Genomic DNA, 195620 nt, shown 5'->3' with positions numbered 1-195620 from the left:
GCCCACCGAGTACAGCATCACCGGGTTGGCAAACTCCGCCGCCACCTCGCGCATGATGTGGATCGCTTCGGCTTCCAAGTGTTGTAGATGGGAATCAAGCTGGGGCATGGCGCCACCACGTCGCTATGGCAAACCCATAGGGTACCTTTCCCGACAGCGCTTGCCATGATGGATTGGCCTATCCATACAACGCGCGCTCAGCAGACCACCTGCCAGACATCCAAAGGCCGGACGACGATGCGCCCGGCCTTTGGGTTGGCAAGCTCTGGCAAACGGCCTATTTCACCGGATGGCCATCGGCGTCGATGACCTGGACCTGGCCCAGGTTCAGGGCGCGGATCGGTTTTTCGATCTTGCTGAGGTCACCGATGATCACCCAGGTCAGGTGATCGGGGTGAATCACCTGGTCTGCCGCCTGCTGCACGGCCTGGTCGGATTGCGCGTCGATGCGTGCTTTCAGCGTCTGTACGTAGTCATCCGGGCGGTGGTACTGCTCGATACCGTTGATGGCCCCCAGCACCGCGCTGGTGGTTTCGTACTGGCCGGGCATGCCGCGCACGTCGCCATCCTTGATCTTCTGGATCTCGGCATGGGTCAGCGGCTTGGGTCCGATGACGGCATTGGCTTCCTTGAGGATTTCGCTGACCGACTGCGAAGTCTTGTCGGTCTGCACCGGCGCGTACATCAGGAACGGGCGCTGGCCCACCGCATCACGAAGGAAGCTGAAGGCACCGTAGGCCCAGTGCTTGTCCTCGCGCAGATTCATGTTCAGGCGCGAGGTGAACGAGCCACCGAAGGCACCATTCATGGTGCGGATATCCAGATTATCGTCCGCCTGCGTGGACGGCGCGACGAGACCGGCCAGGATCAGCGACTGCTGCGCACCGGGGCGATCCATCAAGTACACGTGCGGCTTGGCCGGGTAGTCGACATGGGCGATGTTCTTGGTCGGCACGGCACCGGCGGGCGCCTTCCAATCGCCGAACACGGCGTTGAGCTGCGGGATCACCTTGGCCAGCCTGGTGTCACCGGCAACCAGGATCTTCACATTGTCCGGGCGCACGTAATCGGCCATGAAGCGGCGCATGTCGGCCACCTGCAGTGCCTTGATCGAAGCCTCGGTGCCCGAGCCGGTAAACGGAATGGCGTAGGCGTTGCCCTGGCCATACAGCAGCGGCGGCAGCGTGCGCAGGGCCAGGCCGATGGGCTGGCTCTTTTCCTGGGCGATGCCGGCCAGCCACTGGCCGCGCAGACGCGCCACATCGGCATCACGGAATGCCGGGTGCCGCACGATATCGGCGAACAGCGCCAGCGAAGGCTCCAGCTTGGCGTCCAGGGCGTTTAGCGAGGCGCTGCAGTAGTCGAGGTTGCAGCCGGTGCCGATGCGCGCGCCCAGGCGCTCCTTGCGCTGGGCAATCTGCACCGAGTCAAGCTTGTCGGTACCCTCGTCGAGCATGCTCATGGTGAAGCTGGATGTACCCAGCGGACGGCCCTGATCGGCTGCGTAACCGGCATCGAACAACAGCTGCATCTGCACCACCGGAATGGCGTGGCGCTCGGCCAGCACCACCTCGATACCGTTGTCGAGCTTGCCGTGTTGCAGCTTGGGGAAGCTCAAGTCTGGGAACTGGCTGACCTCAGGCACGCCATGGCTGCGGTCGACACCGTCACCCTGCGCCTGGTAGCCGGCGACCTTGCTGCTGACATCGTGCGGACGGCCGTTGACGGCTTTGCGTCCGGCCATGCTGGCCGCATCGTTGGCATCGACCTTGCCCGGCGTCACGGTCAGCGTGTAATCGCCACGTCCCAGCCACTGATCGGCCGCCGCCGTCACCTGCGCCGGGGTGGCCGCCATGGTGCGTTCGTAATCGACCTTCCAGGCGCCGGGATTGCCCTGATAGACCTGACCCTGTGCCAGCGTGACCGCCTTGCCACCGAAGCCGCCCACCTTTTCCAGGCTGCGCACGGTATCGGCCTGATAACTGGCCTTGGCCCGCGCCAACTCATCGGCGGTGGGCCCGTCGGCAAGAAAGCGCTTGAATTCATCGGCGATGGCCGCCTTCACCTTGGCCGGATCGATGCCCTTCTTCACATCGACCTGAAGCATGAACATGCCGGCCAGCTCGAAGCTCATCTGGTTGACGCTGACGCTGTCGGCCAACTTGTCCTTGTAGACCAGACGCTGATACAGCCGGCTGGTCTTGCCGCCGCCAAGCACATTGGCCGCCAGATCCAGCATGACGGCGTCGGAGGTACCCAGTGCCGGCACGTTCCACTCGCGATAGATACGCGTCTGCGCCACGTTGTCGGTCATGTGCCCGGTCACCGAGGACTTGCGCGGCGCGGCCCAGGCCTGCGGACGCGGCACCGACGGGCCGGGGCCGATATCGCCGAAGTAGGCCATGGCCTTCTTTTTCGCCACGGCCGGCGTGATATCGCCAGCCAGCACCAGGGTGGTGTTGGCTGCGCCGTAGTAATCGCGGAACCACTGCTTCACATCGCCCAGCGACGCGGCATTGAGATCGGCCATGGAGCCGATGGTGTCGTGGTGGTAGGGATGGTTGGCCGGGAAGGCGTTGGCCTGGATGTCTTCCATGACGCGGCCGTAAGGCTGGTTCTCGCCCTGGCGCTTCTCGTTCTGCACCACGCCGCGCTGCTCGTCCAACTCCTTCTTGCCGATGGCGCCCAGCAGATGGCCCATACGGTCGGACTCCATCCACAGCGCCATGTCCAGCGCGGTGGTCGGCACCGTTTCGAAGTAGTTGGTGCGGTCCAGCCAGGTGGTGCCGTTCTGGTCGGTGGCGCCGGCAAGCTCGAAGGGACGGAAGTACTCGTCCTTGTGGTTTTCCGAGCCCTGGAACATCAGGTGCTCAAAAAGGTGCGCAAAGCCGGTCTTGCCCTTGGGCTCGTAGGCCGAGCCAACGTGATACCACACGCTGACGGCCACGATCGGCGCCTTGTGGTCCTCGTGCACCACCACGGTCATGCCATTGGGCAGTTTGAAGCGGGTGTACGGAATGTCCGGTGCGTTTTGTGTATCGGCCGCGCTTACCGGCGCGGCATACATGGCTCCCGCTGCCAACAGGCCGGCAGCCATCAGTGACAGTGCTCGAAACATGCGCCCCTCCCTTTATGTTTTTTGGCGTCGTGCTTGGCACCACGCTGCGCCAGGGCGCCGAAGACCTCTCCTACCTTCGGTTCACCCGGGCTGTGGCAACGTGGGATGTGGATTGAAGTTAGCGGCAAGGTCGATGCATCCGCATGTGACCTTCGACCGTAAATCTATTGAAGACACGCACACTTGCGTGTTGATCCGGAGGAGCCATGCCCCGTCTGCCATTGCTGATTGCCACCACGCTTGCCATCGCCCCGCTGGGCGTGAACGCCGCCACCGCCAAGGACATCCACGGCTACACCGGCAAGGCACATGCGCTCGATGGTGGACGTCTTTTGTGGGTGGAGCACCACTTTCGCTACCAACAGGATGATGGCAAGCAGGCCGCCCTGGTGCTGTACAGCTGCCCCAACGGCAAGGCCTTCGCGCGCAAACGTGTGCAAGGCGGCAGCGCGCAGGCGCCGAACTTCGCCTTTGTCGATGCGCTCAGCGGCTACCGCGAAGGGGTACGGGAAAATCATGGCCAGCGGCAGATCTACGTGCAGCGCCATGAGCACGCCGATGAGAAGACCAAGTCATTACCGCAAGCCAAGCGCCCGGTGATTGATGCCGGCTTTGATGCCTTCGTGCACGCGCACTGGAAAACCCTGACCGCCGGCCACTCGGTGTCACTGGATTTTCTGGTGCCCAGCAAGCAGCGCTTCATCGGTTTCAGCGCCAGCAAACGCCGTGGCGCTCCCGACGGTCAGGTGCGCTTTCGCCTGAAGCTGGACAGCTGGTTTTCCTTCGCCCTGCCGCACCTGGATGTCACCTACGCCCGCGACAGCCGCCAGCTGCGCGGCTTTTCCGGGCTGACCAACGTCCGCGGCGCCAACGGCAAGAACGTGTCGGCCAACATCCAGTTTGCCGCCAGCAGTTTCGGCAGCCGCTCCGCCACTGAGCTGGACAAGGCACGCCAGGCGCCGCTGGATGGTCGCTGCTCATTGCATTGAAGTGTCCGTCCGGACAGTGTCCGCACGCGGACAGTTACGTCCGCGGACACACCACCAGCCTGTGTACACAGGTAAATAAAAGCGAAAATAAACACGTAAATTCATAGACTTGTGATAATTCCAGCATGTTGGCACGACCCTTGCGATAGACGAAGCACTTACCGTCACTTGCGAAGGATCTAGCCATGAAACTGGAAATGCTGCTGCTCAAATCATTGTTCGCCGCCGTGATGGGGCTTTCGGTGCTGTTCTTCACCTCGATGCTGACCCTGCACGCCGACCCGGTGCGCCTGGCCGGGCCGACCACGGGACCGGTTGCCACGCAGGTCAATCCGCAAAGTCACACCAGCACCTCGCTGCCGACCTGCCCGCTGCCGCCGGACCAGGTGATCTGCTTCCGTGCCGGCTGATGCAACGGGCGGCGCTATTCGGGCGATAATGCGCAGATGCTGCATGTCATTCTTTATCGCCCTGAAATCCCGCCCAACACCGGCAATGTCATTCGTCTGTGTGCCAACACCGGCGCGGCACTGCACCTGATCGGACCGCTCGGCTTCGAGCTGGACGACACGCGCCTGCGTCGCGCCGGTCTGGACTATCACGAATATGCCCGTGTGCAGCTGCACGACAGCCTGGACGCGTGCCTTGAGGCCATCGGCCGGCCACGTGTGTTCGCCTTCTCCACGCGCAGTCGCGTACGGCATGTGGATGCACAATTTACCGATGGCGATGCGCTGCTGTTCGGCTGCGAAACCGCCGGGCTGCCGGCCGAGGTGTTCGACACCATCGCCCACGAACATCGTCTGCGCCTGCCCATGCGCGCCGACAGCCGCAGCCTGAACCTTTCCAACAGTGTGGCAGTAGCGGTGTACGAGGCCTGGCGCCAGCTCGACTTCGCCGGCGCTTCGATTCCCGACTAAGCCACGCCGATCCTCGCCGGCATGAGTGCATGCAGGGCCGAACGCGAGGGCGTGGCAGGTTACAATCGTCGCCATGAGACCTGCCGATGCCCCACCGATTCTGCCGCGCCCGCTGCGCGTGCTTGGCGGCCGCGCCCTGGAGCGCGCCCTGAACCGCGCCGTGGCGCTGGACCCGGATACCGTGCAGCGCCTGCGCGCGCTGGATGGCCGGCGCATCGACCTGCATCTTGAGGGCCCGAATCTTGACCTGTCGGTGAGCGTGGCCGGCGGCCGCCTGATGGTCGGCCCCATCCCCACCGAGGCGGCCGGCTCCAGCCTGCGCGTGGCGGCCACACCCGGCAGCCTGCTGGCGATGGCGCTGCGTCGCGACGATGACGGCGTGGCCCCGGGCAAAGTGGAGATTGCCGGTGATGCCGACCTGGCTCGCCGCCTGGAAAAGCTGTTTCGCACCTTCGCCCCGGATGTCGAGGAAGCCTTCGCGCGCACCTTCGGCGATGTCGCCGGCGTGCCGCTGGCACGGGCGATCCGGCGCGGGCTGGCGCATTTCCGGCGCAGCGCCCGCCACACCGTCGAGGACACCGCCGACTGGCTGCGCGAGGAAGCGCGCGTGGCGCTGGCGCCGGGCGAGCTGGAACCGTTCCTTGACGATGTCGACCTGCTGCGCGAGCGCACCGAGCGCCTGGAAGCGCGCATCCGCCGCCTGAGCCGCCAGACGGAGCATCACGCATGAGGAGTGTGCGTTTGTTGCCGCGGCTGCTGCGCGTGGCCGCCGTGTTGTGTCGCTTCCGCCTGGACGAACTGCTTGATGCGCGCCGCATCGGCCCGCTGGCCTGGGTGCGCCCGCTGCTGCCGCGCGGCCGCGCCGACCTGCGCGATGCCAATCGCGGCGAGCGCCTGCGTCTGGCGCTGAACGAACTGGGCCCGATCTTTGTCAAGGCCGGCCAGGTGCTGTCCACGCGTCGCGACCTGGTACCCGAAGACATTGCCGACGAACTGGCCGAACTGCAGGACCGGGTGCCACCGTTTCCCGGCAGCGAGGCGCGCGCCATCATCGAGGCGCAGCTGGGCGCACCGGTCAGCGAGCTGTATGCCAGCTTCGACGAAACGCCACTGGCCTCGGCCTCGATTGCGCAGGTGCACGCGGCCACGCTGCACGATGGCCGCGAGGTCGTGATCAAGGTGCTGCGCCCGGGTATCGACAAGGCCATCGCGCGCGATATCGATCTGCTGCGCGCGCTGGGCGAGCTGGCCGATCGCTGGCATCCCAACGCCGACAAGATCCGCCCGCTGGAAGTCGTCGCCGAAATCGAGAAGACGCTGGAAAACGAGTTGGACCTGCAGCGCGAAGGCGCCAACGCCAGCCTGTTGCGTCGCAACTTCGAAGGCTCGCCCGATCTTTACGTCCCGGCCGTGGAGTGGGACCTGAGCCACGCCCGCGTGCTGACGCTGGAGCGCGTGCACGGCGTGCCGGCGGACGATGTGGAGGCGATCGCCGCCGCCGGCATCGATCGCAAGCAATTGGCCGCCAAGGGCGTGCGCCTGTTCTACGAGCAGGTCTTTCGCGACAACTTTTTCCATGCCGATGCGCACCCGGGCAACATCTGGGTGGACCTGACCAAGATCGACGAACCGCAGTTCATCGCGCTGGATTTCGGCATCATGGGCTCGCTGCCCGAAGCCGATCAGTACTGGTTGGCGGAAAATTTCATCGCCTTGTTCGAGCGCGATTACCGACGCATTGCCGAGTTGCACCTGGCGGCCGGCTGGATGCCGCGACACATCCGCGTGGACGAGCTGGAAGGCGCGGTGCGCACGGTGTGCGAGCCGTATTTCACGCGGCCGCTGTCGCAGATTTCCATCGCCGAGCTGGTCGCCAAGCTGTTCCAGACCGCGCGCCGCTTCGAGCTGACTCTGCAGCCGCAGCTGATCCTGCTGCAGAAGACGTTGCTCAATATCGAAGGCGTCGGCCGTCGGCTGGATCCCGACATCGATATCTGGGCGGTGGCGCATCCGGTGCTCAAGCGCATTTTGCGCAAGCGCTACAGCCCGCGCCGCGCTCTGCGCGAAGTGCGCCGACGCATCCCCGAGTGGATGCACGCGGCGCCCCGCATGCCCGATCTGGCGCGCGAGTGGCTGCAACAGGCGGTGGCCGGCGAGCTGCAGGTGCGTTTTGCCTCGGACGACTTGGCACGCCTGCACACCGAGGCGCGGCGCACGCGCCGGCTGCTGGCTGGCGGTCTGGTCGGCGCCACCTTGATCCTGGGTGCGCTGCTGCTGTGGCTGGATGCGCCGCAGGTCGGCCACTGGTTGCCGGTGCTGGCCGCGATCGGCGGCGTGGTCGCCTTCGTGATCGGCTGGCCGCGACAGCGTCGCTGAAGGCATCTTGCATGCTGGACATTCTCTACCAGGACACCGACCTGCTGGCGGTGAACAAGCCTGCCGGCATGCCGGTGCATCGCTCCCATTTCGTCGGTCCGGCCGAGGCCTTCGTGATCGACGCACTGCGCGAACAGGTGGACGGCCCATTGCATCTGGCCCATCGCCTGGATCGCCCGACCAGCGGTGTGCTGCTGGTCGCGCGCAACAGCGACATGGCCGCGGCGCTGGGCGAGCAGTTCAGGGCGCGCAGTACACGCAAGCACTATCTGGCGGTGGTGCGCGGCTGGCCGGAGCCGGCCGAAGGCGTGATCGACTACGCGCTGCCCGGCGCGCGCGACTCCGGCCCACGCCGTGAAGCGCAAACGCATTACCAGAGCGTGGCCACGGTGGAGGTACCCATCGCCCTGGGCCGCTATCCTCAGCAGCGCTACGCCCTGCTTAAATGCATGCCGCAAACCGGGCGTTTTCGGCAGATCCGCAAGCACTTGGCGCACATCCATCACCCGATCGTGGGCGACAGCCAGCACGGACGCAGCGACCACAATCGCTTGTTCAAGCAGCACTTCGGTTGCTTTCGCATGCTGCTGCACGCCAGCGCGCTGGAATTTGTCCATCCGGCCGACGCACGCGCCATGCGCATCAAGGCGCCACTGGATGCCACCTGGCTCGCCATCACCGACCGGTTCGGCTGGCGCGCACATCTTGGCTAGAATCAGCTTATGTTGAAGGTAAGCCGACGCATCCAGATTGAGGAATCCGAGCTCAGCGAGCGCTTCACGCGCGCCGACGGGCCCGGCGGCCAGCATGTGAACCGCACAGAGAGCGCGGTCGAGCTGCGCTTTGACGTGGCCAGCTCGCCAGCGCTGCCCGAGGAAGTTCGCGCCCGCCTGCTGGCGCGTCGTGACCGGCGTCTGACCGAGGCCGGCGTGCTGGTGATCCAGGCCAGACGCTTTCGCGACCAGGCGCGCAACCGCGATGATGCGCGCGAACGTCTGGTCGAATGGCTACGCCAGGGTTTGGTCGTGCCCAAGAAGCGCATCCCCACGCGGCCCACGCGTGGCTCCAAGGAACGGCGCCTTTCCAGCAAGCAGCGTCGCGGCCAGATCAAGCGCGCCCGTGGGCGCCCGACACTGGAGTAACACCCTTCGTGGACGCTCGCATTCCGCGGCCGGCCGAGCTGCCTCCGCACATGCCCTCGTTTGCCGATTCCTGGCGCCGACGTCTGAGCCGGGCCATTCTGCGCATGGCCGGGTGGCGCCTGGCCGGAGAACTGCCGGACATTCCGCAGGCGGTGCTGATCGGCGTGCCGCACTCTTCATGGTGGGACGGCATCTGGGGGCTGCTGATGAAGGTGGCCATGGGCGCCGACGTGCACTTCATGGCCAAGCAGGAGCTGTTTCGAGGCCCGCTCGGTGCGCTGCTGCGTCAACTCGGAGGCGTGGGCATCGATCGCAGCGCCACTAAGGGCGTGGTCGAGCAGATGGTCGACCAGTTCGCCACGCACCCCAAGTTCTGGCTGGGCATCACGCCGGAAGGCACGCGCAAACAGGTCGAGCGCTGGAAGAGCGGCTTCTGGCATATCGCGCGACGTGCCAATGTACCGGTGGTGCCGGTGTATTTTCACTATCCGGACCGCGTTATCGGTCTGGGCCCGATATTTGAGACCAGCGACGACATGGAAGCCGATCTCGTGTCGCTGCGGCAGTTTTTCACACCCTTTCAGGGCAAGCATCGCGGCGTCTAGCCATTGTGTGATGCTGGCATGGACGTCTGTCACACTGCCTGCGGACAGGGCTCGACGCGCCAGACAGCTTGCCGTATACAAGAGTAGGACTCTTGGATTTGTCGTGTCAGACCCCGGCCAAGCTTGCTACTATTCTTCTCACACCGCGCCTAAGGAGGGGAAGGCAGCGTGAACCTGCCGATTGCCGATTCAGCAACCAAGTCGGCCCATCAACTCGATGCCATGGCTGCTGAAACCATGCCTTACTATCAGCTGACCGATGCCGAACTGGTGGCCTTCCGCGCCGCTGCGCGGCCGTTGCGCGTGCTCGCTGGTCAACCCATCCTGCGCCGTGGAGAGATCGGCCAGAGCATGTACGTCATCGAATCGGGGCAGGTCGAACTCGACTTCCATGGCGACATGCCGCGCAAACAGCTGGAGCCTGGCATGTTCTTCGGCGAGCTTGCGCTGTTCGTCGGCGATCACTGCCGCATGGCCACGGCCACCGCGCTGGAGGACTGCCAGCTGCTGGTCATCGACTACGAGCACTTCGAGCGCCTGACTCAATGTGACCCCACACTGGGCCTGCAATTCACGCGTCGTTCGCTGGCCTACCTAGTGCTCAGCGAACAAGAGCTGGTCGCCGGCCTCAAGCGCCGCAATGAAGACCTGATGCACGCACTGGATTCACTGCACCAGACGCGCGGCCAGCTCAGCCAGGCCCAGGGCCAGATTCGCACCGATGAGCTGACCGGGTTATGCAATCGGCGCGGTCTCTACAAGTACCTGGAGGAGCTTCCCCGGGCGCACGAACCAGGCAGTCACCTGGGTATCCTGCTGATCGACCTGGACCACTTCAAAAGCGTCAATGATCGCTACGGCCACCTTACCGGCGATGAAGTACTGTGCGCCGTGGCCCGACAAATCCAGCTGGCTTCGGGCCTGCTCGACCTGCCGTGCCGCCTGGGTGGTGATGAATTCGCACTACTGATGCATGTAGGCTCTCACGAGGCCGTGCGCAACCGGGCCCAACGCCTCATGCAGGCCATTCGAGATCTGCATTTCGACGCCAGCCGTCAGGACCTGCGCGTCACCGCCAGCATCGGCGCCAGCCTGTGTCGTGAAGGCGCCGGCTGGTCGAACTGGTACAGCGAAGTGGACGAGGCGCTCTATCGGGTCAAGGGTCAGGGAGGTGACGGCCTATACGTCATGCCCTACCGGCCCGGTGCCGTCGTGTAAGTCGTCCCATGGAAGCGGTGTCCGGCCAAGAAGCGGCCCCCGAGGTACGCGAGCCCGTGCCGCAATTGCGCACGATCGTTGTGTGCGATCTGTCCGACTCCACGGGTATGGTGCAAAGACTCGGCGATCGCCGCGCCGCGGAGCTCATTCGCGCCCACGACCGCCTCGCCCGTACCGTGCTGCAACGCCACGGCGGGCAGGAAATCGACAAGACCGATGGCTTCCTGCTGCTGTTCGAGCGCCCCATCCGCGCCGTCGCCTTTGCCCTGGATTATCAGCACGCGCTGGAACAGCTGGCCATTGAACAAGGCGAAACCCTGCGCAGTCGAGTTGGCATTCACGTCGGCGACGTGGTGCTCTGGCACAACGACGCCGACGCCATCTCGCGTGGCGCCAAGCCACTGGAAGTGGAGGGGCTGGTCAAGCCCATCGCCTCGCGACTGGCCAGCTTGGCGCGGCCTGGCCAGATCCTGCTTTCCCAAGTCGCCGCAGGCTTCGCACAGCGTGCCGAAGGCGAACTCAAGAACCACAAACTTCGCTGGAAAAAACACGGCACCTATCGTGCCAAGGGCCTCAGCACCCCCCTTTCCGTAGTCGAGGTAGGCGACGCCACCGTCGGCCCCATGAAGGCACCACGATCCCATCGCAATGCCAGGCGGGATAGGTCTTGGTTGAAGCCAAAATGGCTAGCTGTTTTTGGAATTATTCTTGCCGCGAGCACTGCCGGGTCTATTTGGTGGGGATATAATCATAGCGAACGCTCGCTGGGCTTTTCAGCACGAGACTGGGTAGTGGTAGGGGACATCCAGAATCACACCGGCATTAAAAATATATCCCTTCCACTAAAAAGTGCGTTTCTTCTCGACCTGCAACAGTCGCGGTACGTAAATGTGATGCCCGATGCAATAGTCAGAGACACACTAAGGCAAATGCGCCTTAGAAAAAAAACCAATATAGAAAAAAAAATTGGCATCAATATCTCACTGCGACTTAACGCTAAGGCGCTTATACTGCCCTCCATAGATAATTATGGTTCCGACTTTCTTCTGATAGCAACGATCATCAATCCAACAACAGGAACTCCTGTCGCTAAATTTTCTGAGAAAGCATCAGACAAGAAAAGCCTTGTACCTGCTATCGATGGACTCGTTAAAAAAATGCGAGGCTCTTTAGGCGAAACTATAGATCAAATAAAGAGTTCCAGCGTACCTCTTCAGCAAGCAACCACCGACAGCTTGGACGCACTGCGCGCCTATACTTTAGGATACACCGCCCTACAGGACGGGGATGCGAAACTTGCAACTGACGTAACCAAGCAGGCGATTAAGCTTGACCCCGGCTTTGCTGCGGCTTATGCACAACTTGGCGCCATATATCTCTCACTTAACCGCAAAGAAGCAGCTCGGGAAGCGATGGATAACGCCCTTAAGCGTAGCGGCAGACTGAGTTATCTGGAGCAACTACGAATACAAGCCCTTAAGACCACCGCCTACGGCAGCCCTTTGGAGGCCATCGCTGCCTGGAAGGTCATGGCCGACCTATACCCTGATATAGCAAGCGGCCCCAACAATACTGGGCTTTTTTTAGCTGCCTATAATAATGACTGTAAGTTGGCATTGCCCTATTTGCATCATGCGGCAACATTGCCTCAGTCTCTGCGCCCTGTATCCATATACGTACTAGGCACTTGTCAGCTCGCTACAGGCAGCCTAACGAACGCGGAAAAGAACCTTAAAAAGGCTCGGCAGGCAGGATTCAAGGGGCCGTTTTTAGGCCTTGCTGATCTTTATATCATGGAGAAGAAATATAAACTCGCCTACACATATATCAACTTAAGATCTAAAGATAAGAGATTTTCTGTTAGCGTTGCGCGCAGACGAGCCATGCTTTTGGAGGATCAAGGAAAGCTACAAGAAGCAGTTAAAGTGCTTGCTGACAGCCTATTCAAACTCAGCACTGGAAAACGTGGATACGATGTAAACACTACGATATGGAGTCTAAAGCTGGACCTTGTTGCAATGCGCTGGACGGCAGGTCAAAAGGAGGCCGCACGAGCCGAAACAAAGCACTGGCTGGATCAACTATTATCAATGAAGAAAGTTGACCGCGATAGGCTTGTGGTTGATTATCGCGCGCTCACTGCATTATTTTCAGCATGGTCCGCGCGAATGGGAAACACTTCGCTGGCGAAAAAAGCTTTAGATGAGCTGCACGCCCAGGGAAAGGTGGAAGGAAACCCTGTACTGAGTCAGATATACACTCTAGCTCAAGCAGAAATTTACCTCTCCTCTGGGGATGCGCGGAGAGCATATTCCATGGCGACATCAGTAAGGTCAAACCCCATTTGGGAAATTTATGACCTCAGAGCAAGAGCAGCATTGGCGGCCTCAGGTAAAAATGCCCAAAAATTACTTGATTTTGCTATAAGAAATCGCGCCCTGGCCTTTGGTGAAATCTTCGAAAATAACTTGGGCATTGGCGCAAGAGTCGCATCACTTCAAATTGATAAGCACCTGCGCCGCACGCGGGCAGCGCAGGTTAACTAAATACGGCTTTAGATCTTGAAAACGATGACAACGGCAAAGCTTTCGAGAAGCCTTTCGTCAGTCATATCCAAGTATGATTTTACTTCGCCCTTGCTAGGAAGCTTGATTCCATTTTTCGGCAAGCATTGAGCATCAAAAGTAAAGCCCGCTGCAAGAGCAGAAGCAACCGGTGTCGTCTCAAGCTCACTCCGAAACGAATCATCGACCGCCAACTTCTTGAGAAACTCATGCACCGTCATGCGCTGGCTTGGCCGATGGCCAGTGGTAGAGGGAATGGCATGGGCTTCGCTGCGGAATTCAATCACGTCGTTCATGGCTTGCTCCTTGTCGGGTTGATGACTTGCATCAGAAGTCGTGACGTCGATGCGGACACGCATCGTGCTGTCGGGAGGGCCCGCTGGAACGGGTCGGTTCGGTTATAGCGGATATGGGGTCTTGCACGCAAAGTCTGTCAGGGCATGGCTGCGGCAATGGAATCAGCGCCTGGCCGCTGTCGGATCATAGGGTTGCGGGCAAAAGTGCAGTTCATCGTGTGGATCTTCGGTGGTGATTCCCACGCCGCTCATGCCCACGGGAGCGGCTTCAATCGGGTCCAGTCCCAGCCACGGCGTCAGCTCGACGTCGTTGAGCGCGGCGGTGTAGAAAGCGCCCAGGCCCCGTTCGGTCGCCAGCAGATAGAAGGTCTGGCTCAGATGCGCCGAGTCCATCAGTAATGCCTTGTAGGCCTTGGCGTGACGGCGATACTTCCAGTGATGCCGGGCAAAGCGTGCCACATGCACGATGGCGGCCTGCGCCTGGGCGAAGTAGTCCTGCCCGGCGGTGACCTGCATGACCATGGCACGCAGGCTTTGCTCGGGCACTTCCTTGAGCAGTTCCAGGGAGTGCGTACCCGCCTCGTAGTGATAGATGCCGGTACGCAGGCCTTCAACGTTCATGATCAGCGGATAGGCGTCCATCGGCGTCAGGCCGCCGCCCGAGGCGCTGGTGCGCTTGACGGCGACCATGCCCGGCGCGAACTCCTGCGTACCCATGGCACCAAACGTACCGTACAGCATGTGCGAAAGCTCATGCCTGGGCAGCGGCACGTGGCTGGCAAAGTTGCGGGCGGTGCGCCGGGCCTTGAGGATTTCAGCGAGGGGCGAGTCGAACGCAGGCAAGTCCAGTGGCTCGGTGGCTATGGCGTCATCACGCCGCGGAAAATGCGTTGGCGGCGGGCCGTGCCGCTTGGCTACCTCATCCAGTCGCGAGCGATGCGCGGCATCAGAGTGCTCGCGATCGGAAACGTCGTCGGTTTTGTTCGACCATCGCGTCATGGCGTGATACATGGCGGTCAGGTCGTACCAGCCGATATCCTCCATGCGCTTCTCGGCGGTCATGATGCGCTGGCTGGCGACGTCATCAGGTGCATCCGTCAGCAGCACCTGACGCTCGGCCATACGCACGAGCAACGCTTTGTCGGCCAGGCCCTGGCTCATCAGGGCCTCAGCTTCTACCCACTCCTCGGCAGACAGCGAGGCCAGCACCGGCAGTTCCTCCGGCTTTAGGGCAATACGCTCGCCGTCGATCGGACACAACAGTTCGGCCTTCGGCTTGGCGTCAATTTTCACCTCGCCCCGGAACAAGGCGTGAAAGTCGGGAAGGATCTGGTCGGCAATCTGCACAAAGCAGATACGGCGCCTGCGAACCTGCATGGGTCATACATCCCAGGAACATGAAGACCCAAGCCTAGCCCATTGGATGTCGGACGGGCGAGCTTACGCCGCCTGGGTTCCGTCCGGAGGCACCAGCGCGATCACCAACCAGCCTGGCTTGGGATCGGGCAATCGGCGCCCGGCGGCGATGCGCAGGCTGCCGCCACCGTCGACGGCGAACAAGAGCACCGCGCCGGAGCCATACTGCTCGATGAATTGGGGCCAGTCGAAAGTGTCTGTCAGGCGCGTGGACTTGAGTCGCCAACCATCGGTGAGCAGACCGGCAAAACGCGCGTGAGTCATGTCCTCACCGAACAACGCATGACCGACCAGATTGCCACTGAATGCCTGCCGCCCGTTCTGTTCCTCCGGGTGCAGGTTGCGCAGGCGAAACACCTGATCGCGACCGAATTCCTGCCGATAGTGGACACAGGCCAGAGAGTTCATCTCGCGCCGTGTGGACATGGCGAGCAGCCGTCCCAGCCCTGTCAGATCCAGGTGATGGTCGGCGTGCTGCGAGGTGGGATTTCCAAAGAACGTGTTGAGGCCGGCCATGCGCGCCGCGCGGATGCCATCCCAGTCGTCATCCGCCACCAGTACGCGGAAGTCGGCGTCGGCCAAGGCCCTGGCCACCGTGCGCGCCACCGGGTCGGAGCCGTAGACCAGCACGCCATGGGGCTCGGGCTCGGCCACCTTCAGCCAGCGCGCCAATGGCCGTGCCGTGCCGCTTTGCAGCAGCACCGTGCCGATGATGAGGATGAAGACCAGCGGCACCAGCTGCTCGGCACCGTTGACATGCAACGACTCCAACTTGATGGCGAACAGCGCCGAGACCGCGGCGGCGACGATGCCACGCGGTGAGACATAGGCCACCAGCGCCCGCTCGCGCCAGCTAAGCGCACTGCCGACAGTGGCCACCAGTACCGACAGGGGGCGCGCGACAAACTGCGCCGCCAGGAACACCCATATGCCAGTCAGCAAGGTGCCATCCGGCAACGGCCATGACAGGCGCGCGGCCAGCACGATGAACAGCACCGACACCAGTAGCGTGGACAGGTTCTCCTTGAAGTCCATGATGTCATCGATATGGACGCCACGCAGATTGCCGATGACAATGCCCATGATGGTCACAGCCAGCAGACCCGACTCATGGGTCAGCGCGTTGGAGCTGGTGAAGGCGCCCAGCACCACCGCCATGGCGCCGAAGTTCTGCAGATATTCGGGAATCAAATGGCGGCGCAGGACGAACGCCAACAGCCACGCGCCGACACAGCCGATGGCGATACCGCACAGCACGGTGAGTGCAAATACACCCAGTGAGTGGCCCTGCTCGCGCGAAAGGATGGCCTCGAACACCAGCACCGCGAACAATGCGCCCAGTGGATCGATGACGATGCCCTCCCAGCGCAGCGCATTGGCGATCTTGGCGTTGGGACGCAGCGTGCGCAGCATCGGTGTGATTACCGTCGGTCCGGTCACGCAGGTGAGCGCGCCGAATAGCAAGGCCAGCTCCCATTCCAGACCGGCGATCCAGTGCACCGCCGCGGCCAGCAGCAACATGGCGGCGACCGCACCGTAGCTGACCAGACCGCGTACGGCCCGCCCGATACCCCGCAACTCCCCCAGGCGCAGTGTCATGGAACCTTCGAACAGGATCAGCGCCACCGCCAATGAAACCATCGGAAACAGGGTGGGCCCGAAAATTCGGTCAGGATGAATCCAGCCGGTAAGAGGCCCCATCACCAGCCCGGCCAGCAGCAGGAATAGGATTGCCGGCAGCTTCACGCGCCAGGCCAGCCATTGCGCCACAAAACCGACGGCCAGCATCAGGGCCAGAGTCAGAGCAAGATCCAAGAGTGTCCCCAAAGCACGTGCAGCTGCATTCTGATCCGATGGTACCGCGCATGCGCACGTTGCCAAGCGTCGTCTCGTCCCATCGCAGGACGACCACGGAAAACGTCGGGGAGAAAAGCCAGTCCCCGGTATCGGAGCGGGGGAGGGGGGATTTTCCGATACCGGGGAGGCCGGAGGCCGAGCCATTAGCGTACTCGACGGTTCAATTATCGAGCCGGACGTAGGATTCGGTCAACCTCGACGGAAGTCGCATAGGGGCGACTGAGCCTGCACACAGTGTTCGCGAAATCGGACCAAATGGTCACATTTTCTTCATTTTGGCCAAGTTGGGCTACGGAGAGCGCCGCAGCTGAAGCGCTTCGGCCAGATGCTCGCGCTCCACGCAACCGGGCGCGCCGTCCAGATCGGCGATGGTGCGGGCCACCCGCAGCACGCGGTGATAGGCACGCGCCGAGAGCTTGAGCTTGTCCAGTGTCTGCTCCAGCCAGCGCCGCTCCGGCGGCCCCAGCGCGCAGTCGCGTTCCAGCTCGCGCCCGGACAGCTGCGCATTGACGCGCCCTGATCGCGACAGGGCCTGATGCTGGGCTGCCACCACGCGCTGGCGCACCTGCGCACTGGGCTCGCCATCGGCTTCGGCCCGGGTCAACTCGGCCAGCGGCACGCGGCGCACCGCCACGTTGAGGTCGATGCGATCGAGCAAGGGCCCGGATATGCGCGCGCGATAGCGGGCAATCTGGTCCGGTGTACAGCGACAACTGCCATCCGGATCACCGGCGTGCCCACAGGGACACGGGTTCATCGCCGCCACCAGCTGGAACTGCGCGGGAAACTCGGCGCGACGTGCCGCGCGGGAGATCACGATGCGTCCTGATTCCAACGGTTCGCGCAGTACCTCCAGCACGTGCCGGTCAAATTCCGGCAGCTCATCGAGGAACAGTACACCGTTGTGCGCCAACGATATTTCACCCGGTTGCGGACGCGAGCCACCACCGACCAGCGCGACCGCGGACGCGGTGTGGTGTGGCGCTCGGAACGGCCGATGGCGCCAGCGCGCAGGATCGACCGGCTCGCCAGCCACCGAGCGCACCGCGCAGGCCTCCAGCGCCTCGGATTCGCCCATCGCCGGCAATATCCCCGGCAAACGCTCGGCCAGCATGGTCTTGCCGGTACCCGGCGGACCATGCATCAGAAGGTGATGACCACCGGTGGCGGCAATTTCCAGCGCGCGACGTGCTTGCTGCTGCCCGCGCACCTCGATGAGATCAGGCACCGGCACCTGCGCCGCATCAATTCGCGATTCCGGTCGCGCCAGTTCACCCTGACCGCTCAGCCACGCGGTGACTTCGGCCAGCGTATCGGCGACGCAGATATCGGCCTCCTCCAGCAACGCCGCCTCGGCGGCGTTGGCGCGGGGAATGATCACACGGCGGCCGCGATCTCGCGCCTTAAGCAGCGCCGGCAGAATGCCCTGCACGCCCCGCAGCTCGCCCGATAACGCCAGCTCGCCGAAGACTTCGCAATCGTGCAATCGCTCGCGCGAGACCTGCCCGCTGGCGGCCAGAATGCCCAGCGCGATGGCCAGATCGAAGCGCCCGCCATCCTTGGGCAGATCGGCCGGAGCCAGGTTCACCGTGACGCGACGGTTGGGATACTCAAAGGCCGTGTTCTGAATGGCCACACGCACCCGATCACGCGCCTCGCGCACGGCGGCCTCGGGCAGGCCGACAATGGACGTTCCCGGCAGGCCACCGGACAGATGCACCTCGACCATGACCTGCGGTGCCGCCACACCCTCCTGCGAGCGGCTGAGCACAATCGACAAACTCACCGGGACCACCCGACGTGCTGGCAGTGCCTGCGCGTGCCGCGGCCAAGCTCCATGTCACACAACTCCCTTGATCGGTCGGCCCCGGCCTTGAAAAAACCGCCCCCGACCTTGACTCGGGGTGAGGTGACGGGTCGGGGGCAGCCTCCCGGGAGCGGTGGCGAGCGGTCAGTTACCGGTTTTTAGGCCGGCTTCCAGCTCGGCCACGCGGGCCTCCAGCTGTTCCAGCCGCTCGCGGGTACGCGCCAGCACCTGGCGCTGTACCTCGAACTCTTCACGGGTGACCAGATCGAGCTTGCGCAAACCCTGCGCCAGCACGTCACGGAAATTGTCCTGAAGATCCGCACGGGCCTGCGAGAGACCGGGCGGCACCAGAGACGAAAGGCGTTGCGCGAGTTGGTCGATTCCTTGCGCGTCGATCATGACTGCACCCCGAATAGATGAAAGACTTTAAACACCGGCCGAACGAGCCGCCAGCGGCCCCGGCCACAAAATTCTGTAGGCATTGGCCTACACGTGAAAGCATAGCCGATGCGGCACCCGCCCTTGCCCTGGATGGCCATCGGCTGCTACAACGCCGGGCCTTCGCGCAGGGCATATTTTCGAGGTGCATATGAAACTGGTTGTGGCGATCATCAAGCCGTTCAAGCTCGACGACGTGCGCGAAGCGTTGGCCGATGCCGGCGTACAGGGCATCACGGTGACCGAGGTCAAGGGGTTCGGCCGCCAGAAGGGTCATACCGAGCTCTATCGCGGTGCCGAATACGTGGTCGATTTCCTGCCCAAGATCAAGCTGGAAGTAGCTGTGGCCGACGATCAGCTAGAACGCGTGGTCGAAGCCATCCAGCAGTCGGCCAGCACCGGCAAGATTGGCGACGGCAAGATTTTTGTCAGCGCGCTGGAACAGGTGATACGCATCCGTACCGGCGAACTGGACGCCGACGCGCTGTAAGACGCACTTCACGGCGCCTGCCACTGCGCTTTCAGCCGGCGGTGATGGATCAGCAAGCCGCCGTAGTAGGCGATGTAATAGCCAAAGATCAGGCCGAAGGCGGCCATGGTCATCGGCGTGTGCGTGATCTGGCGCATGGCCTGCTGCTGGCTTTGCGCCTGATCCATCGCCGGCGCCAGCTCGACCAGCCGGTAGGCAATTCGTCCCAGCACCACGGCGCTCAACAATCCGCCGATCCAGGCATTGGGTATATAGCAGTCGGTGCCGCCCTGACCGACCTCAAAGCGCGTCAGCTTGAGACCCACCAGCGCCAGCGCCAGCCCGGCCAGCAGTCCGCCGACCAAGCCTTCGAGCACCGGCGGATGAGCCAGCGCGCTGCTGCCAAACAGCACCACCAGCGCCACGATCACGATGATGCGTGCACGCATACGCCGGGTGCGAATCGGCTGACGACCGAAGAAGCGACGCAGGCGCCGCGCCAGCAGCAGCACGATCAACGGCACGGCAATCAGGGGAACAAGCAGATGCGGCGACATCGAAAAGATATCCGGCGAAAGATCAGGGCGGCCAGCATGGCACACCGGCCGCTTACTGGCCGCTGACAGGCGTCATGCATCGACCGGCGCGACGCCGGCCGATGCCTCTGCCCAAAGGCCAGCCTCAGCCCTTGGACTTGCCCTGGTTGGCAACCGCTTCCATCTTCGCCTTCAGCGCCTCCTGGTCACCCAGGTAGTAGCGGCGCAGCGGATTCATGTCGGCGTCGAACTCGTACACCAGCGGAATGCCGTTGGGGATATTCACGCCGGCGATGTCATCGTCGGAAATGTCATCCAGGTACTTGACCAGCGCGCGCATGGAGTTGCCGTGCGCCGAAACCAGCACGCGCTGGCCGGAGCGGATGGCCGGCGCCAGCGTCTCGTGCCAGTATGGCAGCACGCGCGCCACGGTGTCCTTCAGGCACTCGGTCAGCGGCAGCACCGAGGGGTCCAGCGCGGCGTAGCGCGGGTCGTGGGCGGCCTCGTTGTCGCCCGGCTCCAGCGCCGGCGGTGGCGTGTCATAGCTGCGGCGCCAGATGTGTACCTGCTCGTCGCCATACTTGGCTGCCGTCTCGGCCTTGTTGAGGCCGGTCAGCGCACCGTAGTGGCGCTCGTTCAGGCGCCAATGCGTCTGCACCGGCAACCACATCAGGTCCATTTCGTCCTGCACATGCCACAACGTGCGCACGGCACGCTTGAGCACCGAGGTGTGCGCCACATCGAAGCTCAAGCCTTCGTCCTTGAGCAGCTTGCCCGCTTCCTTGGCTTCGGCCACACCCTGCTCGGTAAGGTCGACGTCGGCCCAGCCGGTGAAACGGTTTTCCTGGTTCCACAGCGACTGGCCGTGGCGAATCATGACGAGCTTATGCATGGGGATCCAATGTAAGTGGAGGGAAATCAGGTCACTGCAAATGGTGGGAGCTGGCGCGGCAAGCGTCAACGTTGGGGCAGCAGGACGGCGCCGGGCGCGATTTCGCCGCAGGCATCTAAACCCTGCCCCAGGCCAGCGCATCCAAGCACCTACTTCATTATCCCAAACCTGTCAGCCGCAAGGAGATTCCCATGCGCCGCATGTTTCGCCCGCTTACCCTCACCGTCGCCCTGATGCTGGCCCTGCCCACCATGGCCGCCATGGCCTCGCCGCAGTCGGACATCAGCAAGCTAAACGGCGGCATCGATGTATCTGCGCATCAGCAGGCCGGTGATTTGAGCTCGGTCAACGGCAGCGTCAACATCGGCGCCTCGGCGCAAGCCGGCCAGGCCCACACCGTCAATGGCAGCATCACGCTGGAACACGACGCCCACGCCCGAGGGGTGAAGGCGGTCAATGGCGATATCACCCTCGAGCGCAAGGCGCAGGTGCGCGATGACGTCAGCACCGTCAACGGCAGCATCGACCTGGCGCCGCAAGCTGAAGTGGCCGGCCACGTGTCCAACGTCAACGGCACCATCAAGCTTGACCACGCCCATGTCGGCGGTGGCCTGGAGACCACCGCCGGCGACATCACCGTCGGCGCCGGGTCACAGGTGGAAGGTGGCATCCTGGTCAACGAGTCGCACTCGGGCTGGTTCCACAGTGGCCACAACGACCACACGCCGCGGGTTGTCATCGGTCCCGACGCCACCGTGCACGGCACGCTCGACTTCAAGCGCCCGGTTGATCTGTATGTAAGCAACACCGCGCACGTGGGCACCATCGTCGGTGCCAAGGCGCACACCTTCGACGGCGCTCGCCCATAAGCGCCCACTCTTTGCCGGCATGCGGCCGGCTGTGATACACGTCAGGACACCGATGCAAGGGGGCATCGGTGTCCGGTCGCCAAGGCGCCGGCATGCAGCTGTCGACGGCGACGCCCCAGAAGGCTAGAACCGCGGCGGGCACCACGGTTTCCAAGGTCATACCGGGGAGTGATGAAGTAATGCGAGTGAAGCAGATTTTGTGTGCGCTGGCCGCTGCCGGCTTCCTGACCGCCTGCTCGTCAGGCAGCGATTCTTCCAACCCATCCGCCACTGCGCCGAGTCATGCCGGCTCCAGCCAGAGTGCAAGCGCACCGGCGAGCACCGCTGGCGCGCCGGCAGCACCCTCAAGTCAGGCGCTGCCCGAGGTGGTGAAGATGGCCGACCGTCATCACTTCTCGCCCGATATCACCGCTGATGACTTTGTCACAGACGTAAAAGTGCTGGGCTCGGATGCCTTTGGCGGACGCAAGCCCGGCAGCCCCGGCGCCACGCTGACCACCAACTATCTGATTGCCCAGTTCAAGCGCATGGGTCTTCAGCCGGGCAATCACGGCCAGTGGTTGCAGGCGGTGCCGGTGGTGTCCACCGAGCTGACCAATACCGATGTCACCCTGGACATGCACGCCGGCCAGCAGAACCTGCCCTTCGCCTATCGCAAGGATATGATCGTGGCCACGCTGCAGGGCAAGCCCAAGGTCAGCCTGGACAAATCCGACGTGGTCTTTGTCGGTTACGGCATCGACGATCCGGCGCAGCACTGGAACGACTACAAGGGCGTGGACGTGAAGGGCAAGACGGTGGTCGTGCTGGTCAACGACCCCGGCTATGCCAGCGGCAACCCGAAGCTGTTCAAGGGCCGCACCATGACCTACTACGGGCGCTGGACCTACAAGTACGAGGAAGCGGCCCGCCAGGGTGCGGCCGCTTGCCTGATCGTGCACGCCACCGGCGCCGCCGGGTATCCCTGGAGCGTGGTCAAGAACAGCTGGTCCGGCCCGCAATTCGACCTGCCATCCAGCGAAGATCCGGCACCGCGCCTGCCCGTGGCCGGCTGGCTGACCGGCGATGCCGCGCGCGCCTTGTTCAAGGCGGCCGGCAAGAGCTTCGACCAGTTGGCCAAGGCGGCCGGCCGGCGCGGCTTCAAGCCGGTGCAGCTCGATGCCACCGCCTCGATCACCCTGGACAGCCGCATCGGCCATTTCCAGTCGCATAACGTGTTGGCCAAGGTGCCCGGCAGCCAGTATCCGGATGAGGCGGTGATCTACAGCGCGCACTGGGACCACCTGGGTACCGACCCGTCATTGCAAGGCGACCAGATCTACAACGGCGCCGTCGACAACGGTACCGGCGTGGCCGCGTTGCTGGAGCTGGCCGGCAAGTTCGCCGCGCAAAAACCCGCGCCCAAGCGCAGCGTGCTGTTTGCCGCGGTGACATTGGAGGAATCGGGTCTGCTCGGCTCCAAGTACTACGCCGCCCATCCGGTATTCGCGCTGGACAAGACCGTGGCCGACATCAACATGGATGCGCTGGCGCCGATCGGGCGTGCGCACAACATTACCGTGGTCGGCCTGGGCCAGTCGCAACTGGATGACTACCTGAAAGCGGCCGTGGCCATGCAGAACCGGCATCTTTCGGGCGAGGATTCACCGGAGAAAGGCTTCTACTTCCGCTCCGACCATTTCAGTTTCGCCAAGGCCGGCGTGCCGGCACTGGACGTGGAAAGCGGCGAGGATCTGCTCGAGGGCGGCATGAAGGCCGGGCGCGCCGCCAGCGCCGACTACACCGCACATCGCTATCACACCCCGGCCGACGAGTATTCGGACAGCTGGAAGCTCGGCGGCATCATCGAGGATGTGCAGGCGCTTTACGACGTCGGCCACACGCTGTCGGACAAGCACGTGTTCCCGGCGTGGTCGCGCGACAGCGCCTTCCGCGCCAAGCGCGTGAAGATGATGCAGCACAGCAGCAAGTAAGCGACAAGGCCCCCGGCGCAGACCCGTGCCCGGGGCCGTTGCCTTTGAGGCACGCCCGCCAAGCGGGCCGCGCGGTGGCTACAGCCAGTCGCGCGGCTTCAGGTAATCGGCCAGCGCTGCCTCGGCGCTGCCCGGCTCGGGCGTGTAGGCGTACTCAAAGCGCACCAGCGGCGGCAGGCTCATCAGGATCGACTCGGTACGCCCGCCCGATTGCAGGCCGAACAGCGTGCCGCGGTCGTAGACCAGGTTGAACTCCACATAGCGCCCGCGCCGGTACAGCTGGAACTGACGCTCACGCTCTTCCCACGGCGTGTGCATACGCCGCTCGACAATCGGCAGGTATGCATCCAGGAAACCCTGGCCAACGTCGCGGGTGAAGGCAAAGCAGCGGTCGAATCCGCCTTCGTCCAGATCGTCGAAGAACAGCCCGCCGATGCCACGCGTCTCGTCACGGTGCTTGAGATAGAAATACTCATCGCACCAGCGCTTGTAGCGCTCGTACACATCGTGGCCGTAGGGCGTGCACACGTCGCGCGCCACCTGGTGCCAGTGCGTCACGTCCTCGTCGAACGGATAGAACGGGGTCAGGTCGAAACCGCCACCGAACCACCACAACGGCTCGACGCCTTCCTTGCGCGCCTCGAAGTAACGCACGTTCATGTGCGTGGTCGGCACGTAAGGATTGCGCGGGTGCATCACCAGCGACACGCCGGTGGCGACGAAACTTCCGCCGGCCAGCTGCGGGCGATGCGCGGTGGCGCTGGGCGGCAGCCGGTCGCCATGCACCAGCGAGAAATTCACCCCGCCCTGCTCGAACACACCACCATCGCGCAACACGCGGGTGCGACCACCACCGCCGCCCTCACGCGTCCAGGCATCCTCGACGAAGCTGGCTTCGCCGTCGATGTCGGCCAGCGCATCGCACAGGCGATCCTGCAACTGGCGCATGAAGTGTTCGGCGGTCTTGGCGTGATCGGTATGGCTCATGACAATGTCCGCGCCGGGTGTCGGCAGTCAGCTGCCGCGGGCGAGGTTGCTCATGTCGCGCCGCGTGTCGTTGACCCGATTGTTGACCCAGCTCAGGTAGTTCTCGTGGATGAACGGCGGCCCATATTTCATGGTGCTCGTGGGAAGCCTGGTCAAAGCGTACCGCATGGCGGTCGTCATGGATGTACCGACGCGCTAAGAGTGTACCGATACAGCGCGGCCTCCATGTCACCTCAGAGTGCCGGCATCTGCCAGCCACTGGTGGCCGGGCCCCTCGTCCGGATATCGGGCCCTAAGGCAACACCGCCCAGCACGCCCTGCCTGAGCAATGCGCCGGCTGACCGATCGCCCTCACGTAATGCGCTCGGCCATGCGGCGGTGGCCGATCAAATGCGCCCAGCGCAGGCCCAGGTCGATCCACATCAGGTAGCCGGCTTCAAGCACGATGCGCCGGGCATAGCGCAGCGTACGCGGAAGCCGCGGTTCGGCGGCGATCAACTGGCACTGGAAACCCAGCCGGCGCGCCAGATGACGGCACCGCGCCAGGTGATAACGACTGGTCACCAACTGCACCGGGGGCAATGGCTCACCGAGCAGCGAACGCGCGTGGCGCAGATTCTCCAGCGAATCGATCGAAGCCTGCTCCAGCGTCACTGGCACTGCCGCCGGGGCCTGGTTGGCGCGCAGCCAGTCGGCACCGGCCTGTGCCTCGCTGATCCGCCCACCACTGGCGCCACCCAGCAACAGGACGCGCACGGCCGTGCCCGCCCGCATCAGACGCAGGCATCGGCGCAGGCGCTGACGGTAATCGGCCTCCGGACGATCGTCGACCAGGCGCCGACCGAACACCAGCACCACGCCGGCACGGCTGGGCCGCAGGCGGCTGCGCGCGGCCAGCTGCCACACGTGCACGATATAGCCCAGCCATACCAGACCGCCGCTGGCGGCCAGCGCCACCATCACCACGGCCAGTGCATGCAGCACGTCGGCATCGCGCAGATATCGCCAGGGGCCACGGCGAACCGGGCGGAGCGGATCGGACATTAAGGCCACACCGGGCAGGGAAAGCGCGCAGTCTGCGATGCCCTCGCCGGCAGCGCAACGCTTGCCACAGCGCAGCTGAACCCAACCCGGCAAGCAGCGCCGATGCAGGCTAGGCAAGGCCGCAGACGCTGGGCTAGGCTGCCGTTGATGAATACACGAGTGATGACGCCGCTGGCGGTGAGTGCCTACACCGCCGTGTCGGCGCTGGGAAACGGACGTCAGGGGCACGCCCGGGCACTGGCCGAAGGCCGTGGCGGACTGCGCGAAAACGACATCAGCAGCGCGCCGCTGGCGTGCTGGATCGGTCGCGTGCCCGGCATCGAGGCGCACGCCCTGCCAGAGGACATGGCGCACTGGGACTGCCGCAACAACCGCCTGGTGCACATGGGCCTGCAAGCGGATGGCTTTATCGAGCGCGTGCGCGCCGCGCGTGAGCGCTACGGGCGCGAGCGCATCGGCGTGTTCATGGGCACCTCCACCGGCTCCATCGAGGCCACCGAGGCCGGCTATCGTCAGCTCGAGGATGGCCGCCTGCCCGCAGCGCTGCGTCGTCCCGGCATCCACTCGCTGCACTCGCTGAGCGCTTTCACCGCCGAATACCTGGACCTGCAAGGCCCTGCATTGACCGTCTCCACGGCCTGCTCGTCCAGCGCCAAGGTGTTTGCCATGGCGTCGCGCATGCTGGCGCTGGGCGTGATCGACGCGGCCGTGGTCGGCGGCGCCGATACGCTGTGCGACAGCGTGCTGTTCGGCTTCAATTCGCTGGAGCTGGTCTCCAAACGGCCGGCGCGTCCGTTCGATGCCTCGCGCGACGGGCTCTCGCTGGGCGAGGCCGCCGGCTTTGCCCTGCTCGAACGCACCGACGCGGCGCCGGATGCGCCTAGGCTGGTCGGCTATGGCGAAGCCAGCGACGCGCATCACATGTCCACGCCGCACCCGCAAGGCCTGGGCGCGGAACTGGCCCTGCGCGATGCGCTGGCCCGCGCCGGACTGGATGCCAAGGCGGTGGACTACATCAACCTGCACGGCACCGCGACCCCGAAGAACGACGAGGTGGAAGCGGCGCTCCTGGCACGTACCTTCAGCACCCGCACCCGCGCCAGTTCGACCAAGGGCTACACCGGCCACACACTGGGCGCGGCCGGCATCGTCGAAGCGGTGGTGGCACTGACCGCGATCGAACACGGCCTGATTCCCGGCAACTTGGGCTGCGATGAACCCGAGCCGGTCTGCGCCAGCCACTTGGCGCTGCAAGCCGAACACCGCCCGGTGCACGTGGCGCTGAGCAATTCCTTCGGCTTTGGTGGCAACAACGCCTGCCTGGCCTTCGCCCATGCACGGGGGGCGGGCGCATGAGCACCCTGGCTCCGATCTGGATTGAAGGCATCGGCGTATGGGCGCAAGGCGCCGCCGACTGGCCATCGCTGCGCGCGCGTATGGCCGAAACACGCGCCGAACCCAGCGACGATGAATGTGCCGGCAAGCCGGCCGCCGCGCTATTGGCGCCGGGCGAGCGCCGCCGCGCGCCGATCAGTGTGCGCCTGGCGGTGGAGGCCGGCGCACAGGCAGTGGCCATGAGCGAGCGTGATGCGTCCACGCTACCGTGCCTTTTCAGCTCCGCGCACGGCGACAGTGGCATCCTCGACTACATGTGCGCCACGCTGGCCGAGGCACCACGCGAGCTGTCGCCGACGCGCTTTCACAACTCGGTGCACAACGCCGCTGCCGGCTATTGGACCATCGCCACCGGCTGCCATGCCGCCTCCGACGCGCTATGCGCATGGCGCCACAGCTTCGGCGCCGGCCTGCTGGAAGCGATCGGCGAAGTGCTCAGTGGTGGGCAACCGGTGCTGCTGGTCAGCTACGATGTGCCCGGCGAAGGGCCGCTGGGCGAGATGATCGACAGCCGCGCACCGTTCGGCTGCGCACTGGTGCTGGCACCGGCTCAAAGCGAGCGCAGTCTGGCTCGCCTGGATGTGCGTACCGGCCCGGCACAGGCCGTCAGCAGCGCACAGGCACCGTTCCTGCGCTGGCTGGCCGAGCGCAACCTCTCGGCCGGTGCCGCGCCGTTGCTGGAAGCGCTGGCCGATTCGGGCTCGCACACGCTGGAAATGCCTGCGGCCCCGGCGCTGGGTCTGCACATCGCCATGGAGGTGGCCCCTTGAACACCGAGCCCGACTACTGCTGCATCCTGATTCCGTGCCTGAACGAGGCCAAGGCCATCGGTCCGTTGCTCGATTCGCTCAAGCCGCTGGGCCTGCCCATCATCGTGGTCGATGACGGCTCCGATGACGGCACCCCCGAGATGGTGCGCGAACGTGGCGTGACGCTGATCCAGCATGCCCAGCGCAGCGGCAAGGGCGAAGCCTTGCGCACCGGCTTTCGCGAAGCTCTCGAGCGCGGCTACCAGGCGGCGCTGACCATGGATGGCGATGGCCAGCACATTGCCGCCGACGTGCCGCGCATCCTGGCCGTGGCGCGACGCTATCCCAACCACATCGTCACCGGCGCGCGTCTGATCAACCGTCACAAGCAGCCCAACTACCGCCGCCGCGCCAACAATTTCGCCGACTGGGGTATTTCCTGGGCCTGCGGGCAGCGCCTGATCGACACCCAGAGCGGCCAACGCTATTACCCCAAGGCAGTGCTGGAACTGCACGGCATCCAAACGCAGGGCTTTGTGTTCGAGAGCGAGATTCTGATCGAGGCGGCCTGGCAGTGCGGCGTGCGTGTAGCCTCGGTGCCGATCGAGTCGCGCTACGAGCACACCCAGGTGGACGGCCCGCGCCAGTTCCGCGTCAGTCACTTCAAGCCGGTGCCGGATTTTCTGCGCATCACGTTCCATGTCATCGGCAAGATCGTCGGCGCCGGTTTTCTGCTGGACAACTACCGCCGCGTACGCCGCGAGAAGCCGCTGCTGATCGATCCGGGCAAGGATACCGGAAGCACCACGGACGAGGCCGAGGCACACGCCCGCGCCTGAGCCATCGTGTTGCGTGTTCGCGCGTCGCGGATGACGCCGGCCACCTGACACCGCACAATCGAGCAACCATGCATGGGTCGAGGGAGACGACCATCATGCGGCGGCGACAACGACACTCGGGAGGGTGTGATGACGCAGACACACGATGCAGTCATTCTGGGCGGTGGCCTGGCCGGCCTGACGCTGGCCCTGCACCTGAAAGGCGAGTATCCGGATCTGGACATTCTGGTGCTGGAACGGCGCCCGCACCCGCTGCCGGCGGCCGCGCACAAGGTCGGCGAATCCACCGTGGAAATCGCCGCGCACTATTTTGCGCAGACGCTCGGCCTTGGCGAGCACTTGGAATCGGCGCACATCCGCAAGTTCGGCTTCCGCTTTTTCTTCTCCGACGGCCGTGCCGATCTCGAGAACGTCACCGAACTGGGCGTCAGCCGCGTGCTACCCACGCCCAGCTACCAGATCGACCGTGGCATCTTCGAAAACCACCTGGGCGAAGAAGCCCGCCGGCGCGGCATCGATTTTCGCCATGGCGCCAGCATCGACGGCCTGAGCGTGGGCGAAGGCGATGCGCCGCACCAGGTGCGCTGGCGCCAGGACGATGGCGAACACAACGCCCAGGCGCGCTGGCTGCTGGATGCCTCCGGCCGCGCGGGCTTGCTGCGGCGCCGTTTCGAGCTGACACGCGACAACCATCACGCCGCCCACGCCGTGTGGTTCCGCCTGGACGAGCGGCTGGAAATCGACGGCTGGTGCAACGACCGCGACTGGCTCAACCGCTGCTCGCCACCCGAGCGCTGGCGCTCGACCAACCACATGGTCGGCCCCGGCTACTGGACCTGGCTGATTCCGCTGGCCTCCGGCGCGCACTCGGTGGGCATCGTCGCCGATTCGTCAATGCACTCGTTTCAGGCCATGCGCAGCTTCGACGGCGCGCTGGACTGGCTGACCCAGCGCCAGCCGGCGGTGGCGCGCGAAGTGGCCAAGCGCCGCGACACGCTGCTGGATTTCGCCTTCCTGCGCCGCTACTCGCACGGCTGCGCGCAGCACTTCTCGGCCGACCGCTGGGCCCTGACCGGCGAGGCTGGCAGCTTCCTGGACCCGTTCTATTCGCCGGGTGGCGATTTCATCGCCATCAACAACACCTACATCGCCGCACTGGTCGGCCACGATCGGGCCGGTCGTCACCTGGCGCCATACACGCATCTGTACGAGCAGCTGCTGGCCTCCTTCCACAGCAACACCCTAAGCCTGTATCAGGGCCAGTACGGCTTGCTCGGCAACCCCGAGGTACTGCCGATCAAGGTGATCTGGGATTATGCCTACTACTGGGGCGTGCTGTGCCAGCTGGTGTTCCAGAACCGCCTGACAGACATCGGCTTCCTGGGTGCGGTGCGGCCGCAACTGGAGCAGGCGCAAGCGCTGAACGCGCGCATGCAAGCACTGTTCAAGCGCTGGCACGCGGTCAGCGACCCGGCCAATCCGCGCGCCATGCTCGACCAGCGTGAGCTGCCGTGGTTTGCCGAGCTCAACCGCGGTCTGCACGACACACTGGACGATGTCGCCCTGCGCCAGCGCCTGGGTGCCCACGTCGAGCTGCTGGAAGCGTTGGCCGATGCCATCGTACTGCGCGCCGCCCAAGCCGATCCGACGCTGCAGGGACCGCTTTCCGGACGTGCCCGCCCGCCGCTGTTCGAGCGCGCGGCCTGACCGCCACACGCCCGACAGCACCGCTGTGCGCGCGCTAGAATCAAGGTTTTCGAACATTTCACAGGGATGACCATGGCTCCACTGCACGTCATCGTTCTCGCCGCCGGCGAGGGCACGCGCATGAAATCCTCCAAGGCCAAGGTGCTGGCACCGCTGGCGCAGCGACCCATGCTGGCGCACGTGATCGACACGGCGCGTGAGCTGGAGCCTGCGGCCATCCATGTGGTGCACGGCTTTCGCGGTGAGGATGTGCAGGCTGTCTTTGCCGATGCCGGGCTTAACTGGGTGGCCCAGGCCCAGCGTCTGGGCACTGGCCACGCGGTGCAGCTGGCCATGCGCGACGTTCCGGATGGCGCGCGCGTACTGGTGCTGTATGGCGATGTGCCGCTGGTGCGCGCCGCCAGCCTGCGCGCACTGATCGAACCTGACGCGCCGCTGGCGGTGCTGGCCGCCGAGCAGTCCAACCCAGCCGGCTACGGCCGCGTGCTGCGCGATGGCCTGGGTCGCGTGCGTGCCATCGTCGAGGAAAAGGACGCCGACACCGAGCAGCGCGCCATCACGCTGACCAATACCGGCATCATCGCCGCCAGCGCCGGCCGCCTGCGCCAGTGGTGCGATGCGCTCAGCTGCGAGAATGTGCAAGGCGAGTATTACCTGACCGACGTCTTCGCCATGGCTGCGGGCGATGGCGAAGCCGCCGCCTGTGTGGTGCTGGACGACCCCCGCGAAGCGGCCGGTGCCAACGATCCCTGGCAGCTGGCGCAATTGGAAGGCTATTTTCGCGAACGCTGCGCCCGTGCGCTGGCCACGGCCGGCGTGCGCCTGACTGATCCGGCGCGTTTCGACCAGCGCGGCACGGTAGAGGTCGGACGTGATGTCGACATCGATGTCGACGTGGTGCTGGAAGGGCGCGTGGTGCTTGGCGACGGCGTGCGCATCGGCCCATTTTGCCGCCTGCGCGATGTGACCCTGGCCGCCGGCACGCAAGTGCATGCGCATTGCGATCTGGAAGGCGTGATCACCGAAGGGGCCTGCCAGTTGGGCCCATTCGCGCGCCTGCGTCCAGGCACCGTGCTGGCCAAAGGCACGCGCGTGGGCAATTTCGTCGAGATCAAAAAAACGCGGCTGGGACCGGACAGCAAGGCCAACCACCTGACCTACCTGGGTGACGCCGAGGTCGGCGCTGGCGTCAACATCGGTGCTGGCACCATCACCTGCAATTACGACGGCGTAAACAAGTTCCGCACCGAGATTGGCGATGGCGCCTTCATCGGCTCCAATAGCGCCCTGGTCGCGCCACTGCGCGTGGGCGTGCAGGCCACGGTGGGCGCCGGCTCGGTATTGACCAGTGATGCGCCGGACGGCCAGCTGACTGTGGCCCGGGCGCGCCAACGCAGCCTCAGCGGCTGGAAACGTCCCGTGAAAAGCGACAGCAAATAACGCCCCCGCGTAGACGGCGACCGGACCAGGCTCGGGCCGCCGTCAGCCTCAGTAACGCCAGCCGTCTATCTCCACCAGCAGTTCGGCGCGACAGATGTCGCCGTGCAGCAGTAGCCGCGGCGTTTCCGGCAGATGCCGGGCCAGGTACTCGTCGATGGCCTGGGTCTGTTCGGGGTGACGCACATACACCTTCAGCGGCGAATGCTCGTCGAACCCCGCCGCGCTGCCGGCATGGGTCAGCAGCGCCTCGAGATTGGCCAGGATCTCATCGAGCTGCGGCTCCAGCTGGCCGATGTGCTGCGACTCGTGGCCGATGATCGAGGCGGTGCCGGAGATGGCCAACTCGCCGCCGGGCAGCCGCATGGCGCGGGCGAAACTGGGCGGGGTCGGCCCATATTGGCGCGGATACTGCCAGGCGGCGACCTGGCGTGGATTTTCCAGTCGCGTACCCGGCTTAAGCGCCGCCAGGCAATACACCTGCAGCCAGCCTTCTGCGGCGTGATGACCCACTGCCGTGGCTGCCGGGAAACCCTCGGCGAAAAAGTCGCCCATGCCTATCGCCCGGCCATCACAGAAGCGCTTGTAGCGCTCACGATCGCCGTCACCCGTGTTGATCTGGCCCAGGTAATTCCACAGACGCTGCACCTGGCCGGCCGGATGCCGGGCCAGGAAGGCGCACAGCTGGGCATAGGCCTGCTCGGATGCGCCGGCAACGCCGCCATGATCGGCCTCGTTCACATCCATGGCCACGAACAGCCAGCCACCACCGCTGGCCCAGGCCAGTTCACCCTCCCGCCCGTGGGCGACGCTATCGTCCACCTGCCAGTATTCGATGGCGCCGTACGGCGCGCCAAGCACCCCCAGCGGCACGCGCAAGTGGCGTGGATCACCCGGCGCCGCACGCTGCGTGTCGAAACTGAACGCGGCCAGCGTGTTCGACGCGGCCAGCGCCGTGGGCAGCGAGTGGCCATAGCTCACCCGTGGCGCGGCGGTCAATGTGCTGTCCCCGGGGCTCGGGCATGCTTGGTTCATCCGGTATCCTCGACACTTGGTTTGATCACGGCCGCTGGGCCGCGGGAAAAACACCCTATGTTACACTCCGCGGCCGCTGGGTCCGGGGGATCCACCAGCCAATGCGGGGAGCGCATAGCAGCATGACCGAGCAGACCGCGGCCGAACGTGAACTGGCCGAACTCATTGTCGAAAGCCTGAACCTGGAAGAGGTCAAACCGGAGGAAATCGATCCGGAGGCGCCGCTGTTCGGCGGCGATCTGGGCCTGGATTCGATCGACGCGCTGGAGATCGCGCTGGCGGTGTCCAAGCGCTATGGCTTCCAGCTGCGTTCGGACAACCCGGACAATCAGCGCATTTTCGGCAGCCTGCGTGCGCTTTCGGCGCACATCGAGCAGCACCGCACCAGCTGAGCAATACGCGGCGCCGGTGTGCGTGCCGCAGGCATGCTAGATTCAGCCGCAACTGCCTGTGAACATGGTGTCGATGCCCGTCGCCCGCCCAATCCAAGCCCTCGCGGCCCCGCTGATGCTTACCTATGCACCACTGGCCCTGGCCGCCGCCCTGCTGCACCGGCCGGGATGGGCCGTGGCCGGACTGGCGGCGCTACTGACCGGCATCGCCTGTGCCATGCAAGGTCGCGCCGGACGCCGTGGCTGGGGGCTGTGGCTGCTGCTGACGGCGCTGGCCACGCTGGCGGTAGCCTACGGCAAGCAAACGTGGTTGCTCGATGCGGTACCGGTGGCCTTCAACGCGGCGCTGGCGTGGCTGTTTGGCCACACCTTGCGCGCTGGCCGCGAGCCGCTGGTGGCACGCATCATCGCCAGCATGGAGGGCGAGGCGCGCCTGGCCCTGCCCGGCGTGCATCGCTACGCACGCCAGGTCACGGTGTTCTGGGCCGTACTGCTGGGTCTGCAGACACTACTGCTTGCCGCCTACTGGCTGGGCACCGGCCCGATGCAGCTGACCCCGCCGCCGGCCATGGTCTGGTACGCGCACCTGGGAGGCTATCTGGTGCCGGTGCTGGCGATGCTGGGCGAATACAGCGTGCGCCGCCTGCGTCTGCGGCACATCCATCATCCGGGGCCGGCCGAATTTGCCCGCAATCTGGCCGCCTGCTGGCCTTCGCTGGTGCGAGGCATGTGGGCATGAACGAGTACACGCATGATTTCACCATTGCCGCCGAGCATCCCTGCCTGCCCGGCCACTTCCCCGGCCATCCGCTGGTGCCCGGCGTGCTGATTCTGGACGAAGTGGCCTGCGCGCTGCGTAGCTGGCGCCAGAAAGCCCTGACGCGCGTGATCGATGCCAAGTTCATCGCCCCGTTGCTGCCGGCACAATCGGCGCGGGTCACCCTGAGCGCCGGGCGCGATCCACAGCGGGTGCGTTTTGCCGTGCATCGCGGCGATACGCTGCTGGCGCGCGGCCAGCTGGAGCACCCGGCATGAGCGCGCACTGGCGCCAGCGTCCGGAAGGCGGCGGCCGCTTTGCCCTGTGGCTGATCCGCACCATTGCGCTTTACGGCGGGCGTGGCCTGGCGCGGCTGATCCTGTATCCGATCACGCTGTACTTTTTCATCCGCCGTGGTCCGGAGCGAGCCGCGTCGCGCGCGTTTCTGCGCCGCATCGGCAAACACCCGGTGCACGCCGGCCACGTGCTCAAGCACATCCACTGCTTTGCCTCGACCATTCTCGACCGCGTGTTTTTCCTGGCCCGTGGCGAAGACTCGTTCGAGATACGCGCGCAAGGCCTGGAAGCCCTCGAAGCCAAGCTCGGTGAAGGCCGCGGCGTGCTGCTGCTGGGCTCGCATCATGGCAGTTTCGAAGCGCTGCGCACGCTGTCCTCGCGGCGTCCCGATGTGCCATTGCGGGTGGTGCTGAACAAGCAGCAGACGCCGGCCATGACCGAACTGCTGGAGTCGCTGGCGCCGGATGTGGCCGCCGGCGTCATCGACGGCGCGCGCGATCCGGCCTCGGTGGTGCTGGCGCTGGCCGAAGCGGCCTCGCAAGGCCACATGATCGCGGTGCTGGCCGATCGCGGCCGCCCGGATGAACCGATGCGCCACGCCCCGTTCCTGGGCGATCCGGCACCGTTCCCGGTCGGCCCGTGGCTGCTGGCCAACGCGCTGAAGATTCCCGTGGTGTTGTGCTTTGGCGTCTACCGCGGCGGCAATCGCTACGAGCTGACTTTCGAGCCCTTCGCCGATACGGTGGAGTTTCCCCGCGAGCGTCGCGAGGCGGCCCTGCAAGCGTGCGTCAACGCCTACGCCGAGCGACTGGAAGCGCAGGTACGCAACGCGCCCTACAACTGGTTCAATTTCTATGATTTCTGGCACGATCACCAGGCTGATGGCCTGCACGCTGGCGCTGATGCCGGCCTGGGCTCTGGCGCGCGCGCCTGATCCAGCACCCGCGGGGCTGTCGCCGCAGGCCAGCGCGCTGATTGCCGGGCTCAAGCAGGCCCCACCCACGCAGACGCCATTCGCCGAGGCCAAGTACTCGGCCATGCTCGACCGCGCGCTGGTGGTTTCGGGCACGCTCAGCTGGCAGGGCGGCGACCATCTGAGCCGTGATGTCAGCGCGCCCTACAAGGAACACACCGTCATTGCCGACGGCAAGGTGGCGATGACGCGCCAGGGCCATGGCACACGGCATTTCTCGCTCGATCGCGCGCCGCCGCTGAAAGCGTTGCTGGACAGCCTGGTTGCGGTGCTCTCGGGCAACCCGCAGCGCCTGCAAAAAGGCTTCAGTGCGCGCCTGGATGGCGATGCCGCGCACAGCTGGACGCTGACCCTGCGCCCGGACTCGGCGCGCCTGGCCAAAGGGCTTTCGCACATCCGCCTGGATGGACACGGCGACACCCTGGACTGCATGGAAATTGCCCAGTCCGGCGGCACCGTCACCATCGACCTGCTCGGCCCGCTGGCGGCCAAAATGCCCAAGCAGCCCAATCGTGCACAACTGACGGGGCTGTGCCGCCGTGCACACTAGCCGGCGCCTGATCCTGGCGCTGGTGTGGCTGGGCCTTCTGGCTCTGCTCGGCCTGTACGTGGCGCGCAGTCTGCGTGTCAGCACGGACCTGCGCAGCTTCATGCCGCCGCCGTCGACGCCGGACCAGCAGTTGCTGATGGACCAGATCGGCAATGGCCCCGGCTCGCGTCTGTTGCTGCTGGCCATCGCCGGTGCCGATGTCGATACCGCGGCCGGCCTGAGCCAGGATCTGAGCGATGCGTTAAAGCACGACAAGCAGTTCACCGAGGTGATCAATGGCCGCTTCGACCTGGACAGCCTGGATCCCAAGCTGCTGCCTTATCGCTACCTGCTGTCACCGACACTGGATAGGCACCGGCTCGATGCCGCCTACCTGCACGACCAACTGCAGCAGCGTCTGGCCGACCTGGGCTCGCCGGCCGGCGCCATGCTGGAAACCTGGTTGCCACGCGATCCGACGCTGGAAATGCTGAAACTCGCCCAGCGCTGGACGCCTGCCAACGCACCGGACACACGCGATGGCGTCTGGTTCGACAAGCGCGGCGAGGCGCTTCTGCTGGTGCAAACGCGCGCGCCGGGGTTCGATCCGGGGGCGCAAAAGCAGGCCATCGATGCCATCCAGGCCGCCTTCAAGGCCTTGCCCGATCACGCCAAGGCGCACCTGGTGATGAGCGGCCCGGGCTACTTCAGCGTCAAGATCAATGCGCGCACCCGCGCCGAGGCCGACTGGTTCGGGCGTATCTCCACCATCGGCTTCATATTGCTGCTGCTTTGGGCCTACCGCAGCCCGCGTGCGGTGCTGCTGGGCGCGCTGCCGGTGGCCAGTGGTGCGCTGGCCGGGCTGGCCTTGTTGATGGTCTGTTTCGGGCAAGTGCACGGCATCACGCTGGCGTTTGGCTTCACCCTGCTGGGGGTGGCGCAGGAATACCCGATCCGCCTGCTCAGCCATCGCCGCGCCGGTGCCGACGCGCTGGCCGGCGTACGCGCGCTGTGGCCGCTGCTGCTGACCGCCATCGCCTCGGCCTGTATCGCCTATCTGGCCTTCTACGCCTCGGGCGTGCCGGGACTGCAGCAACTGGCGGTATTTACCATCGCCGGTTTGCTGGTAGCCGGCTTTTCCACGCGCTACCTGCTGCCCCACGTGTTGCCGCAGCGCTTTCGCGATGTTGCCGACAGCCGGCCGCTGGCGCGTTGGCGGCAACGCTTCGATGCGCTGCCGCGGCCGAAGATCATCCCCGTGCTGGTGGGCGCCGCGGTGATCGGAGCGCTGTGGCTGGCGCCGGGGCCGTTCTGGCAGAACAACCTGGCCGCGCTGACGCCTCTGCCGCACAAGCTGATGGCGACCGACGCGCGGCTGCGCCAGGCGCTGGGCGCACCGGACGTGCGTTATCTGCTGCTGCTGCACGCCGACAGCGCCGAAGGGGTGCTGCAGTTGTCCGAGCGCATCACGCCGACCATCGACGCACTGCAAAAGCGCGGCGCGGTGCAGGCGGTGGAGCTGCCCTCGCGCTACCTGCCCAGCGCCAGGACGCAGCGCGCACGCCAGGCGCGTCTGCCCGATGCCGATACACTCAAGCATGCACTGGCCCAGGCCGATGCCGGCATGCCGTTCCGCGCCGGGCTGTTCCAGCCGTTCCTGGCCGATGTCGCCACCGCGCGCCAGCTGCCGCCATTGACACCGGCAAGGCTGGCCGGCTCGCCGCTGGCGCAGCGTCTGACCGCCATGCTGGTACGCGAGGGCCGCGGCTGGGTCGGCCTTGCCACCGTGTCGGGCGTGCACGATGTCGCCGCTCTGCAGGCGCTGGCCAAAGACACCGGCGGCAAGGTGCGCCTGCTGGACCTTAAAGCCTCGTCCGAATCGCTGATTGCCGCCTATCGCGTGCGCATTCTCAAGGCACTGGCGGTGGCCACGCTGCTGCTGGTGCTGACCATCACCATCGCCTTGCGCAGCCTGCGCCGGGCCTGGCATGTGCTGGCACCGATGACGCTGGCCACTTTTGCGGTCTTGGCGGTGGAGCGCGCTGTCGGCATCGAGATTTCCCTGTTCCACCTGGTGGCGCTGATCCTGGCGGCTGGCTTGGGCCTGCATTACGCGCTGTTTTTCGAACGCCAGACTGGTGATGCCGCCGAACAGCGCCGCACGCTGCACGCCACGCTGGTTTGCGTGGCCTCGGCGCTGCTGGTGTTCGGCATGCTGGCGTTTTCGTCCATTCCGGTGCTGCGCGCCATCGGCCTGACGGTGAGCCTGGGCGTGGCTTTCCATTTCTGCCTGTCGATCCTGATGGCGCCGCATGTGGAGCGCACCGATGCTTGAACGTGATCAATTCGCCCCGCTGATTCCGCACGCCGGAGCCATGTGCCTGCTGGATACCGTGCTGGTCTGGGATGCCGAGCACATCCACGCGCAAAGCCACCGCCACACGGCCGCCGATCATCCGCTGCGTCGCGATGGCCGGCTGCACGCGGTACATCTGGCCGAATTCGGCGCCCAGGCCACCGCTATCCACGGCGCGCTGAAAGCGCGCGAGCAAGGCGCCACGCGGCCGCGACCGGGCATGCTGGTCTCGCTGCGCGATGTGCAGTTGGGCTGCGAATTCGTGCCCGATACCGGCACGCTCAGCATCCAGGCGCAGTGTCTTTTCGCCGACGACAGCGGCGCGCAATACCGTTTTTCCGTGCAACACGACGGCCAGACACTGGCCAGCGGCCGCTGCGCGGTGATCCATCCGCAGGAGACATCGACATGAGCCAAGCTGACCCACGTCGCGCCCTGGTCACCGGCGGCAGCGGCGACATCGGCGGCGCTATCTGCCGCGCTCTGGCCGCTGGCGGCTATCACGTCATCGTGCACGCCAACGCCAACCGCGAGCGCGCCGAAGGCGTGGTCGCCGCGATCACGGAAACCGGCGGCTCGGCCGAGGCAATCAGCTTTGATGTCGCCGATGCGGTGGCGACGGCACAGGCTATCGATGCATTGCTGGAGGCCGGCCCCATCGCCAGCGTGATCAGCAATGCCGGTATTCACGACGATGCGCCGATGGCCGGCATGGATGCGGCACGCTGGCAGCGCGTGATCGATGTTTCCCTGCATGGCTTTTTCAATGTCACCCAGCCGCTGCTGCTGCCGATGGCACGCCAGCGTTTTGGCCGCGTGATCGCCATCGGCTCGGTGGCCGGCGTGTTAGGCAATCGCGGCCAGGCCAACTATGCCGCGGCCAAGGCCGGCCTGCACGGCGCCATCAAATCACTGGCGCGGGAAATGGGCTCGCGCGGCATCACCGCCAACGTGGTCGCGCCGGGCATCATCGCCGGACGCATGACCGATGCCCTGTTCGCCCCCGAGCAGGTCAAGGCCATGGTGCCGGCCGGCAAGCCAGGCAGGCCCGAGGATGTCGCCGCGCTGGTGGCGTTTCTGGCGTCATCGGCCGCTGGCTACATCAACGGCCAGGTCATCGGCGTCAACGGCGGCATGGGTTAGCGCGCCGCCGCCCAGGCCATGGCCAACTCAGGCGTTGGCCTTCTGATGCACGCCAAGCACGGCACGGCCGGACGGGTCATCATGGCCGGCAAAGCTCTGCGACCAGCGATAAGCGGTCGGCGTGGAGCAGGCGATGGAAGGGCCACCGGGCACCAGGCGCGCGGCGTTGTCGCCCGGATAATGGCGCTCGAACAACACGCGGTAGGCGTAGGCCTCCTTGCTGGCCGGCGGATTGACCGGAAAACGTTGCGCCGCCACCGCCATCTGCGCGTCGGTGACCTGGGCCTCGGCCCAGTCCTTCAGCGCATCGATCCAGCCGTAGCCCACGCCATCGGAAAACTGCTCCTTCTGCCGCCACAGCACCGAATCAGGCAGCAGACCGCGACCGGCCTCGCGCAGAATGTTCTTCTCGATGCGCCCGTTGCCCGGACGCTTGATGGAAGGCGCCATTTGCATGGCCACGTCCAGGAACTGGCGATCCAGGAACGGCACGCGTGCCTCCACGCCCCAGGCCGCCATCGACTTGTTGGCGCGCAGACAATCGTAGTTGTGCAGGCCGTCGAGCTTGCGCACCAGTTCCTCGTGAAACTCGCGATCATCCGGCGCCATGTGGAAGTACAGATAGCCACCGAAAATCTCGTCGGCGCCTTCACCGGACAGCACCATCTTGATGCCCATGGCGCGGATGCGCCGCGCCATCAGGTACATCGGTGTGGACGCGCGAATGGTGGTGACATCGTAGGTTTCCACGTGCCGGATCACATCCGACAGCGCGTCCAGGCCTTCCTGCACGGTGAAGTGGAAACTGTGGTGAACCGTGCCCAGCGCATCGGCCACGGTCTTGGCCGCGGCCAGGTCAGGTGAGCCTTCCAGGCCAATGGAAAAGGTATGCAGGCGCGGCCACCAGGCGTCGCTGCGATCGTCATCCTCGGTGCGCTTGGCCGCGTATTTGGCGGTCAGCGCGGCGATCAGCGATGAATCCAGGCCGCCGGAAAGCAGTACGCCGTAGGGCACGTCGCTCATCATATGCCGGTGCACGGACTGCTCCAGCGCCTCTCGCAGCGGCGCGGGGTCCGACGGGCCGGCCTCGACCTGCTCGAAAGCGCGCCAGTCCGGGCTGTAATAACGCTGCGGGCCACCCGATTCGCTGGTCTGATAGTGCCCGGGCGGGAACGCCTCGATGCTGACGCAGATCCCGGTCAGCGCCTTCATCTCCGAGGCCACATACATGCGCCCGGACGCGTCGTGACCGGTGTACAGCGGAATGATGCCGATCGGATCGCGCGCAATCAGCCAGTCGCCGCGAGCGCGATCCCAAAGCACGAAGGCGAACATGCCGTTGAGACGATTGAGGAAGTCGTGGCCCTGCTCGCGGTACAACGGCAGGATCACCTCGCAGTCCGAATCGGTGGCGAAAGCGTAGTCAGCTAGTTCGGCGCGCAACTGACGGTGGTTGTAGATTTCACCGTTGACCGCCAGCACCTGCTCGCCATCGGCCGAGGTCAGCGGCTGCGCGCCATGCAGCACGTCGACGATGGCCAGACGCTCGTGGCAAAGAATGGCATTGGGGTCGGCGTAGACACCACTCCAGTCGGGCCCGCGATGGCGCAGGCTGCGTGCCTGCTCAAGCAGGGCAGGGCGCAGCGCGCTGACGTCGCCGGCCGGGTCCAGTACCGCCACAAAACCACACATGTCTGACATCTCCCAAGGGCTGGGGATCATGCTGGCACGCAGCATACTGACGGTTGAAATGAGTTTTGGTTGGAACCTGAAGCCGCAACCCCGCCGAAAGCCTCGATTCGTCAGCTGCGACCGCCGTCGACCACCGGTTTGCCATCGACCAGTTTGAAGTGGAATCGATAGCGCAGGCTGAACGGCTTGGCGGCCTTGTTGCCGACAAACCAGCGTGACCCATCGGGTTCGGTTTTCCACGTACCCACGCGCAGCGGCGTGAAATGCCATTGCAGCCCGGCCTTGCGCACCGCGGCGTCGAAGGCGCGGGTCGTGGCATCATCGGTTTCCTCGCCGTCGATCAGCACGCGCTTGACCGCGCCCTGGCGGTCGACCACCAGGGTGGCGGTCACCGATACCGGTGCCAAGCCCCGACCGATCAGCGCCTTGGGATAGGTCGGGATGACCCGTTTTTCTTCCTTGGCGCCCAGCGCCGACTGGCCGGCTTTCAACGTGTAGCGTGCGTGTGGACCGGGCGGCGGCTCCACTGCCTCGTAGGAGACGTCACCACTGGGCGACGCGGTTTTGACCGCCACATGCTCGCATCCTGAGATCAACGCGACCGCGGCGAGCGCGGCCGGCATGCACCATCCTCTGGCTTTCATGCATTACTCCTTGTTGTCCGATCAACCGTGACTGGACTGGACCACCGGTTTGCCGTCGACCAGCTTGAAGTGAAAGCGGTACGTCAGACTGAATGGCTTGCCCGGCCCATCATCGACGCGCACCGAAGTGCCATCGGGCTCGGTCTTCCATAGCGAATCATGCAACGGACTGAAGCGCCATTGCCGCACCGCTTCACGCACCGCGTGGTCGAAAGCCTGCTGGTCGGGGGTATCGGTGGCCATGGCCGGAATCAACACGCGCGTGACCGTGCCCTGGGCGTTGGCCACCAGTGTGGCGGTCACCGACGTCGGCGGCAGCTGCTGCGGCACCAGGGCCTTCGGGTATACCGGCACGACGTGATGCACAAAGGCCGCGCCGACCATCTGATGCCCTGTTTTCACCTTGTAGTGCGACACGCCCTGCGGGGACTTCACCGCCTCGTAGGACACATTCGGCTTGGGCGCCGGCGGGGGCGGTGGTGTCGGCTTGACAGCATGCTGACAACCGGCCAGTGCCAGCACTGCCGCCATCAACATGAGCCTGCCGGTTTGTCCCTGGTTTATCACCCAGCGCATCGCCACTTCCCGTGTGTCGGCCTTAGGTTAGACTATAGCGCAGCCGAACGCCGCCACAAGCCAGGCCTGACGGGCTAATCCTTACCCGATTTCGGCGCCGGCTTTAAGTGCTCAAGTTGAGGCGTGTACGCTTTCACAAAGGCGTTGTGCAGCACGTTGACCACCGCCTGCATGGTGCCCAGCTTCTTGTCATCGATGCTGCCGTGGATGGGCACACGGGTGGCGAACTGATTTTTCTCGTGATTCTTGAACAACCAGGTGACCCCCTGTGCCACGGCCTCCCATGCTGCGTGCAATGGACCCTCATGGCCCTTTTCAACATCCTGCTTCCAGCTGAAGATTTTCATGTCCTTGAAAAGCGGCTTGGCGTAGCCGTCCAGATGGCCATGCTTGGCGTCCAGTTCCATCACGAAGTCGCCGTGCCCGGAGTCGAAATCCAGCCCGGCGTAGGCGCGGGCCAGGCTGTTGGCCTTGGTCAGATCGATATGCAGCACGCGCAGCTGAAAGCTGAAATTCTTCATATGCGAGAGCGGATCGAAAGCGGCCTTGGCGTGCAGGGGCGCGCCGCCCAGTATCTTGGCGTCGGCGCGGAAAGTGGCCACGCGAGCACCATCCTTGCGGCTGGCATTGGTCAGATTGGTCGCCACCGCGTCGACTTCGGTCGCCTTCAGATCCACCCGTGGCTTGGAGATGAAGTTGTGGAAGGTGACCGTGCCATTATCGACACGCACCTGATCGAGCTGAATCGGTACCAGCTTCTGCAGCTGTACGCGCCAATCCACGCCGGTGCCGGCCTGGGTGTCGCTGTGGCCTGAGCCGTCGACGAAGTTGAGTACGGGCCGCTTGAAGTCGACCTTGGCACGAATCGCCCCATGCCAAAGCGCGTGCCAACTCAAGGAGATATTCATGTGCGGCGTGTCGAGCAGAGGCACCGGCACCTTGCCGCTGACTTTGGTAATGGTCAGCCCGTCCAGCGAGTAAGCACCTCGCCAAAGATGCAGGTCGACGTCATCAATGTGCCCGCTGTAGTCGCCCATGTCGGCCATGCGCGCGTTGAGCTCGTGGCGCACAATATCCGGCAACGCCAACCGGATGGCCAGCAGCAGCACGACGACGACCAGCAGGATGGTCAACGGCAGACGGTAACGGCGTTTCACGGGCGCTCCGGCACATGCAAGTACCGTGATGCTAACCGTTCATGCATGACGTTGCGCCAAACATATGGCCATCCGTCCATATCGTCCGGGTGTATATTTGCCGGTGAGCGGTGCATCCCCCTGACTGGCTTGAGTGCACCGCCAGCCTGGTGCTGATCGGAGGAACCCGCCATGCATCGTATTCGCCTGACCCGTATCGTTCTGGTCCTGCTGCTGGGGCTTTCGCTTGGCGCGACCGCCATGGCCAGACAGCCTGACACCCGCACAGTGGTCCATTATCAGCATCCGGCCGGCTTCACCGAAACCAAGCGCCTGCATGGCGCCGGCATCTTCAATGAGGACGATGATTACCTGGCCCAGCTCAAACGCTACTTGATCAAGCAGGCAGACGGCGTGCTGGCGCCCGGTCAGCGACTGGAGGTGACCATCACCGACATCGCCCGCGCGGGCAGTTTCGAGCCATGGCTGGGACCCAACTTCGACCATGTGCGCATCATCAAGTCGATCTACCCACCGCGCATCGAACTCAACTTCACGCTGTACGGTACCAACGGCACGGTGCTGCGACAGGGCCAGCGCAAGCTGACCAATCTGGCATTCATGGATACAGTAAGCAGCACCAACCAGGATCCGCTGCGCTACGAGAAAGCGCTGATCAAGAATTGGCTGCGCCGTGGGCCGGATCGCCTTTAGCAGCCGTTGGCCCACACTGTCATGTCGGGCGGGCAGGCGGGCTGTCCTTGGCGCCCGCCCCCGTGCATAAAAAACGCCGGCAATAGGCCGGCGTTTTGGTGGCGGCGCATACGGCCCGAAAGCGAGCCGTGGGCGCTTAGTGCTTGAGATTCTTGCGCAGACGCTCCAGCGCCTGCAACTGAGCCATGGCCTCGGCCAGCTTGGCCTGGGCCTCGGCCACCTCCAGCGCATCAGTGCGATTGGCCAGCGCCTGCTCGGCTTCTTCCTTGGCCTTCTGCGCCGAGGCTTCGTCCAGATCAGTGGCACGCGCTGCGGTATCGGCCAGCACCGTCACCACCTGCGGCTGCACTTCGAGAATGCCGCCGGAGACGAAGAACGACTGGCGCTCGCCGTTGGCCTGCACCACTTCCACCGGACCGGGCTTGAGGCGGGTGATCAGCGGCGCGTGACGCGGCGCGATGCCCAGCTCGCCCTGCTCGCCGGTGGCAATGACCAGCGTGGCTTCGCCGTGAAAGATCTCGGCTTCGGCGCTGACGATGTCACAGCGGATGGTTGTCATGGGATTTCTCTCTCGCTTCGCTCGTTCGGGGAAATCGGGGATGGGGCGTCGGGGATGGTTGGAACGCAGTGCGCGCAAGTGCGGCGCTCTGCGAGTCCCAACTCCCTATTCTCCATGCCCGGAAGGCAGCCTCAGGCTGCCTTCTTCGCCCCCATCTCCTCGCCCTTCTTGATGGCATCGTCGATGCTGCCGACCATGTAGAAGGCCTGCTCGGGCAGGTGATCGACCTCGCCCTCGACAATCATCTTGAAGCCGCGGATGGTTTCGCTCAGCGGCACGTACTTGCCCGGCGCACCGGTGAACACTTCGGCGACGTGGAACGGCTGGCTGAAGAAGCGCTCGCACTTGCGCGCGCGGGCCACGACCTGCTTGTCCTCTTCGGACAGCTCGTCCATGCCCAGAATCGCGATGATGTCCTTGAGCTCCTTGTAACGCTGCAGGGTACCCTGCACCTTGCGCGCCACGTCGTAGTGCTCCTGACCGATGATCTGCGGATCGAGCTGACGACTGGTCGAGGCCAGCGGATCCACCGCCGGGTAGATACCCAGGCTGGCGATGTCACGCGACAGCGCCACGGTCGAATCCAGATGCGCGAAGGTGGTGGCCGGCGACGGATCGGTATAGTCGTCGGCGGGCACGTAGACCGCCTGGATCGAGGTGATCGAACCGGTCTTGGTGGAGGTGATGCGCTCCTGCAGCACGCCCATTTCCTCGGCCAGCGTAGGCTGATAGCCCACTGCGGAAGGCATGCGGCCCAGCAGCGCCGAGACCTCGGTACCCGCCAGTGTGTAACGGTAGATGTTGTCGACGAAGAACAGCACGTCACGGCCCTTGCCGTTCTCGTCCTTTTCGTCACGGAAGTACTCGGCCATGGTCAAACCGGTCAGCGCCACGCGCAGACGGTTGCCCGGCGGCTCGTTCATCTGGCCGTAGACCATCGCCACCTTGGACTCGGGCAGGTTGTCTACCTTGACCACGCCGGCGTCCTGCATCTCGTGGTAGAAGTCGTTGCCCTCGCGGGTACGCTCGCCGACACCGGCGAACACCGACAGACCCGAATGCTGGGTAGCGATGTTGTTGATCAGCTCGAGCATGTTCACGGTCTTGCCGACGCCGGCGCCGCCGAACAGGCCGACCTTGCCGCCCTTGGCGAACGGGCAGACCAGATCGATCACCTTGATGCCGGTTTCCAGCAACTCGCTGGCCAGTGCCTGCTCGTCGTAAGCCGGCGCCTCGCGATGGATCACCCACTGATCGTCGGCCTCGATCGGGCCGACCTCGTCGATGGGGCGGCCCAGCACGTCCATGATGCGACCCAGCGTGGCCGTGCCGACCGGCACCTTGATGCCTTCGCCGGTGTTCTGCGCGACAAGACCGCGCTTGAGGCCATCGGTGGAGCCCAGCGCGATGGTGCGGACCACGCCGTCACCGAGCTGCTGCTGCACTTCGAGGGTGATTTCGGTGCCGTCGACCTTCAGCGCGTCGTACACCTTCGGCACCTGGTCGCGCGGAAACTCGACGTCGACCACCGCGCCGATGATCTGAACAACTTTGCCCTGGCTCATGTCTTTGACTCCGAACCTCTAACCTTTTAACTGTACCGTTCCCGCCGACGGCGGCAACACGAATACGAATAATCTTGCGTTGGCCTCAAACCGCCGCGGCACCGCCCACGATCTCGGAGATCTCCTGGGTGATGGCGGCCTGGCGGGCCTTGTTGTAGACCAGCGTGAGCTCGTCGATGACCTTGTTGGCGTTGTCCGAGGCGGCCTTCATGGCGACCATGCGCGCGGCGTGCTCACTGGCCAGATTCTCCAGCGTGGCCTGGTACACCAGCGATTCCACATAACGGCTCAGCACGTGCTCGAGCACGCTGCCGGCGTCGGGCTCGTACAGGTAGTCCCAGTCGTGCTCGCGCTTGATGTCGATCGCCACCACGGTGTCGCCATCGCCCTGCTCGCGGCTTTCCTTGCGGATCTGCTCGGCGGCGGTCGGCAGCGGCAACAGTGCGTCCAGACGCGGCTTCTGCACCATGGTGTTGACGAAATCGTTGAAGGCCAGGATCACGCGGTCCAGCTTGCCGCCGGTGTAGGCATCGAGCACCACCTTGATGGAGCCGATCAGCTGCTCCAGCTTGGGACGCTCGCCCAGGTGCGTGGTGGTGGCCACCAGGTTCACACCCTTGATGCGACGGAAGAACTGCACCGCTTTCTGGCCGATCGCGACCATGTCCACTTCCACACCCTTGTCCTGCCACTGGCGCACATCGGCCAGCACCTTGCGGAACAGGTTGGAATTGAGGCCGCCGCACAGGCCGCGGTCGGTCGCCACGACGATGTAGGCCACGCGCGCCACATCGGCACGCTCGACCAGGAACGGATGACGAAAGTCCGTGCTGGCCTGGGCCACGTGGGCGATGACCTGGCGCATGGAACGCGCATACGGACGCGAGGCGCGCATCAGATCCTGCGCCTTGCGGATTTTCGAGGCCGAGACCATTTCCAGAGCACGCGTCACCTTACGCATGTTTTGCGTGCTCTTGATCTTGGTTTTGATTTCGCGTCCGCCTGCCATTTTCTCGCTCGCTCTGCTCGCTCGGGGGGGGAATCGGGAATGGAAAGGAAAGAAACGGCGCGTCAGCGCTTTTTTTTAATTCTCTATTTCCTATTCCCGGCTCTTCACCAACTACCGGTCTTCTTGAACTCGTCCAGGGCCGCCTTGAACTGGCCCTTGATGTCGTCGTTCCAGTTGCCGGTCTCGACGATGGTGCTCATCAGCTGGCCATGGTTCTGATGCATGAAGGCATGCAGCGCCTTCTCGAACGGCAGCACCTTGTCGATGGGCAGATCGTCCAGATAGCCCTCTTCGGCGGCAAACACCGACACGGCCAGTTCGGCAATCGACAGCGGCGCGTACTGGCGCTGCTTCATCAGCTCGGTGACGCGCTGGCCACGCTCGAGCTGGGCGCGGGTGGCCGCATCCAGATCCGAGGCGAACTGCGCGAAGGCCGCCAGCTCGCGGTACTGGGCCAGCGACAGCTTGATGCCGCCGGACAGCTTCTTGACGATCTTGGTCTGCGCCGAACCACCCACGCGCGACACCGAGATACCGGCGTTCACGGCCGGCCGGATGCCGGCGTTGAACAGGTCGGTCTCCAGGAAGATCTGGCCGTCGGTGATCGAGATCACGTTGGTCGGCACGAACGCGGACACGTCGCCGGCCTGGGTCTCGATGATCGGCAGCGCAGTCAGCGAACCGGTCTTGCCCTTAACCTCGCCGTTGGTCTGCTTTTCCACGTACTCGGCGTTGACGCGCGCGGCACGCTCGAGCAGGCGGCTGTGCAGGTAGAACACGTCACCCGGGAACGCCTCACGGCCCGGCGGGCGCTTGAGCAGCAGCGAGATCTGGCGATAGGCCACGGCCTGCTTGGACAGGTCGTCGTACACGATCAGCGCATCTTCGCCACGATCGCGGAAGTACTCGCCCATGGCGCAACCGGCATACGGCGCAATGAACTGCAGCGCGGCCGACTCGGAGGCCGAGGCCACCACGATGATGGTGTGATCGAGCGCGCCGTTCTCTTCCAGCTTGCGCACGACGTTGGCGATCGAGCTGCGCTTCTGGCCGATGGCCACGTAGATGCACTTAATGCCCGAGTCTTTCTGGTTGATGATCGCGTCGACGGCCAGCGCGGTCTTGCCGGTCTGACGGTCACCGATGACCAGCTCACGCTGACCACGGCCGATCGGGATCATCGAGTCGACCGACTTGTAGCCGGTCTGCACCGGCTGGTCGACGCTCTGACGCCAAATCACGCCCGGGGCCACCTTCTCGACCGGGCTGCTGCCCTGGGCCTCGATGGCGCCCTTGCCGTCGATCGGGTTGCCCAGCGCGTCGACCACGCGACCCAGCAGGGCCTCGCCGACCGGCACTTCCAGGATGCGGCCGGTGGTCTTGGCGATGTCGCCTTCGCGCAGATGCTGATATTCACCCAGCACCACGGCGCCGACCGAGTCGCGCTCCAGGTTCAGCGCCAGGGCGAAGGTATCGCCCGGCAGCTCGATCATTTCGCCCTGCATCACGTCGGCCAGGCCGTGGATGCGCACGATGCCGTCGGACACGCCGATCAGCGTGCCTTCGTTGCGTGCCTCCGAGGAGAGCTTGAACTGCTCGATGCGGTGCTTGATCAGTTCGCTGATTTCAGAAGGGTTGAGCTGGGTTGCCATAGTCGTTTCCCGGCGATCTCAATCTTTAATGGGTAAGGGCGGTGGCGAGCTGCGCCAGGCGGCCACGGGCGGAACCATCGATCACCTCGTCGCCGGTGTCGATGATGACGCCGGCCAGCAGCGCCTCGTCGACCACGGTGTCCAGGTCGATGTCGCGATCGAAGCGGCGCTTCAGCGACGCCTTGAGCGTGTCGCACTGGGCAGCGTCCAGGGCCATGGCGCTGGTCACGCGGACCTTCAGCACCGACTCGGACTCGCGCTTGTGCGCATCGAACTGGGCGGCGATGTCGGCCAGCAGACCAAGACGGCCGTGTGCGGCCAGTTCGCCCAGGAAGTGGCCGAACGGGCTGTCCTCGGACACGCCTTCGGGCAGATGCAGTGCGACCAGCTGCGCGGTAGCCGCGCGCGGATCGTTGCGAAGCTCGGCCACGTTCGGGTCGAGCGCCACACCGGCGGCAAACGCCAGCTGCTGCGACCATGCATCCAGTGCGGACGCCGAACGCGCCAACTCGAAAGCGGCGCGCGCGTAGGGACGGGCGAGAGTGATCGCTTCCATCGCTTAAATCTCGGCGGCCAGCTGGTCGAGCAGCGCCTTGTGCACGGAAGCGTCCACTTCGCGCTGTACGATCTTCTCGGCGCCCTTGACCGCCAGCGTGCCCACCTGCTCGCGCAGCTGTTCGCGGGCGCGCTGGGCCATGGAGGCAATTTCATCCTCGGCCGCGGCCTTCTGGCGGTTGATCTCGGCCACGGCGTCGGCGCGGGCCTTGTCCAGAATCTGGCCGGCCTGCTGCTGGGCCTTGTCGATGATCTCGGCGGCCTGCTGACGGGCGTTCTTGATCTCGTCGGCGACGCGGGCGTCGGCATCCTTCAGCTCGGCACGCGCGCGTTCGGCGGCGGCCAGGCCGTCGGCAATTTTCTTCTGACGCTCTTCGATCGCCGTGGTGAGGTGCGGCCAAATGAACTTGACCGCGAACATGATCAGCAGGGCAAACGCGATGACCTCGCCGATCAGGGTGCTCGCATTGAATTGCATCGCTGCGCTACCTGTGCATGCGTGAAGCTAGAAGGCACGGATGCCGGGGTTGCCGCATCCGTGCCGAAGGATCGGTGTCCGACCTTGCAGGCCGATCAGCCCTGGTGCAGGGCCGACAGCAGCGGGTTGGCCACCGCGAAGTACATGGCCAGCGCCACGCCGATCAGGAACGCGGCGTCGATCAGGCCGGCCAGCAGGAACATGCGGCCCTGCAGCATCGGAGCCAGCTCCGGCTGACGGGCGGCCGACTCAAGGAACTTCGAACCCATGATGCCGATACCGATACAGGCACCGATAGCGCCCAGACCGATGATGAGGCCAATGCCCAGCGCCGTGGAGGCCTGGACCGAAGCGATGAGGGCGGCGATGTGCTCCATGACTTTCTCCTAAAGAAAAGCTTTGTTTGCTTTGGTTTGTTGAAGTTGAAGGGTAAAGCGGGTTCGATCAGTGGTGATCGTGGGCCATCGAGATGTAGACCACCGTCAACACCATGAAAATGAAGGCCTGAATGGAAATGATCAGGATGTGGAAGATGCCCCACACCGTGTAGCCGAGGATACCGGCGCCGAACAGCGCCCAGCTGCCGGCGCTGAACAGGCCGGCGATCAGCATGAACACCAGCTCGCCGGCGTACATGTTGCCGAAAAGTCGCATCGCCAAACTGACCGGCTTGGAGGCGAGCTCGACAATATTCAGCAGCAGGTTGAACGGGGCCAGCCACGGGCCAAACGGCGCCGTGAACAGCTCTTTCATGTAGCCGCCGGCGCCCTTGGCCTTGAAGCTGTAGAAGATGACCAGCACCAGCACCGTCAGCGACATCGCGAAGGTGAGGTTCAAATCGGCGGTGGGTACGGCACGGAAGTGGCCGGCACCGGCCGCACCGAAGATGGTCGGCATTAGGTCCACCGGCAGCAGGTCCATCAGGTTCATCAGGAACACCCAGACGAACACGCTCAGCGCCAGCGGGCCGATGAAGCGACGGTCGCCATGGAACACGTCCTTGACCTGGCCGTCGACGAACTCCAGCACGATCTCGACAAAGGCCTGGCCCTTGCTCGGCACGCCGGAAGTGGCCTTGCGTGCCTTCAGCCAGAACCACAGGCAGAAGATCACGCCCAACGCCACCGACACCAGCAAGGAGTCGATGTGCACCGGACCCAGCACGCTGTCTTTCAGCGTCCAGAAGTTCAGGTGGTGCTGGATGTATTCGGTGAGTCCGCCTTCGGGTGCACTCGCCATCTGCTTTCCGCCCTATTGCTTTATTGATGTCTTAAGCGTGATCAGGTTGACCGCCAAGGCCAGAACCAGTCCCGCAATCGCAGGCGCCGGCGGAAGATGCCAGCGCACAGTGATCAGGAACAGTCCCCCCAAGACGGTTACCCACTTTAAAAGCATACCAGCCAGGAAGCGTGCCAGGCTCGCGCCAGCTCCCATTCCTGCAAACACACGAGCGGCCAGCAGCGCATTGCCCAGCGCCACCAGCAGCCCGCCCGCCAAGGCGGAGAGCGCTGCTCCCCGTCCCAACGTCAGGAAAATGAGACCCGCCAACATCGCCACAAGCAGCTGTGCGACACAAAGTCGCAGCGCTAGACGACGTCCGGCAGCAAGACTGTTAAGCACTCGGGCTTCCCGTGCGGTCGCGCCAACGGCGCAGCCAGTCAAAGTGATCGGCCACGGTCGAGTCGGAGAATTATATCAGCGGCAAGATCGGCGGGACAAGCCATCAGGGCGGCCTGAAACACGCCTCAAGCTGGGGTCGCCGCGGCGCCGCGACAAAGCGGCAACAAACTGAATGGATTTAAGAAAAAGAAAAAAGGCCGGCGGTCATGCAACCGGCCGGCCTTGCCGCACCCGAGGGGGAGGAGAATGGGCGCGAAAAAACTGCAAATGTGGGTAAGGAGAATCAGGCCGCCTTGCTGGCCGTCTTCTTCGGCGCCGCGGCGATCACCGGCGGCACGGCCAGGGCGCTGACGTCCTGCGCGGTCTGCTGCGCAATCTCGAGCATGTCCTGACCGGCGCTGATGCTCTGCTCCAGGTAGGCGCGATGCAGCTTGCTGCCCTTGTCCCAAAGCTGGCGCAGACTGTTGGCGTCGTGAGCCTGAAACGCCTCATTGGCGAACTCACCGGCCTGCTCGGCCTGCGCTTCGAAGGTCTTGAGCTGGAGCGCGGCCATCTGTTCGAAGCCCTTCAACAGGGCGGCCTGCGCCTTGAAGGCGTTGTCCGTGAACTGACGCGCGTAACCAAAAGCCTGAGTATTCATACCTGCGTGCCTCCGCACTGAAGGTGATGGGGTAGGGCAAAGCCTAGCAGCACATTTTGTGCGTTGCAACAAAATTTAGGCGAGGCGTATTTTGGTTACGGAATCAGTCACCTTTGTGATGATTGGCGCCCGCCATAGGGCGCCACTTGCGCGGTGCGTCAGAGCGGGCGGGCGTAGGCGGCGCCGGCGGTGCAGGTCTCATGCACCACCACTTTCGACAAGGCCGGCAACTGCTGACGGGTGCGCTCGAAAATCCAGCGCGCCAGATTCTCGCTGGTGGGGTTTTCCAGCCCCTCGATCTCATTGAGATAGTGATGGTCCAGCTGCTCGTAGATCGGCTTGAACGCGGCCTTGATCTCGGCGTAGTCCATCACCCAACCGGTATGCGCGTCCGGCTCGCCGGCCACGTACAGCTCGACGCGGAACGAATGCCCGTGCAGGCGCGCACACTTGTGACCCTCGGGCACATTGGGCAGGCGGTGAGCGGCTTCGATGTGGAAGATCTTGAAGATTTCCATGCTGGACATCCTGAAGGCGACCGCGTCGCGGGCACCCTGCTGAAAGTGGGAAACGTGCAAGTATATCAGCGCGATGGCGCATGCGGCGGCGCAGCACCTGGCGCCCATGCGGCGCTGTGCCGCAAGTACAGCGCGCGCGTCGCGTGACAGGCTTTGCCACCCCAGTTGCAGCCGCCCGCTCCGCCCCGCGATGCGTCGCCTTCCCCGAAACCTGCGCCTGATTCGCGGTGCCGCCTTCCTGGCGATGGCACTGCTGGTCTGTGCGCCGGTGGTGTCGCGACTGCTTTCGCCGGCACAGCTGCCCACCGCCTGGTGCGGGCAGGCGCCGCCGCCCAACCACGCGCTGGGCCTGGATTGCTGCGGCTATTGCTCGCTCCTGGGACACAGCCCGCTGTCACTGCAAGCGGCGAAGCTGCCTGTTTTGCGGGCGCTGGCGCCGCCGCCATGGGTGACGCCACGCACTCTGGGCCAGCGCCAGGCCGCGCGCCCGCTTGAACCACGCGCACGCGCACCGCCGCGCGCCGCCTGATTCGAATTCGAACTTGCCCGCCCCCACTACCGCGCCACCATCTGGTGACGCGATGGCGGGCGCCTGTCACGACATTCAAGCGGAACCCATTTGATGAATCACCGTTGCCACTTCGGCGCGGCGCGCACCCCTGCGCGCGCCGCCGCCCTGTTGACCTCACGAACCGCCCTGACGCTGGCGCTGACCGCCGCACTGCCTTGCACCCCCGCGCTGGCGGACACGCCGCACCGCCACGCACCCGACGGCCAAACGCTGGAGACGGTCCACGTCACCGCCTTGCGCACCGATGGCCCGCTGGTCACGGCCACGGCAACCAACCCTCCCGACCAGCCGCCTGCCAGCGACGGCGCCGACGTACTGCGACGCCTGCCGGGCTTTGACGTGGTGCGCAAGGGCGGCACCAACGGCGACCCCAGCCTGCGCGGCATGGGCGGATCGCGCCTGGGCATCCTTTCCGATGACGGCCGCATCGGCGGCACGTGCCCCTCACGCATGGATCCGCCCACGGCCTATATCTCGCCGGCGCTGTATAGCAAGGTCGTCGTGATCAAGGGTCCGGAAAGCGTGATCTACGGCGCGGGCCATTCGGCCGGCATCGTGCGCTTTGAGCGCGACAAGCCCGACCTGACCCAAGCCACCATGAAAGGCGACGCCAGCCTCACCGTGGGCAGCAACGACCACCGTGCAGCCAATCTCAACCTGACCGCCGGCGATGCCCACGGCTATTTGCAAGCGAGCGCCAGCCGCGACCGCGCCGATGATTACGATGACGGCCGCGGTCAGCGCGTGCGCTCGGCCTACATGCACTGGAACGCGCAGCTCACCGCCGGCTGGACACCGGATGCCGACACCCGCGTGGCGTTGTCAGCCGGGCGCGGCAATGGGCGCGCCGCCTATGCTTTCGCCAGCATGGACGGGGTGCAGTTCAAGCGCGACACGCTGTCGCTGGAGGCCAGCCGCACGCACCTTGCGCCGTGGTGGTCAAAGCTGGAGCTATCGCTTTACGACAACCGTGCCAACCACATCATGGACAACTACACGCTGCGCGAACCGGACCCCAGCAGCATGATGCCGATGGCGATGGCCGCCAACCTGACCCGACGCTCTTTCGGTGGCCGCCTGGCCGCCACGCTGACGCCTTCCAGCGACTGGTCGATCATCCTCGGCGGCGACGCTCATACCGATACCCACCACCATCGCAGCGGCGGCCCGCGCGGCAGCATGAGCGATTACCACGACCTGCCACTGGCGCGTGATGCACGCATCGCCGACGCCGGCCTGTTCGCGCAGGCGACCTGGCAGCTGGACGAGAGCCAGCGCCTGGTCGGCGGTATCCGCGCCGATCGCGCGCAGATGCGTGCCTACCAGCTTCAGGCCATGAGCATGGACGATGGCAGCGGCGGCATGGCCGGTATGGGCACCAGCATGGCCGGCGACATGGACATGAGCATGCCGACGACAGGCACGGTGGCACAGACCCGTCACGACCTGCTGCGCGCCGGCTTTCTGCGCTATGAAACCGACGCGAACGATATGCCGGTGCATTTCTACGCCGGCCTCGGCCACAGCGAGCGCGAGCCGGACTACTGGGAGCTGCTTGGCGATCATGCCGACAGCCACGTCAGTGATTTCCTGACGCTGCGCCCCGAGCGCACCACACAGCTGGATATCGGCGCACGCTGGCAAGGTGAGCGCTTCAAGGCCTGGGTCTCGGCCTACGCCGGCCGAGTCGATGACTACATCGTGCTGCACTTTCCAGCGGCCGGCATGAGTGGCGCCTACGCCAGCAACGTGGATGCCCGCATCGCCGGTGGCGAGGCCGGCCTCGATTGGCAAGGCGCGCACTGGTCGCTCGAAAGCGCACTCAGTTACGCCTGGGGCCGCAACGACAGCGAACACCGCCCGCTGCCGCAAATGCCGCCGCTGAAGCTGAAAAGCGAGCTTGGCTACCGCCAAGGCACCTGGCAGGTGCATGCCACCTGGACCGTGGCCAGCGCCCAGCATCGCGACGCAGTGGGCGAGGGCACCATTGTCGGCGCCGATCTGGGGCCATCGGCCGGCTATGGCGTGCTCGGCCTCAACGCTACGGTGAAGCTCGATGCGCGCTGGCAGCTGGCGGCCGGCATCGACAATGTGCTGGACAAAACCTACGCCGAGCACGTCAACGCCGCACCGGTGGCACTGGCCGGCTACGTGGGCAGCGATGCCACGCGCATCAACGAGCCCGGCCGCACCGCCTGGCTGCGCGCCAACCTGCACTTTTAAAATTGATCCGCTGCCGGTCCGCTTTCCATCGCGGATCGGCAGCGTTCATGCGCGTGGTCGTGTAGGTCACGTGGCGCTGGCAAAGGGGTGTGTACACGCGAAATTCGCGGGGCCGCGCCTAGCATCGTTCAGGCTTTCCGGCATGCCGACCAGCGACGCCACAAGGCTCGCGTTAGCGACCTGATGCCGCCGGCAAGGAAGGCAGACGGTTTCGCGGACCCTTTTGCTCCCGGTAGCACCGGGCCGGTCCGATGTGGAATCGCAGCCCGATGCGGTCATCGTGCGACGCCCCGCCAGGAGCGCCAACGCGGCAAACGGGCTTGCGATCGGCTCAACGGCCCGCCCATGGGCCGCCAGCGGTGTCAACGAGCATGCATCGATCCCCCCCCTCAATGCGCAGGTCCACCAACGGCTTCAAACGCACGGCACGCTCACGAGTCGCCCCGCTCGGGCGCCTTGCACGCCTGCTGCCGCCGGCGGTGATGGCGCTGCTTTCCGGCTGCAGTCTGGAACACGGGTTTCTGCACCCGCACGGGCGCGTTGCCCACGACGAGCGCACGCTGTTTTTCGAGGTGATCGCCCTCACCCTGATCGTGGTGGTGCCGGTGCTGGTTGGCACGCCCTGGCTGCTGTGGCGCTATCGTCGAGGCAAGAACAACAACGCCGCCTACAAGCCCAAGTGGACATTCTCCTGGACGCTGGAAATCCTGGCCTGGGGCGTGCCGATCCTGATTGTGGCGGTGCTCGGCGTGATGGTGTGGATCAACTCGCACAAGCTCGACCCTTACCGGCCACTGCCATCGAATCAGAAGCCGCTGACCGTGCAGGTGATCGGCCTGGACTGGAAATGGCTGTTCATTTATCCGGACCAGCACGTGGCCAGTGTCAACCAGCTGGTGATTCCCACCGGACGCCCGGTGCATCTTGAGATGACCTCGGACACGGTGATGCTGTCGCTGCTGATTCCGCGCCTGGCCGGGCAGATCTACGCCATGGCCGGCATGAAGACCCAGCAATGGCTGCAGGCTGACCAACCGGGCAACTTCCGCGGCGAGAACACGCAGTACAACGGCTTTGGTTTCCAGAAGCAGAAGTTTCGCACCATCGCCATGGCGCCGGCGTCATTTGAAAGCTGGATCGACAAGGTCAGGGCCAGCGGCCAGTCGCTGGACTGTCCCACCTATAAGCAGCTGGCGCGCCCCAGCAATGTCGACAAGCCCCGCTTTTACCGCAGTGTCACCCCGGGCCTGTTCTCCTGGGTGATCCACAAATATGTCCTGCACCCGGCTCCGGCCTGCGGTGCCGCAGCGAACGGATCGCACGCATGAACGCAAGCCCGCTCTGGCATTTCTTCTTTGGCGAGCTCAACTACAACTCGCTGCCGTTCTACAGCCCCATCGCCACCATCGGCGCCGGTGCCGAAGTGTTCGGCGCGCTGGCCGCCATCGCACTGATCACCTACTTGGGCAAGTGGCGCTACATCTGGAAGGAGTGGCTGACCAGCCTGGACCACAAGAAGATCGGCATCATGTACGTGATGCTGGCGCTGGTGATGCTCTCGCGCGGCGTGATCGAAGGCATCATGATGCGCACGCAGCAGGCCATGGCCATCAATAACCCCGGTTACCTGCCGCCGGAGCATTTTGGCCAGCTGTTCTCCACCCACGGCACGATCATGATCTTCTTCATGGCCATGCCGTTCCTGACCGGCCTGATCAACGTGGTGATGCCGCAGCAGATTGGCGCGCGCGACGTGCGCTTTCCGCTACTCAACGCGATCAGCCTGTGGATGACTGTGGCCGGCGCCGGCATGATCCTGATCTCGCTGGTGATCGGCAAATTCTCCACCGGCGGCTGGAGCGGCTATCCGCCCTACACCGAGCTGCACACCATGCCGTCGGTCGGCCCCGACTACTGGATCTGGGCGCTGACCTTAAGTTCGATCGGCACCACGCTGACGGGCTTGAATTTCGCCGTGACCATCTACAAGGAACGCGCGCCCGGCATGAGCTTTTTCAAGCTGCCGCTGTTCACCTGGACCTCGCTGTGCACCAGCATCCTGATGATCTTCGCGATGCCGCCGCTGACCGTGTGCACGCTGATGCTGGCTCTGGACCGCTACGCCGACTTCCATTTCTTCACCAACGGCATGGGCGGCGACATGATGAATTACGCCAACCTGTTCTGGCTGTTTGGCCATCCGGAGGTGTACATCCTGATCCTGCCTTCGTTCGGCGTGTTCTCCGAGGTGTTCGCCACCTTCTCCAGCAAGCGCCTGTACGGTTACAAGTCACTGGTGATCGCCACCATGGTCATCGCGGTGCTGTCATTCACGGTGTGGCTGCATCACTTTTTCACCATGGGCCAGAGCGCCGGCGTCAACGCGTTCTTTGGCATTGCCACCATGCTGATCGGCATCCCCACGGGCGTGAAAATCTACGACTGGATGCTGACCATGTACCGCGGCCGTGTGCGCCTGACCACGCCGATGCTGTACTCGGTGCTGTTCATGGTGCTGTTTGTGATTGGCGGGCTGACCGGGATCATCCTGGCCACGCCGCCGGTGGACTTCCAGCTGCACAACACCACCTTCCTGGTGGCGCATTTCCACAACATGCTGATCCCCGGCACGCTGTTCGGCATGCTGGCCGGCTACAACTTCTGGTTTCCCAAGGCCTTTGGTTTCCGTCTCAACGAGGCCCTGGGCAAGCTCAGCGCCTGGTGTTTCGGCATCGGCTTCGTGTTGGCCTTCTTCCCGCTGTACTTCACCGGCATCCAGGGCATGCCGCGACGCGCGCAGGAAATATACAACCCGGCCTTTGCGCCTTACATGTATGTGGCCGAAGTGGGCGCGGTAATTCTGGGCCTGGGCCTGTTCGCGCTGATCGCGCAGTTGCTGGTCAGCCTGTGGCAGCACAAGCGCACGCGCGTGCCACTGGGTGACCCGTGGGATGCGCGCAGCCTGGAGTGGTGGTCGCCATGTCCGGCACCGGAGATGAATTTCTATACCGTGCCCAAGGTGCACGACCGCGATCAGTTCATGTGGATGAAAGAACACGGTAGCGCCTATGTGCTGCCCGACAAGGACGCCTACGAGGACATCCAGATGCCCAACAACAGCGCCACCGCGGTGGTGATGGGCGCGGCCGGCTTTGTCGGCGCCTTTGGCCTGGTCTGGCATATCTGGTGGATGGCCATCCTGGGACTGGTGGTGGTGTGGGGTGCGGTAATCGCACGCAGCTTCATTACCCATACCCATCACACCATCAGCGCCGACCAGCTGCGTGACCAGCACAAGGCGTGGCTGGACAAGGTGGCTGCCGCCCAGCCGGTGTCGCGCGACCACGAAACCGACCCCACCAATCAGGGCCTGGCGGAGGTGGCACCGTGAGCGAGCAAAAACACGCCGGGATAAACCTTAAGAACAAGGACCGCGACACCCACCAGCAGGCGGAGAGTCCGCTATTCGGCTTCTGGGTGTTCATGATGAGCGACGCGGTGATCTTCGCGCTGCTGTTTGCCACCTACGGCGTGATGATGCACAACACCGCCGGCGGCCCGGGCACGCATCAATCGTTCGAGCTGAAAAGCGCCTTCATCGAGACCGTGCTGCTGCTGGTGTCCAGCTTCACCTTCGGCATGGCCTCGCTGTCGATGAAGTACCGCCCCGAACGGCTACGGCACCTGGTCGGCTGGCTGATCGTCACGCTGCTGCTGGGCATGACCTTCCTGGGCTTTGAGCTGCACGACTTCCACTCCATGGCCGGCAAGGGAGCCGTACCGCATCGCAGCGGCTTTCTGTCGGCGTTCTTCGCCCTGGTCTCCACGCATGGCCTGCACGTGGCCTCGGGCTGCGTATGGACCATCATCATGCTGATCCAGCTGGGCGTGTTTGGCCTGAGCGATCAGGTCAAGACGCGGATCATGCGGCTGGGCCTGTTCTGGCACTTTCTGGACATCATCTGGGTGGGCATCTTCTCGGTGGTCTACCTGCAGGGGTTGCTGTAATGGAAAACCACGCCGAATACCGCAAAGAGCTGCGCAAGTACGCCACCGGGCTGGGTTGGGCCCTGCTGCTGACAGCGATCCCGTTCGCCGTGGTCGCCTGGCACCTGCTGTCGCCGGTATGGGCGCTGACGCTGATCTTCATCCTGGGATTGACCCAGGTGGTCGCCCACTTCAAATATTTCCTGCACATCGGCCGCAGTTCGCACCGCGATGATCTGAACCTGCTGCTGTTCTCGACCCTGATCGTGCTGCTGATGGTCGGCGGCACCCTGGTGGTGCTGTTCAACCTGCACTCGCGGATGGTGTAGCGCTCAAACACCCACCTGCGACACAAAAAAACCGCGCCCGTTAAAGGGTGCGGTTTTTTTGTGTTCACCGGCGCGAAGACGCTGCCGGATCGCTTTAGTGGTGGCTAGAGGCGGGCTCGAACCGCCGACCTCAGCATTATGAGTGCCGCGCTCTAACCAGCTGAGCTACCTAGCCACGTTGGGTACCGGTTGCTGCAAGGCTGGTCGCGCAACAACTCAGGGGCGCGAAAGTGTAGTCGGCCAGCGGAAAAGGTTCAAGGGGTGTTTGCCTTGCCCGGGCTCGACCCCTGTGGTTGAATCGAACCAACGGTCCATCGCGGGCACACCCGCCAACCCTGGCGGCAGGCACGCGGTGGTCACCCAAAGGCTCGGACGAGGAGGCCGGCATGATCGACGCCGATGGTTATCGTCCCAATGTGGGCATTGTACTGCTGAACGCCGATGGCCGGCTGTTCTGGGCCCGTCGCGTCAGTCGTGATGGCTGGCAGTTTCCCCAGGGCGGCATGCGCTCGGATGAAACGCCCATCGAGGCCATGTATCGCGAGCTGGAAGAGGAAACCGGCCTCGGGCAGGGGCATGTGGAGGTACTCGCCACCACTCCCGGTTGGCTGCGCTATCGCCTGCCGCACCGGTACCTGCGCCGACACCAGCGGCCCATGTGCATCGGCCAGAAGCAGGTGTGGTTCCTGCTTCGTTTCACCGGCGAGGAGGATCACCTGCGCCTGGACGCGGCCGACAAGCCGGAGTTCGACTCCTGGCGCTGGGTCGATTTCTGGTATCCGGCCGATCATGTGGTCTCGTTCAAGCGGCAGGTGTATGAACGGGCCTTGCGCCAGTTCGCGCCCTTGGTCGAACGTACGTGCCGTGTGCACATCGAGCGGCCACGTGGGCCAGGGCCGGCACGAGGGTTCGCTGCGGCCTGACCGGATGCCTGCTGCCGCAAGCCGAAACGTCATGCGGCAATCATTGACAATCATTCGCATTTGCGTTTGAATGCGCACGTCCCAGAGGGTACCTGCCTCATGTACGTGTGCATCTGTAACGCCGTCACCGATCACGACATTCGCCGCCACGCCGAGCAGGGCGTGCACTCGTTTGCCGATTTGCAGCAGCGCACCGGCTGCTCCGATTGCTGCGGTAACTGCGAGATGGAAGCGCGCCAGACGCTGAAAGAAGCCATCGTGCAGATCCGCGCACCCGCGCGCCTGATCGCCGCCGCCTGATCGCCGCGCCCTTCGGCGCGTGTCACGATTCATCCCCATTTGCGTTTCGTCACGGCCGGCGCCAGGGCGGTATAGTCATGCTCAGACTTGACGCACCCTGCCCGCAAAAGATTTCAAGGAGAGGCCGATGAAAGGCGACGCCAAGGTCATCGAATTTCTGAACAAGGCGCTCTACAACGAGCTGACCGCGATCAATCAGTATTTCCTGCACGCCCGCATGTACAAGAACTGGGGCTATATGGCGCTGGCCGATCACGAGTACCACGAGTCGATCGACGAGATGAAGCACGCCGATTGGCTGGTCGAGCGCATCCTGTTCCTGGAAGGCCTGCCCAACCTGCAGCACCTGGGCAAGTTGCTGATCGGCGAGAGCCCGAAGGAAGCGCTCGAATGCGATCTGAAGCTCGAGCACACCGCCGTGCCGCTGCTGCGTGAAGCCGTCGCGCACTGCGAGCAGGTTTCTGATTACGTCAGCCGCGAGCTGTTCGAAAAGATCCTGTGCTCGGAAGAAGAACACATCGACTGGCTGGAAACCCAGCTCGACCTGATCGCCAAGCTGGGCGAGCCGCTGTATCTACAGGGCAAGGTCGGCGCTACCAGCGCCAGCTGAGCCAGACACGGCTCAAACTAAAAAAGCGCCGGCGCCTTGAGGGCTGCCGGCGCTTTTTTATGCCTGGAGCAAGTTCAGAACGGCTTGACGATCACCAGGATGACAATGGCTATCAGCAGCAGTGCCGGCAGCTCGTTATAGAGACGCAGGCCGCGACTGGTCCAGCGACACGTCTCGCGTTTGAGCTGCCCGGCAATGCGCACCAGGCTGAAGTGATAGGCGATCAGCGCCAGCACCAGCGCCAGCTTGGCGTGGAACCAGCCGGCGTGGCTCAGATAGGTCGGCGCATGACGCATCCACCACACCACCAGCGCGATGCCAAAGGCGACCGCCAGGCCGCCGCCGATGTGGGTGATCGCCAGCAGGCGCTTTTCCATCACCTTGAAACGCTCGCGCAAGGCTGGCTCGGTGGCCTCCACGTGATAGATGAACAGTCGCGGCAAATAGAACAGGCCGGCAAACCAGGTAACCACAAAAATGACGTGAAAGGCCTTCAGCCAGAGCATGTGAAAGAGTCCTTGGGGAAACTGGAGTGGGCACGCCGACCAGCGCAGGCGCCAGACCAGTATAGGCGGGCGCTCCGGCTCCGCCCACGCAGCGGCCCGCAGCGCGCCGTTCATCATCGCGTCATCACGTTTTCTTGACGGCTTCACCGGGCTTTGGCTAGATGGGCTGCTCATTGACCGGTGCCAGCATGCCTATTCAGCCACCGCCCCGCTTCGTGGTTCGCCCTGCCGATGCACCGCCCTCGCGGATGCGTCGCGGCACGTGGATCGCCGCGTGGCTGCTCAGCCTGATACTGGTGGCACTGCTGACGGCATGGTTGGCCAGCGGTGACAGCAGCCTGCCCGTGGTCGGTCATGGCCAGCGCCAGCTGCGGGCACAGAACGAGACGCTGAAGCAGCAGCTGGCCGATCTGCGCCAGGCGCGCACCGTGGACCAAGTATCGATGAAGCACCTGCAATCGGCGTTGTCCGACCGCGATGAGCAGGTCAACGGCCTGCGCGCGGATCTGGCGTTCTATTCGCGACTGGTCGGCGGCGCGCAGCGCGATGGCGTGCACCTGCAGCGCGTGACGCTGGCGCCGGTCACCGGTGCCCAGCGCGCCTGGAACCTGGGCCTGACGCTGACGCGCAACGCACGCAAGGGCGGACAGGTGGACGGCAAAGTCATGCTGACGGTCGAGGGCATCGACCATGGCAAGCTGACCACACTGGACGAAAAGTCCCTGACCGGGAACGGCCAATCGCCGGATCTGAGCTTTTCGTTCAAGTATTTTCAGCAGCTTCACGGCACCCTGATGCTGCCGGCCGGCTTCACACCCAACCGCCTGAAGGTGAGTGTGCAGCCGCGCCACGGCAGCGCGGTCGAGCAGACCGTGAGCTGGGCCGATGCATTGAACAAGGCGGAGAACAACGATGTGGAATCAGACCAAGGGTGACAAGCGCTCGGCGGCTGGGCCGTCCCACTCGGCGCGGGCCTGTGCCGACACCAGCCTGGTGGCGCAGGGGGCGCGCGTCTGTGGTGATGTGCACTTTGCCGGCACCCTGCATCTGGATGGCTGCGTGGAAGGCGCGGTACGCGCCGAAGCGGGCACTGAGGGCACCTTCACGCTGAGCGAGCACGGCCGTGTCATCGGCGAGATCCGGGTACCGCGCGCGGTAATCAACGGCCATGTAAAGGGCGACATCCACGTCTACGATCGCCTGGAACTGGCCGCCGAAGCCCGCATCGAAGGCGATGTGCATTATCGTGTGCTGGAAATGGCCGCCGGTGCCCAGATCAACGGTCGCATGGTGCACGAGACGGAAACACCGCGGCAGCTTTCGGCTCCACAGGCGGTCAATGTGCCGGCGGAAGAAGCCGAGCTGGCGCACGAGGCTTGAACCTGGGGCACCCGCCATCATCTAATGGTGGTCCCCACATCAAGACGGAGCCTTTGCGCTCCGCACAAGCGTTGACGCCATGGAAGTTTCCCTCGACATGCCCGATTACCGCAGCAGCGGCGCACCGCTGGAGTTCACCGATGCTGCCGCGCGCAAAGTGCAGGAGCTGATCGACGAAGAGGGCAATCCCGAGCTCAAGCTGCGCGTGTACATCAGCGGCGGTGGCTGCTCGGGCTTCCAGTACGGCTTCACCTTTGACGAAGCCCGCGCCGAGGATGATTTCGCGCTGGACAAGCACGGCGTCACGCTGCTGGTCGATCCGCTGTCGCTGCAGTACCTGGGCGGTGCCGAGATCGACTACGCCGAAAGCCTGACCGGCGCGCAGTTCGTGATCCGCAACCCGAACGCACGCACCACCTGCGGCTGCGGCTCGTCGTTCTCGATCTGACGTGGACCGGCCCGGCTCAGTCGCCTTGCGCTACCGCGCCAACGCCTTCACCGATCTGGCCCTGGATCGCGCCGCCGAGCGGCGTGACGACGCGGCGTGGGTGCAGGCGCAATGGCAGCAGCCGCAAAGCCGCGTACTGGCCATCGACAGCGAGGGCCGCCTGCTGGCCAATGCCGGGCGCGCCGCGCCGCGCTGGCTGAACCAGGACGAGCGCCAGCGCCCCGACGCTGCGCCCAGCCTGCTCGGCCTGGCCGATGGCACCGCCTACTTCCTGCTGCCGGCCGATGACACCCTGGCCAACACACTGCATGCCGAACCACTGGGCCTGCGAGAAGCAGGGCTGACACTCACCCCATTCGAGGCGGGCCTGTTTGCCTACGCCCGCGCACTGGCGCACTGGCAGGCGGTAACGCGTTTTTGCACGCGCTGCGGCGCACCGCTGACGCTGGTCTCGGCCGGCCATCGCGCGCAGTGCACACGCTGCGGCCACCTGCAGTTTCCGCGGACCGACCCGGCGATCATCGTCATTGTCGAGCACGACGGCGCCTGCCTGCTGGGCCGTCAGCCCACCTGGCCCACCGGGCGCTATTCCACCCTGGCCGGCTTTGTCGAACCCGGCGAGGCGCTGGAAGATGCCGTGCGCCGCGAGGTGCACGAAGAGTCGGGCGTACGGGTCAGTCAGTGCAGCTATCATTCCTCGCAACCCTGGCCGTTCCCGGCCTCGCTGATGCTGGGCTTCAATGCCGAGGCCACCTCGCGTGATATCGCCTTGCGCGATGGCGAACTGGAAGACGCGCGCTGGTTCACGCCGCAGGCCATTGCCGAGGGCGTCGAGGCGGGCACCTTGAAGCTGCCCTTCGGGGTGTCGGTATCCAGGCGCCTGATCGAGGACTGGCTGGCTCTTCGCGGTGGCGAGGCACTTTTGCAACGGGTGCTGCGCGCCGCCAGCGCCGACTGATCGCCCGCACTCGCGTGCGCTGCTGCGCTTGACCCGACTCGCCAAGGAGGCCCCATGAGCGCCCCGCAGACCAAACACGATCCGGCCAGCCACAGCCTGACCTTCACCTTCGGTCATGATGAGCTGGTCGTGCGCCGCCGCTACCAGGTGCTGAGCATCCTCAACGATGTATGCATCGGCGTGTGGTTCCTGATCGGCTCGATCATGTTCCTGTCCGACCACTGGCAGACCTTTGGCACCTGGCTTTTCATCGTCGGCAGTGCGCAGTTGTTGATTCGACCGCTGATCCGGCTGGCCCATCACCTGCACCTGAAGCGCTTTCCGGGCGAACGCATGGATCTGTGAGCGGCGTTTCCGGGCCTGGCCACGCTTTGCGTACAATCAGGCCATCGCAAGGGGAATTCTGATATGGCACTGCGCCTGTTTGTCGTCGTCATCGTGCTGTTGCTGCTGTCCATGGTGCCGCACCTGCCCAAGTGGCGCCGTCTGGAGTGGTTCGATCAATGGGTCGGGCATCTTTCCGACAGCAGCGGTGCGGCGCGTGTGCTGGTATGCGTGTTGCCGCCCCTGGCCGCCTGTGCGCTGATTGCCTTCATCCTCTCGCGCACGCCGTATCTGGCCGTGCTGTGGGTGGTATTTGCCGCCGCCGTGCTGGCCTACAGCTTTGGTCCGCGCGAGCTGGAGGCAGATATCGATGCCGTGCTGGCCGCGCCGGATGCCGCCAGCCGGCACGATGCCGCGCAGGCCTTGCGCCCGGGCATCGACGATGAGCCGCTACCGATGCTGGCACCAGCCTGGGTGGAGGCAACGGTGGTCTCGGCGCTGTGGCGACGCTTTGGCGTGCTGTTCTGGTTCCTGCTGGCCGGACCCACCGGGGCCATCGGCTATCGCCTGGTGCAGTTGCTGGCCGCGGGGCAGCCGGCCACGCGGCTGGACGCGGCCACGCGCGCGGCAGCCCGGCGCACGCTGGAAGTGCTGGACTGGCTGCCCTCGCACCTGATGGTGTTCGCCATGGCGCTGGTCTCGGATTTCGATGCCGTGGTGCAGGCCTGGCGCGCCTGGCACCGTGAACCCGGCCGTGCCGCGCGGCCGTTCGAAGCCGGCTTTCTGGGGGCGGTGGCCCGCGCCGGCGTGGATGCCGATGTCGAGGCCGGTGACGGCTATGCCGAGGACACCAGCGATCCGGCTGGCGAACTGACCGACACACGCCACCTGCTGACCCGCGTGCTGATGGTGTGGCTGGCAGTGACCGCGTTACTGGTGCTGGCCGACTGGATCATCTAGACGGCGCACACGCAGCTGCCATGCGCCGTCTTCGCGGTTCACCTGCACTCGCCAGCAGGGTGTGGTTGCACACAAGGCTGCGGTCAGGTCGGCATCGGCCAGCAAGACGGCCTCACCGCGCGCCAGCACCGTCGTGATGCGCTGGCTCGCTGATCGGCCGCAGGTATCGACGGCGCCGGCCAGGCCAAGCAGCGCGCCACGCGGCTGCTGGCAGGCCGGGCGCACCGGCCGTGGCATCAGTGCCAGCGCGCGGCACACGTCCGCCGCATCCATCGCCTCGCCCACCAGCAGCAAGGCGCCATGCATCGGCAAGCTCTCCAGACCCTCGCTGCGCAACGGCTCGCGCCAACGAAAACCCAGCCAGGTCAGCGCACGCAGAACAAATTCACGCTGCGCGGCGAACAGCGTCACCGACACCAGCGCGTTACCCAGCGCTACCGCCAGAAACAGTGCCGGTACACTGACACCGGCGTGCAGCATCGCCAGACCAAAGGCAGCCGCCAGCACCATGAACAAGGCGTTGACGATGTTGGTGCCGGCAATCACCCGGGACAGATGGCTGCGCTCGGCGCGCGCCTGCAACATGGCAAACAGCGGCACGATGTAGAAGCCGGCCGCCGTCCCCATCAGACTGAGATCAACCGCGATACGCCAGGCGCCGGGCTCGGCCAGAAAGGCCAGCCAGCCCAGATGACCATGCAGCGCCGCATGGGGCCGCGCCAGGTACAGATCCACGCCGGCCAGGGTGAGGCCCAACGCGCCCAGCGGCACCAGCCCCGGCTCCAGGCGCCGTCCGGAGGCCCGCTCGCACAGCAGCGAACCTACACCCACGCCAATGGAGAACAACGTCAGCGCCAGCGTCAGCACGCTTTCGCTGCCGCCCAGATACACGCGTGTGTATAGCGGCAGTTGCGTGGTCAGCGTGGCGCCGACAAACCAGAACCAGGAGATACCCAGCACCGGCACGCAGACACCGCGGTGACCCAGCGTGTAGCGCAGCACACGCCAGGTTTCCGACAACGGATTGGGATTGAAGCGCAAATTCGGTGCGGTAGCCGGCGCCGGCGGCATACCACGGCTGGCCAGATAGCCGGCCAGCGCCACGCCCAGCACCGCCGCCGAAGCCAGCAGCGGCCCGATGCGTGGCACCGCGATCAGCGTGTTGCCGGCCACCGAGCCGATCAGGATCGACAGCGAGGTGCCGGTCTCGACCAGCCCGTTGCCGCCGACCAGCTCGTCCTCGGCCAGTACCTGCGGCAGGATCGCGTACTTGATCGGGCCGAACAGGGTCGAATGCAGCCCCATCAGCGCCAGCACCGCCAGCAGCAGGCCCAGCGAGTGCAGATAAAAACCCACCGCCGCCAGCGCCATGGCCGCGATCTCCAGCAGCTTCACCAGCCGCACCAGACGCGCCTTCTCGAAGCGCTCGGCAATCTGCCCCGCGCTGGCCGAGAACAGGAAGAACGGCGCAATGAACAGCGCCAGTGCGGCATTGGTGTAGGTGGCCAACGCGCCCTGCGACAGCGCCATCTGGAAGGTCGCCATACCGATCATGGCGTAGCGAAAGGCGTTGTCGTTGAACGCACCCAGCGCCTGCGTGACGAAAAACGGCGCAAAACGGCGCGTGGCAAGCAGGCGGAACTGGCTCATGCAGGGGGCATCGGCAGCGCACGGATTGCCCACGGTGACACGCGTGCTGCCATGGCGGAAGCCCTAGGCGCGATGCAGCGCACGATGGGCGATATCGCGGCGCAGATAGGCGCCATCAAAGTGCACGGTTTCGGCCGCCGTATAGGCGCGATCGCGCGCTTCCTGCAGGGAATCGCCCAGCGCGCACACCGCCAGCACGCGACCACCGGCGGTGACGGTACGACCGGCCTCATCGAGCTTGGTGCCCGCCTGGAATACCTTCACGCCGTCTGGCTGCTCGGCATCCAGACCCTTGATGACATCACCGCTGCGCACCTTGCCCGGATAGCCCCCCGCGGCCATGACCACGCCAATGGACGGGCGCGGATCCCATTTGGCCTGCACGCGATCGAGTCGGCCATCCAGCGCCGCCTCGATCAGCTCCACCAGATCGGACTTCAGGCGCAACATGATCGGTTGGGTTTCCGGATCGCCAAAGCGCACGTTGAATTCAATCACCTTGGGCGCGCCGCTCTTGTCGATCATCAGCCCGGCATAGAGAAAACCGATGAAGGGCGCGCCCTCGGCGGCCATGCCGGCCAGGGTCGGCTCGATCACCTCCTTCAGGATGCGCTGCTCGACCTCGGGCGTGACCACCGGCGCTGGCGAATAAGCCCCCATGCCGCCGGTGTTGGGACCCAGATCACCCTCGTCACGGCGTTTGTGGTCCTGACTGGAGGCCATCGGCAACGCGCGATGGCCATCGCTGATGACGATGTAGCTGGCTTCCTCGCCTTCCAGAAATTCCTCGATCACCACTCGCGAGGAGGCATCGCCAAACGCCTTGGCCCCCAGCATGTCGCGCAGCGCCTGCTCGGCATCGGCCAGCGTCAGCGCCACCACCACGCCCTTGCCGGCGGCCAGGCCGTCGGCCTTGATCACGATCGGCGCGCCATGCGTGTGCACGTAGGCCAGTGCAGGCTCCAGATCAGTGAACACGGCGTAGCGCGCGGTGGGAATGTTGTGACGCTGCAGGAAATCCTTGGAGAATGACTTGGAGCCTTCCAGCTGAGCGGCGATGGCGCGGGGGCCGAAGCAGCGCAATCCTGCCTTGCGGAAACGATCGACCACGCCGGCCACCAGCGGCGCCTCGGGCCCGACCACGGTGAGCTCCACGCCTTCATCCTGGGCCAGATTGAGCAGGCCATCGATATCGGTGGCGGACACCGGCACGTTGCGCAGCCCCGGCTCACGGGCGGTACCGGCATTGCCCGGCGCCACCAGCACCTCGGTCACCTGCGTCGACTGCTTGAGTTTCCAGGCCAGCGCGTGTTCACGCCCGCCACCGCCAATGACCAGCACCTTCATAGCCGCTCCGATTCACTTCACAAGGGTGAGGGGCGCACATGATGCCGCAGCTGACGCCGCGGAGCGAATCGAGGCGCGCGGGCGCAAGCCATCAGAGCATGCGTTTGAGCAAGGCCAGCGCCTGCTGGCGCGGCAGCTTGCCGGTTTCGTTGCGTGGCAGCGACGGCACCCGGCGCAAGGGACGCGGCAGGAATACCGGGTCCATGGCCCGGCGCAGGGCGGCCATCACCTGGGCTTCAGTCAGCTCGGGCGCCACCACCAGTGCCGCGATGCGGCGCACGCCCATGGGATCGGCGCCATCCAGCTGCAGCACCAGGCCATCCTCGACGCCCGGAATGGCCAGCAGACGACGATTGAGGTCGGCCAGCGAGGCGCGCTTGCCGGCAATCTCCAGCAGATCGGTGTTGCGGCCACACAGGCGAAAATGACCCTCACCACGCAGTTCGACCAGATCGGCCAGCACCATCGGCTCGGCCAGCTGCGGTGCCTCGATCAGGGTGCCATCGGGCTGCGGATGCAGGCGCACACCCGGATACATCGCCCAGTCCTCGCCCAGCGCCGCGCGACGGCTGGCGAACACGCAGGTTTCGGTGGAACCGAACATCTCCACCAGCGGTGCACCGAACATCGCTTCGGCCTGAGCCGCCAGTTCCACCGGCATCGGCGCTGTGGCCGAGACCATGGCCGCCAACGGTGGCAGTTCGACATCGGCCTGCACCAGCGCACGCAGATGCACCGGCGTGATAACCAGCACGCGCGGCGCCGGCACCTCGGCCAGCGCGCGGGCCACGTCGGCGGGAAAGAACGGGCGCTCGGCATGCACCGAGGCCGGCCCCAGCAACGGCAGCAACACCGAGGTTTCCATGCCGTACATATGCTGCGGGGGCACGGTCGCCACCATATGGAAGTCACCCTGCACCGCTGCGCCCAGCGGTGCCAGGTTGCCGCGGTTGCTGGCGTGGAAACTTCCCCAGGTCTTGATGTTGGGTTTGGGGCGACCGGTGGAGCCGGAGGTATACCCGATGGCGGCCACGTGCGCGGCGTCGATCATCGGTACGGCCACCGGACGCATCGCCTCGGGCGGATCGGCCAGTTCCGGCAGATGCACGTAGCCGGAAGGCGCCGGCTCCAGCGTGGCCTCGCCCAGCGCGTAGCTGCCCGGATGCGCCGCCATCACCTCATCGACGGCCTGAGGCGCGCGCGAGGGTGGCAGCAGGTTGGTCTGACCGGCCCTGAGGATGGCGCAGAAGGCGACCAGGAACGCGTAGCGATCGGCGCAGAGATTAACCGCGTGGCGTGCCTCGGGTAGCTGTGCGGCGACGGCCTCGACATGTGCCAGGAAGCGCGCGGCGCTGACCGCCTGGCCGCGATGCCAGGCCACGGTCCGCGCGCTGTCACTGGCCTCTAGCAGCGGCAATGACTTCAGGGCCGCGGTCTGTTGCGGCGATTCATACACTTTAGCCATGCGCTTAAAAAGCTCCCCTACGTGATGCGTGCATGCTCGCAACGGGCGTGTTCACGCCACGTCAACGGTGCCGCCTCATCGATCCCCTAGGATCGGATGATAGCGCCAGTAAGCGCATCGTGGATCGGCGTCGGGCGTTCACGGCCACCGCACGCACCTTCGACTACCGCGGCCAAGCCGCTGCCGAAAGCCTCACGCACCGGGCCTGCCTGGCGTGAGGGTGGCTCACCGTGACGGTTGGCGCTGGTCGAGACGATGGCGCCACCGAAGGCCCGGCACAAAGCGGCGGCTACCGGATGCGCGGTGACCCTGAGCGCGATGCCTTCATGCGCTCCGGCGACCCAGGACGGCACGCTGGCGGCCCGCGGGAAAATCCAGGTTTGCGGGCCGGGCCAGGTGGCCTGCACGCGTTCGAGCACCTGCGCATCGACCCGCTGCATGTCGATATAGGGCTCAACGTGTGAAAAATCGGCGCCGATCAACAACACGCCCTGTGTGGGCGGACGCTGCTTGAGCGCAAACAGCGCCTCGAAAGCGGCCTGGTTGGCCGGATCGCAACCAAAGCCATACACCGCTTCGGTGGGATAGGCGATGACGCCGCCGCGACGCAGGGCGTCGGCAGCGGCTACGAGTGCGTTATCCATGGTGGCCAGGCTCAGAACGGCGGATCGTTGTCGGGAGCCGGCGCAGCGTTGCTGGCCGGCGTTTTCTTGGTGGCCGCCTTCTTCGTCGCGGTCTTTTTGGTCGCGGCTTTCTTGGCGGCCGTCTTCTTGGTGGCGGTTTTCTTCGTGGCCGTTTTCTTGGCTGCGGCTTTCTTGGCCGGCGCCTTCTTCGCCGCGGCCTTCTTGGTGGCGCGACCCTTGCGCGCTGGCGCGGCGGCCAGCAACTCGCGGCATTCGGCCTCGGTCAGGGCCTTGGGCTCCTTGTCCTTGGGAATGCGCGCGTTCTTGTCGCCATCGGTGATGTACGGCCCGTAACGGCCGTTGAGCACCTGGATGCCGTTGTCGAAATCCTGGATCACGCGGTTGCGCAGCAGTTCCAGTTTCTCGTGCATCAGCGTCTTGGCGCGCTCCAGCTCGATGGTGTACGGATCGTCTTCCTTGCCCAGCGAGGCATAGGTCGAGCCCTGTTTGACGAACGGTCCGAAGCGGCCGATGCCGACGGTGATGTCTTCGCCATCCTCGCTGACGCCCAGCTTGCGCGGCAGCTTGAACAGCTCCAGCGCCTCCTCCAGGGTCAGCGTGTGCATGCTCTGGCCCGGACGCAAGGACGCGAACTGCGGCTTTTCCTCATCGTCCTTGGTGCCGATCTGCGCGAACGGCCCGTAACGGCCCAGACGCACCGACACCGGCTTGCCCGATTTCGGGTCGGCGCCCAGCTCGCGCGCGCCGGTGGCCTCGCTGCGGTCGACCGTTTCCATCTTTTCTTCGACCTGGCCCTTGAACGGCTGCCAGAAGCGCTGCATCAGCGGCACCCAGGCCTGCTCGCCACGGCTGACCGCATCCAGGTCGTCTTCCAGGCGCGCGGTGAAGTCGTAGTCCACGTACTGGGTGAAGTGCTGGGTCAGGAACTTGCTGACGGCGCGGCCGACGTCGGTCGGCTTGAAGCGGCGGCTGTCCAGCCAGACGTACTCGCGGTTGAGCAGCACCTGGATGATCGAGGCGTAGGTGGACGGACGGCCAATGCCAAATTCTTCCAGCGCCTTGACCAGGCTGGCTTCGGAATAGCGCGGCGGCGGCTCGGTGAAGTGCTGGTCGGCGAAGATATCGGCCAGCGGCACCACATCGCCCTTGGCCAGGCGCGGCAGGCGGCGCTTTTCGTCGTCCTCGTCCTTGTTCTTGGCGTCCTGACCTTCCTCGTAGACGGCCAGAAAGCCCGGATCGACCACGGTGGTGCCAGTGGCGCGGAACGAGGAATCGCCGACCGGAAACTCCACCGAGACGGTGTTCAGCGTGGCGTGGATCATCTGGCAGGCCACGGTGCGCTTCCAGATCAGCTCGTAGAGCTTGCGCTGGTCATCGCTCAAGTAACTGGCCACCTCCTTGGGACGGCGCATGGCCGAGGTTGGGCGGATCGCCTCATGCGCTTCCTGCGCATTCTTGGACTTGGTGCGATACACCTGCACCGACTCGGGCAGCGCGCGGGCGCCAAAGTCCTGCTCGATCAGCGCGCGCAGCTCGCCGACAGCATCGTCGGACAGCGCGGTGGCGTCGGTACGCATGTAGGTGATCAGGCCCACGTTGCCTTCCGAGCCCAGCGCCACGCCTTCGTACAGACCCTGCGCCACGCGCATGGTGCGGCTGGCCGAAAAGCCCAGCTTGCGCGAGGCCTCCTGCTGCAGGGTGGAGGTGGTAAACGGCGCCGCCGGGCGGCGCTTGCGTTCGCGGCTGCTGACCTCATCGACGGTCAGCGAGCCATTGGCCGCCTTGAGCAGCGCCTGGCGCGCGGCCATGGCGGTGGCTTCGTCGGTCAGGTCGAACTGCTCGAACTTCTTGCCATCAAGACGCGTGAGCTTGGCGCGGAAGCCGATATTGTCGTGCGACAGATCGGCCTCGACGGTCCAGTATTCGCGCGCATTGAAGGCTTCGATTTCCTCCTCGCGCTCGACGATCATGCGCAGCGCCGGGCTCTGCACGCGACCGGCGGACAGTCCGCGCTGCACCTTGCGCCACAGCACCGGCGACAGGTTGAAGCCGACCAGGTAATCCAGCGCACGGCGCGCCTGCTGCGCGTCGACCATGTCGTGCGAGAGCTGGCGCGGATGCTCGACGGCGGCCTTGATCGCCTTGGGCGTGATCTCGGAGAACACCACCCGATGCATGTGCTTGCCTTCGGTCAGCCCCTTCTGCTTGAGAATCTCGCTGATGTGCCAGGAAATGGCCTCGCCCTCGCGATCCAAGTCGGTGGCCAGATAGATGGCATCGGCCGGCTTGGCCGCCTTGGCGATGGCATCGACGTGCTTCTGGTTGCGCTCGATGACCTGGTAGTTCATGGCGAAATCGTGCTCGGTGTCGACCGCGCCCTCCTTGGGCACCAGGTCGCGCACGTGGCCGTACGAGGCCAGCACCTGAAAGTCGCTGCCTAGATATTTGTTGATCGTCTTGGCCTTGGCCGGCGACTCGACGATGAGCAGGTTTTTCGCCATGCGGGGGTGAATCCGGAAAATGAATACGTGAGTGGCGCGCGCGGGCGGCTCCCGCGTACGTGCATATATAAGTGGGAACACAGCCCCGTCGAGGCTGTCAAGCAACAATGTGTGATCAGCCCCGGCGCTGATAGCGTCCACCGGGGCAGGTCTCGACCACGCCATCGAGCTCCAGCATCAGCAACATCGACGACAGCGCCGAGGTTTCCAGCCCGGTGCGCTGGGCCAGTGTATCCAGCGCCACCGGGTCGTGACCCAGCGCCGCCAGCAGGCGCTGGTAGTCGCCATCGCCGCACCAGCCCGGAGCCGGCTCGGAGGACACCGGAGCCGCGGCCACCTCGATCGGCAGCTCCGGCGGTGCCTGCGCCAGCCGCTCGGCCAGCTGCGCGCCCAGCGCCTGCGCCATCGGCGTCAGCGCTTCGGTGACCTCGTCGGCCGTTTCCACCAGCCGGGCGCCATCGCGGATCAGGCGATGACAGCCCTTGGCCAGCGGATTATGAATGGAACCGGGCAGGGCGAACACCTCCCGGCCCTGCTCGCTGGCCAGGCGTGCGGTGATCAGCGAGCCCGAGCGCAGGCTGGCCTCGATCACCAGCGTACCCAGGCTCAAGCCGGCAATCAGCCGGTTGCGCCGCGGAAAGTGATGCGGTCGCGCCTCGGTGCCGGGCGGAAATTCGCTGACCAGCGCGCCGCGCTCGACGATGCGCGCGGCCAGCTCGCGGTGCTGGCGCGGATAGACCCGGTCCGGCCCGGTGCCCATCACCGCCACGGTAACGCCATCGGCAGCCACCGTGGCCTGATGTGCGGCGCCGTCGATACCATCGGCCAGACCACTGGTCACGGCCAAGCCGGATGCGGCCAGCGTGCGCGCAAAATCTCGGGCATGATCCAGCCCCGCCGCGCTCGCATTGCGCGCGCCAACCATGGCCACCTGCGGCAGCAGCAGCGCCTCGCTGTGGCCGTTGACGAACAGTGCCGCCGGCGCGCCGGGAATCTCGGCCAGCAGGGGCGGGAAATCGATCTCGGTATAGCGCAAAAGGCGATGACCCGGCGCATCAAGCCAGACCAGGTCCAGCTCCAGGCGCTTGGGGTCGGGATGACGCAGCCAGGCCAACGTATCGCCCTCGGCGCCATGCACCGCCGGCGCGCCCAGCACGGTGTCCAGGGCGCGCGCGGCATCGCCGTCGGCCTCGTCCAACCAGCGCCGCAGCTTGGCACCGCCCACGCCTGGCGCGCGGATCAGCGTCAGCCAGGCCCGTGTGATGATCTCGCTTGCTTCCATGACGCCCCAGTGTAGCGGCGGACGAAAACAAAAACGGCGCGACCAAGGCCGCGCCGTCGTGTCGGTCGATGCCCACAGCGCATGCTGCGGGCACGCCGGAACTACTGAGGCAGCCGCAGCTTGTCGCCCACCTGTACCGGCCGCACATCGTCCATCACCAGCGCGTAGCTGACCCGATCAAAGGTGCGGAACACCATCAGGTGCCCTAGGTATTCGCCTGGCAGTTTCACGTGATTACCGAAGGTCTGGTTCATGTAGCTGCCGGCGACGTCGTCGTGCACGGTCTGGCCAGGGCTGAAGATGGAAAAGGTTTCGCCATTGCTGATGCCATCGGCCGTGCCCACCGAGATGGCCACCACCTGATGCCGGCCCACCGCATACATGGAGTCGGCCAGGCTGATCACACGCGCATTCGGCGGCATCACCTTCGGCGCGTGTGGGTAGAAGTAGGCATCGTACGGATGCTCGTCGACCGGCAGCAGGCGGTCACCCTTGCGAATTTCCATGGTCGAATCGGTCAGCATCAGCGTGGACGGATCGCCGCCGCGCAGCATTTCCGCGGTGCCAATGACCTTCACCTCCACGCCCAGTTCGTCGCCACGGCCATAGTGGCCATCGCCATAGTCGTTTTCGCGCCAGGGCGAATCGACCATGCCGACGTTGGAATTGAGCTCGTGGGCGACCACGTCATCACCCCGCTCACCGTGAACGCCGAATTCGCGGAACACGTGCGAAGGACGCACCACCGCCCAGCGCTGGCCAGGCTGCGAGGTCAGGCCGCGCACGTAGATGAAATGCCCCGGTGTGCCGCGCAGCTTGTTTTCCTCGAAAGCCATCACGTACGGCGCGGTTGACAGCTGGTGGCTGCTGACAACGCGGAAGTCCTTCAGGAACGGGCGCACCTGATCCAGCGCAATCGCCGGTACGGCGTCGGCATCGGTGGCTCGCGCGCGGGGCTTGAGCACCAGCCGCGGGCCGTGATCGTACGACAGGTTCAGCACATCACCCGGGTAGATCAGGTGCGGATTGTGCACCTGCGGGTTGGCCTGCCAGATTTCCGGCCACAGCCACGGCTTACGCAAAAAGCGCGCCGAGATATCCCACAGCGTGTCACCACGCTTGACCACGTAGGTGTCAGGATGACCAGGACGCAGCTCGCTGGTCGCGGCAAACACCGCCAGACTCACGCAGAGGCCGGCAAACAGGACAAGCGTTTTCTTGAGCATGTTGGGCTATCCCCCCGATCCCCCTTGACCTGGGCGAGTGTAATCGAATCGCAAAACCAGGCAAATTGGGGTGATGCAATGATGCCGACCCGCCAGCCGGGTCGTACAATGGGCTCCATCCTAATGGAGAACGGCCTTGGATTTCGCCCAATTGGGCCGCAAATTTGAAGGCTGAGGTGATCGTATATGTCGAAATTGACCATTCTTGAATTCCCGGACCCGCGCCTGCGCACGGTGGCCAAACCGGTCAGCGTGTTCGACGAGGCCATCAAGACGCTGGTCGCGGACATGTTTGAAACCATGTATGAGGCCAACGGCATCGGCTTGGCCGCGACCCAGGTGAACGTGCATCAGCGTGTGTTCGTGATGGACATTTCCGAACAGCGCGACGCGCCGCAGGCGCTGATCAACCCGCGCATCGTCGAGAAAAGCGGCGAGCAGGTATACCAGGAGGGCTGCCTGTCGTTCCCGGGCCTGTATGCCGATGTCGAGCGCGCCGGCTGGGTCCGCATCGAGGCCGAAGACACCGAGGGGCAGACGTTCTCGGTGCAGGCCGATGGCTTGATGGCGGTGTGCATCCAGCACGAGCTGGATCATCTGGACGGCAAGGTATTCGTCGACTACCTGTCGCCACTCAAGCGCAACATGCTGCTCAAGCGCCTGCAGAAGCAGCGCAAGCAGGCCAGCTGACCGGCGCCGGGTACGGCGCTGATATCCATACGGGCGTCCACGCGCCCGCTTCGTCTTTCAATTTTCGAGCCCTTCGATGACGGGCGCGTAGGCGCTTTGTGAGCCTGCGCCCAAGGTGGATGCATGAACCGACCCCTGCGCGTGGTGTTTGCCGGCACCCCGGATTTTGCCGTTCCCTGTCTTAAAAGCTGCCTGGACAGTGGCGCCGAAGTGGTGGCCGTATACACCCAGCCGGACCGGCCGGCCGGCCGTGGCCGCAAGCTCACACCCAGTCCGGTCAAGCAGGCGGCGCTCGAAGCCGGCGTGGAGGTCCATCAGCCCGAACGCCTGAAAGATCCCGAAACACAGGCAACGCTGGCGGCACTCAAGCCCGACCTGCTGGTGGTGGTCGCCTATGGACTGATCCTGCCGCGTGCGGTGCTGGCCATCCCCAAGCTGGGCTGCTGGAACGTGCACGCCAGCCTGCTACCGCGCTGGCGCGGCGCGGCACCGATCCAGCGTGCCGTCGCCGCCGGTGACGCCGAAAGCGGCGTCGACCTGATGCAGATGGAGGCGGGGCTGGACACCGGTCCCGTGCTGCTGGAGGCACGCACCCCGCTCGCCGCCGACGAAACCGGCGGCAGCCTGCATGACCGCCTGAGCGGGATGGGCGCCAAGCTGCTGGCCGAAGGCCTCGCACGCGCGCTGGCCGGCGAAACGCTCAAGGCGACCCCGCAGCCGGAAAAGGGCGTCACCTACGCGCACAAGCTGGACAAGGCCGAAGCCAAGCTCGACTTCACACAACCGGCCAGCGCGCTGGAACGCATCGTGCGGGCTTTCAATCCGTGGCCGACCGCCGAAGGCGAAGTGGCGGGCGAGCGCCTGCGCATCTGGGCAGCGCACGCGGTGGACGCGCATGGTGAGCCAGGGCAGATAGTGGCCGGCAGCCGCGACGGATTGGTTGTCGCCTGCGGTGAAGGCGCGCTGTGCCTGACCGAGGTGCAACGGCCGGGCGGGCGCCGCATCGGCATTGCCGACTACCTCAACGCACGCCCCGAGCTGCGCGGGGCCGCCTCATGAACGGCACGCGCCGCAAGCCGGATGTGCGCGCCGAGGCGGCGCTGGCGCTGGCCGACGTCGCCCTGGGTGGCGCCTCGCTGCGCGATGTCATGGAGCGGCACGCGCCGCGCCTGCCCGATCCACGCGATCGCGCGCTGCTTTCGGCGCTGCTCAATCAGGGCACGCGCTGGTGGGTGCGTTTCGATGCTGCCCTGGATCGCCTGCTGGACAAGCCACTGCGCCGCCGCGAGCCGGCTATCCACGCGCTGGCCGTGCTCGGCCTGGTGCAGCTGGAAGTGCTCGGCATGCCCTCGTATGCGGCCGTCGCCGCCACCGTGGAGGCGGCGCGCAGCCTGCGCAAGCCACGCCTGGCCGGATTGTTGAATGCCGTGCTGCGCCGCTGGCAGCGCGAACGCGAACAACATCTGGCAGCACTGGATGCCACGCCGGCCACGCGCCATGCGCATCCGACCTGGATGGTGCAGGCGATCGCGCATGACTGGCCCGGGCAGGCCGAGGCCATTTTCAGCGCCGACAACATCGAGCCGCCACTGATGCTGCGCGTGCAGCGCCGTCGCAGTGACCGCGAAAGCCTTCTGGCTGCCCTGGTCGAAGCGGGCGTCGAGGCCCACATTCACGCCTGGCTGGACGATGCCATTGTGCTGACCCACAGCACCGATGTGACCCGGCTGCCGGGCTTTGCCGAAGGCCATTTCGCGGTGCAGGACGGCGCCGCCCAGGTCGCCGCCGACGTGCTTGATGCCAAGGACGGCATGCGCGTGCTTGATGCCTGCGCCGCACCGGGCGGCAAGGCCTGCCATGTGCTCGAACGCGCCGCCGTGGACCTGACCGCGCTGGAGTTTGAGCCGGCGCGGCTGCCGCGCATCGCGCAGAACCTGCAACGCCTGGGGCTGGAGGCCAAGGTGGTACGGGGCGATGCCAGCGAGCCCGCCGAATGGTGGGACGGCGTGCCTTACCAGCGCATTCTGATCGACGCGCCGTGCTCGGCAATGGGCGTGATGCGACGCCGACCCGACGTGCGCCTGCACCGGCGCGAAAGCGACATCCCCGCGCTCGTGAAACAACAGCAGCGCATTCTGGCAGGGTTATGGTCGACCCTGGCACCGGGTGGACGACTGGTCTACGCCACCTGCTCGCTGTTGCGCGCCGAAAACCAGGACGTGATCGAGGCTTTCCTGGCCACCATGCCCGACGCCCACGTCTTGCCGCTATCGCTGCCGGCCGGCTACGCGGCCGGGCCCGGCTGGCAGTTGCTGCCGGGAGATGATGGCCTGGACGGCATGTTCTATGCGGCGCTGGAAAAGCGCGCCTGAGCACCAGCTAAGCACGGGTGCGCTAAGCTTCGCAGGACACGGACGGCGCCGCCGTCCCCATGACACGCATCTTTGACGAGGTTGTCCGTGAATCGACCGGCTCCCCTGACCAAGGCCCGCGGCCTGGTGCTGGACAGCGCGCGCACCGAACTGATCCTGGCCAGCCTGTTTGCGCTGTTCGTGCTGGGTATCGGCATTGGCCTGCGCGATCCATGGCCATCCGACGAACCACGTTTTGCGCTGGTCGCGCACTGGATGGTGCAGCACGGCCAGTGGCTGTTTCCACACCGAGGTCATGAGCTTTACTCGGACAAGCCGCCGGTGTTCATGTGGCTTGAGGCCATCTTCTACCTGGTCACGCGTAACTGGCGCGTTGCCTTTTTGCTGCCTTCGCTGCTGGCGGCGCTGATGACACTGGGCCTGGTCTACGACCTGGGCCGACGCCTGTGGAGCCATCGCGCGGGCCTTGCCGCCGCGCTGGTCACGCTGCTGACGGTGCACTTCACCTACCAGATGCGCGATGCGCAGATCGACCCATTGATGGTCGGCTGGATGACGCTGGCCAACTACGGCCTGCTGCGTCACCTGCTGCTGGGGCCAAGCTGGCGCTGGTTTGCCGTCGGCTGCTTTGTCGCCGGTGTCGGCGTGATCACCAAGGGCGTGGGCGTACTGGCGCTGCTGATGCTGGTGCCCTACCTGTTCGCACGCCGCCGCCACTGGCGCCAGCTGGCGCCGATCGCCGCTGGCGGCTGGCGCTGGGCCGGCTGCCTGACACTGTTCCTGGTGCCGATCCTGGCTTGGGCCCTGCCGGTCTTGCTGGTGTCGCATGCCGATGGCGACCCGCAGCACGCAGCCTATGTCCGCGACATTTTTCTGGGCCAGACCGTGAAGCGTTATGCCACGCCGAGCGGCCACCACCATGGGCCGTTCTACTTCCTGGGCATCATCGCCGCCGACTGGCTGCCGCTGTCACTGGCACTGCCATGGGCGTTGCCGGCATGGTGGCGCCGCTTCCGACGCCACGACGCGCGCTACCTGCTTCCACTGGGCTGGGCGCTGCTGGCGCTGATCTTCTTTTCCATCAGTGGTGGCAAGCGTGATGTCTATATTTTGCCCTTGCTGCCGATGGTGGCCGTGGGCTTGGCACCGCTGATCGCCGGCCTGCTGAAAAAACGCCTGCTGCGGGCGCTGATCTGGACACTGACGTTCGCGCTGGGCGCCGTGATGCTGGTCGCCGGCGTGTTGGCCATCACACGTCACCCGCACTGGGCGCAGCGCATGGAGGCAAGTCTTGACCCGCGTATGTGGACGGTACTGGCCACCATGGGCGCCGCAGGCGTTCTGGCGGCGCTGATCTTCCGTGTCCGCCGTGCGCATCTGGCCTGGGCCGCCTTCGCCACCGTGCTTTGGACACTGTATGGCACCTGGGGCTACAGCCTGCTCAATGGCGACCGCTCGGCCGCCGACGTCATGGCCAAGGCACGACAGGTCGCTGGCCCCGGCATCACTATCGGCCTGGTCTCCTGGAAGGAACAGAACCTGCTGATGGCCCAGGGACCGGTCACCGAGTTCGGCTTCACCCAGCCCCCGGACGACCAGTACGCGGCGGCTGTCAGGTGGATGGACCAAGCGCCGACCTCGCGGCGCGTGTTCATCCTGGAGTCGTCCATGGGCGATTGCGTGCTGCGTGACCGGGCACACTTTCTGGGCCGCGCCAACCGACGCAACTGGTGGCTGTTCGGTGCCGATGCCGTGCGCCCTGGCTGCGTGCCTCATGCCAGGGCCGACGATGATGACCAGTGAGCTCGGACCCAGCGTACAACTGCTGGGTCGTGACAATGGCGCCGGGCTATCGCGCGATCTGGACCTGCTGGCCGATGCGCTGGCCTCGCTGGCGGTCGAGGTGCACGCCAATCGTCTGCCACGCCGCAATCGCGTGCATGCCTGGGTCACACGCTGGCGCGGCAAACACAAGACGCCGGCCTTCGACATCAATCTGATGCTCGAGCGCATCCGTCCGGAATTTGCCAGCCAGGCGCGGCGCAATGTGCTGATGCCCAACCCCGAATACTTCAGCGACCGGGATGGTCGGGTCATCGAGACCATTGGCGAAGTGTGGGCCAAGACCCGGCACGCGGTTCGCCTGTTCAACGCCCTTGGTGTGCCCGCGCGTTATGTGGGCTTTACCAGCCCGGACCAGCGCCTGACCGGTGTCGAACGCACCGCCACCTTCTTCCACGGTCCCGGCCGAAGCAACAACAAGGGCACCGCGGCGCTCATCGAGCTTTGGGCCCATCACCCGGAATGGCCTCGGCTTACGGTGGTCTGGCGTCGCCAGGAAGCGGCCCAGACGCCGGTGCCACCCAATGTCACGCTGATCCGCGAGCATCTGGACGCTGCCACCTTCCGCCAATTGCAGAACCGGCACCAGTTCCACCTGTGTCCGTCACAGACCGAGGGTTTCGGACACTACCTGGTCGAAGCGATGAGCTGCGAAGCTGTCGTGGTGACACTGGATGGCGAGCCGATGCAGGAGCTGGTGCAACCTGACCGCGGCGTCCTGGTACCGGCGCACGTCATCGGCCAGCGTGAGCTGGCTGCACGCTACGGTTTCGAGCCAGCCGCGATGGAGGCAGCCATCGAACAATGTCTGAGTATGGCGCCGGCCACTCGCGAACGGCTGGGGCAGCAGGCACGGCGGTGGTTCGAAACCGAACGCGATGGCTTTCTGGCGCGCCTGCGCGAGGCGGTGTACGCCGCTCCCGGCGCAGCAGCAAGCTGAGCGCACGCTGAGCCTGACGCCAGGATGAGACATGACGTGACTTGGTTATGCCATGACTATTCGCCTATGCTCGACAGCGTTTCGATGCCTGGGCACCGGCCTTCAAGCGTGGTGATCACACATGGATGGCCCGTGGCGTGACGCATGTACATGCGCCGCCGCGACGGTGGACTCAGGACCCGCATCCTTGTAGATCACATCGCACGAGTCCGAGATCCCGCCTTCATGCCCACCGTCCAGTTACTTGCCCGCGACAATGGTTTCGGCCTGTCGCGCAGCCTTCGGCTTGTCGCCGACGCCTTGCGCAAACATGGGCATGATGTCGTTATCAACGGCCAAGACGAAGCATGCGGACGGCGGCGGCGGCTGGCAGCGACACGCGTGGCGGTCTCATTTCGATCGGGGCTGAAATCGCTGAACCGCATCCTGCCTCGATATGATGCCAACATCATGCTTGAGCACATCTGGCCTCAGGGCCTGCACGAGGCTTCCCGTAATATCTACATGCCCAATCCGGAATGGGTAGACCGCCACGACCTGCGCTATCTTCCCCGCATGGACGCCGTCTTCGGCAAGACCCATGACACCGTCCGCATATTCCGGGAGATGGGAGTCACCTCCAGCTATGTCGGCTTCGCCAGCGAGGATCGGCTGGACGAAACGGTGACGCGTGACCGCCGTTTTTTTCACTTGGCCGGTGGCGCCTATATCAAGGGCACTGAACGTCTCTTGTCGCTGTGGCGCAAACATCCAGAGTGGCCATTACTTACTGTGCTTCAGGATCCCAGCCGTGCCAGACCCGGGCCCACCGCCCGCAATATCGCTCATCGCATCGAGTACCTGGACCTCAACGATCCAGTGCAACGCAGGGAAATGAGTCGACTGCAAAACAGTCACCTGTTCCATCTTTGCCCCTCCGAAACCGATGGATGGGGTCACTACATGGCAGAGGCCATGGGCGTAGGAGCACTGGTGCTGAGCGTTGACGCCCCCCCCATGAATGAGATGGTCACCACTGACCGGGGCTTGCTGATCAACTATCATCGAAGTGGTCGACGGCGCCTGGCCACCACATATTTCTTCGATGAGCAGGCGCTCGAGAAAGCGGTGGATGGCGCGCTCTCCATGCCAGAGGAAGAGATGAAAAAAAAACGCGAAGCCGCCCGGCACTGGTTCGAGCAAATGTGCGCCAGCTTTCCGCAACGTCTTCACGACGCGATTGTGAGCGCGGTGGCCTGACCTGACCACATGGAAACAGAAACCGCACGGTTAGTGCCAAATCCGCAGATGGGTTCTCACCGACTATCGGGAGGGAGCCTCCGCCTGCATGTGGCCAGTTTCATCGCCGGACTGGGTCTGGTCTATCACGCCTTCTTTGCGATGACCGATTATGGCCACCTTTTCAAGAACGAATACGGCGCCATGGCGGCACTTATGGCGACCCTCATTGCGGGTCGCGACGCCCTCAAGCCCTTGTGGTCACTGCGCTTTCTTCGCTGGGCGTTGGTATTTACCGGCTACGTGCTGGTGCAGTCCTGGTGGTGCGCTCATCATGTATCGCTGTCACCATCCTATGAAAAACAATTATCGGTCGCCGCCAACGCAGTACGACTTGGAATCTTTAGCGCCATACTCGCCGTCTGGCTGATGCGGTACTGGCGCTGGGTACCCCATTTGCTTGGGCTGATGTTGGCGGGTTATCTGTCCATGCTGATTTTCCGGTCCAGCTGGATGCCAGCGGGGGCAGGCGCATGGCCACGTCTGCGGCTGGTCTATTCGGAGAACATCGTCGGCCTTTTCGCGGGCGAACTCTTGGTGATTCTAAGCATCGTAATGATCAGCCAGCGTCATCGATGGTGGCAGCTACTGGCACTGGTGGTGGCATGGTGCACCATGTTTGCGTGCCTGGCGCTATCGCAATCACGTGGTGCCCTCGGCGCAACGGGCCTGGGCCTCATAGTCGCCTGTACCGGCTGGATCATCAGTCAAAGATCGCGAGTTTCCGGGCGTGAACTGTGGCGCCACAGCCTACTTCTGTTCGGTTTGCTACTCGCCTGCGTAGTTGTGCTGGCCCCGGTCCTTGGCCAGCGCGTGGGTGGCGCCGATTCAGTAATCAGGCCATTGCTGGAGCATGGTGTAACCGCAGTGCCGGATAGCCCCGTAGGCTTGCGCATCCAGCTTTACGCGCTGGGCGTGGAGACCTTCCTCCAGCACCCATGGGTCGGTATCGGCATGCGCACCGTAGAGCCGCTGATTGCCGCGCACGGCATTGGTACGGGTCATTACACCCCACCCCACCTACACGATATTTATCTTCAGATCCTCGTAAGCCTTGGCCTGGTCGGGGCACTGATTCTCGCAGGGGGCTTTATCACGCTCCTGCACGATGGGTGGCGGGCATACAAAGCGGGCGCCATAAGCCAGAGGCTAACCTGGATCCTGAGTGGCTGGATGACGCTGTTGCTGGCTGACATCGTGCTCGATAACCACCTGTGGCATTTCAGTTATCTTCGCACCACCCAGGAAGTATTGTTCGGCCTGATTCTTGCGGGCAGGTTGCGCGCGACAAAATGAATCGCGCCGGCCTCCGCCTCCACTCTCAACGGCCATAGACATCTTCGCCGATCCGGTCATCCGAAGGCCGCACGTACTGCATCAACATCCTGATGGATTTCCTCAACGAGCCCGGATACATGCCCTGTCTGCCAATCACCCTGGTCGTGATGACCTACAACGAGGCCAGCAATATTGCACGCTGTCTGGACAGTGTGCCTTTCGCTGGCGAAAAGCTGGTCGTGGACAGTGGCAGCACGGATCAAACGGTGGAGATCGCCCGGGCGCATGGCGCACGCGTGGTGCACCAGGACTGGCTGGGCTTCGGACCACAACGCAATTTTGCCACCACGCAATGCTCGTATCCCTGGATACTGGCGCTGGACGCCGATGAATATCTCTCGCCGCAACTGGCCGACGAGATGACCCGACGCCTGCCGGAACTGATGGCATCGTCACTGGCCGCAGCGTACCTGCGTCGAACCACGCTGTTCATGGGCGCACCCATGCGCTGGTACAGGCCCATGCTGGGCGAACTCAAGGCACGCCTCTATCATCGCGATCGCGCACGCTGGAGCGATGTGCGGGTGCATGAATCGCTTCGCTTCGACGGCGAAAGCATGACCTTCGACCACGTGTTCAATCACTTGCACAACCCTACACTGGTTCACAAGGGGTTGAAGGTGCTGCGCTACTCGGAACTGAAGGCGCGTGACTGGGCAGAGAAGGCGCGCAAGCCGCGCATGTGGGACATCCCTCTGGTGTACCTGTCTGCCTTCACCAAGGACTATCTGTTCCGACGTGCCTGCCTGGATGGCTGGCGCGGATTCATCGTCGCCCAGACCGCGGCCTCGTATGCCGTGTACAAGCGCATGCGCTATTACGAAATGTGCATCAACCCCGAATCGTTGAAACAGGCCAGCGATGTCCTGGCCCGCCACGATCTGGACCATTGAAAATGACCAAGAAGCACTACCTTTTGTATGGTTCCGAGCGCTACGCGCTGGCCATCCTTCGCCCGCTCCAGCAGGCCATTCGCGCTCGCGGCGACGAGGCGGCCTGGTTCTTTGACGGTCCCGGGGGTGAGGACCTGAACGCCGATGAGCGCTGGCTGCGCAGCACCGGCGAGGTACGCGCCTTCGCGCCCGAGGCGGTGTTGACGCCGTCGAACGCGGTGCCCCATTTCTTCCCCGGCGTGAAGGTGGAAATCTTCCACGGTTTCGACGCCGGCAAGCCGCGGCACATCTACATCCGTGGCTTCTTCGACATGTACTGCACCACCGGTCCGCGCGACACGGCCGCTTTCCAGACCATCGCCGATCAGCTGGGTCACTTCGCGGTACGCCAGACCGGGTGGCCCAAGCTCGACCCCTTCATGCCTGTGTTCGGCCACGAGCCCGAACCGGTGCGCTCGCCGCCAGTGATCCTGTACCACTCCACGTTTTCACCGTCCTGGAGCGCGGCCGAGACCCTGTATGAGGAGGTCAAGCGCCTTTCGCGTGACGGTCGCTGGCGCTGGATCGTCACCTTTCACCCGAAGATGAATGCCGAAACGGTGGCACGCTTCAAGGCGCTGCAGAACGACTACCTCACCTTCGCCGAGGATGACAACATCCTCGACCTGTTCCCGCAGGTCGACATGATGTGCTCGGACACCTCTTCGGCGCTGAACGAGTTCCTGCTCACCGGCAAACCCGTGGTGACGTTCAAGAACCGCCGTCCCGGCCCGCAGCTGATCGACATCGACGATCCGGCCGACTTCGAACCGGCGATCCAGCGCGCGCTGCGCCGGCCGCCGGAACTGATGCAAGCCATCCGAGACTATGGCGAGGCGATCCATCCATGGCGGGACGGCCGCTCCAGCGAACGGGTGCTGGAAGCGGTGGATGCCTTCATTGCCGACGGGGCCCGCAACCGCAAGCCCAAGCCGGGCAACCTGTGGCGCAAGCTCAAGATCCGGCGCCGCATCGGTTACTGGGGCCCCGCCCGGTAAAGCCTAAGCGAATGGGCAGCCTGTCAGGGCAATATCCCGAGACGTTACACTGGGTCTTTGAGTGAGCTGATTGCATGTTGAAGCGCTTTGCACGGTGTCCAGACCATCTGCGCACGGTGTGGCCGTGGCTGGCGCTGTGGTCGGTGTTCGCCTTGTTCGCCATTTTCCTGTTCGGGCCGATGCCGCTGTACTCGACGCGTACACTGGCCGTGGCCTGGGAAATGTGGAGCGGCCACCACTGGATCGTGCCCTACATCAACGGCCACCCATACAGCCACAAGGTGCCACTGCTGTACTGGCTGATGCACGCTGGCTGGGCCGTGTTCGGCGTCAATGATGTCTGGCCGCGCCTGTTGGAAGTGGGGTTCGGCGCGGCTCAGCTGGTGCTGGTTTCGGTGCTGGCGCGGCGCCTGTTTCCGGCCCGTCCCTGGTTGGCCAAGGCAGCGCCATGGATCCTGATGTCGCTGAGCTATGCGTTCCTGTTCGGCCTGCAGATCATGTACGAGGTGCTGCTGGCCGTATGCGTGCTGAGCGCGTTGCTGTGCCTGGCTCCGGCGCCGCACCGCCAGCGTCCGCGCTGGTGGCTGTTCGCGCTGTGGCTGGGCGCCGGCCTGCTGACCAAGGGCCCGGTGATGCTGCTGCATGTGGTATTCCCATGGTTGCTGGGGCCGCTGTGGCACAACCATGCACGTGAGCACCGCGCGCGCTGGTACGGTGCCGGCGCACTGGCCATCCTGGGCGGACTGGGCATATTGGTAGCCTGGGTGATCCCCGCCATCTACCTGGGCGGGCCGGCCTATGAGCACATGCTGCTGTTCAAGCAGACCACTGGGCGCATGGTCGATGCCTTCGATCACGCTCATCCCCTCTGGTGGTACCTGCCGTGGATCCCGGTGATCATCTTCCCCTTCAGCGGCTGGCTGCGAAGCTGGGTAGCGCTGGGCAGTCTGCGTCGACCGTTCGAGCCGGGTCTGCGTTTCCTGTTGTGCTGGCTGCTGCCGATGTTGCTGGCGTTCTCGCTGATCAGCGGCAAGCAGACCTACTATCCGCTGCCCGAATACGGTGGCATCGCGCTGTTGCTGGGCTTTTCCATCGCCTATCTGCGCGAGAACCACCCCAAGCTGGCGCGCACCTATTGGCTGGGCAGCTGGCCGCTGGCACTGGGCGCGTTTTTGCTCGCGGGTGTGCTTCTGGCCATGCCCAGCCTGCTCGGACACAAGCCTTTCAATACGCACTGGTTTGTCGACCTTTCCGTCTACAGCCGCTTCTTCGGCGTGATCTTCATCCTGCTCGGTGCGCTATTGCTGCTGCGCGGACGCGGCGAATTGCGTCGGGTGGCGCTGGCCGGCCTGGTGGGCACATTCTCGCTGTATGCCATGTTCATCGCCGCGGTCGGCAAGAACTATGATCTGGCACCAGCCAACGCGGTGCTGAGGCAAGTCGAGGATGGCGGTCACAGCATCGGCAACCAGGGCTTTTACCAGGGCCAGTTCCAGTATGGTGCCCGTCTGACAAGGCCCGTGGACAAGCTATATAACACCGCCGATGTGGTCGCCTTCGCCAAAGCACATCCCGAAGGCGTCATCGTCACCTATCCACATCACCTCAAGCCGACAGACCTGCGCTTCGCGCGGCTGGTGCAGCCGTTCCGCGGCGACTGGCTGGTGATCTGGCCGGCCCCCACGCTGGCAGCCGTGGAAAATGGGCAGACGCCGGCTGAACCGGCCACACCCACGCGCCTTTATCCGTCACCCGACTACTGGCGTTACCGGCGCGTGCACTGAGCACACCGACCTCGATCCATGGAATCGATCAAGACGCCAAACGCCAGGCACACAAACGCTGCACTGCCAGGGACGACCGAACTATGAGCTCCCCCCGTATCGCCGTGCTGCTGCCATGCCATGACGAGGCGGCAGCCATTGGCAAGGTGGTCGCCGATTTCCGCGAGGCGCTGCCGGAAGCGGCCATCTACGTCTACGACAACAACTCCGGCGACAATACCGCCGAACACGCCAGACACGCTGGGGCCGTTGTTCGCCACGAAAGTCGACAAGGCAAGGGTGAGGTCATCCGGCGCATGTTTGCCGACATCGAGGCCGACATCTACGTGCTGGCCGACGGCGATGACACCTATCACGCCGCCAGCGCACCGGCGATGATCGAGCGATTACTTTCAGGCCCGCTGGATATGGTGGTGGGCGTCAGGCGCCATCAGGGGCGCGGCGCCTACCGAGCCGGTCACCAGTTGGGCAATCGCCTGCTGACCGGCTTCCTGGGCCGGCTCTTCGGCCGTCACTTCAACGATGTGCTGAGCGGTTATCGCGTCATGTCGCGACGCTTCGTCAAATCGTTTCCAGCCCATGCGCGCGGCTTTGAAACCGAATCGGAGCTGTCGGTGCACGCGCTGGAGCTGCGCATGCCGGTGGCCGAGCATGACACTCCCTACGGTGAGCGCCCCGAAGGCAGCGCCAGCAAACTTAATACATGGCGCGATGGCACGCGCATCCTGGCCACGCTGGTGCGTCTTTACCGCGATGAGCGACCGCTGGCGTTCTTTTCACTGGCCAGTGCCGTGTCGGCACTGGTCTCGGTGCTGCTGGCCGCTCCGCTGGTCAAAACCTACCTGGCTACCGGCTTGGTACCGCGCTTCCCGACAGCGATCCTGTGCTCGGGGTTGATGGTGATGGCAGTGGTGTTTTTGGTCTGCGGGCTGATTCTGGACACGGTGACACGCGGACGGACCGAGGCCAAACGTCTGGCATATCTGGCCATTCCCGCCACCGCGCGGCCTAGCGAGGACCGCGCATGACCTGGCTGGAACGCGCCAGCCGCCGTCCCTGGCTGTCGCTTGTGCTGTGCCTGGGCTTTGGTGCCCTGGTATCAGTTCTGCTCAAGCAGGACGCCAACTGGGACCTGAAAAATTACCACCTGGCCAATGCCTGGGCCTGGCTGCATGACCGCTACGGCCAGGACGTGGCGCCGGCCGGCATGCAGTCGTTCTTCAATCCACTGCCGGATATCCCGTACTACCTGCTGGCCATGGGTCCACTGGCGCATTGGCCGCGCGTGCTGGCCGCGCTGATGGGGCTGCCTTACGGGGCGATCATCTTTGTAACCGGCTGGATCACGCTGCAACTGGCCCGTTCACAGGCACGCCGCCCAGACGCTCTGGACATGGTGGGACTGATCATTGGCTGTACCGGGGCCGCGCTGGTGTCGCAAATTGGCACCACGTTCAATGAAGTGCCGCTGGCACTGGCGACCTTATCTGCCATCGGCATGATGCTGCACGCCAGGAGCCTGCGCGAACAACCGACGGGGCAAACGATGGCCTGGCTGCTGGCCGCCGGATGCCTTGCCGGCATCGCCGCAGGTCTCAAGCCCACGCAAGTCATCTACGTGCCCGCTCTGGGCCTCACATGGCTAGTCTCGGGTAAGGGCCCCCGGCGTTGGTATGGTGTGCTGGCCCTGGGAGGCGGCTGGTTGCTCGGCTTCGTGCTGGCCTATGGCACCTGGGCATGGCACCTGGCTCACATGACCGGCAACCCCATCTTCCCGATGTTCAACAACGTGTTCGGGTCGGATTGGCTAGGTGACACCTCGACCCGGGACCTGCGCTTCATGCCTCATGGACTGGTCCAGTGGTTGGCCTACCCATTGTTCTGGGCGTTTCATAAGGCACATCACACCACCGAGGTGTACATGTCCGATCCGCGCATGGCGTTTGCATACATGGCCGGCTTGGCGCTTGCCATCCATGCCGGCCTGAAAAGACGTCATCCAGATCGGTCAGCCATCATGCTGTGGGTGTTTGGCGTCGTTGCCTATATCTGCTGGCTGGCGCTGTTCTCCATCCTGCGTTATGCCATCGTGATCGAGGTACTGAGTGGGCTGGCCATCGCGGGAGCGCTTCGCGCCATTGCCGCAGCCATGAGACCACGGCATCAGATGCGATGGCGTATCGCGCTGGCGATAACGGCACTGCTCGTGGTGGCCGGCTTTACCCATTACCCCAGATGGGCGCGTACCGCCTACGCCGATCCGATCTTTGATGTGCAAGCGCCCAGGCTCCCCGCAGACAGCCTTGTGCTTGTGGTCGGACAGCCCAATGCCTACCTGCTGCCATTCATCCATGGCCCACGGATTCAGTTCGAAGGCATCACTTGGTTTACCGCAACCGCACACGGCCACCAGTTCTGGGAACGCAGTAGGCGACGTATTGAGCAGCATCAGGGGCCCTTATTCGCCCTGGTGCGCAATCACAGCCATGCTCTCAAGACGCTGCAAGCGATGTCCGGCTTGATACCGGTGGCCCAAAGCTGTCAGCCGATTCAATCGAATATCGAGTTCGACAAACACCACCGGCCCACGGCCCCTCCACTTCGTTTGTGCCGCCTGCGGACGGCACCAGGCTCATCAAGGTGACCGATAGGGATTGGGCACGCCCGGCGGTTGCACGCTGAAGCGCTTGTAGTGCCACTGGTACTGGCTGAAAGCCCGATGCACGCATTGTTCGACGCCCTGATTGAGCGCTTTGCAGGCGAGCTGGGTATCGGCTGCATCCACGCCCTCGGGCGCGGGCAGGATATGAATGCGAAAGCCTTCGCCGCGCGGCAGGCGTTCGGCAAAGGCGTACAGCACGGTGGCGCCGGTGCGTGCGGCCAGGCGTGGCAACAGCACCATGGTCAGCGCATCTCGACCGAAGAACGGCGCGAACTGGCCTTCGCCCTGACGCGGCTTCTGGTCGGGCAGGATGCCCACCGTCCCACCGCTGGCCAGGCGCTTGAACAGCGTGCGCACCCCGGCGCCCTCGGCGCGCACCTGCTCGGGCGCCAGTCCGGCGCGCACCTTGCGCAGCAAGGCTTCCAGTGCCTGGATATGCGGCGGGCGATAGAGAATGGCCATCTCGGTACGCGAGCACAGCCAGTAGTTGAGCAGCTCCCAGCAGCCCAGGTGCGGCGCAGCGATGATCACACCCTTGTCCGAAGCCAGCGCGGCTTCGAATAACTCACCGCCGCGTACTTCCTTGACCAGTCCCAGCGCGCGGTGCGCGCCGATGCCCCAGACCTTGACGATTTCGGCCGCCGACCGCCCTGCCTGCCGCAAGGCCTGGCGGGTCAGCACCGATCGCGCTGCGGCCTCCAGCTCGGGACGCGCGATGGCCAGGTTCACCGATGCATAATGCGCACTGCGTGTTTTCAAGCGCCACATCAAGGAACCGATGCCGGCACCGACGGCATGCAGCGCGCGCAGTGGCAGTAGGGCCGCCACACGCAGGAACAAATAGAGAAGAGCAATGTCAGGACGCATAGGCAAACGATTGTAGCCGCTGCCACCGGCAGTCTGTGGCATCAGGCACATTACAAGCTAGACTGCGCGCCGACAGGCCGTTGCCCCGGGAGTGTTGTTTGATTGCCCTGATCCAGAGAGTCAGCCGAGCGCAGGTCGATGTGGAAGGCGAAACCGTGGGCGCCATCGGTGCCGGCCTGCTTGCCCTGGTGGCGGTGGAGCCGGACGATGGCCCGGCGCAGGTCGAACGTATGCTGGAACGCCTTCTGGGCTATCGCATCTTCGCCGATGACTCAGGCCGCATGAATCGCTCGTTGCGCGATACCGGTGGCGGCCTGCTGCTGGTCAGCCAGTTCACCCTGGCCGCCGACACCGCCAAGGGCATGCGCCCCAGTTTCACCCGCGCCGCGCCGCCCGAACTGGGCCGCCAGCGCTTCGACGAACTGGTCGCGCGGGCACGTCAGATGCACCCGGGGGTGGAAACTGGCCGCTTTGGTGCCCATATGGAGGTAGGTCTGGTCAATGACGGACCGGTAACCTTCTGGCTCCAGGCGCGCTGATGAGCGTGATCCGGGCACGAGACGGGCGCAAGGCCCGATGGCTCGATGCCTCAAGCCAGATGCGGCCCGCCATGACCTGTCGGCCCTTCGGCCAGCAACGCGTGAAGCCCGCGGGCTCGGCGTATGCCCCGAAAAAAGGCCACGCTTGATACTGGTTAAAAAATCACCACTTTGCTAGACTGAAAGGTTCTGGCGCCCACCCGGTTGCATCCATGGAAAACAAAAAAGCCCACGAGCAACAGTCGGAAATCAAGCAGCTCATCACGAAGGGTCGTGAGCAGGGCTACTTGACCTATGCCGAAGTCAACGATCATCTGCCTGACGACATCGTCGAGGCTGATCAGATCGAAGACATCATCTCGATGATCAATGGCATGGGCATCGAGGTGCATGAAACCGCGCCCGACAGCGACATGATCAACCCTGACGCGCCCAGCGGCGACGACGATGACACGGCCACTGAAGAAGCCGTGGCGCTGCTGTCGGCCGTGGACGCCGAAGTTGGCCGCACCACCGATCCCGTGCGCATGTACATGCGCGAGATGGGCACGGTCGAGCTGCTGACGCGCGAAGGCGAAATTGCCATCGCCAAGCGCATCGAGGAAGGCCTGGGACAGGTGCAGACCGCCCTGGCCAGCTTCCCCTGGGCCATCGAGCTGCTGGTCGAGGAATACGACCTGCATGTCGACGGCAAGCGGCGTCTGAGCGAAATCCTGGCCGGCTTCAACGACGAGCTGCAGGACGAAGACAACAGCGCCAAGAGCAACAGCAGCGACGACAACGACACCAGCAGCAAGAACGCCGGCGCCAACAGCGACGACGATGACGACAGTGATGGTGACGATGACGACGATGACGATTCCGAGGAGTCGACCGGCCCGACCGGCCCGGACCCGGAGGAAGTGCGTCGTCGCATGGAGAACCTGCGCACGCTGTACGGCAAGTTCCAGAAGGCCGCGGCCAAGTACGACATCGACGACAAGAAGATCGTCAAACTGCGCGAGCAGATGGCCGAAGGCTTCCTGTCGCTGAAGCTGCCCTCGGCGCTGATCGACAGCTTCGTGCGCAAGCTGCGCGAGGTTGTGACCACCGTGCGTCGTCACGAGCGCGTGATCATGGACATCATGGTCAAGCAGGCCAAGATGCCGCGCAGCGAGTTCCTCAAGACCTTCCCCACCAACGAGGGCAACCTCGAATGGGCCGAGGAGCTGGGCCGCAAGCGCCAGAAGTGGGCGCCCAACATCAAGAAGCACCGCGAGGCCATTGATGCCGAGCAGCAGAAGCTGGCCGATATCGCCAAGTCGCTGTACCTGCCGCTGACCGACATCAAGGAGATCAACCGCGCCATGTCCATCGGCGAGGCCAAGGCTCGCCGTGCCAAGAAGGAAATGGTCGAGGCCAACCTGCGCCTGGTGATCTCCATCGCCAAGAAGTACACCAATCGCGGCCTGCAGTTCCTGGACCTGATCCAGGAGGGCAACATTGGCCTGATGAAGGCGGTGGACAAGTTCGAATACCGCCGTGGCTACAAGTTCTCCACCTATGCCACGTGGTGGATTCGCCAGGCCATCACCCGCTCGATCGCCGATCAGGCGCGCACCATCCGTATTCCGGTGCACATGATCGAAACGATCAACAAGCTCAACCGCATTTCCCGCCAGATGCTCCAGCAGTTCGGCCGCGAGGCCACGCCGGAGGAGCTGGCCAAGGAAATGGAAATGCCGGAAGACAAGATCCGCAAGGTCATGAAGATCGCCAAGGAGCCGATCTCCATGGAGACGCCGATCGGTGACGATGAAGACTCGCATCTGGGTGACTTCATCGAGGACACCAACGTCGACTCGCCCATCGATTCGGCCACCGAAACCGGCCTGATGGAAACCGTGCGCGACGTGTTGGCCGGTCTGACGCCACGCGAGGCCAAGGTGCTGCGCATGCGCTTTGGTATCGACATGAATACCGACCACACACTGGAAGAGGTCGGCAAGCAGTTCGATGTGACCCGCGAGCGCATCCGCCAGATCGAAGCCAAGGCGCTGCGCAAGCTGCGTCACCCCAGCCGTTCCGAGCAACTGCGTTCATTCCTCGATCTGGAATAACTGCATCGCCCGGACCGGTAAGATTGCAAGCGCCCGCCTCTTGGCGGGCGTTTTCATTGCAGCGCCTGTAGCGCTACACCCAAGCCCTCTTCCGCCCAAGCTGACACCGTGACCAACGCCAACTCTCACCTGCAAAGCGCGCACGAGCGCCGCGCCGGCCTCGCCTTTGGCCTTGCCTGCTATGGCATCTGGGGCGTGCTGCCGCTGTTCTTCGTGCTGCTGGACTACGCCTCGCCGCTGGAAATCGTGGCCAATCGGGCGATCTGGTCGCTGCTGCTGTGCACGGCCATCCTCTTATTCCGGCGTCAGCTGGGGCAAGTGATCACGGTGCTGCGCAACCCGCGTCAGCTCGGCGGCCTGGCCATGGCGGCAGCGTTGATCGGCGCCAATTGGCTGGCCTATGTATATGCGGCCAACCATCGCGAAGTGCTGCAGGCCTCGCTGGGTTATTTCATCAACCCGCTGCTGACGGTGCTGCTGGGTGTCATGGTGCTGCGCGAAAAGCTGCACACCGCGCAGTGGCTGGCCATGGGCATGGCCTTGGTGGCGGTCACCATCATCACCATCGGCTACGGCCATCCGCCGTGGCTGGCGCTGACCCTGGCCGGCACCTTCGGCCTTTACGGCCTGGCCAAAAGCTTTGCCGGCCGGCGCACCGGCGCGGTCGCCAGCCTGACCGTGGAAACCCTGCTGCTGTCGCCGCTGGCGCTGATCGCGCTGGCCTGGCTGGACCATCGCGGCCAGACCCACTTCACCACACACGGCACCGCCGGCGTGCTGCTGATGCTGGCCACCGGCATCATTACCACCACGCCGCTGACCTTCTTCGCCGCGGCCGCGCGTCGCCTGCCACTGAGCCTGGTCGGCATGTTGCAGTACATCGCGCCCAGCCTGCAGTTCCTGATCGCGGTGTGGGTGAACCACGAGGCCATGCCGGCCTCGCGCTGGATCGGCTTTGCCATCATCTGGGCCGCGTTGATGGTGCTAAGCACCGATGCACTGCGCCGCAACCGCCGCCAACGGACCGCGCGCGCCGGGACCGCACATACCGCCACGCGCTGACCACCGAAACGTGTACCCGTGCCAGCCAAACGGGTACACTTTCCGGTCTGCGCAAGGGCCTATAGCTCAATGGTTAGAGCAGAGGACTCATAATCCTTTGGTTCCAGGTTCGAGTCCTGGTGGGCCCACCACATACGCGTCCGATGTTGTCCGAGCTGGTCCACGTACTGGCAAAAAACCCCGCAAATTGCGGGGTTTTGTATGCTCGTTTCCGTAGCTGTCTGGTTGAATCCGGCCGCAAAGTGAGTCAGGTCAACGTCGCTTGACCGATTTGCTTCAACGAACGCAACCATGGCTCCCCGTCTGCTGATGCCCGATACATCTGGCGTCAGCCTTCAGCATCGCCGGCACCCGGACTGTCGCGCGGGGATCAGCCATGTTGCCCTGGCACATCTTCGCGAATCAGACCAGCGCTCGCGCCAGGAACGCGAGCATCAGCCGTGCCACTGAGTCATTTTGTTCGTCCAACGCGAAATGTCCGGCATCCAGCAGATGAAGCTCCGCTTGCGGAAGGTCTCGCCTGAATGCCCGCGCCCCCGCCGCTATGGGGAAGCCATGCAGAAGCAGCAGCTTGGGTGAATCCGGCGAACCGGCTTCGCGGTAGAAGACATTGAAGCCGTCCACGTTGGCCGTGTGGTAGCGGATGTTGGACATGGAAATTCCGCTCGAATGCAGATAAGTGGCCGGAAGCGTCTCCGGCATGATGTGATGGACGTCGGCAGGCGCGGGGACAGAGCATGGTCGGACTCGTGGCGGGTTCCGTCCGCGAGTCCGTTGTGCGGCGTCAGAACGCCGCTCGCCCAAGTGAGGCGCCGCCGTCGACATGCAGGGTCTGGCCCGTCATGAACCCGGCCTCGTCCGACAACAGAAATGCAATGGTCGCGGCAATTTCTTCGGGCGTGCCGAATCGGCCCATTGGCACACCGGAGAGGTAGCGTCGCTCGCCTTCGCTGCCGGGCGAATTGTTGGCGCGGAACAGTTCGGTTTCGGTCGGGCCCGGTGCCACCGCGTTGACCGTGATACCAGCGCCTGCCAGTTCCAGCGCCCAGCTGCGGGTGAAGCTGACCTTGGCCGCCTTGGCGGCCGCGTACGCCGTGCGATCGGGCATGCCGAGAATGGTCAGGCTAGACACGTTGACGACGCGTCCCCAACCACGTGCCTGCATGCCGGGCAACGCCGCCTGCATGGCGAGAAGCGCGGGGTGCAGGTTGACCCGCAACACTTCGTCCAGGGCCGACAGCGTCACATCGACGAGCGACGCAGGGCGGACCAGACCGACATTGTTGACTACACCGTCCAGCTCGAAACGCTGCGTGACGTCCCGCAGCGCCGCGCCGGTGGCTGCGTCGTCCCCGAGGTCGACGGCAACGAAGGTGCCTGGAAACTCGGCGGGCGCCGTGCGCGCCAGGCCGACCACGTGATGCCCGGAAGCGGCGAGTCGGGTGGAGAGTGCAAGACCGATTCCCTTGCTGGCACCGGTGACAAGAAATGTGCGTGACATGAAGCCTCCTGTGCCGGTCGCCGTTCGGCGAGCGGCATGCATGTAGTCAGGCCGCGGCCTTGCGAATCGCCGGGAGCATCTCCGACGGATCGGGGCGACGTGTGTAATCCGGATTCACCTCGGCGTAGGCGATCGTTCCGTCCGGCGCGATGACGTAGCGCGCCGGCATCGGCAGCGTCCAGCTCGGATCGCCATTGAATGCAGGCAGGTCGTTCTTGAGCGACTTGTAGAGATCCACCAGGTAGTCCTGCAGCTCGAAGCGCAGGCCGAAGGCAGCGGCGGACGTCGTTGTGTGCATCGGACAGGATCGGGAACGTCAGCGCGTTCTGGCGCACCGACTTGCGGCTGTTGGAAGCGATCTGGGGTGAGATCGCCACCAGACTCGCACCGGCCTGGAGGATGTCCGGCAACGTAGCCTGCAGCGCCTGCAGTTCCATGTTGCAGTAAGGGCACCACACGCCGCGGTAGAACGTCACCACCAGCGGGCCCTTGCGCAGCAGCTCGGTGGAGGACACGGGCTTTCCATCCGGATCGTTGAGCGTGAAGGCGGGCGCCTTGTCGCCGGCCTTCAGTGCCTTCTGTGCCGCACCGGAGGCTTTCAGCTCGGCGGTGGCGCGATGCATGATGTCGATGACCGCGCGCGGCACGCTGTAGGGCGGCTTGCCGGCCTCGAAGTCGGCCTTGAAGGCGTCGAGTTTGTCTTGCAGTGACATGGGAAATCCTTGGAAGAGGGGAAGAGGCATGGCAGGCGGTTTGCCGCGCAACCCGCCTGCCGGTCACATCAGGCGGACGGATGCATCGAGCGGGCCACCTCGGCAGCGCTGATGCCTTCCAGCGCCAGGCCATAGCCGGCGCCTTCGTCGACGATCCGACGCAGCTTCTGGGTCAGCGCGATGCGGGTATAGCGGCTGGTCAGCGGCGGCAGCTTCGCCAGCTCGCTGGCAATTTCATGGGCGCGAGCCAGTAGGCGGTCCGTCGGCACGACTTCGTTCACGGCACCCCAGGCCTTGGCGGTCTCGGCGTCGAGCCGCTGGCGGGTCAGCAGGAAATAGCGTCCACGCACGCTGCCGATCACTTCCGGCCACAGCAGGTTCACGCCGTCGCCTGGCACGATGCCGAAGTCGAAGTGCGGCTTGTCCTGGAAGACGGTCTCGGGTGTGGCCAGCACGATGTCCGCCAGCAGCGCGTACTCCGAATGCAGCAGCACCGGCCCGTTGAGTGCGGCGATCAGCGGCACCTCGATGTCGAGCAGGTTCATCAGCACCTTCTTGCCCTCGCGGTAGATCTTGTCGTAGCCGCGCGGGCTGAAGAAGTCGAAGCCTTCGGGGTTGATCTCGTCCATGAACGCATCGCCGGTGCCGGTGAGGATCACCACGCGGTTGTCCGGATCGCTGCCGACGTCGTGGAACAGGTCGACGAATTGCTCGTGGGTGTGGCCGTTGAAGATCAGCTTGCCGCCGTCGGTGTGCAGGGCGATTTCGAGCACGCCTTCCGGCGAGCGGGTCAGGCGGGCGTTGGGGTACTGATCGCGGTAGGTATCAAAGCGTGACATGAGGGTGTCCTTGAGAGAGGTGGTGAGGGATGGCGTGTGCAGTCCGGTCGCCAGCAACGGAGGGGCTCAGGCGGCGGCCTGAGCGGGCTTGGTCCACTCATTGCCGGCCATGAACCTGTCCAGCTCGGTATGCGCGATGTGGTTGGTGTAGTTGCTCATCACCTTGGTGGCGACGCCCAGCACCACTTCGAGCACGTTGCGGCGGGTGTAACCGGCGGCGATGAAGGCATCGGTGTCGGCATCGGACACCCAGCCGCGCTGTGCCACGACCTTGCGGGTGAAGGCGTGTAGCGCCTCAAGGCGCACGTCCGGCAGCTCGGTGCCGGCGCGGAGCGCGGCGATCACCGCCGGGTCCATCTTCTGCATCTTGGCCAGGGTGGTGTGGCCGGCCATGCAGTAGTGGCAGTTGTTCTCGAAGTTGGAGGTGAGGTAGACCACCTGCTGCTCGTGCGCGGTGAGTGTGGTCTTGGAGAACAGGTCCCACAGGGTGGAATACCCGGCCAGCAGCTCCGGAGATTCGGCCATGTTGGCCTGCAGGTTGGGAATGAAGCCAAAGGCGGCCTTGGTGGCGGCCAGCCCGGCGCGGGCGGCTTCCGGAGCGGTCTCGGCGGTGTACTTGGTGAAGGTGGTCATGGCGAACTCCTGTGTGTCGTGGTGGTGTGTTGCGGTGGACACAGGTTCGGGGAGAGGCGCCGTTGTGCGTAGACGGCGCGATCGACTAATGGTCATTCCTTGGAGGAATGGCACTGTCGGCGTGTCATTCAACGAGCGGTGGAACAGGCCGCCGCCGTGCGAATGCACTACAGGTCAGCCACGAAAAACGGCGCCAGCGAGCCGCAAGGCCCGGGCGCCGTCGTGGTTGGGGTTGCATTCCGCGCGCAGCTGACGCACATGGATCACCCGCGGGGAATGAGCGCCCTACATCGCCGAGTGGTCGCTTACCGCCTCTTCGAGTGCAGCCTTGAGACCCGCAAAGCGGGCGTCCAATGCCCCAGGATCGGTACGATTGAGCGCGACCATCTCGGTGCGTGCCGGTCCGCCGCGGATGACTTCGAACGCCTCCGTGGCGAGGCCGTCGGCGATCGCCTCGGCCACATCTGTCGCCGGTTCGAGGCTGAAGCCGAGATCCGGTCCGGCGCGGTTGTTCCGCATCATCGGCGTGTCGGTACCACCGGGATAGGCGGTGATCACGTGTACCCCTTCATGCTTCAGTTCGCGGCGCAGCGCTTCGCTAAAGCGGGCAAGGCCGGCCTTGGTCGCCGCGTAGATGGTGTAGAACGGCATGCCGACCAGGGCGATGGCGGAGGCGACATTGAGCACCACGGCATCGCCGCTCTCGCGCAGCATCGGCAAGGCCTGCCGGGTGAGCAGGATGGGGGCGAGCAGATTCACGTCGATCATCTGCCGAATGGTGTCCGCGTCGATCGTTTCCAGGCGTCCGGCACGTACGCCGCCGGCGTTGTTCACCAGTACGTCCAATCCACCCAGATGGTGTCGGGCGCCGGCGAGAATGGCCGCGCGGCCGGCGTCGGTGGCGACATCCGCCACCACGGCGTGCACCGTGCGGCCTTCGTCGGAGAGCCGCCGTGCCGCCTGTGCCGCCTTGTCGGCATCGCGGCCGACGATCAGCACATGCGCACCGCGCGCGAGCAACGACCGCGCGAGCGCGTAGCCGATGCCACTCGATCCGCCAGTAATCACGATCCGCTTTCCGTTGATTTGCATGTGAACGTCCTCTCAGGGGCGGAGCCGTTGCAGGCAACGGCAGAAGGAGTAGAAAGGTCGAGGATGGTCGACGCGGCCCGATGCGTGGGCCTCTGTCCACGCCGCGCTGTTCAAGCGCCCGTTGTCGGCTGATCGGAAAGCCCCTGCGTCGTGCAGGAGGCGCCGCCAAGCCGATTCGCTTCGTGCCTCCCTCGGGGGGCACGCATCGCCTTCGCGCGTGGTTGAACTCCACGCGCGCCGACCCACGCCGGCGGTCGAACCACCGCTCATTCAGGCGGCCGGGACCAACTCCGTAACCCTGGCGATGCCACGCTGCACGCCGGGGCGTGCCGCCACATGTTCATACCAACGCGCCACGTTCGGGAACGCATCCAGTGCGATACCGGCGAACTCGCGGCGCCACAGCCAGCCGAAGTGGGTGATGTCGGCGATGCTGTAGTCGTCGCCTGCCACGTACTCGTGATCGGCCAGATACCCGTCGAGTACGGCGAGCGTGCGTTCGACCTCGGCCTGGAAGCGATCGATCGCTGCAGGCAACGGTTCGGGCGCGCGCTTGAAGAAACCGAGCTGTCCCATCGCCGGACCGATCCCGGTGAGGTGGAACAGCATCTGCTCGATCACCCGGGCGCGGCCGAAGCGATCGGTAGGCATCAGCTTGCCAGTCTTGTCGGCGAGATACAGCAGGATCGCGCCCGATTCGCTGAGCGTGAATGGCCGACCGTCCGGACCATCCTGATCGACAATCACCGGCACCTTGCCGTTCGGGTTGCGAGCGAGATGTTCGGCGGATTTTTGCTCGCCCTGGCGGACGTTGACGGCGTGCAAGGCGTACTCCAGGCCCAGTTCTTCCAGCGCGATTGGCACGCGCACGCTGTTGGGGGTGGAGAAGGCATAAACATCGATCATGGGAATTTCCTAAAGATGGGATTGGAGGTGGTGAGGCCGCACACCGATCCATGTCGACGGCGGGCCAGACTGTTATCGTTATTCCGTGCAAGCGGTGGAAGTGACCGCATCCCCATAATGTTTATTCTTGATAGGAATGGTCTTGGATCGATTCGCCGCCATGGAAACCTTCGTGCGGGTGATAGAAGCGGGCTCGTTCTCCGCCGCCGCCCGCCTGCTGCACGTCGGCCAACCCGCTGTCTCCAAGACGGTCGCGCAGCTGGAGCAGCAACTCGGTGTGCGCCTGCTGCTGCGTTCCACCCATGGACTGACGCCGACCGAAGCCGGTCGCAACTACTACGAGCGTGCGCGTCGCGCGCTGGAAGAAGTCGAGGAAGCCGAACTGGCCGCCCGCGGCGCCGGCAGCGCGCTGACCGGCCGCCTGCGGATCTGTGCCGCAGTCACCTTTGCGCGACTGCACGTGATCCCGCGGTTGCCGCGCTTCCTGCATCAGCATCCGGCGCTGGAAGTCGACGTCGTGCTCGATGACCGCAACATCGACCTGATCGAACAGGGCATCGACCTGGCCCTGCGCATGGGCCGCCTGGCCGACACCTCGCTCACCGCGCGCAAGATCGCCGAGAGCCCGCGCCTGGTCATGGCCACGCCCGACTACCTTGCCCGCGCCGGCAGGCCGCAGTCGCCGGGCGAGCTGGCCGATCACCAGGTGGTGATCCACGAGCTGGGACAGGGCGACACACCCTGGAGCTTCCAGCGCGACGGCGCGCACGTCTCGATCAGCGTGCACGGGCGCCTGCGCACCAACGCGGCGGAGGGCGTCCGCGAGGGGGTGCTGGCCGGCCTGGGCTTGGCCATTTCCTCAGCCTGGATGTTCGCCCCCGAACTGGCCTCCGGCGCCGTGGTGCCGGTGCTCACCGACTGGTCGCTCACGGCAATCGACCTGTGGACCGTCTTTCCGAGCGGCCGCCAGATGAGCGCTAAGGCGCGCGCCTTCGCGCAATTCATCGAGATGGAACTGGCAGGGGAGAAGGCAGGAGAGGATGGTGGTGCCATGAGTGCGTGAGCGCTGCCGCCCAGCGTGTCGGCATGCCGGCACCATCTCCTGCCGGGCAACATTCCGCGGGGCTTGGGGCACCGCATGGTCCCGCAGGACATCGCCACGCATATCCACATCCATGCCGCGCTGGCGGAAGAAGCCCACGCCCTCTGCGCGCCCCGCCGCACGACACCGCCATCGGCCCCGCCTCCGATGCCCTCTGGCGACGGGGGCGTGGGCGTATTGCGTGACCACAGCGCCGATTCGGGCGCTCCGTTCGTGGAGCGCGGACGTATCACCTCTCACTCAGAATCTTGCCGTCGGCGGCTGAAGTGGGCCGTCCTCATGGACGGCCCGGCTCAGCGGTGCTTTACCAGGGCAGTGTGGCATCGAAGCGGTCGACGTAACGCAGGCCCGGACGACCATGGTTCTTTTCCAGCATGTCGGCTACGAGCGGAATGGTTTCCTCGATCGTGTAGGTCGCCTCGTCGCCACCCATCTCGGTCTTGATCCAGCCCGGGGCGACCACGAGCTTGGTGCGACCATCGTCGGGACGGCGCGAGGCAAAGCATTTCATCAGCATGTTGAGCGCGGCCTTGCTTGAGGCGTAAAGGTCCCAGAAGCCGCTGTTCTGGGTGATGCTGGTCGCTCGGCATCCAGCCACTGCTTGCGTCGGGAACGCTCGTCGAATTTTTCCCCGACTGGCCAGACGAAATATTTCCCCTTTATGCGATCTACCCCTCACGTCGACACCCACCAGCAAAGGTACGTGCATTTCTGGACTTCTGTTTGCAGATCACCCGCGACCTGCCACGCGGGCGGCCGGTGGCGAAGCCGAAGTCTCGCATTCGCCCTCGGGTGTCCGGCAGTTCAACCAAGTAGTGCGGGCTTGGCTGGCCTTCAAGAAACCTCAGCGAATCGCTGCTGCCATTGCCGGTCCAAATTACCGATCGCCTGGCTCGATGCCTCGCTCCGACGTCCGCCCGCTTGGCGAGTTCTCCTATATCTTTGGCGAGCATCGGGTGCCGGCCGATCATCCGATCCATAAGCGGCGTGGGCTGGTCGACGTCATCCCGGGTGATCTCGATGAGCTGCTTGCGGCGCGCTTTGCGGCCGGTGGCCAGCCTTCGATCCCGACCGATCGCCGCCTCTCGCGTGTCTCGTCGCGGCAGTTGGTCTAGAGCGTGCGCAGCGGGCGGCGGCTGATGGAGCAAGGAACCCAGGTCGATTCGACTCAGCCAACCGCCATTTGGCAGTAAGCCGTTGGTGATATCCCTGTGGCGCGCTTGAACGCGGTGCTGAAGGCGCTTACCGATCCATAGCCTGCGACATTGGCCACCTCGATCATCGGTTGCTTGCTCGACACCAAGGCGACCTTGGCCAGCGACATGCGCCAAGCCGATAAATAGCCAATGGGCGAGTTGCCGACGACGTCGGCGAACCTGGCAGCGAATCCGGCACGGGACATGTGCGCTTCCCGCGCCAGTTCGGCCACGGTCCAATGGCGGGACGGTTCCAGGTGAAGCGCCCGCAGTGCGCGGCTGATGCGTGGGTCGGTCAGTCCCGCCAGCAGGCCCGGGCGCATGCTTTCCACCTGGTTGGCGCGGTGGCGCAGTGACTCCACGAGAATCACCTCCAGAAGGCGATCCAAGGCCAAAGAGCGACCTGGCCGGTCCGCCGTTGCCTCGTCATCCAAAAGACTCAGCAGCCTTCCCAGCCGCTTGGCGGCCACATCGGCCGCTCGGACATGCACGATCGGCGACAGCAGCCCCGCAATCTGGTCGGCATTGGGCTCGGCAAACAGGAAATGGCCTGCAAGGAAACGCGCGACGGGCTTACTGCAATCCTCGCCTTGAAGCGCGTTCGGATCGGCGAACAGCACCTTAAACCCAACCGGCTCGACCTGCGGACCCGACCGCATGGTCCACTCAGGCGGACGGGCCATCATCATGAAATCACCAGGCTGCAGCTCGCGCTTTATCTGGCCGCGTTCCAGCGTGCATGTTCCTTCGATCATTTGCCCGAATACCACCGCTCCCACGGCGGGAAAGCGGATGGCCCAAGGCTCCCGTACCGCAATCATGCGCCAGCTCAACTCGCGTGGACGCAGCAGACTGATCACTTGCGACAAGGGATCCAAATGGACGCTCGATAATCGAATATGGACTATCAATTATAGATCGTCTCTAGCGTGGCCGGTACCGTTGCCCAAGGCTATTGGGAGATCGAGATGCGAGTATTCGTCACCGGCGCAAGCGGCTTTATCGGTCAGGCGGTTGTCAGAGAGCTGATTGGCGCGGGCCACCAGGTCATCGGCCTGGCACGTTCGGACAGCGCCGCCCGGACGCTGGCAAAACTTGGCGCCAAAACCCATGCAGGGTCCCTTCACGAGCCTGACACTCTTCGCGCCGGGGCCGCCGGCGCCGATGGCGTCATCCACCTGGCCTTCATCCATGGTCCGGGTGATATCCCGCTGGGACGACGGCTTGGTGTCATCCTCGGCGGTTCGCCGCTCGGAATCGTCGGCCGGTTCGGCACGGCGATCACCACCGCTGACCGCTGCGCGATCGATGCCATGGCCGGGGCGCTGAAGGGGTCGGGCCGGCCCCTGGTGACGGTGTTCGGCACCATGGGGATGGCCGCGGGGCGAACCGCGACGGAGGACGACGAGCCGGACCCACGCTCTCCGGGCTGGATGCGCTCGCAGACCGAAGCGGCCGTCAAGGCGTGGGCCGAACGTGGTGTCCGTGCGACGGTGGTTCGTCTCGCGCCCTCGGTGCATGGCGATGGTGATCACGGTCTGATCCCAAGACTCATCGCCACAGCGCGCAAGCACAGAAGTGCGGGCTATGTCGGCGACGGCGCGAACCGCTGGAGCGCCATCCATCGCCTCGATGCGGCGCTCCTGCTGCGCCTGGCGCTGGAGCAGGGACAAGCGGGCGCGTGCTATCACGGCGTCGCCGAAGAGGGCGTTGCGTTCCGCGAGATTGCCGAGGTGATTGGACGGCGCCTGAACCTGCCTGCGGTCAGCATGACGCCCAAAGAGGCGGCACGACGGTTCAGCTGGCTGGCCCCGTTCGCCGCCTATGACAACCCGGCCTCCAGTCGGCTGACTCAGCAACGGCTGGGATGGCGACCCACCCATCCAGGCCTGCTCGCCGACCTGGACGGGGCGCCGCCATACTTTGAGATATCGCGTACCAGTTCAGCACCAGTGCCAGGCCAGTAGCGTCCGCTCCCCGTTTGCAGCACGGACATGAAGAAGCCGTCGCTGCAGGCGAAGACACTCCACTTGCAGAGACTGCCCGGCACCGGCTGGGTGCTAGCTCACGCCATCAGCCGAGGCGTGGCGCATTGGTGTCGCGCTCAGTACGCCACACAGAAGCGCTGGCGAACATGCGTGGGTTGCTCGATCTCATCGAACATGGCCACCGCATAGTCCTCGTAGGAAATGCGGCTTTGTCCATTGGCATCGACGAGCAACTGGTCAGCGCCGAGCCGAAAGTGGCCGGTGCGCTCGCCCGCCTCGAACAGCGCCGCCGGGGACAGGAAGGTCCAGTCCACATCGTCGACCGCACGCAGACTGTCGAGAAAGGCCGCGCCTGCAGTGGCCTCGGTCTTGTAGGCGGCGGGAAAATCAGGGCTGTCGAGCAGGCGTTGACCGGGAGCGATTTCCAGCGACGCCGCGCCGCCGACAATCAGGACCCGCTTGATGCCGGCGGACCGCGCCACGCCCAGCACATGTGCGGCGTCGACGCTGACGAAGCGCGCCGCGCTGACCAGGACGTCGCAACCACGCAGCGCGTGGCCGACGGCCCTCGGATCCGTGCTGACGTCGCCTTCGATGAACTTGATGGACGTTTCCAGCGCGGGATCGGCGTGACGGGCCACCACCGTGACGTCGTGGCCGCGGCGAAGGGCTTCGTTGCACAGGCGGCGACCAACGTTGCCGGTGCCACCGATAAGGGCGATGTGCATGGGGATCTCCTGAGTAAGAGCGGACTATTGGTTACGAAAAGTAACCTTCTACATAATGAAGACCCTGTTGCGCGCTGCCAAGAAGGGAGCGTGTCGTCGCCAGGTAACCACCGTGTAACCCATCGGGCCATTTGCATGACACTGCACCGTTCGCATGCTTCCTACGCCGCCGACTGCCCGGTGCGCGACGTACTTGATCGCCTTGGTGACCGCTGGAGCACCCTGGTACTGCAGGCGCTGGCCGACGACAAGCAGCGCTTCGCGGAGCTGTCGCGCCGTATTGACGATATTTCCAAGCGCATGCTCGCCAAGACGCTACGCGGGCTGGAGGAGGATGGCCTGGTCCGGCGTACCGTGTACCCGAGCAAGCCCCCCAGCGTCGAATACGCGCTGACCGAGCTTGGGCTGAGCTTTCTTCCGCACATCGAGGGACTGGTCGCCTGGGCCAGCAAACACCACGAGGCAGTGCGCGCCGCGCGAAAAGCCTATGCGCGAAACTATCCCGGTGTTGAGTAGCAGCGCAGGCGTGGTGCAGGGCCCATGACGCCCCTGCACGCGCAAACCGGATCGTGTGGTGAAAGCACGGGCAAGCCACGACGACCGCGCCAGGCACATCCCATTGGGGCCGGAGAATACACGGGCGCTTGCGCTTGGCACGGCCCACGGCGATGAGCTCGTTCATGACCATGCTCGATAAACGCACACGCCGTTTCAACCATCGGTGGAAAGCGTCACGCTCTCCCATCGCGACATCTCCTCTTCCAGCGCGCTCAGCTTGTCACGCACCAGGCCCAGCGCATCGCTGCCCAGCAGCAGGTGCGTCGGCGGATCGTCCTCGGCCATGATCGCCAGCATGGCGCGCGCCGCCTTTTCCGGGTCGCCCAGCTGCTGGCCACTTTTGGCTTCGCGCGCCTGGCGGATCGGATCGAAGATCTCGTCATAGTCGGCGATCGATCGCGGTGTGCGCGCCATGGAACGGCCAGCCCAGTCGGTGCGGAACGAGCCTGGCGCCACCGCCGTGACGTGGATGCCAAAGGCCTTCACCTCCTTGCCCACGGTCTCGGAAATTCCTTCCAGGGCAAACTTGCTGCCGCAGTAGTAGGCAATGCCCGGCATGGTGATGTAGCCGCCCATCGAGGTGATGTTGAGAATGCGCCCACAGCGACGCTGGCGCATGAAGGGCAGCACCGCTTTCATCATCGCCACCGGCCCGAACACGTTCACCTCGAACTGCTGGCGCATGTCCGAGAGGGGCGATTCTTCCATGATGCCTTCGTGGCCGTAGCCGGCGTTGTTGACCAGCACATCGATCGACCCGATGCGCGCCTCGACATCGGCGACGACACGGTCGATCGCCGCAAAGTCGGTCACGTCCAGCAGATATCCATGGGCCGCCGACTCGGACAGCGATTCGAAGCGGCGTTTGGCCTGCTCGGTTCGCACCGTGCCGACCACGATGTCACCCTGCGAAAGGGCTTCTTGGGCAAGGGCGCGGCCAAAGCCGCTGCTGACGCCGGTAATAAGCACGATTCGACGTTTCGTCATCAAAGCTACTCCCGAGTAAAGATTCGAAAGTGCATGCTAGGCTGCGAACATCGCAGGCATAAGCCGAATAGCGCTACTTTTCTTGCCTATTTCTATGATTCGGGATCACTCGCCAGATATGTCGTCGGCGTCAGGTATCGAACGGGGCCACCTGGTGCAGCCACTGCTCGCGCTGGCGCCCGAGGAGGGTTACAACCTGACGCCACTGCCCAGCGTGCGGGTACTGCGTTCCAATCGCCCGCTCGCACGCACGCCGGTGCTATATGACCCCGGTATCGTGATCGTGTGCCAGGGCCGCAAGCGAGGCTATTTCGGCGATCGTCTCTATTTGTACGACGAGCAGCATTACCTAGCGGTCTCGGTGCCGGTGCCTTTCAGCATGGAAACCGAGGCGAGCGCCGACAAGCCGCTGCTGGCGCTATACCTGCACCTGGATTTCGCCCTGGCTGCGGAGCTGGCCGCACAGATCGATCGTCATGGCGCCACGGCTGTATCGCAGCGTCCCGAGAGCATGATGTCGACGCCGATGGACGAGGCGATGCGAGCCTCGGTGCTGCGTTTCGTGCAAGCCATGAGTCGGCCGCTGGAAGCGGCGTTGCTGGGTCCTAGCCTGCTGCGCGAGCTGTATTTCCACGTACTGACCGGCCCACAGGGCAGTGCGCTGCATGAAGCGCTGACCATGCGCGGTCCCTTCGGCCAGATTGGCAGGGCCTTGCGCCGGATCCACACCGGCTATGCCGCGCCGCTGACGGTGCAGCAGCTGGCCGCGGAGGCCGGCATGAGCGTGCCGAGCTTCCACAGCCACTTCCGGGCGGTTACTCGCGCCTCGCCCATGCAGTATGTGAAGTCGACGCGCCTGCACCAGGCACGTCTGCTGATGGTGCGTCAGGCGCTGACTGCGGAGGCCGCCAGTCATGCCGTGGGTTACGCCAGCGCCTCGCAATTCAGCCGCGAGTTCAAGCGCCTGTTCGGCCTGACGCCCGCCGCGGAAGCCCGGCGCATGCGTGAGAGCTTTGCCCTACCAGAGCCGTTCACCGATACATGCTATGTGTCGTCGCATTGATAAGGCTCGCCCGGACGGCCAGATCCGGGCAAGCCGCATCATCGGTACCCGAAAGGATCAGGCCAAGCCGAGCGGGTTGGAGATGCGCAACCGCCATTGGCCATCGCCCCCACGCTGGGCGACCTGAGTCGCCGTGCCACGCTGCGTTATCTCGCCCTGATCGGGCGAGTGCAGACGAATGGTCCAGTCCAGCAGCAGTAGCGCCACATCATCACTGACCAGTACCCGGCGCACCCGGTTTTGCAGGGTCGGCCGCATCGAGAGCAGCCCCGCCAGCCCCCCGCGCAGTGCCGCATGCCCTTCAGCCACGGTGGTTCCGTCGGTCATGCGCATCACTGCCCGCGGATCGAAAAGCGCCATCACGCGCTCCAGGTCGCCCGCATTGAGCGCATCGTCAAAGGCCGCCGGCAGCGCTTCCGGTCGCGCCGTACCGTGGCCGGCGGCGTGAATGGCGCGGCCGACCAGATCAAGCACGGCGGCCGCGACCGCTTGCGGCGCTTCCAGGGGCAATAGATGGCCAGCGCCAGAAACCACCTGCAGATCCGCGCCACGAATCGAGGGTTGCACCACCTCACGCATCAGGCTGACCGCGTCGACCCTGTCGTGCTCACCGACAAGGATATGTACCGGCACATCGATGCGACCCAGATCTGCACTGACGTCCTGAGCCAGGCCCATGGCCGGCCAGTGCGATTTGGCGCTGGCAGCACCGGCTACGCTGTCGGCGATCACCTGCTCGCGCAACGCTGCCGGCAACGGCGAGCCAGCCAGCACGTGGTCCAGGGTCGCGGCGACCGCCTGCGTGTGGGTGTATGCGCCCAACATGGCCTGTTTCTCGTCGGCAGCCAGCGCCTTGCCCTGCGCTGGCGACGGCGCCACCAGCAACACACCCTGCAGACCGATCGGACATCGCGAAGCCAGCAACTGGGCCACCTTGCCACCCATGGAGTGGCCCACCAACACATAGCGTGACAGTCCGAGCTGGGCGATCACCGCGGCGACATCATCGGCCTGTGTCACCATGTCGTAGCCGTTTTCCGGGCGCGCCGACTGCCCCCAGCCACGCGCATCCAGCGCCACCGCTTTAAGGTCCGCGGGCAGCGCGTCGAGCACCGGCGACCAGGTGCGAGCGGTGCCGCCCCAGTAGTGCAAAAACACCACGGCCAACTCGCCGTCTCCACGCTGACTTACATGCAGCTGGGTACCATTGGCATCGATCATCATGGGTAAAGCTCCTGCCGGCCGCGCCGGCGATACGGATGAGACGCCGCATGCTAGGTTGCATCACTCATGGTGATAATCCATCTTCGATGATTTGCTATCGATAATGAGACGATTGAATAAGCCATGGACCGATTCACCAGCCTGTCTGTTTTCGTCCATGCCGTGGAGCGCGGCAGCCTGGCCGCCGCCTCCCGCGCGCTGGGCATGACGCCGGCCATGGCCGGCAAGCACCTGGCCGCGCTTGAGGCGTCCCTGGGCGCGCGGCTCCTGCATCGCACCACGCGCAAGCTGCACCTGACCGAGGCCGGCCAGGACTACTACGCGCGCGGCCGACATATTCTTGAATCGATCGACGAAGCCGACCGGCGCGCCCGCGATCTGCAAAGCGAACCGCAAGGTCTTCTGCGCATCAGCGCGCCCAGTACCTTTGGCGCGCTGCATCTGGGAGCACCGGTGGCCCAATACATGCGTCGCTATCCTGGTGTCAGCGTGCAGATGCAGCTGGATGACGGCTTTGTCGATCTGGTCGAAGGCGGCTTCGACATGGCCATCCGTATTGGCCAACTGCCCGATTCCAGCCTGATCGCTCGGCGCCTGGGCGAAACGCGCATGCTGGCCTGCGCAGCCCCCGATTACCTGGACGCCCGTGGCCGGCCGAACACACCCGAAGCGCTGGCGGCACTGGACCGCCTGGCCTTCAGTCGCGCCACTTCATCCGGCGACTGGAGCTTCACCGATACGAACGGGCGAGTGCACCATATCGAGCAGCCGGCGCGCTGCCAGGTCGACGACATGCAGATGCTGCTGGCGGCCGCGCTGGCCGGTGCCGGCATCGTCTACGGCCCGGATTTCGTGCTGGGTGAACACGTGGCCAGCGGACGCCTGGAACAGGTGCTGACTAACTTCACCACGCAAAGCCTAGGCATCCATGCGGTCTATCCGTCAGCACGCCTGCTCAGCGCCAAACTGCGCCTCTTCATCGAGGGGCTGGAACGCTGGTTGAGCGCGTGCCAGCGCACTTGGCGTGGCACGCCTTCATAGCGCCCGTGGGTGCTGTAGTGACTCACCTACCGTGCCCGATGCCCTATGGTGACAGGCCGCATCTGTGGCACGATCAAGGCCTGCCAGGACGCTGCGCCTTGGATGGATGCGCGCGCCGGCTATCCCCATACCGCTTTTGGAGAACGCACATGCGCCCCGCGCGACATTTGCTTACCGCTTTCGGATCGCTGCTATTGGTAACCTTACCTTTGGCGACCGCCGTGGCTTCGCCCTCCCAGCTGGTGAGCGATCCGCTGCGCTACGTCAACCCGATGATAGGCACCGGTCGCGGTGGCGATGTGGTCGGCGATATCAATGCGTTCCCAGGCGCCACGGTGCCGTTCGGCATGATCGAGTGGAGCCCGGACAACGGCAATTACGCCGGCTACAGTTACAAGGGCGGACCGATCAAGGGCTTCAGCCTGACCCATGCTTCGGTCGGCTGCGATGCGTTTGGCGTGGTGCCGATCCTGCCGATGGTGGGCAAGCTGGGCGCAGCGCCGTGGAATCACCGCGAAGCGTTCTCGCATGCCAGCGAGCACGCCAGTCCGGGTGAATATCAGGTCACGCTGTCGGACTCCCATGTGAAGGTGACGCTCAGCACCACCACGCGTGCCGGCCTGGGCCAGTTCACCTTTCCGGCCAGCGCTGCCGCGCATGTGCTGATCAAGGCCGGCGACAGCCTCTCCGGTGACAGCCACACCACAGTGCGCGTGGTGAACGATCACGAAGTGGTCGGCTCCACCACCACCGGCTGGTTCTGCAGCGAGGGCGATGGCACGTACACCGCGCACTTTGCCATCACCTTCGACCGTCCGTTCACCGCGCATGGCACCTGGGATGGCATCAAGGCCATGCCAGGCGCCGATAGCGCGGAAAGTCACCATGGCAAGCATGTGCAGCACAAGCCAGGCGCCGGCGCCTGGGTCAGCTTCGATACGCGCAAGCAACCCGTGGTGAAAATGAAAGTGGCGCTGTCCTACGTCAGCGTGGCCGGTGCGAAGAAGAACCTCGCCGAGATCAAGGGCTGGAACCTGGCCCAGGTGCGCCAACAGGCGCGCGCCGCCTGGCGCAGGACGCTCTCGCGCGTGCAGGTGGGCGGGGCCAGCAAGGCGCGCCTGACCACTTTCTACACCGCGCTGTATCACTCGCTGACGCATCCCAACATTTTTGATGACATCGACGGGCGCTACATCGGCTTCGACGGCAAGATCCATCACGTCGCCAAGGGCCATCACCAGTACGCCAACTTCTCCAGCTGGGATACCTACCGTTCGCTGGGCGCCCTGCAGGCATGGCTGTTCCCAGAGCGCGCCTCGGACATGGCGCAATCGCTGGTCAACGACGCCAAGCAGGGCGGCTGGCTGCCGCGCTGGCCTCTGGAAAACACCTACACCGGTGTCATGAACGGCGACAACAGCGTGCCGCTGATCGCCAGCATGCATGCCTTCGGCGCCACCGATTTCGATGCCCAGGCCGCGCTAAAGTACATGCGCAAGGGCGCGACCGAGGTCAAACCCGCGCACTGGGGTTATATCGAGCGCCAGGGCGTGGACGACTACGTGCGGCTGGGCTACGTGCCCAATGACCGCTCCACCGACAAGCACACCCGCTACGGCGCGTCCGAAACGCTGGAATACGCCATCGATGATTTCGCCATCTCGCGTCTGGCCAAGTCGCTGGGCGAGCATCAGGTGGCGGCGACGTATCTTAAGCGTTCGGCCAACTGGCGCCACCTGCTCAATCCGGCCACCGGCTACCTGCAGCCGCGCTTCAGCGACGGCCACTTCCCGCCCGGCCCTGGTTTTGTCGCACCGCCCAAGGGCCAGTTCGGGCAGGACGGCTACGACGAGGGCAATGCCGCGCAATACCGCTGGCTGGTGCCGCAGGATATCGGTGGTCTGGTCAAGGCCATCGGCGGCCCTGACAAGGTGATCCCGGCGCTGGATACGTTCTTCCAGAAACTCAACGTCGGCCCCAACGAGCCCTATCAGTGGAGCGGCAACGAGGTCGATTTCGGCACGCCGTGGCTCTACAACTACGTCGGTCAGCCATGGAAAACTCAGGCACTGGTGCGACGCATCCAGAAGCAGCTTTTCACACCGAGCGTGGATGGTCTACCGGGCAATGACGACCTGGGTGCGCAATCGTCCTGGTACGTGTGGTCGGCGCTGGGGCTTTATCCGGCCACGCCGGGCACGCGCGATCTGGTGGTCAATAGTCCGCTGTTCGAGCATGCACGCCTGCGCCTGGGTAACGGCCACACGCTGACCCTGGATGCGCCCGGTGCCCATCAAGCCAGCGCCTACATCACCGGCATGCGCGTCAATGGCAAGCCGTGGTCGCGCACCGCACTGCCGGATGCCGTGGTCACGCACGGCGGCCAGGTGCACTTCCAGCTGGCCACGCAGCCGTCCAAACAGTGGGGCAGTGCGCCGGCCGATGCGCCGCCTTCATACCCGGCTCCGACGGGCAAGTAATCGGTCCAGACGCCGGCCGCGAGCTCAGGCCGGCGTCTCGATGCGTTCTATAAAGGCATTGACCGCGGCATTGAAGGCGCGCGGGTTGGCCAGGTTCATGCCGTGCGATGCATGCGGGATGCGCACGTGGCAGGTATCGGGCATGGCCTGTTGCAGGCGATCGAGAGCGGCCGGGAATGGCGCCGGGCTGTGATCACCGCCCAGCAACAAGGTCGGCATGGCAAGCTCGGCCAGCGCGGCATCGTCCAGCTGCGGCACCGACTCGGTCGCCTGCGCAATCAACGTATGCGCGTTGTCACGCACCATGGTCTTGAACCACGGCACCATGTGCTGCCAGGTACCACGTCCGCTGACGGTATCGATAAACAGCTCAAGGCCGGCTTCGGTATCGCCTTGGCCAATCAGGCGCATGGCGCGCTGGCGACCATCGGCGGCCTTGTCGGTGGCCGGCGCGACCAGCCCGGGATCGGCCAGCATCAGGCTGCGCACCGCATCGGGGCGGGTGCGGGCCAGCTCCAGCGCCACGCGCGCACCACGCGAGTGGCCCAGCACATGCACCGGCTCACCGCCCAGCGCATCAATCAAGGCGGCCATGTCGCTGGCATGCTGGGCAATGCTGTAACCGGCCCCCTCACCATCCCAGGGCTCGGGCCAGCAGTGGCGAAGACTGGGCGCCAGCACCCGGCCACGCTCGGCCAGTGGCGCCATCTGCGGCCGCCAGTAGCGGGCATCGCAAAGCGAGCCGTGAATCAGCAGCAGCGGCGTCGCATGGGCCTCGCCGCGATCGGCCACATGCAGGCGGTGACCATCGTCGGCGCAGAAGGTGGCAAGCGAGGAAGCATCGGACATGCGGCCCGAGATGGGGCTGCCGAGGCGGATTTCCAGCGCCCATACGCTTGATAATGCCTGCCGGGCACAACATCTAGAGCCGATAAACCCCGACCGCGGAGCACGCGATGAACGACCAGGCCCGAGATTACCCGTTCCAGCTCAGCGACCAGCAATGGCGTGAGCGCCTGACCGAGGAGCAGTATCAGGTGCTGCGCCACGGCGCCACCGAGCGCCCGGGAAGCTGCGCGTTGCTGCACGAAAAGCGCGCCGGCCGCTTTGCCTGCGCCGGCTGCAATCAGGTGCTGTTTGTCGGCGATACCAAATACGAAAGCCACAGCGGCTGGCCCAGCTTCAACACGCCCGAACCGGGCAGCGTGGAAGAGTTGCGCGACACCAGCCACGGCATGATCCGCACCGAAGTGCGCTGCGCCCGCTGTGGTGGTCACTTGGGTCATGTGTTCCCGGATGGCCCGCCGCCAAGCTTCCAGCGCTACTGCATCAATGGCGTGGCGCTCACGTTCATCCCCAACGCGTCGGCCACGTAAGGAGACACGGCGATGACCCACGAGATCATGCTGGCGCTGGCGAGCTGGGGTCTGCTGGTGGTCTTCGCCAATGTGCTGATCGAGCAGTTGGGGCTGCCATTGCCGGCGGTGCCGACATTGGTGGTATGCGGTGCGCTGGCCGGTGGCGGTCATCTGTCGCCGGCGCTGGTACTGCTGGTGGCGCTGGCCGCCTGCCTGCTGGGCGACAGTGCCTGGTTCTGGGCCGGCCGCCGCTATGGGTCGCGGGTCATGGGCCTGCTGTGCCGCATCTCGTTGTCGCCGGACAGCTGCGTGCGCACCTCGTCCGGCCGCTTTCGCCAGCGCGGCGGCCAGGTGCTGCTGATCGCCAAATTCGTACCCGGCCTGTCCACGCTGGCGCCACCGCTGGCCGGTGCCAGTGGCCTGCGCTGGCGCACCTTCCTGTGGATGGATGGCATCGGTTCGCTGCTATGGGCCGGACTAGCGGTGGCGCTGGGCATCATCTTTGCCGAGCAGATCGAGCAGTTGATCGCCGTGATGCGTGAAATCGGCAGCATCGCCGGGCTGCTTCTTGTTGGCCTTCTAGCCGCCTATATGCTTTTCAAGTGGTGGCAGCGCGTGCGCCTGCTGCGCGCCTTCCGCATGGCGCGTATCGATAGCGGCGAACTGCGCCACATGCTCGACAGCGACACGCCGCCGGTGATCGTGGATGTGCGCAACCCGCATGCACGCGTGCTGGATGATCGCATCATCCCCGGCGCGCGCCTGGTGGATATCGAGCGCCTGCACGAGGCCCTGTCCGACCTGCCGCCGGACGCCGATGTCGTGCTGTATTGCAGCTGCCCCAACGAGGTCTCGGCAGCCCGTGCCGCACAGGCGCTGCACCGCGCCGGCTTTCACAGCGTGCATCCCTTGCGTGGCGGCGTGGAAGCCTGGGCCGAGGCCGGCTTTGCGGTGGACCGGCTCCCTGCGAACAGCCCCGCGGCCACGCTGGATACCGCGCTGGCGCACTGAGCCTGGCTTGAGGACCATGCGGGCGCTTGGCACACTCGCGGGCCTGTCCTCATTTCCCACCGAGCCTGTCTCATGTCCGATGCCACCATCCGCTTCTCGCCCATCGTCGCCGGCCTGTGGCGACTGGCCGACTGGCAACTGGATGTGGCCGCGCGCGTGCGCTGGATCGAGCAGGTGCTGGAACTGGGCATCACTACTTTCGACCATGCCGACATCTACGGTGATTACCGCTGCGAGGCCTTGTTCGGCCAAGCGCTGGCCGCGGCACCACAGTTACGCCAGCGCATGCAGCTGGTAACCAAGTGCGGCATCCGCCTGACCGGCAGCGAGCACCCCTACCGACTCAACCATTACGACACCACCGCGGCCTACGTGCGCGGCCAGGTCGAGGCGTCGCTGCGCAAATTGCACACCGAACAGCTGGACGTGGTGCTGCTGCATCGCCCGGACTACCTGATGGATGCGCAGGCGTTGGCCGAGACCTGCCGGGAACTGACCGCCGAGGGCAAAGTCGCGCACTGGGGCGTATCCAACCATCGGCCCAGCCAGCTGGCGCTGCTGCACGATGCACTACCGCTGGTGGCGCACCAGGTCGAGCTGTCACCGCTGGCGATGGGCGCGCTGGACGACGGCACGCTCGATCAATGCCAGCAAATGCGCCTGGCGCCGATGATCTGGTCGCCGTTGGCCGGCGGCCGCCTGTTCACCGGCGAGGATGCACAGGCGCTGCGTGTGCGCGCTGAACTGGAGAGCCAGGCGCACGCCAAGGGCGTCAGTGTGTCGGCCGTTGTCTATGCCTGGTTGCTGCGCCATCCGTCGCGCCCACACCCGATCACCGGCAGTGGACGCATCGAGCGCCTGCGTGAGGCCGTCGAAGCCCGCCACGTAGCCATGCCAAACGAAGACTGGTACGCCATCTGGCAGGCCAGCACCGGCCATCCGGTGCCCTGACTGACGCTTTAATCCGACGCGCTTTCGCGGCGCACGAAGTCGCGCCCTTCTTCGGCACTCTTGGGGCGCTTGAGCTTGACGATCTGCTCGCGGCCGACGGCGGCATAGTCGCTCAAATAGCCGGCACGCATGATCGGCCCGGCGGCACCGGTGTCGAACAAGCCGTCATTGAGAAACGCCGGATCGATGTGCACACCGACCACCTGGCCGAACACCACGAAGTGATCGGTGCTGCGGCCGTCCAGATCCTTGAGCTCCAGCACCTGCAGCAAGCGGCACTCCAGCGCCGCGGCCGCTTCGGCCACATGCGGCACCGACACCGCCCGCCCTGGCGCCGGCGTCAGCCCGGTGATGGCCAGCTCGTCCTCGCCGTGCGCAAACGGCGCCGAGCTGGCATTCATCGCTGCGGCCAGACGCTGGTTGGCGAAGTTGGCGACGAACTCGCCGGTGGCCTGGATGTTGCGCAGGCTGTCCTTGCGCCCGGCGCTGGAGAAAGCCACCACCGGCGGCGTGTCGCACATGGCGTTGAAGAAGCTGTACGGCGCCAGGTTGCCGCGTCCCTCGGCATCGCGAGAACCGATCCAGCCGATCGGCCGCGGCGCCACAATCGCCTTGAACGGATCATGTGGCAGGCCGTGGCCCTTGGCCGGTTCGTAGAAATAGGTCTCGGCGCGCGTCATCGCAAAGGCTCCGAACAGAGGGGGACGGCTGCAGAGATGGCGGCCGGCACGGCCCGGCTCAAGGTGGCCAAACCGGCAGACTTAGACGCAAGTCGTAGCGGCGGGGGCTTTGCCTACGCGCTGGCGTCCCCATGTAAACCGTTTGGTTTGGTATTTACACGACGGGAGTTTGCACCATGACCGCCTATTCCGTGCTCGACCTGGCACCGGTCACCGAGGGCAGCACGCCCGCGCAGTCGTTCGCCAACAGCCTGGACCTGGCGCGTGCGGCCGAGAAGGTCGGCTACACGCGTTACTGGCTGGCCGAGCACCACAACATGCCGGGCATCGCCAGCGCGGCAACCTCGGTGCTGATCGGCCACATCGCCGGTGGCACCTCACGCATTCGCGTCGGCGCTGGCGGCATCATGCTGCCCAATCATTCGCCGCTGCAGATTGCCGAGCAGTTCGGCACGCTGGAAAGCCTGTATCCGGATCGCATCGACCTGGGACTGGGACGCGCCCCTGGCACCGACCAGACCACCGCGCACGCCCTGCGGCGCTACTTCGAAGGCGCCGACCGCTTCCCCGACGATGTGGTCGAACTGCTGCAGTACTTCGAACCGGCGCGCGCCGGGCAAGCCGTGCGTGCGGTGCCGGGCGAGGGGCTGCGCGTGCCGGTGTGGCTGCTGGGATCGAGCACTTTCAGCGCGCGCCTGGCCGCTTCGCTGGGCCTGCCGTTCGCCTTCGCCTCGCATTTTGCGCCCGACGCCATGGAGGCGGCGCTGGAGTTGTATCGGCGCGACTTCAAGCCGTCGCCGCGCCTGTCGTCGCCGCACGCCATGCTGGGCCTCAACGTGGTGCTGGCCGACAGCGACGCCGAGGCGCGGCGCCTGTTCACCACCCAGCAGCAGGCCTTCGTCAATCTGCGCCGCGGCCGCCCGGGCAAGGTGCCGCCGCCGATCGACGACATCGAGTCGTTCTGGCAGCCGCACGAAAAGCTGGGCGTGGAGCGCGCGCTGGGCTGCGCCGTGATCGGTGGCCCGCAAACCGTGCGCGAAGGTCTGGCCGCCTTCATCGAGCGCCATCGCCCGGACGAAGTGATGCTGACGGCCAACATCTTCGACCATGGCGCGCGCATGGCCTCGCTCACCGGCGTTGGCGAGCTGCTGGCCGCGCTCGATTAAACTGGCCGACCTGTTTCAATCGCCAAGGAACCGCGCCACATGGGTTGCCTTCCGATCATTGTGCTGTTCATCGCCGGCTTCGGTGTCGGCTTTCTTGTCGATGGCCGTGCCGGCGCCATCTGGGGCGCCGGTATCGGTCTTGCCGTCGGCATCATCGCCGGCGTCGGCCTGGGCCTTTACCTGCACCGCAAGCATCGCCGGCGCCCACGCTGAGGATAAAAAATCCCCGCCTCACAAGGAGACGGGGATCAAAAAAATCAAACCACTGGTGCGCTCGGCTAGATCATGCCGAACAGAAGCAGCAGGATCAGAATGATCACCACGAGGCCCAGGCCGCCGGTGGGGTAATAGCCCCAGCCCCGGCTGTATGGCCATGAAGGCAGCACCGCGATCAGGATGATGATGGCAATCAGTAACCAAAGCATGGCGCGATACTCCTGCTAAATGTTCGAAACCGTGGATTGGCCGCGGCATGTGAGGGGGGAGGGAATCACATACCGCGGCCGTTCCGTTTGAACGCAGCAACAGCGGGTGGCAGTGAACTTAGCTGCCGACGACCTTCAGGCCGCTGTCCTCGACGCTTTTGACGCCCTTGACCTTCTTGGCCACCATTTCAGCGGTCTGCTTCTGCGCATCGGACTTGACCGTGCCCGAGAGGATGACCACACCGTGCTTGGTGGTCACCGAGATGTCGGTGGCCGGCACGCCCTTGGTGGTGGCAAATTCGGACTTCACCTTGGTGGTGATCCAGGTGTCATGCGTGGCCTGACTCATGTTCTCGTTGTGCGTGGTCATGCCCGCACCTTCGAAAGCCATGGCCTGGCCCATGCCCAGGCCGCCCAGGGCAGCGATCAGACCGGTAGCGATCAGGCTCTTGCGAATCGAAGTCTTCATGAGTGTTCCTCCTTCGTGCATTCCCGGAGTTCCGGGGGATCGGGTCGACGGGCTGGATTGCCGCGCCGTCTTGGGTGTCGATGACAGCAGCCGAATCGTGAACGGCAGATACATGACAACGCCTGCCAGCAAGCCGGAAGGTGATCAAAAAATAACCACACTCGCGCCTCAAGCTATTGATATGCATAGATCGCGAAGATAAAAGTTCACATTGAATCCACCTTGCTGACCGCGTTTTTGGCGCCGCTCGCAAGCTCACCTCTGCACCGTCTTGGCTTGCTCCGCGTGCCCGGCAGCCCCATCTTTGTGGCCATGGATCAATCTTCCTCGCCCCGTCCGCCGCATCCGGCGCTGGCCGGATTCCATCCGGCGGTGGCGGCGTGGTTTGCCCGTCAGTTCGAGGCGCCGACCGAGGCGCAAGCACGCGCCTGGCCGGCTATTGCCCAGGGCCGACACACCCTGGTGGCCGCGCCCACCGGCTCGGGCAAGACGCTGACCGCCTTCCTTACCGCCATTGATGCGCTGGTGCGCGAAGGCCTGGCTCACGGCGGTGGGCTTGCCGATGCGGTGGATGTGGTCTACGTCTCGCCGCTGAAGGCGCTGTCCAACGATATCCACGTCAATCTGGAGGCACCGCTGGCCGGCATCCGCGAGGAGCTGGCGCGCATGGGTTTGCCGGACGTGGACATCCGCACCAGCGTGCGCACCGGCGATACCTCACAGGCTGAGCGCAACGCCATGCGCAAGCGGCCGCCGCAGATTCTGGTGACCACGCCCGAGTCGCTGTACGTGTTGCTGGGTTCCGAATCCGGCCGCGCTGCGCTGGCCACCACGCGCAGCGTCATCGTCGATGAAATCCACGCCGTGGCCGGCTCCAAGCGTGGCAGCCATCTGGCGCTGACCCTGCAACGACTGGAAGCGCTGTGCCAGCGCCCGCTGACACGTATTGGACTGTCGGCCACGCAAAAGCCGATCGAGCGCGTGGCGCAGTTCCTGGTCGGCAGTGGCCCGGCGATCCCTGCGCCGTTGAACGATGCGGGCGTCGCGGCGCGGGGTGATGCGGCAGCGCCTGAGCCTATTAGCCAAGACCGAGGCGAGGGCTTTACCCCTCCCCAGCCCTCCCCTGCGCGCAGAGGAGGGAGTCGGGGCGACTCGGCGTTCGGGCGCGCTGGCGATAGAGGCGATAGCCAGAGCACCGACAGTGCGAGCGATGACCGCTGCACGCTGATCGACATCGGCTACACGCGTGCCCGCGATCTGGCGCTGGAAGTGCCTCCGCTGCCATTGGACGCGGTAATGTCCAATGACGGCTGGGAACTGATCTACAACCGCATCGCCAACCTGGTCGAGGCCCACCACACCACGCTGGTGTTCGTGAACACGCGACGCGTGGCCGAGCGTACCGCGCGCCAGTTGTCCGAACGCCTGGGCGAGCAGGCGGTGGCGGCGCACCACGGCAGCCTGTCCAAGGAACACCGGCTGGATGCCGAAAAGCGGCTCAAGGCCGGCCAATTGCGCGTGCTGGTGGCCACCGCCTCGCTGGAACTGGGCATCGACATCGGCGATGTGGAACTGGTCTGCCAGTTGGGCTCGCCGCGTTCGATCGCGGCCTTTCTGCAACGCGTGGGCCGCTCCGGTCACAGCGTTGGCGGCACGCCGAAGGGCCGTCTATTCGCCACCACACGCGACGAGCTGGTCGAGTGCACGGCGCTGCTCGATGCCGTGCGCCGTGGCGAACTGGACGCTTTGCAGGTGCCGCCGGCACCGCTGGATGTGCTGGCACAGCAGCTGGTCGCCGAGCTGGCGGTGGCCGAATGGAGCGAGGATGCGCTGTACGACATGGTGCGCGGCGCCGCGCCCTACGCGCAGCTGTCACGCGCCGATTTCGACGCCGTGCTGAGCATGCTGGCCGAGGGCTTCAGCACGCGCCGCGGCCAGCGCGCCGGTTATATCCACCACGATGCAGTCAACCGCAGCCTGCGCGGGCGCCGCAACGCACGCCTGACCGCGCTCACCTCCGGCGGCACCATCCCGGACACCGCCGATTATCTGGTGGAACTGGAACCGCAGGCACAGATCATCGGCTCGGTGAACGAGGATTTCGCCGTCGAAAGCATGGCCGGCGACGTGTTTCAGCTGGGCAACCAGTCCTACCGCATCCTGCGTGTGGAGCGCGACCGCGTGCGCGTGGAGGATGCCAAGGGTCAGCCGCCGAGCATCCCGTTCTGGATTGGCGAGGCCCCTGGCCGCACGGATGAGCTGTCCTTCGCCGTGGCGCGCCTGCGCCGCGAGATCGAGCAGCAACTGGACACCGGCGACAGCGACAGCGCGCGTGCCTGGGCCATACGCACGCTCGATCTTCCCGAGGGCGCGGCACGCCAGCTGATCGACTACCTGGCCGGTGCCAAAGCCGCGCTGGGCACCTTGCCGACGCTGGATACGCTGGTCATCGAGCGCTTCTTCGATGAATCGGGCGGCATGCAGCTGATCGTGCATTCGCCCTACGGCAGCCGCCTCAACCGCGCCTGGGGCCTGGCTCTGCGCAAGCGCTTTTGCCGCAGTTTCAACTTTGAATTGCAGGCCGCGGCCACCGAGGACGCCATCATCCTGTCGCTGTCGACCGCGCACAGCTTTGCGCTGACCGAGGTAGCCGACTACCTGCACTCCAACAGCGCCGAGCACGTGCTGACCCAGGCCCTGCTGGATGCGCCGCTGTTCCCGATCCGCTGGCGCTGGAACGCGGTCACCGCGCTGGCGCTGCCGCGCATGGCCGGCGGCAAGCGCGTACCGCCACAGTTGCAGCGCATGAAGAGCGAAGATCTGCTGGCCACGGTGTTCCCTGATCAGGTCGCCTGCCTGGAAAACATCGTCGGTGAGCGGCAGATTCCCGATCACCCACTGGTCACGCAGACGCTGTACGACTGCCTGCGCGAAGCCATGGACATCGACGGCCTGCTGGCGCTGCTGCGCCGACACGAGGCCGGCGAGCTGCGCTTTGTGGCCTGCGACCTGCCCACGCCGTCACCGCTGGCGGCCGGCATTCTGAACGCTGCGCCGTATGCGTTTCTGGATGATGCACCACTGGAGGAACGCCGCACCCAAGCGGTGCAGACGCGCCGCTGGGGCGAAGGCGACGACCTTTCCGCCCTCGATCCGGGCGCCATCGACGCCGTGCGCGCCGAGGCCTGGCCCATCGTGCGCGATGCCGACGAGATGCACGAAGCACTGATGGGGCTGGGCGGGGTCACACGGGAAGACGTGGAAGCCAACCCGGGCTGGGCCGATGATCTGGCGCGCCTGGCGCGCGATGGTCGCGCCACGCGGCTGTCCGATACACGCGCCGACGGCAGCCCCTGGCAAGTCTGGAGCGCCACCGAACGCCTGCCGCAGTGGCAGGCCATCCACGCCGACGCCGAACACACGCCCAAGGTGCAGGTGCCCAAACGCTTCGATGAAGCCTGGGAAGCGGACAAGGCATTGGTCGAACTGCTGCGCGCGCGCCTGACCGGGCTGGGTCCGACGCGCGACATCGACCTGGCCAGGATGCTGGGCGTGGGCGATGCGGACCTTGCCATCGCGCTGGCCGCCTTGCAGGGCGAAGGCTACGTCATGCAAGGCCAGTTCACCGGCCGCGACGGCGGCGAGTGGTGCGAGCGGCACCTGCTGGCGCGTATCCATCGCTACACCATCGGCCGCCTGCGCCGCGAGATCGAGCCGGTGAAGCGGCGCGACTTTCTGCGCTTCCTGTTCGACTGGCAGCACCTTTCCCGCCATGCCCGTGTGTCCGGTCCGGATGCATTGGCGGCGGTGCTGGCGCAACTGGAAGGCTACGAGGCCGCTGCCGGCGCTTGGGAGGCGGAACTGCTGCCGGCGCGCGTGGACGACTACACCATCGCCTGGCTGGATGATCTGTGCCGCGCCGGACGCATCGTCTGGACACGCCTGCGCGGGCCCAGTCACGACGGCGAGCGCGTACACAAGGCCGGCCCGGTGAAAAGCTCGCCGATCGTGCTGTTGCCGCGTCGCCAGCTCAAGGAGTGGACCACGCTGGCGGCCCGTGGCGAGGCGCCGGTGCCGGTGTCCTCGCGCGCCGAAGCGGTGCTGGAAGCGCTGCACGATCACGGTGCGCTGTTCTTCGATGAACTCACCGACGAGGCGCGCTTGCTGCGCGTGGAGCTGGAAGAGGCGCTGGGCGAACTGGTCGCCGCCGGACGCATACACGCCGACAGCTTTGCCGGCCTGCGCGCGCTGCTGCTGCCGGCCGCGAAGCGCGAGCAACGGGGCCGGCGCCGCCTGCGCCGACACACACTCAGCGGCATCGAGGACGCCGGACGCTGGGCATTGATCCGCACGCCTCGCCAGCAGGCCGATGACGCCGAGCGCGAAGCACGCCTGGAGCATATCGCGCGCACCCTGCTGCGCCGCTACGGCGTGGTCTGCTGGCGCCTGCTGGAACGTGAAGCGCCGTGGCTGCCGCCCTGGCGCGAACTGCTGCGTGTGTACCACCGCCTGGAAGCGCGCGGCGACATTCGCGGCGGCCGCTTCGTCGAAGGCCTGGTCGGCGAACAGTTTGCCCTGCCCGAAGCCATCGAACTGCTGCGGCAAGTGCGTCGGCGCGAACACGATGGTGAGGTGATCTGTATCAGCGGCAGTGATCCGCTGAACCTGGTCGGCACGGTACTGCCCGGCCAGAAAGTACCCGCCGTGACCACCTCGCGCATCGCCTTTCGCGACGGCGTACCGGTGGCCGCGCAGATCGCCGGTCAATTCACGCCGCTCATCGAACTGGACGAGGCCGAACAGGCCGAACTGCGCATGGCCTTGCTGCGCGAAACCGCTGCGTTCGGACCGGCTCGGGTGTGAGCGGCCAAAGGCGACGGTCGCCGCGCAAGCGCGCGATGGCATAACCAAGGCGGTGACACACTGACGCTGCGCACCGCATCCCTCTCGGGCACCGGTCGATCCTTGTAGAGCGCTGCAGCTCGTGACCAGACGTGCTAACGGCCCGCGCACCGTAGCAAGATTCCCGGCACGTTGTTCGAGCCGTCTGGCCCACAAACACACAGCGGAAGGAAGCCGCGCTGTTGGCCGTCAACCTGGCGCAAGCCGAGATCCAGCGCCTTGGCTTTTCAGCCCTCGAGAGATTCGTTTCGCTCGCCCTTTCGATCGCTCCACGCGCCTTGTGCGTAACTGGCGTTCGCCGACATGACCGAGAATTCAAGCTGCGCGACTTATGGCTGCCTGCGACTGCCAAGTTTGAAGGCCGGCGAATCATTCAGATGCACACGCAGCGGGGTCAGCGTATTGCCCTGCGCCACCAGCGAGACCTTGCCCAGACCGCCCCGCTCCGCGGTATTCCACACCGCGATGGCTATGCTGTTGCGGCCCCGCGGATCGAGAATGCCGGTGGGCACAGGAAACACGTGCTGCGGCCCGGTGTCGTTGATGTATCGGCCGACTTGCCAGCCGTTGACGAAGATCAGTGCGCGGTAATGCCGATCTGGTGTGTCGCTGATCTTCACCGCCACCGGTAAGTCCTGATCTGCCGGCAGGTCCAGGGTGGCGCTGGTGCGGTACCAGACCACGCCCGGCGTGGCGACCTTCTGCGGCAGTTTGACCGATGCCCAGTGCGCATCCGGATAGCCCGGCAGCGACCAGCCCGCGCGCTCGCCGTACAGGCCGCCGTTGTTCATCGGCCCGCGCACCAGGTTCGGCGGCGTCTCGCCGCCGCGCGCGCCCTGGATGCGCCAGCGGATCGGCGTCAGCGCGCCGGTCAGCGTGGCCGCCGTCAGGCCGCGCGGTTCCTGCGAGTCGCCGCTGTGTCCTTCCTGGTTGTGGCCCATGTTGGAGACCAGTACCGACAGCACGTTGTCCTGACCGACCTTGAGCTGGTCCGGTGCGATGACGAACTTGCGTTCGCCGCCCGAGCGCGTGCCCAGCCAGTGGCCATTGAGCCACACGCTGAGCACGCCATGGTTGCCGTCGTGGATACCGGTATGGGCATCGAGCAGGAGGTTGCGCTCGCTGCCGGTGGCGGTGAAGCGGCCGCGGTACCAGACGTTGCCGTGGTGGAAGCCGTAGGCGTCGGCGTTGAGGATCGGCAGGCGTCCGTCCCAGAACGGGTTGCCGGTGTGCTTGAGGTCGGTGCGCCGCCAGCGGCTGTCATCGAATCCGGGCGCGATCTCGGGCGCGCCGGCGTGCATGCGCCAATGCGCGAGTGTGGGCAGCGTGACCGGCCGCGGTCCTGGCAGGCTCGCCGTCAGGCTGTGCGATGCCGTCGCCTGCGTGGCAATGGCCCGCCCGTTCCAGCGCAGGTCATGGACGCCTTGCGGTGCAAACACCTCGACAGGGCCGGGCGCCGTGGTATCGCCGCGCAGTGCGATCTCATCGCCCGTGACCCGCGCCGAACGCAGCAGGTAGGCACCGCGCACCAGCAACGGGCCATGCGCAGTGTCGACGCGCCAGAAACGTTCCGCAACGGCGTTGTCGCCGATCAACAGCAGCAGCGGACGACGGCCGCCATCGACCAGGACACGGGCCAGCTGGCCATGCCGGTAATCCAGACGCAGGCTGTGGAGGTGGGCGTCCCAGTGCGATGAAACCTGACCGTCGAGTACGTGCACCTGCGGGCGCCGGGCCACATGCAGCACCGTCTCCCCAGCTTCACCCTTGCGGCCGTAGAGCACGGCAATATCGCGCCCGTCGGCCGTTACGCTGGTGAGCCAATCGGAGGTCGAATAGACCAGGTATTGGCGACCGAAGCGATAGTCGGCCAGCAGGATCTTGGCGTCGCGGCCATGGATACGCAGCGTGCTGCCGGCCTGCTGCGGAATGCGCAGCGCATGCGTGGCCGCACCCGGTGCATCGGCCACCTGCACGCGCAGGTGCGTGAACTCGTCGCTGCGCGAGGTGACGTCGGCATGGCGCAGGAAGTAGAAGCGCGTGCCGTTGTCGGGATTGACGCGGCCGACCACCTGCAGTGCCGTGTTGTCCGGCGCCGGCGTGGTGAACACGTCGGTCTTGTCGATCGCCGGTACCGAGGCCAGCAGGGTGCCGATCAGTTTCTGCTGCGCGTACTTGGGCGTCAGCCGGCGCGCTTCGGTGATCGCCGCGCCGTAGTCGTAGGAGCTGTACACGCCGGGTGAGGCCAACCAGCCCCAGTTGCTGCCGCCGTAGGTCATGTAGAAGTTCTGCATGGTCGAGCCGGCGGCGATATTGGACTCATAGAACACGCGTTCGAAGGCCGGGCCGGTCAGCTTGCGGCAGGCCGCATAGCCGGCGCCGCCCCAGGTATCGAAGGCACCGCCCTGATATTCGGGGAAGAACAGCGGTGATTTGGTCAGCGCCTGGCGCTCATCATGGTAGGCGTAGAAGCCCTTCCAGCGCCCGGGATGGCTGCAGTCGAAGCCCAGCGGATACGAATCGTAGCCGGGCAGTTCGACCGCGCCGATGCCGCCCTGGAAACCGGCATTGTGGTTGCCCATCAACGGCACGGTGATGCCGTCGGCACGCGCCTGGCGCTCGATCGCACGCATGTAGCGATGATTCTCGGGCGAGTGGTTCCACAACTCGTTTTCCACCTGGTACAGGATCACCGTGCCGGTGCCGTTGCTGAGCTGGTGGCGGGCGATGATCGGATCGATGTGGCGCAGCCATTGGCGGTAGGCGGCGGTATAGTCCGGCGCCGGCGAGCGCGGCCTGCCGGCCTCGGTGGCCAGCCAGGCCGGCAGGCCGCCACCATCGGTCTCGGCGTTGATGTAGGGGCCGGGTCGCGCGATCACGTAGATGCCGACCTTGGCCGCCATGTCCAGCAGACGGTCGACATTGCGGATGCCGTGGAAGTCGTAGACGCCGCGGCGTGGCGAGTGGTACGCCCAGTTGAAGTAGATCTCCACGGCGTTGTAGCCGCCGGCCTTCATCTTTTCGAGCACGTCCAGCCACAGGTCCGGACTGGGCAGGCGCCAGTAGTGGAACGAGCCCGACCACATGTACAGCCGTTTGCCGTCGATCTTCAGCGAATAGTGGTCGTAGCCGATGCGGTGATGCCCGGCGGCCGCCGCAGGCGCCGGCCATGCCGTCGGCATGGCAAGCACGGCGGCCATCAGCAGGCTCGACACGACCCGGCGCATCAGTCGCCGCTCCGCGCCGGCACCACCGGCAGGTCGATGTAGCTGGCCTTGCCCGGCGCGTGATAGATGGTCTGAGTGGCCTTCTTGTAGTCCCCGGGCCGGGCCAGGAAGATGTTCTTGACGAAGCTCTGCGGATTGCGGTCGTACAGCGGGAACCAGCTCGACTGGATCTGCACCATGATGCGGTGCCCCTTCCTGAACACGTGGTTGGTGGTCGGCAGGTGGAAGTGGTAGGGCAGCGGCGTGTCCGGCGTGAGCGGCTGCGGGTCGTCGTAGCCGGTGCGGTAGCGGCCGCGGAAAATGTCCATGGCCACGCCCAGCTCATAGCCGCCCATCGACGGCTTCACGCGCACCTCATCCGGGTACACGTCGATCAACTTCACCACCCAGTCGCTGTCGGTGCCACTGGTGGCCGCGCTCAGATGCACCTCGGGCCGGCCGGCGATCATCAGCGGCTGCTTGAGCGGCGCCGTCTCGTAGCTCAGCACGTCGGTGCGGGTGGCGAACTGGCGCTGGTCGTCGACCAGCCATTCGGGCCAGCTGTCGACCTGGTCGGGACGGCCATGGCTCCACGGCTGGATCGGGCGGATGCGGTAGGGCACCGGCTTGGCCGGATCGGACACGTAGCTGTCGCTGTCGTGCTTGCCGCCCTTCGGCGGCGCGAAGCCGAGGCCGCCGTCGGCATGCAGATACAGCGGTTTCATGGTCGGCGTGCAGGTACCGCCGCAGCCTTCGGGCCAGTGCGAGAGCCGCTCCCAGTGATTGACGCCGGTGACAAAGGCGGTGACCGGCGCCACATGCGCCGGCGGCGCACCGTCCTTCAGATACTGCGCCAGGAACGGCCGCAGCACGTGCTGGCGGAACCACTTGGCGGTGTCCATGTCCAGGTCGATCTTGCCGATGTCCGAGGCGGTGTCCCAGGTCTTGGCATGGCGCCAGGGCCCGATCGCCAGGAACAGTCTGCCCTTGGCCGACGGCTTGTCGGCCAGTGCCCGGTACACGGCCATGGCGCCGTAGATGTCCTCCTCGTCCCACAGGCTTTGCACCAGCAGGGTGGGGATGGTCACCGGCTGTCTGGCCAGCAGCTTGTCGACGGCCTGGTCCTGCCAGAAGCTGTCGTAGGCGGGATGCTGCACCAGCTTGCGCCAGAAGCCGAGCTGGTCCATGCCGCGCGCCTTGGCCAGCGCGCCGGCGGAACCGGCCTTGAGATACAGGTCGTAGTCGTCGCGGTAGCCCGACCACCACGGATACTGACTGCGGCGCCCGGCTTCCTGGCCGTAGATATAAGGGATCATCTGCTCGCGGAAAGCACCCTTGTGGAACCAGTCGTCGCCCATCCAGCCATCGACCATGGGATTGATCGGCACCGTCACCTTCAGTGCCGGATTCGGGTGCACCATGGCCATGAGCGCTTCGTAGCCGTCGTAGGAGATACCGACGATGCCGACTTTGCCGTTGCTCTGCGGAATATGCTTGACCAGCCAGGCGACGGTGTCGTCGATGTCGGTGGCATCGTCCACCGGGGTGTGGTTGAGCGGCCCGCGCAGCGGCCGGTTCATGACGAAGTCGCCAGCCGAGCCGTACTTGCCGCGCACGTCGACGACGACGCGGATATAGCCGTCCTCGACGACGATGTCGGCCGGCGTGTCGTAGCCGTTGATCACCGGCCCCAGATGTGGACTGTCGGCACGATGGGTCATGCTCTCGGCGTTGTAGGGTGTCATCGTCAGCACGATGCCGGCACGCGTGACACCCTTCGGGATCATGATCGATGCATGCAATTTGGTACCGTCGCGCATCGGTATGTCGACGCTGCGGCGGATATATTGATCGTGGCGCACGGCGTGGAAATGCGCCGGGGTTTCGTTGGGCAGCGAAGCGTACTGGCTTTGCGCGGCGACCGGCGCGGCCAGCGCACCGGTGCAGGCGACCAGCAGCGCGGCGGTGAGTGAGCGGACGAAAGGGGGCATGCTAGCTCCTCTTGCATCGAAGGTGCGGCCGAAGCCGCACCGCCATATGGACGATAACGTTACCCGAGTGCGCCCGGAAGCGCACCAGAAGGACGATGCAGGCCGTCAGAAGTCGTAGCTTACCCCCAGGCGCACGTAGCGCGGCGGCGTGTAGAAGTCGACCTGCTTGTAACTGTCGGCAACCGCCGTGCTGCGGCCGTAGTTCTGGCTCAGCTGCTCGGGCCGCTGCTGGTTGAACAGGTTGTAGACCATCACGTTGAAACCCAGCTTGCGGCCGGCCCATTCGGGACGATACTCGGCACTGACGCTGAGTAGCTCCTGCCATGGCATGCGCCCCTTGTCACCGGGCCGGCTCGGCTTGCCTGCACAATAGTGATAGAAGCTTCCATATCCGGAAGGATCGGTTTCATTAGGTCCGAAGTATCCCAGGCAGCTCTTGGGTGTCCCCGACTGGATCAGCAGATTGGCCGACAGCAACCACTCCGGCGTGACCTGGTAGGAGCCGTAGATCTTCAGCTGATGCTTGCGATCATTGGGCAGATAGCCATTGGCGTATGCCATCAGTGTGGCGTAGTCCCAGTCGCGGGTCGCCGAGACATTGGACTGACCGGTCGCCGAATTGACCTGTCCCTCGGTATTGCCGTAGTTGCGCGAGTACAGATAGTCGATACGCGCCGACCAGGTGCCATCGAATGGGTGCGACAGGTAGGCATTGAGCCCGTAATAGTTGCGCTTCAGGTGAGGGAAGCCGAAGTCGGCGTTGGTCACTGTCACATTGGCGTACCCTCCGTCCGAGGTCGCCAACTGATAGACGTTGGCCCGTCCCGGATTGGACAGGTAACAGCTGCCGATGGTGACATTGGCCGGATCGACGCCCTGGGCCTGGGCGGCACGGGCGATGGCCTGGTTGTCGCATACGTCATCCAGCGCATTGCGCAAATGGCGCACCGTCCCCTTCATGCCCCAGATCCATGACGGATCGATCTGCTGATCGAAGCCGAGGATGTATTCGTCCTGATCCTCGGATTTGATGTTCTTGGCGCTGACCGTCTTGGGATCCGGCGCCTGGCCATACTCGCCATTGGGTGACACCGCGCCGCCGGTTTCCGAAGCGATGTAGGTGACGCCGGTGGGCATGCCCGAGGAATCGATGCCGGTGTAGGTAAAATACTGATTGGTGGCGATCGAGCCGGCCGCGGTGCGCAAGGCGACACTGGCCGGCATGGCCAGATAATAGCGACCGGCGTTGCCGTAGATCTTCAGCGTCGAGTCGCCATGCACATCCCAGGAAAAACCCAGCCGGGGTGCCCACTGCGGCTTGCCCAGGCGCAAATACGGCACCCCTTCGGGGTTGTAGTTGGTGAACTGGTCATTGCGCAACCCAAGCTGCAGCATCAGGCGGTCGGTGACCTGCCAGTTGTCCTCGACATACTGGGCACGCTGGCGCACCCGCACCGAGGCCGAGTTCGAATAGTGCCGGATGTAGCCGTAGTAGCCGGTACCACCACCGGGGTAGTCGCCCGGCGCGCCGACGTAGGGTGAGTCGCTGATGTTCTTGCCGGGGTCGCCCTTGGCGTACCAGAGCTCGTAGCCGGCCGCGCCGATGAAAGCGCCGTCGTCGATGTCGTGGGAGTCCTGATTGTCTATGCCCACAGTGATCGAATGATTGCCGATCTTGTAGTTCAGATCCGCGCGCAGGTTGCTCAGCGTGGAGCGGTGGCCGGGATTGTTGATGACATCGATGGTCTGGCCATTGGTCAGCCCCGGCGCTCCGGGAATGGCCGGATTCTGCTGATCGGCGCCACGAATGATCGGGCCGTCCACACCCGAGCCGGGTGGCTGGCTGTAGTAGGTCAGGCGTGACTTGCCGTACATCGCGGTCAGGGTCAGGTCGTCGGTAATGTAGCTGGTGTACTTGGCGATATAGATATCGGCACTGGTCTTGGTGGTCTGATCTTGGCCGATGTAGTCGCCGGTGGCCTGGTCGGCATAGTCGAAGGCGTACTTCTGGCCTTCATAGCGATGCGTTTGCGATACGCCGGTCAGCTCCAGGATGTTGTTGTCATCGATGTTCCAATCCAGTTTCAGGTAGGCCTTGGGGTTCTTGTAGGTGTAACGGGTGTTGGCCAGCGTCGAGGTCACATTGCTGACGTTGTTGCCGTGCTCGCGCTCGGCTTCGACAGCGGCGAACATGTAAAGACGATCGCGGATCAGCGGACCACCGGCGTAGGCATCGACGGTGGACGTCCATGAGCTGTTCTTCCTGTTGAGCTGGTAGAGCTGGCCGCCCTTGCTGCCGGTGTCCGGATAGTAGATGTTGCGTGCATCAGCCTTGGCGAAGGCCGGCTCCCACAGCACCTGACCGCCGAAGTGCCAGGTATTGGTGCCACGCTTGCCGACCTGGCTGATCACGCCGCCGTCGGAACGGCCGTAGCGTGCCGAGTAGCCGCCGCTGAGCACTTCCTCCTGGTCGACCGCGCCATAGGGCAGCGACACGCCACCGAAGCCGCTGAGCGGATCGGTGGTGTTCAGGCCGTTGACGTAATAGGCGTTTTCAGTGACGGTCGAGCCACTGAACGAGACCAGCTGCTGGCCCTGCGGTCCACTGAAGTAGCTGCTGCCGGGCGAGGCGCCTGGCGCCAGCAAGGCCACTGCCTCGGCGCTACGCTGCAGCGGCAGCCGCGCCATTTGCTGGGCGGTGATGATGGTACTGGAACTGGCCGAGGTGACGTCGATAGGCGGCAGGGCGTTGGCGGCCACGGACACTGTGGCCAGATCGGCGGCATGAGCCTCGCCGGGCTGGGCACTAAACGAAACGTGCGTGGCGGCACCCACGCGCAGGGTCACGCCCTTGCGCGATTCGACGGTGCGACCATCACGGCGCAAGCTCACGGTGTAAGTGCTCAAGGGCAGCGCAGCGGCGCTGTAGCGGCCCTGGCTGTCTACAGGCACCTCTCGGCTGACACCATTGCTACCCTGGATAAGCACTGTTTCACCGGTAGCAGCAGGCGCCTGGCCGACGATGCTGCCGTCGGTGGATTGGGCATGCGCGGTGCCGCCGAGCGCGGCGGCTACCGCCAGTGCCAGAACGGAGCGAAACGGGATTCGGCTATACATGGAGTGACTCCTGGAAGAGACGGTTCGACATCGCTTGGATCGATTCAAATCCTGGTTGAACAAGGAGCCTTCCTGGCGGGAACGGCACGTCGCCTTCTGCACAGGCCACGGTGAGACCGGCGGCGGGGTCCGATCCAGCGCCACGGGATCCCCTTCCCGCGGCGCTGGTGTGTTTCGGTGCTACACGGCACGGCGGCGGGACCCGGCGCCACCATGCATATCCTGTATCGCCGCCGACAGCGGACGCGCCATGTGGCGTATCCGGCCGTGGCGGCAGTCCTCAAAATTGCGCCGATACTGTGAACACAGCGGTACGCGGCGCACCGATGTAGTAGTAGCCAGGCGTGGAGTCGTCGCCGAGCGTGGCCAGGTAATGCTTGTTGGCAATGTTGGTCACCGTCAGGTCGAAGTCCAGCGACTTCAGCAACGGCCGGCTCGCACCGCCATGGGTCAAGTCCAAGTGATAGCCGAGGTGGGCGTCGAACACCGTGTATGGATTCATCTTCTCGCTGTTGTCGAGCGTGCCATAGCGATCACCGACATACTTGGCCGAGACGCCAGCACGCAAGCCGTGACGGTGATAATTGACGCCGACCGCGAGCATGCGGCCCGGCTGTCCGGCGACCTTGTTGCCCTTGACGATGTCGTTGATGCTTTCCAGGTACTTGGACTGGTTCCAGGTCAGCGATGTATACACGTCCAGCACCGGTGCCACGCTCCAGTTGAGCAAGCCCTCCACGCCCTTGGACTCGATACCACCGACGTTGATGTAGGTACCCTCGGTGCCGACCGTATAGTTGATGCGGGTGTAGTCCGAGCTCGGCGTGATTTCATTGATCTGGTTGGCGAAGCGCACGTGGTAGAGCGCCAGGCTGGCCTGCAGCTGACGGCTCTGGTAGCGATAGCCCAGGTCGATGTTGGCCGAGGTTTCCGGTTTCACGTGGCTGATGTCGCTGCCACTGTCGCCGGCCTGCAACAGGCTGTCGGCAGGCGGTGCGAAATTCTTCGTATAGCTGGCGTAGATCTGATGGTGCGTGTCCAAATGCCAGACTGCGCCGACCGAGGGCAGTAGCTTGGAGTTGAAGTTCTTGCTGGCGAAGGGGCTATCGGCGATCTCGTCGGTGCCGTTGATATGCACCAGGTATTTGTCCACGCCCAGCGACAGGTCGATGGATCCAAGGTTAAGCGTGTCCTGCAGGAACAGCTTGCGGGTATGTGTGATCAGGCGGTCATAGAACTGGATGTAATACGGCTTGTCCGCGTACTGCCAGGATGCCGAAGTATCAAGCACCGCATGCCACTTGCGACCGGCGATGCGATGCTGATCCTCCAACCAGACGCCCGCGTACAGGTGGTTGATGCCGATGTTCCAGTGACCATTGAGCAGGAAGCCGTAGCGGGCATTCTTGTAGATACTCTGGCGAAAGCTGTTGATCGCGCTGGAACCTGTCGGGTAGCAACTGGCGTCGAATGGGTCCTTGCAGCCCTTCGGCTGGGCTAGCGCCAGACCATCGGGAGTCCGGTAATAGGCCTCGACGAAATCGGCGCCTTCGGCCGGATAGTGGTTGACCAGGTTGCCGCCGGCGTCGGTGGCGTAGAGCTGGTAGGGCGGCATCCAGCCGCCGTAGCCTTCCTGGAAGTGGTAATAGGGGTAGAAGCTGACATTGGCCTGGTCGTTGACCTGATAGTCGAGCTTGATGCCGACCAGCGCGTTCTTGCGCTTGGTATTCCAGGGATTGACGTAGTTCTGGTCGATCTGCGGAATGCCGGTCCAGTCCACGGTCAGATGGTCGTCGCGTGGATCGTCGTGAAATTGCGCCTTGGTCACATCGTTGTAGTTGTTTTCATAGGCATCGTCCCAGGAGCCGCGGGCGGTCAGCGTCAACTTGTCGGTGAGGTAGCTGATCAGCTTGGCGTCGATGTGGTCGCGACTGGTATGGCCGTTGTCCGGATGACCGTGGTGGACCCAGCGGTTGTTGTGCGTGGTGGAGTAGCTGAGATAGGCGTAGGTGCTGTTGTTGAATAACGCGCCGGTGTCGTAGCGCACGAAGGTACGCTTGGCGTTCCATTCGCCAATGGACTGGTCGACGCGCAGGCCAGCGTCGTTCCTCGGGTCACTGGACACGTAGCTCAACGTACCGCCCAGGGCCTGCGCCGAGGGCGAGCCGATGTCCGCGGTACCCTGCGATACCGTAGCCTCGGCCAGATTCTCACTGTCCAGAAAGCGATTGGGCTTGGCACCGCCGCCATAGCCGGCCGAGCCGTTCGGCAATCCGTCGATGGTGAAGCCCAGGGTGTCCTGGGTGAAGCCACGCAGGGTAATGCCGGTGGAATAGTCGTCGCTGTCGAAAACGCCGCCCTGGGTGATGTTGACGCCCGGCGCGAAATTGACGGCGTCGGTTACGCTGCTCAAGGGCGGCTGGAACTTGGTGATCTGTACCGGGACCGCGGTATTGGTGAAACCGACGGCGCGGCCACTGACCTGCACCGTCTCCAGTTCAGTGGTGCCCTTGGTCTTGTTGTCGTCCGCCGGTGAACCAGTGGCCAAGGCCGTCGCCGACGACACCGCGGAATCGGCATCGGTGGGGGCAGGATGAGCGCGGGTATTGGCATGCGCGGCACCGCACAGCGCACCCGCCAAAGCAACGGCGAGCGCTGAACGCATGGCATGGGTGTGTGGTGACATGAGTCGAACTCCGGAAAGTCAGCGGTTGAAGGGTCGGGTGGAAAAGCGGCTAAACATGCGTCGGAGCGGTCGTCACCGGATCGCGGGCGCGAGCGTCTACGCGCAAGGCACGCAGGTGCTCGCGAAAAGGTGCATGGATCGACGACCGTCAGCGGTCTTCTTTCAGGAACTGTCTTCGCGCGGCAAGGGCGGATCGGCGCCGCCGAAGCGGTGATGCCGCTCATCTGCCCCGCCCGTGTCGGACGCTGCCGCCACCACGTTCGCATGGTGGTGAAGCGCGTCCTGGGTCAGCCTGGCGGCATGCTGCGCAGCCATCGGATAATCGAGTCCGCCGGAGCGGTTGAAGAGATTGACGATCGCCCAAGGGACGGGACGCTCGTCGACCGGCACCATCGCCATGCCGGGCTCTCGCAAGCCGCCAAAAGCATCGCGGTCATGGGACGCCAGGGCCTTGTCGAGAACACGGTGCAAGGGCGGATCGACCGGCCCCCGTGGAGTCGCCATACGTTCTTCTTTGCTGGCAACACCCCCCGCGGGAAGACGTGTCGACGCCTCGACCGGCACTTCGCACATATCCGCCAGGCGACAGCCGGGCACGCCGAGTGTGACGGCGTGACTCATGGCCGGACCTTGGCGAGGGCGCCACGATCAGGCATACACCACCTCGCCGATGCTGCGAGCCAGGGACTTCATCGCCTGACTGCGACCGGCGCCCTGGTCGGTGACCAGCGTGCCGATGGCATCGACCGCACAATAGCCGACGCGGCTGCGCACACCGATCTTGGAACGGTCGGCAGCGATGATGGTGTGGTGCGCATGCGTGCTCATCGCCCGCGCCACCTCGGCCTCGTCGAGCAGAAAGCTGGTGGCGCCCATCACCGCGTCGACGCCGACCGGCGACAAGATCGCCACATGCACGCTATGGCGTGCGATCTCGGCCACTGTGACCGCACCATAGGTTGAATTGAGCTCGGCATTGAAGCTGCCGCCTAGCAGGCGCACATGGTTGCCGTGATCTCGCTCCTGCGTGGCCGCCAGCTTCGCCGCCACGCCGACCGAATTGGTGATCACGGTCAGGCCGTGCAGGCTGGCCAGGGCCTCAGCGACAAAGGTGGTGGTGGTGCCAGCGTCCAGGAACAGGGTCTGACCACTTTCCACCAGGCCGGCAACGGCACGTGCGATAGCACGCTTCTCACGCACCCGCGTGGTCGCACGCACGTCGATCGGCGGCTCGTCGCCAACCAGTACCGCGCCGCCGTGCACGCGCTGTATCTCGCCGCGCGCCTCCAGGCGCAGCAGGTCACGCCGCACCGTCTCGCGCGACACGCCCAGCTCGCTGGTGATGCGCTCCACCGACACCTGGCCGAAGGTCTTGAGCAGGCCGCGGATGCGTTTGTAGCGTTCCTCATGCCACATCGGGCGTTCTCCTTTGGAAATGACGCGCGAGCAGTGTGGCGCAAACACGCATCGCCAGCGCGGCCGCAGCCACGCTGGCGACGATGCAGGTGGCGTAGGCGGCGGCCTGGGAGACAAAGCCGTTGGCATCGAGCTGCATCACTGCCACCGAGGCCAGATTCAGCTCCGGCGTGACCAGAAATACCACCGCCGACAAGGTCACCATCGATTGCATGAACAGGAAGAAGAACACCGAGGCCACGGTCGGCGCAGTGAACGGCAGCACCACGTCACGCAGGCGGCGCAGCAGGCCGCCGCCCAGGCAGGTCACAGCGTCTTCCAGCGCTCCCGGCACCGCACGCATGCCGGTGGCCAACATCAGATAGCTCTGTGCGTGGTAGTGATACAGATTGCAGGCGGCCATCAGGAACAGGCTGCCGTAGAGCATGTCCGCCAGCGGCCCAGTATTGAAACTCATCAGATAGGCGATGCCGATGACCAGGCCCGGCACGGCGGCGGGCAAGGTGGCCATCACGTGCAGCCCACGTGCCAGCGATGGCCGCGCGCGGCGCACCAGCAAGGTCAGCGCGAACACCAGAACGGTACCGGCCAAGGCGGTCAATAGCGCCAGCTTCAGTGAGGTGAAGATGGGCGTATAACCATCCGGGAGATCGGTATGGTAGTGGGCCAGTGTCAGCTCGAGTCGATACGGCCACAGCTTGACCAAGCTGGCATAGACCACGGTGGCGAACACCGCCAGCACCGGCGCCAGCACCACCACACTGCCCAGGCCCAGCCCAAGGTCGCGGCCACGCCCGGGTCGCACATCAGCCGGTCGCGCGTGTTCGGAACCGGTACCGGCACGGCGCAGCGCCGAGCGCTCGACCAGCAGTGAGGCCAGCGCCGGCAACAAGAGCAACATGCCGACGGCGGCACCCATGTTGATGTCCATCTGTCCGGCGACCTGGTCGTAGACCTCGTTGGCCAACACCCGATACGGTCCGCCCAGCACGATGGCGTTGCCAAAATCGGTGATGGTCACGCTGAACACCACGAAGACCGCTGCCAGCAGGCCGTAGCGGCTTTGCGCCAGCGTAATGTCGAGGAACTGGCGCCACGGCGAGGCGCCCATGGTCAGCGCTGCGTCGTAGTGGCGATGATCGGTGCGCTCCAATGCAGCGGCGATGATCAGCGTAGCCTGCGGCAAGGCGTAGATGGCGTTCGCCGCGACCAGACCCCAGAATCCGTAGATATCGGTATCCAGGCCGGTCCAGCGATGCACCAGACCGTTGCGCCCGAGCAGGAACAGCAGGCCCAGCCCCTGCATCAGCGACGGCGCCAGCATCGGCAACATCAAAACTGCGAACATGAGCCGCCGTCCGCGCACCCGCGAACGCTTGAACAGCATGGCCAGCAGCAGGCCGGCAGCAAGCGCCAGCACGGTGACGGTGCCCGACATCGTCAGGCTGTGCCATGCCGCGCGCGCAATGCCCGGCTCGCTCCACAGCCGCAGATAGTTGGCCAGCGTCGGACCGCCGGCGCCATCGACGGTAAAGCTGCGCCAGCCTATCGACAGCAGGGGATAGACAAAGAACAAGGCCAGAGCGAGTAGCGGCAGGCCGCCGCCGAGCAGGCCCAGGGCGCGTTCGGTCCCGGGCCGGTACACACGTGTGGCGGGTGTGCAGGTATTCATGCGCGTACCCAGGTGCAGCGATCCGGACGCACCGACACACTTACCGCGTCGCCCTGCGCCAGTGCGGTATCGCGGTGCTGCTCGCACAGCAATTGACGACCGCGCCATTCGATCTGCCATCGCACCGTCGCACCACGGAAGGTGGCGGCGCCCATGCGCGCCGTACCCTCTGCCTCGGCCCGTACCAGCACGTCCTCCGGACGCACGCAGGCGACGAACATGTCATCGCTTCCCGATGGCCGATGCACCAGCAGTTCGGGCCAGACTTCCCGTATCCAGGCAGTGGGCAGCAGGTTCGACTCACCGACGAAGCCGGCGACAAAGGCGGTACGCGGTCGCAGGTAGAGCTCGCGCGGCGCGGCGATTTGCTCGATGCGCCCCTGATTCATGCACACGATGCGGTCGGCCATGCTCAGCGCCTCTTCCTGATCGTGGGTCACCATCAGTGTGGGAATCGCGAGCGAGCGCTGCAGCTGACGCAGCTCGCCGCGCAGTTGCTCGCGAACCCGCGCGTCGAGCGCCGACAGCGGCTCGTCCAGCAGCAGCAGCCCAGGGTCTACCGCCAGCGCGCGGGCCAGCGCGACGCGCTGCTGCTGGCCGCCGGAAAGCTCGGCCGGATAACGCGCGGCGGCGTCCGGCATGCGCACCAGCGCCAGCAGTTCCTCGCAGCGCGCGGCGATGCTCGCGCGCGTGGCGCGCCGCAGGCGCATGCCGTAGCCGATGTTCTGCGCCACGGTCATGGTGGGAAACAGCGAGTAGGACTGGAATACCAGTCCGATGTTGCGCTGCTGCGCGGGCAACGGCGTCAGCTCGCGCGTACCGAGACGGATGGTGCCGCCGTCGGCCTCGAGTAGGCCGGCGATGATGCGCAGCAAGGTGGTCTTGCCACAGCCACTGGGACCCAGCAGACAGACAAACTCGTGCTCGCCGGCGGCGAAGCCGATACCGTCCAGCACGCGTTGGCCGGCGAAGGACTTGTGAAGGTTGTCAATCTGCAAATACACGGTGTGAACCCCTGGCGTCCGCGGCGGCGTCAATGCCCGACGTCGCGCTTCCAGCGCTCGATGACGGCGGCGCGTTGCCTGGCCGAGGCGGCAAAGTCGATCGGCTCCAGGTGCTGCATCAGATGCGCCGGCAGACCATCATGGATCTCGCCGGCGGACGGCGCGGCCGAAACCGCAACGATGCTCTTGTAGTGCCGGTACAGCGCCGCCGCCTGCGACGAGGCGGTCCAGGCGAGAAAGCGCCTGGCATCGGCCGCGTTGCGCGCACCCTTCATCAGGCCCGAGGCTTCCAACTCGTAGCCGACGTGGTCGGAGGGAATCACCATCTGTACCGGGAAACCCTGCTTGATGGCCTGCATGGCGACGAACGCGAATGAGACGCCGATCGGATATTCGCCGGTGCGCGCCAGCTTGCACGGTCGCGATCCGGATGCGGTGTATTGCGCGACGTTGCCCGACAACGCCTTGAGAAGGGCCCAGCCTCTGGCCTGGCCCAGGCCGTGCAGGATCCCGGCGATCATCATGTAGCCAGTCCCCGAAGATTGCGGATCGGGCATCACCACCTGGCCCTTGTAGATCGGCTTGGTCAGGTCGCGCCAGGAATGCGGCATGGGCAGGTGCGCCGCCGCCAGCGCCGGTGTGTTCACGCACAGCGCCGACACATAGCCGGTGGGTGCGAACCAGCGCCCGGCCGGATCGCGAAAACGCGATGGAAAGTGCGCCACGTTGGCCAGATGCAGCGGTTGCAGTTGACCGGCGATGCGCGGGTCGAGCATGTCCGTCAACGCCTCGCCCCAGACCACGTCGTTGCGCGGATGGCCGGCCTCGGCGACCAGGCGCGCGGCCAGATCACCGGTGGACAGTCTCAGCACGCGCACATGCACGTCCGGCAACGCCTTGTGAGCGGCAGCCAGATACAGCGACACCTCGTCGTTCTCCAGCGCCGTGTACACGGTGATGGTGCCGGCACAGGCATGCACGCCAACGAACAATCCGAGCACCAGCGCGATTGCCACCCGGGTTAAGACACGCATCTGTAGACCTCCCCAATCACATCCTGGAATGACGCCATGAATCGGCCACCGCGCGGGATCGACGAGCATCTGTCGGCGGTGACAACACATCCAGCGTGCCGCGAAATTGTGTCAATTTGTGGACATTTGCATATTTGTGGCGAATGGATGCAAAATTTTCCAGGCGCTGCGATGATGCACACACGGCCTTTGCTGATGCGGCCGCGCTCCTCTCATTTTTCAAGGCTTGTCCATGGCCGTGCTGACGCCTCCCGGCATCGAAGCAACTACCTTCATGCGCTTCGCCGAAGATCTCGCCGATCGCGCCAGGAAACTCTCCCTGCCCGCTTTCAGACACCATCTGGAGGTCCAGCTCAAGCCCGATGAAAGCCCGGTGACGCGTGTCGATCGCGACGTCGAATCGATGCTGCGACGGACCATCAACGCGGCCTGGCCCGAGCACGGCATCGTCGGCGAGGAGCATGGCGGCAAGCATGCCGATGCGCCCTACGTGTGGTCGCTGGATCCGATTGACGGTACGCGCAGTTTCATCACCGGCTGGCCGCTGTGGGGCACGCTGATCGCTCTGCTGCGGGAAGGGCAGCCAATGCTCGGCCTGATCGATATTCCGGTACTCGGCGAGCGCTGGCTCGGATGGCGCGGCGAGGGGACCTGGGCCAATGGCAACCCCTGTCGCAGCAATGGCTGCCAACGGCTGCGTGATGCCACCATCTACACGACCTCACCCGATATCTTCTGCGAGAACGAGTCGGACGCCTTCGAGCGCGTCTGCGCCGCCGCCGCCGGTCGGCGCTTCGGCGGTGACTGCTACAGCTACGCCATGCTGGCCTCCGGCCACGTCGATGCCGTGGTCGAGGCTGATCTGAAACCCTACGACTTTCTGGCCCTGGCGCCGGTGGTGGAAGCGGCGGGCGGTGTCATCAGCGACTGGCAGGGGGGTGCACTGGGACTGCATAGCGGCGGCCAGGTGGTCGCCGCCGCCACGCCGGGCCTGCATCGCCAGTTACTGGAAAAGCTCGCGGAGTGCCCGCAACGATGACTTCCGACGCCCGCCGCCGTTTTCTCAAGCTGGGTGGCAGTGCCCTGGGCGCGGCCTTGGCTGCCGGCCGCATACCAGCCAGCATCGCCCGCGCCGTCAGCATTCCGGCGCGCCGCCGCACCGGCACCATTGCCGATGTCGCGCATGTGGTCATCCTGATGCAGGAGAACCGTTCGTTCGATCATTACTTCGGTGCGCTTCGCGGTGTCCGCGGCTTTGCCGACCCACGACCACACGTGCTTCCCAACGGCCACGACGTCTGGCACCAACCCAATGCCCGCCTGCGTACCAAGGATTTCAAGGCACGAGGTGTGACGCCGGACTCGCCGTACCTGCTGCCGTTTCACATCGACATCGCGCGAAGTGGCAGCCACTTCGACAGCACCGACCATGGCTGGAGCTCGGGTCACCAGGCCTGGAACCTTGGACGCTGGAACGACTGGGTGACGCAGAAGCAGGACACGCTGACCATGGGCCACCTGCGCCGGGACGACCTGCCCTTCCACACCGCGCTGGCCGAAGCGTTCACACTGTGCGACCACTACTTCGCCTCGGCGCACTCGGATACGGCGATGAACCGTATCTTCCTGTGGACTGGCACCTGCGATCCCTCCAATACCCTCGGCCGCCGCGCCAACGGGCCGGGGAGCGAGGAGCGCCCGAAGACCAACGGCTACACCTGGACCACGTACCCCGAGCGCCTGCAGAAGGCCGGCGTCTCATGGAAGCTCTATCAGGGCGGAACGGGTGAGCCTGGCGCGCCCTCGGACAACTACACCGACAATTCGCTGGAATTTTTCGCCGCCTATCAGGTGCAGGAAGGCGCTGATCCGAACGGACCGCTGGTTCGCAAGGGCGTCTCCAACCATACCCTTCGCGAGCTGCGCCAGGACGTGCTCGGCGACCGGTTGCCCCAGGTCAGCTGGATCGTCGCGCCCTACAAGTACAGCGAGCACCCGCAGGCCAGCCAGTCCGACGGCGCCTGGTATATCGAGCAGGTGCTGCAGGCACTGACCGCCAATCCGGAGGTCTGGAGTCGCACCGTACTGCTGGTCAATTACGACGAGAACGATGGCCTGTTCGACCACGTCGTGCCACCGATGCCACCCCTGCAAAGTGGTGCAGGGAAAGACGGCGTGGTATCGGCTGATCTGGCCGATAGCCTGGACCTGGAAATACTCGACCTGGACCGCTATCCGCGCGTCAAGCATCCGCTGGTACCCGGTGCCGATCCCGGCGGCCGCCAGCCGGTGGGCCTGGGGCCACGCGTGCCGATGATGGTCATTTCGCCTTGGTCCACCGGCGGCTGGCTGTGCTCGGAGACCTTCGATCACACCTCGGTGATCCGCTTCCTGGAACAGCGCTTTGGCGTGCACGAACCCAATATCAGTCCCTGGCGCCGTGCCGTGTGTGGTGACCTGACACGCTGCTTCGACTTCGCTCTGGCCGTGCAGCAAGGCCCTCCGACCTCGCCTCCAGCAGCCGCCGAGCCCCGCCACCCGCTGCCACTCCGGGTCCCGGCGCCGGGACAGATGCCCGCCCAGGAGCCCGGGCTGAGGCCGGCCCGGGCGGTTCCCTATCGTTGGAGTGTACGGCCGCAGCGGCGGGACCAACACCTCGCTCTGGACGTGCACAACACCGGCGTGCTCGGTATCGGTTTCTACGTCTACGACCGCCTTCAGCCCGACGCTCCGCCGCGCCGCTACGCAGCCTCGGCCGGCACCTTGATCACCGATGTCTGGCCGCTGGATGGCGGCTACGCGCTATCCCTATATGGTCCGCATGGCAGCCTGGTCGAGCTGCACGATGGAGCCGCGGCCGGCCCGGTCATGTGTGAGGCCTGGCTGGAACCGCACCCGAACAGCTGGCAGGTCGATGTGGTGCTGGCCAACCGCGACACATCGAGCCTGACCCTGCAGGTGAGCGACGCCTACACCGAGGACGTCGCCACACCCATGACGCTGCCGGGCCATGCCATCCTGCGCTTGCCACTGGATCTCTCGACCAGTCATGGCTGGTACGACATTGCCATCACCTGCGCCGACCGCCCGCAGTTCCTGCGCCGCTATGCCGGACATCAGGACGCCGGGCGGCCCGCAACCAGCGATCCTGGCCCGTGTCGTCCACATCCTCTGCAGGCCTGGGCCAAGGTATATGCCGATCGGCCACAAGCGCAGCCATTGGAGCCGTCCCCACCGGCCTCGACGACGGCGTAAGCTGGCCCGGTCACATGCATGAAACGCAGGTAGCGACCATGTCCGGTCCCACACGCCTTGCTGAGCAGCAATTTGGTCCGCGCGCCCAGGCGTACGTGCAAAGCGCCGTGCACGCCTCCGGCGCCGATCTGCAACAACTGGCGGCCATCGTCGGCGGGCTGCCCACGCCGCGCGTGCTCGATGTGGGCTGTGGTGGTGGCCACGCCGCCTTTGCCGCCGCTGCGCATGCGGGCGAGGTGGTGGCCTGTGATGTCTCGGCCGACATGCTGCAGGCGGTGTCAGCCGAAGCCAAACGCCGCGGCCTGGCCAACCTGCAGACCCAGCACGCGCCGGCCGAGGCGCTGCCGTTTGCCGATGCCAGCTTCGACCTGGTCTGCACCCGTTTCAGCGCCCATCACTGGCAGGACGTGCCGCAGGCACTGCGCGAGATGCGCCGGGTGCTCAAGGGCGGCGGCGTGGCCGTGCTGATGGATGTGATCTCACCCGGCGCGCCGCTGCTGGACAGCTTTCTGCAATGCATCGAGATGCTGCGCGATCCCTCGCATGTGCGCGATTACAGCGTCGCCGAGTGGAGCGCCTTCGCAACCCAAGCCGGCTTGCTGCCCGGCGAGCTGGTCACGCGCAAGCTGTCGATCGACTTCGCCAGCTGGATCGAGCGTATGCGCACAACACAGGCCGCCACCGCCGCGATTGGCGAACTGCAATCGCGCATGGATGACAGCGTCCGTCGCCACTTCGCCATGGACGAGGATGGCAACTTCCAGCTCGACACCATGACGCTGCTGGCGCTCGCGCCGGGCTGATCGTTACCGTGCCGGTACGGTCACCGTCCTGGCGCCAGCCGGTCGCGCCAGCTCGAGGTGACGCGGACCGTGCGCCGCGCCGAACACGCTGATGTCCACGCGATGCCACCACGGTTTGAAGTCACCCTTCGGCGCGGCAAAACTGACCTGCACGCGACCATCGGCCAGCATCTTGCAGCGAAACTGTCGGCGGTAGAAGTGACCGTGGCGGAAGGCAAAGCTCTTGCCATCATCGGTGTAGATCTCGCCGTGACAGTCGGCCCCAGGGTACACATCCAGCTCCAGTGCGCCCTGCGGGGTCTGCGCGGTGCTTTGCACCAGGGGCTGGCGCGGAACAATGGCGCCGGCGCGCACGAACACCGGCAGCGTATCCAGTGCCGGATGTGGCAACGTGAGCTGGCCGTGGGCGTCGAGCATGACGCGCTTGCCGCTCCAGTAGTCATACCAGGATGAGCCCTTCGGGAAACTTACCGTATAGCCGTCCATTTGTTCGGGGAACGGCGCCGGCGCCACCAGCAGATCGCCGCCGAGCATGAACTCACTGTCGTTGGCGACATTGAGATTCGCCGCGTTCGGGAAGTTCAGGAACAGCGGGCGCATCATCGGCAGGCCCGTGCGATGGGCCTGTTCGGCCAGCGTGTACAGATACGGCAGCAAGCGGTAGCGCGCCTGGATGTAGTGGCGGCGGATGGCCTCCTGCCGCGCGCCGTCTACCCACGGCTCCTGCGGGCGGGTGTACTTCTCGGTGTGGTCACGCATGATCGGGTTGAATGCACCCAGCTCGATCCAGCGCGTCAGCAAGTCCGCCGGCGGGCTGCCGGCATAACCGCCGATGTCATCGCCGGCAAAGGCGAATCCGGACAACCCCAGGTTCATCAGCTGCGGCGTGCTGATGCGCATGTGATCCCAGGTCGCCGAGTTGTCGCCGGTCCAGGTGGCCGCATAACGTTGCCCGCCAGCGTAGCTGTCACGCGTCAGCACGTAGGGGCGCAGGTCTGGCTTGAGTTTCAGCAAGCCGCGATAGGTGGCGCGCGAATTGAGCATGCCAAATACGTTGTGTATTTCGCGCTGGGTGGTGGTGCGCTCGGCCCAGCCCGGCTGCACGATACGATCACGGTTATCCAGCGGCATGGTCTTGCTGGCGACGTTGAAGATCGACGGCTCGTTCATGTCGTTCCAGAAGCCGTCGATGTCCAGATCCTGATAGAAGTGCGCGTACTGCCGGCCCCACCAGCGCGCCGCCGCCTGGTTGGTGAAATCAGGAAAAAACGACGGCCCGCCCCAGACATCGCCCAGGTAGTGGCTGCCATCGGCGCGCTTGACGAAGACATCGTGCTTGAGGCCCGAGTCGCGTACCGCGTACTGGCCGGGTTTGGCATCCGGTATGGCAAGGTCGGTGATGGCCACCACGTGGAACTGCATGCGGTGCAGCTGCGCGATCATCTGCGCAAAGTGCGGAAACGCCTGCTTGTCGATGGTGAAGGTGCGGTCCTTGTTCTGGTAGTCGATATCCAGGAACAGCGTGTCGGCCGGAATGTGATCGGCGCGCAGGCGCTTGGCCACACGCATCACTTCGGCCTGGGTGCCGTAGCTCCAGCGCGATTGCTGATAACCCAGCACCCAGCGCGGCATCATCGGCGGCCGGCCGGTCAGCGCGGTGTAACGCGTAAGCACCTGGGCCGGCGTCGGGCCGGCGATCAGGTAATAGTCGATGGGGCCACCTTCGGCACCGAACGACAACACGTTGCGCGTGCGCTGGCCGAAATCGAAATGGCTGCGATAGGTGTCGTCCAGAAACACGCCATGCGCGCGGTCACCACTCACCTGGATGAAGAACGGAATCGACTTGTACAGCGGGTCGGTCGAGGCCTGCCAGTGATAGGCGTCGGTATTCCACAGCGTGAAGGCGCGGCCACGGTGATCGAGCGGGCCGGTCTTGTCGCCCAGGCCGAAGATGTGCGCGCCCGCCGGCAGCGTCTGATAGACCTCGAAAGCATGGCCGTGATGCGAGACCGGCCAGCCGGGCGCATCGGCGCTGATCAGGTGACCGGCGGCATCGGTCACCGTCAACGCCAAGGTACGGCGATCGATGCGCACCTGCAGGCGCGCGGTGTCAAAGCCCACGGCATTGGCCGTGGCAACGTGCGTGATGGCCGGCGGATGTTGCACCGCGCGGGGCATCACTGCCCACGAATGATGCACAGGCACGGTGCCTGCGAAGCTGCGCTCAACACGCAGCACGCCCGGCGCGACCACGCTCACGTGCAGCTGTTGCCCGCCGCAGGACAGCGTCACGCCGTGTGCAGGCGCGGCGTTATCGGTGGCACCAGCCGCCGCCAGCGAAGTACCCGCGAACAAAATCATGGCCGCCACCAACCGGGCCAGCACCCGCCGCGTACGAATCATCGCCATCATCTATCCAACATTCCTGCCAAAGACGGCGGCACACCACCGATGCCGACCGTTCAAAACGCCTTGCGCGTTACACGTAGGACGGCGGCGTATCAGCTTCCCTGGCACCGTAGTGCTTGTTCGGCCGCGGCCCCATCACAAATTCCAGGTGGCCACCCGCGGCCAGATCGGCGTGACGCAGCCAGGTGCGGCTGTACGCCTTGCCGTTCCACTTCACCGACTGGATGTACGGGCGATCCGGCCCGTTGCCGTGCGCGCTGATGCGCAGCGTCTTGCCGCGTCCGACATCGACCTCGGCGCTGTCGAACAATGGGCTGCCGATGACGTAGTTGGCACTGACCGGATCGACCGGATAGAAGCCCAGCGCGCTCAACACGTACCAGGCGCTGATCTGGCCACAGTCGTCATTGCCGGCCAGGCCATCCTTCTTGGCGTGATACATGCTGTCCAGCAGCATGCGCACGCGCGACTGGGTCTTGTAGTGCTGCCCGGCGTAGGCATACAGGTAGGCGATGTGATGGCTGGGCTCGTTGCCATGTGCGTACTGGCCGACCAGGCCGGCAATGTCCGGCGGCGCATCGGGCGGCAGCTTGGAGCTGGCGTTGAAGAGGCCGTCGAGCTTGCGCGCGAAGGCCTCGCGACCGCCGAACATGCCCATGTAGTGGTGCACGTCGTGCTGGTTGAGGAAGGTTGCCTGCCAGGCATTGGATTCAGTGAAATCGCGCCACTTCTTCGAATGCCCGATGCCACGCGGATCGAACGGCGTGGCCCACTGGCCGTTGGCCAGCTTCGGCTGCATGAACTGGCTGTCGGCGTTGAACTGGTTCTTGTAGTGACGCGAGCGGGCGATCAGCCGCTGGTAGTCGCCGGTCTGACCCTGGCCCTTGGCCAGGTGCGCCACGGCCCAGTCGTCGTAGGCGTATTCGAGCACCTTGCTGACCGACTCGGGTTCCTTGTCGGCCGGGATGAAACCGAGCTTGCGGTAGTACGGCAGGCCGCGGTAATCATCGACAAAGGCGCGCTTTCGGAACACCGGCCAGGCGCGGGCAAAATCGATGCCTTCAAAGCCCTTGGCCTGCGCCTCGGCCAGTACCGAGGCCGAGTGATAGCCGATCATGCAGCCGGTTTCCACGCCCTGCAGCGGCCATACCGGCGGGCCATCCGCGCTTTCGGTGGCCATGCGCGCCAGGCCATTGACGATATCGGGCACGCGCTCAGGTTGCAGCAGCGTCAGCATCGGGTGCAGCGCGCGATAGGTGTCCCACAGCGAGTAGGTGCTGTAGTTGTGCTGGCCCTGCGGCAGCTGGTGCACCTTGAGATCCATGCCGCGGTAGCGCCCGTCCACATCCGAGTACAACGTCGGCGCCAGCATGCTGTGGTACAGCGCGGAGTAGAAAATGCGCTTGTCGCGGGCGGACGAGGTATTAACACGTACGCGGCCCAGTTCCTTCTCCCAGGCCGCCGAGGCCGCGCTCTGCGCGGCGTCGAAATCGAAATGCGGCATGTCGTGCTCAAGATTGGCCAGCGCGTTCTCGGCGCTGACCGAGGAGATGCCCACCTTCACCAGCAGCGGCGCGTCGTGGGCATCCGGATAGAACAGCACGCTTTTGAGGTTCTTTCCCGAAGCCTTGCGCACCGAGGTGCCCAGTGCGATGTCGTCCTTGTAGATCTGCGCACGCGAGAACGGACGCGAGGTCTTCATGGCGAAGTAGATGTAGCGGCCATTGGCCCACTCGTGCACGCGCCGCCCGCCGACCAGGGTGTGATCGTCGACCACGCTGAGCTCGGCATCGGTCACGCGCGTGGGCACGCCCGGCTTGTCCTGCATGCCGTGGAACCAGTCCACCACCAGATGCCCCTCGTGCCCGGCCGGGAAGGTGTAGCGGTGCATGCCGGCGCGCTGCGTGGCGGTCAGTTCGGCGCGCACGCCGTAGTCCTTGAGCAGCACGCTGTAGTAACCGGGCGCGGCCCACTCGTCGGCGTGGTCATAGCGCGAAAGGTAGCCGGTGTCCGGGTCGGCCAGACTGCCGTGCTTGATCTTCACCGGGCCGGTGGCCGGCATCAGCAGCAGATCGAGCATGTCGCCGATGCCGGTGCCGGACAGGTGCGTATGCGAGAAGCCCATGATCGAGCCGTTGGATTCGTGATAACCGGAGCACGAATCCCACACCGCGTTGTAGGTGTCTGGGCTGAGCTGCACCATGCCCCAGGGCGTGGTCGCGCCCGGATAGGTGTGGCCATGGCCGCCGGTGCCGATGAACACATCGACCTGGTCCACGCATCGCGACCCCGGCGCTGGTGCCAGGCCCGCGCCCGACGCACCGCTGTAGCCGGTGGGGCGCTTGCCTGCCGGCAACGGCAGGGCGCGCGCGTTGCGCAGGGTACCGGCGGCGGCACCGGTCAGGGCGAAGGCGATGGCGCCTTGCAGAAAGCGACGACGGGTCAGCATGGAGCAGATTCCTACAGATGCGTTATCGGGACGGACCTCAGCTGCGCAGCAGCGCCGGGTGCTCGGCGTGTACGCGCAGGATCAGCTCGCCGAACAAGGTGTTGGCCCAGGCGAACCAGGAACGCGTGAACTTGGCCGGATTGTCCTGATCGAAGGCCTCATGCATGAAGCCGGTGCCTGCATCCGTACTCTTGAGCCAGGTCAGGCACTGGCCGATTTCCTGCGCGTTGGTGCTGGTCAGCGCGCGCATCATGATCGACATCGGCCAGATCATGCGCAGGCCTTCATGCGGTCCACCGATGCCCTCGGCCGCGCTGCCCTTGAAGAAGTACGGGTTGGCCTCGCTCCAGGCGCGGCTGCGGCTGGCCTGGTACAGCGGATCGTCCAGCTTGCAGGCGCCCAGATAAGCCAGGCTGGATAGGCCTGGCGCGTTGGCATCGTCCATGAACAAGGTGTTGCCGTAGCCGTCGATCTCATAGGCCCAGTATTCACGGCCATGCTCGTCGCGCAGGCGGGCGTGCTTGTGCACGGCCTGGCGCACTTCGTGGGCGAGCTGGCGGCAATCGTCGGCGAACGCACCATCGTGATGGATGGCCTGGCTCATCTCGGCCAGCTTGTCCAGGATCGAGGCGGCAAACAGGTTGGCCGGCACGAACAGAGGATAGACGCAGGCATCGTCCGAGGGCCGGAACATGGAATGGATCATGCCGTTCGGGCGCGTCGGGTTGCCGTAGCCACTCAAGAACTGCGTATCGGTGGGGTTCGGCGAGCTGCGCTGGAAGTGATACGGACTGCGATCATGCAGGCGCTGCTGGGTGCGGAAGGTGTCCAGCAGCGTGTGCATGGCAGCGCGCCAGTCGGCATCGAATGGCGTGGTGTCGCCGGTGGCTTTCCAGTAGCCGTAGGCCAGACGCACCGGATAGCACAGCGAGTCGATTTCCCATTTGCGCTCGCCAACGCCAGGCTTCATGTCGGTGTCGTCGTGGCGTGCCCAGGTCAGCGGCCGCGCGTGCGGATCGGGCATGAAGGCATTGGCGTAGGCATCGATATGGATGCAGCGCGCCTGGCGATTGATCAGGCCGTGGAACAGGCGACGCAGCTTGGCATCGCGCTTGGCCAGCGGCAGGTACGGATTGACCTGCGCGGAGGAATCGCGCAGCCACATGGCGTCGATGTCGCCGGTGATGACAAAGGTATCGGCCTTGCCGCCCAGGGTGCCGATTTCGACCGTGGTGTCGAGCGTGTTCGGGTAGCAGTTCTCGAACAGGCGCGCCAGCTTGGGATCGGTGATGTCGGCCTTGACGCGGTGAATCTCGGCCTCCACGGCGGGGCTGGTGAACTTGCGCTGCGACGGCGGCGGGCGATGCCCCGAGGCGGTGGGATCGCCGCCCTTGGGCGCGTTGGGCGAATCGTTCATCGGCTTGGCCGTCTGCGCCGCACGCGTCAGGCGCGGCGTACCGAGTACGGCACCGGTCACCGCCGCCGAGCCGATGAATTTGAGAAGGTCGCGTCGTGAGGTCATAACCAGGCCCTGCGCTTGGAAAAGAGTGAGGTGGCGCGCATCAGTGCGCCGCGGCCGGCGCGCCGTGCATCACGTGCGCCAGGTCATCGATGGTGAGCGCGCCGCGCAGTGCGGACAGGCTCGCCTTGCTGGTGAGGCTGAGCGTGCGGGTCTGCCCCGGCAGCAGCGTGATGCTGTTGTCCGAGAGCGTGGCATCGTGGTCGCCAAAAGCGACCCACACCGCGCGCGCCAGCACGTCACTGGAAAGCGTCAGCAGGTAGTGATCGCCTTCGCGCTTGAGGGTATGGGTGATGTGCGGCAGCGGCAGATCCAGCGTGCGCGCCTTGCCGAAATACACCACGTTGCGCGCGATGGTCTTGCCAGCCTCGGTGAGTGTGGCCACGGCCATGGTCCTGGCCGGGGCGGCACCCTGCAAAAGCTGCCCATCGCTGTAGCTGGCCACCTGGGTGCTGGCCAGCGGCGGCAGCGAGAGGTCACCACCATGGGTGGCCTTCACATGGCCTGAGAAATCCATCACCTGGACCTGCCAGTGCGCCGGTACCGCCTTTTGCAGGTCGGATACCAGCGACACCGTGGTGGCGCCCTTGTTGCGCAGGGCGGCGATGATCTGCGGCGCGTAGAAGCGCTGGGCGTGGAACTGCAGCGCCTTCCAGCGTCCGTCATAGTCGATCGACGACCACGAGGCACCCGGCCACACATCGTTGAGCTGCCAGTACAGCGAGCCCATCGAGTGCGGACGCGAGGCGCGCAGGTGTTCGGCAGCCAACTGGATACCGTCGGCCTGCATCACCTCGCTCAGGTATACGAAGCTGGCGAAGTTCTTGGGTACGCCGAAGTTGCGCTTGATATACAGCAGCAGCCGCTTGTTGCCGTTGCCCTTGTCGTACTTCTGATGGTCACGCATCACCGGCGATTCGGCGTGGCGGTCACCGGGCTTGGTGAAGGTCTTGATGGTGGCCATCACCGGGAACGACTGCAGGCCGTACTCGGACTGGAAGCGCGGCGTGATGTTGAGGTACTGCTCGAACGGCTTGGCCTTGCCCGACCACACGTTCCAGTAGTGGTAGTCACCGTCGTTCAGCACGTTGGCCGGGCCGTCGAAATCGGTGCTCGGCGAGGAGGCCCAATACGGCACCTGCGGCTCGAGTTTGGTCACCACGGTGCGCAGCGTGTTGCCGAACAGGTTGACCATGCCGGTGACGATGCGGTCACGCTCGGTGGGGCTGATCGAGGCGGCGAACTTGGCCCGGTCCGGCCACGACTCCCAGCCGGTCTGCACCTCGTTGTTGCCACACCACAGCACGATGGACGGATGGTCACGAAGACGCCGTACCTGCTGCATCGCCTCGATGCGGGTGTTCTGGCGATAGGCGCGGTTGTATGGCGGAATCGCGCCGCCGAACATGAAGTCCTGCCACACCATCAGGCCCATGCGGTCGGCCATCTGGTAGAAGCTGTCGGGCAGGTAGTAACCGCCGCCCCAGATGCGCAGCATGTTCATGTGCGCACGCTTGGCCGAGGCGAGGATGTGATGCATCTGCGCACGGGTGGCACGCGGCGGAAAGGAATCAAACGGGATCACGTCGGCGCCCTTGGCGAACACCGGAATGCCGTTGATGACGAACTCGAAGCTGCGTCCCCATTTGTCCTTGGCGCGACGCAGCTCGATATGGCGCAGGCCGGTAGCCTTGTTGCCGTCGTAAAGGCGGCCGTCGGCATCGCTCAGGCTGACTTTGAAGCGATACATCGACGGCCTGCCATAACCGTTGGGATACCACAGCTGCGGCTGGGCGATGCGCAGCGGCAAGTCGATGGTGTTGTTGCCCGGATCGACCGTGGCCTGCCGGCTGTAGTGACCCACCGTGTGACCCTCGGGGTCGATGACGGTCAGGTGCATGGTCACCGGCGTGCTGGTGTCGGCATGCACGCGCAGCTGCGCATCCAGATGCGCGGCCCGCTTTTCGATCTTGGTCTGCGCGATATGGAAATCGCTGACCCGCAGCGCATCGAAGCCTTCCAGCTGCACCTTTTTCCAGATGCCGATGGTGACGATGCGCGGACCCCAGTCCCAGCCATAGCCGTATTTGGCCTTGCGAATGTAATTGGCGGTCTGCTTGCCCTTGGGCTCATCGCCGAAGGCCGAATCGAACTCACCCGGCAACGCGTAGGGCTGCTTTTCAAGCCACGGCTGCAGGCGCTCAATCGGTGAGTACAGATGTACTTCAAGCGTGTTGTGGCCGGCATGCAGGTAGCGTTTCACCTGCGCGCGCCAGTGCCGGAACATGTTGTCGGCGGTGATCACCTTGTGACCGTTGACGATGACGTCGGCAAAGGTATCCAGGCCCTTGAACACCAGCGCCACGTGCTGGCGCGCCAGCATCGCCGCGCTGACATCGAATGAGGTGCGGTAGTCCCAGTTGGAAAGACCGACCCACTGGATGGTCTTTTCGTTGTCGCGGTAGTACGGATCGGGGGTGAGATGGGCGGCCATCAGGTCGGTCTGCGCGGTGCCGGGCACCTGGGCGGCATGCCAGTGCGCCGCCTTGGGATGAGCCTTGGCATGGCTGTCACCCGGTGCCAGGCGGAATTGCCATCCACTATCCAGCGTCTGCACCGTCGGTGGCGCGGCCTGTCCGGGAAATGCCGCTGCCAACAGCGGCAGAACGAACGCGGCGGGAACCAGTCGGCGCAGCGCGCACAGGTGCTTGGGCTTCATGCATCACATCTCACGGCAAAGGCGCCGCCACGGCCCTGCAGCCATGGCGACGCCCGTGGAGCATCGGGCACCGACATAATCGCCGGTGCCCGTCCGGGCTTTCAAGTTAACGATACCGCCAGCGGAAGGAAAGCATGGTCGTGCGCGGCGCCTGGCGCAGCGACGGAGTCATGTAGGTATCCGACGGCTGGGTATCGGTGACGCTGTTGTTGTAGACCTGATTGAGCTCCAGCACCTTGTTGGTGTTGAAGACATTGGTCATGTCCAGGTCCAGACTGAACGAGTATTCGCGCCACTTCCAGTCGTAGCCGACATTCAGCGCCAGCAGCTGCGTGAAACCGGTGGTGCCGGCATGACCACGCGGATGCAGCGAGCCACCGCAGTAGAACGCGCCCTGGGTGTTGTTGTCGCCCTGCGGCAGACGGTTGTCACCCGGGTTCGGGTAGTAGCTGTAGCAGCTGAGCGGAATGCCGGTGGTGGCGCTGTACGAGCCGCCGACACGCAGACCATTGGCGAAGTGGTAGTAGCCGTTGATCTTCAGCGTACCGTTGGGCTCGGGCAGGTTGCCGTTGGAGCCGTCCTGGAAGGCCGGCGCTTCCCACGCGGTGTCGTAACCGGTGCCCCACGGGTTGTTGGTGCCGCCGCCGGCGACGTCGTCACCACCGGTGGTGTTGCCGAACTCGTGACGCCAGGTATAGGACACGTCCAGGAACCACGGCTGCGCCTGGGTTGGCGAGTGGTTCATGTCCAGCGTCAGCTGGTAGGTGGTGCGATGCGGATGCGGCATGCCCAGGTAGCTGTTGGGCACGGTTACGCGCTTGAGCGCGCCGTTCGGGCCCACCGGCAGCAGGATCTTCAGATCCTTGCCCGGGTTGTACAGATAGCCCAGGTCGCCGCTCGGGATCTGGTAGTCGTAACCTTGTCCGGTCAGGTACTGGTTGATCAGCGGACTGTCGTTCCAGTACTCCATCAGGTTCTTGAGCTTGGCCACGTAGAAGGTGGCACTGCCGGTCCAGCTGGGCGTGAACTGCTTGAGCGCGTAGATCGACAACTCATCCTGGTAACTGGGCTTGACGTTGCCCGACACGTGCTGTGTTGGCGACAGCGGCAGATTACCGTCGGTACCCGGCGCGCGACCGATCTGCGTGGTGTTCTGTGGCACATAGCCGTTGTCGGCACAGTACTCGGAGCCACAGCTGTAGGTCAGGTAAGTGGTTCGATCAGTGTAGGCGGCGCCGGCCAGGTCGTTGTAGTTCAGACCCATGATCTCGGCGTAGCGACCCAGCGTGGCACCCAGCTTCAGGCTGCTGTCGCCGTACACGTCCCAGGCCACGCCGAGGCGCGGGGAGTTGAACGGCAGGTGCATGAACTGATCGCCGGTATCCAGCACGCCGACGTAGGTGTCGTGACGCAGGCCACCATAGACCACCACGTTGTCGCTGACCTGCCAGTTGTCCGACAGATAGATACCGGCGGTGCGGTCACGCTCGTTGTCGTGCTGGTAGCTGTAGTTGGACACCACATACGGCGTGCCATCGGCCAGCGAGGCACCGTTGGGCAGCGCGCACTCGGTCAGGCCGGTACCACAGTGGTTCACATAGTAGGTGTAGTAACCGTTGGTGTTGGTGCTGGTGGTCGAGGTGGCGCGGTCGGTGTAGCGCTGCAGGCCAAACTGGATGTCGTGCTGGTCGTTCGGCGTGAAGTCCAGCGAGATGCTGTAGCCACGGTTCTCGTAGATCGACGGATCAGGCTGGAACTGACCGGCGGCCGAAGCACCCGGCAGGATGCTGGTCGACTGCGTGTCGTAGTTGTAATAGGCCGCATATGGCTGACCGCTGTTGTCGTTCAGCGCCTTGCTGGTCTCCACCGTGCGGAACTTGGAGAAACCGTACATGGCGTTGACACGCAGGTTGTCGGTCAACTCGCCGGTGTAATGCAGTACACCCAGGTACTCGTCATCGGTGCTGCCACTGTAGTCGTACACGTTCTTGTCGGCCGAGCCGGGGTTGTACGGGTCGTTCAGGTGGTAGCGGTTGTACCAGGTGGTGTCATGCATGCGCATGAACATGCCATCGACGGTGTTGTTGTTGTCGATGTTCCAGGTCAGGTTGACCAGGCCGATATTGGACGGCTTGGTGTCGAACTGTTCCTTGGTGGTGCCATTGTTGCCACCGTAGGTGTAGCGCCTGGACGGCGGATGGTTCTCATCCAGCGCGTAGATGAACAGCTTGTCCTTGATGATCGGGCCGGATGCCCAGTAGTTCTCGACCATGCGCCCTTCCTGGTGGCTGGCCGAGTTGAAGCTGTTGTACAGCTCCGGGTTGTTGCGGTTGCGGATGTCCTGGGAATTGGGGTTGAGCTTGGAGGTCGGCGGCTGGTAGTACAGGCTGGCACCGTAACGCCACACATTGTCGCCCTGCTTGACCGTGCCGGAGGTGACACCGCCGGTGGCATTGCCATACTCCACGCCGTAGCCGGTGTTTTTCAGCTGCACCGAGCTCAACGCCTCGTTGGGCACCGCCCACAGACCCGGCGGGGTCAGCATGTTGCGGTTGTCGGTCATGTCGAAACCGTTGACGTAGTAACGGTTCTCATTGGGCGCGGCGCCGTTGACCTGCACGTAACCACCGGCGTAACCGGCCGCGCTGTCGACCTCGCCCGGCGCCTGCGCGGTGGACTGCAGCAGGGTCACGCTTTGCAGCGCTCCGTGCAGGCCACGCGCACCCGGCAGCTTGTTGACGTCGCTCATGTTCCAGATCTTCGTGTTGTCCACCGAGCTGACGTCGATCGGCGTCACTGACAACGGCGGCGCATAGGCGGTCACACCGCTCATGTTCTGCGCATTGGCCGTCGACGGCGTGGCACTGGCGGTGGCCGACGCGGTGGCACTGGAAGAGGCGAACACCACCGCCGAAGAAGCGCCGGCGCGCACGGTGACGTTCTTGCTGTGCAACGGCGCGCCGTCCAGCATCACCTTGACGTTGTACTGGCCCGGTGCGATGTGACTGACCGAGTAGGTGCCCTGGCTGTTGGGCTTGACCGTCTGCGTATAACCGGTGCTCGGGTTGCTGATGACCACCGATACGCCCTGGGTCTTGGTCTTGCCGTAGATGCCGCCGTAGATCGACTGCGCCATCAGCGGCGTGGCACACAACATGGACAGGGCCAGCACGCTCAGGCGCAGGCCGCCCAGGCGCCTGGCGGAACGGTTGGAGGAAAGCGGCCGATTAGGCATGAGTTGTCCCTCGTAAAATTATATCGATCTAATTCACCGCGCGCGCGTAGGCCGCGCACGCGACGGTTCGCCCCAAGGGGTTGCTTGATGTGCAAGGCAAACTTCCGCGACTGACGCCGCGGCCGGGGGTGGGGGAGTCGCCCTTGAACATCACGCCAGCGCTTGCAGGGAAGAATGGCAGGCATGCGACAGCGTGATGAGAGTCTGAAATTTGCGTGACATCGTTGTCAACCACCTGAATATGAACTATTCATATCCGTGCATGCGGCAGCGCAGCAATTGATGGCGGCGGCGGCGTAACGGCGATTTCACGTTTTGTGTGCCGCAACATGACGCCCGGGAACTTTTTTGTCTCGATCCAAATGTCGGACTAGACAATTGACCCATCAGGAGCGATTACCAGCTTTGTCACTCCCCCCAATCCGCACGCAGATACAAAAAAAGCCGGCACCGCTTGTACGGTGCCGGCTTGTCCCACACCGGGACGATCGGTGAAAACGCTTAGTGCAGGTTGTCAGTGGCGTCGATGAAGCGCACTACGTTGTCGTGCAGTTTCTTCAACGACGGAACATGCGCGTAGACCATGTGGCCGGACGGATAGAAATCGTAGGAGATGTTCTTGTCCAGGCGCTTGGGAATCGGCAGGTGGTGCATCTCGTACTCGGCGGCATAGAACGGCGTGGCCAGGTCGTAGTAGCCGCCGTTGAGCATCACCTTCATGTCCGGGTCGGTCTTCATGGCCATGGCCAGGTCCGGCAGCACGTTGGTGGTGGCCTGGAAGCCGCCGCCAACGCCCGGCGCGTTGTGCTTGAAGTCCCAGTGGTCGATATCTGCGAACAGGCGATAGTGTGCATGCTGGCCGAACTTCAGATCCTTGCGCACGTAGTCGTTGAACAGCGAGACGTAGGCCGAACTGATGGCGGATGACTGCGGATCGTACTCGGAGCTTTCGCTCAAGGGGTCAATGCTGGGGCCGGCAAAGCGCGCATCCAGACGACCGGTGGAGTCATCGCTGTCGGCCAGCAGGTTCTTCTCGAACTGGCCGCCATCCACACGCAGATTGGCCTTCAGCCAGTAAGCGGTAGGAAGTCCGGTGTACTGGTGCAGCTTCTCGGCAATGGACTGGCGCTCGGCATCAGACAACGCCGAACCCTGCATCAAGGCATGCGCATAGGCACCGCTGGCAAACTGCTCCACTTCCTTCAGGAACGGCTCCAGGTCGGCCGGACGATTGGGCAGCTTGTGGTGATACCAGGCCGTGGCCGCGTAGGTCGGCAGCGCCAATTCATAGGGAAGGTCCACGCCCGGGTTGCGGTCCGGACCGTCGATGCTGGTGTCGAAATTGAGAATCTGCGAGAGCAGCACCACGCCATTGAGGTCGACGTTGTCCTCGTTGGTGAGGATGTTCGACAGCACCGCCGAGCGCGTGGTGCCATAGCTTTCGCCGAACAGATACTTGGGCGAATTCCAGCGCCCGTACTGCGACAGGAAGTCGGTGATGAACTGGGCGAACGCATGGCCATCGCCATCGACGCTGTAATAGGTCTTCTTGCGCTGTTTCATCAGCGCATCGCGCTTGTCCTTGCTGTCGGCTTCGGCAATCAGACGCGAGAACCCGGTGCCTGGAGCATCAATGAATACCAGATCGCTGGCATCGAGCAGGCTGTAGTCGTTGTTGGTCAGCTGGTAAGGCGCCGCCGGTGTGTGCGTATCGTCCTTGGTGACCACACGATGCGGGCCGAACGCGCCCATGTGCAGCCACATCGACGAGGAGCCCGGGCCGCCGTTGTAGAGGAAGGTGACCGGTCGCTTGGCCGCGTCGGCGCCCTTCTTGAAGTAGGCGACGTAGAACATGCGCACGGTCGGCGTATTGGCCTCGTCACCGCTGCCATGCAGCACGATGGTGCCGGCCTTGGCGGTGTACTCGATGCGCTTGCCTTCCACCGTGACCGAACCGCTGGTGGTGGAGGTTTGCGGCTTGGCCAATGCCTGCATGGCGGCTTGTTCGGGCGAAGAACCGGCGCCGGCATCGGACGCCGGAGCGGCCACGGCCAGCCCGGACGTCAGACAAAGGGCCGCCAGGGCGGTGCAGAGCGTGCGCTTGCGCATCGGAAATCCTCCTAACGGATCGTGGCTTGGGATGGAACGGCGGCGCCGTTGATGTCCTCAAGTATGGGTCGAGGCGGCGCCGCGTTCATTTGCCACAAGTCAGGGGTGATGCGCAGCCGCCTGCTACGAGCCCGGTTCCAGGGTGATCTTGCCGATGCCGTAGAGCGGCCCATGAATCGGCGCGGTAAAGCGCAGGCATAGATCATGCGTGCCCTGCGTTTTGGGCAGCGATACACGCAGATGCAACTGGCTGGGTGCACTGGCCGGATCAGGCAACGGCTGACGCGCCAGTACCGGTCCATCACAACGATCGCGGCGCACCACCAATGCGCCATGCGGTGTGGTCGACGGATACTGCACCACGCTCTTGGCATCGTGCGCCAGCGCGTAGTTGTTGGGCAGCCGAGCCACATCCACCACTAACGCGTCGATCCCGCTCAACGCGGCCTTGGGGTACATGCGGCAGGCGGCAAACAGGTTGACCGCGTAGGTTGGCGTCATGCTGCGCGCATCGGCCTGCGGTTGCAGGCGCAACTGGAAGTCGCTGCCGGCGCAGTTGGGCAGCTGCGCACTCAGCCGTGTACGCATGTGGGTGGCATCGAACACCTGCGTGCGTGCTTTCGCCAGCAGCTCGCCATCGGCGGCGAAGGTGGCCACGCGCAAGGTGGTCGGCATGGTCAGCTTCAACGGCACCCGATAGTGCGGCGATTGCACCGTCGGTGTTGAGCCATCGGTGGTGTAACGAAGCGTACCGACGCCGCCCTGGGTGTCGATGCGTACCGTGGCCATGCCAGAGGCCAATGCCGCGTTGCGATCGAAATGCAGGCGCGGCGCATAGACGCTGTCGGCCACGTCCACGCCCTGCGCGCGCAGGCGTGCCATTTGCGGCTCCAGCCGGTGCAGAAAGCCGGCGAAGTCGGGCGTGGAAGGCGCGCGCCAAGTCACCTCGGCCAGCGCTTCCAGACGCGGAAACACCGCATGGTCCAGATGCTTGTCGGAGGGCATGTGCTCGGTCCAGGCGTTGGCCTGCGCACCCAGCACATGTCTGGCCTGGGTCGCGTCCAGCGCCTTGGGCCGAACTTTGAAGTCGTACACCGTTTTAAGGCTTTCCACCGGCATGCGGCCGGCGGGCTCGTCGACCGCATCGGCCTGCAGGTGATCCAGATAGAGCTGCGGCGATGGCGCCAGCACCACGTCGTGGCCCTTCTTGGCGGCGGTGATGGCACCCTTGATGCCACGCCAGGACATCACGATCGCGTTCTTCGGCGGATCGCCGCCTTCCAGAATCTCGTCCCAGCCCACCAGGCGCCGTCCATGTGCGGAAAGATAGTGCCCGAGCTTGTCGATGAACCAGCCCTGCAATGCGTTTTCATCCTTCAGACCCAGCGCCTTGATGCGCGCCTGGATCTTCGGCGAGGCCTGCCATTGATCCTTGATGGCCTCATCGCCGCCCAGATGGATGTAGTGTGAGGGGAACAGCGCCATTACCTCGTCGAGCACGTTCTCCAGGAAGGTGAAGGTGCCATCGTCCACGTTGTATAGATAGGGGTTGATACCCCAGTCCGCCGACACCTTGGGCCGCTGGCCGGTGACACCCAACTGCGGATAGGCCGCGATCGCCGCCTGCGCATGGCCGGGCATGTCCAGCTCGGGCACGATGGTGATGTGACGGCGCTGCGCGTAGGCCACCAGCGCGCGCACCTGGTTCTGCGAATAGAAGCCACCGTAGCGGCGCGGCTCACCGTGCTTGCCCGCATTCGGTGGCGTGCGCCAGGCACCGATCTGGGTAAGTTTGGGATAGCGCTTTATCTGCAGGCGCCAGCCCTGATCATCGGTCAGATGCCAGTGGAAGATGTTGAGCTTGGCCTGCGCCATCTGATCGATGATCTTGCGCAGCTCATCCACGCTTTGCATGTGCCGTGCCGAGTCCACCATCAAGCCACGCCACGTGTAGCGCGGCCAATCGTCGATCCGCATGCCACGCAGTGTCACCGACGACGCCGTACCCGACGTGGCGGTGAGCAGTTGCAACGCGCTGACGGCACCGTAGAAAAGCCCGGCGCTGTCGCGGGCCTGGATATGGATGCCCTTGGCGTCGACAGTCAATCGATAGCCCTGCGCATGCGTGACCGGCGCCTTGGGCCATTGCCTCAGGGAAATGACCGGCGACGACGGCGCATCGTCCAGCTTCACCACGTGCATCTGCCAGCCGCGCAATTTAAGCAAGTGCCTGGCCAGATAGATCGCCGCCTGATGACTGCTGGCATGGCTATCAGTCACCACGATCGGCACCCGCCCGTTCACCCTGAGCGTGCCATCGGTCACCGTCGCCGACTGTGGTGCGGGAACCAACGGCACACTGGGGGCATCAGCCGCCTGCACGGCACCGACAGCCAATATCAAGACGCCCGAGCATGCCATGCGCCATCCCAGACCACGCACGCGCTCAATGCAAACCACATCACCTGCCATCACGGTCTCCAGAATCGGGGGGCGACATCCGCCCTCACAGCTTTAACGGCTACCCGCTTGCTCACAATGCAAGGCGCACATGTATGCGTTTCAGGGCCCCCACCATGGCCATCATCAGTACGGTCCATAGCAAGGAACCGGCGACTGCCAGCCACGGCGCATCGTCGCGCTTGTAGAAAAATACCGCCGGCCAGACCAGCCATAGCACGTAGTAGACGATGTTGGGTGCCAGATACAGCGTCAGGGCATTGCGGCCGGCCACTGCCAGCGATTGCCAGCCCCTGGCTGCGAACATATCCACGCAGACGAATATCGCGCAAAAAGCCAGCACGCTGATACCACTGCAAAGCATGGCCCAGCTCGGCGTGGCCTGAATCTTGGAAAGGATGTACCAGTGCTGCAGCACCAGCCCGACCAGCATGCACGCAGCCCCCAATGGCACCAACCGCGCCAGCAAAGCGTGAGGCCGTGCCTGATGCCGCCTTACCAGAACACCGGCGAACACGCCGGCCAGGGTGATCGCCGGCACATTGCCATCCAGCAGCGGAGCCAGTGCCGACCGCAACGGATCCAGGCCGGTGGTATCTCCAGCCGAGCCAAGCATGTTCAGCGCCACAAAACCCAGCCACACCAAGGCGATTGACCATGGTCGTTCACCCAGCCAAAGACAGCTGGCCGCCGCAGCCAGATAACCCCAGCCGATCAGGCCGAGAATGCCCCACCAGCTGATCTGCATCCCCCCGACATGTGCCGGACTACCCGAGCGATACACCCAGGCCAAAAGCGCCAGACCCGCCATACCCAGCCCCACCCACGTGCGGCGCACCATGCGCCAACGCCAATCACGCGGATAGCGGTTCCAGACCAGGAAAAAGCACAGGTGTGCGGCCAGTGCCCAGGTAAAAACACGCATGCCGGTCAACGCCGGGTTGAGTGTTTCAATGTTGACCATGAAAAAGCCGATCAGCAGCAGACTGAGCGTGCGCACCGCCAGATGCGCCCAGGTACGTGCGGTGGTATCTCCGAGCGTGCGTCGCGCTGCCAGCGCAAACGGCACCGACAGACCGACCACGAACAGGAACGCCGGAAATACCGTATCAGCCAGGCCGATGCCGTCCTCGTGCGGACCGGCATGTACCAGCCAGGCCGGCACACCCGGCTCGTATAGATCGTTGACGAACAGCATCAAGGCCACGGTCAGGCCACGCAGTACGTCAATCGACTGCAGACGCGATGGTACGGGCGAGGGCTCGTGGATGTGTGTCATGGGCTGTAGCTTCAGATACAGGCCGCGATGGTGCATCCGCACAGCGCATCCATCGAGGCCAGACGCCGCCGGGCCATCATCGCCGGCGCAGCGACACTCGTGGTCACCGGCTCAACCATGCGGCAGGCCTATGGCATACAGATACCAGGCGTCGTGCGGCAGCCACTGTTCGGTCCAACGCCAGTCATCGTCGCGCCCCGTCTGCGCATAGCCAAGATCGAAGGCGATGCCATCCTCATCGTGCAGGCCGGCGGTGATTCCATTGATGATCGCCCCTGGTGCACTGGTGTATTGGTAGGAATCGAAGAACATGTACTGCGCGTTGCGATGGCCGCTGCCGATCAACATGCTGGTGTCGTAGGGATTGCGCCCCAGAATCCAGTGCAGCTGATTCCACGCATAGGCTTGCAGTTGCGCCTTGAACCTGGGGTCGGCGTCGAACCAGGGTGCCGCCTCGCGTGCGGCTGCCGCTAGCGAGGCAATACGCGCATCCTCGCCCTGCCACCACGGTGCCGCGCGGGTGTCGTGCGGAAAGAAGAACGCCGTGCGCACCTTGCCATCGCCCATGCGCACCAGTTGGCGGGCATAGCCAAAGGGATTGGTCACCGCATCGGTGGTGCGCAACTCGAAGGCCAGCGAACGCCTGACCACGTCCCGCACGCGCGCCTTTGTCGCGGCATCGGCTATGGCGGCGTAGTGCAGCAAGGCAATCACCGGCATGCCGGCGTCGGTGGGATGGAAGAACGGACGTGTGCCGGCATCGGCACGCCAATAATCACGATATGCACCGTGCGTGGTCAGCCGCGCCATCAGACGGGCGGCGCGACGATCGGCGGCCCGCTTCCATTCGGCGGCCTGCGTGGCGCGATAAAGCTCGGTGGCCGCCAGCAAGGCGCAGTAGTCATCAATGATGTTTTCCTTGCCATCATTGAGCAGCGCACGATTGTGTGCGGCAAGGAAACGGTAGGCCGATTCGGCCGTGGCCAGATAGCGCGCGCGACTGAAATCACCATGGCCGGGCAATTGCGCCACGGCCGCCAACGCGGCAATGGCCATGCCGCCGCCAGCGCGGAAGCTCGATTCATAGCCGTGTGGACCGTGCGCCGGCTGCGCCACATCCTCGGTGGAATCGTCCGGGCTTTTTTTGATCTGCGTGCGCCAGTTCGGATCGCCAATGGCCCGATCGCGCGCCAACTTGTCCTTGCCCGGCGCGTCCAGCGTTTCGAAGAACGATCCGTGCGGGCGTTTGTCGCGGACCAGGAAATCGGCACCGAAATGCGCTTCGTCCAGCAGGCGGCGCTGGTACTGACTGAAATTGGGATTGTGCCGGGCTTTCAGGTTGGCAAAGGTATGCGCCAGGCTCCAGGCCACCAGCGGCACCTGCTGAGTGTTGAAGTACGAGGTCAGGTTCTGGTGCGAGAGGTGGATGCCATAGTCGCCGGTGGCGTCGTACCAGCCCCCATGCAGATCCACGAACTGGCTCGGATGGCCAGGCACGACCAGATGCCGATCAGCTCGATCCATGGCGCCGCTGGCGCGCTGTCCCTTGAAGTAATAGACCACGTTGGACAGTGTGTAGCGCTCCAGCACGTTGCGCTGCACGCGGAACGGGAACGAGCGCAGCGCGTTGGCCGGCCCGGTTTCCACGCGATAGATGCCCGGCGCATGCAGCGCCGAGAAATCCGCCGTCCAGTAGTGCCAGTGCCGCCAGTGATCGACGTGCCCGGCATCGTGCAGCGGGCCGCGCAGCACTACTTCGCCGCTGACGGTATCGACCACACGAAAACGCGTGTAATGCTCATCGTCATGGCCCTGCACGATGGCCTGCTTGCTTGTGGCCAGGTCGTAACCGACCTGATCGACCAGCACATGATCGGTAACGGCCATGCACGGCATGGCCAGCACCATTGGAAGAGCCCCCAGCAACGGGCGCGACATACGACGCATCATGCGCAATTCCCTGGTTTACGCCGGCGCACCATCAAAACCACAGTGGCGGCAAAAAAACGGGCCCGGTACCGCCCCGGGCCCTTCAGGGGGAAACAAACAACCTGGATCAGAACTTGTAATGCAGGCTGGCCATGTAGCGACGACCATTGGTGTAGGTACCGGCCGGCATGTCCTTGGTGCCCAGATAGGTGAAGTACTTCTCGTTGAGCAGGTTCATGGCGTCGGCAGTCACCGACAGATGCTTGTTGAACGACCAACCGAAGTGCGCATCGACCTCGGTGTAGTCATCCACACTGGCAGGTGCGGCGCCAGCCACGTAGCCGCCAGCCAGGTAATGGCTACGCCAGCTGTAGGTCAGGCGAGCGCTGAACGGCCCCTTCTCGAAGTATGGGCTCAGGGTGACCGCGTGCTTGGAATTGTAGGGAAGCGCGTGCCCCTGATCGGTACGGCCGTTGGCATAGGTGTAGTTGGTCACCAAGCCGAAGCCCGAGTCGAACGCCTGCTGATAACTGACCGTGAAGCCCTTCACCGTGCCCGAGCCGATGTTGTACGGACGCTGCATGCTGTAGTCGCAGTAGCCGTCGGCCGAACAATTGCCCAGCTTGCCCACATAGGTGGAATTGAAAGTGGTCGGATCGGTGTCGTGCATCGAGTTGTACTCGCGCTCGACTTCGCTCTGGGTCTGCACATAGTTGAGGATGTGCTTGTAGAACACCGAGCCGGCCAGTACCGACTGCGGCGCGAAGTACCACTCGGCCGAGAAGTCGAAGTTGTACGACTTGTATGGATTCAGATCCGGGTTGCCGCCGCTGCCGGTCAGGGTCTGATCGTTGAGGAAGGCGTAGTTGACCAGCTGGTTGTACGGCGCCCACGCGATTACCTTGGAGGCGGCGAAGCGGTACACGGTGTCACTGCCGTCGTCGTAAATGATGTTGACCGATGGCAGCCAGTTGTTGTGGGTGGAGGTCTTGCTCTGCCACCAGCCGGCCGGTGCCGGCAGCACCGGCGAGCCGGAGAAGGTGAAGCCATCGCCGGTCAGCTGAGTGTGCACGTAGCGCAGGCCCAGGTTGCCGTGCAGCACCGACGTGGCGAAGTTCAACTGGGCATAGGCGGCCTTGGTCTGCTGTTCGAACTTCCAGGTGTTGTTGAGGTACGAGGACGGATCGGGATGGGCGAAATCGATCGGACTGCCCTGCACGTAGTCCTTGATCGCACCGGCGCTGCTCTGCACATGATGGCGCTGATCGGGAGAGAAACCGGCGAAGGTATTGCTGCCCAGAATATCGGTGTAGCTGATGTCGCCAACCGTGGCCAGCGAACCCGGCGTCACCCCGCCGTACACGTTTTCCACGTGATCGTGCTTCTCATCGTTGTAGCGCACCCCCACCAGCAGCTCGTTGAATACGCTGTCGAAATCCTGGGTGAAGTCGATCTTTGCGTAGTTGTTGCGCGCACTGGAGGGAATGCGTCCTTCGTTGCCGAACCAACCACCGTAGGAGCTCCAGTTGGCCGGGTCCTTGGCGGCGGCCGGGCTGTCGAAGACCTGCCCGGTATTGATATTCCAGCTGTAGCCACCGTGATAGGCCGGCTCAATGAAGTACTGCGCGTTGCTGGAGTTGTCGGCCTTGCTGTAGCCGGCCTGCGCCGAAAGACTCCAGTTGTCGGCCAGATACTTGCCCTTGAGGTCGATGCCCTTGGTGGTCACTTGCGAGGTGCGTACCTGGTTGTCCAGGTAGGTATTGACGTTGCCGGAACAACCGGGATCGTCGACACCGCAGGAATGTCCGGCGTAGACGATGCCATTGTTCCCCGCCTGCAGGCTGGTGATGGTATTGGCGCCGGTCTGGCTGGTGAAGCCGTACATCGACTGGTTGAAGTTGTCGAAGTTCTCGCGGATGTACAGGCCCTGTAGGTCGAATTCGAGCTGTTTGGTCGGTCGGTATTGCACGTTCACCAGCGCGGTATCGCGCTTGCGCTTTTGCTGGAAGTAGGCCGCGTTGACCTCCTGCGGCATCTGATCGCTCGGGCGCAGGCTGCCGTTGGCCAGCTGCGCGGCCACGGCCGGGTTGGCGGCAAAGTCCGACACCGGTTCATAGCCGAACACTTCAACGCCCTGGCGATCGATCTGCTCTTCATAGTGCGCGCCGGCAAAGTCGATGCCGAAGCTGTTGTCGTTGTTCTTCCAGCTGTACAGCAGCGAAGCGTTGGGGCGCCCCTTGCTGGCCTGGGAGTTGTAGCTCTCGCCCACCGACAGGCTTACCGTGTTGGCGTCCATGTCCAGCGGCTTGCGCGTATGCATGATCACCGTGCCGCCCAGGCTGCCCGATTGCAGGCGCGCCTCGGGCGACTTGTAGATCTCCAGACGCCCCAGCACTTCCGGTGCCAGCATGGTGTAGTCGAAACCCCGGTCGGGCTGATCGCCGTAAAGCCAGTCGGTCTGCGCCACCGGATGGTCGTCCAGGAACGACAGGTTCAGGCTGGGATCGGTGCCGTCGATGCTGACCCGCGCGCCCTGGCCGAATTTGCGGTCGATGGTGACACCGGGCACCTGCGACATCGCTTCGGCCACGTTGGTGTTGGGAAACTTGCCCAGATCCTCGGCGGTGACGGCATCGACAATGGCATCGGCATTGCGCTTGGTGTCCAGCGACTTCTGCAGGCTTGCGCGGATACCGGTCACAGTGACGGTCTGCAGCTGCTGTGGATTGCCGCTGTCACTACTGGAACTGGACGAGTTGACGGTGTCCTGGGCGACGGCGGTGCCGGCGACCAGGAAGGCGGCGAGGATGCTCGCCGAAAGTGCGGTCTTGCAGTAACGCATGATGATCTCTCCCCTACGTATGACAGTGCCGGATACCGGACTTGCCGTGGTGGCGGCAGGCGGCTCCCTCAGTGCTGCTAACTACGTTGCTTCCCGATCTGCTTGTGCTTTGCTTTGCTGCCCCGGCACGCGCTCCCGCCGGGTGCCGGTTGAAACGAACCTCATAGATCTAGCGTGAGTGCTCCAGATGCCAGCCGGCGGCGCCGATGACGCCCAGCTGACCGTGTTCCATGACCCTGACCGGCACGCGTTCCAGGAACGCGCGCATGTCACCCTTGTCCAGAAAACGCTCGACGAACGCGCTGCGCTGCAAAAAGTGTCGGATCTGCGGCACGATGCCGCCGGCCAGGAACACGCCGCCGCGAGCGCCGTACAGCATGGCCAGATTGCCGACGAAGCTACCCAGCAGACCACAGAAGGTGTCCAGCGCCTGGCGGGCGCAGGCATCGTCGCCGGCCAGCGCGGCCTCGGTGACCTGCTCGGGCGCGGTCAGCGCCGGTGTGGTTCCGGCCTGCACGGCCAGCGCGCGATACACCGCCAGCAGGCCGGGGCCCGACAGCACCCGCTCGTAGGACACGTAATGCTCGCCGTCGGCCATCGCCTCGAGCAACTCACGCTCGCAGGCGGTGACCGGCGCCAGATTGATCTGCCCGGCCTCGGTGGCCAGCACCATCGGGCCGTCCGGACGCGGAATGCACACCGCCGAGCCCAGGCCCGTACCCGGGCCGACCACGATCACGGGACCGTCGATGTCACCCTGCTCGCACTGGCTGATCAGGCTGGTGCGCGCCGGGTCGATGAAGCGCGTGGCATAGGCCACTGCCTCGAAATCATTGATCAGCGACAGGCTGTCCAGCCCGGTCGCCTGGCGCAGCGCCTCCAGATTCACCGGCCACGGCAGATTGGTGTTGATGACCTCACCGTCGACCGCATATCCGGCGCAGGCCAGCGCGCAATGAGTGACCGGTGCGCCGACTTTCTCGTCGATGAACCGGCGCACGATGTCGGCAAGGTCGGTGTAGTCGGCGCACGGATACTTGGCGTACTCGAGCACACTCACTTCACCGCCACCGGCATGCGCCTGACCGCGCACCAGTCCGAGACGGGCGTGCGTGCCGCCGACGTCGGCCGCGATGAACGGCGTCGCCGTCCTCATGTGCGGTACCGGTTGAGCACGTGCCAACTGCGAATCGCGCAACGTCCGTTCCTCGTCATGTGAATCCCCTCGGCCGGGCCGGACAGCCGTGAGCCGTCGCCCTTCGATGTCCGTTCTAAGCCCGATCTGACAACGTTGTCAACCGGCCATTTCACTTTGGTAGCGCGATAACTCGCGTGGCGCAATGCAACGAAAAGTTCACGTCAAAATATCCGACAAATAATTTTTAATCTTTTTTAATCAATACATTATATTGAAATAGACATATAGGTCACACAGCTACGGCGCAACATGTAACCGATTACATTGCGCCGTGTAAGCATCGTGAAAAATTTTTTGTTTCCGATCCATCGATGACAACGGTAGTCTTGAAGATGACCGGTCGACAGACGAAGGTCGGCTGACACATCACCCAACCTCGGGGGAGGAACGCCTCGCATGACTGCTTCGGACCGCGCGCGTCACTACTGGATGTCGATGCTGATCGTCGGCGTGCTGTACTTCATTCTCGGCTTCTTCACCTGGCTCAACGGGCCGCTGATCACCTTCGTGAAGCTGGCCTTCAACCTCAACGACGTGAATGCCTTCCTGGTACCGATGGCGTTCTACCTGTCGTACTTCTTCCTGGCGCTGCCGTCCTCGTGGATCCTCAAAGGCACGGGCATGAAGAAGGGCATGATGTTGGGCCTGTTCGTGATGGCCGCCGGCGCCGCGCTGTTTGGCCAGTTCACCACGCAGCGCTGGTATCCGGGCGCGCTGACGGGGCTGTTCGTGATCGGCGGCGGCCTGTCGCTGCTGCAGACGGCCATCAACCCTTATGTGAGTATCCTGGGCCCGATCGAAAGTGCGGCGCAGCGCATTGCCATCATGGGCATCTTCAACAAGGTGGCCGGCATCCTGGCGCCGATCGTGATCGGCGTGCTGGTGCTGCACGGCATCGGCGATCTGGCCGGGCAGGTGGCCAGCGCCGGCAGCGACAGCGCACGCAACGGCATCCTGCAGGCCTTCGCCGACCGCATCTACCTGCCGTACATGGCCATGGCGGTGATCCTGGTGCTGCTGGCCATCGGCGTGGTGCGCTCGCCGCTGCCGGAATTGAAACCCTCCGAAGACAACGAGGACGCCGCCGACTCCGGGCAGCGCAGCATCTTCAGCTATCCGCACCTGTGGCTGGGCGTGCTTTGCCTGTTCCTATACGTGGGCGTGGAAGTGATGGCCGGCGACGCGGTGGGCACCTACGGCCAGGGCTTTCACCTGTCGCTGGATCAGACCAAGTTCTTCACCGCCGGCACGCTGGCGATGATGCTGGCCGGCTACGTGGTCGGTGGCCTGCTGACGCCGCGGGTGGTGTCGCAGGAGCGCTACCTGAGCTGGTCGGCAGTGCTGGGCGTGATTCTGGTGGTGGCCGCGTTCCTGACCACCGGCTACACCTCGGTGATCTGCGTGTTCGCGCTGGGCTTTGCCAATTCGATGATGTGGCCGGCGATCTTCCCTCTGGCCATCCGCAGCCTGGGTCGTCACACCGAGCAGGGCTCGGCCTTCATGATCATGGGCATTGCCGGCGGCGCGATCATTCCGCAGCTGTTCGTGCACCTGAAGCAGCACTTCAACTTCCAGCTGGTGTTCATGGCGCTGATGGTGCCGTGCTATGCGTACATCCTGTTCTACGCACTGCGCGGGCACCGCGTGGGTCTGGGCGCGCGCCGCGCGAGCACGGGCGAGACCGCGCCGGCACAGACCTGAGCGACACTTTGGGCTAGCATGGCACGCGCCCGCCGTCCCGCTGGGCGCGTGCTTTTCCGAAGGTCACAAGGACCCCGCGTTGCGCACCTCCACCATCAAAGATGTCGCCGAGCGCGCCCAGGTATCGCTCAAGACCGTCTCGCGCGTCATCAACCACGAACCCTCGGTGCACGAGCGCACCCGCGAGCGCGTGCTCAAGGCCATCGAGGAGCTGAACTACCGGCCCGATCTTTCCGCGCGCAGCCTGCGCAGCGCCAAGGCCTATGCGCTGGGACTGGTCTACGACAATCCCAATCCGTACTACATCATCAGCGTGCAGAACGGCGCGCTGTCGGTGTGCCGCGAGATGGGTTTCGGCCTGCAGATCCATCCCTGCGACTCCAATTCGCCGCATCTGGCCAACGAGCTGCGCGACCTGGTACGCCGCTCGCGCCTGGCCGGGCTGGTGCTGGCACCGCCGATGTCCGAGCAGCCGGAACTGATCGAATACCTGGCCGCGGCGAAGATTCCCTTCGTGCGCATCATCTCGGCGGCGGCCGACCCGCAGGACGGCTATCCGTGTGTGTACGTGGACGACCGCGATGCGGCCTACGACATCACCGAACACCTGATCCAGCTCGGTCACCAGCGCATCGGCTTTCTGTGGGGCGGCAAGCAGCATCGCTCCAGCCCCGAACGCTTCAAGGGCTACGAGGAAGCGCTGCACGACTACGGCATCGAACTGGACCCGGAGCTGATTGTCGAGGGCGACTTCTCCTTCGACGATGGCTTTCGCGGTGCGCGCAAACTACTGGCGCTGAAGGACCGGCCCACGGCCATTTTTGGCTCCAACGATGAGATTGCCGCCGGCGTGCTGGCGGCGGCGCGATCGGCCGGCATGGAGGTGCCCTACGAGCTTTCCATTGCCGGCTTCGAGGACAGCCCGTTCTCCAAGCAGTCCTGGCCGGCGCTGACCACCGCACGCCAGGCCACCGAAGACATCGCCCGCGCCGCCACCCGCGCCTTGATCGCGCAGTTGCGCAAAGATGATGACAGCGTGGAGGCCGCGCAGGGATTCTCGCCGGAGCTGGTGGTACGCGGTTCCACCGCACCGCCCAAAACCCGCGGTTGAACGCGGCACACCGGCTCAGTCGGCGACGTCGGCAATCAGCCGGTCGACCTCGGCCTTGAGGGCGCCACCATTGAGGCGCAGCCAGTCTCGCTGGGCCTGGTAGTCGTCCATCAACGCGGCGACCTGCTTCCAGAATTTGGCCGAGTGATTGCGCACCTTGAGGTGACACAACTCGTGCACCAGTACGTAGCGCAGCGCCGCCGGCGGCGCCAGGGCCAGAGCCAGATCCAGGTTGACCCGATCGCGCGTGTCCAGGCTGCCCCACAGGCTTTTCAGCGGCCGGATGCGCACCGAGGTGGGTGCCGCACCCAGTGCCGGGATATACGCCGGCATCCAGCGCCCGACATCCCGCCGGATCTGCGCTTCCAGAAAACTGGCGATCAAGCCGCGCGCCACCGGCAAGGCGCGGGTGTGCGGACGCGGCACGGTCAGTTGAAGCTGGCCGCCGCGCAGCTCGATGCGCGGATAAGGGCCCTCGGCCCAGACCAGGTCCACCCACTCGCCGCGCAGCGGCATCTGCGTGGACGTGCCGACCTTGAGCGCCGGCAGCACACGGGCATCCAACCTTAGCTCTTCGAGCTTGCGCGCCAGCCAGTCGACGTGCTGGCGCACGAAGGCGGTCAGCTGCGCCGGATGGGTGCCCTGCGGATAGGACACGCGCGCGCCCTTGGGCGTCACCGTCAGGCGCATGCGACGCGAGCGCGGGTGCGGTTTTTTCAGCACACGCAGCGTGTCACCGTCCTCGGTGCTCAGCTCAAGGTAACTTTGATCGGTGGCGCGCTCTTGGCTCATGGGCGGACGATGACATCGGGCAACCGGTCGCACAGCGCGACCGGCCAATCCGCCGGGCCGTTACGCTCAGGCGGCGGGACGCGGCAGCCCGAACCACTCTTCGAGCTTGCCGAACAGGCGCTCCAGCTCCAGCGACATCAGCGCCAGGCGGGCATCGATCTCGTCGGCGGCCGAATCGGTCTGGGTGTTCTCCAGCTCGTCGGTCACCACGTCGAAAAAGCGCAGCTTGCGCAGCACCATGTCCTCGCCCAGCACGAATCCCAGACGCTCGTCGAAATTCAGGCCCAGCTGGAACACCTGCTTACCGCCGCGAAGATGCTCCTTGACCTCGTCGCTTTCAAGGTCCTGGCGCCGACAACGCACCACCGCGCCGCTGGCACTGGCCGGATCGCGCAGCTCGCACTCGTCGGCCAGGCTCAGGCCCGCCGGCAGCTCGCCGCTGGTCAGCCACTCGGTCATCAACTGGCGCGGCGCCTGTTCGGGCGCCAGCGGCACCGCCGGAAAACTGCCCAGCGCCTCGCGCACCGCACTGAGCATGTTCTCGGCGCTCTTGCGACTGGAGGTATCGAGCACCAGCCAGCCATTCTTCTTGTCGACGTAGGCCGACTGGCGCGAGGGCCGCGTAAAGGCACGTGGCAACAGCTGCTCGATCAGCTCTTCCTTGATCTTCTTGCGCTCGCGACCGCTGATGCGGCGCCCTTCCTCTTCGGCAATATGCTTGACCTTGCGCGACAGTTCGTCGTTGATCACCGACGATGGCAGCAACTTGTCTTCACCACCGATGGTCAGCAAGGTCGCCTGGGCGACGCTGTGGGTCAGCGGTGCATCGTCCTCGTCGCGGCCCATGGGCGAGATGAAGCCACGGCTGGACATCTCCATCGGACCGCACGGACGCAGGCGGTGTTCGCCCAGCGCCTCTTCCAGGCGCGAAAGATCCTCGGCCACGGACTCGGAAAAACGAAACAGGGTCAGATTGCGGAAGAACATGGCGTCAGTCCGATGCGTTCAAGCGGGTGGCCGGCCATCATAACGGATGCGCCGGCCGCGTCACCCGCGCACGTGGTGCACGGCGAGCGCCGCAACGACACGCAGGCGTCGGCACGGCGGCCAGCACAGTGCGATCAGGCGCTGACGGTGGCGATGGCACGCGCCACGTAGTCGACATTGCCGGTGTTGAGCGCGGCCACGCAGATGCGCCCCGAGCCCACCGCGTAGATACCGAACTCACTGGCCAGTCGCGCCACCTGCTCGGCGCTCAAGCCCGAGTAGGAGAACATGCCGCGCTGGCTCAGGATGAAACTGAAATCCCCCTCGGCACCATGCGCCTTCAGGCCCTCGACCAGCGCCTTGCGCATGTCGCGGATGCGCTGGCGCATCTGGCCCAGCTCGGTTTCCCAGGTTTGCTTCAGTTCGGCCGAGGCCAGCACGTGGGCCACCAGCGCCGCGCCGTGGGTCGGCGGGTTGGAGTAATTGGTGCGGATGATGCGCTTGAGCTGCGACTGCACGCGCACGGCCTCGTCGTGGCTCGCGGTCAGCACCGACAGCGCACCGACGCGCTCGCCGTACAGCGAGAACGACTTGGAGAACGAGCTGGCCACGAACACCGCCAGGCCCGATTCGGCGAACAGGCGCACCGCCTCGGCATCGGCCTCCAGGCCATCGCCGAAGCCCTGATAGGCAATATCCAGGAAGGCAATCAGGCCACGCTCGCGCATCACCTCGATCACCTGGCTCCACTGCGCACTGGAAAGGTCCACGCCGGTCGGATTGTGGCAGCAGGCATGCAGCACCACGATGGTGCCAGCCGCATAGCCACGCAGCGCCTGGAGCATGGCCTCCAGGTCCACGCCATGGCTGGCCGCGTCGTAATAGGGGTAGTTGACCACCTCGAAACCGGCATTTTCGAAAATGCCGCGGTGGTTGGCCCAGCTCGGCGAGCTGATGGCGACCTTGGCATCGCCCTTCATCCACTTCAGGAAATCGGCGCCGACCTTCAGCGCGCCAGTGCCACCCAGCGACTGCGCGGTGACCAGACGGCCCTCGGCAATGGCCGGCGCATTGGCACCAAACAGCAGCTTCTGCACGGCCAGATCGTAGCTGGCGATGCCGTCGATCGGCAGATAGCCACGCGGCAGGGCCGCTTCGATGCGCTCGCGCTCGGCTTCGCGCACGGCGCGCAGCAACGGCACGCGACCGTTTTCGTCGTAGTACACGCCCACGCCCAGATTCACCTTGTCGGCGCGCTTGTCGGCGCCGTAGGCCTCGTTCAGGCCAAGAATCGGATCACGGGGGGCCATTTCGACAGCGGCAAACACGGACATGAGCAACACTCGCGTTGAAGGTGGGGATCGGGGCGGCGGCAAGCGCCTGGCGCGTCGCCTATTGTAAGGCGACGCGCCAGGCGACGCTTATGACGATGCGTTGGCGCGCTCGATGCGCAGCGAGGCAAAGTCGAACAGTGCCGGATCGGCCAGCTGCGACGGCGCCACATGGCCCAAGGCGCGCAAGATATTGTCGATGCGGCCCGGATAGTCGGCTTCCCACCGCTCCATCATCGCCTGCACCTGCTTGCGCTGCAGATTTTCCTGCGAACCGCAAAGATTGCACGGAATGATCGGGAAGTCGCGATCGGTCGCGTACTGGGCAATGTCGTCCTCGGCGCAATAAGCCAGCGGACGGATCACCACATGCTTGCCATTGTCCGAGCGCAGTTTGGGCGGCATTGCCTTCAGCGTGGACTGGAAGAACATGTTCAAAAAGAACGTGGCGACGATGTCGTCGCGATGATGTCCCAGCGCGATCTTGGTGATGCCGTTGGCCTCGGCCCAGGTGTACAGCGAGCCACGACGCAGCCGCGAACACAGGCTGCACATGGTCTTGCCCTCGGGAATCACCCGACTGACCACGCTGTAGGTGTCCTGCTCGATGATATGGAACGGCACCTCAAGGCCACGCAGATACTCGGGCAGAATGTGCTCGGGAAAGCCCGGCTGCTTCTGGTCCAGATTCACCGCGATCAGCTCGAAATCCACCGGCGCGCGGCTTTTCAGCTCAATCAGCATGTCCAGCAGCGTGTACGAATCCTTGCCGCCGGAAAGGCACACCATCACCTTGTCGCCATCCTCGATCATGGCGAAATCGGCAATGGCCTTGCCGGTCTGCTGGCGCAGCTTGCGGGCGAGCTTGTCGACTTCGGCGCGCTCGCGGGGCGCGGCATCGGTGGCAGTGGCGTTCATGAGCATGCAAAAGAGCTTGGGTGGAAAACGCGCTATTGTAACGGTCGACGCGCTGTCATCATCGCAGCGCTACACTTTCCGCATCGCTGCCTTGAACGCCCACCATGCCCCTTGACGATGCCGTCACCGCCCAGCGCCTGGTCGAACTGAAGACCGAGCACCGCGACCTGGACGCGGCCATCGACCGGCTGGTGCACCAAAGCACGGTCGACCAACTGCAGCTGACACGCCTGAAAAAACGCCGCCTGCAGCTCAAGGACACCATCGCCCGGCTGGAAAGCCAGCTGATTCCGGATCTGGACGCCTGAAGCCAAGCCGGCGCCAGGCTCGCCGAGCAGGTCAATCAGCCGCCGTTCTTCTTCACCGGGAAGGTCTGCACGCCACCGGTTTGCGGCGCGCCGTCATCGGCCGCACTGCTGTGATCATTGCTTGTGCCGGCCGGCGCCATGCGATCGGCTTTGCCGGCCGCGCCGCACTTGTAGGCCTGCCAGGATTGCTGGCCATCCACCGGATGGTCAATGGGCTTGACCGTGTCGGCGCCCATGCTGGCCGCCTCGTTGCGCGCCATCACTTCCAGCTCGTCGCTGACCTTGAGGCCATTACGATCGATCGGGCCGACGTGATCCATCACCGAGACGGTCACCTTGCCCAGCTCCTGGCAACCGGACACGTTGCCGTTCCAGGCGGTACGCACCTGACGGCCGGCATCATTGAGCTTGATGCCCCAGGTGCAGCCGGCCAGCAGCACGGGAGCCAGAGCGGTCAGAAGCAGGACTTTGCGCATGGACGGATGTTCCTTTCGGTTGCCGGCCCGCAGGGCCGTTCAGCTGGGCATTGTAAGGCTATTGCGGGGTGTGCCATGAAGCGCTGATGAAGCGGCTCAGTGGGCGACCGCAAAACCCTCGATGATGCGTGCGGTGGCGTCGGGCTTTTCCAGCTCCGGCATGTGGCCGCAATCATTGATGACGGTGGCGCCAATGCTGGTGGCGTGGGTCAGGCCCGAGCGCAAGGTATTGAGCGCCGACACGTCGGTGACCTTGTCCTGCTGGCACCAGATGCCGATCACCGGCATGGTCAGCTTGCCCAATCGCGCATCCAGCGCGTTGTACTGGCCAGGCTGGCGCAGCGCATTGAACACGTTCTGCATGAAGGCGTGACGACGCTGGTTGCGCTTGGCCAGCACGTCGATGAAGCGACCCGGCAACCACGGCGGCTGCTTGAACACCAGGTGCGCCATGCGCGCATAGCCGGCGCGGGTGGTGAAGTCGAACGGGTTGTTACCGGCCTTGGCCGCGCGCGCGAAGGCGTTGGTCTTGCCGCTGAGGCCAAAGCTGTCCATCAACGCCAGACCCGCGACACGCTGCGGATGATCGGCCGCGTACACACCGGCAATGGCGCCGCCCATCGAGTGGCCGACCAGAATGAATGCTGGTAGCTGCAAGGCATCGACAAACCGGCTCAGACGCTGCGCCTGGGCATCAATGTTGTAGCTGGCGCCGGCCTGGCGCGAGGAATCGCCCCAGCCGGGCAGGTCGGGAATGATGACGTGGAAGTTGCGCGTCAGCTGCTTGGCCACCGGCAGCCACACCGTCTTGTCGGCACCGTAGCCATGCAACAACACGATGGTGGGGCCGTCAGCCGCGCCACCCTGGTAATACGACCAGCGCGTCTGGCCCACGCTTAAGGTCTGACTGTCCAGTCCGGCCTGCTCGGCCTGCACCCAGGCATGCAGACGCATCAGCCACTGCGGCGCCAGCAGGTAGCTGCCGCCACCCAGCACCACGATCAGCGCGACCAGCACGCCCAGCATCTTCAGGCGACGAAACAGCAGCTGTTTCCACAGCGGGCGGGTGAGGTGGGAAGGCATCGGCAACTCGCGGGACGGGAACAAAGCCTGCATTGCGACGCCGTGCGGCGTGGAAAGTTCACGCCGATGCGCCCAGGCAGGCGTTCATCTTACGCGCTCAGGCCGGTACTGCGCCCCTGCCGGGCGGCATGCGTGGCGACCAAACCAGCAAAAGCGACATCATGGCGCCCGCCCATTGAAAGCGGGCGTCGCTTCAGTGCAGCTGCTCGGCCAGTCTGTCCATGGTGCGCACCAGCACATCGACGATGGCCGGCTCCGACGCGGCATGGCCGGCGGTGACCATGTGCAGCTCGGCCTCGGGCCAGGCTTGCGCAAGGTCGGCGGCGTTGCGGGCCGGGCAGATCAGGTCGTAGCGCCCGTGCACGATGGTGCCGGGCAGGTGCCGGATGCGATCGATGTTGCGCAGCAGTTGGTCCGACTCAAGGAAGCAATCGTGGCGGAAGAAATGCGCTTCGATGCGTGCCAGGCTGACCGCGACCTGGCGCGAGGTGAAGCTGGCCACGGTGTCCGGGCTTTCCTCCAGCGTCAGCGCGCCGCCTTCCCAGGCGCCCCAGGCACGCGCCGCGGCCAAGCGGGTGGCCTCGTCGTCGCAGGTCAGGCGTTGCCAGTAGGCATCCAGCAGCTGGTCGCGTTCGGCTTCGGGGATGAAACCGGCGTATTGCGCCCAGCGCTGCGGCAGCAACCAGGAGGCGCCGCCCTCCTCGTAGAACCAGCGCACTTCCTGCGGGCGGCCCAGGAAGATGCCGCGCAGCACCAGCGCCAGCACATGCTCGGGATGGGCCTGCGCATAAGCCAGTGCCAGTGTGGAGCCCCACGAGCCACCGAACACCACCCAGCGCTCGACATCCAGCGTACGGCGCAGCCGTTCGATGTCATCGACGATGTGCCAGGTGGAGTTGTCGGCAAGCTCGGCAAACGGCGTCGAGCGGCCGGCGCCGCGCTGGTCGAACAACACGATGCGGTAGCGCGAGGGGTCGAAGAACTGGCGATGATACGGCGCCAGCCCGGCACCCGGTCCGCCATGCAGAAACAGCACCGGCAAGCCATCCGGGTTGCCGCATTCCTCCACGTACAGCTCGTGGATGTCATCCACTTGCAGGCGCCGCGTGGCATACGGCTCGATCGGCGGATACAGCTTGCGCATGGCCATTTACACCTCGCCACCGGCATGAGGATCGAGCGCGGCGGTCAGGTCGCCGGGCGCAAAGCCGCTGGCCGCCTGCATGGCGGTCTCGCGGTCGGCCAGTGCCTTGAGCTTTTCCAGACCGAAGCGGCGCGTGATGAAACGGGCGATGGAACCGGTGTCGTACACGGTGTGGTCGACGTGGCCCTTCTTGGCGAACGGCGAGATCAACAGCGCGGCAATGCGCGTGCCCGGCCCCCAGCGATCGGCCTTGGGCGGCGCCACGTGATCCCACCAGCCACCGTTTTCATCGAAGGTGACCACCACCAGCATGTGCTTGAACTGCGGGCTCTTGCGCAGCACGTCGACGACATGGGCAATGTGCTTGTCGCCGGCTTCGACATCCGAATAGCCGGCGTGCATGTTGAGGTTGCCCTGCGGCTTGTAGAAGGCCACCGGCGGCAGCTTGCCGGCCTGGGCATCGGCGATGAACTTGTTGGTCTGGGCGGTATCGCCCAGACCACCATCGCGCAGATGCTGCTGGCGCGCCGCCGTGCCCGGCGCCAGGCGCTTGTAGTAGTTGAACGGCTGGTGGTGGTACTGGAAATTGGGCCGCTGCGGGAACTGCGCCGGATCGCCGTCACCGTGGCCGTCCACCGCCATCTGCCAGCCACCGGCGTACCAAGCCCAGTCGATGCCCTTGTCGCTGAGCTTGTCGCCGATGGTCTCGTGCGTCTGCGGCGGCAGCGTGTAGGCATCGTTGGGGTCGGCCAGCGCCGGATCGGCCTTGTCGCGAGTGAAGGCCGGCCAGTACGGCGGGCCCATGGTGTTGACGGCCCGGAAGTCCGGCGTCAGCTGGCTGGGCGAGGCGAACTTGGGCTTGCCCTGCAATGCGCTGGCCGGGCTGGACTCGGCCAGCGCCAGATCGGTGCCCTTGGGATCACCATTGACCTTGGCAATGAGATCCGAAGCGGGGCTGTGATCGGCATCCGGATACACCGGCGGCTGCGCCGACACCAGGTACTGATGGTTCAGGAACGAACCACCAAACGCACCCATGAAGAAGTTGTCGCACAGCGTGTACTGGCGCGCCAGCTGCCACAGGCGCAGATTCACGCCCGAATCGGCGTAGTGGCCCATCACCAGCGCCCCCGAATCGCCCCAGGCGACGAAGCCGTCGTTCTTGCCGCCGTTGATCTGCTTCTGGTTCTGATAGAAGGCGTGGATCAGGTCGCGCGTCACCAGGCCGTGCGGCAGCGGTTCGCCCTCGGGCGTTTTCAGCGCGAACGGCGCATTGGTCAGCGTCGGCAGATCATCCTGCTTGATGTGATAGGTGGTGTGGCCCACCGTCTGCGGATGCGGCACCAAGCCGTGCCAGATCGGCGGCAGATGCTTGAGCGTCGAGCCATCGCGGTCTTTCTGCACGTACTGCTCGGGCTTCAAAGCGCTGAGCGGCTTTTCCAGCCCCGGGAAGTCGGCAAACAGATTGTTGAAGCTGCGGTTCTCGGCGTAGATCACCACCACGTTGTGGATGTTCTCGGCCAGCCACTGATCGCTCACCGCCTCGCCCGCCGCCTGCGCCTGCGCGCCACCGGCGGATGTCGATGCGGTCGCGGCGCCGGCCTTGGCGCCCTTCGCGCCGGCGTCACTCTTGCTGGCACAACCGCCCACGGCCAGCGCGGCACCAGCCGCGGCCAGGCCACCCAACAGACGTCGTCGCTCGGGGCTTGCCGGGGTCAGCGACTCGGGCGGAGTGGGCTTGGAATCATCGGAACGCGAGGAACTCATCGGACGGCGACCACTTGCAGCTGAACAAAAAGGCCCGCACCAGGGCGGGCCTTTTCAAGTATGCAACGTGGCGTGCGGCGTCGATAAGCCCCGAAAGGCATGCCTATGGCCGCAGGCTGGCCTAGAACTTGTAGCCGCGATGGATGGCGACGATACCGTTGCTCAGGTTGCGCACATCGGCGCGGTCGAAGCCGGCGTCGAGCATCATCTGGCGCAGCGTTTCCTGATCCGGGTGCTTGCGGATCGACTCGGCCAGGTACTGGTAGCTGTCGGCATCGCCGGCGAACAGACGGCCCAGCCTGGGCAGCACCTTGAACGAATGGAAATCGTACAGCTTGCCGAACAGCTCGCTGTTGACCTTGGAAAACTCCAGCACCAGGGCGCGACCGCCGGGCTTGAGCACGCGATACATATCCGCCAGCGCGCTTTCCTTGTGCGTGACGTTGCGCAGGCCAAAGGCAATGGTCACCGCATCGAAGGTGTTGTCCGGGAACGGCAGCGCCTCGGCATTCATCTGTGACCAGCGCAGTCCGCGCACCAGGCCGCGGTCGGTGAGCCGATCACGGCCGACGCCGAGCATGGCCGCGTTGATGTCGCCGACCACGATCTCGCCATCGGCGCCGACCACCGGCTTGAGCAGCGCGGCAATGTCGCCGGTGCCGCCAGCCAGGTCCAGCACGCGATCGCCCGGGCGCACGCCGCTGATGGCGACGAAATGGCGCTTCCACAGTCGGTGCACGCCAAACGACATCAGGTCGTTCATCAGGTCGTAGTTGCGCGCGACCGAGGTAAACACCCGGCCGACCAGCTTCTGTTTTTCACCCACCGGCACATCACGGAAGCCGAAATGGGTGGTGGAGGCGTGCTCGTTGTCGTTCATGGGCTTGATGATACGCGATGCGTGCAGGCTTGGCGTCAAGGCGCGCCGATCAGGCCGCAGCCTGGCTGGCCGCGTCCTTGTCGTCGGGCGCAGCGGTGATCTTGAGGATGGAATGGCGCACCTCGCGCGAGAGGATCACGCGCGCGTCCTTGACCACTTCGCCCAGCACCGGGTCGAACTCCAGCGTACCGGCCTCGTTGGTCCACACCAGCTTGCGCTCGCGCAGACGCTGGATGAAGCCGCGGAACAGCGCCTTGTCGAAAAATTCCGGCGCGCTCAGCTCGTGCACCAGACTCAGCCGCTGCGCGGTGGTGGTGCAGGTGCTTTCCAGCGCGCCGGCCGACAGCGTGCCCTGGCCGCTTTTGACCAGCGCGGCGATGGCGATGTAGTAGCGCTCGTAGGCCTGCATCAGGCTGCGCGCCAGCGTCTTGAGCTGGAACGCGCCATCGTCCTGGCCCGGCCCGCGCTCCAGCAGGCGGCCCTCGCCCTGCGATTCGAGCAAGCCACGGCCAACGAAGAAGTCGACCACGCCCTGCAGGCGCTCGGCAAAGCCTTCCTCGTCCCAGCGCAGAAACAGCTCGCCGCGGATGAACGGATAAATGATGCGGCCCAGGCGTAGCACCGAGGCGCGCGACATGCGCCGGTTGTTGAGGAAACACGCGGCAACCCAGGCGGCATCGGCAATCAGGTGCAGCACGTTGTTGCGGAAGTACGAAAGCAGCACCGCCTGCTCGTCCTCGGCGCGCAGCACATCACCCAAGGCGTGGCTGACGCGTCCGATCCAGCCCATCTTCTCGCCATAGGCGATGATCTCGGCCGGCGTCTGCGCGGTGACCGTGACGCGGTCGGAATAGGGCAGCTCGACCAGCAACGCCTTGGTCAGCTCCAGCTGCGCCAGCAGGTCGGCCTCGGCCATGGCGTGCTTGGGTGTGGACAGCAGCACCAGCGCCAGCAGGTTGATGGGGTTCACATCGGCGGTGGCGTTGATGTTGACCTGGATGCGTTCGGCCAGCCGGTCGACCAGCGGGTTCATCCATTCCGGCTTGGCGTCCGGATCGGCCGCGGCCTGGCGCCAGTCGGCGCTGGCCTGCTCCAGCATCGGCGTCAGTTCGATCGGCTCGCCAAAGCTCAAGGCGACATGGCCGTAGCGTTGGCGCAGCACCTTGGTCGCGCGCAGCAGGCCCAATAGCGATTCCTTTTCCTTGGGCTTGCCGGACAGCTCGCCGATGTAGCTTTTGCCTTCCATCAGCTTTTCGTAGCCGATGTAGACCGGCTGGAACAGCACCGGCCGGCGTGGCGCCCGCAGAAAGGCGCGGATGGTCATGGCCAGCATGCCGGCACGTGGTGCCAGCAGGCGCCCGGTACGCGAACGGCCGCCTTCGATGAAGTATTCCAGCGGCACGCCACGATCGACCAGCTGCGCCAGGTATTCGTTGAACACCACCGAATACAGCGCATTGCCACGGAAGCTGCGACGCAGGAAGAAGGCGCCGCCGCGACGCAGAATCGGTCCGATCACCGGCAGATTGAGGTTCACGCCGGCGGCAATATGCGGCACCACCACGCCGGACGAATGCAGCTGGTAGCTCATCAGCAGGTAGTCGGCGTGGCTACGGTGGCAGGGCACGTAGATCACTTCGTGGCCGGGCGCAGCGGCACGGGCCTTGTCAAAGTGATGCATGGCGATGCCGTCGTACAGCTTGTTCCAGAACCACGACAGCAGGAACGAGGCCGAACGCACCACCGGGTGCGAATAGTCGGCGGCCACTTCCATCGCGAAGCCCTGCGCGCGACGCCAGGCCTTGGCCTCGGAAATCTTCTCCTTGGAGGCGGTGGCGGCAATCGCCTCGCGCACCGGTTCGGCGTTCAACACGCTGTCGACCACGGTGCGCCGGTGCGAGAGATCCGGCCCGATAACGGCGGCACGGATGCGGCGAAAGTGCGTGCGCAGCACGCGCGCAATCTTGCGGCCCAGGCGTTCGGTGCTCTCGCCGCCGCGTTCGGCCAGCACCTGACGCAGGCTCACCGGCTCGGAAAAATGCACGATGGTGGCGCGGCCGTTGAGCAGCAATGCCAGCAGACGCCGGAAACGGCCCACCATGACCCAGTTCTCGGAGAACAGCACGCGGAACCAGCCGGTATCACGCGACGGCGCGCGGCCGACATAGATCGACACCGGCACCAGCTGCACATCGGCCTCGGGCTGGCGCTCCAGCGCATCCAGGATCTGCGTCAGCGTATCCGGCGCACGCTTGCGGGCGCGGCCAAACACCACGCCATCGCGCCGGGTCAGCGCAAACATGGAACGGCGCCGGCGCAGGTTCAGCCCATCGATCGGCTGCAACGGACTGGGCAGACCGGCTTCGCGGCAGGCGCGATCCAGAATCAGCGCATCGGACAGGCCATTGCGCTCGATCACGTAGCACACCGGCACATCCGGCTTGAACAATGCGCCCGGCTCCACCGGGTCACGCTTGATGCGCACCCACGGCTCCAGCAGGCGCCCAAGCAGGCCCACCGCGCGCCCGGGTCGCGGCTGCGGCAAACCCTCGGCGCTGGCAGTGGCAAAGGTCATGGTGTTGATTGTAGCGGCAGAACCGCGCGAAGCCTTGCTCATGGGAGGCGCTCGGTCCCTGTCAGTGCGTGCTGGCGGCCACTGCCGGCTTGCTGGAACCGGGCGTGGAGGCAGCCGGCGGCGCCGACTGGTCAACCACTTCGGCAGCCGTGCTGGCCGCACTGGCGGCCGCGGTCTGCTTGGCATGCTCACGGCGCCAGTTGTTGAGCACGTCCTGGTCGTACCAGTGGCCATCCAGTTCGATCATGGTCAGCTGTGTGCTCATCGGCTTGTCCAGCACCTGATAGTCCACCCGCACGTGAGCGACGTGGCCATCGTTGTCGACGGTCTTGGCCTTTACCGAATCGAGCGCCTTGTCGATGGAAAGGCCGTAGATGGCCAGCAGCTGCTTGGCGCCACCCCAGATCTGGCCGTACTTGGCCATGGCCTGGTCGTAATTGAGCGCGTAGGCCTGCTTGAAGGTCTTGATATCCACCTGGCGCGCGGTATCGACCACCACGCCCACGGCCTGCTTGGCCTTGGCCTGATCGCCCCAGGGTGCGTTCTTGGCCCAGCCGCCCAGCGCGGCGATCACGTCCTTGGCCTGCTTTTTCTGCGTCAGGGTGAGTGTCTTGCTGTTGTCCAGCTGGGTGTCGACCACGGTCTGTCCGATACCCACCATCATCGGCAACTGCGCCTTGTACTTGCTGTTGTAGGCGGCCACGCGCGGCTTCAGATCCTGATACAGCTTGGCCTTGGCGCCCGGCTCGGTCAGGTTGTGCATCTGCTCGGCAAAGCGCTGGCGCTGGGCCGGGGTGATCTTGTCCGGATTGCCGCGATGCGCGCTCCAGTCGGCGCGCATGGTCTTGTAGTCGGCCGGCGGCAGCAGGTTTTGCATCAGCGCATCGAAATGGCCGGCTTTCAGCTGCGACACCGAGGTCATCACCGCCGCCTTGGGCGAGGCGTTGTCCGGCGCCTGCTGCGCGTTGTCGTCGTGGGAGCAGCCGGTCGCCAGCAGCACGCCGGCAGTGACGGCGACCGAGGCGATAAGTCGAGGCTTACGCATGACGGCGTCCTTGTTAGACCAAAGGGGTAGGACCGCGCAGGTTAGAGAGCGCGTGGGCCGCGGGCAAGTGCGTGTCGGCCCGGCACACCAAGCAAAAGAAAGCCCCGCCAGCGCCGCAGGCGCCCGGACGGGGCAATCCGGTCTAGCCGGAAGGGAAATGGTCAGCCAGCGCTTTGCAGCACCAAACTGACGCTGCAAAGCATAGTTGCGCTTCAAACTTAAAGCAATACTTTAAGTTTGAATTGGCAAATCCCTGTCCGTGCTGAATTAATTGTAATGCAGCTTGTCCAGCATCATCTGACGGCGCACCTTGCGCGGCTGCGCCCAGTCGTTGTTGAACAACGCCGGCTGCCACGAACCATACGTCACATTGGGCAGCACAAACCAGCGCTGGCCAATCCAATCGAGGTACGGCTTGACCGCACGGCGGGTACCGGCCGGCGAATTGTCGTACACGGTCATGAAGTCGCCCAGCTGGTCGCCAAACTGCATCAGCACGCGATATTTGCGCGCAATCAGCTGACGGCGGCAGGTTTTCTGCGTGCCGATCTGCTCGCAGCCCTTCACATAGGTGCCAAGGCCCAGGAACGCCTGCGGCCCGGATACCGGAAAGCCGGCCTTGCGCAGGTTGGCCAGGGTGTAGGTATCCAGATCCTTGGCGCGGTTGGTGATGTAGATCACCGCGATGCCGTGCTTGGCGGCAAACTGCGTGAACGCGACCGCACCAGGCAGCGCCTTGGCCTTTTCTTCCTTCACCCAGGCCGCCCACGACGCTTCGTTGTATTCCTTGTGCGCACGCACCAGGCGCGCCTGATAGGGCGAGTTGTCCAGCACGGTCTCGTCCACATCCAGCACCACCGCCGGCTTCAGACCCTTGAGCTTGTTCTGGCGCTCCGAATGCTCCAGTGCATCCCAGCCCGGCGTACGCAGTGCCTTGAGCAGCTTCTCCCGGGCGTTGCGATACACCTCGCGATAGACCAGGTCGTGCTCGACCGCCGTCTGCGCCCAGGCCACAGCGTTCAGGCCGTCATCGGCCTTCGGACCCTGGTCGGCGGCGGGCCGGACTGCCGGCGCGGGAGCCGCAGGGGTGGCAACCGGAGCCGGCGTCGGCTTGGTCGGACTGGCACAGCCGGCCAGCGCCAAAACGGCCGCTAGCGGCCAACAATAGCGATAGATCATCAGGAACCCTCGAAACATCACGATGACGGCATCGGCCGCCCAGCTTCGGTGAAGTCTACTTCAGCACCGTGACAGTCGCGCGCAACAGTGGCGCGCCACGCGCCGAACCTGACAGACTGGCTCCCCTTGCCCCGCATTTCACGGCCAGAACGGACCGCCACCCATGACCGCCCGCCCCGCGCTTTCCCAACGCACGCTCGTTGTCGCCAGCTTCTGTGCCATGGCGCTGGGACTGGCCGCCACGCTGCTGCTGCACCTGCTCTCGGCGTTGCTGGCCGGGCTGCTGGTGTATGAGCTGGTCAGCACGCTGACGCCAGTGCTTGCCCGACGCATCACCAAGAATCGCGAGCGCGCGCGCTGGCTGGTGGTGACGGCACTCACCGTGGTCGTGGTCGGCCTGCTGGTAGCGCTGATTTTCGGTGTGATGGCGATGGTGCGCTCGGAGCTGGGCAACCCGCAGGATCTGTGGAAACACCAGCTGATGCCGCTGATCGACAAGGCGCGTCAGCAACTGCCGTCGTGGATCGTCGACCACCTGCCTTCCAGTGTGGATGACCTGCGCGTGTCGGCCATGGACTGGCTGCGCCAGCACGCCGGTACGCTGCAGCTGGCCGGCGCCGAGGCGGCGCGGCTGCTGGCGCACGTTCTGATCGGCCTGGTACTGGGCGCCATCGTCGCGCTCAGCCACATGCGCCCGCGGGAAGAACAGGGCCCGCTGGCCGCCGAACTGAGCCTGCGCTGCGCTCGTCTGGCGCACGCCTTCCATGACATCGTCTTCGCGCAGGTGAAGATCTCGCTGATCAACACCGTGCTCACAGCCATCTTCCTGCTGGGCGCGCTGCCGCTGTTCGGCGTGCATCTGCCTCTGGCCAAAACGCTGGTAGTGGCCACCTTCATCGTCGGCCTGCTGCCGGTGGTCGGCAACCTGATTTCCAACACCGCCATCTTCATCGTCGCGCTGTCGGTGTCACTGTGGGATGCCATGGCCGCGCTGGGCTTCCTGATTGCCGTGCACAAGCTGGAATACTTCCTCAACGCACGCATCGTCGGCACCCAGATCCGCGCCCGCGCCTGGGAGCTGCTGATCGCCATGCTGGTGATGGAAGCGGCCTTCGGTCTGCCCGGCCTGGTCGCCGCGCCGATTTTCTACGCCTATCTCAAGAGCGAGCTGGAGGCGGCACGTTTAGTGTGACGGCGCTCACAAAGCGCGAACTTACGATAACGCAAGAATGCGACGAAATATTTCTCGATTCCCTCTGGCATACACCGTTCGCGCGGTGTATGTTCAAGATGCGTTAACCAGTCTGGGGAGACTGGTAGGCAACGCTCAACTTATGGAGATGACCTGATCCAAGGAGCCTTTACGCCCCCTTGGCAGGACCATGATTCTTTGGGGGAATCAACATGTCGAAAGCACCCTTGGCCGCAGCCATCCTGGCTGCGCTTGTCGCTGGCTTTAGCTATCCGGCTCACGCCGCGACCGGTCCGCGGGATTCGCAAGAAACCGACACGCAGACCACCCAGGACAGCACGAAAGACAACACCGGGAAGGCCGACGAAAAGAAGGCGACCAACGTAAAGGCGGTTTCGGTGACCGGCTCATTGCTGCGCCACCCCGAGTACCAGACCACCGCGCCGATCCAGACCATTGATATCGAGGCCGACATGGCCGCCGGCCAATTCAGCACGGCCGATATGCTGCAGTCGACCGCCGTAGCCGCGGGCGCCACGCAGATCAACAATCAGTTCAGTGGCTACATCGTGGGCGGCGGTACCGGCATCCAGACCATCGACCTGCGCGGTCTGGGTTCCAACCGCTCCCTGGTGCTGCTTGATGGCCAGCGTCCGGGCCCGGCGGGTACCCAAGGACAGACTGGAGCAGGCTTTGACCTTAACGTGGTGCCACAAGTCATTCTTGGCCGCGTCGAGATCGTCAAGGACGGCTCTTCCTCAATCTACGGCTCCGATGCCGTGGCCGGTGTGGTCAACCTGATTACCAAGAAGAAGATGGACAAACTGGAGTTCAGTTCGTCGATCACCTTCCCCCAGCATGGTGGCGGCAAGCAGGTAACCGCCTCGCTGGGCAGCGGCTGGAATTTCGACTCAGGCAACATCGTGGTGGCTGCGCAATTCCAGGAACAGTTCCCCATTGCCCAACGCGACCGTGACTTCTTCAGCTGCCCCAAGGATCGGGTCTGGGGAACCGATGGACAACGCATCGACCGCAAGGACATGTCAATCCTGCAAGGCACGTCGCTGGCCGGCTGCAACAACCTGTATGCAAACTCGATCATCAATTACTTCAACTCGCGGATCCGCTACGTGCCGTCCAAGGATGGCAGTACGGTGGGCCCCTTCCCGGGATACCATCCGCGCCCGTACCCCACACCTACCTACGCGGACGGCAATCCCAACGGCGCCTATTACGAGGATGTGCTGAACTATCCCTTCGTCGGCGACACCTGGTTCACCAACCGCAATCGCAATTCCAGCGTCTACGCCAGCTCACATTTCCTGTTCAACGACATCGGCTGGACCAACCAGTTCCTGTTCAATCGGCGCGTGACAGATACACGCGGCTTTCGTCAGTTTTTCCCGGTGGTCTACAACCCTGCTGACGACAACTACTATGAGCCGATCTTGCCCTTCCCATCCAACAGCCATGAAGTGGTCAACTACTACTACCTGCGCACCGAGCTGGATGGTGCCTTCGGCGAGAGCAGTTGGTCCTGGACGGTCAACGCCACCCATAGCCGCTCGGACGGTACCTACTCTCACATTGGTATCGACGCTCGCGTCAGTGGTGACCTTACCTATGACGTAAATACACTCGACCAGCCTCTGCTCGACTATTTCTCGCCCGGGCTGCTGAGCGGGCAGGACATGAATCAGCTGGTTGATGCAGTGGGACTTCATTCCAAGGGACGTACCACCTACGACCAAAGCACCGTCAATGCTGTGCTCAATGGCAACCTGTTCGCGTTGCCCGCTGGCGACGTGGCGGCGGCCTTCGGTGTCGAATATCGTCATACTAAGATCGATGATGAGCCATCCCAGGCATCAATCAACGGCTGGGAATGGGCTTATACCTCAGCCCAGCCAACCAAGGGCTCGGACCACGTTACCGAAATGTTCGGCGAGATCGGCATTCCGCTGCTGGCCGATGTCACCGGCTTCAAATCGCTGTCGGTGGATCTCTCCGGGCGTGAATTCAAATATGCCAGTGTGGGCAATTCAGACAAAGTCTGGAAATACGGTCTGAACTGGTCGATCAACGACAATTGGCGCCTTCGCGGCAGCATCGGAACCTCCTACCGCGCTCCGGCGCTTTATGAGCTGTACCTCGGCAATCAGAGCGGCTTCCTTGGCCAGATCTCGATTGATCCCTGTATCAACTGGAATGAGAGCACAAACGACTTCATACGCGCCAACTGCGGCGCCGCTGGCATTCCTGGAGACTACGGCGGAAATGGCTCGTCGGCTGTCGTCTACCAAGGCGGCGGCAAGGGCTTCCTGAAGCCGGAGACTTCTCGTGCCAAGTCGCTGGGTGTGGTCTGGACGCCCAGCGACAACTTTAACGTTGCCGTCGATTATTTCGATTACCACATTGAGGGCGAGATCGACACCCTGAATGCCTCGGATATCCTCTACGGCTGTTACGGTCGCCCAGTCTATCCCAATGCTTTCTGCGACCTTTTTCAACGCAATTCTCCGGACGCAGCGGCTGATCCAAACCGCATTACCGAGGTCCATGCCACCTACATCAACATCAACAGCGAGCGTGCTCGTGGCTATGATCTGCAGGCGAATTTCAACAAGGCCTACTCCTTCGGCGAAATCATCGCCGATGCTCAGGTGACCTATACGATTGAAGACAGCCAGCAGTTGTTTGACTCGTCCGAGGCCAGTGGCTTTTCTGCCACCAACTTCGTTGGATATATCGGTCGTCCCAAAACAGTGGGCCTGGCCAATATCCGCTTGAAGCGGGGCAACTGGACCTACGCCTGGCAGGGCAACTACGTGAGCAGTACCGAGAATCGGGACCTCGATACTACATTCACCTACAACGGTTACGAGAACGCGACCCGCGATATCAAGGCCAAGTGGCAGTTCCGGCACAATGTGTCGGTCAGCTACAACGCCGATAAGTGGGGCCTGATGGTGGGCGTGAAGAACCTGTTCGACAAGGCGCCGGATACCATTTCTTCCGGCGTCGACTCCCGACGCGGCAATGTGCCGCTCAATGCCTCCCAGTACGACTGGTACGGTCGCTCGCTCTTCGCTCGCTTCAACTACAAGCTCTGAAGAAGTCGTTGCTCAACATAGAGCCTGATGAAAGAGGCGGCCTTGGCGCCGCCTCTTTCGCCTCAATAATTGCTTAGAAAAGATTGCCTTGACGCATGAGCTGTCCGCAGGGCCACGGATGCGGTTCCCAAACATTTGCATGCCGTAGATCTAGGGACAGGAGTGAGCCGATGCTTTCGACCGAGAAGGTTAACCATCGAAGCCATGCTCGCCTCTCGCGCCGCAGGTTGACCTCGACCGATGAGACTGAGTATCGCGCTATGACAGCCGATTCCGGCACGGCGTGGATGTCAGCTGTGGGGGCGACACAAATGCGAAGAAGTCTGTCGCCTGTATCGGCCGATGAGTAAGCTGCCGACTCAACAGACAAGCTTTCTGTGAATCGATGGCTGGCGGAAAACCCGCTTGATTATTCAACCGGGTAGGCTAGTAGCCAAACCATCTTCAGAAGGCTTCATCTTGGGGCTGTATGAGAGGTTCAGTCCGCCAGTAAAGCCGCCAGGCGGGCGATGTGCGAGTCGGCGGTTTCCTTGGCTGCTTCGGCGTCGGCCTCCGGGTCGCGGCCCTGCCAATGCAGGTCGGTTTCCGGTAGTTCCTTGAGAAAACGGCTGGGCTGGTTGGCGAGAATTTCGCCGTAGCGCTTGGAGCGCGCCGACCAAGACAATGTCAGCACTTGCTTGGCGCGGGTGATGCCCACGTACATCAGACGCCGCTCTTCCTCGACACGGCCTTCGTCCAGGGCGCCCTCGTGCGGCAGTGTGCCGTCCTCGCAGCCGACCACGAATACGAAGCGGAACTCCAGGCCTTTGGCCGCATGCAGCGTCATCATGCGCAGCGCGTTGCCGGGGTCGTCGCGGTCGGCATGGCTGAGCAAGGCCAGCTGCGCGGCCAGGTCGCCGGCGTTGCCGCCGTTCTTGCTCATGGCGCGGAACCAGTCGGCCAGCTCGCGCAGGTTGCCCAGGCGCCGCTCGCGCATGGCCGGGTCCGGCGACAGGCTGGCAATGTGCTCGCCATAGCGCGAGCGGCGCAGAATCTCCTCGACCAGCTCGGCCGCCGAGAGCCGCTTCACGTCACGGCGCAGGCCTTCGATCAGATCGGTGAAGCCAGCCAGCGCCGAGGCCGAGCGTGCCGCCAGCGATTTGAGCACGGCGTCGCTGTGCGCCGCTTCCAGCATGGAGACATGCCGTGACTGCGCCAGCTGGCCCAGCTTTTCCAGCGTGGTGGCGCCAATCTCGCGCTTGGGCGTGTTGACCACGCGCAGGAACGCCGAGTCGTCGGTGGGGTTGGCCAGAAGCCGCAGATAGCACAGCACGTCCTTGACCTCGGCGCGGTCCAGGAAGCTCTGCGCACCACTCAGGTGGTAAGGCACACGGGCCAGACGCAGCGCCTTCTCCAGCGCACGCGCCTGATGGTTGCCACGATAGAGAATGGCCATCTCGCTGAACTCGGCCTTGTGCTTTTCGGCCAGATGCGCGGCGATGGCGGCCACACGCTCAGCCTCGTGGTCCGAATCCTTGCATTCGAGCACGCGGATCGGCGGACCGTCGTCGTGCTCGCTCCACAGCTTCTTGACGTGCATGTGGGGGTTGTTGGCGATCAGCGTGTTGGCCGCGCGCAGAATGCGCTTGGCGCAGCGGTAGTTCTGCTCGAGCTTGACCACGCGCAGCGTTGGCCAGTCACGCGCCAGTTGGTCGATGTTCTCCGGGTTGGCGCCGCGCCAGGCATAGATGGACTGGTCGTCGTCGCCCACGCAGGTGAAACGCCCGCGCTCGCCGGCCAGTAGCTGCAGCAGACGGTACTGCGCGTTGTTGGTGTCCTGGTATTCGTCCACCAGCAGGTAACGCAGTCGCTCCTGCCAGCCGGCACGGCATTCGGCATCGGCTTCCAGCACAGCCAGCGGCAGACGAATCAGATCGTCGAAATCGACCGCGTTGTAGGACGTCAGGCGCTGCTGGTACAGGTCGTAAATGGTTGCCGCCTCGATCTCGGCCGGGCTGCGCGCGGCCTTCATTGCCTGCGCGGGCGTCAGGCCATCGTTCTTGGCTCGGCTGAGCAAGCTCTTCAGCATGAACAGCTGGTCTTTTTTCAGATCCTTCGGCGCCAGCTCCTTGATGATGGCGTCGCTGTCGTCGGCATCCAGAATCGAGAAATTGCGGCGCAGACCGGCGCGATCATGCTCGATCTGCAGAAACTTCAGACCCAGCGCATGGAAGGTGCACACCGTGAGTTTGGAGGCAGCCTCGGCGCTGATCAGCTTGGCCACACGCTCGCGCATCTCGCGCGCGGCCTTGTTGGTAAAGGTGATGGCCGCAATCTTGCCCGGCGCCAACTGACGGCGCCCGATCAGGTGGGCGATTTTCTCGGTGATGACGCGGGTTTTGCCGGAGCCGGCGCCGGCCAGCACCAAAAGCGGGCCGTCGCAGTATTCCACCGCGGCGCGTTGTTCGGGGTTGAGCATGGCAGGTGCACATCGGGAAAGGCGGCCGGTCGTCGCAAGATGCCGGCGCCACGATGGTAGCAGAGGGCGGCACCCCTTCATCGCCACCGTGACCGACCGCGCCATCATCGGATGCAAAGCTTCCAGTATCGCGCCCGGGATGATCGGCGAGGGGTTTAGATACTGTGATCGCACCCCGCATGGACCATCAAAGGGAGCCCTTCGCCGGCGCCGGCACAGTGATGTGCCATGGGGTGAGCCTGGCGGCGCAACGCGCGGTACCATGAGCGGTCATACCGATAGACGAACCAGACGATGGCGAAGCTGTATTTCTATTACTCGGCCATGAATGCCGGCAAGACCACCACGCTGCTGCAGAGCGCGCACAACTATCATGAGCGCGGCATGCGCACGCTGATCCTGACCCCGGCGCTGGACAACCGCTTCGGCGAGGGCATGGTCGCCTCGCGCATCGGCCTGAAGGCCAAGGCACGACGCTTTGCGCCCGATGCCGACCTCAACGCCATGGTACAGGCCGATATCGCCGACCGTGGGCCGCTGCACTGCGTGCTGGTCGACGAGGCCCAGTTCCTTTCACGCGCCCAGGTATGGCAGCTCGGCGAAGTGGTCGACCAGCGGCATATTCCGGTGCTGGCCTACGGGTTGCGTACCGATTTTCGTGGCGAACTGTTCGAGGGCAGCCGCCATCTGCTGGCCTGGGCCGACAACCTGGAAGAGATCAAAACCATCTGCCACAGCGGCGCCAAGGCCACCATGGTGGTGCGCGTCGATGCGCAGGGCCGCGCGCTTACCGACGGCCCGCAGGTTGAGATTGGTGGTAACGACCGCTACGTCTCGGTAAGCCGTGCCGAATTCAAGAAGATCATGAATGGCGAGGGCCGCGTCGAGCTGCAACAGCCGATGCTGCCGCTGGGCGAGCCGGACGAGGCCTGAAGGGCCCGTGCACCTTTACTGAAAATCAGGATCCGACCATGACCGAAGCTCCTCCGCCGCCCCAAGCCGAATGGCCGCGCCCGTACTGGGCTCCTGGCGAAGATTCGGCGCTGCTGGTATTTTTCATCTTCGGACGTTTCCCCGATGAGATCGTGTTGCCGGCCGCGCGCTATGGCAGCAACGGTCTGCCCGAAGGCATGGAGATGCACCGCTACCCCAACGAGACGCTGGCCACGTGGGAGGGCTATCCCCTGCGCGGTGCACTGGGCGAGGTGCTGGAGCACGACGCGCCGATCGCCTTCGATGCCGCCAAGCAGGCGCCGGAAGTGATCCGTATCAGCGGCACCCTGGACGATCGCGCCAGCCTGGACTATCTGCGCGATACCCTGGGCGTGCTGGCCGCGCTGCTGGATATTGGTGGCGACGTGGTCGTTGATCCGCAGATCCTGAGCCTGTTCGACGCCCCCGCCTGGCGCGAGCGTTATCTGGTGGATGGCGGCGCGCCGCCGCGCAACCACGTGGTGATTCTGGCCCACGACGAGGAAGGCGGTAACGCCTGGGTGCGCACGCGCGGCATGCGCAAGTTTGGTCGCCCCGACCTGAGCATCCGTGGCGTGCCGCGCAAGGATCTCAACATTGCCGGCGCGCTGTGCGAGCGCCTGGTCGAACTAAACGCCCTGGGCGGGCATCTGGCCGACGGCCAGGAGCTGGAGGTGGAAGGCATTGTCGGCCCGCTGCACTGTGCCCACGGCGGCGGATTAGACGACCCGCAGTTCAACAACACCTATGTCGAGGTGCGCTGGCCCGCCGGCAGCTGAGCCAAAGCACTTCCCAGGAAATAAAAAACGCCCGGCGACCATCAAGGTGCCGGGCGTTTTTTTATCCAAGCAGAGGCCAATCCCGCAACCGGATGGTTCCGACCTGACGCGTTAGCGTGAGGCGATATCCGTGCGCGGCGATTGCTGCTTCCAAGTGGTGAAGATGGTCTCGAGCATGTCGCGTTGGGCGTCCGAGTAGTTGCGGCCGGCCGTCATGGCGTGGATCGAGGCCACCGAGCCCCAGCGCTCGGGATGGCTGCGCACGGCTACGTCGTACCAACGCAGGGCCAGCGCGTGTCGACCCATGCGCCAGTAGCTCTCGGCCAGCGCCTGTGGCAACCAGGCCGGATGGCCACCCTGCATCGCCGCGGCCTTCTGCCACTGCGTGATGGCACAGGCATCGTCGCCCATCTCGAACAAGGCCCAGCCGTAGGACAGATAGGTGTGCTCGTCCTTCGGGTTGGCCGCCAAGGCCGCCTTGAAATCGCGTTCGGCCGCTTGGCGAAGGTGCGCCTGGGCGTTGGAATAACCGCGTGCCACCAACAACTTGGTGTTGCGCGGCGCCACGCTCAGTTCCTGATTGATGTAGGTGGCGCTGACCTGATCGCTCATGTCGACAAAGCGATCCGGGCGCGATGCCGGGTCCATTTCGTCATAGCGCGCATTGGCGTCCGGCGTAAGTGTCGGTGCCTTGCAGGTAGAAGCCGCCCCTTCGGCCGCCTGCGCGGTCACCACTGAAGCTGACAACAGTGCCAGCAAAATCCATAGTTTACGGTTCATGACTCCTCCCAAAGTCTTGAAACCATGGGAGCAACTTACGCCCATCCCGGCACGCTTTCCACAACTTTGGATCAATAAAAAATATCTTTGTCAACACCCAAAGAACGTGCGTTGTTGCGTCGCAATATTTTGCGATCGGAGCGGCAAATAACTGCTGACAA

Annotated in this window: 164 protein-coding genes, 2 tRNA genes and 2 pseudogenes; 81 read left to right on the top strand and 87 right to left on the bottom strand. The window is 64.7% G+C overall.

Annotated features, from left to right (window positions below):
• Nucleotides 1-277 precede the first annotated feature (277 nt).
• A complete protein-coding gene (locus HBF24_RS09515) occupies nt 278-3067 on the bottom strand; it encodes a pitrilysin family protein (protein WP_240922409.1) in 2790 nt (929 codons plus the stop codon).
• A gap of 257 nt (nt 3068-3324) precedes the next feature.
• Between HBF24_RS09515 and HBF24_RS09510 the strand changes: the two genes are divergently transcribed.
• The 10 genes from HBF24_RS09510 to HBF24_RS09465 all read left to right on the top strand — a co-directional run bounded on the left by HBF24_RS09510 (nt 3325) and on the right by HBF24_RS09465 (nt 12914).
• On the top strand, nt 3325-4107 hold the full coding sequence (locus HBF24_RS09510; protein ID WP_167172280.1) for a hypothetical protein: 783 nt from the start codon (nt 3325-3327) through the stop codon (nt 4105-4107).
• Nucleotides 4108-4292: 185 nt separating this feature from the next.
• The gene (locus HBF24_RS09505; RefSeq protein WP_167172278.1) at nt 4293-4517 is read left to right on the top strand and encodes a hypothetical protein; all 225 of its coding nucleotides are present in this window, start codon (nt 4293-4295) and stop codon (nt 4515-4517) included.
• A gap of 36 nt (nt 4518-4553) precedes the next feature.
• Entirely contained in the window at nt 4554-5027 is a 474-nt protein-coding gene (trmL, locus tag HBF24_RS09500) for a tRNA (uridine(34)/cytosine(34)/5-carboxymethylaminomethyluridine(34)-2'-O)-methyltransferase TrmL (RefSeq protein WP_167172276.1), read from the top strand.
• A 73-nt stretch (nt 5028-5100) separates the two neighbouring features.
• Nucleotides 5101-5757: an SCP2 sterol-binding domain-containing protein gene (locus HBF24_RS09495; RefSeq protein WP_167172274.1), complete on the top strand. Its 657-nt coding sequence runs from the start codon at nt 5101-5103 to the stop codon at nt 5755-5757.
• Entirely contained in the window at nt 5754-7403 is a 1650-nt protein-coding gene (ubiB, locus tag HBF24_RS09490; protein ID WP_167172272.1) for a ubiquinone biosynthesis regulatory protein kinase UbiB, read from the top strand. The genes HBF24_RS09495 and ubiB overlap by 4 nt, the downstream gene beginning before the upstream one ends.
• Before the next feature lie 11 nt (nt 7404-7414).
• Nucleotides 7415-8116, top strand: a complete 702-nt coding sequence (locus HBF24_RS09485; RefSeq protein WP_167172270.1) for a pseudouridine synthase — start codon at nt 7415-7417, stop codon at nt 8114-8116.
• 9 nt (nt 8117-8125) lie between these two features.
• Nucleotides 8126-8545 (top strand): alternative ribosome rescue aminoacyl-tRNA hydrolase ArfB, encoded by a 420-nt coding sequence (gene arfB / locus HBF24_RS09480; protein ID WP_167172268.1) that lies wholly within the window; start codon nt 8126-8128, stop codon nt 8543-8545.
• Between the two features lie 8 nt (nt 8546-8553).
• Nucleotides 8554-9150, top strand: a complete 597-nt coding sequence (locus tag HBF24_RS09475; protein ID WP_167172266.1) for a lysophospholipid acyltransferase family protein — start codon at nt 8554-8556, stop codon at nt 9148-9150.
• A gap of 168 nt (nt 9151-9318) precedes the next feature.
• Nucleotides 9319-10368, top strand: a complete 1050-nt coding sequence (locus HBF24_RS09470; protein ID WP_167172264.1) for a GGDEF domain-containing protein — start codon at nt 9319-9321, stop codon at nt 10366-10368.
• Between the two features lie 8 nt (nt 10369-10376).
• Nucleotides 10377-12914: a putative peptide modification system cyclase gene (locus tag HBF24_RS09465; protein WP_167172263.1), complete on the top strand. Its 2538-nt coding sequence runs from the start codon at nt 10377-10379 to the stop codon at nt 12912-12914.
• 8 nt (nt 12915-12922) lie between these two features.
• Here HBF24_RS09465 and HBF24_RS09460 read toward each other — a convergent pair whose 3' ends face one another.
• The 5 genes from HBF24_RS09460 to HBF24_RS09440 all read right to left on the bottom strand — a co-directional run bounded on the left by HBF24_RS09460 (nt 12923) and on the right by HBF24_RS09440 (nt 18707).
• A complete protein-coding gene (locus HBF24_RS09460; protein ID WP_167172261.1) occupies nt 12923-13228 on the bottom strand; it encodes a hypothetical protein in 306 nt (101 codons plus the stop codon).
• Nucleotides 13229-13390: 162 nt separating this feature from the next.
• On the bottom strand, nt 13391-14605 hold the full coding sequence (locus tag HBF24_RS09455; protein WP_167172259.1) for a putative peptide maturation dehydrogenase: 1215 nt from the start codon (nt 14603-14605) through the stop codon (nt 13391-13393).
• 63 nt (nt 14606-14668) lie between these two features.
• Nucleotides 14669-16432 (bottom strand): sodium:proton antiporter, encoded by a 1764-nt coding sequence (locus HBF24_RS09450; protein WP_167172323.1) that lies wholly within the window; start codon nt 16430-16432, stop codon nt 14669-14671.
• A 358-nt stretch (nt 16433-16790) separates the two neighbouring features.
• Nucleotides 16791-18287 (bottom strand): YifB family Mg chelatase-like AAA ATPase, encoded by a 1497-nt coding sequence (locus tag HBF24_RS09445; protein ID WP_167172257.1) that lies wholly within the window; start codon nt 18285-18287, stop codon nt 16791-16793.
• A 165-nt stretch (nt 18288-18452) separates the two neighbouring features.
• Nucleotides 18453-18707: an accessory factor UbiK family protein gene (locus HBF24_RS09440; RefSeq protein ID WP_167172255.1), complete on the bottom strand. Its 255-nt coding sequence runs from the start codon at nt 18705-18707 to the stop codon at nt 18453-18455.
• 190 nt (nt 18708-18897) lie between these two features.
• On the opposite strand from HBF24_RS09440, the gene glnK reads away from it, so the two are divergent.
• Nucleotides 18898-19236, top strand: coding sequence for a P-II family nitrogen regulator (gene glnK / locus HBF24_RS09435; RefSeq protein ID WP_167172253.1), 339 nt, complete (start codon nt 18898-18900; stop codon nt 19234-19236).
• Nucleotides 19237-19244: 8 nt separating this feature from the next.
• On the opposite strand, the gene HBF24_RS09430 is transcribed toward glnK, so the two are convergent.
• Nucleotides 19245-19772, bottom strand: a complete 528-nt coding sequence (locus HBF24_RS09430; RefSeq protein WP_167172252.1) for a DUF1453 domain-containing protein — start codon at nt 19770-19772, stop codon at nt 19245-19247.
• A gap of 124 nt (nt 19773-19896) precedes the next feature.
• Nucleotides 19897-20643, bottom strand: a complete 747-nt coding sequence (gpmA, locus tag HBF24_RS09425) for a 2,3-diphosphoglycerate-dependent phosphoglycerate mutase (protein ID WP_167172250.1) — start codon at nt 20641-20643, stop codon at nt 19897-19899.
• Nucleotides 20644-20834: 191 nt separating this feature from the next.
• Here gpmA and HBF24_RS09420 point away from each other — a divergent pair, with 191 nt between their 5' ends.
• Together HBF24_RS09420 and HBF24_RS09415 are read left to right on the top strand one after the other, a co-directional pair.
• Nucleotides 20835-21512 (top strand): hypothetical protein, encoded by a 678-nt coding sequence (locus tag HBF24_RS09420; protein ID WP_167172248.1) that lies wholly within the window; start codon nt 20835-20837, stop codon nt 21510-21512.
• A 179-nt stretch (nt 21513-21691) separates the two neighbouring features.
• A complete protein-coding gene (locus HBF24_RS09415; RefSeq protein WP_167172246.1) occupies nt 21692-23485 on the top strand; it encodes a M28 family metallopeptidase in 1794 nt (597 codons plus the stop codon).
• A 78-nt stretch (nt 23486-23563) separates the two neighbouring features.
• Here the strand turns inward: HBF24_RS09415 and hemF are convergent, their stop codons facing one another.
• Together hemF and HBF24_RS09405 are read right to left on the bottom strand one after the other, a co-directional pair.
• The gene (hemF, locus tag HBF24_RS09410; protein WP_167172244.1) at nt 23564-24472 is read right to left on the bottom strand and encodes an oxygen-dependent coproporphyrinogen oxidase; all 909 of its coding nucleotides are present in this window, start codon (nt 24470-24472) and stop codon (nt 23564-23566) included.
• Between the two features lie 351 nt (nt 24473-24823).
• Nucleotides 24824-25516, bottom strand: coding sequence for a YdcF family protein (locus HBF24_RS09405; protein WP_167172242.1), 693 nt, complete (start codon nt 25514-25516; stop codon nt 24824-24826).
• A gap of 147 nt (nt 25517-25663) precedes the next feature.
• Between HBF24_RS09405 and HBF24_RS09400 the strand changes: the two genes are divergently transcribed.
• The 5 genes from HBF24_RS09400 to glmU all read left to right on the top strand — a co-directional run bounded on the left by HBF24_RS09400 (nt 25664) and on the right by glmU (nt 31646).
• Nucleotides 25664-26872 carry a beta-ketoacyl-[acyl-carrier-protein] synthase family protein gene (locus tag HBF24_RS09400; RefSeq protein WP_240922355.1) on the top strand — a complete coding sequence of 403 codons (1209 nt, stop codon included), beginning with the start codon at nt 25664-25666 and terminating at the stop codon, nt 26870-26872.
• Nucleotides 26869-27681, top strand: coding sequence for a beta-ketoacyl synthase chain length factor (locus tag HBF24_RS09395; protein WP_167172240.1), 813 nt, complete (start codon nt 26869-26871; stop codon nt 27679-27681). Before HBF24_RS09400 ends, HBF24_RS09395 begins: the two co-directional genes overlap by 4 nt.
• Entirely contained in the window at nt 27678-28499 is an 822-nt protein-coding gene (locus HBF24_RS09390; RefSeq protein ID WP_167172238.1) for a glycosyltransferase family 2 protein, read from the top strand. Before HBF24_RS09395 ends, HBF24_RS09390 begins: the two co-directional genes overlap by 4 nt.
• Nucleotides 28500-28628: 129 nt before the next feature.
• On the top strand, nt 28629-30206 hold the full coding sequence (locus HBF24_RS09385) for a tryptophan 7-halogenase (RefSeq protein ID WP_167172236.1): 1578 nt from the start codon (nt 28629-28631) through the stop codon (nt 30204-30206).
• A 66-nt stretch (nt 30207-30272) separates the two neighbouring features.
• A complete protein-coding gene (glmU, locus tag HBF24_RS09380; RefSeq protein ID WP_167172234.1) occupies nt 30273-31646 on the top strand; it encodes a bifunctional UDP-N-acetylglucosamine diphosphorylase/glucosamine-1-phosphate N-acetyltransferase GlmU in 1374 nt (457 codons plus the stop codon).
• 48 nt (nt 31647-31694) lie between these two features.
• Here glmU and HBF24_RS09375 read toward each other — a convergent pair whose 3' ends face one another.
• Nucleotides 31695-32678: a pteridine-dependent deoxygenase gene (locus HBF24_RS09375; protein ID WP_240922352.1), complete on the bottom strand. Its 984-nt coding sequence runs from the start codon at nt 32676-32678 to the stop codon at nt 31695-31697.
• Nucleotides 32679-32800: 122 nt separating this feature from the next.
• Between HBF24_RS09375 and HBF24_RS09370 the strand changes: the two genes are divergently transcribed.
• The 8 genes from HBF24_RS09370 to fabG all read left to right on the top strand — a co-directional run bounded on the left by HBF24_RS09370 (nt 32801) and on the right by fabG (nt 39125).
• On the top strand, nt 32801-33070 hold the full coding sequence (locus tag HBF24_RS09370; protein ID WP_167172232.1) for a phosphopantetheine-binding protein: 270 nt from the start codon (nt 32801-32803) through the stop codon (nt 33068-33070).
• A 115-nt stretch (nt 33071-33185) separates the two neighbouring features.
• A complete protein-coding gene (locus tag HBF24_RS09365; RefSeq protein ID WP_167172230.1) occupies nt 33186-33809 on the top strand; it encodes a xanthomonadin biosynthesis protein in 624 nt (207 codons plus the stop codon).
• On the top strand, nt 33806-34105 hold the full coding sequence (locus tag HBF24_RS09360) for a hydroxymyristoyl-ACP dehydratase (RefSeq protein ID WP_167172228.1): 300 nt from the start codon (nt 33806-33808) through the stop codon (nt 34103-34105). Before HBF24_RS09365 ends, HBF24_RS09360 begins: the two co-directional genes overlap by 4 nt.
• Nucleotides 34102-35058: an acyltransferase gene (locus HBF24_RS09355; protein WP_167172226.1), complete on the top strand. Its 957-nt coding sequence runs from the start codon at nt 34102-34104 to the stop codon at nt 35056-35058. The genes HBF24_RS09360 and HBF24_RS09355 overlap by 4 nt, the downstream gene beginning before the upstream one ends.
• The gene (locus HBF24_RS09350) at nt 35006-35647 is read left to right on the top strand and encodes a LolA-related protein (RefSeq protein ID WP_167172224.1); all 642 of its coding nucleotides are present in this window, start codon (nt 35006-35008) and stop codon (nt 35645-35647) included. The genes HBF24_RS09355 and HBF24_RS09350 overlap by 53 nt, the downstream gene beginning before the upstream one ends.
• Entirely contained in the window at nt 35637-37961 is a 2325-nt protein-coding gene (locus HBF24_RS09345; protein ID WP_343162737.1) for an MMPL family transporter, read from the top strand. Before HBF24_RS09350 ends, HBF24_RS09345 begins: the two co-directional genes overlap by 11 nt.
• Nucleotides 37954-38394 (top strand): phosphotransferase, encoded by a 441-nt coding sequence (locus HBF24_RS09340; RefSeq protein ID WP_167172222.1) that lies wholly within the window; start codon nt 37954-37956, stop codon nt 38392-38394. Before HBF24_RS09345 ends, HBF24_RS09340 begins: the two co-directional genes overlap by 8 nt.
• On the top strand, nt 38391-39125 hold the full coding sequence (gene fabG / locus HBF24_RS09335; protein WP_167172220.1) for a 3-oxoacyl-ACP reductase FabG: 735 nt from the start codon (nt 38391-38393) through the stop codon (nt 39123-39125). The genes HBF24_RS09340 and fabG overlap by 4 nt, the downstream gene beginning before the upstream one ends.
• Before the next feature lie 27 nt (nt 39126-39152).
• On the opposite strand, the gene asnB is transcribed toward fabG, so the two are convergent.
• From asnB to HBF24_RS09315, 4 genes are all read right to left on the bottom strand, one after another.
• Nucleotides 39153-40817 carry an asparagine synthase B gene (gene asnB, locus HBF24_RS09330; protein ID WP_167172218.1) on the bottom strand — a complete coding sequence of 555 codons (1665 nt, stop codon included), beginning with the start codon at nt 40815-40817 and terminating at the stop codon, nt 39153-39155.
• Nucleotides 40818-40927: 110 nt separating this feature from the next.
• Nucleotides 40928-41461 (bottom strand): hypothetical protein, encoded by a 534-nt coding sequence (locus HBF24_RS09325; RefSeq protein WP_167172216.1) that lies wholly within the window; start codon nt 41459-41461, stop codon nt 40928-40930.
• A gap of 21 nt (nt 41462-41482) precedes the next feature.
• Complete coding sequence (locus HBF24_RS09320) at nt 41483-41998, bottom strand: energy transducer TonB (RefSeq protein ID WP_167172214.1); 516 nt, start codon at nt 41996-41998, stop codon at nt 41483-41485.
• 113 nt (nt 41999-42111) lie between these two features.
• Nucleotides 42112-43194, bottom strand: coding sequence for a DUF748 domain-containing protein (locus tag HBF24_RS09315; protein ID WP_167172213.1), 1083 nt, complete (start codon nt 43192-43194; stop codon nt 42112-42114).
• Nucleotides 43195-43365: 171 nt separating this feature from the next.
• Between HBF24_RS09315 and HBF24_RS09310 the strand changes: the two genes are divergently transcribed.
• A complete protein-coding gene (locus HBF24_RS09310) occupies nt 43366-43887 on the top strand; it encodes a DUF3016 domain-containing protein (RefSeq protein ID WP_240922351.1) in 522 nt (173 codons plus the stop codon).
• Between the two features lie 136 nt (nt 43888-44023).
• Here HBF24_RS09310 and HBF24_RS09305 read toward each other — a convergent pair whose 3' ends face one another.
• From HBF24_RS09305 to queD, 11 genes are all read right to left on the bottom strand, one after another.
• Nucleotides 44024-44446, bottom strand: coding sequence for a F0F1 ATP synthase subunit epsilon (locus tag HBF24_RS09305; protein WP_167172210.1), 423 nt, complete (start codon nt 44444-44446; stop codon nt 44024-44026).
• Nucleotides 44447-44577: 131 nt separating this feature from the next.
• On the bottom strand, nt 44578-46011 hold the full coding sequence (atpD, locus tag HBF24_RS09300) for a F0F1 ATP synthase subunit beta (protein WP_167172207.1): 1434 nt from the start codon (nt 46009-46011) through the stop codon (nt 44578-44580).
• 85 nt (nt 46012-46096) lie between these two features.
• Nucleotides 46097-47020 (bottom strand): F0F1 ATP synthase subunit gamma, encoded by a 924-nt coding sequence (gene atpG, locus HBF24_RS09295; RefSeq protein ID WP_167172204.1) that lies wholly within the window; start codon nt 47018-47020, stop codon nt 46097-46099.
• A 104-nt stretch (nt 47021-47124) separates the two neighbouring features.
• Nucleotides 47125-48672 (bottom strand): F0F1 ATP synthase subunit alpha, encoded by a 1548-nt coding sequence (gene atpA / locus HBF24_RS09290; protein WP_167172201.1) that lies wholly within the window; start codon nt 48670-48672, stop codon nt 47125-47127.
• Between the two features lie 25 nt (nt 48673-48697).
• Complete coding sequence (locus HBF24_RS09285) at nt 48698-49228, bottom strand: F0F1 ATP synthase subunit delta (protein ID WP_167172198.1); 531 nt, start codon at nt 49226-49228, stop codon at nt 48698-48700.
• A gap of 3 nt (nt 49229-49231) precedes the next feature.
• Nucleotides 49232-49705, bottom strand: a complete 474-nt coding sequence (locus tag HBF24_RS09280) for a F0F1 ATP synthase subunit B (RefSeq protein ID WP_167172195.1) — start codon at nt 49703-49705, stop codon at nt 49232-49234.
• Between the two features lie 95 nt (nt 49706-49800).
• Entirely contained in the window at nt 49801-50082 is a 282-nt protein-coding gene (gene atpE / locus HBF24_RS09275; protein WP_167172192.1) for a F0F1 ATP synthase subunit C, read from the bottom strand.
• Nucleotides 50083-50149: 67 nt separating this feature from the next.
• Nucleotides 50150-50944, bottom strand: a complete 795-nt coding sequence (gene atpB, locus HBF24_RS09270; protein WP_167172189.1) for a F0F1 ATP synthase subunit A — start codon at nt 50942-50944, stop codon at nt 50150-50152.
• Nucleotides 50945-50956: 12 nt separating this feature from the next.
• The gene (locus HBF24_RS09265; RefSeq protein ID WP_167172186.1) at nt 50957-51325 is read right to left on the bottom strand and encodes an ATP synthase subunit I; all 369 of its coding nucleotides are present in this window, start codon (nt 51323-51325) and stop codon (nt 50957-50959) included.
• 283 nt (nt 51326-51608) lie between these two features.
• Nucleotides 51609-51965, bottom strand: coding sequence for a phasin family protein (locus HBF24_RS09260; RefSeq protein ID WP_167172184.1), 357 nt, complete (start codon nt 51963-51965; stop codon nt 51609-51611).
• 158 nt (nt 51966-52123) lie between these two features.
• Nucleotides 52124-52483, bottom strand: coding sequence for a 6-carboxytetrahydropterin synthase QueD (gene queD, locus HBF24_RS09255; protein WP_167172181.1), 360 nt, complete (start codon nt 52481-52483; stop codon nt 52124-52126).
• A 190-nt stretch (nt 52484-52673) separates the two neighbouring features.
• On the opposite strand from queD, the gene HBF24_RS09250 reads away from it, so the two are divergent.
• The 6 genes from HBF24_RS09250 (at nt 52674) to HBF24_RS09225 (ending at nt 59593) form a co-directional block, all read left to right on the top strand.
• Nucleotides 52674-53012: a DUF2946 family protein gene (locus HBF24_RS09250; RefSeq protein WP_167172178.1), complete on the top strand. Its 339-nt coding sequence runs from the start codon at nt 52674-52676 to the stop codon at nt 53010-53012.
• A 93-nt stretch (nt 53013-53105) separates the two neighbouring features.
• Entirely contained in the window at nt 53106-55277 is a 2172-nt protein-coding gene (locus HBF24_RS09245) for a TonB-dependent copper receptor (protein WP_167172176.1), read from the top strand.
• Nucleotides 55278-55648: 371 nt separating this feature from the next.
• Nucleotides 55649-56605 (top strand): COX aromatic rich motif-containing protein, encoded by a 957-nt coding sequence (locus HBF24_RS09240; RefSeq protein ID WP_206064251.1) that lies wholly within the window; start codon nt 55649-55651, stop codon nt 56603-56605.
• On the top strand, nt 56602-58668 hold the full coding sequence (locus HBF24_RS09235; protein WP_167172174.1) for a cbb3-type cytochrome c oxidase subunit I: 2067 nt from the start codon (nt 56602-56604) through the stop codon (nt 58666-58668). The genes HBF24_RS09240 and HBF24_RS09235 overlap by 4 nt, the downstream gene beginning before the upstream one ends.
• Nucleotides 58665-59285 carry a cytochrome (ubi)quinol oxidase subunit III gene (locus HBF24_RS09230; protein WP_167172171.1) on the top strand — a complete coding sequence of 207 codons (621 nt, stop codon included), beginning with the start codon at nt 58665-58667 and terminating at the stop codon, nt 59283-59285. The genes HBF24_RS09235 and HBF24_RS09230 overlap by 4 nt, the downstream gene beginning before the upstream one ends.
• Complete coding sequence (locus HBF24_RS09225; RefSeq protein WP_167172168.1) at nt 59285-59593, top strand: cytochrome C oxidase subunit IV family protein; 309 nt, start codon at nt 59285-59287, stop codon at nt 59591-59593. The genes HBF24_RS09230 and HBF24_RS09225 overlap by 1 nt, the downstream gene beginning before the upstream one ends.
• 98 nt (nt 59594-59691) lie before the next feature.
• On the opposite strand, the gene HBF24_RS09220 is transcribed toward HBF24_RS09225, so the two are convergent.
• Nucleotides 59692-59768 (bottom strand) — tRNA-Met (locus HBF24_RS09220).
• 211 nt (nt 59769-59979) lie between these two features.
• Here HBF24_RS09220 and HBF24_RS09215 point away from each other — a divergent pair.
• From HBF24_RS09215 to bfr, 3 genes are all read left to right on the top strand, one after another.
• A complete protein-coding gene (locus tag HBF24_RS09215) occupies nt 59980-60516 on the top strand; it encodes an RNA pyrophosphohydrolase (RefSeq protein ID WP_167172165.1) in 537 nt (178 codons plus the stop codon).
• A gap of 99 nt (nt 60517-60615) precedes the next feature.
• Nucleotides 60616-60816 carry a (2Fe-2S)-binding protein gene (locus tag HBF24_RS09210; RefSeq protein WP_167172163.1) on the top strand — a complete coding sequence of 67 codons (201 nt, stop codon included), beginning with the start codon at nt 60616-60618 and terminating at the stop codon, nt 60814-60816.
• A 127-nt stretch (nt 60817-60943) separates the two neighbouring features.
• On the top strand, nt 60944-61426 hold the full coding sequence (bfr, locus tag HBF24_RS09205; protein WP_167172161.1) for a bacterioferritin: 483 nt from the start codon (nt 60944-60946) through the stop codon (nt 61424-61426).
• Nucleotides 61427-61500: 74 nt separating this feature from the next.
• On the opposite strand, the gene HBF24_RS09200 is transcribed toward bfr, so the two are convergent.
• Nucleotides 61501-61932, bottom strand: a complete 432-nt coding sequence (locus tag HBF24_RS09200) for a CopD family protein (RefSeq protein WP_167172158.1) — start codon at nt 61930-61932, stop codon at nt 61501-61503.
• Between the two features lie 188 nt (nt 61933-62120).
• Between HBF24_RS09200 and HBF24_RS09195 the strand changes: the two genes are divergently transcribed.
• From HBF24_RS09195 to HBF24_RS09170, 6 genes are all read left to right on the top strand, one after another.
• Entirely contained in the window at nt 62121-62867 is a 747-nt protein-coding gene (locus HBF24_RS09195; RefSeq protein ID WP_167172156.1) for a DUF6776 family protein, read from the top strand.
• Nucleotides 62845-63312 carry a polymer-forming cytoskeletal protein gene (locus HBF24_RS09190; RefSeq protein WP_167172153.1) on the top strand — a complete coding sequence of 156 codons (468 nt, stop codon included), beginning with the start codon at nt 62845-62847 and terminating at the stop codon, nt 63310-63312. Before HBF24_RS09195 ends, HBF24_RS09190 begins: the two co-directional genes overlap by 23 nt.
• 79 nt (nt 63313-63391) lie before the next feature.
• Complete coding sequence (gene erpA / locus HBF24_RS09185; protein WP_167172150.1) at nt 63392-63760, top strand: iron-sulfur cluster insertion protein ErpA; 369 nt, start codon at nt 63392-63394, stop codon at nt 63758-63760.
• Nucleotide 63761: 1 nt separating this feature from the next.
• Nucleotides 63762-64718, top strand: a complete 957-nt coding sequence (gene nudC, locus HBF24_RS09180) for an NAD(+) diphosphatase (protein ID WP_343162736.1) — start codon at nt 63762-63764, stop codon at nt 64716-64718.
• A gap of 54 nt (nt 64719-64772) precedes the next feature.
• Nucleotides 64773-65063 carry a YrhK family protein gene (locus HBF24_RS09175; RefSeq protein WP_167172147.1) on the top strand — a complete coding sequence of 97 codons (291 nt, stop codon included), beginning with the start codon at nt 64773-64775 and terminating at the stop codon, nt 65061-65063.
• Between the two features lie 63 nt (nt 65064-65126).
• On the top strand, nt 65127-66002 hold the full coding sequence (locus HBF24_RS09170) for a cobalamin biosynthesis protein (RefSeq protein WP_167172145.1): 876 nt from the start codon (nt 65127-65129) through the stop codon (nt 66000-66002).
• On the opposite strand, the gene HBF24_RS09165 is transcribed toward HBF24_RS09170, so the two are convergent.
• The 7 genes from HBF24_RS09165 to HBF24_RS09135 form a co-directional block, all read right to left on the bottom strand.
• Nucleotides 65973-67652, bottom strand: a complete 1680-nt coding sequence (locus tag HBF24_RS09165) for an MFS transporter (RefSeq protein WP_167172142.1) — start codon at nt 67650-67652, stop codon at nt 65973-65975. The genes HBF24_RS09170 and HBF24_RS09165 overlap by 30 nt on opposite strands.
• Before the next feature lie 63 nt (nt 67653-67715).
• Nucleotides 67716-68999: a phosphoribosylamine--glycine ligase gene (gene purD / locus HBF24_RS09160; RefSeq protein ID WP_167172139.1), complete on the bottom strand. Its 1284-nt coding sequence runs from the start codon at nt 68997-68999 to the stop codon at nt 67716-67718.
• A 91-nt stretch (nt 69000-69090) separates the two neighbouring features.
• On the bottom strand, nt 69091-70464 hold the full coding sequence (locus tag HBF24_RS09155; RefSeq protein WP_167172136.1) for an AMP-binding protein: 1374 nt from the start codon (nt 70462-70464) through the stop codon (nt 69091-69093).
• An 86-nt stretch (nt 70465-70550) separates the two neighbouring features.
• On the bottom strand, nt 70551-71108 hold the full coding sequence (locus HBF24_RS09150) for a Sua5/YciO/YrdC/YwlC family protein (RefSeq protein ID WP_167172133.1): 558 nt from the start codon (nt 71106-71108) through the stop codon (nt 70551-70553).
• An 11-nt stretch (nt 71109-71119) separates the two neighbouring features.
• Nucleotides 71120-73609: a DNA topoisomerase I gene (locus tag HBF24_RS09145; RefSeq protein ID WP_167172131.1), complete on the bottom strand. Its 2490-nt coding sequence runs from the start codon at nt 73607-73609 to the stop codon at nt 71120-71122.
• Nucleotides 73610-73724: 115 nt separating this feature from the next.
• Nucleotides 73725-74891 carry a DNA-processing protein DprA gene (gene dprA / locus HBF24_RS09140; protein ID WP_167172128.1) on the bottom strand — a complete coding sequence of 389 codons (1167 nt, stop codon included), beginning with the start codon at nt 74889-74891 and terminating at the stop codon, nt 73725-73727.
• Nucleotides 74892-74992: 101 nt separating this feature from the next.
• A complete protein-coding gene (locus HBF24_RS09135; protein ID WP_167172125.1) occupies nt 74993-76117 on the bottom strand; it encodes a LysM peptidoglycan-binding domain-containing protein in 1125 nt (374 codons plus the stop codon).
• A gap of 186 nt (nt 76118-76303) precedes the next feature.
• Here HBF24_RS09135 and def point away from each other — a divergent pair, with 186 nt between their 5' ends.
• The 12 genes from def (at nt 76304) to HBF24_RS09075 (ending at nt 90935) form a co-directional block, all read left to right on the top strand.
• Nucleotides 76304-76807: a peptide deformylase gene (gene def, locus HBF24_RS09130; RefSeq protein WP_167172122.1), complete on the top strand. Its 504-nt coding sequence runs from the start codon at nt 76304-76306 to the stop codon at nt 76805-76807.
• Between the two features lie 123 nt (nt 76808-76930).
• Nucleotides 76931-77866, top strand: a complete 936-nt coding sequence (gene fmt / locus HBF24_RS09125) for a methionyl-tRNA formyltransferase (protein WP_167172119.1) — start codon at nt 76931-76933, stop codon at nt 77864-77866.
• Entirely contained in the window at nt 77863-79179 is a 1317-nt protein-coding gene (gene rsmB, locus HBF24_RS09120; protein WP_167172116.1) for a 16S rRNA (cytosine(967)-C(5))-methyltransferase RsmB, read from the top strand. Before fmt ends, rsmB begins: the two co-directional genes overlap by 4 nt.
• Nucleotides 79180-79266: 87 nt before the next feature.
• Nucleotides 79267-80982 (top strand): glycosyltransferase family 39 protein, encoded by a 1716-nt coding sequence (locus HBF24_RS09115; protein WP_167172114.1) that lies wholly within the window; start codon nt 79267-79269, stop codon nt 80980-80982.
• Nucleotides 80969-81961, top strand: coding sequence for a glycosyltransferase (locus HBF24_RS09110; RefSeq protein WP_167172111.1), 993 nt, complete (start codon nt 80969-80971; stop codon nt 81959-81961). Before HBF24_RS09115 ends, HBF24_RS09110 begins: the two co-directional genes overlap by 14 nt.
• A 144-nt stretch (nt 81962-82105) precedes the next feature.
• Complete coding sequence (locus HBF24_RS09105) at nt 82106-83200, top strand: glycosyltransferase family 4 protein (protein ID WP_167172109.1); 1095 nt, start codon at nt 82106-82108, stop codon at nt 83198-83200.
• Nucleotides 83201-83290: 90 nt separating this feature from the next.
• A complete protein-coding gene (locus tag HBF24_RS17475; RefSeq protein WP_167172106.1) occupies nt 83291-84535 on the top strand; it encodes an O-antigen ligase family protein in 1245 nt (414 codons plus the stop codon).
• Nucleotides 84536-84654: 119 nt separating this feature from the next.
• The gene (locus HBF24_RS09095) at nt 84655-85470 is read left to right on the top strand and encodes a glycosyltransferase family 2 protein (RefSeq protein WP_167172104.1); all 816 of its coding nucleotides are present in this window, start codon (nt 84655-84657) and stop codon (nt 85468-85470) included.
• 2 nt (nt 85471-85472) lie between these two features.
• On the top strand, nt 85473-86507 hold the full coding sequence (locus HBF24_RS09090) for a CDP-glycerol glycerophosphotransferase family protein (RefSeq protein ID WP_167172101.1): 1035 nt from the start codon (nt 85473-85475) through the stop codon (nt 86505-86507).
• Nucleotides 86508-86581: 74 nt separating this feature from the next.
• Nucleotides 86582-88291, top strand: coding sequence for a glycosyltransferase family 39 protein (locus HBF24_RS09085; RefSeq protein ID WP_167172099.1), 1710 nt, complete (start codon nt 86582-86584; stop codon nt 88289-88291).
• Between the two features lie 83 nt (nt 88292-88374).
• Nucleotides 88375-89319, top strand: a complete 945-nt coding sequence (locus tag HBF24_RS09080; RefSeq protein WP_167172096.1) for a glycosyltransferase family 2 protein — start codon at nt 88375-88377, stop codon at nt 89317-89319.
• 179 nt (nt 89320-89498) lie between these two features.
• The gene (locus tag HBF24_RS09075) at nt 89499-90935 is read left to right on the top strand and encodes a hypothetical protein (protein WP_167172094.1); all 1437 of its coding nucleotides are present in this window, start codon (nt 89499-89501) and stop codon (nt 90933-90935) included.
• Here the strand turns inward: HBF24_RS09075 and HBF24_RS09070 are convergent.
• Nucleotides 90927-91820 carry a lipid A biosynthesis acyltransferase gene (locus HBF24_RS09070; protein WP_167172091.1) on the bottom strand — a complete coding sequence of 298 codons (894 nt, stop codon included), beginning with the start codon at nt 91818-91820 and terminating at the stop codon, nt 90927-90929. The genes HBF24_RS09075 and HBF24_RS09070 overlap by 9 nt on opposite strands.
• A 98-nt stretch (nt 91821-91918) precedes the next feature.
• Between HBF24_RS09070 and dtd the strand changes: the two genes are divergently transcribed.
• The 4 genes from dtd (at nt 91919) to HBF24_RS09050 (ending at nt 95651) form a co-directional block, all read left to right on the top strand.
• Nucleotides 91919-92359, top strand: coding sequence for a D-aminoacyl-tRNA deacylase (dtd, locus tag HBF24_RS09065; protein ID WP_167172088.1), 441 nt, complete (start codon nt 91919-91921; stop codon nt 92357-92359).
• 212 nt (nt 92360-92571) lie between these two features.
• Complete coding sequence (gene rpoD / locus HBF24_RS09060; protein WP_167172086.1) at nt 92572-94458, top strand: RNA polymerase sigma factor RpoD; 1887 nt, start codon at nt 92572-92574, stop codon at nt 94456-94458.
• Nucleotides 94459-94566: 108 nt separating this feature from the next.
• The gene (gene rarD, locus HBF24_RS09055) at nt 94567-95520 is read left to right on the top strand and encodes an EamA family transporter RarD (RefSeq protein ID WP_206064250.1); all 954 of its coding nucleotides are present in this window, start codon (nt 94567-94569) and stop codon (nt 95518-95520) included.
• Nucleotides 95521-95575: 55 nt separating this feature from the next.
• Nucleotides 95576-95651: transfer RNA gene (locus tag HBF24_RS09050), tRNA-Ile, on the top strand.
• A 271-nt stretch (nt 95652-95922) separates the two neighbouring features.
• On the opposite strand, the pseudogene HBF24_RS17470 reads toward HBF24_RS09050, so the two are convergent.
• The 8 genes and pseudogenes from HBF24_RS17470 to HBF24_RS09015 all read right to left on the bottom strand — a co-directional run.
• Nucleotides 95923-96066: pseudogene (locus HBF24_RS17470) on the bottom strand (alpha/beta hydrolase); the annotation flags it as partial.
• A gap of 238 nt (nt 96067-96304) precedes the next feature.
• Nucleotides 96305-97021 carry an SDR family oxidoreductase gene (locus tag HBF24_RS09040; protein WP_167172080.1) on the bottom strand — a complete coding sequence of 239 codons (717 nt, stop codon included), beginning with the start codon at nt 97019-97021 and terminating at the stop codon, nt 96305-96307.
• A 46-nt stretch (nt 97022-97067) separates the two neighbouring features.
• Complete coding sequence (locus tag HBF24_RS17185) at nt 97068-97319, bottom strand: hypothetical protein (protein WP_206064266.1); 252 nt, start codon at nt 97317-97319, stop codon at nt 97068-97070.
• Nucleotides 97320-97356: 37 nt separating this feature from the next.
• A pseudogene (locus HBF24_RS17405) lies at nt 97357-97644 on the bottom strand (peroxiredoxin-like family protein); the annotation flags it as partial.
• Nucleotides 97645-97802: 158 nt separating this feature from the next.
• Nucleotides 97803-98573, bottom strand: a complete 771-nt coding sequence (locus HBF24_RS09030) for an enoyl-CoA hydratase/isomerase family protein (RefSeq protein ID WP_167172077.1) — start codon at nt 98571-98573, stop codon at nt 97803-97805.
• Between the two features lie 66 nt (nt 98574-98639).
• Complete coding sequence (locus HBF24_RS09025) at nt 98640-99206, bottom strand: carboxymuconolactone decarboxylase family protein (protein WP_167172074.1); 567 nt, start codon at nt 99204-99206, stop codon at nt 98640-98642.
• Between the two features lie 285 nt (nt 99207-99491).
• Nucleotides 99492-100298, bottom strand: coding sequence for an SDR family NAD(P)-dependent oxidoreductase (locus HBF24_RS09020; RefSeq protein WP_167172071.1), 807 nt, complete (start codon nt 100296-100298; stop codon nt 99492-99494).
• A gap of 270 nt (nt 100299-100568) precedes the next feature.
• The gene (locus HBF24_RS09015) at nt 100569-101204 is read right to left on the bottom strand and encodes a glutathione binding-like protein (RefSeq protein ID WP_167172068.1); all 636 of its coding nucleotides are present in this window, start codon (nt 101202-101204) and stop codon (nt 100569-100571) included.
• A gap of 142 nt (nt 101205-101346) precedes the next feature.
• On the opposite strand from HBF24_RS09015, the gene HBF24_RS09010 reads away from it, so the two are divergent.
• Nucleotides 101347-102267, top strand: coding sequence for a LysR family transcriptional regulator (locus HBF24_RS09010; protein ID WP_167172066.1), 921 nt, complete (start codon nt 101347-101349; stop codon nt 102265-102267).
• Nucleotides 102268-102610: 343 nt separating this feature from the next.
• Here the strand turns inward: HBF24_RS09010 and HBF24_RS09005 are convergent, their stop codons facing one another.
• Nucleotides 102611-102823: a hypothetical protein gene (locus HBF24_RS09005; protein WP_167172063.1), complete on the bottom strand. Its 213-nt coding sequence runs from the start codon at nt 102821-102823 to the stop codon at nt 102611-102613.
• A gap of 379 nt (nt 102824-103202) precedes the next feature.
• Here HBF24_RS09005 and HBF24_RS08995 point away from each other — a divergent pair, with 379 nt between their 5' ends.
• The gene (locus HBF24_RS08995) at nt 103203-103421 is read left to right on the top strand and encodes a hypothetical protein (RefSeq protein WP_167172060.1); all 219 of its coding nucleotides are present in this window, start codon (nt 103203-103205) and stop codon (nt 103419-103421) included.
• A gap of 53 nt (nt 103422-103474) precedes the next feature.
• Here HBF24_RS08995 and HBF24_RS08990 read toward each other — a convergent pair whose 3' ends face one another.
• Entirely contained in the window at nt 103475-104371 is an 897-nt protein-coding gene (locus HBF24_RS08990) for an AraC family transcriptional regulator (protein ID WP_277344524.1), read from the bottom strand.
• Between the two features lie 60 nt (nt 104372-104431).
• On the opposite strand from HBF24_RS08990, the gene HBF24_RS08985 reads away from it, so the two are divergent.
• Entirely contained in the window at nt 104432-105469 is a 1038-nt protein-coding gene (locus HBF24_RS08985) for an SDR family oxidoreductase (RefSeq protein WP_343162735.1), read from the top strand.
• Between the two features lie 137 nt (nt 105470-105606).
• Here HBF24_RS08985 and HBF24_RS08980 read toward each other — a convergent pair whose 3' ends face one another.
• Nucleotides 105607-106218 (bottom strand): NAD(P)-dependent oxidoreductase, encoded by a 612-nt coding sequence (locus tag HBF24_RS08980; protein WP_167172054.1) that lies wholly within the window; start codon nt 106216-106218, stop codon nt 105607-105609.
• 135 nt (nt 106219-106353) lie between these two features.
• Here HBF24_RS08980 and HBF24_RS08975 point away from each other — a divergent pair, with 135 nt between their 5' ends.
• Nucleotides 106354-106734: a helix-turn-helix domain-containing protein gene (locus HBF24_RS08975; protein ID WP_167172051.1), complete on the top strand. Its 381-nt coding sequence runs from the start codon at nt 106354-106356 to the stop codon at nt 106732-106734.
• A 195-nt stretch (nt 106735-106929) separates the two neighbouring features.
• Here HBF24_RS08975 and HBF24_RS08970 read toward each other — a convergent pair whose 3' ends face one another.
• On the bottom strand, nt 106930-107763 hold the full coding sequence (locus HBF24_RS08970; protein ID WP_167172049.1) for an oxidoreductase: 834 nt from the start codon (nt 107761-107763) through the stop codon (nt 106930-106932).
• A 118-nt stretch (nt 107764-107881) separates the two neighbouring features.
• Between HBF24_RS08970 and HBF24_RS08965 the strand changes: the two genes are divergently transcribed.
• The gene (locus HBF24_RS08965) at nt 107882-108826 is read left to right on the top strand and encodes an AraC family transcriptional regulator (protein ID WP_206064249.1); all 945 of its coding nucleotides are present in this window, start codon (nt 107882-107884) and stop codon (nt 108824-108826) included.
• A 57-nt stretch (nt 108827-108883) separates the two neighbouring features.
• Here HBF24_RS08965 and HBF24_RS08960 read toward each other — a convergent pair whose 3' ends face one another.
• The gene (locus HBF24_RS08960) at nt 108884-110050 is read right to left on the bottom strand and encodes an alpha/beta fold hydrolase (protein ID WP_167172043.1); all 1167 of its coding nucleotides are present in this window, start codon (nt 110048-110050) and stop codon (nt 108884-108886) included.
• Nucleotides 110051-110173: 123 nt separating this feature from the next.
• On the opposite strand from HBF24_RS08960, the gene HBF24_RS08955 reads away from it, so the two are divergent.
• Together HBF24_RS08955 and HBF24_RS08950 are read left to right on the top strand one after the other, a co-directional pair.
• On the top strand, nt 110174-111091 hold the full coding sequence (locus HBF24_RS08955; RefSeq protein WP_167172040.1) for a LysR family transcriptional regulator: 918 nt from the start codon (nt 110174-110176) through the stop codon (nt 111089-111091).
• A 38-nt stretch (nt 111092-111129) separates the two neighbouring features.
• On the top strand, nt 111130-113571 hold the full coding sequence (locus HBF24_RS08950; protein WP_343162738.1) for a GH92 family glycosyl hydrolase: 2442 nt from the start codon (nt 111130-111132) through the stop codon (nt 113569-113571).
• A gap of 24 nt (nt 113572-113595) precedes the next feature.
• On the opposite strand, the gene HBF24_RS08945 is transcribed toward HBF24_RS08950, so the two are convergent.
• Entirely contained in the window at nt 113596-114420 is an 825-nt protein-coding gene (locus HBF24_RS08945) for an alpha/beta hydrolase (RefSeq protein ID WP_167172035.1), read from the bottom strand.
• 107 nt (nt 114421-114527) lie between these two features.
• On the opposite strand from HBF24_RS08945, the gene msrB reads away from it, so the two are divergent.
• From msrB to HBF24_RS08930, 3 genes are all read left to right on the top strand, one after another.
• Complete coding sequence (gene msrB, locus HBF24_RS08940) at nt 114528-114947, top strand: peptide-methionine (R)-S-oxide reductase MsrB (RefSeq protein WP_167172032.1); 420 nt, start codon at nt 114528-114530, stop codon at nt 114945-114947.
• Nucleotides 114948-114959: 12 nt separating this feature from the next.
• A complete protein-coding gene (locus tag HBF24_RS08935; RefSeq protein ID WP_167172029.1) occupies nt 114960-115940 on the top strand; it encodes a VTT domain-containing protein in 981 nt (326 codons plus the stop codon).
• A 72-nt stretch (nt 115941-116012) separates the two neighbouring features.
• Nucleotides 116013-116891 carry an aldo/keto reductase gene (locus HBF24_RS08930; RefSeq protein ID WP_167172027.1) on the top strand — a complete coding sequence of 293 codons (879 nt, stop codon included), beginning with the start codon at nt 116013-116015 and terminating at the stop codon, nt 116889-116891.
• 8 nt (nt 116892-116899) lie between these two features.
• Here the strand turns inward: HBF24_RS08930 and HBF24_RS08925 are convergent, their stop codons facing one another.
• On the bottom strand, nt 116900-117571 hold the full coding sequence (locus tag HBF24_RS08925) for a flavin reductase family protein (protein WP_167172024.1): 672 nt from the start codon (nt 117569-117571) through the stop codon (nt 116900-116902).
• Nucleotides 117572-117747: 176 nt separating this feature from the next.
• On the opposite strand from HBF24_RS08925, the gene HBF24_RS08920 reads away from it, so the two are divergent.
• Together HBF24_RS08920 and HBF24_RS08915 are read left to right on the top strand one after the other, a co-directional pair.
• Nucleotides 117748-118737, top strand: coding sequence for an LLM class flavin-dependent oxidoreductase (locus HBF24_RS08920; RefSeq protein WP_167172021.1), 990 nt, complete (start codon nt 117748-117750; stop codon nt 118735-118737).
• Nucleotides 118738-118776: 39 nt separating this feature from the next.
• On the top strand, nt 118777-118950 hold the full coding sequence (locus tag HBF24_RS08915; protein WP_167172018.1) for a hypothetical protein: 174 nt from the start codon (nt 118777-118779) through the stop codon (nt 118948-118950).
• Between the two features lie 65 nt (nt 118951-119015).
• Here HBF24_RS08915 and HBF24_RS08910 read toward each other — a convergent pair whose 3' ends face one another.
• Together HBF24_RS08910 and HBF24_RS08905 are read right to left on the bottom strand one after the other, a co-directional pair.
• On the bottom strand, nt 119016-119162 hold the full coding sequence (locus HBF24_RS08910) for a DUF3309 family protein (protein ID WP_167172016.1): 147 nt from the start codon (nt 119160-119162) through the stop codon (nt 119016-119018).
• Nucleotides 119163-119280: 118 nt separating this feature from the next.
• Nucleotides 119281-119631 carry a BON domain-containing protein gene (locus tag HBF24_RS08905; RefSeq protein WP_167172013.1) on the bottom strand — a complete coding sequence of 117 codons (351 nt, stop codon included), beginning with the start codon at nt 119629-119631 and terminating at the stop codon, nt 119281-119283.
• Nucleotides 119632-119943: 312 nt separating this feature from the next.
• Here HBF24_RS08905 and HBF24_RS08900 point away from each other — a divergent pair, with 312 nt between their 5' ends.
• Complete coding sequence (locus HBF24_RS08900) at nt 119944-124494, top strand: DEAD/DEAH box helicase (RefSeq protein WP_167172011.1); 4551 nt, start codon at nt 119944-119946, stop codon at nt 124492-124494.
• 368 nt (nt 124495-124862) lie between these two features.
• Here the strand turns inward: HBF24_RS08900 and HBF24_RS08895 are convergent, their stop codons facing one another.
• From HBF24_RS08895 to HBF24_RS08855, 9 genes are all read right to left on the bottom strand, one after another.
• Nucleotides 124863-127760, bottom strand: a complete 2898-nt coding sequence (locus tag HBF24_RS08895) for a beta-galactosidase (protein WP_167172008.1) — start codon at nt 127758-127760, stop codon at nt 124863-124865.
• The gene (locus HBF24_RS08890) at nt 127760-129730 is read right to left on the bottom strand and encodes a CocE/NonD family hydrolase (RefSeq protein WP_167172005.1); all 1971 of its coding nucleotides are present in this window, start codon (nt 129728-129730) and stop codon (nt 127760-127762) included. Before HBF24_RS08890 ends, HBF24_RS08895 begins: the two co-directional genes overlap by 1 nt.
• Before the next feature lie 105 nt (nt 129731-129835).
• A complete protein-coding gene (locus HBF24_RS08885) occupies nt 129836-132847 on the bottom strand; it encodes a TonB-dependent receptor (RefSeq protein ID WP_167172003.1) in 3012 nt (1003 codons plus the stop codon).
• A gap of 280 nt (nt 132848-133127) precedes the next feature.
• On the bottom strand, nt 133128-135533 hold the full coding sequence (locus HBF24_RS08880) for a TonB-dependent receptor (protein ID WP_167172000.1): 2406 nt from the start codon (nt 135531-135533) through the stop codon (nt 133128-133130).
• 162 nt (nt 135534-135695) lie between these two features.
• A complete protein-coding gene (locus tag HBF24_RS08875; protein WP_167171998.1) occupies nt 135696-136154 on the bottom strand; it encodes a hypothetical protein in 459 nt (152 codons plus the stop codon).
• Nucleotides 136155-136181: 27 nt separating this feature from the next.
• Nucleotides 136182-136949: a DeoR/GlpR family DNA-binding transcription regulator gene (locus tag HBF24_RS08870; RefSeq protein ID WP_167171995.1), complete on the bottom strand. Its 768-nt coding sequence runs from the start codon at nt 136947-136949 to the stop codon at nt 136182-136184.
• The gene (locus HBF24_RS08865) at nt 136939-138621 is read right to left on the bottom strand and encodes an ABC transporter permease subunit (RefSeq protein ID WP_167171993.1); all 1683 of its coding nucleotides are present in this window, start codon (nt 138619-138621) and stop codon (nt 136939-136941) included. The genes HBF24_RS08870 and HBF24_RS08865 overlap by 11 nt, the downstream gene beginning before the upstream one ends.
• The gene (locus tag HBF24_RS08860) at nt 138618-139625 is read right to left on the bottom strand and encodes an ATP-binding cassette domain-containing protein (RefSeq protein WP_167171990.1); all 1008 of its coding nucleotides are present in this window, start codon (nt 139623-139625) and stop codon (nt 138618-138620) included. Before HBF24_RS08860 ends, HBF24_RS08865 begins: the two co-directional genes overlap by 4 nt.
• A gap of 29 nt (nt 139626-139654) precedes the next feature.
• The gene (locus tag HBF24_RS08855; protein WP_167171987.1) at nt 139655-140659 is read right to left on the bottom strand and encodes an ABC transporter substrate-binding protein; all 1005 of its coding nucleotides are present in this window, start codon (nt 140657-140659) and stop codon (nt 139655-139657) included.
• Between the two features lie 232 nt (nt 140660-140891).
• Here HBF24_RS08855 and hisN point away from each other — a divergent pair, with 232 nt between their 5' ends.
• From hisN to HBF24_RS08840, 3 genes are read left to right on the top strand one after another with little or no spacing between them, the layout of a single operon-like run.
• Nucleotides 140892-141698, top strand: a complete 807-nt coding sequence (gene hisN / locus HBF24_RS08850) for a histidinol-phosphatase (RefSeq protein ID WP_167171983.1) — start codon at nt 140892-140894, stop codon at nt 141696-141698.
• A complete protein-coding gene (locus HBF24_RS08845) occupies nt 141695-143914 on the top strand; it encodes a phospholipase C, phosphocholine-specific (protein ID WP_167171980.1) in 2220 nt (739 codons plus the stop codon). Before hisN ends, HBF24_RS08845 begins: the two co-directional genes overlap by 4 nt.
• A gap of 38 nt (nt 143915-143952) precedes the next feature.
• A complete protein-coding gene (locus HBF24_RS08840; RefSeq protein ID WP_167171978.1) occupies nt 143953-144717 on the top strand; it encodes a class I SAM-dependent methyltransferase in 765 nt (254 codons plus the stop codon).
• A gap of 3 nt (nt 144718-144720) precedes the next feature.
• Here the strand turns inward: HBF24_RS08840 and HBF24_RS08835 are convergent, their stop codons facing one another.
• From HBF24_RS08835 to glk, 11 genes are all read right to left on the bottom strand, one after another.
• Nucleotides 144721-147132, bottom strand: coding sequence for a glycoside hydrolase family 31 protein (locus HBF24_RS08835; RefSeq protein ID WP_167171975.1), 2412 nt, complete (start codon nt 147130-147132; stop codon nt 144721-144723).
• 67 nt (nt 147133-147199) lie between these two features.
• Nucleotides 147200-149578, bottom strand: a complete 2379-nt coding sequence (locus tag HBF24_RS08830; RefSeq protein WP_167171972.1) for a GH92 family glycosyl hydrolase — start codon at nt 149576-149578, stop codon at nt 147200-147202.
• Nucleotides 149579-149615: 37 nt separating this feature from the next.
• Nucleotides 149616-151100 carry a glycoside hydrolase family 125 protein gene (locus tag HBF24_RS08825; protein WP_167171970.1) on the bottom strand — a complete coding sequence of 495 codons (1485 nt, stop codon included), beginning with the start codon at nt 151098-151100 and terminating at the stop codon, nt 149616-149618.
• A 40-nt stretch (nt 151101-151140) separates the two neighbouring features.
• Nucleotides 151141-153816, bottom strand: a complete 2676-nt coding sequence (locus HBF24_RS08820; protein ID WP_167171967.1) for a glycoside hydrolase family 2 protein — start codon at nt 153814-153816, stop codon at nt 151141-151143.
• Nucleotides 153817-153922: 106 nt separating this feature from the next.
• Nucleotides 153923-157051, bottom strand: coding sequence for a carboxypeptidase regulatory-like domain-containing protein (locus tag HBF24_RS08815; RefSeq protein ID WP_167171964.1), 3129 nt, complete (start codon nt 157049-157051; stop codon nt 153923-153925).
• A 501-nt stretch (nt 157052-157552) separates the two neighbouring features.
• Nucleotides 157553-159160 (bottom strand): peptidase S10, encoded by a 1608-nt coding sequence (locus HBF24_RS08810; RefSeq protein WP_167171959.1) that lies wholly within the window; start codon nt 159158-159160, stop codon nt 157553-157555.
• A gap of 123 nt (nt 159161-159283) precedes the next feature.
• On the bottom strand, nt 159284-161632 hold the full coding sequence (locus HBF24_RS08805; protein ID WP_167171955.1) for a family 20 glycosylhydrolase: 2349 nt from the start codon (nt 161630-161632) through the stop codon (nt 159284-159286).
• Nucleotides 161633-161693: 61 nt separating this feature from the next.
• Nucleotides 161694-162899 carry a DUF5009 domain-containing protein gene (locus HBF24_RS08800; protein ID WP_167171951.1) on the bottom strand — a complete coding sequence of 402 codons (1206 nt, stop codon included), beginning with the start codon at nt 162897-162899 and terminating at the stop codon, nt 161694-161696.
• A gap of 111 nt (nt 162900-163010) precedes the next feature.
• Nucleotides 163011-164849 (bottom strand): glycoside hydrolase family 9 protein, encoded by a 1839-nt coding sequence (locus HBF24_RS08795; RefSeq protein ID WP_240922350.1) that lies wholly within the window; start codon nt 164847-164849, stop codon nt 163011-163013.
• A gap of 106 nt (nt 164850-164955) precedes the next feature.
• Nucleotides 164956-167670, bottom strand: coding sequence for a TonB-dependent receptor (locus HBF24_RS08790; RefSeq protein ID WP_167171949.1), 2715 nt, complete (start codon nt 167668-167670; stop codon nt 164956-164958).
• Between the two features lie 169 nt (nt 167671-167839).
• On the bottom strand, nt 167840-168853 hold the full coding sequence (gene glk, locus HBF24_RS08785; protein ID WP_277344525.1) for a glucokinase: 1014 nt from the start codon (nt 168851-168853) through the stop codon (nt 167840-167842).
• Between the two features lie 411 nt (nt 168854-169264).
• Between glk and HBF24_RS08780 the strand changes: the two genes are divergently transcribed.
• Together HBF24_RS08780 and HBF24_RS08775 are read left to right on the top strand one after the other, a co-directional pair.
• Nucleotides 169265-170569: a sugar MFS transporter gene (locus HBF24_RS08780; RefSeq protein WP_240922349.1), complete on the top strand. Its 1305-nt coding sequence runs from the start codon at nt 169265-169267 to the stop codon at nt 170567-170569.
• A 79-nt stretch (nt 170570-170648) separates the two neighbouring features.
• Nucleotides 170649-171680: a LacI family DNA-binding transcriptional regulator gene (locus HBF24_RS08775; protein WP_167171943.1), complete on the top strand. Its 1032-nt coding sequence runs from the start codon at nt 170649-170651 to the stop codon at nt 171678-171680.
• Between the two features lie 15 nt (nt 171681-171695).
• Here HBF24_RS08775 and HBF24_RS08770 read toward each other — a convergent pair whose 3' ends face one another.
• From HBF24_RS08770 to ttcA, 4 genes are all read right to left on the bottom strand, one after another.
• A complete protein-coding gene (locus tag HBF24_RS08770) occupies nt 171696-172472 on the bottom strand; it encodes a YgjP-like metallopeptidase domain-containing protein (protein ID WP_167171940.1) in 777 nt (258 codons plus the stop codon).
• Between the two features lie 66 nt (nt 172473-172538).
• Nucleotides 172539-173459 (bottom strand): recombination-associated protein RdgC, encoded by a 921-nt coding sequence (locus HBF24_RS08765; RefSeq protein WP_167171938.1) that lies wholly within the window; start codon nt 173457-173459, stop codon nt 172539-172541.
• Between the two features lie 134 nt (nt 173460-173593).
• Nucleotides 173594-174793: an amino acid aminotransferase gene (locus HBF24_RS08760; RefSeq protein ID WP_167171935.1), complete on the bottom strand. Its 1200-nt coding sequence runs from the start codon at nt 174791-174793 to the stop codon at nt 173594-173596.
• An 87-nt stretch (nt 174794-174880) separates the two neighbouring features.
• A complete protein-coding gene (gene ttcA / locus HBF24_RS08755) occupies nt 174881-175708 on the bottom strand; it encodes a tRNA 2-thiocytidine(32) synthetase TtcA (RefSeq protein ID WP_167171932.1) in 828 nt (275 codons plus the stop codon).
• Between the two features lie 104 nt (nt 175709-175812).
• Here ttcA and HBF24_RS08750 point away from each other — a divergent pair, with 104 nt between their 5' ends.
• Nucleotides 175813-176016: a YdcH family protein gene (locus HBF24_RS08750; RefSeq protein WP_167171929.1), complete on the top strand. Its 204-nt coding sequence runs from the start codon at nt 175813-175815 to the stop codon at nt 176014-176016.
• Between the two features lie 35 nt (nt 176017-176051).
• Here the strand turns inward: HBF24_RS08750 and HBF24_RS08745 are convergent, their stop codons facing one another.
• From HBF24_RS08745 to HBF24_RS08710, 8 genes are all read right to left on the bottom strand, one after another.
• The gene (locus HBF24_RS08745; RefSeq protein WP_167171926.1) at nt 176052-176492 is read right to left on the bottom strand and encodes a DUF4156 domain-containing protein; all 441 of its coding nucleotides are present in this window, start codon (nt 176490-176492) and stop codon (nt 176052-176054) included.
• A gap of 96 nt (nt 176493-176588) precedes the next feature.
• Complete coding sequence (locus tag HBF24_RS08740; RefSeq protein ID WP_240922348.1) at nt 176589-177575, bottom strand: alpha/beta fold hydrolase; 987 nt, start codon at nt 177573-177575, stop codon at nt 176589-176591.
• Between the two features lie 193 nt (nt 177576-177768).
• The gene (gene pip / locus HBF24_RS08735) at nt 177769-178719 is read right to left on the bottom strand and encodes a prolyl aminopeptidase (RefSeq protein ID WP_167171923.1); all 951 of its coding nucleotides are present in this window, start codon (nt 178717-178719) and stop codon (nt 177769-177771) included.
• Between the two features lie 6 nt (nt 178720-178725).
• A complete protein-coding gene (gene acpA, locus HBF24_RS08730) occupies nt 178726-180486 on the bottom strand; it encodes an acid phosphatase (protein WP_167171919.1) in 1761 nt (586 codons plus the stop codon).
• A 121-nt stretch (nt 180487-180607) separates the two neighbouring features.
• Complete coding sequence (gene ubiE, locus HBF24_RS08725) at nt 180608-181366, bottom strand: bifunctional demethylmenaquinone methyltransferase/2-methoxy-6-polyprenyl-1,4-benzoquinol methylase UbiE (protein WP_167171916.1); 759 nt, start codon at nt 181364-181366, stop codon at nt 180608-180610.
• Between the two features lie 49 nt (nt 181367-181415).
• Nucleotides 181416-183983: a glycerol-3-phosphate 1-O-acyltransferase PlsB gene (plsB, locus tag HBF24_RS08720; protein ID WP_206064248.1), complete on the bottom strand. Its 2568-nt coding sequence runs from the start codon at nt 183981-183983 to the stop codon at nt 181416-181418.
• Between the two features lie 19 nt (nt 183984-184002).
• Nucleotides 184003-184986 (bottom strand): hypothetical protein, encoded by a 984-nt coding sequence (locus HBF24_RS08715; protein WP_167171913.1) that lies wholly within the window; start codon nt 184984-184986, stop codon nt 184003-184005.
• A gap of 267 nt (nt 184987-185253) precedes the next feature.
• Nucleotides 185254-186165, bottom strand: coding sequence for an HAD family acid phosphatase (locus tag HBF24_RS08710; RefSeq protein ID WP_167171910.1), 912 nt, complete (start codon nt 186163-186165; stop codon nt 185254-185256).
• A 163-nt stretch (nt 186166-186328) separates the two neighbouring features.
• Here HBF24_RS08710 and HBF24_RS08705 point away from each other — a divergent pair, with 163 nt between their 5' ends.
• Complete coding sequence (locus tag HBF24_RS08705; RefSeq protein ID WP_167171907.1) at nt 186329-187357, top strand: hypothetical protein; 1029 nt, start codon at nt 186329-186331, stop codon at nt 187355-187357.
• Between the two features lie 212 nt (nt 187358-187569).
• Nucleotides 187570-190470, top strand: a complete 2901-nt coding sequence (locus HBF24_RS08700; RefSeq protein ID WP_167171905.1) for a TonB-dependent receptor — start codon at nt 187570-187572, stop codon at nt 190468-190470.
• 478 nt (nt 190471-190948) lie between these two features.
• On the opposite strand, the gene HBF24_RS08695 is transcribed toward HBF24_RS08700, so the two are convergent.
• Nucleotides 190949-192928 (bottom strand): UvrD-helicase domain-containing protein, encoded by a 1980-nt coding sequence (locus tag HBF24_RS08695; RefSeq protein ID WP_167171902.1) that lies wholly within the window; start codon nt 192926-192928, stop codon nt 190949-190951.
• 294 nt (nt 192929-193222) lie between these two features.
• Between HBF24_RS08695 and HBF24_RS08690 the strand changes: the two genes are divergently transcribed.
• Both HBF24_RS08690 and HBF24_RS08685 read left to right on the top strand, forming a co-directional pair.
• Nucleotides 193223-193861 carry a thymidine kinase gene (locus HBF24_RS08690; RefSeq protein ID WP_167171899.1) on the top strand — a complete coding sequence of 213 codons (639 nt, stop codon included), beginning with the start codon at nt 193223-193225 and terminating at the stop codon, nt 193859-193861.
• A 38-nt stretch (nt 193862-193899) separates the two neighbouring features.
• Nucleotides 193900-194679, top strand: a complete 780-nt coding sequence (locus HBF24_RS08685) for a hypothetical protein (protein WP_167171897.1) — start codon at nt 193900-193902, stop codon at nt 194677-194679.
• A gap of 111 nt (nt 194680-194790) precedes the next feature.
• On the opposite strand, the gene HBF24_RS08680 is transcribed toward HBF24_RS08685, so the two are convergent.
• The gene (locus tag HBF24_RS08680) at nt 194791-195459 is read right to left on the bottom strand and encodes a tetratricopeptide repeat protein (protein ID WP_167171894.1); all 669 of its coding nucleotides are present in this window, start codon (nt 195457-195459) and stop codon (nt 194791-194793) included.
• Between the last annotated feature and the right edge of the window lie 161 nt (nt 195460-195620).

It is taken from the genome of Oleiagrimonas sp. C23AA, from assembly GCF_011759385.1.
GTDB lineage: Bacteria > Pseudomonadota > Gammaproteobacteria > Xanthomonadales > Rhodanobacteraceae > Oleiagrimonas.
The sequence above is the reverse complement of the archived record's forward strand: the minus strand, read 5'-3'. Positions and strand labels throughout refer to the sequence as shown.

What these genes read in the sequence shown, in the direction of transcription:
- HBF24_RS09095 (WP_167172104.1), top strand. Translation starts at nt 84,655, where the DNA reads ATGCCCTGTCTGCCAATCACCCTGGTCGTGATGACCTACAACGAGGCC.
- HBF24_RS08865 (WP_167171993.1), bottom strand. Translation starts at nt 138,621, where the DNA reads ATGAATACCTGCACACCCGCCACACGTGTGTACCGGCCCGGGACCGAA.
- HBF24_RS09375 (WP_240922352.1), bottom strand. Translation starts at nt 32,678, where the DNA reads ATGAACCAAGCATGCCCGAGCCCCGGGGACAGCACATTGACCGCCGCG.
- HBF24_RS08870 (WP_167171995.1), bottom strand. Translation starts at nt 136,949, where the DNA reads ATGTGGCATGAGGAACGCTACAAACGCATCCGCGGCCTGCTCAAGACC.
- HBF24_RS09075 (WP_167172094.1), top strand. Translation starts at nt 89,499, where the DNA reads ATGCAGTCGTTCTTCAATCCACTGCCGGATATCCCGTACTACCTGCTG.
- HBF24_RS08905 (WP_167172013.1), bottom strand. Translation starts at nt 119,631, where the DNA reads ATGAAGACTTCGATTCGCAAGAGCCTGATCGCTACCGGTCTGATCGCT.
- trmL (WP_167172276.1), top strand. Translation starts at nt 4,554, where the DNA reads ATGCTGCATGTCATTCTTTATCGCCCTGAAATCCCGCCCAACACCGGC.
- arfB (WP_167172268.1), top strand. Translation starts at nt 8,126, where the DNA reads ATGTTGAAGGTAAGCCGACGCATCCAGATTGAGGAATCCGAGCTCAGC.
- HBF24_RS09150 (WP_167172133.1), bottom strand. Translation starts at nt 71,108, where the DNA reads ATGGATAACGCACTCGTAGCCGCTGCCGACGCCCTGCGTCGCGGCGGC.
- HBF24_RS08800 (WP_167171951.1), bottom strand. Translation starts at nt 162,899, where the DNA reads ATGACACACATCCACGAGCCCTCGCCCGTACCATCGCGTCTGCAGTCG.
- HBF24_RS09200 (WP_167172158.1), bottom strand. Translation starts at nt 61,932, where the DNA reads ATGCTCTGGCTGAAGGCCTTTCACGTCATTTTTGTGGTTACCTGGTTT.
- rsmB (WP_167172116.1), top strand. Translation starts at nt 77,863, where the DNA reads ATGAACGGCACGCGCCGCAAGCCGGATGTGCGCGCCGAGGCGGCGCTG.
- HBF24_RS08965 (WP_206064249.1), top strand. Translation starts at nt 107,882, where the DNA reads ATGTCGTCGGCGTCAGGTATCGAACGGGGCCACCTGGTGCAGCCACTG.
- msrB (WP_167172032.1), top strand. Translation starts at nt 114,528, where the DNA reads ATGAACGACCAGGCCCGAGATTACCCGTTCCAGCTCAGCGACCAGCAA.
- plsB (WP_206064248.1), bottom strand. Translation starts at nt 183,983, where the DNA reads ATGAGCAAGGCTTCGCGCGGTTCTGCCGCTACAATCAACACCATGACC.
- HBF24_RS08815 (WP_167171964.1), bottom strand. Translation starts at nt 157,051, where the DNA reads ATGCCTAATCGGCCGCTTTCCTCCAACCGTTCCGCCAGGCGCCTGGGC.
- atpA (WP_167172201.1), bottom strand. Translation starts at nt 48,672, where the DNA reads ATGGCAACCCAGCTCAACCCTTCTGAAATCAGCGAACTGATCAAGCAC.
- HBF24_RS08745 (WP_167171926.1), bottom strand. Translation starts at nt 176,492, where the DNA reads ATGCGCAAAGTCCTGCTTCTGACCGCTCTGGCTCCCGTGCTGCTGGCC.
- HBF24_RS08740 (WP_240922348.1), bottom strand. Translation starts at nt 177,575, where the DNA reads ATGCCTTCCCACCTCACCCGCCCGCTGTGGAAACAGCTGCTGTTTCGT.
- HBF24_RS08930 (WP_167172027.1), top strand. Translation starts at nt 116,013, where the DNA reads ATGTCCGATGCCACCATCCGCTTCTCGCCCATCGTCGCCGGCCTGTGG.
- HBF24_RS08935 (WP_167172029.1), top strand. Translation starts at nt 114,960, where the DNA reads ATGACCCACGAGATCATGCTGGCGCTGGCGAGCTGGGGTCTGCTGGTG.
- HBF24_RS09285 (WP_167172198.1), bottom strand. Translation starts at nt 49,228, where the DNA reads ATGGAAGCGATCACTCTCGCCCGTCCCTACGCGCGCGCCGCTTTCGAG.
- HBF24_RS08885 (WP_167172003.1), bottom strand. Translation starts at nt 132,847, where the DNA reads ATGTATAGCCGAATCCCGTTTCGCTCCGTTCTGGCACTGGCGGTAGCC.
- HBF24_RS09310 (WP_240922351.1), top strand. Translation starts at nt 43,366, where the DNA reads ATGCATCGTATTCGCCTGACCCGTATCGTTCTGGTCCTGCTGCTGGGG.
- HBF24_RS09170 (WP_167172145.1), top strand. Translation starts at nt 65,127, where the DNA reads ATGGCACTGCGCCTGTTTGTCGTCGTCATCGTGCTGTTGCTGCTGTCC.
- HBF24_RS09090 (WP_167172101.1), top strand. Translation starts at nt 85,473, where the DNA reads ATGACCAAGAAGCACTACCTTTTGTATGGTTCCGAGCGCTACGCGCTG.
- HBF24_RS09145 (WP_167172131.1), bottom strand. Translation starts at nt 73,609, where the DNA reads ATGGCGAAAAACCTGCTCATCGTCGAGTCGCCGGCCAAGGCCAAGACG.
- ubiB (WP_167172272.1), top strand. Translation starts at nt 5,754, where the DNA reads ATGAGGAGTGTGCGTTTGTTGCCGCGGCTGCTGCGCGTGGCCGCCGTG.
- HBF24_RS08825 (WP_167171970.1), bottom strand. Translation starts at nt 151,100, where the DNA reads ATGACCTCACGACGCGACCTTCTCAAATTCATCGGCTCGGCGGCGGTG.
- fabG (WP_167172220.1), top strand. Translation starts at nt 38,391, where the DNA reads ATGAGCCAAGCTGACCCACGTCGCGCCCTGGTCACCGGCGGCAGCGGC.
- HBF24_RS09485 (WP_167172270.1), top strand. Translation starts at nt 7,415, where the DNA reads ATGCTGGACATTCTCTACCAGGACACCGACCTGCTGGCGGTGAACAAG.
- HBF24_RS08700 (WP_167171905.1), top strand. Translation starts at nt 187,570, where the DNA reads ATGTCGAAAGCACCCTTGGCCGCAGCCATCCTGGCTGCGCTTGTCGCT.
- HBF24_RS09440 (WP_167172255.1), bottom strand. Translation starts at nt 18,707, where the DNA reads ATGATCGACGCGCAAGGAATCGACCAACTCGCGCAACGCCTTTCGTCT.
- HBF24_RS08685 (WP_167171897.1), top strand. Translation starts at nt 193,900, where the DNA reads ATGACCGAAGCTCCTCCGCCGCCCCAAGCCGAATGGCCGCGCCCGTAC.
- HBF24_RS09355 (WP_167172226.1), top strand. Translation starts at nt 34,102, where the DNA reads ATGAGCGCGCACTGGCGCCAGCGTCCGGAAGGCGGCGGCCGCTTTGCC.
- HBF24_RS09215 (WP_167172165.1), top strand. Translation starts at nt 59,980, where the DNA reads ATGATCGACGCCGATGGTTATCGTCCCAATGTGGGCATTGTACTGCTG.
- ttcA (WP_167171932.1), bottom strand. Translation starts at nt 175,708, where the DNA reads ATGAACGCCACTGCCACCGATGCCGCGCCCCGCGAGCGCGCCGAAGTC.
- HBF24_RS08945 (WP_167172035.1), bottom strand. Translation starts at nt 114,420, where the DNA reads ATGTCCGATGCTTCCTCGCTTGCCACCTTCTGCGCCGACGATGGTCAC.
- acpA (WP_167171919.1), bottom strand. Translation starts at nt 180,486, where the DNA reads ATGAGTTCCTCGCGTTCCGATGATTCCAAGCCCACTCCGCCCGAGTCG.
- pip (WP_167171923.1), bottom strand. Translation starts at nt 178,719, where the DNA reads ATGCGCAAGCTGTATCCGCCGATCGAGCCGTATGCCACGCGGCGCCTG.
- HBF24_RS09015 (WP_167172068.1), bottom strand. Translation starts at nt 101,204, where the DNA reads ATGATCGATGTTTATGCCTTCTCCACCCCCAACAGCGTGCGCGTGCCA.
- HBF24_RS09085 (WP_167172099.1), top strand. Translation starts at nt 86,582, where the DNA reads ATGTTGAAGCGCTTTGCACGGTGTCCAGACCATCTGCGCACGGTGTGG.
- HBF24_RS09030 (WP_167172077.1), bottom strand. Translation starts at nt 98,573, where the DNA reads ATGTCACGCTTTGATACCTACCGCGATCAGTACCCCAACGCCCGCCTG.
- HBF24_RS08900 (WP_167172011.1), top strand. Translation starts at nt 119,944, where the DNA reads ATGGATCAATCTTCCTCGCCCCGTCCGCCGCATCCGGCGCTGGCCGGA.
- HBF24_RS08715 (WP_167171913.1), bottom strand. Translation starts at nt 184,986, where the DNA reads ATGCGTAAGCCTCGACTTATCGCCTCGGTCGCCGTCACTGCCGGCGTG.
- HBF24_RS08765 (WP_167171938.1), bottom strand. Translation starts at nt 173,459, where the DNA reads ATGTTCTTCCGCAATCTGACCCTGTTTCGTTTTTCCGAGTCCGTGGCC.
- HBF24_RS08895 (WP_167172008.1), bottom strand. Translation starts at nt 127,760, where the DNA reads ATGCGCCGGGTCGTGTCGAGCCTGCTGATGGCCGCCGTGCTTGCCATG.
- HBF24_RS09405 (WP_167172242.1), bottom strand. Translation starts at nt 25,516, where the DNA reads ATGTCCGATCCGCTCCGCCCGGTTCGCCGTGGCCCCTGGCGATATCTG.
- HBF24_RS09210 (WP_167172163.1), top strand. Translation starts at nt 60,616, where the DNA reads ATGTACGTGTGCATCTGTAACGCCGTCACCGATCACGACATTCGCCGC.
- HBF24_RS08830 (WP_167171972.1), bottom strand. Translation starts at nt 149,578, where the DNA reads ATGCTGACCCGTCGTCGCTTTCTGCAAGGCGCCATCGCCTTCGCCCTG.
- HBF24_RS08780 (WP_240922349.1), top strand. Translation starts at nt 169,265, where the DNA reads ATGACTGCTTCGGACCGCGCGCGTCACTACTGGATGTCGATGCTGATC.
- hemF (WP_167172244.1), bottom strand. Translation starts at nt 24,472, where the DNA reads ATGAGCCATACCGATCACGCCAAGACCGCCGAACACTTCATGCGCCAG.
- atpD (WP_167172207.1), bottom strand. Translation starts at nt 46,011, where the DNA reads ATGAGCCAGGGCAAAGTTGTTCAGATCATCGGCGCGGTGGTCGACGTC.
- HBF24_RS08970 (WP_167172049.1), bottom strand. Translation starts at nt 107,763, where the DNA reads ATGACGAAACGTCGAATCGTGCTTATTACCGGCGTCAGCAGCGGCTTT.
- HBF24_RS09430 (WP_167172252.1), bottom strand. Translation starts at nt 19,772, where the DNA reads ATGTCGCCGCATCTGCTTGTTCCCCTGATTGCCGTGCCGTTGATCGTG.
- HBF24_RS09360 (WP_167172228.1), top strand. Translation starts at nt 33,806, where the DNA reads ATGAACGAGTACACGCATGATTTCACCATTGCCGCCGAGCATCCCTGC.
- HBF24_RS09080 (WP_167172096.1), top strand. Translation starts at nt 88,375, where the DNA reads ATGAGCTCCCCCCGTATCGCCGTGCTGCTGCCATGCCATGACGAGGCG.
- HBF24_RS08925 (WP_167172024.1), bottom strand. Translation starts at nt 117,571, where the DNA reads ATGACGCGCGCCGAGACCTATTTCTACGAACCGGCCAAGGGCCACGGC.
- ubiE (WP_167171916.1), bottom strand. Translation starts at nt 181,366, where the DNA reads ATGAACGACAACGAGCACGCCTCCACCACCCATTTCGGCTTCCGTGAT.
- HBF24_RS08710 (WP_167171910.1), bottom strand. Translation starts at nt 186,165, where the DNA reads ATGATCTATCGCTATTGTTGGCCGCTAGCGGCCGTTTTGGCGCTGGCC.
- HBF24_RS09365 (WP_167172230.1), top strand. Translation starts at nt 33,186, where the DNA reads ATGCTTACCTATGCACCACTGGCCCTGGCCGCCGCCCTGCTGCACCGG.
- HBF24_RS09165 (WP_167172142.1), bottom strand. Translation starts at nt 67,652, where the DNA reads ATGAGCCAGTTCCGCCTGCTTGCCACGCGCCGTTTTGCGCCGTTTTTC.
- atpB (WP_167172189.1), bottom strand. Translation starts at nt 50,944, where the DNA reads ATGGCGAGTGCACCCGAAGGCGGACTCACCGAATACATCCAGCACCAC.
- HBF24_RS09025 (WP_167172074.1), bottom strand. Translation starts at nt 99,206, where the DNA reads ATGACCACCTTCACCAAGTACACCGCCGAGACCGCTCCGGAAGCCGCC.
- hisN (WP_167171983.1), top strand. Translation starts at nt 140,892, where the DNA reads ATGGCCGTGCTGACGCCTCCCGGCATCGAAGCAACTACCTTCATGCGC.
- HBF24_RS08880 (WP_167172000.1), bottom strand. Translation starts at nt 135,533, where the DNA reads ATGTCACCACACACCCATGCCATGCGTTCAGCGCTCGCCGTTGCTTTG.
- HBF24_RS08950 (WP_343162738.1), top strand. Translation starts at nt 111,130, where the DNA reads ATGCCCTATGGTGACAGGCCGCATCTGTGGCACGATCAAGGCCTGCCA.
- HBF24_RS08910 (WP_167172016.1), bottom strand. Translation starts at nt 119,162, where the DNA reads ATGCTTTGGTTACTGATTGCCATCATCATCCTGATCGCGGTGCTGCCT.
- HBF24_RS08810 (WP_167171959.1), bottom strand. Translation starts at nt 159,160, where the DNA reads ATGCGCAAGCGCACGCTCTGCACCGCCCTGGCGGCCCTTTGTCTGACG.
- HBF24_RS09040 (WP_167172080.1), bottom strand. Translation starts at nt 97,021, where the DNA reads ATGTCACGCACATTTCTTGTCACCGGTGCCAGCAAGGGAATCGGTCTT.
- HBF24_RS08680 (WP_167171894.1), bottom strand. Translation starts at nt 195,459, where the DNA reads ATGAACCGTAAACTATGGATTTTGCTGGCACTGTTGTCAGCTTCAGTG.
- HBF24_RS08770 (WP_167171940.1), bottom strand. Translation starts at nt 172,472, where the DNA reads ATGAGCCAAGAGCGCGCCACCGATCAAAGTTACCTTGAGCTGAGCACC.
- HBF24_RS09155 (WP_167172136.1), bottom strand. Translation starts at nt 70,464, where the DNA reads ATGGCTAAAGTGTATGAATCGCCGCAACAGACCGCGGCCCTGAAGTCA.
- HBF24_RS08820 (WP_167171967.1), bottom strand. Translation starts at nt 153,816, where the DNA reads ATGAAGCCCAAGCACCTGTGCGCGCTGCGCCGACTGGTTCCCGCCGCG.
- HBF24_RS09260 (WP_167172184.1), bottom strand. Translation starts at nt 51,965, where the DNA reads ATGAATACTCAGGCTTTTGGTTACGCGCGTCAGTTCACGGACAACGCC.
- HBF24_RS09455 (WP_167172259.1), bottom strand. Translation starts at nt 14,605, where the DNA reads ATGCAGGTTCGCAGGCGCCGTATCTGCTTTGTGCAGATTGCCGACCAG.
- erpA (WP_167172150.1), top strand. Translation starts at nt 63,392, where the DNA reads ATGGAAGTTTCCCTCGACATGCCCGATTACCGCAGCAGCGGCGCACCG.
- HBF24_RS09415 (WP_167172246.1), top strand. Translation starts at nt 21,692, where the DNA reads ATGCGAGTGAAGCAGATTTTGTGTGCGCTGGCCGCTGCCGGCTTCCTG.
- HBF24_RS09020 (WP_167172071.1), bottom strand. Translation starts at nt 100,298, where the DNA reads ATGCAAATCAACGGAAAGCGGATCGTGATTACTGGCGGATCGAGTGGC.
- HBF24_RS08760 (WP_167171935.1), bottom strand. Translation starts at nt 174,793, where the DNA reads ATGTCCGTGTTTGCCGCTGTCGAAATGGCCCCCCGTGATCCGATTCTT.
- HBF24_RS09305 (WP_167172210.1), bottom strand. Translation starts at nt 44,446, where the DNA reads ATGACAACCATCCGCTGTGACATCGTCAGCGCCGAAGCCGAGATCTTT.
- HBF24_RS09005 (WP_167172063.1), bottom strand. Translation starts at nt 102,823, where the DNA reads ATGCTGATGAAATGCTTTGCCTCGCGCCGTCCCGACGATGGTCGCACC.
- HBF24_RS09460 (WP_167172261.1), bottom strand. Translation starts at nt 13,228, where the DNA reads ATGAACGACGTGATTGAATTCCGCAGCGAAGCCCATGCCATTCCCTCT.
- HBF24_RS08690 (WP_167171899.1), top strand. Translation starts at nt 193,223, where the DNA reads ATGGCGAAGCTGTATTTCTATTACTCGGCCATGAATGCCGGCAAGACC.
- HBF24_RS09340 (WP_167172222.1), top strand. Translation starts at nt 37,954, where the DNA reads ATGCTTGAACGTGATCAATTCGCCCCGCTGATTCCGCACGCCGGAGCC.
- HBF24_RS08890 (WP_167172005.1), bottom strand. Translation starts at nt 129,730, where the DNA reads ATGCCCCCTTTCGTCCGCTCACTCACCGCCGCGCTGCTGGTCGCCTGC.
- HBF24_RS09245 (WP_167172176.1), top strand. Translation starts at nt 53,106, where the DNA reads ATGAATCACCGTTGCCACTTCGGCGCGGCGCGCACCCCTGCGCGCGCC.
- HBF24_RS09385 (WP_167172236.1), top strand. Translation starts at nt 28,629, where the DNA reads ATGACGCAGACACACGATGCAGTCATTCTGGGCGGTGGCCTGGCCGGC.
- HBF24_RS09450 (WP_167172323.1), bottom strand. Translation starts at nt 16,432, where the DNA reads ATGCTGGCCGTCGGTTTTGTGGCGCAATGGCTGGCCTGGCGCGTGAAG.
- HBF24_RS08875 (WP_167171998.1), bottom strand. Translation starts at nt 136,154, where the DNA reads ATGAGTCACGCCGTCACACTCGGCGTGCCCGGCTGTCGCCTGGCGGAT.
- HBF24_RS09280 (WP_167172195.1), bottom strand. Translation starts at nt 49,705, where the DNA reads ATGCAATTCAATGCGAGCACCCTGATCGGCGAGGTCATCGCGTTTGCC.
- gpmA (WP_167172250.1), bottom strand. Translation starts at nt 20,643, where the DNA reads ATGCATAAGCTCGTCATGATTCGCCACGGCCAGTCGCTGTGGAACCAG.
- HBF24_RS08995 (WP_167172060.1), top strand. Translation starts at nt 103,203, where the DNA reads ATGCCTCGCTCCGACGTCCGCCCGCTTGGCGAGTTCTCCTATATCTTT.
- HBF24_RS09195 (WP_167172156.1), top strand. Translation starts at nt 62,121, where the DNA reads ATGCCTATTCAGCCACCGCCCCGCTTCGTGGTTCGCCCTGCCGATGCA.
- HBF24_RS09325 (WP_167172216.1), bottom strand. Translation starts at nt 41,461, where the DNA reads ATGAAAGCCAGAGGATGGTGCATGCCGGCCGCGCTCGCCGCGGTCGCG.
- HBF24_RS08915 (WP_167172018.1), top strand. Translation starts at nt 118,777, where the DNA reads ATGGGTTGCCTTCCGATCATTGTGCTGTTCATCGCCGGCTTCGGTGTC.
- atpE (WP_167172192.1), bottom strand. Translation starts at nt 50,082, where the DNA reads ATGGAGCACATCGCCGCCCTCATCGCTTCGGTCCAGGCCTCCACGGCG.
- HBF24_RS08795 (WP_240922350.1), bottom strand. Translation starts at nt 164,849, where the DNA reads ATGATGCGTCGTATGTCGCGCCCGTTGCTGGGGGCTCTTCCAATGGTG.
- rpoD (WP_167172086.1), top strand. Translation starts at nt 92,572, where the DNA reads ATGGAAAACAAAAAAGCCCACGAGCAACAGTCGGAAATCAAGCAGCTC.
- HBF24_RS08855 (WP_167171987.1), bottom strand. Translation starts at nt 140,659, where the DNA reads ATGCGTGTCTTAACCCGGGTGGCAATCGCGCTGGTGCTCGGATTGTTC.
- purD (WP_167172139.1), bottom strand. Translation starts at nt 68,999, where the DNA reads ATGAAGGTGCTGGTCATTGGCGGTGGCGGGCGTGAACACGCGCTGGCC.
- def (WP_167172122.1), top strand. Translation starts at nt 76,304, where the DNA reads ATGTCGAAATTGACCATTCTTGAATTCCCGGACCCGCGCCTGCGCACG.
- dprA (WP_167172128.1), bottom strand. Translation starts at nt 74,891, where the DNA reads ATGGAAGCAAGCGAGATCATCACACGGGCCTGGCTGACGCTGATCCGC.
- HBF24_RS09370 (WP_167172232.1), top strand. Translation starts at nt 32,801, where the DNA reads ATGACCGAGCAGACCGCGGCCGAACGTGAACTGGCCGAACTCATTGTC.
- HBF24_RS08955 (WP_167172040.1), top strand. Translation starts at nt 110,174, where the DNA reads ATGGACCGATTCACCAGCCTGTCTGTTTTCGTCCATGCCGTGGAGCGC.
- glmU (WP_167172234.1), top strand. Translation starts at nt 30,273, where the DNA reads ATGACCATGGCTCCACTGCACGTCATCGTTCTCGCCGCCGGCGAGGGC.
- HBF24_RS09190 (WP_167172153.1), top strand. Translation starts at nt 62,845, where the DNA reads ATGTGGAATCAGACCAAGGGTGACAAGCGCTCGGCGGCTGGGCCGTCC.
- HBF24_RS09135 (WP_167172125.1), bottom strand. Translation starts at nt 76,117, where the DNA reads ATGCTCAAGAAAACGCTTGTCCTGTTTGCCGGCCTCTGCGTGAGTCTG.
- HBF24_RS09505 (WP_167172278.1), top strand. Translation starts at nt 4,293, where the DNA reads ATGAAACTGGAAATGCTGCTGCTCAAATCATTGTTCGCCGCCGTGATG.
- HBF24_RS09350 (WP_167172224.1), top strand. Translation starts at nt 35,006, where the DNA reads ATGGCCTGCACGCTGGCGCTGATGCCGGCCTGGGCTCTGGCGCGCGCG.
- HBF24_RS09400 (WP_240922355.1), top strand. Translation starts at nt 25,664, where the DNA reads ATGAATACACGAGTGATGACGCCGCTGGCGGTGAGTGCCTACACCGCC.
- HBF24_RS08750 (WP_167171929.1), top strand. Translation starts at nt 175,813, where the DNA reads ATGCCCCTTGACGATGCCGTCACCGCCCAGCGCCTGGTCGAACTGAAG.
- HBF24_RS09395 (WP_167172240.1), top strand. Translation starts at nt 26,869, where the DNA reads ATGAGCACCCTGGCTCCGATCTGGATTGAAGGCATCGGCGTATGGGCG.
- HBF24_RS09495 (WP_167172274.1), top strand. Translation starts at nt 5,101, where the DNA reads ATGAGACCTGCCGATGCCCCACCGATTCTGCCGCGCCCGCTGCGCGTG.
- HBF24_RS09320 (WP_167172214.1), bottom strand. Translation starts at nt 41,998, where the DNA reads ATGTTGATGGCGGCAGTGCTGGCACTGGCCGGTTGTCAGCATGCTGTC.
- HBF24_RS08805 (WP_167171955.1), bottom strand. Translation starts at nt 161,632, where the DNA reads ATGGCAGGTGATGTGGTTTGCATTGAGCGCGTGCGTGGTCTGGGATGG.
- HBF24_RS17185 (WP_206064266.1), bottom strand. Translation starts at nt 97,319, where the DNA reads ATGCACACAACGACGTCCGCCGCTGCCTTCGGCCTGCGCTTCGAGCTG.
- HBF24_RS08790 (WP_167171949.1), bottom strand. Translation starts at nt 167,670, where the DNA reads ATGCGTTACTGCAAGACCGCACTTTCGGCGAGCATCCTCGCCGCCTTC.
- HBF24_RS09235 (WP_167172174.1), top strand. Translation starts at nt 56,602, where the DNA reads ATGAACGCAAGCCCGCTCTGGCATTTCTTCTTTGGCGAGCTCAACTAC.
- HBF24_RS08840 (WP_167171978.1), top strand. Translation starts at nt 143,953, where the DNA reads ATGTCCGGTCCCACACGCCTTGCTGAGCAGCAATTTGGTCCGCGCGCC.
- HBF24_RS09110 (WP_167172111.1), top strand. Translation starts at nt 80,969, where the DNA reads ATGATGACCAGTGAGCTCGGACCCAGCGTACAACTGCTGGGTCGTGAC.
- HBF24_RS08705 (WP_167171907.1), top strand. Translation starts at nt 186,329, where the DNA reads ATGACCGCCCGCCCCGCGCTTTCCCAACGCACGCTCGTTGTCGCCAGC.
- fmt (WP_167172119.1), top strand. Translation starts at nt 76,931, where the DNA reads ATGAACCGACCCCTGCGCGTGGTGTTTGCCGGCACCCCGGATTTTGCC.
- queD (WP_167172181.1), bottom strand. Translation starts at nt 52,483, where the DNA reads ATGGAAATCTTCAAGATCTTCCACATCGAAGCCGCTCACCGCCTGCCC.
- HBF24_RS09250 (WP_167172178.1), top strand. Translation starts at nt 52,674, where the DNA reads ATGCGTCGCCTTCCCCGAAACCTGCGCCTGATTCGCGGTGCCGCCTTC.
- HBF24_RS09510 (WP_167172280.1), top strand. Translation starts at nt 3,325, where the DNA reads ATGCCCCGTCTGCCATTGCTGATTGCCACCACGCTTGCCATCGCCCCG.
- HBF24_RS08845 (WP_167171980.1), top strand. Translation starts at nt 141,695, where the DNA reads ATGACTTCCGACGCCCGCCGCCGTTTTCTCAAGCTGGGTGGCAGTGCC.
- HBF24_RS09240 (WP_206064251.1), top strand. Translation starts at nt 55,649, where the DNA reads ATGCATCGATCCCCCCCCTCAATGCGCAGGTCCACCAACGGCTTCAAA.
- atpG (WP_167172204.1), bottom strand. Translation starts at nt 47,020, where the DNA reads ATGGCAGGCGGACGCGAAATCAAAACCAAGATCAAGAGCACGCAAAAC.
- HBF24_RS09105 (WP_167172109.1), top strand. Translation starts at nt 82,106, where the DNA reads ATGTACATGCGCCGCCGCGACGGTGGACTCAGGACCCGCATCCTTGTA.
- HBF24_RS08980 (WP_167172054.1), bottom strand. Translation starts at nt 106,218, where the DNA reads ATGCACATCGCCCTTATCGGTGGCACCGGCAACGTTGGTCGCCGCCTG.
- HBF24_RS09515 (WP_240922409.1), bottom strand. Translation starts at nt 3,067, where the DNA reads ATGTATGCCGCGCCGGTAAGCGCGGCCGATACACAAAACGCACCGGAC.
- HBF24_RS08920 (WP_167172021.1), top strand. Translation starts at nt 117,748, where the DNA reads ATGACCGCCTATTCCGTGCTCGACCTGGCACCGGTCACCGAGGGCAGC.
- HBF24_RS09070 (WP_167172091.1), bottom strand. Translation starts at nt 91,820, where the DNA reads ATGCGTCCTGACATTGCTCTTCTCTATTTGTTCCTGCGTGTGGCGGCC.
- HBF24_RS09465 (WP_167172263.1), top strand. Translation starts at nt 10,377, where the DNA reads ATGGAAGCGGTGTCCGGCCAAGAAGCGGCCCCCGAGGTACGCGAGCCC.
- HBF24_RS08835 (WP_167171975.1), bottom strand. Translation starts at nt 147,132, where the DNA reads ATGATGGCGATGATTCGTACGCGGCGGGTGCTGGCCCGGTTGGTGGCG.
- HBF24_RS09225 (WP_167172168.1), top strand. Translation starts at nt 59,285, where the DNA reads ATGGAAAACCACGCCGAATACCGCAAAGAGCTGCGCAAGTACGCCACC.
- asnB (WP_167172218.1), bottom strand. Translation starts at nt 40,817, where the DNA reads ATGTGTGGTTTTGTGGCGGTACTGGACCCGGCCGGCGACGTCAGCGCG.
- HBF24_RS09175 (WP_167172147.1), top strand. Translation starts at nt 64,773, where the DNA reads ATGAGCGCCCCGCAGACCAAACACGATCCGGCCAGCCACAGCCTGACC.
- bfr (WP_167172161.1), top strand. Translation starts at nt 60,944, where the DNA reads ATGAAAGGCGACGCCAAGGTCATCGAATTTCTGAACAAGGCGCTCTAC.
- HBF24_RS08695 (WP_167171902.1), bottom strand. Translation starts at nt 192,928, where the DNA reads ATGCTCAACCCCGAACAACGCGCCGCGGTGGAATACTGCGACGGCCCG.
- HBF24_RS08975 (WP_167172051.1), top strand. Translation starts at nt 106,354, where the DNA reads ATGACACTGCACCGTTCGCATGCTTCCTACGCCGCCGACTGCCCGGTG.
- HBF24_RS08960 (WP_167172043.1), bottom strand. Translation starts at nt 110,050, where the DNA reads ATGATGATCGATGCCAATGGTACCCAGCTGCATGTAAGTCAGCGTGGA.
- glnK (WP_167172253.1), top strand. Translation starts at nt 18,898, where the DNA reads ATGAAACTGGTTGTGGCGATCATCAAGCCGTTCAAGCTCGACGACGTG.
- HBF24_RS09420 (WP_167172248.1), top strand. Translation starts at nt 20,835, where the DNA reads ATGCGCCGCATGTTTCGCCCGCTTACCCTCACCGTCGCCCTGATGCTG.